The 171,496-nt window shown below is 38.5% G+C and carries 177 protein-coding genes, 3 tRNA genes, 2 other RNA genes, 5 pseudogenes and 1 riboswitch; of the genes and pseudogenes, 121 read left to right on the top strand and 66 right to left on the bottom strand.

The features are described 5' to 3' along the window. From J7E81_RS12960 to J7E81_RS12900, 13 genes and pseudogenes are all read left to right on the top strand, one after another. The coding region (locus tag J7E81_RS12960; RefSeq protein ID WP_215042627.1) for an SH3 domain-containing protein at positions 1-2,723 on the top strand (2,723 nt) is incomplete at its 5' end. A gap of 474 nt (positions 2,724-3,197) precedes the next feature. Beyond that, positions 3,198-3,974, top strand: a pseudogene (locus J7E81_RS12955) (DUF3231 family protein). A gap of 174 nt (positions 3,975-4,148) precedes the next feature. Further along, positions 4,149-4,793: a PAQR family membrane homeostasis protein TrhA gene (gene trhA, locus J7E81_RS12950; RefSeq protein ID WP_215042625.1), complete on the top strand. Its 645-nt coding sequence runs from the start codon at positions 4,149-4,151 to the stop codon at positions 4,791-4,793. A gap of 279 nt (positions 4,794-5,072) precedes the next feature. Then, positions 5,073-5,699: a hypothetical protein gene (locus J7E81_RS12945; RefSeq protein ID WP_215042623.1), complete on the top strand. Its 627-nt coding sequence runs from the start codon at positions 5,073-5,075 to the stop codon at positions 5,697-5,699. A 212-nt stretch (positions 5,700-5,911) separates the two neighbouring features. Next, positions 5,912-6,841 carry an RCC1 domain-containing protein gene (locus tag J7E81_RS12940; RefSeq protein WP_215042621.1) on the top strand — a complete coding sequence of 310 codons (930 nt, stop codon included), beginning with the start codon at positions 5,912-5,914 and terminating at the stop codon, positions 6,839-6,841. A 378-nt stretch (positions 6,842-7,219) separates the two neighbouring features. Then, positions 7,220-8,455, top strand: a complete 1,236-nt coding sequence (locus J7E81_RS12935; RefSeq protein ID WP_215042620.1) for an ABC transporter substrate-binding protein — start codon at positions 7,220-7,222, stop codon at positions 8,453-8,455. Positions 8,456-8,543: 88 nt separating this feature from the next. Beyond that, complete coding sequence (locus J7E81_RS12930) at positions 8,544-9,467, top strand: carbohydrate ABC transporter permease (RefSeq protein ID WP_215042618.1); 924 nt, start codon at positions 8,544-8,546, stop codon at positions 9,465-9,467. A gap of 5 nt (positions 9,468-9,472) precedes the next feature. Continuing rightward, complete coding sequence (locus J7E81_RS12925) at positions 9,473-10,294, top strand: carbohydrate ABC transporter permease (RefSeq protein ID WP_215042616.1); 822 nt, start codon at positions 9,473-9,475, stop codon at positions 10,292-10,294. Positions 10,295-10,347: 53 nt separating this feature from the next. Continuing rightward, the gene (locus J7E81_RS12920; RefSeq protein WP_215042614.1) at positions 10,348-13,407 is read left to right on the top strand and encodes a glycoside hydrolase family 2 TIM barrel-domain containing protein; all 3,060 of its coding nucleotides are present in this window, start codon (positions 10,348-10,350) and stop codon (positions 13,405-13,407) included. Positions 13,408-13,453: 46 nt separating this feature from the next. Continuing rightward, positions 13,454-15,130, top strand: a complete 1,677-nt coding sequence (locus J7E81_RS12915; RefSeq protein ID WP_215042612.1) for an amylo-alpha-1,6-glucosidase — start codon at positions 13,454-13,456, stop codon at positions 15,128-15,130. Next, positions 15,131-16,012, top strand: coding sequence for a DMT family transporter (locus tag J7E81_RS12910; protein ID WP_215042610.1), 882 nt, complete (start codon positions 15,131-15,133; stop codon positions 16,010-16,012). It abuts the gene before it with no gap. A 59-nt stretch (positions 16,013-16,071) separates the two neighbouring features. Continuing rightward, positions 16,072-17,070 carry a LacI family DNA-binding transcriptional regulator gene (locus J7E81_RS12905; protein ID WP_215042608.1) on the top strand — a complete coding sequence of 333 codons (999 nt, stop codon included), beginning with the start codon at positions 16,072-16,074 and terminating at the stop codon, positions 17,068-17,070. A gap of 198 nt (positions 17,071-17,268) precedes the next feature. Next, the gene (locus J7E81_RS12900) at positions 17,269-17,592 is read left to right on the top strand and encodes a thioredoxin family protein (protein ID WP_215042606.1); all 324 of its coding nucleotides are present in this window, start codon (positions 17,269-17,271) and stop codon (positions 17,590-17,592) included. Between the two features lie 41 nt (positions 17,593-17,633). Here J7E81_RS12900 and J7E81_RS12895 read toward each other — a convergent pair whose 3' ends face one another. Beyond that, entirely contained in the window at positions 17,634-17,915 is a 282-nt protein-coding gene (locus tag J7E81_RS12895; protein ID WP_215042604.1) for a hypothetical protein, read from the bottom strand. Positions 17,916-18,157: 242 nt separating this feature from the next. On the opposite strand from J7E81_RS12895, the gene J7E81_RS12890 reads away from it, so the two are divergent. The 16 genes from J7E81_RS12890 to J7E81_RS12815 all read left to right on the top strand — a co-directional run bounded on the left by J7E81_RS12890 (position 18,158) and on the right by J7E81_RS12815 (position 36,311). Further along, positions 18,158-18,511, top strand: a complete 354-nt coding sequence (locus J7E81_RS12890) for a hydrolase (RefSeq protein WP_215042602.1) — start codon at positions 18,158-18,160, stop codon at positions 18,509-18,511. 172 nt (positions 18,512-18,683) lie between these two features. Then, positions 18,684-19,385 carry a hypothetical protein gene (locus tag J7E81_RS12885; RefSeq protein WP_215042600.1) on the top strand — a complete coding sequence of 234 codons (702 nt, stop codon included), beginning with the start codon at positions 18,684-18,686 and terminating at the stop codon, positions 19,383-19,385. A 147-nt stretch (positions 19,386-19,532) separates the two neighbouring features. Next, entirely contained in the window at positions 19,533-19,778 is a 246-nt protein-coding gene (locus tag J7E81_RS12880) for a heavy-metal-associated domain-containing protein (protein ID WP_215042598.1), read from the top strand. Positions 19,779-19,922: 144 nt separating this feature from the next. Next, positions 19,923-20,633 (top strand): Crp/Fnr family transcriptional regulator, encoded by a 711-nt coding sequence (locus J7E81_RS12875; protein WP_215042596.1) that lies wholly within the window; start codon positions 19,923-19,925, stop codon positions 20,631-20,633. Between the two features lie 205 nt (positions 20,634-20,838). Next, positions 20,839-21,285 (top strand): flavodoxin, encoded by a 447-nt coding sequence (locus tag J7E81_RS12870; RefSeq protein ID WP_215042594.1) that lies wholly within the window; start codon positions 20,839-20,841, stop codon positions 21,283-21,285. Between the two features lie 214 nt (positions 21,286-21,499). Continuing rightward, the gene (locus tag J7E81_RS12865) at positions 21,500-22,444 is read left to right on the top strand and encodes an ABC transporter ATP-binding protein (protein ID WP_215042592.1); all 945 of its coding nucleotides are present in this window, start codon (positions 21,500-21,502) and stop codon (positions 22,442-22,444) included. Continuing rightward, complete coding sequence (locus J7E81_RS12860; RefSeq protein ID WP_215042590.1) at positions 22,441-23,385, top strand: ABC transporter permease; 945 nt, start codon at positions 22,441-22,443, stop codon at positions 23,383-23,385. The genes J7E81_RS12865 and J7E81_RS12860 overlap by 4 nt, the downstream gene beginning before the upstream one ends. Positions 23,386-24,481: 1,096 nt before the next feature. Then, positions 24,482-25,387 carry a hypothetical protein gene (locus tag J7E81_RS12855; RefSeq protein WP_215042588.1) on the top strand — a complete coding sequence of 302 codons (906 nt, stop codon included), beginning with the start codon at positions 24,482-24,484 and terminating at the stop codon, positions 25,385-25,387. A gap of 131 nt (positions 25,388-25,518) precedes the next feature. Further along, the gene (locus J7E81_RS12850) at positions 25,519-25,893 is read left to right on the top strand and encodes a FixH family protein (RefSeq protein WP_215042587.1); all 375 of its coding nucleotides are present in this window, start codon (positions 25,519-25,521) and stop codon (positions 25,891-25,893) included. A 427-nt stretch (positions 25,894-26,320) separates the two neighbouring features. Continuing rightward, entirely contained in the window at positions 26,321-29,050 is a 2,730-nt protein-coding gene (locus tag J7E81_RS12845) for a response regulator (RefSeq protein ID WP_215042585.1), read from the top strand. Between the two features lie 12 nt (positions 29,051-29,062). Further along, on the top strand, positions 29,063-29,908 hold the full coding sequence (locus J7E81_RS12840) for a CheR family methyltransferase (protein ID WP_215042583.1): 846 nt from the start codon (positions 29,063-29,065) through the stop codon (positions 29,906-29,908). Further along, complete coding sequence (locus J7E81_RS12835) at positions 29,862-31,943, top strand: PAS domain S-box protein (protein ID WP_215042581.1); 2,082 nt, start codon at positions 29,862-29,864, stop codon at positions 31,941-31,943. The genes J7E81_RS12840 and J7E81_RS12835 overlap by 47 nt, the downstream gene beginning before the upstream one ends. Next, positions 31,940-32,887 (top strand): sugar ABC transporter substrate-binding protein, encoded by a 948-nt coding sequence (locus J7E81_RS12830; protein ID WP_215042579.1) that lies wholly within the window; start codon positions 31,940-31,942, stop codon positions 32,885-32,887. Before J7E81_RS12835 ends, J7E81_RS12830 begins: the two co-directional genes overlap by 4 nt. A gap of 142 nt (positions 32,888-33,029) precedes the next feature. After that, positions 33,030-34,031, top strand: coding sequence for a macro domain-containing protein (locus J7E81_RS12825; protein WP_215042577.1), 1,002 nt, complete (start codon positions 33,030-33,032; stop codon positions 34,029-34,031). A gap of 86 nt (positions 34,032-34,117) precedes the next feature. Continuing rightward, positions 34,118-34,771 (top strand): vWA domain-containing protein, encoded by a 654-nt coding sequence (locus tag J7E81_RS12820; protein ID WP_215042643.1) that lies wholly within the window; start codon positions 34,118-34,120, stop codon positions 34,769-34,771. Between the two features lie 289 nt (positions 34,772-35,060). Beyond that, positions 35,061-36,311: a HAMP domain-containing sensor histidine kinase gene (locus tag J7E81_RS12815; RefSeq protein WP_308162209.1), complete on the top strand. Its 1,251-nt coding sequence runs from the start codon at positions 35,061-35,063 to the stop codon at positions 36,309-36,311. Positions 36,312-36,485: 174 nt separating this feature from the next. On the opposite strand, the gene J7E81_RS12810 is transcribed toward J7E81_RS12815, so the two are convergent. Further along, on the bottom strand, positions 36,486-36,869 hold the full coding sequence (locus J7E81_RS12810) for a DUF1398 family protein (RefSeq protein WP_215042574.1): 384 nt from the start codon (positions 36,867-36,869) through the stop codon (positions 36,486-36,488). 205 nt (positions 36,870-37,074) lie between these two features. Between J7E81_RS12810 and J7E81_RS12805 the strand changes: the two genes are divergently transcribed. Then, complete coding sequence (locus J7E81_RS12805) at positions 37,075-37,746, top strand: DUF2161 family putative PD-(D/E)XK-type phosphodiesterase (RefSeq protein WP_251028615.1); 672 nt, start codon at positions 37,075-37,077, stop codon at positions 37,744-37,746. 368 nt (positions 37,747-38,114) lie between these two features. Here the strand turns inward: J7E81_RS12805 and J7E81_RS12800 are convergent, their stop codons facing one another. Next, complete coding sequence (locus J7E81_RS12800; RefSeq protein WP_215042572.1) at positions 38,115-38,627, bottom strand: TQO small subunit DoxD; 513 nt, start codon at positions 38,625-38,627, stop codon at positions 38,115-38,117. 647 nt (positions 38,628-39,274) lie between these two features. On the opposite strand from J7E81_RS12800, the gene J7E81_RS12795 reads away from it, so the two are divergent. Then, positions 39,275-40,522, top strand: a complete 1,248-nt coding sequence (locus tag J7E81_RS12795) for a Bcr/CflA family multidrug efflux MFS transporter (protein WP_215042571.1) — start codon at positions 39,275-39,277, stop codon at positions 40,520-40,522. Between the two features lie 118 nt (positions 40,523-40,640). Here J7E81_RS12795 and J7E81_RS12790 read toward each other — a convergent pair whose 3' ends face one another. Beyond that, a complete protein-coding gene (locus J7E81_RS12790; RefSeq protein WP_215042570.1) occupies positions 40,641-40,814 on the bottom strand; it encodes a hypothetical protein in 174 nt (57 codons plus the stop codon). Between the two features lie 204 nt (positions 40,815-41,018). After that, positions 41,019-42,488 carry a flavin monoamine oxidase family protein gene (locus tag J7E81_RS12785; RefSeq protein ID WP_215042569.1) on the bottom strand — a complete coding sequence of 490 codons (1,470 nt, stop codon included), beginning with the start codon at positions 42,486-42,488 and terminating at the stop codon, positions 41,019-41,021. A 214-nt stretch (positions 42,489-42,702) separates the two neighbouring features. Here J7E81_RS12785 and J7E81_RS12780 point away from each other — a divergent pair, with 214 nt between their 5' ends. Then, entirely contained in the window at positions 42,703-43,512 is an 810-nt protein-coding gene (locus tag J7E81_RS12780; RefSeq protein WP_215042568.1) for a hypothetical protein, read from the top strand. 234 nt (positions 43,513-43,746) lie between these two features. After that, positions 43,747-44,076, top strand: coding sequence for a hypothetical protein (locus J7E81_RS12775; protein ID WP_215042645.1), 330 nt, complete (start codon positions 43,747-43,749; stop codon positions 44,074-44,076). A 154-nt stretch (positions 44,077-44,230) separates the two neighbouring features. Here the strand turns inward: J7E81_RS12775 and J7E81_RS12770 are convergent, their stop codons facing one another. Next, complete coding sequence (locus tag J7E81_RS12770; protein ID WP_098527274.1) at positions 44,231-44,413, bottom strand: hypothetical protein; 183 nt, start codon at positions 44,411-44,413, stop codon at positions 44,231-44,233. Between the two features lie 370 nt (positions 44,414-44,783). On the opposite strand from J7E81_RS12770, the gene J7E81_RS12765 reads away from it, so the two are divergent. After that, positions 44,784-45,758 (top strand): S8 family peptidase, encoded by a 975-nt coding sequence (locus J7E81_RS12765; RefSeq protein ID WP_215042567.1) that lies wholly within the window; start codon positions 44,784-44,786, stop codon positions 45,756-45,758. Positions 45,759-45,850: 92 nt separating this feature from the next. Here the strand turns inward: J7E81_RS12765 and J7E81_RS12760 are convergent, their stop codons facing one another. Beyond that, the gene (locus J7E81_RS12760; protein WP_215042566.1) at positions 45,851-46,114 is read right to left on the bottom strand and encodes a hypothetical protein; all 264 of its coding nucleotides are present in this window, start codon (positions 46,112-46,114) and stop codon (positions 45,851-45,853) included. Between the two features lie 168 nt (positions 46,115-46,282). On the opposite strand from J7E81_RS12760, the gene fdhF reads away from it, so the two are divergent. The 6 genes and pseudogenes from fdhF (at position 46,283) to J7E81_RS12730 (ending at position 54,581) form a co-directional block, all read left to right on the top strand. Continuing rightward, positions 46,283-49,240: a formate dehydrogenase subunit alpha gene (fdhF, locus tag J7E81_RS12755; protein WP_215042565.1), complete on the top strand. Its 2,958-nt coding sequence runs from the start codon at positions 46,283-46,285 to the stop codon at positions 49,238-49,240. Then, entirely contained in the window at positions 49,233-49,775 is a 543-nt protein-coding gene (locus J7E81_RS12750) for a helical membrane plugin domain-containing protein (RefSeq protein ID WP_215042564.1), read from the top strand. Before fdhF ends, J7E81_RS12750 begins: the two co-directional genes overlap by 8 nt. A gap of 67 nt (positions 49,776-49,842) precedes the next feature. After that, a complete protein-coding gene (fdhD, locus tag J7E81_RS12745) occupies positions 49,843-50,649 on the top strand; it encodes a formate dehydrogenase accessory sulfurtransferase FdhD (RefSeq protein WP_215042563.1) in 807 nt (268 codons plus the stop codon). Between the two features lie 298 nt (positions 50,650-50,947). Further along, positions 50,948-52,153, top strand: coding sequence for a hypothetical protein (locus J7E81_RS12740; RefSeq protein WP_215042562.1), 1,206 nt, complete (start codon positions 50,948-50,950; stop codon positions 52,151-52,153). A gap of 19 nt (positions 52,154-52,172) precedes the next feature. Next, positions 52,173-53,409, top strand: a pseudogene (locus J7E81_RS12735) (allantoate amidohydrolase). Beyond that, complete coding sequence (locus J7E81_RS12730) at positions 53,406-54,581, top strand: amidohydrolase (protein WP_215042561.1); 1,176 nt, start codon at positions 53,406-53,408, stop codon at positions 54,579-54,581. Before J7E81_RS12735 ends, J7E81_RS12730 begins: the two are co-directional and overlap by 4 nt. A gap of 162 nt (positions 54,582-54,743) precedes the next feature. On the opposite strand, the gene J7E81_RS12725 is transcribed toward J7E81_RS12730, so the two are convergent. Next, positions 54,744-54,983 carry a hypothetical protein gene (locus tag J7E81_RS12725; RefSeq protein WP_215042560.1) on the bottom strand — a complete coding sequence of 80 codons (240 nt, stop codon included), beginning with the start codon at positions 54,981-54,983 and terminating at the stop codon, positions 54,744-54,746. Positions 54,984-55,210: 227 nt separating this feature from the next. On the opposite strand from J7E81_RS12725, the gene J7E81_RS12720 reads away from it, so the two are divergent. Next, positions 55,211-56,227 (top strand): DUF3231 family protein, encoded by a 1,017-nt coding sequence (locus tag J7E81_RS12720; RefSeq protein ID WP_215042559.1) that lies wholly within the window; start codon positions 55,211-55,213, stop codon positions 56,225-56,227. 144 nt (positions 56,228-56,371) lie between these two features. Here J7E81_RS12720 and J7E81_RS12715 read toward each other — a convergent pair whose 3' ends face one another. The 3 genes from J7E81_RS12715 to J7E81_RS12705 all read right to left on the bottom strand — a co-directional run bounded on the left by J7E81_RS12715 (position 56,372) and on the right by J7E81_RS12705 (position 57,703). Continuing rightward, entirely contained in the window at positions 56,372-56,581 is a 210-nt protein-coding gene (locus J7E81_RS12715) for a hypothetical protein (protein WP_215042558.1), read from the bottom strand. Between the two features lie 123 nt (positions 56,582-56,704). Continuing rightward, positions 56,705-56,887, bottom strand: coding sequence for a hypothetical protein (locus tag J7E81_RS12710; RefSeq protein ID WP_215042557.1), 183 nt, complete (start codon positions 56,885-56,887; stop codon positions 56,705-56,707). Between the two features lie 258 nt (positions 56,888-57,145). Continuing rightward, positions 57,146-57,703, bottom strand: coding sequence for a 3D domain-containing protein (locus J7E81_RS12705; protein ID WP_215042556.1), 558 nt, complete (start codon positions 57,701-57,703; stop codon positions 57,146-57,148). 209 nt (positions 57,704-57,912) lie between these two features. Between J7E81_RS12705 and J7E81_RS12700 the strand changes: the two genes are divergently transcribed. Genes J7E81_RS12700 through J7E81_RS12690 form a run of 3 tightly spaced genes read left to right on the top strand, consistent with a single transcriptional unit; the run spans position 57,913 to position 59,323 of the window. Next, on the top strand, positions 57,913-58,359 hold the full coding sequence (locus J7E81_RS12700) for a hypothetical protein (RefSeq protein WP_215042555.1): 447 nt from the start codon (positions 57,913-57,915) through the stop codon (positions 58,357-58,359). Between the two features lies 1 nt (position 58,360). After that, the gene (locus J7E81_RS12695; protein ID WP_215042554.1) at positions 58,361-58,585 is read left to right on the top strand and encodes a helix-turn-helix transcriptional regulator; all 225 of its coding nucleotides are present in this window, start codon (positions 58,361-58,363) and stop codon (positions 58,583-58,585) included. A 30-nt stretch (positions 58,586-58,615) separates the two neighbouring features. Beyond that, positions 58,616-59,323, top strand: coding sequence for a DUF4386 domain-containing protein (locus J7E81_RS12690; protein WP_215042553.1), 708 nt, complete (start codon positions 58,616-58,618; stop codon positions 59,321-59,323). Here J7E81_RS12690 and J7E81_RS12685 read toward each other — a convergent pair. Together J7E81_RS12685 and bacA are read right to left on the bottom strand one after the other, a co-directional pair. Beyond that, a complete protein-coding gene (locus J7E81_RS12685; protein WP_215042552.1) occupies positions 59,320-59,805 on the bottom strand; it encodes a hypothetical protein in 486 nt (161 codons plus the stop codon). The two genes, J7E81_RS12690 and J7E81_RS12685, sit on opposite strands and share 4 nt — an antisense overlap. Positions 59,806-59,975: 170 nt before the next feature. Beyond that, positions 59,976-60,773, bottom strand: coding sequence for an undecaprenyl-diphosphate phosphatase (gene bacA / locus J7E81_RS12680; RefSeq protein ID WP_215042551.1), 798 nt, complete (start codon positions 60,771-60,773; stop codon positions 59,976-59,978). A 166-nt stretch (positions 60,774-60,939) separates the two neighbouring features. Here bacA and J7E81_RS12675 point away from each other — a divergent pair, with 166 nt between their 5' ends. The 19 genes from J7E81_RS12675 (at position 60,940) to J7E81_RS12585 (ending at position 72,587) form a co-directional block, all read left to right on the top strand. After that, positions 60,940-61,446, top strand: coding sequence for a hypothetical protein (locus J7E81_RS12675; protein WP_215042550.1), 507 nt, complete (start codon positions 60,940-60,942; stop codon positions 61,444-61,446). 19 nt (positions 61,447-61,465) lie between these two features. Continuing rightward, positions 61,466-61,556 (top strand) — tRNA-Ser (locus tag J7E81_RS12670). Positions 61,557-61,564: 8 nt separating this feature from the next. Continuing rightward, positions 61,565-61,926: a transfer-messenger RNA gene (gene ssrA, locus J7E81_RS12665) on the top strand. Between the two features lie 105 nt (positions 61,927-62,031). Next, a tRNA-Thr gene (locus J7E81_RS12660) sits at positions 62,032-62,107 on the top strand. 34 nt (positions 62,108-62,141) lie between these two features. Then, positions 62,142-62,213 (top strand) — tRNA-Asn (locus tag J7E81_RS12655). Beyond that, an RNA gene (gene ffs / locus J7E81_RS12650) (signal recognition particle sRNA small type) lies at positions 62,213-62,297 on the top strand. Before J7E81_RS12655 ends, ffs begins: the two co-directional genes overlap by 1 nt. Positions 62,298-62,430: 133 nt before the next feature. Beyond that, a complete protein-coding gene (locus J7E81_RS12645; protein ID WP_215042549.1) occupies positions 62,431-62,649 on the top strand; it encodes a hypothetical protein in 219 nt (72 codons plus the stop codon). A gap of 38 nt (positions 62,650-62,687) precedes the next feature. Continuing rightward, positions 62,688-63,017 carry a DUF1904 family protein gene (locus J7E81_RS12640; RefSeq protein WP_215042548.1) on the top strand — a complete coding sequence of 110 codons (330 nt, stop codon included), beginning with the start codon at positions 62,688-62,690 and terminating at the stop codon, positions 63,015-63,017. Positions 63,018-63,351: 334 nt separating this feature from the next. Then, positions 63,352-63,642: a hypothetical protein gene (locus J7E81_RS12635; RefSeq protein ID WP_215042547.1), complete on the top strand. Its 291-nt coding sequence runs from the start codon at positions 63,352-63,354 to the stop codon at positions 63,640-63,642. Next, positions 63,597-63,953: an ABC transporter substrate-binding protein gene (locus J7E81_RS12630; protein ID WP_215042546.1), complete on the top strand. Its 357-nt coding sequence runs from the start codon at positions 63,597-63,599 to the stop codon at positions 63,951-63,953. Before J7E81_RS12635 ends, J7E81_RS12630 begins: the two co-directional genes overlap by 46 nt. Then, complete coding sequence (locus J7E81_RS12625) at positions 63,920-64,612, top strand: ABC transporter substrate-binding protein (protein WP_215042545.1); 693 nt, start codon at positions 63,920-63,922, stop codon at positions 64,610-64,612. The genes J7E81_RS12630 and J7E81_RS12625 overlap by 34 nt, the downstream gene beginning before the upstream one ends. Before the next feature lie 70 nt (positions 64,613-64,682). Next, on the top strand, positions 64,683-65,624 hold the full coding sequence (locus J7E81_RS12620) for a carbohydrate ABC transporter permease (protein ID WP_215042544.1): 942 nt from the start codon (positions 64,683-64,685) through the stop codon (positions 65,622-65,624). Beyond that, complete coding sequence (locus tag J7E81_RS12615) at positions 65,624-66,454, top strand: carbohydrate ABC transporter permease (RefSeq protein WP_215042543.1); 831 nt, start codon at positions 65,624-65,626, stop codon at positions 66,452-66,454. The genes J7E81_RS12620 and J7E81_RS12615 overlap by 1 nt, the downstream gene beginning before the upstream one ends. A gap of 35 nt (positions 66,455-66,489) precedes the next feature. After that, complete coding sequence (locus J7E81_RS12610; RefSeq protein ID WP_215042542.1) at positions 66,490-67,389, top strand: helix-turn-helix transcriptional regulator; 900 nt, start codon at positions 66,490-66,492, stop codon at positions 67,387-67,389. Between the two features lie 126 nt (positions 67,390-67,515). Further along, positions 67,516-69,021 carry an alpha-glucosidase/alpha-galactosidase gene (melA, locus tag J7E81_RS12605; RefSeq protein ID WP_215042541.1) on the top strand — a complete coding sequence of 502 codons (1,506 nt, stop codon included), beginning with the start codon at positions 67,516-67,518 and terminating at the stop codon, positions 69,019-69,021. Positions 69,022-69,401: 380 nt separating this feature from the next. After that, entirely contained in the window at positions 69,402-70,640 is a 1,239-nt protein-coding gene (gene sstT / locus J7E81_RS12600) for a serine/threonine transporter SstT (protein WP_215042540.1), read from the top strand. Positions 70,641-70,824: 184 nt separating this feature from the next. After that, entirely contained in the window at positions 70,825-71,196 is a 372-nt protein-coding gene (locus tag J7E81_RS12595; RefSeq protein WP_251028614.1) for a hypothetical protein, read from the top strand. Positions 71,197-71,239: 43 nt separating this feature from the next. Next, positions 71,240-71,560 carry an antibiotic biosynthesis monooxygenase gene (locus J7E81_RS12590; RefSeq protein ID WP_215042539.1) on the top strand — a complete coding sequence of 107 codons (321 nt, stop codon included), beginning with the start codon at positions 71,240-71,242 and terminating at the stop codon, positions 71,558-71,560. Positions 71,561-71,756: 196 nt separating this feature from the next. Then, positions 71,757-72,587, top strand: a complete 831-nt coding sequence (locus tag J7E81_RS12585) for a DUF4405 domain-containing protein (protein WP_215042538.1) — start codon at positions 71,757-71,759, stop codon at positions 72,585-72,587. A 144-nt stretch (positions 72,588-72,731) separates the two neighbouring features. On the opposite strand, the gene J7E81_RS12580 is transcribed toward J7E81_RS12585, so the two are convergent. Beyond that, complete coding sequence (locus tag J7E81_RS12580) at positions 72,732-72,971, bottom strand: HPr family phosphocarrier protein (RefSeq protein WP_215042537.1); 240 nt, start codon at positions 72,969-72,971, stop codon at positions 72,732-72,734. A 336-nt stretch (positions 72,972-73,307) separates the two neighbouring features. Here J7E81_RS12580 and J7E81_RS12575 point away from each other — a divergent pair, with 336 nt between their 5' ends. From J7E81_RS12575 to J7E81_RS12545, 7 genes are all read left to right on the top strand, one after another. Next, positions 73,308-73,487: a hypothetical protein gene (locus J7E81_RS12575; RefSeq protein ID WP_215042536.1), complete on the top strand. Its 180-nt coding sequence runs from the start codon at positions 73,308-73,310 to the stop codon at positions 73,485-73,487. 397 nt (positions 73,488-73,884) lie between these two features. Next, a complete protein-coding gene (locus J7E81_RS12570) occupies positions 73,885-73,998 on the top strand; it encodes a YjcZ family sporulation protein (protein WP_215042535.1) in 114 nt (37 codons plus the stop codon). A gap of 31 nt (positions 73,999-74,029) precedes the next feature. After that, positions 74,030-74,185, top strand: a complete 156-nt coding sequence (locus tag J7E81_RS12565; RefSeq protein ID WP_215042534.1) for a YjcZ family sporulation protein — start codon at positions 74,030-74,032, stop codon at positions 74,183-74,185. Between the two features lie 155 nt (positions 74,186-74,340). Beyond that, a complete protein-coding gene (locus J7E81_RS12560; RefSeq protein WP_215042533.1) occupies positions 74,341-74,925 on the top strand; it encodes a YflT domain-containing protein in 585 nt (194 codons plus the stop codon). Positions 74,926-75,168: 243 nt separating this feature from the next. Next, positions 75,169-76,338: a DUF4317 domain-containing protein gene (locus tag J7E81_RS12555; RefSeq protein WP_215042532.1), complete on the top strand. Its 1,170-nt coding sequence runs from the start codon at positions 75,169-75,171 to the stop codon at positions 76,336-76,338. After that, on the top strand, positions 76,338-77,102 hold the full coding sequence (locus tag J7E81_RS12550) for an SDR family oxidoreductase (protein ID WP_215042531.1): 765 nt from the start codon (positions 76,338-76,340) through the stop codon (positions 77,100-77,102). The genes J7E81_RS12555 and J7E81_RS12550 overlap by 1 nt, the downstream gene beginning before the upstream one ends. A gap of 215 nt (positions 77,103-77,317) precedes the next feature. Then, on the top strand, positions 77,318-78,199 hold the full coding sequence (locus J7E81_RS12545; protein ID WP_251028613.1) for an alkaline phosphatase family protein: 882 nt from the start codon (positions 77,318-77,320) through the stop codon (positions 78,197-78,199). A 46-nt stretch (positions 78,200-78,245) separates the two neighbouring features. Here J7E81_RS12545 and J7E81_RS12540 read toward each other — a convergent pair whose 3' ends face one another. Together J7E81_RS12540 and J7E81_RS12535 are read right to left on the bottom strand one after the other, a co-directional pair. Next, the gene (locus tag J7E81_RS12540; protein WP_215042530.1) at positions 78,246-79,859 is read right to left on the bottom strand and encodes a HAMP domain-containing sensor histidine kinase; all 1,614 of its coding nucleotides are present in this window, start codon (positions 79,857-79,859) and stop codon (positions 78,246-78,248) included. Further along, a complete protein-coding gene (locus J7E81_RS12535; protein WP_215042529.1) occupies positions 79,849-80,553 on the bottom strand; it encodes a response regulator transcription factor in 705 nt (234 codons plus the stop codon). The genes J7E81_RS12540 and J7E81_RS12535 overlap by 11 nt, the downstream gene beginning before the upstream one ends. A 183-nt stretch (positions 80,554-80,736) precedes the next feature. Here J7E81_RS12535 and J7E81_RS12530 point away from each other — a divergent pair, with 183 nt between their 5' ends. From J7E81_RS12530 to uptA, 6 genes are all read left to right on the top strand, one after another. Beyond that, positions 80,737-81,399: a phosphatase PAP2 family protein gene (locus tag J7E81_RS12530; RefSeq protein WP_215042528.1), complete on the top strand. Its 663-nt coding sequence runs from the start codon at positions 80,737-80,739 to the stop codon at positions 81,397-81,399. Between the two features lie 85 nt (positions 81,400-81,484). After that, the gene (locus J7E81_RS12525; RefSeq protein WP_215042527.1) at positions 81,485-82,657 is read left to right on the top strand and encodes an MGDG synthase family glycosyltransferase; all 1,173 of its coding nucleotides are present in this window, start codon (positions 81,485-81,487) and stop codon (positions 82,655-82,657) included. A 22-nt stretch (positions 82,658-82,679) separates the two neighbouring features. Next, positions 82,680-83,402 carry a TVP38/TMEM64 family protein gene (locus J7E81_RS12520; RefSeq protein WP_215042526.1) on the top strand — a complete coding sequence of 241 codons (723 nt, stop codon included), beginning with the start codon at positions 82,680-82,682 and terminating at the stop codon, positions 83,400-83,402. Further along, positions 83,395-84,084 carry a polysaccharide deacetylase family protein gene (locus J7E81_RS12515; RefSeq protein ID WP_215042525.1) on the top strand — a complete coding sequence of 230 codons (690 nt, stop codon included), beginning with the start codon at positions 83,395-83,397 and terminating at the stop codon, positions 84,082-84,084. Before J7E81_RS12520 ends, J7E81_RS12515 begins: the two co-directional genes overlap by 8 nt. A 56-nt stretch (positions 84,085-84,140) precedes the next feature. Continuing rightward, positions 84,141-84,731, top strand: a complete 591-nt coding sequence (locus tag J7E81_RS12510; protein WP_215042524.1) for an undecaprenyl-diphosphatase — start codon at positions 84,141-84,143, stop codon at positions 84,729-84,731. 159 nt (positions 84,732-84,890) lie between these two features. Further along, positions 84,891-85,496, top strand: coding sequence for an undecaprenyl phosphate transporter UptA (gene uptA / locus J7E81_RS12505; RefSeq protein WP_215042523.1), 606 nt, complete (start codon positions 84,891-84,893; stop codon positions 85,494-85,496). A 238-nt stretch (positions 85,497-85,734) separates the two neighbouring features. Here the strand turns inward: uptA and J7E81_RS12500 are convergent, their stop codons facing one another. From J7E81_RS12500 to J7E81_RS12490, 3 genes are all read right to left on the bottom strand, one after another. Next, on the bottom strand, positions 85,735-86,412 hold the full coding sequence (locus J7E81_RS12500; protein ID WP_308162207.1) for a DUF2642 domain-containing protein: 678 nt from the start codon (positions 86,410-86,412) through the stop codon (positions 85,735-85,737). Between the two features lie 27 nt (positions 86,413-86,439). Next, a complete protein-coding gene (locus J7E81_RS12495; RefSeq protein WP_215042521.1) occupies positions 86,440-87,801 on the bottom strand; it encodes an arsenic transporter in 1,362 nt (453 codons plus the stop codon). 513 nt (positions 87,802-88,314) lie between these two features. Beyond that, positions 88,315-88,467 carry a hypothetical protein gene (locus J7E81_RS12490; RefSeq protein ID WP_215042520.1) on the bottom strand — a complete coding sequence of 51 codons (153 nt, stop codon included), beginning with the start codon at positions 88,465-88,467 and terminating at the stop codon, positions 88,315-88,317. 760 nt (positions 88,468-89,227) lie between these two features. On the opposite strand from J7E81_RS12490, the gene J7E81_RS12485 reads away from it, so the two are divergent. Both J7E81_RS12485 and J7E81_RS12480 read left to right on the top strand, forming a co-directional pair. After that, complete coding sequence (locus J7E81_RS12485; RefSeq protein ID WP_215042519.1) at positions 89,228-90,730, top strand: FTR1 family iron permease; 1,503 nt, start codon at positions 89,228-89,230, stop codon at positions 90,728-90,730. Further along, the gene (locus J7E81_RS12480) at positions 90,730-91,104 is read left to right on the top strand and encodes a hypothetical protein (protein ID WP_215042518.1); all 375 of its coding nucleotides are present in this window, start codon (positions 90,730-90,732) and stop codon (positions 91,102-91,104) included. Before J7E81_RS12485 ends, J7E81_RS12480 begins: the two co-directional genes overlap by 1 nt. Before the next feature lie 98 nt (positions 91,105-91,202). On the opposite strand, the gene J7E81_RS12475 is transcribed toward J7E81_RS12480, so the two are convergent. Continuing rightward, a complete protein-coding gene (locus J7E81_RS12475) occupies positions 91,203-92,072 on the bottom strand; it encodes a cation diffusion facilitator family transporter (RefSeq protein ID WP_215042517.1) in 870 nt (289 codons plus the stop codon). Positions 92,073-92,338: 266 nt separating this feature from the next. Between J7E81_RS12475 and J7E81_RS12470 the strand changes: the two genes are divergently transcribed. Further along, positions 92,339-93,046 carry a DUF421 domain-containing protein gene (locus J7E81_RS12470; protein WP_251028612.1) on the top strand — a complete coding sequence of 236 codons (708 nt, stop codon included), beginning with the start codon at positions 92,339-92,341 and terminating at the stop codon, positions 93,044-93,046. 78 nt (positions 93,047-93,124) lie between these two features. On the opposite strand, the gene J7E81_RS12465 is transcribed toward J7E81_RS12470, so the two are convergent. The 3 genes from J7E81_RS12465 to J7E81_RS12455 form a co-directional block, all read right to left on the bottom strand. Then, positions 93,125-93,268: a hypothetical protein gene (locus J7E81_RS12465; protein ID WP_215042515.1), complete on the bottom strand. Its 144-nt coding sequence runs from the start codon at positions 93,266-93,268 to the stop codon at positions 93,125-93,127. Positions 93,269-93,406: 138 nt separating this feature from the next. After that, a complete protein-coding gene (locus J7E81_RS12460; RefSeq protein WP_215042514.1) occupies positions 93,407-93,616 on the bottom strand; it encodes a hypothetical protein in 210 nt (69 codons plus the stop codon). 58 nt (positions 93,617-93,674) lie between these two features. Next, positions 93,675-94,589: a type II toxin-antitoxin system SpoIISA family toxin gene (locus J7E81_RS12455; RefSeq protein WP_215042513.1), complete on the bottom strand. Its 915-nt coding sequence runs from the start codon at positions 94,587-94,589 to the stop codon at positions 93,675-93,677. 341 nt (positions 94,590-94,930) lie between these two features. On the opposite strand from J7E81_RS12455, the gene J7E81_RS12450 reads away from it, so the two are divergent. The 6 genes from J7E81_RS12450 to J7E81_RS12425 all read left to right on the top strand — a co-directional run bounded on the left by J7E81_RS12450 (position 94,931) and on the right by J7E81_RS12425 (position 101,353). Further along, complete coding sequence (locus J7E81_RS12450; RefSeq protein ID WP_215042512.1) at positions 94,931-95,575, top strand: helix-turn-helix domain-containing protein; 645 nt, start codon at positions 94,931-94,933, stop codon at positions 95,573-95,575. 132 nt (positions 95,576-95,707) lie between these two features. Beyond that, positions 95,708-96,454 carry a twin-arginine translocase subunit TatC gene (gene tatC, locus J7E81_RS12445; RefSeq protein WP_215042511.1) on the top strand — a complete coding sequence of 249 codons (747 nt, stop codon included), beginning with the start codon at positions 95,708-95,710 and terminating at the stop codon, positions 96,452-96,454. 180 nt (positions 96,455-96,634) lie between these two features. Further along, complete coding sequence (gene ytaF, locus J7E81_RS12440; protein ID WP_215042510.1) at positions 96,635-97,240, top strand: sporulation membrane protein YtaF; 606 nt, start codon at positions 96,635-96,637, stop codon at positions 97,238-97,240. Between the two features lie 345 nt (positions 97,241-97,585). Next, positions 97,586-99,157, top strand: a complete 1,572-nt coding sequence (locus J7E81_RS12435) for a cation:proton antiporter (protein WP_215042509.1) — start codon at positions 97,586-97,588, stop codon at positions 99,155-99,157. A 159-nt stretch (positions 99,158-99,316) separates the two neighbouring features. Beyond that, positions 99,317-100,663 (top strand): TrkH family potassium uptake protein, encoded by a 1,347-nt coding sequence (locus tag J7E81_RS12430; protein ID WP_215042508.1) that lies wholly within the window; start codon positions 99,317-99,319, stop codon positions 100,661-100,663. A 33-nt stretch (positions 100,664-100,696) separates the two neighbouring features. Next, the gene (locus J7E81_RS12425; protein WP_215042507.1) at positions 100,697-101,353 is read left to right on the top strand and encodes a potassium channel family protein; all 657 of its coding nucleotides are present in this window, start codon (positions 100,697-100,699) and stop codon (positions 101,351-101,353) included. A 148-nt stretch (positions 101,354-101,501) separates the two neighbouring features. Here the strand turns inward: J7E81_RS12425 and J7E81_RS12420 are convergent, their stop codons facing one another. After that, the gene (locus tag J7E81_RS12420) at positions 101,502-102,089 is read right to left on the bottom strand and encodes a DUF421 domain-containing protein (RefSeq protein ID WP_215042506.1); all 588 of its coding nucleotides are present in this window, start codon (positions 102,087-102,089) and stop codon (positions 101,502-101,504) included. A 442-nt stretch (positions 102,090-102,531) separates the two neighbouring features. Here J7E81_RS12420 and J7E81_RS12415 point away from each other — a divergent pair, with 442 nt between their 5' ends. The 3 genes from J7E81_RS12415 (at position 102,532) to J7E81_RS12405 (ending at position 104,748) form a co-directional block, all read left to right on the top strand. After that, positions 102,532-103,371, top strand: a complete 840-nt coding sequence (locus J7E81_RS12415; RefSeq protein ID WP_215042505.1) for a DUF2935 domain-containing protein — start codon at positions 102,532-102,534, stop codon at positions 103,369-103,371. 236 nt (positions 103,372-103,607) lie between these two features. Then, positions 103,608-104,090 (top strand): DUF1259 domain-containing protein, encoded by a 483-nt coding sequence (locus J7E81_RS12410; protein ID WP_235739303.1) that lies wholly within the window; start codon positions 103,608-103,610, stop codon positions 104,088-104,090. A 40-nt stretch (positions 104,091-104,130) separates the two neighbouring features. Continuing rightward, positions 104,131-104,748 (top strand): DUF1259 domain-containing protein, encoded by a 618-nt coding sequence (locus tag J7E81_RS12405; protein WP_251028610.1) that lies wholly within the window; start codon positions 104,131-104,133, stop codon positions 104,746-104,748. Positions 104,749-104,959: 211 nt separating this feature from the next. Here the strand turns inward: J7E81_RS12405 and J7E81_RS12400 are convergent, their stop codons facing one another. After that, positions 104,960-106,534: a GMC family oxidoreductase gene (locus J7E81_RS12400; protein WP_215042504.1), complete on the bottom strand. Its 1,575-nt coding sequence runs from the start codon at positions 106,532-106,534 to the stop codon at positions 104,960-104,962. A gap of 311 nt (positions 106,535-106,845) precedes the next feature. On the opposite strand from J7E81_RS12400, the gene J7E81_RS12395 reads away from it, so the two are divergent. Together J7E81_RS12395 and J7E81_RS30560 are read left to right on the top strand one after the other, a co-directional pair. After that, a complete protein-coding gene (locus J7E81_RS12395) occupies positions 106,846-107,853 on the top strand; it encodes an aldo/keto reductase (RefSeq protein ID WP_215042503.1) in 1,008 nt (335 codons plus the stop codon). 439 nt (positions 107,854-108,292) lie between these two features. Continuing rightward, on the top strand, positions 108,293-108,703 hold the full coding sequence (locus J7E81_RS30560; RefSeq protein WP_308162206.1) for an MFS transporter: 411 nt from the start codon (positions 108,293-108,295) through the stop codon (positions 108,701-108,703). A gap of 208 nt (positions 108,704-108,911) precedes the next feature. Here the strand turns inward: J7E81_RS30560 and J7E81_RS12385 are convergent, their stop codons facing one another. Beyond that, positions 108,912-109,457: a TetR/AcrR family transcriptional regulator gene (locus J7E81_RS12385; protein ID WP_215042502.1), complete on the bottom strand. Its 546-nt coding sequence runs from the start codon at positions 109,455-109,457 to the stop codon at positions 108,912-108,914. Between the two features lie 246 nt (positions 109,458-109,703). Between J7E81_RS12385 and J7E81_RS12380 the strand changes: the two genes are divergently transcribed. The 5 genes from J7E81_RS12380 to J7E81_RS12360 all read left to right on the top strand — a co-directional run bounded on the left by J7E81_RS12380 (position 109,704) and on the right by J7E81_RS12360 (position 113,438). Further along, entirely contained in the window at positions 109,704-110,144 is a 441-nt protein-coding gene (locus J7E81_RS12380) for a nuclear transport factor 2 family protein (RefSeq protein ID WP_215042501.1), read from the top strand. Between the two features lie 116 nt (positions 110,145-110,260). Next, positions 110,261-110,848 (top strand): NAD(P)H-binding protein, encoded by a 588-nt coding sequence (locus J7E81_RS12375; protein WP_215042500.1) that lies wholly within the window; start codon positions 110,261-110,263, stop codon positions 110,846-110,848. Between the two features lie 152 nt (positions 110,849-111,000). Then, positions 111,001-111,369 carry a nuclear transport factor 2 family protein gene (locus tag J7E81_RS12370; protein ID WP_215042499.1) on the top strand — a complete coding sequence of 123 codons (369 nt, stop codon included), beginning with the start codon at positions 111,001-111,003 and terminating at the stop codon, positions 111,367-111,369. 152 nt (positions 111,370-111,521) lie between these two features. Next, positions 111,522-112,367: an aldo/keto reductase gene (locus tag J7E81_RS12365; protein ID WP_215042498.1), complete on the top strand. Its 846-nt coding sequence runs from the start codon at positions 111,522-111,524 to the stop codon at positions 112,365-112,367. A gap of 105 nt (positions 112,368-112,472) precedes the next feature. Continuing rightward, positions 112,473-113,438: an aldo/keto reductase gene (locus J7E81_RS12360; RefSeq protein WP_215042497.1), complete on the top strand. Its 966-nt coding sequence runs from the start codon at positions 112,473-112,475 to the stop codon at positions 113,436-113,438. A 330-nt stretch (positions 113,439-113,768) separates the two neighbouring features. On the opposite strand, the gene J7E81_RS12355 is transcribed toward J7E81_RS12360, so the two are convergent. Next, positions 113,769-114,314, bottom strand: coding sequence for a TetR/AcrR family transcriptional regulator (locus J7E81_RS12355; protein ID WP_215042496.1), 546 nt, complete (start codon positions 114,312-114,314; stop codon positions 113,769-113,771). A 257-nt stretch (positions 114,315-114,571) separates the two neighbouring features. Between J7E81_RS12355 and J7E81_RS12350 the strand changes: the two genes are divergently transcribed. The 8 genes and pseudogenes from J7E81_RS12350 (at position 114,572) to J7E81_RS12315 (ending at position 119,803) form a co-directional block, all read left to right on the top strand. Further along, positions 114,572-115,213: an SDR family oxidoreductase gene (locus tag J7E81_RS12350; protein ID WP_251028609.1), complete on the top strand. Its 642-nt coding sequence runs from the start codon at positions 114,572-114,574 to the stop codon at positions 115,211-115,213. A gap of 136 nt (positions 115,214-115,349) precedes the next feature. Further along, positions 115,350-116,090 (top strand): SDR family oxidoreductase, encoded by a 741-nt coding sequence (locus J7E81_RS12345; RefSeq protein WP_215042495.1) that lies wholly within the window; start codon positions 115,350-115,352, stop codon positions 116,088-116,090. Positions 116,091-116,140: 50 nt separating this feature from the next. Beyond that, positions 116,141-116,971, top strand: coding sequence for an SDR family oxidoreductase (locus J7E81_RS12340; protein ID WP_215042494.1), 831 nt, complete (start codon positions 116,141-116,143; stop codon positions 116,969-116,971). A gap of 130 nt (positions 116,972-117,101) precedes the next feature. Beyond that, a pseudogene (locus tag J7E81_RS12335) lies at positions 117,102-117,292 on the top strand (NAD(P)H:quinone oxidoreductase, type IV); the annotation flags it as partial. A 137-nt stretch (positions 117,293-117,429) separates the two neighbouring features. After that, positions 117,430-117,915 carry a CBO0543 family protein gene (locus J7E81_RS12330; protein ID WP_215042493.1) on the top strand — a complete coding sequence of 162 codons (486 nt, stop codon included), beginning with the start codon at positions 117,430-117,432 and terminating at the stop codon, positions 117,913-117,915. A 174-nt stretch (positions 117,916-118,089) separates the two neighbouring features. Next, a complete protein-coding gene (locus J7E81_RS12325) occupies positions 118,090-118,803 on the top strand; it encodes a pirin family protein (RefSeq protein ID WP_215042492.1) in 714 nt (237 codons plus the stop codon). Continuing rightward, positions 118,803-119,069 (top strand): hypothetical protein, encoded by a 267-nt coding sequence (locus J7E81_RS12320; protein WP_215042491.1) that lies wholly within the window; start codon positions 118,803-118,805, stop codon positions 119,067-119,069. The genes J7E81_RS12325 and J7E81_RS12320 overlap by 1 nt, the downstream gene beginning before the upstream one ends. A 125-nt stretch (positions 119,070-119,194) precedes the next feature. Next, entirely contained in the window at positions 119,195-119,803 is a 609-nt protein-coding gene (locus tag J7E81_RS12315; RefSeq protein ID WP_215042490.1) for a nitroreductase family protein, read from the top strand. 128 nt (positions 119,804-119,931) lie between these two features. On the opposite strand, the gene J7E81_RS30910 is transcribed toward J7E81_RS12315, so the two are convergent. Both J7E81_RS30910 and J7E81_RS31370 read right to left on the bottom strand, forming a co-directional pair. Next, complete coding sequence (locus tag J7E81_RS30910; RefSeq protein WP_285292011.1) at positions 119,932-120,066, bottom strand: hypothetical protein; 135 nt, start codon at positions 120,064-120,066, stop codon at positions 119,932-119,934. 168 nt (positions 120,067-120,234) lie between these two features. Next, positions 120,235-120,345: pseudogene (locus J7E81_RS31370) on the bottom strand (TetR/AcrR family transcriptional regulator); the annotation flags it as partial. Between the two features lie 243 nt (positions 120,346-120,588). Here J7E81_RS31370 and J7E81_RS12305 point away from each other — a divergent pair. From J7E81_RS12305 to J7E81_RS12275, 7 genes are all read left to right on the top strand, one after another. Then, complete coding sequence (locus J7E81_RS12305; protein ID WP_215042488.1) at positions 120,589-121,344, top strand: carboxymuconolactone decarboxylase family protein; 756 nt, start codon at positions 120,589-120,591, stop codon at positions 121,342-121,344. A gap of 92 nt (positions 121,345-121,436) precedes the next feature. Continuing rightward, a complete protein-coding gene (locus J7E81_RS12300) occupies positions 121,437-122,300 on the top strand; it encodes an aldo/keto reductase (RefSeq protein WP_215042487.1) in 864 nt (287 codons plus the stop codon). A 19-nt stretch (positions 122,301-122,319) separates the two neighbouring features. Next, the gene (locus J7E81_RS12295) at positions 122,320-122,724 is read left to right on the top strand and encodes a cupin domain-containing protein (protein WP_215042486.1); all 405 of its coding nucleotides are present in this window, start codon (positions 122,320-122,322) and stop codon (positions 122,722-122,724) included. 513 nt (positions 122,725-123,237) lie between these two features. Next, positions 123,238-124,155: a tetratricopeptide repeat protein gene (locus J7E81_RS12290; RefSeq protein ID WP_215042485.1), complete on the top strand. Its 918-nt coding sequence runs from the start codon at positions 123,238-123,240 to the stop codon at positions 124,153-124,155. Between the two features lie 36 nt (positions 124,156-124,191). Continuing rightward, the gene (locus J7E81_RS31365) at positions 124,192-124,371 is read left to right on the top strand and encodes a hypothetical protein (RefSeq protein WP_215042633.1); all 180 of its coding nucleotides are present in this window, start codon (positions 124,192-124,194) and stop codon (positions 124,369-124,371) included. 20 nt (positions 124,372-124,391) lie between these two features. Continuing rightward, on the top strand, positions 124,392-125,480 hold the full coding sequence (gene xerS / locus J7E81_RS12280) for a tyrosine recombinase XerS (RefSeq protein ID WP_215042484.1): 1,089 nt from the start codon (positions 124,392-124,394) through the stop codon (positions 125,478-125,480). 426 nt (positions 125,481-125,906) lie between these two features. Continuing rightward, on the top strand, positions 125,907-126,305 hold the full coding sequence (locus tag J7E81_RS12275) for a YkvA family protein (RefSeq protein ID WP_215042483.1): 399 nt from the start codon (positions 125,907-125,909) through the stop codon (positions 126,303-126,305). 212 nt (positions 126,306-126,517) lie between these two features. Here the strand turns inward: J7E81_RS12275 and J7E81_RS12270 are convergent, their stop codons facing one another. Further along, positions 126,518-126,811 carry a VOC family protein gene (locus tag J7E81_RS12270; protein WP_374104031.1) on the bottom strand — a complete coding sequence of 98 codons (294 nt, stop codon included), beginning with the start codon at positions 126,809-126,811 and terminating at the stop codon, positions 126,518-126,520. Between the two features lie 14 nt (positions 126,812-126,825). On the opposite strand from J7E81_RS12270, the gene J7E81_RS12265 reads away from it, so the two are divergent. Then, positions 126,826-127,089 carry a VOC family protein gene (locus tag J7E81_RS12265; RefSeq protein WP_374104030.1) on the top strand — a complete coding sequence of 88 codons (264 nt, stop codon included), beginning with the start codon at positions 126,826-126,828 and terminating at the stop codon, positions 127,087-127,089. Here J7E81_RS12265 and J7E81_RS12260 read toward each other — a convergent pair. From J7E81_RS12260 to J7E81_RS12230, 6 genes are all read right to left on the bottom strand, one after another. Beyond that, a complete protein-coding gene (locus J7E81_RS12260) occupies positions 127,037-127,432 on the bottom strand; it encodes a VOC family protein (protein WP_374104029.1) in 396 nt (131 codons plus the stop codon). The two genes, J7E81_RS12265 and J7E81_RS12260, sit on opposite strands and share 53 nt — an antisense overlap. Positions 127,433-127,574: 142 nt before the next feature. After that, a complete protein-coding gene (locus tag J7E81_RS12255) occupies positions 127,575-128,570 on the bottom strand; it encodes a zinc-dependent alcohol dehydrogenase family protein (protein WP_215042482.1) in 996 nt (331 codons plus the stop codon). Positions 128,571-128,999: 429 nt separating this feature from the next. Beyond that, entirely contained in the window at positions 129,000-129,509 is a 510-nt protein-coding gene (locus tag J7E81_RS12245; RefSeq protein ID WP_308162205.1) for a hypothetical protein, read from the bottom strand. Positions 129,510-129,523: 14 nt separating this feature from the next. After that, positions 129,524-130,027, bottom strand: a complete 504-nt coding sequence (locus J7E81_RS12240; RefSeq protein WP_215042481.1) for a hypothetical protein — start codon at positions 130,025-130,027, stop codon at positions 129,524-129,526. Positions 130,028-130,234: 207 nt separating this feature from the next. Continuing rightward, positions 130,235-130,939, bottom strand: a complete 705-nt coding sequence (locus J7E81_RS12235) for a DsbA family protein (RefSeq protein WP_215042480.1) — start codon at positions 130,937-130,939, stop codon at positions 130,235-130,237. Positions 130,940-130,977: 38 nt separating this feature from the next. Continuing rightward, positions 130,978-131,403 carry a DoxX family protein gene (locus J7E81_RS12230; protein ID WP_215042479.1) on the bottom strand — a complete coding sequence of 142 codons (426 nt, stop codon included), beginning with the start codon at positions 131,401-131,403 and terminating at the stop codon, positions 130,978-130,980. A 194-nt stretch (positions 131,404-131,597) separates the two neighbouring features. On the opposite strand from J7E81_RS12230, the gene lspA reads away from it, so the two are divergent. After that, on the top strand, positions 131,598-132,083 hold the full coding sequence (gene lspA / locus J7E81_RS12225) for a signal peptidase II (RefSeq protein WP_308162211.1): 486 nt from the start codon (positions 131,598-131,600) through the stop codon (positions 132,081-132,083). A 54-nt stretch (positions 132,084-132,137) separates the two neighbouring features. Here lspA and J7E81_RS12220 read toward each other — a convergent pair whose 3' ends face one another. The 15 genes from J7E81_RS12220 to J7E81_RS12155 all read right to left on the bottom strand — a co-directional run bounded on the left by J7E81_RS12220 (position 132,138) and on the right by J7E81_RS12155 (position 148,126). Further along, the gene (locus tag J7E81_RS12220; protein WP_215042477.1) at positions 132,138-132,986 is read right to left on the bottom strand and encodes a M56 family metallopeptidase; all 849 of its coding nucleotides are present in this window, start codon (positions 132,984-132,986) and stop codon (positions 132,138-132,140) included. A gap of 2 nt (positions 132,987-132,988) precedes the next feature. Further along, the gene (locus tag J7E81_RS12215) at positions 132,989-133,405 is read right to left on the bottom strand and encodes a BlaI/MecI/CopY family transcriptional regulator (protein ID WP_215042476.1); all 417 of its coding nucleotides are present in this window, start codon (positions 133,403-133,405) and stop codon (positions 132,989-132,991) included. A 350-nt stretch (positions 133,406-133,755) separates the two neighbouring features. Beyond that, positions 133,756-133,878 carry a hypothetical protein gene (locus J7E81_RS30905; protein ID WP_285292010.1) on the bottom strand — a complete coding sequence of 41 codons (123 nt, stop codon included), beginning with the start codon at positions 133,876-133,878 and terminating at the stop codon, positions 133,756-133,758. Between the two features lie 2 nt (positions 133,879-133,880). Further along, positions 133,881-134,273 (bottom strand): NHL repeat-containing protein, encoded by a 393-nt coding sequence (locus J7E81_RS12210; protein ID WP_215042475.1) that lies wholly within the window; start codon positions 134,271-134,273, stop codon positions 133,881-133,883. 196 nt (positions 134,274-134,469) lie between these two features. After that, positions 134,470-135,312 carry a DUF1206 domain-containing protein gene (locus J7E81_RS12205; protein ID WP_215042474.1) on the bottom strand — a complete coding sequence of 281 codons (843 nt, stop codon included), beginning with the start codon at positions 135,310-135,312 and terminating at the stop codon, positions 134,470-134,472. 106 nt (positions 135,313-135,418) lie between these two features. Continuing rightward, positions 135,419-137,302 carry an ABC transporter ATP-binding protein gene (locus tag J7E81_RS12200; protein ID WP_215042473.1) on the bottom strand — a complete coding sequence of 628 codons (1,884 nt, stop codon included), beginning with the start codon at positions 137,300-137,302 and terminating at the stop codon, positions 135,419-135,421. Next, positions 137,299-139,026: an ABC transporter ATP-binding protein gene (locus J7E81_RS12195; protein WP_215042472.1), complete on the bottom strand. Its 1,728-nt coding sequence runs from the start codon at positions 139,024-139,026 to the stop codon at positions 137,299-137,301. Before J7E81_RS12195 ends, J7E81_RS12200 begins: the two co-directional genes overlap by 4 nt. A gap of 41 nt (positions 139,027-139,067) precedes the next feature. Then, positions 139,068-139,517 (bottom strand): MarR family winged helix-turn-helix transcriptional regulator, encoded by a 450-nt coding sequence (locus tag J7E81_RS12190; RefSeq protein ID WP_215042471.1) that lies wholly within the window; start codon positions 139,515-139,517, stop codon positions 139,068-139,070. Between the two features lie 164 nt (positions 139,518-139,681). Further along, positions 139,682-140,428 (bottom strand): hypothetical protein, encoded by a 747-nt coding sequence (locus J7E81_RS12185; protein WP_215042470.1) that lies wholly within the window; start codon positions 140,426-140,428, stop codon positions 139,682-139,684. A gap of 100 nt (positions 140,429-140,528) precedes the next feature. Then, positions 140,529-142,967 carry a DNA topoisomerase IV subunit A gene (parC, locus tag J7E81_RS12180; protein WP_215042469.1) on the bottom strand — a complete coding sequence of 813 codons (2,439 nt, stop codon included), beginning with the start codon at positions 142,965-142,967 and terminating at the stop codon, positions 140,529-140,531. Then, on the bottom strand, positions 142,964-144,943 hold the full coding sequence (gene parE, locus J7E81_RS12175; protein WP_215042468.1) for a DNA topoisomerase IV subunit B: 1,980 nt from the start codon (positions 144,941-144,943) through the stop codon (positions 142,964-142,966). The genes parC and parE overlap by 4 nt, the downstream gene beginning before the upstream one ends. 289 nt (positions 144,944-145,232) lie before the next feature. Next, complete coding sequence (locus J7E81_RS12170) at positions 145,233-145,646, bottom strand: CoA-binding protein (protein ID WP_215042467.1); 414 nt, start codon at positions 145,644-145,646, stop codon at positions 145,233-145,235. Positions 145,647-145,874: 228 nt separating this feature from the next. Beyond that, on the bottom strand, positions 145,875-146,807 hold the full coding sequence (locus J7E81_RS12165) for a sensor histidine kinase (protein ID WP_215042466.1): 933 nt from the start codon (positions 146,805-146,807) through the stop codon (positions 145,875-145,877). 13 nt (positions 146,808-146,820) lie between these two features. Continuing rightward, positions 146,821-147,054, bottom strand: coding sequence for a GGDEF domain-containing protein (locus J7E81_RS12160; protein WP_215042465.1), 234 nt, complete (start codon positions 147,052-147,054; stop codon positions 146,821-146,823). Then, positions 147,041-148,126: a response regulator gene (locus J7E81_RS12155; protein WP_215042464.1), complete on the bottom strand. Its 1,086-nt coding sequence runs from the start codon at positions 148,124-148,126 to the stop codon at positions 147,041-147,043. Before J7E81_RS12155 ends, J7E81_RS12160 begins: the two co-directional genes overlap by 14 nt. A 373-nt stretch (positions 148,127-148,499) precedes the next feature. Here J7E81_RS12155 and plsY point away from each other — a divergent pair, with 373 nt between their 5' ends. Both plsY and J7E81_RS12145 read left to right on the top strand, forming a co-directional pair. Then, positions 148,500-149,099, top strand: coding sequence for a glycerol-3-phosphate 1-O-acyltransferase PlsY (plsY, locus tag J7E81_RS12150; RefSeq protein ID WP_215042463.1), 600 nt, complete (start codon positions 148,500-148,502; stop codon positions 149,097-149,099). Between the two features lie 451 nt (positions 149,100-149,550). Further along, positions 149,551-150,705 carry a CapA family protein gene (locus tag J7E81_RS12145; RefSeq protein WP_215042462.1) on the top strand — a complete coding sequence of 385 codons (1,155 nt, stop codon included), beginning with the start codon at positions 149,551-149,553 and terminating at the stop codon, positions 150,703-150,705. A 24-nt stretch (positions 150,706-150,729) separates the two neighbouring features. On the opposite strand, the gene J7E81_RS12140 is transcribed toward J7E81_RS12145, so the two are convergent. The 9 genes from J7E81_RS12140 to acnA form a co-directional block, all read right to left on the bottom strand. Further along, on the bottom strand, positions 150,730-151,047 hold the full coding sequence (locus J7E81_RS12140; protein WP_215042461.1) for a hypothetical protein: 318 nt from the start codon (positions 151,045-151,047) through the stop codon (positions 150,730-150,732). 21 nt (positions 151,048-151,068) lie between these two features. Continuing rightward, the gene (locus J7E81_RS12135; protein ID WP_215042460.1) at positions 151,069-151,515 is read right to left on the bottom strand and encodes an acyl-CoA thioesterase; all 447 of its coding nucleotides are present in this window, start codon (positions 151,513-151,515) and stop codon (positions 151,069-151,071) included. Between the two features lie 3 nt (positions 151,516-151,518). Continuing rightward, entirely contained in the window at positions 151,519-153,855 is a 2,337-nt protein-coding gene (locus J7E81_RS12130; protein WP_215042459.1) for an AAA family ATPase, read from the bottom strand. Between the two features lie 194 nt (positions 153,856-154,049). After that, on the bottom strand, positions 154,050-154,277 hold the full coding sequence (tlp, locus tag J7E81_RS12125) for a small acid-soluble spore protein Tlp (protein ID WP_215042458.1): 228 nt from the start codon (positions 154,275-154,277) through the stop codon (positions 154,050-154,052). A gap of 138 nt (positions 154,278-154,415) precedes the next feature. Then, complete coding sequence (locus J7E81_RS12120) at positions 154,416-154,559, bottom strand: acid-soluble spore protein N (RefSeq protein ID WP_160723456.1); 144 nt, start codon at positions 154,557-154,559, stop codon at positions 154,416-154,418. Positions 154,560-154,624: 65 nt separating this feature from the next. Further along, positions 154,625-154,756, bottom strand: coding sequence for an FbpB family small basic protein (locus tag J7E81_RS12115; RefSeq protein ID WP_160723454.1), 132 nt, complete (start codon positions 154,754-154,756; stop codon positions 154,625-154,627). Positions 154,757-154,900: 144 nt separating this feature from the next. After that, entirely contained in the window at positions 154,901-155,437 is a 537-nt protein-coding gene (locus J7E81_RS12110) for a redoxin domain-containing protein (protein WP_215042457.1), read from the bottom strand. 94 nt (positions 155,438-155,531) lie between these two features. After that, positions 155,532-157,256 carry a ribosomal protection-like ABC-F family protein gene (abc-f, locus tag J7E81_RS12105; RefSeq protein WP_215042456.1) on the bottom strand — a complete coding sequence of 575 codons (1,725 nt, stop codon included), beginning with the start codon at positions 157,254-157,256 and terminating at the stop codon, positions 155,532-155,534. A gap of 372 nt (positions 157,257-157,628) precedes the next feature. Continuing rightward, the gene (gene acnA / locus J7E81_RS12100) at positions 157,629-160,334 is read right to left on the bottom strand and encodes an aconitate hydratase AcnA (RefSeq protein ID WP_215042455.1); all 2,706 of its coding nucleotides are present in this window, start codon (positions 160,332-160,334) and stop codon (positions 157,629-157,631) included. Positions 160,335-160,659: 325 nt separating this feature from the next. Between acnA and sspO the strand changes: the two genes are divergently transcribed. Further along, entirely contained in the window at positions 160,660-160,812 is a 153-nt protein-coding gene (gene sspO / locus J7E81_RS12095; protein WP_098532148.1) for a small acid-soluble spore protein O, read from the top strand. Positions 160,813-160,850: 38 nt separating this feature from the next. Here sspO and J7E81_RS12090 read toward each other — a convergent pair whose 3' ends face one another. After that, the gene (locus J7E81_RS12090) at positions 160,851-161,120 is read right to left on the bottom strand and encodes a hypothetical protein (protein WP_215042454.1); all 270 of its coding nucleotides are present in this window, start codon (positions 161,118-161,120) and stop codon (positions 160,851-160,853) included. Positions 161,121-161,231: 111 nt separating this feature from the next. On the opposite strand from J7E81_RS12090, the gene J7E81_RS12085 reads away from it, so the two are divergent. Then, complete coding sequence (locus J7E81_RS12085) at positions 161,232-161,372, top strand: small acid-soluble spore protein P (RefSeq protein WP_215042453.1); 141 nt, start codon at positions 161,232-161,234, stop codon at positions 161,370-161,372. 81 nt (positions 161,373-161,453) lie between these two features. On the opposite strand, the gene selA is transcribed toward J7E81_RS12085, so the two are convergent. Next, a complete protein-coding gene (gene selA / locus J7E81_RS12080) occupies positions 161,454-162,869 on the bottom strand; it encodes an L-seryl-tRNA(Sec) selenium transferase (protein ID WP_215042452.1) in 1,416 nt (471 codons plus the stop codon). Between the two features lie 189 nt (positions 162,870-163,058). Between selA and J7E81_RS12075 the strand changes: the two genes are divergently transcribed. Continuing rightward, on the top strand, positions 163,059-163,454 hold the full coding sequence (locus J7E81_RS12075) for an Hsp20/alpha crystallin family protein (RefSeq protein WP_215042451.1): 396 nt from the start codon (positions 163,059-163,061) through the stop codon (positions 163,452-163,454). An 83-nt stretch (positions 163,455-163,537) separates the two neighbouring features. Here J7E81_RS12075 and J7E81_RS31360 read toward each other — a convergent pair. Beyond that, positions 163,538-163,723 (bottom strand): annotated as a pseudogene (locus J7E81_RS31360) (Rdx family protein); the annotation flags it as partial. Positions 163,724-163,918: 195 nt separating this feature from the next. On the opposite strand from J7E81_RS31360, the gene selD reads away from it, so the two are divergent. After that, positions 163,919-164,974 (top strand): selenide, water dikinase SelD, encoded by a 1,056-nt coding sequence (gene selD / locus J7E81_RS12065; protein ID WP_374104028.1) that lies wholly within the window; start codon positions 163,919-163,921, stop codon positions 164,972-164,974. Positions 164,975-165,224: 250 nt separating this feature from the next. Here the strand turns inward: selD and J7E81_RS12060 are convergent, their stop codons facing one another. Next, positions 165,225-166,169 (bottom strand): L-threonine 3-dehydrogenase, encoded by a 945-nt coding sequence (locus J7E81_RS12060; protein ID WP_215042449.1) that lies wholly within the window; start codon positions 166,167-166,169, stop codon positions 165,225-165,227. Between the two features lie 90 nt (positions 166,170-166,259). Then, positions 166,260-167,450 carry a glycine C-acetyltransferase gene (locus J7E81_RS12055; RefSeq protein WP_215042448.1) on the bottom strand — a complete coding sequence of 397 codons (1,191 nt, stop codon included), beginning with the start codon at positions 167,448-167,450 and terminating at the stop codon, positions 166,260-166,262. A gap of 316 nt (positions 167,451-167,766) precedes the next feature. On the opposite strand from J7E81_RS12055, the gene J7E81_RS12050 reads away from it, so the two are divergent. After that, on the top strand, positions 167,767-168,075 hold the full coding sequence (locus tag J7E81_RS12050) for a hypothetical protein (protein ID WP_215042447.1): 309 nt from the start codon (positions 167,767-167,769) through the stop codon (positions 168,073-168,075). 65 nt (positions 168,076-168,140) lie between these two features. Here J7E81_RS12050 and J7E81_RS12045 read toward each other — a convergent pair whose 3' ends face one another. After that, positions 168,141-169,139 carry an NAD(P)H-dependent flavin oxidoreductase gene (locus tag J7E81_RS12045; RefSeq protein ID WP_308162204.1) on the bottom strand — a complete coding sequence of 333 codons (999 nt, stop codon included), beginning with the start codon at positions 169,137-169,139 and terminating at the stop codon, positions 168,141-168,143. A 213-nt stretch (positions 169,140-169,352) separates the two neighbouring features. After that, positions 169,353-169,454, top strand: a riboswitch (purine riboswitch). A 112-nt stretch (positions 169,455-169,566) separates the two neighbouring features. Between J7E81_RS12045 and J7E81_RS12040 the strand changes: the two genes are divergently transcribed. Next, positions 169,567-170,160, top strand: coding sequence for a xanthine phosphoribosyltransferase (locus J7E81_RS12040; RefSeq protein WP_215042446.1), 594 nt, complete (start codon positions 169,567-169,569; stop codon positions 170,158-170,160). Then, positions 170,160-171,467, top strand: a complete 1,308-nt coding sequence (locus J7E81_RS12035) for a nucleobase:cation symporter-2 family protein (RefSeq protein WP_215042445.1) — start codon at positions 170,160-170,162, stop codon at positions 171,465-171,467. The genes J7E81_RS12040 and J7E81_RS12035 overlap by 1 nt, the downstream gene beginning before the upstream one ends. Positions 171,468-171,496: the final 29 nt, after the last annotated feature.

The following is a 171,496-nucleotide window of genomic DNA, read 5'->3' as shown; positions in this document are numbered from 1 at the left end:
GAGCTTCTAGCAGTGCTTCGGTAGTGGCGACTCTTTCGAAAGGGACCGCTGTCACTGTCTACTCTGAAGCAAATGGTTGGGCGAAAGTGAAGGCCAACGGGAAAGACGGGTATGTTAGCGCAAGCTTTTTATCTGCTACAAATCCTAGCAATTCCACTACGCCAGTTGCGGCTCAATCGACAACCAAGTATGTCAATGTCTCCGGCGGCTCATTGAATTTACGCAGTGGAGCATCTAGCAGCGCTTCGGTTGTGGCGGCTCTTTCGAAAGGGACCGCAGTCACCGTCTACTCTGAATCGAACGGTTGGGCGAAAGTGAAAGCCAACGGGAAAGACGGGTATGTCAGCGCGAGCTTTTTATCTGCTACAAATCCGAGTAGTACCACCACGGCAGGTGTGTCTCAAACGACAACCAAGTATGTCAATATCTCCGGTGGCTCTTTGAATTTACGAAGCGGGGCTTCTAGCAGCGCTTCGGTTGTGGCGGCTCTTTCGAAAGGGACCGCAGTCACCGTCTACTCTGAAGCGAACGGTTGGGCGAAAGTGAAAGCCAATGGGAAAGAAGGGTATGTTAGCGCGAGCTTTTTATCCGCTACAAATCCTAGCAATTCCACCACGGCGGGTGCTGTTCAAACGACAACAACCAAATATGTAAATGTCTCAAGCGGCTCACTGAATATGCGAAATGGGGCTACTACCAGTGCATCTATTATCGTCAAACTTGCCAAAGGGATTGCAGTACAAGTTCTTTCCGAAGCGGGAGGATGGGCAAAAATATCGGTCTATGGAAAAACGGGGTATGTCAACTCTAGTTTTCTATCAACAACAGACCCAAAAGCTACTGTAAATAATTCTACTCCAGCAGCAAATCAATCTATAACTAAATATGTAAATGTTAAAACTGGCTCCAGCTTAAATGTTCGGAAAAGTGCTTCCACCAGTTCTGCCATTCTGACAAAACTTACCCACGGAACAGTAGTAATGGTAACTTCCGAGTCAAACGGATGGGCGGAAATACAAGTGAATGGACAGAAGGGTTATGTAAGCTCTCAGTTTCTTACAGCATCTAAACCAACAACTGGTACTACAGCAGGTGCGGAGCAAACTATCAAAAAATATGTAAATGTCAGTGTAGGCTCTTCCTTAAACATGCGGAAAAGCGCCTCGTCAGATGCATCTATTTTGCTTAAGTTATCAAGAGGGGTAGAAGTAACCGTTTATTCCGTATCAAACGGTTGGGCTAAAATCAAAGTTTATGAACAAACTGGATATGTCAGTGCTCAATTTTTGTCTGATACAAAACCTACACCTGGAACAGACTCCACGACAGGGTCTGAAAGCAATTCAGATTCAGCTGCCAGTCCGAACCCTGACAGCAGTTCAGATTCAACATCCAGTACGAACCCGGATAGCAATTCAGATTCAACATCAAGCACGAACTCGGATAGCAGTTCAGATTCAACATCCAGTACGAACCCGGATAGCAGTTCAGATTCAACATCCAGTACAAACCCGGATAGCAGTTCAGATTCAATAGCCGGTACAAACCCGGATAGCAGTCCAGAACAGAACAATGGGGAAAAGGTTGTAAAATACGTAGATGTGATTTATGGCTCCAGCTTAAATATGCGCGCATCTGCTTCAGCTAATGCAGCCATTATTACAAAGCTGGCGCGGGGGACCGTTGTCACTGTCCTATCAGAGGATAGCGGCTGGGCGAAAGTAACAGCCAATGGTTTAACTGGTTACGTCAGCACTCGGTACTTATCAGCAACAGCACCTTTTAATCCGAATACAACAGCTAGTTCAACTGAAGTTACATATGAAAACTATAATACTAGCATAGAAGACATGGTAAAAACAGAGATGGCTGTTCATCCACAAACAGATAAGAAGTATAATACATTCATTAGGGAAGATGCCTTAAAGGTAACTAGTTCTACAGCTGCCATTGTCAATGGAGGAAGCTGGAATGTAAGAGGGGGAGCTGGTACAAATTATTGGGTCATCGGCCAGGTAACGAACCAGCAGAGTGTTCAACTCTTAAATAAAGTAAAGGGATCCGATGGCTATAATTGGTACCAAATTGCTTATGATAAAACTTGGGTTAACGCAAGCCCGGATGATGTGAGTTATTATTTGGATTCCAAAAATTTTCAAGGTAAGACGATTGATTCGCTGCAATTTCTAAAACTATCCGTAACCGCAAGTCTTAATGCTGATGAAGTAAACGCAAGAATACTAACCGGAAAAGGTATATTGGTAGGGTTAGCTTCCACGTTCATTTCAGCTGGCACGAAATATGGCATAAATGAAATGTATCTTATTTCTCATGCTCTATTAGAAACGAGTAATGGTACATCCCAGCTTGCAAACGGTGTCCAAATAAATGGAAAAACGGTTTATAATATGTACGGAATTGGTGCATATGACAATTCAGCTGTTACCAGTGGTGCTCAATTTGCTTATAATGCTGGTTGGTTCACTCCTGAAGCGGCTATTATTGGCGGAGCCCAATTCATTGCCAATGGCTATATTAATGCAGGACAAGATACGCTTTATAAAATGCGATGGAATCCGAAAGCAGTAGCGACCACGGGTACTGCAAGCCATCAGTATGCTACTGATATTGGCTGGGCAGCGAAACAAGTTTCGCAAATATACAATTTATATAGTTTAATAGATTCCTATAAACTAGTGTTAGAGATACCTAAATACAATTAAATGAGAAATACAATTAGATATGATTCTCAGTGATAAGATAGGGGCTGCCATTTAAGGCTGCCCCTATTTGTACTATAGGCCTCTTTTCCACACTTGCACCCAAACTTGCCCCTTTTGTACTCTATCATTCCCTACAAACGGTCTTTTAGCGTTTGTTTACCAATGTGTTAGGCATTGGGGTATTTCACTATAAATTATGTAGGCATTTTCAAAATCAAAACATAATTTAACATCTTCCTAATATGTTCCATTGCTGCTACCAAAAAGCAGATAATCTCTTCTTTAACATGCTCGTGTTTTTAAATCAAAACTCTTCCATTTATCAGTATACTTCATTACCAATTCCAAAAACTATTTTTAACATATATTTGAAAAATTGGAGGTATTCCCAATGAGCGCTCATGGGGAAGCAAAAACCAACACGTTAACCGCTGCAAAGTATCTGCTCTTTGGCTTCAGTATCTGGGCGTTAGTATGGCAACATGTGTTTACAAATATTTTCTTACCATCGTTGTTTTACTTTTTTACTCCTACATAATGACCATCCATGGGTTAACCGCTTATGGCTTAGCGATTACTAACTTGCAACGAGAAGACCTTCAAGATTATTTTTTTGAATGTACGGCAGACTCTAAGGATTTGTTCCAAAAAATAGTGAAATTGGCTAAAAATCAACCGAAGTTTGCTAGTGTCCCATCCATTCCCTCACCTGTTATGCCAGGGTTTATCGAATCACCAGGTTTCATTTATAATTTAATTGGAGACAAACGACCATTAAATAGTTCGGAAATCAGCACACTTTTCTTTAACTCAACAAAAACTGGATTTATCTGTTCATTAAGTTTGGCTTTTAGCCAGGTGGCGGGACAGGAAGATGTTCGTCATTTTATGTTGAAAAACGTTAAATTAGCAGGAAAAGATGCTCAAAGCTTTGACGCTATTTTACAGCAGGATCATCTGCCAGTACCTGAGAAATAGGATAATGAAATTACTAATTCTACTGTAAGCCCTTTTTCTGACAAATTAATCATGTTCCACGCAGGGTTTTTAGTAAATGCAGCTCTAACTTATTATGGTGCATCAATAGGTTCCAGCTTTAGATCCGATATAATCATGAATTATTCGAAGGTATTTACCCATGCATGGAGGCTGGAGCAATGTCTTACAATATTATGGTTAAAACATGGCTGGTTTGAAAAACAACCTGAAGCGATTGACAGAAAATCTTTGGCAAAGGGTTCAGAGAAATGAGATGAGAATGGTTTTATTCTGTGAGTAGCCAGCAATAGAAATGAAAGAAAGAGCTAGATATTTAAGTGAAAGAGTTCAAATAATAAAATCAACCTATGACATTTGTATATTCCGTTCTTGCTATTAGACTTGTTACAATAAATACTATCCATTCCATTAGGGGAGAATTTATTTATGGCTAACACACACACTTTTAGCAAGGGCGAGGAAGTCGCGAACTCCATTACTCACGGTATAGGTGCTCTTCTTAGCATTGCAGCATTGGTACTACTAATTGTATTTTCTTCATTATACGGAAACGCTTGGCACATTGTCAGTTTCACTTTATTTGGTTCTAGCATGTTATTAATGTATACATCGTCTACACTGTTACATGCATTTCCTGAAGGAAGCAAAGTGAAAGACTTATTTGAAATCTTTGATCATTCCTCTATTTACTTTTTTATCGCTGGAACGTACACACCGTACATGTTGTTAGTGGTTAAAGGGTGGCTAGGGTGGACTATTTTTGGGATCGTATGGGGACTCGCGATCGGAGGAACGGTGTTTAAATCCTTTTTTGTAAAGAAATTTTTATTTACATCCACTGCGTTATACGTATTAATGGGTTGGTTTATTGTACTCGCTTGGGGACCTTTATCGGAACACATGCCGCATTCTGGTTTAACATATTTAATTATAGGTGGGTTGTTCTATACTTTTGGATCTGTTTTCTACATTTGGCGGGGATTCAAATATCACCATGCTGTATGGCACCTTTTCGTAATGGCCGGAAGTATCATGCACTTTTTCAGCATACTTACACTTTTGCATGGATAACACAGGGGGAGTAGCTGAATATCAGCAAGTACTTTTCTACCGCATGGGAGGTAATGTAGAATTTATATGCTAAACCCAATTAAAGTACAATTAAATTAGTAGAAGCTGCCCCATTTGGAGTAGCTTCTTTATTTAATTAGCTTAGTTAAAAGAAACGTTTGTTATTGTGAATTATCGAAAAATATGAATATGATTATGTATGGAGTAATTTCTAAAGTACATTTTACATTTGATAAGAAATAAATTAATGTTTTTGAAATCAAAGATGGGAGGTGCGTTATGGAAGAAATATTAAATAAGATTCTTTCAGAACTGCAACATTTAGGTAATGGGCAAAAGGAATTAATCGGCCGCACCACCAATTTAGATAAGGGGCAGAAAGAATTAATCGGCCGCACTGACAATCTGGAAAAGGGACAGAAGGAGCTATTAAGTCGCACAGGCCAATTGGAAATAGGACAAGAAGAACTAATTAAAAGTCAAAAACAATTAACAGTTAGAATGGGAAGTGTTGAGAAGGGGCAACAAGAATTAATTGGCCGTACAGATAAGTTGGAGAAAGGGCAACAAGAATTAATTATAAATCAAAAACAATTAACAGTTAGAATGGGAAATGTTGAGAAAGGGCAACAAGAATTAATTGACCGTGCAGATAATTTGGAGAAAGGGCAACGCAAATTAATAAGCCGTACAGATAATTTAGAGAAAGGACAAGAACTTTTAATTTCTGGGCAACAAGAGATAAAAGATATGATTAAACACACTACTACTCTATTGACTGAAAATTCCACAAGCATCAGAAGAGATATGAAATCATTGGCATTTGATGTTAATTCAGATGTAGAGCTATTATTTAAAGAAATCGCAAATGTAAAAAGAAAAGTAAATAAACTAGAACCGAAATAAGCAATTATGATTTAAATCCGCTAGAAAAAGTAATCGATTTTTGAGGGATTCCAGTAAAATGATCACCTCTATTTAACTCTTCCGAATTCCTCCAAAAGAATTGAACATTTCATATATAGTTGTTATAAAAGGTTTATAAAAGAACAGTCTTCCACGATTGGTCTGACAATGTAGATAACTGCAAGGGTTGCTTATATTCAAGGGGGTACAATATGGATTATAGTTCACCGAAAGAAGCGGTGATAACGTTGAAACGGTGGCCTAAAGATACCATAGCCGCGGGTCGTCGTCATACTGTTGGACTTAAAACGGACGGCACGGTGACCGCTATAGGGGATAATAAATTGGGCCAATGTGAGGTAAGCGGCTGGCGCGATATTGTGGCGGTCGCGGCTGGTAATGTTCATATGGCGACGAACACGGGTAATGTTCATATGGCGACGAACACGGGTAATGTTCATACAATTGGTCTTAGATCTGACGGAATCGTGGCGGCCATGGGTTGGAATAAGCATGACCAATGCAATGTAAACGACTGGCGCGATATGGTAGCGGTTGCGGCGGGTTGGCGTCATACCATTGGGGTTAAATCGGATGGCACTGTAGTTGCAGTGGGTCGAAATAATGAAGGTGAATGCAATGTGACCGGCTGGCATGACATTGCAGGAGTCGCGGCGGGTGACTGGCACACCATCGGTCTTAAATTAGACGGTACGGTGACGGCTGTGGGTAATAATCGTTATCGCCAATGCAATGTAAGCGGCTGGTGCGATATTGTGGCGGTCGCGGCGGGTTATCTTCATACCATCGGCCTTAAATCAGACGGCACGGTGACCGCTGTAGGTAATAATAAATATGGTCAATGCGATGTAAGCGGCTGGCACGGTATTGTCGCAATCGCGGTGGGCAGCAATCATACCATAGGGCTTAAATCTGACGGTACGGTGTCGGCTGTGGGTTGGAATAAGTATGACCAATGTAGTGTAAGTGATTGGTACGATATTGTCGCGATCGCGGCGGGATGTGCCCATAGCATCGGGCTTAAATCGGATGGTACGGTGATTGCTGTGGGTGATAACGAATATGGTCAATGCGATGTAAGCGGCTGGCACGGCATTCAACTGCCTGGCATTAGTTTTTAATAAGCCTAATTCCCGATAAAAAAATGGAGGGATTTGAGGGGAATAATAGTTAATTTGTTAGGTCTGCCATTCTTGGCAGGCCTTATTTTATGTGACTCTTCATTTTTCCGCTCTAACTTCTCTACAAACGAGGCAAGCATTACTTGAATAGTTCCTTATCTATTTTTTACTAAAATTACCCAATATAAAAACCATCTTTACTCCATCATCATTAATTGTTTATTTATTTACTAAACTCTGTAAACCTTATAATTCCTTAAAGGATCACACCTAAATGAAGTTGATTCAAAAATATTTTTAGTAAAACTATAATAATAGCGTTTACATTTAGTAAAACTCATAATATAATCAATCTGTCAGAATAAAAGGAGGATCACTATGAAGCTAGTAAAACCAATTTTATCTTTATTTATCGCAACAATTTTTCTTTTAGCAGGTTGTAGTTCATCGTCTGACGCTGGCAGCAGCGAGAAAACAGCAGACGGCAAAACCAAAATACGATTTGCGACATGGGATGTGGGGGACGATGTTAAATTACAGCAAGGTTTGATTGATCAATTTAATAAAACTCATAAAAATATCGAAGTTGATTTAGAAGCTTACGGAAGTGATTATGATACAAAAATCACAGCTGGTATGGGCGCGAAGGATGCTCCAGACGTTATGTATATGTGGAACTACCCACAATATAAAGATGCCTTGGAACCGCTAGATTCCTATATTAAAAAAGAGGGTGCAGAGTACAAAGATAATTTCTATAACACTCTTTGGAACTACAATTCAGCTGATGGAAAAATCCTTGGACTGCCAGTTGGATACACTACTCACGTCGTTTACTATAACAAAGCCCTTTTTGATAAAGCTGGCGTTGAATATCCAAAAGCGGGTTGGACCTGGGATGATCTTCAAGAAACAGCGAATAAGCTGACAAACAAAGATACGAAAGTAACGGGATTTGCTTTCTCCGGCAAGCCAGATCCATATGATTTTGAAATGTACCTATGGGGTAACAACGCTTCCTATGTCGATAAGGATGGAAACCTAAAAGGAAATCTGGATTCTAAGAAATCAGTGGAAGTTTTTAAAATGTTCCAGAACATGGCGAAGAAAGGCACCGCCATTACCACTGAGGGTTCAGGTGATACAGAAATGAAATCTGGTAAAGTAGCCATGTTTGTTTATGGTGCATGGGGATTAAAACCATTAAAAGAAGCGGGCATTGATTATGGTGTAGTTGAATTACCGAAGTTTAAAAATGGAAAAAGTGTCAGTATTTTAAGCTCTTCAGGTATTTCTGTTTCGAAGGATTCGAAGCATAAAAAAGAAGCATTTGAGTTCATTAAATTCTGGACTAGTGAAGAAGCGAATAAAGCAAGAATCGATTTCGAGTTGCCCGTTCTAAAATCGGTCGTAAAAAGTGAAAAACTTGAGCAGGATGAAATTAGAAATGTGTTCTACTCCATGTTGGAAAAGAGTGATGGCTACACTCCATCTTCCTTCATCGTTGATGACTGGAGCCAAGTATCTGAAAATTTAAATCTTGCATTCGAGGAGATCTTCAACCCAAGCACATTCATGGATCCAAAAGAAGCATTAAGCAGTGTTACGGAGTAAGACGAAAGTACGTTATGAGGTAAAGCACTTCACAGGAGAATGTTGGGTGCTTTCCTCCCTATTAATCTGAACTTTAAGGGGACATCTTATGTTTAGTAAATCGAAGAAAGCGAATAGCTATCAGCTGGTAGGTAGAAAAGTACCCTATTTATTTATTTCGCCTTGGATCATTGGGTTTTTGGTGTTTACCTTGGGACCATTGGCTTTTTCATTAGTCATGAGTTTCTTTGATTGGCCGATTACAAGTGACCCGACATTTATTGGGATGGACAACTATAAAAATATGTTTGCACACGACCCGCAATTTTATAAATCCTTAGGTATTACCTTTAAATTTGCCGCAATATTTGTTCCGTTAAATCTCGTTATCGCCTTAATTCTTGCCCTACTTATTACCCAACCTGTAAAAGGAATGAAACTATTCCGTACTATTTTCTATCTGCCCGCTGTTGTTTCCGGTGTAGCCATTTCTATTATATGGGGATGGATTTTCAACTCTCAGTACGGAATATTAAACTACGCTTTATCCTTCATTGGAGTAGAATGGCCCAAATGGCTTATCGATCCAAAGTGGGCCATTCTTACAATCGTCATCGCAAGTGCCTGGGGAGTCGGTACCATGATGCTGATTTTCTATACGGATATTAAGGGAATTCCTGCTGAAATATATGAAGCGGCAGCTATTGACGGTGCGAACCCGATTCGCCAGTTCATTAGCATTACCATCCCAAGTATTACGCCAACGATTCTATTTAACGTGATTACTTCTGTTATTGCGGCATTGCAGCAATTAACACTGGTTCTCCTGTTAACAGGCGGCGGGCCGTTAAAATCAACTTATTTTTACGGTATATATGTTTTTAATAATGCATTTAAGCACCATCATTTAGGCTATGCAAGTGCTAACGCCTGGTTCATGTTCGTCATTATTTTACTTTTAACGATGTTAATCTTTAAATCATCATCCGCATGGGTCTTTTATGAAAATGAAGTGAAAAAAGAAGGGAAGTAGTAGAAATGAAGATCTCAAGGAAGCACAAAACAATCGTATACATCCTTCTCGGGTTATTTTCACTTTATTTCTTAATGCCGTTTGTGTGGGTTATTCTATCTGCTTTAAAAACCCAGACCGAGGTTTTCAGCTTTCCGCCAAAGATTTTTCCGGACGTTCCTCAGTGGGGCAACTTTAGGGATGCCTGGAACAGCCAGCCTTTTGGAAGGTATTTTATGAACTCGGTTCTTGTTACTGTGATGACAACTTTAGGACAATTGATTTCATGTTCCTTGGTTGCCTATGGGTTTGCACGATATGATTTTAAATATAAAAATATCCTCTTCATCCTATTGCTTTCAACGATGATGATTCCATGGGATGTAACGATGATTCCTTTATATATGGAATTTAACCTATTCGGTTGGATTAATACGTTAAAGCCATTAATTGTCCCAGCGTTTTTTGGGTCTGCCTATTATATTTTTTTGCTAAGACAGTTCCTGATGAATATACCTAAGGATCTTGAAAATGCCGCGAGAATTGATGGAGCGAATGAATTTCAGATTTTTTATAAAATATTCTTGCCGATTATGAAGGCTCCGCTCATCTTAATCGCGGTATTAAATATTTTATTAGTATGGAACGACTACCTAGGTCCATTAATTTACCTTCAGGACCAATCAAAATATACGTTGGCATTGGGCCTTGCAGCGTTTAAGGGAATTCATAACCTGCAAATTTTACCGATTATGTCGATTACTTTAATCATGATTATTCCGCCTGTAGTAGTATTCTTGTTTGCTCAGAAGTACATAGTGGAAGGAATTAGTGGTTCAATCAAGTAGTCTTCAAAAAAAATGCCCGGATTTCAACATAGATTCATTCGGAGGAAGATAATATGCTACGTGAAATGAAAAGATGGGAAAATATCTATTTGACTGGAATCAATAGACTTCCCGCACATACGAATTTTTATCGATATAAAACGAGAGAAAATGCAGCTGCATTTAATAAAGAAAAAAGTATCGGCTATCGATTACTTGATGGAGTTTGGAAGTTTCTATTTGTAGATGCACCGGAGCTTTCACCACAGGGCTTCGAGACAGAGGATTTTGCGATTGAAAGGTTGGATGATATTGACGTTCCGTCCAGCTGGCAAATGAAGGGCTACGGCAATATGCATTATACCGATGTGTTGTACCCCTTTGCCATCAACCCGCCATTTGTACCGCAGGAAAACCCTACTGGAATCTATTTTAGAGAGCTCGTGATCGACGAACTTTCTAAGGAAGAAGCGCTTATTTTAAAATTTAATGGTGTCGATTCCGCATTTGATGTATATGTAAATGGACATCATGTTGGTTTTAGTAAGGTTTCAAGATTGCCTTCTGAATTCGATATTACAAAGTTTGTGAAAAAGGGAAACAATCGCCTAACCGTGAGAGTTTATCAATTTTCCGACGGGACTTATTTAGAGGATCAGGATATGTGGTGGCTCTCCGGAATTTTTAGAAGCGTTGAGTTATATACAATCCATCGGGATACCCTTCAGGATGTTTTTGTTGAAACCTTGCCTGCTGAAAACTACAAACATTTCACTTTAAAAATAGGGGGAGCGTTTTTTACCAATTCCGTAATAAACCTTAAAGCGACTCTTCGATACAGAAATGAAATAGTGGATCAATTTGTAATAGATGTGGTGGATGGCGTTTTTGAATTCCATAGATTAGTAGAAAATCCGCATTTATGGAGTGCAGAAGAGCCCCATCTTTATCTACTTGAGCTTGAATATGAATTGCCAACCGGCGAAAAAGAGATGGTACCGCTCAGAATTGGCTTCCGTTCCATTGAAATTATTGATAACGAAATTCGCGTCAATGGAAAACGTATTTTCTTTCATGGTGTAAACCGCCATGATGCGAACCCAAAGACTGGTCGAACGGTAAGCGATGAGGATATGTTGGAGGATGTCAAACTAATGAAGCAGCACAATATCAATGCTGTAAGGACTGCTCACTACCCAAATAATGATGTGTTCTATGATTTGTGTGACGAGTTTGGTTTATATGTGATTGATGAGACAGATTTGGAGTGCCACGGCTTTGAAAATACAGGCAATTACAATTGGATTTCCGACAATGAGCTATGGGAAAAACAATATGTCGATCGCGCCGTCCGCATGGTGAAAAGGGACCGCAACCACCCAAGTGTTATCATGTGGTCACTTGGAAATGAATCAGGAGCAGGACGTAACTTCACCTCTATGTACAAGGCCATCAAGGCGATTGATTCAACTAGACTCGTGCATTACGAAGGGGACAGAGTAGCAGCCTACAGTGATGTATACTCAACAATGTACACTCGATTAAAGCCACTTGAAGAAATCGGAAAAGATGCTGAAGGCAAGAAGCCTCATATTCTTTGTGAATATGGTCATGCCATGGGGAATGGCCCAGGCGGCCTAACCGAATATCAACAGCTTATGCGAAAGTATCCTAGATTGCAGGGCGGCTTCATTTGGGAATGGTGCGATCATGGGATTGAAACCACTGATGAAAATGGCGAAACCTTCTATCTATATGGAGGAGACTACGGAGACTTCCCGACAAACGGAAATTTCTGTATTGACGGACTTGTGTTTCCGGATAAAACACCATCACCTGGACTCCTTGAGTATAAAAAGGTGATTGAGCCAATTGTTACAGAGGAAGTAAATTTACAAGAAGGAAAGGTTCTTGTTAAGAATCTGTATGATTTTAGGAATCTAAGCGGCATCTTGCTCCATGTTACGGTAAAATCCCTTGATATGCTCATCGAAGAAAAAATAATCAAATTACCAAGCATCGGTGCGCAGGAAGATGCCGAGATTGTTTTACCGGTCGATTTAGTGAAAGCAGCTCAACATGATGATGTTCGGATCTATCTAAGCTATCAGGAAGCTGAAGATACTCTCTATGCAGAAAAAGGCCATGAGATTACAAAGGAAAGCTTCTTACTTGCTTCTACTAAAGTTGAAAAATCACTAAAAGTTGCTGTCTCTTCCGGTTCGGATTTTACGATTGAGGACGATGCGGTTCGGCTTACAATTGAAAACAATAAATTCAAGGCTGTTTTTTCAAATGTATTTGGAACACTGGAATCCTTTACAGTAGAAGGAGAAAAAATGATCCATAAAGGCCCTGAGGTAACCCTTTGGAGAGCGATTATCGATAACGATATGTATAAAAAAGAGGATTGGATCCATAAGTACTTCCTGAAAAATACAAAAGAACAGCTTGGAACGGTTACGTACGAACTGACGGAAGATTATATCAATATTGAAATGACTAAATATTTATCAACGATCAACCAAGCGTGGGGATTCCACCTAACATATAACTACCGTATCACGAAAAATGGTGCCCTAAACATGGACCTTAAGGGAAGAAAGGTTATTCGCGGGACGGAGATTCCGGAAATGCTGCCGCGAATCGGAGTTACCATGCATCTAAACCAGGAGTATAACCAAGTCACTTGGTATGGACGCGGTGATTCTGAATCGTACCAAGATTCGAAACGCAGTCAGTTAATGGGATTATACAGTAAGACGGTTGAAGACATGCATACGGATTATGTGTACCCTCAGGAAAATGGTTCACGCTGTGATACTTCCTTCTTAGCGGTAGCAAAGGGTGACGACTTGTACTTAATCAATTTTAAAGAGGAATATGATTTCACCATCCATGATTATGAAACGAGTGCTCTTGAAGAAGCAAAGCATCGCCGTAAAATCAAAAAGTCACCTTATCATGTATTGACGATTGATTACAAGCAAAGTGGTGTTGGAAGCAATAGCTGTGGCGAAGAACAGCTTGCTCCGTATCGAACAGGCATCGAGGATTTCCACCTTCAATTTGAGATGAGAAAAATCAGCAAGGGCAGCCTGGCAGTAGAAAGAAAATTTTTTACCGCACGTTAACATAAGCAGTGGAAACTCTGCTTTGGCGTAAAAGGAGAAAGAATCCATGAAACTTGATATCAAAGAAATTCCTTTTTCCAGATTTGGTTCTTATTTTTGTGTATCACTGGAAAAGGAGTCTAAGGAAATTTATATACGAGACGTACATGGCGGGGATGACGCACCATCTAAGCTGTTTAAACTTGATTTGTTAGAGGATGGCGTTGAAAAAGAGTTCATCATTACCGCAACAGAAACGGCTTTGCGCTTCCATTTAGCAGGAAAGGAAGAGAAGTACGCGGAAATCATTCTTCCAGAGGAGGATGAACTTCACATTCAAACAAGCGGAATCGAGGTCCGTTTGCAGGCAACGAAAGTGAAGTACGATACCTTATATGAATACAAAGAGGGGGTGTATGAATACCACCTCTATCCGAAGGAAATAAAACTGATGATCAGCAGGCTGTCAGGCGAAATCTCAGTTGAGGCACCCTGGAATGTAATTGGAAATGATTTTATCGATATTCGCATGAAAAATGGCCATTTTGTCATGGAAAGCTATCGCACGGTTTATAAACCAAAGCCCTACGCAAGTTTTCAAGCAGGGAAGGAAAAGGTCGAAAAGCTTTATCGGGAATGGATCGCAAATGTTACGAAGAAGAGCGAGATTTACCAGGACTCAATTGATCGGGCTGCCTATATTACCTGGTCAAGCGTGGTCCATCCCCATGGTCTCTTAAACGATTATGCGATGTATATGTCAAAACTTTGGATGTATAATATTTGGTCATGGGATAACTGTTTTAATGCCTTGCATTTAGGTGCAAAGTACCCGGAGCTTGCTTTTTCGCAGTTAAAAATATTTATCCATACCCAGGACGAATCAGGGGCTTATCCTGATTTTGTAAATGATAAATTTGTATCCTATAACTGTATTAAACCGCCGATTTTTACGTATGTGTATGAAAAGCTGATGGATATGAATGACTATTTTAAGGATGAAAATCGGCTGCGGGAGATTTATGAATCTACTAAAAAGGTCATGGAATATTATGATCGATATAGAACCTATGAAGGCAGACTTCCACATTACAAGCATGGAAATGACTCAGGGTGGGATAATGCGTCCTTGTTTCATCAAGGAATGCCGGTCGAAGCACCAGATTTAGCGAGCTTTTTAATCAGGTCGTATGATAGTTTATCTCGTTTTGCTGGGATGCTTGGGGAAGAGGCAGAAGCGAAACAATTTATTAAAAAGGCAGATTCCTTATTTGAATTACTGATGGAGCGGCTTTATGATGAAAATGGTTTTTTTGGACGTGTTGGAAAAAATGCGGAAAAGATCAACATCCGTTCCAGTTTGATCTTGCGATTGCCCGTGATCATTGGCTATCGTTTGAATGAAGAGGTCATGAATCAGCTTGTCGAAGATCTAATCGAAAACTTTGAAACTCCATATGGTCTGGCAACCGAAATGTTGTCAAGTCCGTTTTATAAAGAAAATGGCTATTGGCTTGGGCCGATTTGGGCGCCTGTTACCTATCTTTTTGTTGATTCTTTAACAAATTTTGGCTACAGTGAGAATGGAAAGAGGATTCGAGATAAGTTTCTGAATCTTACGTTAGTAGGTGGGATGGCAGAGAACTTTGACCCTATTTCCGGTAAAGGCCTTGTAGATACCTCCTTTACATGGACATCTAGTGTCTTTTTGGAACTTTTAGAGAAAAAATTACTGGAGGACTAAATGCGTAAACATGTTGGCGAAATCGCTCTTACGATTGTAGCCGTTATTTGGGGAAGCGGATTTGTGGCAAGTGCGGTTTCACTCGAGTACTTTACACCGTACCAGATTTTGGCGATTCGGTTTTTGGTTGGTGTCCTTTTGCTGAGTCTTGTATTTTTTAAGAAACTAAAAATGATTAAAAAGAGCACGATTATAAAAGGCTCCGTTATTGGATTCTTTTTATACTTGGCATTTGCCTTGCAAACGGTTGGGCTGCAATATACAACACCTTCCAAAAATGCCTTTCTGACTGCGGTAAATGTGGTCATTGTTCCGTTTATTGCGTTCTTTATTTATAAGCGGAAAATGGATAAGTATGAGCTTTTTGGATCCCTTCTGGCGATTACAGGGGTCGGCGTCATCTCTCTAAAGCTTACGGCTGAAGTAAACTTAGGGGACTTGCTTACATTGTTGTGTGCGGTAGGATTTGCTTTCCATATTTTCTACACGGCACAGTTTGTCAAAGATGAGGATCCGATTCTATTAACGATTATTCAGATGGCAACCGCGGCGGTTTTAGGATTGATTGTCGTCCTATTCAAAGGAGAAACAAGCTTTTCGATGAATGGAGAAGGAGTTTCCAACGTGTTATACTTGGGGGTTTTTTCCACGACGATTGCGTTTTTACTGCAGACGTTTGCGCAAAAATATACAACGGAAACAAATGCAGCCATTATTTTATCAACCGAAGCTTTATGGGGTATGGTATTTTCCATTATCCTCTTAAGTGAGGTTATCACCATAAAAATGATCATGGGAGCCATCTTGATTCTTATTGCGATTATCATTTCTGAAACGAAGCTTCATTTTTTCAAAAAGAAAACCATTGAGGAAGTATTGTAGTCACCAGACATGGTTTGGTGCATGACACGATATAAATATGAGTTAAGTAGGTATGCGAAATGGCAACGATTAAAGATATAGCAGATTTAGCACAGGTTTCAATGGCGACAGTCTCCAGAGTGTTAAATTATGATGAAACATTGAATGTTGCACCGGAGACGAGAAAGAGGATTTTTGAGGCGGCAGAGGAATTAAATTATGTCGTAACCCCGAAAAAGAAGAAACCTAAAAAAAAGGAACTCATCGGTCTTTATTATTCCTATTCGCTTGAAGAGGAATTAATTGACACATACTATTTGTCCATTCGTGTGGCTTTGGAAAAGAAGCTTGAGCGTTTGGGGATGGAGCTCTATAACATAAGTAAAGATGATACAAAGAAAACCATTTCAAAAATAGATGGCATCATCTGCCTTGGAACGTTTAAGAAGGAAGAAATTGAGTTAATTAAGAGTTTTGAGAAGCTGGCCGTGTTTGTTGATGCGAATCCGGACGAAAACTATTTTGATTCTGTCGTAATAGATTTTAATTCCGCCACGAAAAATGCACTTGATTATTTAATGGATTTAGGCCACCAAAATATTGGTTTTATTGGTGGGGTTGAAACCGATATGTACGGGAACCGGTTCAAAGATTTGCGACAGGATGTTTTTGAGTCTTATTTAAAGAAAAAGGGTATTTTGAAAGAGGAATTTGTCAAAATCGGCGGCTATAATCCAAAGGATGGATACTTGATCTTAAAGGAGATGCTCAGCAGGGACACCAAACCAACCGCGGTGTTTGTCGCAAATGATTCGATTGCGATTGGCTGTTATAAGGCAGCCTATGAATTAGGCGTCAAAATTCCAGATGACCTCAGCATTGTCGGTTTTAACGATGTATCATCCGCGCAATACATGGTTCCGCCGCTGACAACTGTCAAACTATACACCGAAATAATGGGGGAAACCGCCGTCGACCTCTTATTAGAAAGGATCGCAACCAAACGCGAAATATGCAAAAAAGTAACCATCCACACAAAACTAATCATCCGCGGCAGCGCAGCAGCGGTAAAGTCGTAGTTTCTGTACACAAGATAGAGCAGCTTAAAAGCTTGCTCTATTTTCATTTAGGCTCTGTTAAAGGTAAACGCTTATAGAGAACGAAATGAAAGAAGCACTGTCATTCGTTATTCTAATCAAACAAATCTATTGAAAAAAATGTAAAATGACTTTACACTAATGCTATAGTAAAAACAAAATTTTGAAAGGAGGGATAAGATGGAAGCGATTACTAACGTTGAAACATTTGATCAACTGATTTCGGAAACTCAACCAGTTATCGTTAAGTTTTTTGCTGGATGGTGCCCGGATTGTACGCGCATGAACATGTTCATTGATGAGGTGATTAAGGATTATCCTCAATATGGATGGTACGAAATCAATCGTGACGATTTTCCGGAGTTAGCAGAAAAATATTCTGTCATGGGCATCCCGAGTTTGCTTATTTTCCAAAACGGTGAAAAGCTTGCTCATTTACATAGTGCGAATGCCAAATCTCCAGAACAAGTTCGAGAGTTTTTGGACGAACAGAATCAAAAATAAAAACGAAACGACCAGACATCTCTGGTCGTTTATTTTTATGATTAATTATTCTTTGCCTCTTTGTAAAGAGCTACAATAATATCAATGTTATTATCAATAAAGTTCAGGCGTTCTCTTGAAACACGTGACCATTCACCATCAAGATGGCTTGCTGATAAGACATGTCTGATGCTGAAAGTATAGGTTTGATGTAATTCCGAAATCAGATAGCTAATACCGCCTTGGGGTTCTTTACTAACGATGCTATCTATATCTTTCTTCAGCCAGTCTGGCGCTACCTCAATAGACTTCTTTAACAGCAATTCATACTCTTCATTTAACATCCCTTTTCCTCCTTTTTAAAAATTCTTTCTTTTCTCGTTTTATTTATCGGTTATCCTTTGAATTTTAATCCATTCATTTCAAAATAACAATAAAAACGCCATTTTTCGACACCAATAGTAGAATTCATATTTGTGTTGGATCCTGTTTTAAATTCATAAATGATAGGGTATTACACAAATAAAGATGATCCAGGCGTTGTAAACAATGTCAGTCTCGGTAAGTATAAAAAGGAGATGATTTCATGGAAGAACAAAAGCACAGTTACTATATTAATATTCAATCACACGAGATTTTTAGTGAACCATATGGAGTGGAATGGGATTTTAAAATAGAAGCAACAGCTAGTCAATTGGCTGTTCTGGAACGACTGTTTGATAAAACCGATGAAACCGATTGGGACAGCTATTTCCGCGCCCATGTTCCTTTTCTTGAATATCATCATCAGCCCCAAAATAAAGAATATGATCAACGGCTGTACCTGATCTATTCCTTTCTTTATTATTTGGGTGATGAAAAAACACGCAACCATATTGGCGAGATGGGAGTAATAAATGCAGACGTAGCAGAGCAATCCCAGCCCTCCGACACTTTTTAAAAAAGAATGGTTGAAATGAAAGAGTCTACAGAAATTGTAGACTTTTTTTTACCCAAAAGGGATATTTGGTTTATTCTTGATAGCAGGAAATAGGAATATAATAAAACCCAAAGGTCAAACAACTGTTGCTATGTTTTTATCATTATTTCAAAGAAATTAGGTGGATGTAAGTATGTCAATTCATACCGGCTTTCTCCCCAGTTCGTTTGGTTTTAAATTTGGAAACAGCTTTCCACATGTCCCGTTAAAAAGAATAAACGTTTTGGGTCGGCACATTCCCATTGGTAATGCATCGTACGGTCTTTGTGGTGGAATGATTTATGCTGCTATGGATTATTTTGAAGCAACAATGCCGATCCCGTCCAATCCGACAGCGCCTTCCTCAGGGGCATTATTCGACTATCTCGTTAATCGTCAGATTGATAGCTTTGATATCCCTTTTGGTCTCATGAAATATATGGTTTTGATGAATCCTTTCCTTCGGGATGATGATCCCTCGGCTAGTCGTAGAGGCGATGTACCACAGGGTAGTGGGTGGAGAACGATGAAAGAGGAATGGCCGAAAATAAAAAATGACCTTGATAACGGAAAGCTTGCACCACTGGGTTTAATAAGAGTAAAATCCCTTAATCCTTTTGAGATCAGAAGACATCATCAAGTTCTTGCCTATGGGTATGACTTGCATGAAAACCATCTGTCCATTTTTATCTATGACCCTAATTTTCCAAACGATGATGATGTAACGCTCACCTTAAAAAGGGGGACGCCTGAGTCCACTACAACTGTCTTTCATTCAAAATCCCCAGAACCGATTTATCGTATTTTTAAAACTGACTACAAGTTTAAAAGTCCGGTTGATTTAAGTGAACAATAGTATGTGATTTATTATTTATGAAAAAATTGATTTAAATCAAGGAAAGTGCGGTTGCTATTCGATTATGATAAGAATGTATTTATAAATGAGAATGGTTTTCATTTTATAGCAAGTCACCTTCTAAAATCAGGATGGGAGAGACCCCTTATGAACCAAGTAACTTTATATGTCCCTGGAATATGCTGCATGAACGTGAATCATTCCATCGAACAAGAAATAAAAGCACTGAATGGCATCATTTCCTACAAAGGGACATTGCCTAAAGGGAAAATTGTAATAGAATATACACATAGTTTAATTAGCAGCAAGGAGATTACGCATATTATTGAAGAGCGTGGTTTTTCCATCGCCAAGAAAGTACAAAGAGAAAAAATGGTTGATATTTATAATTAAGGAATAGGGTACGAGACTGTCTTATTGAGAGGCCGAGTCGATGAATACAAAGTTTTATTTTTACAATATAAAAGACACCGGAAGACAAAATCAACGGTTATACTAAATAGATAAGGTTTATTTAAAAGAAGGGGAGGGAAGTAAATGGACAACACCTGTCATCATCACCATAACCATGAATGTTCAACTTCCGGCTCTCATAAAACCTGCGTGTTACTCGTCCCCATTTTTAATCATTTAGAAGTGGACCAAATGGAGGAAATAATGGCAACGGTTCAATCTGTCCCGTTTAAGAAAGGAGAGTTAATCTATCACGCAGGCGACCGGTCTGATTCCCTCTATATTGTTCATAAAGGAAAAGTGAAGATTTATCGACTCTCGGAAACAGGAAAAGAACAATTGGTCCGGATATTAAATCCAGGTGATTTTACAGGGGAATTAGCGTTATTTCGAAACGATCTCCATGAATCGTTCGCAGAAGCAATGACCAATACCATGGTTTGCACGATCCATCAAGCAGATCTGCAGGATTTACTGGTAAAGTATCCTTCCATCTCTTTGAAAATACTGGCCGAGTTTTCAAAACGATTAGATCAGTCCGAAAAACAAACAACCCGTTTTGCTACGGAGAAAGTGGAAACAAGGATAGCACTTTTTCTTGTCGAGTGTCTAAAAGACTCTCAGACGAAGGAATTTATTTTACCCATGAGCAAGAAAAATCTCGCCTCCTTTTTGGGGACTACCCCAGAAACGATCAGCCGAAAACTGGCCGAATTTGAAAATCAAGGGCTAATCAAGCAGAAACCACATAAACGGATTGAAATTGTCAACCAAGATGAATTATTGCTTATATGAAAAGGATGAATGGCCGTCCACTGATAAACACAGTGTCCGGTCATTTTTTTGTCGTGCCATTATTTCGCTGACCAATCGTAAAAAAGTTGATTTACCTCAAGGTTTTATCATGAAAAGAGCCGTATTCTATAAGAGTAGATACAAATGAGAATGATAATCATTAATGTGTGGCCTTAGGTAAGTTAAGTGAAAACGAGGTGAAAAAATGGATAACATTATCGTTTATGCGAGTATGACTGGAACCACTGAACTCATCGCTCGTTCCATTGCAGAGGAATTAGCCAGGTCGGGTTGGCATGTAACGGTAAAAGATGCCATTGACACGTTTGCAGAGGAACTATTGTCATACGATTGTATTCTGATCGGAAGTTATACATGGGGAGATGGGGAGCTTGCAGATGACATCATGTGCTTTCATGAAGAATTGCTAGCGGTCCCTTTATCAGGTAAATTGGCTGCCGCATTTGGAGCAGGTGACAGCTCTTATGAACAGTTTGGTAGAGCCGTTAATATTTTAGAAGAAACTTTAGAAAATCAAGGTTGTCAAGTCATCACGCCAGGATTGAAAGTTGATGGCGGTTCGGAGGAAGAGATTAAGGCTATTTCATATTCTTTTGCAAAAAAAATTAAACGAATTAACGAAGCCATATGAATCGGAATAAGACGAAGGCATAGCCATCAAGTTGATGGCTATTTTTTATGCCGTAAGATTTTAAAACTTACTTATTAGTTTAATTGAGTTTATGAGTGATATAAAATAGTATAGAAATTTGGAACTTTTTGGTGTTCTTTTCGTACATAATGGTAGGCAAGTATTAAAAAAGGCTAAAAAGACGAATTTATTACTACAAGAAAGAGGGGAACGTATGGCGGTAAATACTTTAGAAGTACAATCATTAACAAAGCTCATAGGCAAGAAGAAGATTGTAGATGATGTAAGCTTCAGTTTAAAAAAAGGGGAAATCTTTGGTCTTTTGGGTCCTAATGGAGCAGGGAAAACCACCATTATCCGTATGATTGTCAGCCTGATCAAACGAACAAACGGAGAGGTTCGTGTTAATGGCTTTAACCTCGATGGACAATTTAAAAAGACGATGAGTGAAATTGGCGCAATTGTTGAAAATCCGGAATTTTACAAGTATATGAGTGGGTACAAGAATTTAAAGCATTATGCGAATATGGCCATTCAAGATGTGTCAAATGAGCGGATTATGGAAGTGGCTAGATTAGTAAAATTAGAAGATGCCATTTACCAAAAGGTTAAGACCTATTCTCTTGGAATGAGGCAAAGGCTGGGGGTAGCTCAGGCGTTATTACATAACCCGTCATTGCTTATTCTCGATGAGCCGACAAATGGATTGGATCCTCAAGGAATTAGAGAATTTAGAGATTACTTACATAACCTTGCCCATGAAGGAATTTCCGTTCTGGTATCCTCTCATCTTTTAGCTGAAATGCAGTTGATGTGTGATCGTTTTGCCATTATTGAAAAAGGTAAACTAATACATATTTCTTCCATGAAAGAAACGATGGAGGAAGACGAAAAGACAGAGGTCCTATTTGAGGTAAGCAACAGTCAAAAAGCAATAGATGTCCTAAACGAACAGTTTGCCGGTTCCGAGATTAAGTTGCTTGATGACGACCAATTCTCCGTAAATGTAGAAAAAGCTACGATTAGTACCATTAATAAGCTACTAATCTCAAAGGATATTGAGGTTTATGGCATTAGCAGGGTGACTGTCTCGCTAGAAGACCGTTTCTTAGAAATAACGAACAAAGAAGTAAGAGAGAGTGGAGGTGTCATGAAATGATTGCCTTAATTCGTAATGAACTGATGAAATTGTTTCAAAAAAAATCGAGCTGGATTTATCTAATCATAATCGTATTGGCAGTCATTGTGGCGGGGATTATCTACCATAAAGTATCAGGTGAACCGGACCCGAACTGGCAAGCTGGTATGAGGGCACAGATAGCTGAGTTAAAGCAGAATGCAAAAACGGCACCAGCGGATGAAAAACATTTTATTACTGGTGAAATTGAACAAAAGCAGAAATACCTGGATGAAAACATTAATCCTAATGCTATTAGTAACTGGCATTTTATGAATAATGTTGTATTTAGTATGACGACGTTGGTGACCCTGCTGGCGGTGATTGTCTGCAGTGCTAGTGTGTCCTCTGAATTTGCAGATGGAACGATTAAGCAGCTGTTAATTCGACCTCATCAGAGATGGGCGATCCTCCTATCCAAATATCTTTCCTTAATTATCTATTCGCTTATTCTTGTAGCGACACTGATTACTGCAGGATACCTTGTTGGTTTGATTACATTTGGTAATGGGGACTTTACTGCAAAAATCTTTGAGATGGCGTTAGACGGGCAGAAGGAAACAGAAGTCGGCCCGCAGTTTTTCCTTAAGATTGCTTACTATCTTCCAAGTTTGTTGGTTATAACGGCCATTGCCTTTATGCTTTCCACATTATTTAAAAGTCAGGCTTTGGCAGTGGGAATCGGAATCTTTGTCCTGTTTATCTCTTCCACCCTGGGCGGATTAATTGTGCTTCTTGCAGAAAAATACACATGGGCAAAGTTTTTAATTTTTCCGCATCTTGATTTAACCATTTATGCCTTGCAGGATAAGATTTTGGGGGACATTACACTACCGATCTCATTGGCCATCCTGGCTGTGTATTATGCTATTTTTATGATTCTGACTTTTGTGTTTTTCCAGAAGCGGGATATTAGTATTTAAAGAACAGGGGAGCGATGCTTATAGAAGCATCGCTTAATTTCTGTATACTGCATTTGTGGAATAGTAACCTTGTTAGACTGTAAGCACTAGGAACGGTATATAAACCCGAAAGACAGTTCCGCTTCCCAGCTGACTCTTGCCAGCAACACGACTATTGAAATTTCTGCAAATGGCACCACCAACGGAAGCACTACTGGCGGTAACTTCCAAGGCGGTCCTATGGAAGGCTCCAACTCAGAGTTTTCGACTCGGGTTCAGAACAACTTTAAGTCAAAAACAGTAGATGGTGTCACAATCTATAATTTGACTCAGCTTAACTCTAAATAATCAGATATTTTAGGATTGAGCTTTGTATGGACAGGGCTCAATCCTTTTTTTGGGTAGTTAATTACATAAATGGCTGTTTTAACTAATGTAAACCTCTAAAAGTACAGGATATCAGCAGTTTTAATCGTTTTATCAGCGATTTTTACTCATTTATCAGCGGTTTTAATCGTTTTATCAGCGATTCATAAAATACCTGCAATTTTAAAAACAATCCTTATGTGATCTTGCAAAGATTTCACATTCGATTCTCTTCTCAAGATCAGACGAAATGATATTTCAGGAAACATTCAGCTTTTCTTCAATCTGATTTCAGATTGAAGGTTCATACTGAAAACATAATAAATGAGATGTTATTAAAGGAGTGTTACCAAATGAGTCAATCGATTCGACATACCATTGCGTACCTGTTTACGTATCATCGGACGAAACAATCGGTGATTGGCGTGAAAACTTGGCGTCGGAAATGAGCTGCAATTAACCGATGCACCCTGGCTTTTATGTCAAAAGGAAAATCTGGTTGCATTAGAACTTATAGGAAAACGTTATGATATTGGAGATAAGACAGGATATATAAAAGCCATGATTGAAGTTGCATTAAAGCGAGAGGACTTGAATCCGTAATTATATGGTAAAATTGGTAAAAATGCTTATGGTGTTAAAATGGTTGTTTGTTTAAGAGGGAAATGATCTAAACAAACACGAAAATAAATTTTAGGCTTATTTGAAGATTTTCAACACATTGGCGTAATTCTACCAGATGGAGGTAAGAATGGCATCTATTGTTTACACGGTAATATTACTTGTTAGTTTCCTATTTTTAATGAAGAAAAAGAGCGATACAGAATCTTATTTTCCGCTAAAAATAATGGGATACTTTGTACTAGGTTCATTTGCCTTTAATCTCAATCATATTTCACTGCCACTTGGGTTTGTAGTGTATTTGATATTTTTTCGACCCAAGTTAAATGTAGATGTAAAACGAATCGCTACTATCATTGGTGTTCTCGCATTAATACTTACCCATTGGGTTTTACCATTTGCCATTCATGTATGGGAAAGTCGCCCAACAATTATTGAACATAAACTTGGTTCAGTATTTACGCTAAACTTTCAAGATGAAAATGAACTGATTAAGCAGGAATTAAATCTAGACAACAACAGTTTGAGTCTTGAGGATTTTGAAGTAGATTATGTTAAAAATGGTAGAATTACAGACTTAAGATGGCAATTAATCGAGCAAAGTGGTAATATCTATAATCTCTATAAAATTCAATATGATGTTAGTAAGAGTAGGTATCAAGTTATGTATCATCAGCTTGATACCTGGCCCCAATTCAATCGCTTAATTGATGCTGATCGTTTCTTTGAAAATCTTAAGGTACTAAATATTAAAGATATTACCCATACTAAGGGTGACTTTTCTTCCTATGGGATACAAAGCTCAGGGGAACGGGAAAATTATGCAGTAGAAAATCAAACTCATTTTATTGTTTCAAATGGAAAAATTCAATTATTAGATGATAAGCTGCTGCCAGTTGAAGGTTATAATATTTTAACCTATGCAATGGAGAAAACAGGCGAAGAAAGAGATAAGCAAGGACATATCACACAAGAAAGCTTTGAAAGTGCCGAATTATCTAATTATCTATTTGATGTAGAGTTTGGTGAGGAGTAAAATTATAGATACTTACGCGATCCCTCAAAAACAAAATAGTAAATTTTAAATTAGCATATTTAGTCTTCTTCAGTACAAAAGATAGAGAAGGTTTATTCAACAAGACAAATCTAAAGAAGGGATGGGGTACAATGAACAAATTTACGATTTTACTTTTTAGCCTACTAGTGGTCTTTATGACAGGCTGCAGTTCAACTAACTTTGACTTAAAGCTAACTACTCCAAAATCCTTTACACCGGGTCAGTCTACTCCGATTCAACTAACCATCTTAGATCAGGACGGTAAACCAGTAAAAGGTGCTAAGGTTAATGTCCAATTGGATATGCAAGGGATGAGTCATGGAGATATTTCAATGAAGATGCAGGAAACCGGAAATGGCGTCTATCTTGGCCTAGCAAAATTTGAGATGGAAGGAGATTATACGGCCAACATTACTATAGATTCCAACGGAGAAAAATGGAAGGGCGAAAAAAGATTTTCGATTGTATATAACAAAGCTCAATAGATAGGAAAAATCATAAATTCCACCGAAGTTCGGCCCATTTGATCAGCAGGCAAAAATCCTCGAAATCCCTCATGATTTCGAGGATTTTTTATAAATACATAATAGCTTGAATAGATATAGATCAGGCATGCCCTATGTGTTCTTTTTAACAAACCTTTTCTAGCTATAATGATTATGATAAACTAATTTAGTCTACTAATGTATTTTTGCTTATACATATTAGTTTAATAGGATCTACTACAGCAAAATATCAATTCCAAAATTAGATATAGATTTCATATAGATGCATTACACTAACTGCTTAATACATAAATATACGATTAATTTTTTCAATCTTCTATTTTTTGATTTGTCACCCGTCCTTTCATTTTTTACTAATAATTTTCGATTTGTAATTCATTAAAACAATCAGGAGAATGAGGTCTATATGAAATTTCGAACAAAGCTTTATGGTGGGTTAGGACTAATATTCCTTTTTAACATTATTTTTCTAGTGATTTTAATTGAAATGATTAATCAACAAACCGTTAGCATGAATTCCGTCGTTTCTGATTTAGACCAGCGGAAGTTAATGGCTTCCACGTTGAAGTTGGAAGTAAGCAACATGGGCAGAGAGCTAAGTGAAATTGCCTCGATTCCCCCAGAAAACGTCCTTCCTCAAATCGTGAATGAATGGGAGCAATCGAGGTTAACGATTCGCTCCTCGATCGATACACTTGGAAAGGTGGATAGCCGGAAAGAAACACAGAATTTAATTGCTAAATTTAACACGATTTACAAAACCTATGAGGATGTCGGCAACCAAATTATCATTTTACAAAAAACGGATCGAAACGCTCATTTTGACAAACTTATTTGGGGAGATATCAAGCGTGATCGCGCTCGGCTCCATCAAATTACCGATTTGTTATTTACCCTGCAGGAACAGGAACTGAAAGACCAACTTTTACGAACCAGGCAAACCTATAATTTTGAGTTAAACATGATTTATTTTATCGTCCTTATTGGTCCGCTCATTGGGCTGATTGCCGCGTTTTGGATTATTAGGGGGTTGACCAAAAACTTGCAGCGGGTGACGTCGGTCATGGGAAATGTGGCTCTTTATCAGGGAACACAGTTTCCGCGCATTAAGGTTGCTACAAAAGACGAAATTGGAGCGATCTCTGTTGCTTATAATCAAATGGCCCAAGCTCTGGAAGAAAAAGCCGAACAGGAAAAAGCCTTCATCGAAAAGGCGGAGGAGCATAGCTGGCTGAAATCAAAAGTGGCGCAGATGACTTCCATGTATACGTCCGTAGAAGATTTTTCCACATTATCCCGATTATTTATCCAAACAATCACACCGATGATAGATGCCCATTTTGGTGTCTTTTATATTAAAGAATGTAAGAATGGTGACCAGCGTCTGGTCAGCAGGGCTTCCTATGCCTATAACGATGAGTCCGTTACGTCGAGAAGTTTCCAACTTGGCGAGGGGCTTGTTGGTCAATGTGCAGTTGAAAAGAAACCAATCATGATTTCCGAGATTCCCGATCATTATGTAAAAATTACTTCTGGAATCGGTGAAGCGGCACCTAAAAATCTATTAATTCTTCCGGCTGAATATGAAGGAGAGGTTTTGGCTGTGCTTGAAGTCGCGTCTTTTAAACCGTTTACGGCGATTCAACAAGCCCTTCTTCAAGAAGTTTTGGCCCATATCGGTATTACCATCAACAGTATTGGAAATCGAGTGCAGGTCAAAAAGTTATTACAAGAATCACAGGCTTTAACAGAAGAACTGCAAAGCCAATCAGAAGAGCTTCAGCAGCAGCAAGAGGAGCTGCGGATCATCAACGAAGAACTCGAGGAACAGTATATCCATTCGGAAGAGAAAAACGAAAAATTGGAGAAATTCAGTCTTGCTTTGGAGGAGAAAGCACAAGAACTTGCGCTCACCTCCCAGTATAAATCTGAATTCCTCGCGAATATGTCCCATGAACTCCGGACCCCTTTGAATAGTTTATTGATTCTGGCTCAAATGCTAATGGAAAAGAAGAATGAAAATCTAACAGGGAAACAACTAGAATACATTCAAACCATCTACTCTTCGGGAATTGATTTGCTTCACTTGATTAATGAGGTGTTAGATTTAGCCAAAGTAGAAGCTGGAAAAATTGAGGTCATTCAGGGAGAAGTTCCATTTGAAACGATTACGACCTTTGCCGAACGATATTTTTCTCCTTTAGCTCGTCAAAAAGGGTTAGAGTTTACTATTCTTTTAGATGAGGATCTACCAAATTCCATCTACACCGATGAGCATCGGCTGAATCAAATTTTGAGAAACCTTTTATCTAATGCATATAAGTTTACAGAAAAAGGAAGAGTTTCCTTGCTGATTAAAAAGGGGATTCCAGTTGAATCAGCAAAGCAGACAGAGCCTTTGATCAGTTTTACCATAATGGATACAGGAATTGGCATATCAAGAGATAAGCAGGAAGTTGTTTTTAATGCGTTTATTCAAGCGGACGGAACGATTAGCCGAAAGTATGGCGGGACTGGTTTAGGGTTATCGATTAGTCGAGAATTGGCCCAGTTGCTTGGAGGCTTTATCGAACTACAAAGTGAAGAAGGGGCTGGAAGTTCCTTTACGCTTTATTTGCCCCTTCATCAGTCAAAAGAAAATGAACAGCACGTTTCAGCCTTATTAGAAACGGCTGTTGCCCTACATGAGGTGGAACCCGTGGGTCAGTCTCAACCGGGGGATAACCTCATCAGCGACGAAGTAACAAAGGAATACTCGTTAATGAATGGGAAGAAGATTCTGATCGTAGATGACGATATGCGAAATATTTATGCCTTATCCTCTGCACTGGAGGAATTTGAAATCGATGTTCTTTTTGCAGAAAATGGCAGGGAAGGAATCGAAGTGTTACAGGAGACTCCAGAGATTGATCTCATTTTGATGGATATTATGATGCCAGAAATGGATGGATTTGAGGCCATAAGCCACATCCGTACGAAGCCGGAATTTCAGGATTTACCCATTATTGCCCTAACAGCCAAGGCAATGAAACATAATCGTGAACAATGTATCGAGGCGGGTGCTTCCGATTACATTAGCAAACCAATTGATCTTGATCAGTTGTACTCACTGATCCAAGTTTGGCTATATAGATAGGCGGGGATAACCATGACCAAAGTCGATCAGAAACAGGACATTTCACAGCTCGAGCAAATGGAGATGGAGTTAATACTTGAAGCCGTTTACCGCTATTACGGATATGATTTTCGAAACTATTCTGCTCCATTCGTGCAACGAAGAATTTTGAATCGGATGGTTGCAGAAAAGCAAAGGACAGTCTCTGGATTGCAGGAAAAAGTTTTACATGATCCACTTGTTATGAAGAGGTTGTTTAAGGATTTTTCAATTAATGTCACCGAAATGTTTCGGGATCCCTCTTTTTTTGAGAGTCTGCGAGAAAGGGTCATCCCGCTAGTTAGAGACTATCCAGCGATCCGCATCTGGCATGTTGGCTGCGGTTCGGGAGAAGAAGTTTATTCAATGGCCATTTTGCTGCATGAGGCCGGATTATTGGATAAAACAAGGATTTACGCCACCGATATCAATCAAGACAATTTAGAAAAAGCGAAACAAGGTTCTTTCCCTTTAGAGAAAATGAAACTTTACACCACCAACTACATACAATCCGGGGGAGAACAGGCATTTTCAGAGTATTATTCCGTAAAAAATGATGGAGCGTGTTTTTCTCCCTTTTTAAAAAAGAATATGGTCTTTTTTCAACACAATGTGGTTACCGATCAATCCTTTAACGAGTTTCATATCATTATTTGCCGAAATGTAATGATTTATTTTAATAAAAAGTTGCAAAATCATGTTCATCAACTAGTATATGAAAGTCTATTTAATTCCGGTTTTTTAGGGCTTGGAAATAGAGAGGAGATCCGCTTTACCAATTATGCAGAACACTATGAAATACTCCATTCAGCAGAAAAGCTTTACCGAAAAATCAACTAAACCAGACACGGAAATGATTAATATTTTAATGGTGGACGATCTTAAGGAAAATTTAGTTGCCTTGGAAGCTGTTCTAACGTCCCCCCGCTATCATTTGGTGACGGCCACGTCTGGTGAAGAAGCGTTAAAATGCATTCTGAAACAAGACTTTGCGGTCATTTTGCTCGATGTTCAAATGCCGGGACTAAATGGCTTTGACACGGCAAAGCTGATTAAAGCCAGAAAAAAGTCAAAGAATATCCCGATTATCTTTATTACCGCGATTAGTCAAGATATGGAACATGTTCTCCATGGGTATTCTGTCGGAGCGATTGATTATATCTTTAAACCGTTTAATCCAGAGACATTAAGACAAAAAGTAGAACAATTTGTGAAAATTTATCAATGTCATACCGAAAGCTTAAAACAGTCCGAATGGAAAAAGGCGATTGAGCTGGAAGAAGTTCAGCTTAAATTGAATCGGACAAGCGTGGATTTAGATAAAAATGAGACTCTATCAAAAGTGATCGGGGAAACGTTGCTGGACACGATTGTTACCTTTGATGAGGCGGGAGTGATTTTATCGGTCAATCCAACGGTTCGAAAAATGTTTGGCTATTTTACTGAGGAATTAACAGGGAAGCATTTAGCTACCCTGATTCCGGTGATAAAGCAAGATGGTGAACGAATGGACCCATTATCGATTCCTTTTCTTACTACGTTCGCGATTGGAAAAATACTCGAGGGTGCAGCTCGACGACAAGATCAAAACCGTTTTCCTGTTGATATTCAAATTGGAAAAGCAACCATCCAAGGTCATTCCATTTTTGTCTGCACCATTCGGGATGTGACGGAACGGAAAGAAATCGAGCGAATTAAAAACCAACAATTTCATCTCCTGAAAAAAGTAGTGGAGGAACGTACACTCGACCTGCTATCGACGAATGAGAAGCTTAAAGAGGAAATTAGTGAGCGGAAAAAAGTAGCGGATAACTTATTTGTTTCCCATGAACGCTTCAAAAAGATATTTGAAGCCAGTCCTTGTTTAATGGCGATTCGTTCCCTCCGTGATCGGAGATTTATCGATGTTAACAGCACATGGCTCGATTTTACTGGTTATGAATATGAAGAAGTAAAGGATCAGGTGTTCGACTGGACCCTATTTACGAGTATGGAAGGTAATAAGGTTGATTTAGATGAGCTCGAAAAGAGTGACCCGTTGAGTAATCTAAAGGTGACATACCAAGCTAAAAACGAGGAATTACGCAGCGGTTTGTTATCAACGGAAATCATTGAAATTCAAGACGAAGCCTGCGTTCTCATCTTGGTCAATGATATTACCGATCGAGAGCATTTAGAAAAAGAAATGTTTCGGTTGGACCGATTAAATTTGATTGGCGAAATGGCAGCTGGAATTGCCCATGAAATCCGTAACCCGATGACAACTGTGCACGGATTTTTACAAATGTGGAAAAGCACCAATGAACGGCTTTCACCTGAATATATCGATCTAATGCTAGATGAATTAAACAGAGCCAATAGCATTATTAAAGAATTCTTAACGCTTGCGAAAAATAAAGCAAGCAATAAAACAAGACAATCTTTAAATCGAATCATTGAAACGATTCTTCCGTTAATCAATGCAGAAGCGAACCTGGCTGGGAAACGAATTCAGCACCAGTTGCAGCCGTGTCCCGATCTGCTCTTAGATGAAAAAGAAATTCGCCAGCTTTTCTTGAATCTTGTCTTAAATGGACTTGAGGCGATGGAGTTTGGCGGAATTCTCACCGTTCGAACCTATTGTGAAGAAGATTTGGTTATTTTAGAGGTAAAGGATTGCGGAAAAGGAATAACAGCCGACATTTTGGACAAGATGGGAACTCCTTTTTTTACGACAAAAGACCAGGGGACCGGATTGGGACTAGCCGTTTGTTATAGTATTGCCGATCGCCATCAGGCAAAAATCAACGTGGAGTCAGGAAACGAAGGAACCTGTTTTTCGGTTTGTTTTCCGCATTCACCTGACAAGCAATGGTTGCATGGTGAGTACCAGTGAAGACCAAATGGAAGATTATCCTTATTTCTGCCTTCTTTTTCTGTGGTTTGTTGGGTTATGTTTACAAAGCATTGGCAAGCGAAAAGCCTACCGTCGCTGTCGTACTGAAAGATACAAAGTCGGAGTATTGGGCGATTATTGTCGCAGGTGTTGAAAAGGGATTAAAAAACTTTGGCGTGAAGGGAAACATTTATGCTCCTAACCAACATCATGAAGATCAACTGTCTATTTTGAAACGGGTCTTAAAGGATAAACCAGACGCGCTTATTTTCTCGCCAATCGACCCGCCAGCCTCGATACCTGTTTTAAAGGAATTTAAAAAGAATCATATTCCGGTGCTGCTTGTGGATACGCCTGTCAATTGGTCTGGTCAAACCTCCTTTATTGGAACCGATAACCGCTCCTTAGGAGAAAAAGCGGGGGAGTTATTATCCTCGATGCTGCAGCCTGGAGACAAGGTCGCGTTAATCGGAAGAATTTCACCAGATAACGTGAGCGAAGAGCGGATTGAAGGAGCAAAAGGGGCTTTACATACCGTTGGAATGGAAACGGTTGGCGGGAATCTCCAGGTTGATGATGCTGATGCCAAAGTGATTCCTGTTATCACTCAATTGCTGAAGGGTCATCCTGATTTAAAAGGCGTGTTTGCCTCTGATGATCGTTTGGCTTTAGAAGTCATTAAGTATGTAAAACAAAAAGGATTGAACATACCCGTTGTAGGAGCAGACGGAATTATTCAAATGCTCAAGTATCACGAAGATGGAACGTTGAAAGGCTCCGTAGCGCAGAATCCCTATGATATGGGCTATATTAGTGTCCAAAATGCTTTAAAGGCGATTAAAGGGCAAAGAGTGGAAAAAAAGATAAACAGTGATGTGGACATTATTACAGCCGATAATGCTAAAAGTAAAATGGATTTTTTAGAAGATATCTTAAAAAAGTAGAGAACTCTTTAGTGGCATTGATCAATAGTCCGTTTGACTCTCTTTCTAATACTCAGGCAATTGGGGGATAACTTTTCTTTTATTATAAAATAGGTGAGGAAGCAGGAGAACCGTCCCCATGCTTCCTTAGGGGGTTACATTTATGCCGCTAGAAATGGTTCGCCATGATATTACGAAGATGATTGTGGATGCGATTGTGAATGCTGCGAATACGGCGCTGAGCATGGGCGGGGGTGTTTGTGGTGCGATTTTTCAGGCCGCAGGTGCCCGCGAGTTACAGCAGGCTTGTGATCAAATTGGCGGCTGCCAAACGGGAGAAGCGGTGATTACGGATGGGTTTAACTTGGATGCTAAATACATCATCCATACTCCAGGCCCTGTTTGGGAAGGAGGAACCCGCCAAGAAGACGCATTATTAATGGCTTGTTACCTAAACTCCTTGGAGTTGGCGAAAAATCATCAATGTGAATCGATTGCTTTTCCATTAATATCAACGGGCATCTATGGTTATCCAAAGGAACAAGCCTTACAGATTGCGGTTTCCGCCATTAGTTCCTTTTTACTAAACCATGATATGCTAGTTTACCTAGTGGTTTTTGATAAACGTTCGTTCGGGTTAACGAAGAAATTGTTTTCTTCGATAAATGAATATATCGATGAGCATTATGTAGATGATGCGGAAATTTTGTTTAATCGGAATCGACAAGGACCCTTTATTTTAGAAGAACGGCAGGAAGTAGACATTCACCAGCAGGATTTGTTTCAAGAAGCAGAGTATTCGTTAGTTGAACTGTTAGACCGGCTCAATGAATCTTTTTCGGATCGGTTGTTACGGTTTATTGATGAGAAAGGCTTGACGGATGTGGAGACGTATAAACGGGCCAACATTGACCGGCGGTTATTCTCAAAAATTCGCAATGAAGCTGATTATACGCCGAAAAAGAAAACCGCTGTTGCGTTTGCGATTGCCTTACAATTAAGTTTAGCGGAAACGAATGAGCTGCTCGAGGCGGCCGGTTATACATTGACACGCAGCAGTAAATTTGATGTGATTATTGAGTTCTTTGTTCAACAAGCCAACTACAATATCCATGAAATTAATGGAGCCTTATTTGCTTTTGATCAGCCGATCCTCGGTGCTTAAAATGTCGCCTTCCAAGCGACCAATCTCTCACTATTGAATGGTATCCTTTGTTTATCAAAGAACAAAGGATGATGATGATGATGATGATGAAAAACAATCTAACCGAATTAGTGTTTATTTTAGATCGGAGCGGCTCGATGGCAGGGCTAGAAGCAGATACGATTGGCGGCTATAATGCCATGTTAAAGAAACAGCAAAAAGCAGAAGGTGAAGCAATTATCACGACCGTATTATTCGATCATCAATACGAACTTTTACATGACCGGATCCCTATCAAGGGCATATCCCTTCTTACAGAAAAGGATTATGAAGTAGGCGGCACCACTGCCTTATTCGACGCGATTGGTTTTACAATTCAAAAAATCGTCAATGTCCAAAAGCGAACGAGGAAGGAAGAACAGGCCGAAAAAGTACTCTTTGTGATTACCACAGACGGAATGGAAAATGCCAGCCGCGAATTCACAGCTGAGAAGATTAAAAAAATGGTTCACCATCAAAAAGAGCACTATGGCTGGGATTTCTTGTTCCTGGGTGCCAATATTGACGCCATCTCAACAGCTGCACGATTTGGAATTGAGGAGAGCTTCGCTGTCGATTACCATGCCGATGTTGTCGGAACGCAATTAAATTATCAAGCGGTAAATGAAGCAGTCAGCAGCCTTCGAACAGGCAAAAAGATTGATCGAAATTGGAAAAAAGGAATCGAGAGCGACTTTAATCGGCGTTCGAGGAATGAATAGACCATTCTTTTTTCCAGGATTCTTTTGAGAACTATATTGAACTCGTAAAGACGATAAGTTGTTAAATTCGTAAAGGATTGCCTGCGGTGATCCTTTTTCTTGTGGAGCGAACATGCAGGTTCAGACAAAAAACTTCAATTGCCTACATTTTTACAACAAAAGTCGACATAAGTTCATCGTTTTAAGGTATAATTAGGTACTATCTACCATGTTTGTATGGAATGACCATTACAAAAATCGCCCTATCTGGCAGGATTCAAAGATAGACACAGGATGAAAGGTAACGAAGATGAGTATAATAAAGGATTTTTTGCTTCAATTAACACTTATGATCCTACCCATATTTACTTACTACACCTTTGTGACAGAGTGGGTAAAGTGTAGGAAAAATAGAATCGTCCTCATGTCGATTTTATGGGGAATCTCTATCCTATTTTGCATGTCCTTCCCAGTAGAGTTTGGGGAAAATGCTCGGATCGAATTACGAATTATTCCGCTCTTATTAGGGACTCTTTACGGAGGAGTTTGGCCAGGTATCTTCCTATCCGTTGTTATTATCCTTTATCGGCTATATTTTGGAATCAGTGTAGGATTCTATAGTACGCTGCTTGTCCTGTTATTTTCGTTGCCTGTTATTTTATTTTTCCAAAAATCATTTGCGCGTTCGAAAAAAGATAAACGGGTTAAAATTGCGGTTGGGCTCGCCTTTTATTACTGTCTGATCGGTATAACGATCGTTGGTATCCTAAGAGGTTTTACCATCGATTATTTGAAAGTACAGAGCATTCATCTCCTCTTTGCAGTGGGCGTTATTTGGTGCTTCACCGTCCTAACGGAAACCATCAGGGAGATTCACCAGTTGCGGTCAGAGATGGAAAACACGGAGAAATTACGAGTGATCAGTGAGTTAACTAGTGTTTTCGCTCATGAAATTAGAAATCCGATGCAAGTGACACGTGGTTTCCTGCAGCTTCTCAACGAACCTGAATTGCCGAATGATAAGAAGAAATATTTGCAGCTATCGATTGAAGAATTAGATCGTGCCAATGAAATTATCAATGATTTCTTAACATTAGGAAAGCCCACTATCGATCACAATCGAGGAATCGACGTAGGTTATCAGCTACAACGCGTCGTGAATATCCTGCAAAGTTACTCCCAGAACCATAATGTTGAGATTAAAACGGAATTTTTGGATAACTGTTGGATTTATGCCAATCCTCAAAAATTAAACCAGTCGCTGATTAATATTTTGAAAAATGCGATTGAGTCTATGCCGACTGGTGGATTGATATGGGTTAGTTGTACGTCAACCGATGATGGATACATAAAGATTTGCATAAAGGACCAGGGCATCGGTATGACCAAAGAGCAAATTGATCGGCTTGGATCTCCGTTTTATTCCTTAAAAGAAAGTGGGACAGGATTGGGAATGATGGTCAGTTATCAAATTGTCCGATCTTTCAAAGGGAAAATTCAGGTCAATAGTGAAGAGGGAAAGGGGACAGAATTTATCATTCTTTTGCCCCGGATCTCCTAATGATAAAGGCTAAGAGCGAGCATCCTTTGGATGTTTGCTCTTAGCCTTTTTTTACTAGGTAGACTTTAAGCAAACATGCCTACTTCGTTTAAAATTCTAGTTATTATTTACTTTATGTAAATTCGCACTATAAAGTTAAAGTGTTTTGTCAATTTGATCCTGGGACGATGATTTTTAAAGTCGAAGTTGTTCTACGATTTGTTCACCATTTATCCCTTCGTAAATTGCTCTCTTTTCGTTAATATTCACGGTATAAGTCTTAATCCCTGCGTTAGCTATCTCTCTAAGAAAGTCCAAAAAAGGAATAGTCATGTTTCCAATGGTTTGCAGTGCCTGATCTCGATCAAAGTCTTTTGAAATCACAAAGTCAACTTGAGGATCCGTTTTTTGCGCTGATCGCTCACCCTTGTAGGTCGCTTCACCCGTAGCAACATCAATATTATATTCAGTAACCCCGCTTTTAGATAATTCATCCAAAAATTCCGCAAAGCTGGTCTTTCCTGTGCTTCTTCTTTCAATAATATTATGCAACTCTTTCTCCGTTAGATTGTCATTCATGGTCGTTCCTCCATCATAGCGATTTTCTTCCTCATTTTAACCTTAATAAGGTAAAAGCAATCACCACAAAGATGTAGAGTAATTCATTTTAACCTTTTCCAAACACAGAATATGGGTTAAATTATAAGTTATGAAACTTATTACTTTGATACAAAAAGAATTTTGAACATCAAATAGTTAGGTTTGAATTGGATGGTGATCACGGATGACGGAAACAAAAAAGCTGCAAGAGATGGATTTATATAAACCAATTCAAACATTTTTCGTAAAAGAAGGCTACGAAGTTTACGGTGAAGTGAAAGATTGTGATATCGTTGCCGTAAAAGAGGAAGAAATCGTTGTGATTGAATTGAAGCTTACGTTAAGTGTTGATTTGCTTATACAGGCGGCCAAACGCCAGCGAATAACAGATCAAGTTTATATTGCCATCCCCAAACCAAAGCATCATTTAAATTCACGAAAGTGGGCGGATAAATGCCATTTGATTAGAAGGCTGGAATTGGGGTTAATTTTGGTTTCAAGTCCATCGAAACGAGGGAAGGCAGAGGTAGTATTTCACCCATCGACGTTTAACCGCCGTAAGAGTATGGGGCAAAGCAAAGTAAAGAGAGCTGCTGTATTAAAGGAAATTAATGGGCGAAGTGCGGACTTCAATGTGGGCGGCAGCAATCGAACCAAAATCATGACTGCCTATAAAGAGAATTGTATCCGAATTGCTTGTTACCTAATGGATCTGGGTCCATTATCTCCGAAAGCGTTAATCCAATTAGGAACAGGCGACAAAACTTCCTCCATTCTTGTTAAAAATTATTATCGTTGGTTTGAAAGAATTAAGCGAGGCACCTATGTGAAAGTGAGAAGGGCAGGGAAGAAATAAAAGAATATCCTGATCTTTTGAATTATTATTTAAGTAGTTTTAAAAACTAGTTATTAAATGCTGAAGTAATAAAATCAGAATAGTATATCCCCCTTATGGGAAGGGGGATAAGTGAATGAGTCCTAATAAAATTAAATTTAAAATCTATCCTTCTATTAATTATTGGGAATTGGAGTACATAACCCTGTATTAGACTAAAAGCCATTTAGTACTCTAAATTTGTCTTAAGGACTATGGCTGACCATGCTAAATTTATTGGCATCTATGTTTTTTGAATATAATTTTAATAGAGTGTTAAAAAGTTAAGAAACCTAAAATTGCCTATTTGAAAAAAAGCCCTTATCTAAATATGAAAAGGGCTATATTCATTACGCGCTTTGAGAAATTTGTTCATTTTCAGATTTTTTGTATATTAATTTTCCTAGGAGTGGTATAAACCAACGATCCAATCCAATCTTTCCAGCATTTATTCCTGCCAACAGAATAAACATTCCCAGTAACACCATCTGGGGATTTGTACTTGTTGTACCTGATAACATATAAGCAAAGTTCATTGTAAGCCCCATTAGTATAGAAAATGAAGTAAAAATACCCAAAAGTAATCCCAGGCCAACTAAAAATTCTCCCCATGGCACTATTACATTAAAAAGATCCACGTAGGGTAATGCAATCTCTTTTAAAAATTTTCCCCACCAAGGTTGAACAACAGGATGTTCACCAGACATATTTTTTACTGCTCCAACCATAAAGCCGCTTGCATCGAATTTTCCACTAGAGATTTTTCCCCATCCAGCATTTAACCACTGCCATCCAAGATAGAAGCGAAGTATAGTAAGTGGCAGCGTTACAAATCGATTTTCTTTTAAAAATTGAATAAACATAATAAAACCTCCAAATTGTTTATTATTATCATTGATATTGATTATCATTATCAATTATTTTATTGCGTTTATCAATAAGCAATAGGTCCCAAATACTTTTTATAGGTTAGTTAAATATTACTATTATAAGTAGGTGGTTTTAGATAAGAATATAACTTTTCCTACTATTCTTTAACTACTTAAATACTAACTTTTACTTGTTAAACCATAGTTTACTCAATATTAAATTAATGTAAATAAGGGAATAAGCAGGCATTTACAGTAAATAAAAGAGGACATAAAGTCAAAGCAACTAATAAAGTTTAGTACAATGATATAATTGAGCTACTTCAAGAATTTGTCTTTGTACATTATGTACATGTGAAACACTGCAAGTTGTAGGTGTTCCCCCTTTTTCAGATATTCATGGTCTTTTGCAGACTAAAATAAATTAAATTGTTTACCACTGAGCAAAATCGGGTTATAATTAAGATTATTTTATTTAGGATGTCGAAATAATCGGAAAAGTTCTTCGTTACGTTAGGGAACAATTGGGTACAGACATATAGGAGGGGATTCTATAAATCATCCTTTTTGTTCAAGCAACAGGGAGAAGGAAACGTAAAGATACACCATGTGAAAATTTTATTTTAGAAAGGCGATGGACATTGAATAAACCGAGTGGAAAGAAACGAATACAGCTGGCGATACTTTTAGGATCACTTGGACTTTTGGGACCTTTTACAATTGATACGTATTTACCGTCCTTTCCAACGATTGTAAAAGATTTTGATACAACCGCATCACTAGTACAGATTAGTTTAACATCCTGCTTACTAGGATTGGGATTGGGGCAATTAGTGATTGGTCCTTTGAGTGATGTAAAAGGCCGCCGCAAACCCTTGCTATTGTTTATCACCTTGTACTTACTGGCTTCCGTAACATGCTCGTTTGCACCAAATATCTATTTCCTTATCATCGCGCGTTTAGTTCAAGGCTTTGCTGCAGCAGGTGGACTGGTCATCTCGAGAGCGATTGTTCGAGATCTTTTCAGCGGAAGGGAACTGACCAAGTTCTTTACGATGATGGTGTTAGTCGGGAACCTCGGGCCGATCGTGGCACCGATTGCTGGAGGGGGGATCCTTGCTTTTTCCAATTGGCATGGCGTTTTTGTTGTTTTGGCCTGTATTGGCGCGGTGTTGCTCTTCGTTGTTTCACTAAAATTAGAGGAAACATTACCTGAAGAAAAACGTGTTCCAAGTAATTTACCACAAATTATGAAGAATTTTGGTTCTTTATTTAAGGATCGAACATTCATGGGGTACGCACTCATACAAGGTTTTACAACGGCAGGCATCTTTGCCTATGTATCTGGAATTCCATTTGTCTATCAGAATATTTATGGAGTAACTCCACAGCAATTTAGTTTATTATTCGGGACAAATGGGGTAGCGTTAATTATTGGGAGCCAGCTGGTCGGCCGCTTAGCCGACATTATTTCGGAGCGGACGTTCTTAAAGATTGGCTTAGCCCTCTCTAATCTAGCCGGGGCTTGGTTACTAATCGCCCTGCTATTAAAAGCTCCGCTTCTGGCTGTCGCGATTCCCATTTTCTTTTTTATTGGTTCGATCAGTATTATTGGTACCACATCGTTTGCTTTAGCGATTGAAACGCAAGGACATATAGCCGGCAGTGCTTCTGCCTTATTAGGATTATTGCCATTTGTTCTGGGCTCATTAGCGGCCCCACTTGTGGGCATTGCAGGGGCGTTTACAGGTGTTCCTATGGGCGTGATCATCTTTGCTGCGAGTTTTCTGGCGATCCTTTGCTATTATGGATTAGTAAGAAGAGCTTCGCTGAAAATGCAGCTCTCCAAGGACCAGTGTGCATTAAAGAAAACCGTCTCTAAGATATAAATAAAAAGGAGAACACATTTCATCAATTGGTGAATGTGTTCTCCTTTATTTGTCTACTATTAATCTTAATAAGAACATAAAGGTAGGATGTTTCCTTTCTTTATTATTTTATTAAAGGTTAATCCGTATATCTAACACCTTTTAACATCATTTCGACATTACTTTTGGCATCTTGGACAATGTTTTTTCGAAATTCTTTTGCTTTTTTAAAAGCTTCCAACATTCCTGATGCTAATATTTTAATTTCTCTAGACCCGACTGGTTCTTCTAGTAGAAAAATATATTCTTTCATCCTGTTCACCTCTCAAGTTGTAATTTTAATATAATTATATAGGATTTTGTAAGCGATTACCACTATTATTTGTGAACGTTTTCAAAACTTTAGAAAGTATGTGTTAGCTGGGTTTATATTTCAAGTTTTTAACGAAGGAGGATCGATGCCCGTTGAAAAGACTAAAAGGTTGCTCGTATCTCAAGCAACCCTTCCTATCGGTGATTAGTTTGGCAGATCATTCACTTCATTAGCTACTCGGATTCCCGATTCAATTGCCCCTTGCATCCACCCGTGAGTAATGGTCGTATGTTCACCTGCAAAGTGGACTCTTCCTTCTGGTCTGGTTATATAAGGAAACAGTTCATTTTCCTGACCCGGTTCGAAAGTGGCTAACGCTCCAGTCGAGTAGGGATTATCGACCCAGCTAAAGGAAGTACCAACGATATACTCAGAATAAACTTGGTCTCCATAAATCTCAGCTAAGTTCTGTAAAGCGTATTGAATGCGGTCTTCGTCTGATAAACCATCCCATGTCAAAGCCTCATCAGCCCATGTATAACTGGCCACCACAACAGCAGGTCCACTTGTCCCAATCCCCTGACTCGGGTAATAGGTGAAGCGGATCGGTAAGTCCGTTATCGACTTTCCTCCACGTTGATTGAACCGTTCCCAAAATCTGCTTTTAAATTCTATTCCGATTTTGGTTGCGGCCATATAGTTCAATTCACGAATCGCTCGCCGTTTATAGTAGGAAAAAGAATGGTAGGGCTCTACTTTAACAAATCTAAGTACGGAAAAGGGAATGGTGATGATGGCAAGATCACTGGTGATAGTGGAAGGAGCGTACGTTTTCGGATGGAAGGAATGGATCGATACACTAGTGGGATGTTGGCTAATTTTGGTCATCCTTTGATTCAATCGAATGACATCCTTTAATTGCGGCAGAAAGGCTTTCGGAAGCAAATCCATTCCACCTGTGATCTCATAGTAACGAGTTGTTCGGAATTGCGAGGCTTCTCGCAGAACTTCAAGAAAGGACATTCCCATATAGGCTTCATAATCAAGGAGCACTCCAATCATATCAACCGCGCCATCAGAAAATGTCGTTCCATATTGGTAATGATAAAATTTTAAGAACGAGCCAAGAGTGTAATCACTAAATTCTTTTTCAATAAAGCGCCAATTTTTTTGAGGATTTTTGTTAATAAAATCAACAATGGGCTGTAACGCTAAATTTAACAGGTCTTCGGCGCTTTTCCCTTTTTCGTTAGGGTCTACCGGAAAGTTAAGTATATCTGGATAACGTTCAAAAATGTTCAGTCGTGTTTTGATTCCGTTGACATAAAGAATATCGACATCCGTTCGGTTAATAAACACGTTTAAATTTAACCCGAATTTCTTACAATACTCGAAGGTTAGATCATGTGATTCTGGTATACGCATCGGTCCCGCGTTCATATACAGCCCGTTATGAAATGGGGAACGGATGGTATAGATGCGGCCGCCTACATTGTCACTGGCTTCCAAGAGGAGGACATTGTGACCGGCATCTTTTAATAGGGAAGCGGCAACCAGTCCTGCTATTCCGGCTCCGACTATTGTAATATTCTTAGGTACTTTTGACTTATTCAGCCCGTTTCTAATCATGCTGATCATTTGTGGAGTTGTTAACGGATTATATTGATCAGGCATCCCATTCCCCCTTGTGAATGATTTAATACATTGTATTCACTTATAGATGCACCTATGTATTTAGGGGATTTTGGCCATGATTAGGGATGTATATTTTCAGAAGGTCCTGGGTGATAGTATGCTTTCCGTAGGACTACTCTATTTTCTTGTTAGGATTATGGTTATAATAAATTTAAGATTTTGTGGAAAAGGAGATTTCTCGGAGGGGATTAGTATGACAGTTAAACCAGCACAGCAGCGCGATAAAGTCAGTTCGTATCAAAATCTTCGTTCCTTATATGAACAAAACATCACTGTTAATAGTATTGCGGAACATTTAGATACGTGTGGGCTATATGATGATGCTAATGCTATTAAACACATGATGGTAACGAAGGACTATGATATTTTGGGTGTAGAGGAGAACGGAATTGTCATTGGTTATGTGGTAAGAGAGGAGCTGCATGAAGGAACCTGTAAAGAATCCTATCGTAGGTTTAGTCCGACTGAGCTTGTATCGGAATCCACATCCCTTTTACAGACGCTGTTTATTTTCAAAGAAACGGACCGAATTTTTATCCTCGAAGGGAATCGGATCACAAAAGTGGTCACCTTGGCGGACCTACAAAAGCAGCCGATTCGGATGCTGCTTTTTGGATTAATTTCCTTATTGGAGATGCATTTATATCGGATTATAAATGATTATTTTCCTAATGATACCTGGAAACAATATTTAAATGCTAATCGGATTAAATTTGCGGAAGATCTCTATGCTCTTCGAAAATCCAAGAATGAGGCGATTCAATTAAGTGATTGCTTGCAGATCTGCGATAAAAGAGACATCGTCCTAAATAAGGATTCATTGAGAGAACGGTTGGGAATTGAGAACAAGACGAAAGGGAAACAGTTTTTTAAAAAACTGGAAGAACTTCGGAACAATCTGGCTCATTCTCAGGATATCAACACGGAAAACTCTTGGAATGAAACGTTTTCTTTAATCGAACAGACGGAAAATATCTTAGAAAAATGTGAAAAGATCAAGTAGTAATTTGAAGTTGGTGCTAGACATTAGGCTCTATATTCATTAAATGAGTATGCTTTTCAGCCAATTATGGATTAGATTTTCCACCTATCCAACAAAATATTACGACACAATTGTATGGGGATTTTAGGAAATCTATGATAATTGGGTAATACTGATTAGGTTGGACAAAATATGTTATGGGAATGGTGCAAACTTGAGTTAGCTCATTCCTATACAACAAGGGAGTGAAAATAGATGACTGAAAATAACGAACGCAATCAATATGGTGGAAACACAAACCAAGCTGGCAACAATGCAACGAACCAAACTGGTAACAACGCTACGAACCAAGCTGGTAACAATGCAACGAACCAAGGCAGAAGTGACGTTGGTGAAGCGGTAGGTACGGTGGGCGGCGGTGCAGCAGGGGCTATGGTTGGATCTATTTTGGGACCAATCGGTACGGTTGCAGGTGGACTTGCAGGCGGTGCACTTGGAAACCAAATCGGCGAGGAAGCTGGCGGGAATAACAATGCTGCTAAAAACCGAAATGCCACCAATAACAGCGGTTCTATGAACCAATAGTGTTTTTATAATAAATCAGCCAGATCACAGTGGTAATCTGGCTGATTTTCTTCTTCTGGGTATTGTAAATGTTTATCCTGGTAACTTTCTTAAAACTTGATGACGAAAAAAAGAAGGTACTTTCACCTTCCAAATTGTTTTTATGGATTCAGTTTTACGTTCGCTGAATCGTAGAGAGTGAGAAGTTTTTCACCATCTTTTGCAAGTTTCGATGACCTTCTCTTAATTTTATCGTTTCTTCGATGATTTTTTGAAATCCTTCCAAATCCCGATCTGATGCATTCAATAACGACTTTGGAAGACCTTCGACGAGTTGTTGTAGGGTTAGTTCATTCAAGGATCATACCACCTTTCAACTTATTCGTAAGACACATCGGTTTTGTCTTGTTTTTAATATTTTGTATAGAGATGATTTTTTCCTGCCCACACGTTATAAAACTTATCTACATGAATCTCCATATTTTATAAAGAATAGAAAAAATACTCCTTTTTCTTGCAAATTAAGACGGTAAATCAAAGCAGGCTGCTGCTAATTGTAGAAAAATATTATTCTCCATTGCCGGTATGATATGTTTCTATCAAAAAAACCAGGAAAAAAGAACGAGAACAAATGTACGTAAAAAGAATCTGTTTTAAGAGAATCAGAAGGGTTACACTATTAGTATCATCATAGAATGACTTCAATGAAACTACCAGGAGGGGATAAAATGGAACGAAAAGTACGCTTAATTCCTTACCGATTGATTGCTGAGGTAGAAGAAGTAACCGAGGTGCCAAAGGGAATCGAAATGATTCAGGCCCCAAAAGTCTGGGAACAAACTAAAGGAAAGGGCATGACCGTTGCGATCCTCGATACAGGCTGTGATGTCACTCATCCTGACTTGAGGGAACGGATTATCGGCGGCCGGAATTTCACGAATGATGATAATGGAAACGAAGAGGTTTATCGGGATTATAATGGTCACGGGACCCATGTAGCTGGCACAATCGCAGCAACAGAAAATCAACAAGGGGTTGTCGGTGTGGCTCCAGAAGCAAATCTATTAATTGTCAAAGTCCTTGATAAAAACGGATCGGGTCAATACGAATGGATTATTAATGGAATCTATTATGCGATTGACCAAAAGGTTGATATTATTTCTATGAGTCTAGGCGGTCCCGAAGATGTTCCTGCGTTACATGAAGCCATTCAAAAAGCTGTCGAGAATCATATTCTTGTCGTATGTGCAGCCGGCAATGAAGGCGATGGCCAGGATGCTACCAATGAATTTGATTATCCTGGATCATACAATGAAGTAATCAGTGTGGGAGCCATCAACCTGGACCGACGAATTTCTGATTTTAGTAATTCCAATAATGAAGTCGATCTTGTCGCTCCTGGCGAAATGATTCTGTCCACTTATCTGGATGGAAAATATGCGAAGCTCAGTGGAACGTCTATGGCCACTCCGCATGTCTCTGGTGCACTTGCTCTTATCAAAGCGATTGCGACCGAATCCTTTGAGAGAGAGTTAACCGTGACTGAACTTTATGCGCAATTAATCAAAAGAACGGTTCCTCTCGGTGATTCACCTAAGTTAGAAGGAAATGGGCTGCTATTTCTCACGACCGCTGATTATTTAAAGGAAGTATTTAGTAATCAGGTTAAAGCAGCGGTGTCTCAAGTTTTAGTGGAAAACTAGTTTCTTTGTTTTACCCTAAAAAAAGCAGTGCCAATGAGTTCAACTGGCATTGCTTTTTTTAGCAAATGACTTAACTTCTTTGATGAATTCTTTTAATACAGACCATCCCCCGGTTCCCGATACTGCAGGACTCCATAGTGAACACCTTCCAACGGAATTTCCTTTTCTTTCAGATTGATATTTTTGTTGTAAGGAATAATTATGTAGGTTTCTCCGTCCTCTTTGTTTACTTCTCGTCTAAATTTCTTGTATAAGAGATCACGCGCGACCTCCAAAGAAGAAGCCTCCATTGAATCCACTATACGATATCTATATTTTCCATTCCCATTTTTCGTTTTTAAAATAATATATTTCATCAAGATTCGTCCTTTTCTTAGTTATTTACCACAATTTCACAGTTTACAAACCTAATTTCATCATTATTTTTATATACTCCTCTGATTTGGTGAGTATTTTTTAAACGATGGGGTATTAAAAAGGGGGAATCTTTTATCTATCATATTAGTAGAAAGGGTGAAGCCATATTGGCAAAAAACATAGTGGTTACGATTAACGATGAGATTGTTCCTGCAGCGGAAGGCCAGACTGTCCTCCAATACCTCAACGACAACGCAATTGAAGTTCCGCAGGTGTGCTACCATCCCAGTCTCGGGCCAATCGAAACTTGCGACACTTGTATCGTCGAGGTAAATGGTCAACTTGTCAGGTCCTGTTCGACTCCGTTAAAGGACGGAGATGAGATCAGTACGACGAGCCCCCTTGTGAAAAAGTCGCAAACAGCGGCAATGGACAACATACTCCGTAATCATGAATTATATTGTACGGTTTGTGATTACAACAACGGTGGCTGCGAAATACATAACACCGTAAAGGAGATGCGCATTAACCATCAGAGCATTCCTTGGAAGGAGAAACCGTATCAAGAGGATATGTCGAACCCGTTTTATCGTTATGATCCCGATCAGTGTATCTTGTGTGGACGCTGTGTCGAGGCCTGCCAGGATGTACAGGTCACCGAAACCCTGAGAATTGATTGGGATAGGGCACATCCACGGGTTATCTGGGATAATGACGTTCCCATTAACGAATCTTCCTGTGTATCTTGCGGGCATTGTTCGACCGTTTGTCCTTGTAATGCGATGATGGAAAAAGGAATGCTTGGGGAAGCCGGCTACTTGACAGGCATTGAAAAAGGAACACTCCGTTCGATGATTGAATTGACCAAAGGAGTGGAGACCGGTTATGGTTCGATCCTGACCGTTTCTGATATGGAATCCGCCATGCGTGATGCACGTGTGAAACGCACCAAAACCGTCTGTACGTTTTGCGGTGTCGGCTGCAGTTTTGATGTTTGGACTAAAGGACGCGAAATTTTAAAAGTGGAACCAAATGCAGAAGCACCGGCAAATGGGATTTCCACTTGTGTGAAAGGGAAATTCGGCTGGGATTTTGTTAACAGTCAAGAACGGCTGACAAAGCCGCTGATTCGGGAAGGTGACAGCTTCCGTGAAGCAGAGTGGGAGGAGGCGCTGGATTTAATCGCCAGCCGTTTCCGCCAGATTCGCAGTCAATATGGACCGCAATCGCTTGGCTTTATCACTTCCTCTAAATGTACAAATGAAGAATCCTACTTAATGCAAAAATTAGCCCGTCAGGTGATTGGCACAAACAACGTCGATAACTGTTCCCGTTATTGCCAGACACCGGCAACGGTTGGTCTGCACAGAACGGTTGGTTATGGCGGTGATGCTGGTTCGATTAAGGACATAGCGAAAGCCGGCCTTGTCATCATTGTCGGATCGAATACAGCGGAAGCCCATCCTGTATTAGCCACAAGGGTGAAGCGCGCCCATAAACTAGACGGTCAAAAATTGATTGTGGCAGACCTGCGGGAGCACGAGATGGCCGCCCGTGCTGATTTGTTCATTCACCCAAATGCCGGTTCCGATTTGGTGTGGCTTTCTGCTGTAACCAAATACATCATCGATATGGGCTGGGCAGATGAAGAGTTTATCGTAAAGCATGTAAATGGCTTCGAGGAATACCGGAAAAGCCTGGCTCCCTATACATTGGGTTATGCCGAAGAGGTAACAGGTCTTCCGAAAGAGACCCTCATCCAAATCGCGGAAATGATTCATGAGGCAGATGGAACAGCGATTCTTTGGGCAATGGGTGTGACGCAGCATCTGGGCGGAAGTGACACAAGTACAGCCATTTCGAACTTGTTGCTAATTACCGGTAACTATGCACGGCCAGGTGCAGGATCGTACCCGCTCCGTGGCCATAATAACGTGCAAGGAGCAGGCGACATGGGCAGCGCGCCGGAAAATTTTCCGGGATATCAGCGTGTCGACGACCCTGAAGTGCTGGCAAAATTTGAGCAAGCATGGGGCGTGAAGCTTTCATCGGAAGTTGGCATTAATAATCACGATATGATTGAGGGAATTCACAAAGGTACAATGAAAGCCATGTATGTAAAAGGTGAGGAGATGGGATTAGTTGATTCCAACATTAACCATGTCCATGCAGCTTACGAAAAGCTTGACTTCTTTGTGGTTCAAGATATCTTCTTTTCTCGGACTGCCCAATATGCGGATGTCGTCCTGCCGGCAAGTCCAAGCCTTGAAAAAGAAGGAACCTTTACCAACACGGAACGCCGTATTCAAAGATTGTATCAAGTATTTGAACCACTGGGTGATTCTAAGCCGGACTGGAAAATTATTCAGTTAGTGGCAAACCGGCTTGGTGCCAACTGGAATTACAAACATCCAAGTGACATCATGGAGGAAGCAGCGATACTGATGCCGATTTATGCAGGTGTCACGTATGAAAGATTAGCAGGTTACAAGAGTTTGCAATGGCCCGTAAAATCGGATGGGACCGATACGCCGCTTCTTTATACAGATGGATTTCCTTTCCCAGACCGAAAGGCTCGACTCTATCCAGTCCAATGGACCAAGCCGCTTGTTTTTGAAGACCAATATGATCTCCATCTTAACAACGGCCGCTTATTGGAGCACTTCCATGAAGGAAATCTTACGTACAAATCAAAAGGGATATCAGAAAAGACACCGGAGGTTTTCCTTGAAGTATCCCCTGAACTTGCCGCACAACGCGGCCTAAATGACGGAACACTGGTCCGCCTGACTTCACCGTTTGGTAATGTAAAAGTTAAATGTACGATTACTGCTCGAGTTAAGGGCAATGAAGTGTATCTGCCAATGAATGATACAGGGGATGGAGCGGTCAATTACTTGACAAGCAGTGCAGCGGATAAGGATACCGATACACCAGCCTACAAGGACACTCGGGTTAGAATGGAGATTTTACTGCAAGACGGGATCAATCCATTGCCACCCATAAATTTCCGGTATGGAAATCCTCAGCCGCAAATAGGTGTTCAGGTGCAAAAGAAATGGGCCCGAAAGGACTATGTCTTCCCGGGTGATCTTGTCAAGGAAAGGGAGCGGTCAAATGGCTAAAGCAATCAAGCAAATCGAGCGAATCGAGATCACCGAAGAGGAGCGGCGTAAACAAGATCTACAAGAAATAGAAAACTCCTTGTTAAAAAATAAGGATGCGCTGCTTGATACACTTGATTTGCTGAAACATATGCATGCTCGGGGTGTGATTCCTTTATTGAGCGGATTATTTGCCGAGGGAGACAAAGTCCTGCAAATCCTCATTAAAAAGGCGGATACGAAGGAAACCGCCAATACATTAAAAAATCTTTTGTTAATGGTGGGGGTACTAGGTACAATCAATGTAAAACAGCTTGAGCCGATTCTTCTCAAGTTGAACGCCGGAATCGCAAGAGTGTCAGAAAGCAAGGATGATGATGACACGATTGGTTACTTCGATATCGTCAGGTCGTTGAAGGATCCTGAAATTAACCGTTCGATTGCCTTGTTTTTTGAATTTTTAAAAGGGATGGGAAGCGCTACGGAACATTTAGAGCGGACAACCCAGCTGCCGGAACATCAGGCCCACCATGCCAATCCCGACCACCGTTTCTAAATCGGTTCAAACGGAAACTGTCCGTAGAGAAAAAACCGGAACATAGAGCTTTCAGGATTTTAAAACGATGAGAGGGGTGAAGACTGTGTTAAATGAAATCACAACTTCTCAACAAATTGTTAAATATAATGGACTTACCTTTATCGAAGAAGAGGATAACATTGCCGTGGAATCGGCATTAACGATAATTCTTGATGGAGAAGAGTTTGCTACTATGGTATGTACACCATCTAAATTAAAAGAGTTAGTAGTTGGCTTCCTAGCTTCGGAGGGTGTAATTCGCGTTTTTCAAGACATTCTTTCCATTCAAATCGATGAAGGGAAGGGCTTCGCCTATGTGGACTTGGTCCATAAACAATCAAGCCAAAAATATTTCCATTCCAAGAGATTCATTGGTTCCTGCTGTGGAAAGGGACGGCAATTCTATTTTCATAATGATGTGATGACCGCTAAGACCATTTTGACGAAGTTAACAATTACACCAAAACAATGCCAACAATTAATGAAGCAACTGCAGGATAGTTCAGTGGAATTTCAGCAAACAGGTGGTGTACATAATGCCGCATTATGTACCAAGGACGGAATCGTGATATCTAGGACGGATATTGGCCGGCATAATGCCTTAGATAAACTTTTTGGCTACTGCCTGATTCATAAAATTTCTTTAAAGGATAAAATCCTTGCTTTTAGCGGCAGAATATCTTCAGAAGTCCTGCTCAAAGCAGCCAAGATAGGCGTTGGCATCATTTTATCTAAATCTGCTCCGACGAATCTTGCCTTAAACCTAGCAGAGGATCTTGGCATTACAGCCGTAGGGTTTATTCGGGGAAGAGGCTTCAATGTCTATACCCACCAGGAGCGAATTCAGGGATAGACTATATTAGACCTGGGTTAAATACGGTTTAAAAACAATGCCAAAGGAATACCTTTGGCATTGTTTTTTTTTCGTGGATTACCACTCACAGCTTTATTCTGAATAGAATAATATTATTGTTTGACCATTATAAGAAAATAATCTAAAGAGTATTTCCAAACCCTCTATGCAAACGGTTACATAATGTTTTTAAAATTTAAAATTGACTGAAAAATAAAATTATATTATTATTCTAATAAATAAATCTATTTCGTACTACGAAATTCTATTTATCATCATAGAGGGGGAAGGTGTAGTTATGTCTCAAATGTTAGCATTAGTCATTGTCATCTTAATTTTATTTATTGGGGATTTTGTAGCAGTACGAACCAAAGCATGGGTACCATCCATTTTTATCTGTGCAGTCCTGTTTCTTGCGGGCTATTGGACATTTTTCCCTAAAGACATCGTTTCAATCGCAGGTATTCCACCAGTTGTAGCAACCATGTTTATGTACCTTTTAATTACGAATATGGGAACATTGTTATCGCTTCAAGAGTTAAAAAAACAATGGAAGGCCATTGTTATCGCTCTAGCAGGAATACTCGGGATCATTGCCATTTTGCTTGGAATTGGAACTTTTATTTTTGGTTTTAAAACAATGGTTGTCGCAATCCCTCCTTTAGTTGGCGGTGTGGTATCTGCCTTAATCATGTCAGAGGGGGCAAAGGAAGCAGGCCTCGCCTCCTTGTCTGTTTTCGCGATTGTCATCTATGTTATGCAGGGATTTGCAGGATATCCACTTACATCGATCATGTTGAAAAAAGAAGGAAAAAGACTGCTTGCCCAATACCGTAATGGACAATTAGCGGAAAAGCAATCACAAAAAGCAGCCGAAGAAGTGGCAGCAACGACAGAGGCAGGAACGGTCGAGTTAAAGCTTTTTAAACGCATGCCAGAGAAGTATAACACGGATTTCTTCAAATTCTTTAGACTAGCATTTGTTGGATTTCTTGCCTATGAAGTTTCAACTCTATTAGCACCCCTTGTTTCAATCAGTCCCTTTGTTCTTTGTTTATTATTTGGGGTAATCGCAAAAAGTATCGGTTTCTTAGAAAAACAGGTTTTACAAAAAGCGAATGGTTTCGGACTAGCCATCATGGCACTTATGCTATTCATCTTCGATGGTTTAAAACAAGCAACACCAAGCATGATGCTTGAAATTCTTTATCCGCTTATTGGGACGATTGTTTTAGGTGTGATTGGGATGTATATCTTCTCTTTCGTTATAGGAAAAGCCTTAAAAGTAAGCAAAGAAATGGCTTTTGCCGTGTCATTAACGGCGTTATACGGATTTCCAGCTGACTACATCATTACAAATGAAGTAATCAAGTCCTTAACCAATGATGAGAAAGAAAGAGAAGTACTAACAAGCCACATGCTGCCTCCAATGCTCGTTGGCGGGTTTATCACGGTTACGATTGTTTCAGTTATATTGGCAGGTATCTTTGTGAAATTCTTGTAAAATATCGGAGGGGATTGGAATGGAAGAACTTCAAAGACGGATTGAACAGCATATTGACACATTAGGTGAATTTACGGCAACGCCTGGAAAGGGGACAACCAGACTTACCTATAGCAAAGAGGACAGGCAGGCACGGGACTATATAAAAGATAAAATGAGAGAATACGGCTTAGAGGTTCGCGAAGATGGTTTCGGCAACATCTTTGGCAAGCTTGAAGGGACTCTCGAGGATGCGCCTAGCGTCCTCATTGGTTCCCATTTTGATTCGGTACCAAATGGGGGTTCGTATGACGGACCTGCAGGTGTAGTCGCAGGGTTGGAAGTAGCAGGTCTTTTTGCTAAAAACAAACTCATTCCCAAATACCCTTTGGAAGTGATCGCGCTTATTGAAGAAGAGGGTGCGAGGTTTGGTTGGGGGATTAATGGGATCCAGAGGGATCACCGGCTTACTCAGTGACGAGGATTTCAAAAATTTAAAAGATAAAGACGGTATTTCTACCGTAGAAGCGATGCGAAAAATCGGCTTAGATCCTTCGCTTCCTAAAAAGAGAGATCCTAAGACCATGAAGGCATTTTTAGAATTGCATATCGAACAAGGCCCTATTTTAGAGGAAAAGAAAATTCCGATTGGTGTCGTCGAAGCTATTGTTGGATTGACTCAATTTGAAGTCATTGTAGAGGGACAGGCCGGGCATGCTGGGACTACGCCAATGAATCGCCGGTCTGATGCGTTAGTTGCCGCAGCAAAGATGATTGCTGATTTTCCGAATCTTGCTATTGATGAAGGGGAGGGCACGGTGATGACAACGGGACAATTACAGGTGTATCCAAACGGTGCGAATGTCATCCCAAATAAAGTGGTATTCACGGTAGATTTACGTTCCAGCAAGGAAGAGCATATCGAAAATGTCATTCAGAAAATGAATAAGTTGATCGACTCTCATCGTAAAGATGGAATTCAAATTACGGCCGAGCAGCGTTTATATATGAAAACAAAGGTAATGAATCCGGAAATTATTGAACATTTGAAACAATCAAGCCTTCGTTTACACACTCCGTATTGTTCCATCAACAGCGGGGCTGGACACGATGCCATGGTGTTTTCAGATTGTACAGATGTAGGGATGATTTTTATTCCGAGTAAAAAGGGATTAAGCCATTGCCCTGAAGAATGGTCAGATTCACGGGATATCGTAAAAGCTGTGGAAATTCTCTACGAGACAGCTAAGAAGTTAACGGAGGCAGAAGAGCAATGATGAATGAAAAAATTAAAGAATTGATAAAAAACGATAGTGAAGAATTGACCGCTTTACGCAGAAAGCTCCATAGTGAGCCAGAGCTTTCCTGGGAGGAAGAAAAAACAACTGCATTTGTGTGTGCGTATCTTGAAGAACTTGGAATTCCTTATCGAAGAACAGAGCCGACCGGTGTAATTGCCACCATTGAAGGAGGAAAACCAGGGAAAACAGTCGCTTTAAGAGGGGACATGGATGCTTTATCGGTAGAGGAATTAAATAAAGATTTGCCTTATGCATCAACAGAAGAAGGGAAAATGCATGCTTGTGGCCACGATGCTCATACGGCAATGCTTCTCATCGCTGCCAAAGCATTAGTGAAACAAAAACAGGAATTGCCTGGAACTGTCCGTTTATTGTTTCAGCCTGCTGAAGAAGTAGCAGAAGGTGCTAAAGCACTGGTGAAGCAAGGAGCTGTTGAGGGAGTGGATAACGTTTTTGGCATACATATCTGGTCACAAATGCCAACTGGCAAAGTATCTTGTCCAGCAGGTCCTTCTTTCGCATCCGCTGATCTTTTTACAGTAACGTTCAAGGGTAGAGGCGGTCATGGTGCCATGCCGCATGATTGTATTGATGCAGCGATTGTAGCTTCTTCCTTCGTTATGAATTTACAAACCGTCGTTTCCAGAACAGTTGATACACAAAAGCCGGCTGTGGTGACAGTTGGAAAAATGGTGGTCGGGACTCGTTTTAATGTCATCGCCGAAAATGCAGTCATTGAAGGAACCGTTCGTTGTTTCGATCCCAAAACAAGGGACCACATCGAAAAGCAAATCCAGCATTATGCTGAACAGGTTGCAGCGATCTATGGTGCGACAGCTCATGTGGAATATACAAGAGGAACCCAAGCAGTAAATAACGATGAATACAGTGCAAATTTGGTTCAAAGCGTGGTAAAAGAGGCATTTGGTGAGAATGCTGTCTATTTTGAAAAGCCAACGATGGGCGGAGAGGATTTCAGTGAATATCTAGTTAGTGTTCCCGGCAGCTTCGCTTTGGTGGGTAGCGGTAATCCTGACAAAGATACAGAATGGGCCCACCATCATGGCAAATTCAATATTGATGAAGATGCATTAGCGATAGGGGCTGAACTGTACGCTCAATACGCTTGGACCTATCTAAATCAATAAACTAATTTTTAAACTCCAATTATGACAACAAAGTAAGAGAACCGAATTTGTTTAATAACAAAATCTCGGTTCTCTTATAACTAATCATTGTCTTCCTCTTAAGTCTTTTAAGAGTTGAAAGCCTCCCAAAAATGTTCAAAAAAGGACAGCCAATTTTTTATATTATTTATTTCCGAAATCTCCAGAAAATTGCTTTACAACTGCTTGGACTTCCTCTAGTTTTTCAGGTTTTAATAGACTAATCATCTTAGGGATAAACACTTGAATATCTTCTTGTGAAAAAGTACCTTCCGATTGTTTTCTGAAATTTTCTGTAAGTATTTCTCTTGCTTCATCCTCTTTGCCTTCTTGAACCCTTTGTAAAATAAAAGTTAAAAATTTTTCTTGTCCTTGCTTGTCCATTTCGATTGCCTCCTAAAGAACTTAAGATTATAACACCTTTTGGTTTCGTCTTTTATTATAACACCAAATGGTGTCATGTCAATTATATTTCTAAACTACGATCAGTCTTGAATTCTCTGCAAATGGAAGTCCATTTTTAAAATTTTGACTGGTTTAAGACAACTAATACATACTAAAGGTAATTTATGGGGAAGGTATTTTTAGTAGATTTTTTGTGGAGGTTACTTATGGAGGAAAATGGAAAGCAGATTAGGCTCACAGCGGGTGAGATTGGTCAACTCTGGCTTCAATACTTAAATGATAGTTCAAGTTTTTGTGTTCTTTCCTATTTTTTAGAAAAAGCTGAGGACGATGAAATTAAGCCTCTAATTGAATTTGCTCTAGAATTATCAAAGTCACATATTCAAAAGATTACATCGATACTAACAGAGGAAAAAAATGTAGTTCCAAATGGTTTTACTATAAAAGAGGATGTTGATTTAACTGCTCCTCGACTTTATTCCGACAGTTTTGTTCTCAATTTTTTACAGCACATGTCTAAAGTTGGACTTACCACCTATGCTGGTAGTGTTGGAACATCTGTCAGAAGTGATATTAAATCCTATTACATGGATTGCCTTACAGAAACCATGCAATTATATGATAAAACAACTGAATTACTATTGAACAAAGGATTGTTTATCCGATCCCCGAGCCTGCCAAATTTAGAGAAGGTTGAATTTGTCAAAAAGCAATGGTTTATGTTAGATGTGATCGGGGAAAAGAGACCATTAGTGGCTGCAGAAGTAGACAATTTATTTGCGAATCTGCAAAGAAATTCCCTCGGAGTAGCTGCACTTACTGGCTTTAGTCAGGTGGCCAAGGATAAGGATGTAAAACAATTCTTTATAAAGGGTTTAGAAGTTGGGAATAAACATATTAAATTATTTAGAGGGAAGCTTGAGGAAAGTAAACTTCCTGCACCGATGGGGTGGGATTCAGAAATAACCAATAGTACGGCCTATACTTTTTCGGATAAGCTGATGATGTTCTTTACAAGTGGTTTGATTTCTTTGAGCATCGGCTATTACGGTACAGCTGTTAGTCAAAGCCCTAGAGGCGATCTTAGTTCACTGTATAACAGGCTATCCTTAGAAGTTCAGATGTATTCTGAAGATGGAGCTAATATCATGATAAAAAATCGATGGTTGGAACAGCCACCCATCGCATCCGATCGTGATGAATTAATCAGAAAAAAGAACTAATCATAAACCACAAGAAAGTTCTTCTGCATTTAGCAGTAAGAGCTCTTTTTGCTATTAGCATGAATTTTTGTCTGTTAGATGGCGGCTTACTGTATCCCTTAAAGATTGGGGGTGCTGATTCTCCCGCATAAAAAAAGCATCCGATTAATCGGATGCATACTTAATGATACCATGTATATAAACGGAGGTCTCTTTCTCTAAATATTCTCTTAATTTAATTCTTTTTTCAGTTTCCAATTCTCTAATCAATACTTGAATCTCTTTTTCATTTTCTTTTGTAGTAGAGATCTCTACTGAAAACATATTACCTTGACTACTATTTAGTATTTTTTTTAATAACTCAACTTTATTCATTGGATAACTCCTTTATCTCAACATATTCGACATAAAGGCGATGTTTTCCTTGGAAGATCTTAAATTTGTTTCAAATATTACTCCAACTATAGGTACTTGGGCAAGAAAGAGGTGTTTTGTTACTTAGCTTTTTCGATAACTACCTTCGACCAATCGAATCATATCACGCCCAGCTATTTTTTCTGTTTCATGATTACCTTCTTCATCTCGCAGACTCAAGTACCAGCTGCTATCGTTATCTTCATTTAATCTGTATACCTTATTAGTAAAAACATTTGTATAAAAATCTCCATTTCTTAGCCTCATCATATCCCTCTTTCTACTGTATATAAACGTATTATGCCCAATCTAATAACTAGGAGCCATTAGACATATATTGCCAAATCATTATGGATTACATGGGAGGTAAGGAAAAGATAGGGGAATGCAGGAAGTTTCCGGCAGGGTGTGTTTTATTAAACTTATGCCGAAACACGGGTAGATTAAAAAACTCGCCAAATAGTTTGGCGAGTTTCGCTTTTTTATATGGTAAAACAATACAATTTTTTAACGGAGGGAGGCTTCTTAGTTCAAAATTTGTATTTTTACTGTTTTTCGGCCCCACTGGATGGCTGCTTTTTGAGAAGGAATAAACACATCAATTTTATTTCCTTTAATGGCACCGCCAGTATCTGCTGCGATGGCATACCCATAACCAGGGACATACACCTTTGAACCTAGCTTAATGACTTTTGGATCAACGGAGATCACCTTTTGATTGGGATTTTTCTTCAAGTTAATACCCGTAGCTGTTATACCTGTGCAGCGGGCAAAGTTTAGCGTATAAGCAGAGGCACTGACTGTGATTTCTTTTACCGCCTTTACAGAAGTAGTCTTCACAGGCGCCCTTTTCACAGGCGTACCTGGATTGACTATTTTTAAACTTTGATTTACTTTAATGAGATCGGACGACAAATGGTTCCATTGCTTTAGATTACTGACGGTAATATGATAAGTCTTGGCAATTTTCGAAAGAGAATCGCCTTTTTTTACAGTATATGTATTAGATGAAGCAGAAGCACCACTACTAATTCCAAAAAGCAACATAAGAGAGGTTGAAATCGTTACCAGGGATTTTTTCACTATTAAAACTCCTTTGTTTTACGATAATAAAATAATACCAAAGTAATGTTTCAGTTCTGTTTCAATAGTTTACTATTTTCGTGACAATCGTTATTGTAATTTTTCCGAATAAAAAGGTTAGGTGTTCATACCTTTATGTATACTTTACTTTACATCATGCATATCATACTTTACTCGATGTAAAAGTGACCATACAGGGAGTGTAAACTATGACCTATCAAGAAAAGAAGAGCATCGTAACGTTGATCAGCGCTATCCTCATTTTCGTTGCTTATTGCTCATACATGTACCCGCGGCTGCCCAAAGGGGGGTTAGAGTCGACAGAAACCTTTCGCTTCTGGGGTTCTTTTGTCCTCAGTCTAACGTTGTTTTCAATCATCGCGCATATCATTATCAGCATTATTTTTAACATTATCTTTAGAATGACGACTCAAGAAAAGCTCCCGACCTTTGCAGATGAACTGGATAAGTTAATAGAATTGAAGGCTCACAGAAACTCTTTTTTTGTGTTTATTGTCGGCTTTCTTCTAGCAATGGGATCGCTGATCATCGTTCAGCCGTCACAAGTGATGTTCATGATTCTGATTATTTTTGGATTCATTTCTGATGTGATTGGATCTGTTACCAAACTTTATCATTATCGGAAAGGAGTTTAAGATGGGCAAAAAACTTGTCGGCAATCATATTCGAAAATTACGATTCAACCAAGATGAAATGACCCAGCAGCAGTTAGCTGACAAGGTAGGGGTAACAAGACAAACCATCGTGGCGCTCGAAAAAGGGAACTACTCCCCATCTCTAGAACTCGCCTTTCGAATTGCGCACGCCTTTGACTTACCGTTAGAACAGGTATTTTTCTACGGAGAGAACCCTAAACAGTAGGACCATTACTAAAAGAAGGGAAGATAGGGTATGAATTCAAACAAAAAAGCAGCGAAAATGGTCGGGATCCTGTTTATCCTTGCAGCCGTTACGGCGGTAGTAGGACTCGATTTATACAATCCTATCCTAAAAGGATCTGATTACCTGTTGAATGGCTCCAAACACGCCAATCAGGTGGTACTTGGAGCGGTTATGGAGTTAGTTCTTGTCGTCTCAGCAATTGGTACTTCCACTACAATGTTTCCCATTTTAAGAAAATATAATGAAACGATCGCTCTATGGCATGTTTGCTTCCGATTTCTAGAAGCGATTATCATTACGGTGGGGGTCATCAGTGTCCTGTCTCTATTGACCTTAAGCCGGGAATTTGTTGCAGCAGGAGCCCCGGATCCGGCATCCTTTCAAGCTTCAGGTATCGTCTTAAAAGCGATCCATGACTGGACGTTTATGCTGGGCCCACTTTTCATGCTAGGTATCAATACCATGATGTACAGTTATATTTTCTATAAAACCAAGCTGGTTCCAAGGTTTATATCCATCTTGGGCCTGACAGGAGCAACTTGTGTATTTGTATGTGCCTTGTTAGTAATGTTTGGTGTCATTGAACAAATTTCTGTTTGGGGTGGGATTTTGGCGCTGCCAGTAGCAGCAAATGAAATGATCCTAGCCGTCTGGCTCATCGTTAAAGGATTCAATGAAACCGCACTTTTGTCTTTGTCTGCAAACCGTTTCAATTAATACTTAAATTCACTGGCAAGAGTTGACCTTTTTTCTAATTTCACCATCCATTTATAATATCCTAACAAAATCATCAGTAAAACGGGGTTTACGATTAGCGAATGCCATAATGTCCACCACCCATAATGAAAATACCCCCACGGCTCCGGAAGTAACGTAATTACCTCGTAAAGTAGTAAAGCAATCTCCCAGGTGGCCAGATAGATAATTTTCTTCATCAGTGTCTTCTTATAAGGAAAGAAATTTAAGAAAACAACATTTACGGGCGGAACTAAAAAGATGAGTGCGATAAATGAATTCCAATCGACACTTTTTGAGAAATACCAATACCCGTGATATTTAAAATCAATATAAACATCAAAGACTGTTTGAAATGCAATCGTAAATGTCCAAATATGGTACATTTGGACTAAAGACAGCCGTTTTTTGATTTTAAGTGCAACTCCATTAAAAATAATGAGTGCGATGATGAGACCTACCATAATAACATCCTTTTACAAATTTCTCTGTATAAGTCATTCTAACCAATTAAACATATTCGATTCTTGAAATAGGACTTATTTATCATGGGCTTGGTACAAAAGAAGCCTGTAATCGTTAATTCTGACTCATTAACAATTACAGGCTTACTTTTCTTATTTATTATTGATTCCTAGAGGATAACAAAGATAATGAATAGGGCTGACAGCACAATGCGATAATAAGCGAAAATAGTTAAACCAATTTTTTCGATCAATTTAATAAATACGATGGCTACTAACAACGCCACCACAAAGGCAGTGATAAAACCAATCGCGAACATCGGAATGTCGCTTGAATGTAAGAACGGTAAACTTTTGACAAAATCCAAACCTGTTGCACCCACCATAATAGGAAGGGCAACTAAAAAGGAAAATTCTGCCGACGTTTTATGATTAGCACGTGCGAGTAATCCTCCTGAAATAGTAGAACCAGCACGAGAAAAACCAGGGATGACCGCTAAGCATTGAAATAATCCAATGATGAACGCTTGCTTATAACTTAATTCATCTACTGTGTTAGAAGTAAAGTTGCCATGTTTTTTTTCTGCAAAGATCATTAATAGTGCACCAGCAATGAGGCTGACTACTACGACATTGGGTGAAAATAGTTGAGTTTTGATAAAGTCATGTAACACTAAACCCACTAATGCAGCAGGGAAGACCCCTAATATTATATGTATGACGTCTAGTTTCTTTTTTGGTTTTCCAATCGTACTGAAATTTAATAAAGACAAAAATCTTTTCCAATACAAGACCAAAATAGCTAACATTGAACCAAGTTGGATAATGACCTCAAAAGTATTTGCCTTTTCCCCCGTAAATCCTAACAAATGCCCCACTAAAATTAAATGCCCTGTAGAGGATACAGGCAAAAACTCTGTTAAACCTTCTACAATTCCTAAAATAAACGCTATGATATGTTCGCTCATGTTTTTCCTTCTTCCCTTGAAATGTTGTTAGTTATTTCGCATCAAAAAGATACAATTTTCTCTAAAATTATACAAAAAATGCAATCTTCTGCATAAGGAAGTATAGTATCCGGAGATCTATAATTCAAGCAGAAGTAATAAATTCACACAAACTTAAGATTACAATATGATAGGAAATCTAGCAACAGCAAAACAACAATTAATCATAACGGAAATCGATATAGTGAAAATGGATGGTATACGGCTCTGCGATCAGAACAAAACCACTAATTCCTTCGATAAAATAAGAACGGTGGTGTCCGAAGTCGAGCCAACTTCAGACAAGGAAGAGCCAAAAGAGCGATATGGTGTCCGAAGTCGAGCCAACTTCGGACAAGGCAAAGCCAAAAAAGCGAGATGGTGTCCGAAGTCGAGCCAACTTCGGACAAGGCGAAGCCAAAAAAGCGAGATGGTGTCCGAAGTCAAACCAACTTTGGACAAGGCAAAGCCAAAAGAGCGGGGTGGTGTCCGAAGTCAAACCAACTTCAGACAAGGAAGAGCCAAAAGAGCGAGATGGTGGATTTTTCATGCAGTTTCGACAAAAAAATCATCACAGCAGGACTTTTGGTATACCAAAATTTACAGCTGGCTTCCAAATGGGAGAGATGTTATAGTTTTTCATGTAAGTTGTTAACAGTAATCATTTTTTTCACAGAGAAGTACTCAAGAGGCTGAAGAGGCGCCCCTGCTAAGGGTGTAGGTCGGGTAACCGGCGCGAGGGTTCAAATCCCTTCTTCTCTGCCATTTAATATGGGAATGTCATGGTATCGACAGGGATAGTTTGAGCTTATATGGCGGGTCGAGGGTTTCGGCCTCGTAAAAACGATAAAGCCGATAACTGGCAAACAAAACAACAACTTCGCTTTCGCTGCTTAATACCAGCCGATAGTGGTTCCTCCATCCATCGTCCATGTGGTATGGTAAGGGACTCATTTTAAGTGGACTACGCCAGAATCCGCTGTCTGAGGATGAAGGAAGAGACTAATCAGACTAGCTGCTTCTATGCCTGTCAGTAGACTAATGAAGTGAGTGAAGTTAAAACTGCTGACTACACTCGTAGAAGTATAAGTGGCAATATCTTTGCACACGGGTTCAACTCCCGTCATTTCCACTAAATTTTTTTAAAAATATCTTGATTAGATTTTGGGTAATTTGTATAATATATTCATGACACAAAAGGTTGTCAGTAACTGACAAGCGAGCTATTTTTGAAATTTTTGCCGGTTTAGCTCAATTGGTAGAGCAACTGACTTGTAATCAGTAGGTTGGGGGTTCAAGTCCTCTAGCCGGCACCAGAGTTTTTTGCATAAGCAAAATTACTTAGATTATTCCGCAGTAGCTCAGTGGTAGAGCTATCGGCTGTTAACCGATCGGTCGTAGGTTCGAGTCCTACCTGCGGAGTCATAGTCCAACAAGGACACTAGGAACAGGTCAGGGCGGGAACGCAGCAGCCATAACTAGTGAAGTTGTGTGGGCTATTACATAGGACGAAGCAGAAAAACGCTAGACTCGCATTGAGTTTAGCGTTTTTCTTTTCTTTCAGGATGGAAAATGATTAAATAGAGAAAGTCGTAAACAGAATACAACCAAGTGTTAAAATAGAAGAGGAGTTGTTACAATGAAAAATGATCAAGATGTCATTTCCTTTAGTGCCAATAAAAAATGGCTATCAATCCCTGAAGAAACTCGTAGAATGCTGGAAAAAAATGTTTGGTGTGGATCTTGTTCGGAAGCAGTTACAATCGAAAAATATACGGTTGAAGACTCGACTCACGGCATCGTATTGCGTGGACAATGCAAAAAATGCGGACATGCAGTAGCAAGGGTGATTGATTAAAGCTGCTTACACCTATACAAGCTTCTGGAGGAAAGGGTATGCCACAAATAATTTTTAAAGGGATTTCAGTAGATCATGTTAAAAAAATAAGTACCTCGCTAGTTTTGGAATTAGCCCACCTTTGTCAGTGTGAAACGGACAATTTCACCTTAGAAATCAACCATTCTACCTTCGTATTTAATCAAAATGAGGTCGAAGGATTTCCTTTTATCGAGGTAAAATGGTTTGACCGAGGTCAGGAAATTCAAGACCAATTTGCTGGAATCATCACGAAACATCTCCAATCCATAGGCATTTCTGAATTAGAAGTTGCCTTTACTATTTTCTTGGAGTCTGCCTATTACTTTAATGGAAAAAATTTCGCTTAAGGTCAAAGTTTTTGAAGAAGTCATTCGAACAGCACATCATTTGTGCTGTTTTTTGTTTGCCAATTTTTAAAAAGTTAGGATTTTATACATGGTTGGATTCATGAAGTTAGGATTGTCTATTGGAGATTACTTTTATCAAAAAGTATAATATGAAATGGATTTAACATTAAAAATATTCTAATATTTGATAGGTGGTGAAATACTTATCATACATAAATGAACTAGTAATACCAGAAATCAATGTAATCGCTTACAATTTTACAAAAAACAAATGTTTCTAGATCTCATTAATTTATTGTTTTAAGGATGATACCAATAAAGGGGAGAGAATCGAATGAAGCAAAGTTTTATGAAAGCAGCTGGTGTACTAGTTGTTCTTGTACTTATGTTATCTTTAGTCGCTTGCAGTTCAAAGTCAAGTTCCAGTGCAGGAGGAAAGATTACCTTAAAGGTCCTAGATTGGAATACAACCAACAAGAAAGAAACTCAAAAGGCCCTTGTTGAAGCAGTCAAAAAGAAACTTCCGAACGTAACACTTCAATTTAAAAAATTAATTGGGACAAGGATTTCAACTCTGTCATGCAAACAAGAATTGCTGGAAAACAGCTTCCGGATATTGTCATGATCAAGGGCGGAGATCATCCCAAGTATGCTCAGTTTTTAATGGACTTATCCAATGAATCGTTTATGAAAGAATTTCCAGATGATGTCCGTAAAACTCTCCAAGTAGATGGCAAAGACTATGCTGTACCATACACAGCCAATTTCCAAGGAGTTTTTTATAATAAACAAATCTTTGACGACAACCAAATCCAGATTCCTAAAACATGGGCAGAATTAATGGAAGTTGCCAAAACGCTAAGGGAATCACTCCATTTACCTCTTACTTTAAAGACTATCAAATGGGCAATTCAGCGAACCAGTTTGCTACATTAGAAGTATTCTCTAAGTATCCAGAGTGGGGCTCTGATTTACAAAAAGGAAAAGTTTCCTTTGCCAAATCACCAGAATATAAAGTAACCTTCCAACATTTCAAGAATCTCTATGAAAATACAGAAAAAGATCCTTTCGGTGTAGATTTTACTGGAGCAGCTGATATGTTTGCCAATGGAAAAACAGCGATGTGGATTATTGGGACATGGGCTCCTGCCCAAATCTTCAAGAATAACCCTGACTTTAAACTCGGTTTCTTCCCAACACCTGCTGTTGATGCCGAGAATACGAAACTAATCATGCAATCTGATTATACCTGGTCAGCCAGCAAAACAACGGAACATCCAAAAGAAGTGAAAAAAGTATTGGAAATCCTCGCAACAGATAAGAATCTAGCAAAGGAATACATTAACCAGGTACAAACTCAGAGCTTGCTTACGGATGTTGTCCCAGATGTAAAAAGTGACTATGTAAATGATATTAATCAATATAAAAACGCTGGTGTTATCGATGCGAATATCGGTAATGTCCAAATTCCATGGCCGTACCAACAACAATATACTACGTATATCGCCGAATGGCTTTTAGGGAAGAAGACATTGGATGAAGCGTTAAAAGCAACCGATGATTTCAAATCTAAGGTTAAATTCCAAACCAACTAGTGATTGTAAAATGGAAAAGGGGTTTATCTCCCTTTTCCATTCATTAAATGAAGCCTTCGGAGGTGTTCTCGTGAATATCAGTCAAGGAGATCCACAGCCGCAACTATTAGCAAACGAAAATATTCAGACAAAGCGGTCTACTAGAAAACCACGTTTTAAAAATAAAGGATATTTCTTGTTATTGATGCCCCCGTTAGTCGTCTTTTTTATTGGGATGATGATTCCATTAGGGATGGGAATCTATAATTCTTTTACCGATTGGGATGGAATCAGCCTGACTAAAAGCTGGGTAGGGTTAGCTAACTATGTAGAAATTTTTAAAGACGAGATCTTTCTGAAAGCTTTTAAATTTACCTTCCTGTTTATGATTTTTAACACGATCATTCAAAATGTTGCTGCACTGCTCTTTGCCGTGATTTTGGATAGCAGCATTAAAGCCAAAAACCTCTATCGAGTGATTATCTTTTCTCCGGTCTTATTGAGTCCGATTTTAGTCGGCCAAATTTGGACCAAAATGTATGGTGATATCTTACCAAGTTTGAACGATTTACTTGGAACCAACCTTACCTTCTCATTATTTTCAAGTCCTGATACCGTGCTAAGTGGATTATTGATCGCGAATAATTGGCAATGGATTGGTTATTGGATGTTAATTTATTTAGCTGGACTGCAAGCGATTCCGAAAGAATTATATGAAGCTTCCACCGTTGATGGAGGGAACTGGTGGCAAAAATTTTATCACATTACCATTCCCATGCTAGGACCATCAATCACCATCTGTACAATTGGCATTGCAACGGGCAGTTTGAAAGTATTTGAGTTAATTGTGGCATCGACAAATGGCGGGCCAGGGGACTCTTCACAATCACTGGTCATGTATATTTTTAACAGTGCCTTTACCTCCCAAAGGGCAAGCTATGCTTCCGCGATGTCGGTGATCTTTTTGATCGTCTTATTAGTCTTTGCCTTTATTCAATTGAAAGTACTGAGAAAAAGAGAGGTGGAATTATAATGGCAGGTAAAAACCGGTTTGGTTCCACTCTTGTGCAAGTATTTATTTCGATTGTGGCGATCGTCTATTTAATTCCATCCTTGATTGTATTCCTGTACGCCTTAAAATCCCAACAAGAAACGTCTAAATCTTTTCCACTTTCATTGCCTAACCATATTGAGTGGGGCAATTTTTCCAAAGCTTTAGAAGCGTTAAACTTCTGGCAAAGTCTTGGGAACACGGCCCTTTTGACGATTTGTTCAGTTGTCTTGATTATCCTCTTGAGCAGTATGGCGGCCTATGCGATTGCTAGGGGAGCAACGAGATTCTTTAATTCTGCCTATGTCTTTTTCTTAGCAGGGATTTTGATCCCATACCAAGTCATCTTTGTGCCGATGTTTACGTTAGGCAGTAATTTAGGCTTTATGAATAATTTTGCTGGAGTTATTTTCCTTTATGTTGCTACGAATCTTCCATTTGCTGTCTTTGTTACGACTGGATTTATGAAGACGATCCCTAAAGAGGTGGAGGAAGCGGCGGCAATTGATGGTTGTTCTGTGCTGCGAACCTTCTGGCTGATTGTTCTGCCGATGTTAAAACCAGTAGCGGCCGCCTTAACGATCATTCTATCCTTACAAATCTGGAACGATTACCTTATGCCGCTGTTATTTTTATCGGAAAACAACATGAAGACCTTAACCGTAATGCAGTCGCAATTATTTTCTGCCTTCAGTACGGATTTTAACACTGGTTTTGCTGGAATTATCTTGTCTTCCTTACCGATCTTATTATTGTTTATTTTTATGCAGAAGCATTTTGTTAAAGGAATCACGATGGGTGCTGGCAAATAATTGACTATACGATGTTTGACCAAGAGGAGGCCGAAATGAAGAGAAGCAGTCTATACGAGAGCGCGTTGACGCGAGGGGAGTTTCTTCCAGAGGTTGTTGCCTATTATTATAAACAATGGGAGAACTATAACATGCCGTTTCATGCTCATAATCAGGTCGAAATTATGTATGTCATCGAAGGCCATTGTTGTGTCGAAACGGAGGAAGAGTCACTTAATATGAAAAAAGGGGAATTCATCATTATCGATGCTGAAGTTACCCATCGCCTGTTCGTAGAGAAGGGAAGCCCTTGCCGAATGCTTAATATTGAATTTCGTTTTCATGAACGCAAAGGATTCTTTCCGTCCATCAAAGACTTTGCCGAAGAGGATCAGGCCTTTGCTCGTCTATTGAAAATGAATGCGCCTTATCTTCTCTTAAAGGAACCAAATGAAGTTTATTTTGTTTTAAAACACCTAGTTTTGGAGATGGACGAAAGGGGCAAAGAGAATCTATTAATGGTGCATCTTCTGCTCTCCCAGCTACTAATTCGGATTGCAAGATTAGCGGTGGAAACTAGGGTGAATGAACCTTTGCAGCAAGCAAATGTGTATGTCAAACAAGTGCTTACTTATATTCACGAGAATTATGATTGTGAGATCCAGATGAAGGATATAGCGGCAGATGTGAATCTTCATCCAGGGTATCTACATAGAATTTTTAAAAATCATACCGGGTTAACAGTGATGGAATACCTTACCTCTGTAAGAATGGAAAAAGCTAAAATGTTGTTATCCGAAACGGATATCCCTTTAATTGAAATATCCGATTATATCGGGATTAATAGCAGGCAGTATTTCAGTTCTCTTTTTAAAAAATATGCACACCAGACGCCCGTTGAATATCGAAAAACAGCGATGCAGAAAAAGGAATTTGCTTCTTGGGAAAGAGTATAAGTCCGTCTATTTTGACAAGTAAGGATTTTATAATTTTGCTGTCAAAGGAAGTTACTATTTTGGTAACGTTTACACCGATGGAACTGTAAAATCTCTATAAATCTATTATTAAAGGAGAGTTGGCCGATGTCATTTAAAGTAGCATTTATTGGAGCTGGGAGTATTGGTTTTACAAGAGGGCTATTACGGGATCTGCTAGCTGTACCAGAATTTAACCAGATCGAAGTGGCTTTCACGGATATCAATGAGCGTAATTTGCAGATGGTTACGGAGCTATGCCAGCGTGATATTAATGAAAACGGGTTGGAAATCCAAATTCAAGCCACCCTTAATCGCCGAGAAGCATTAAGAGATGCAAGGTACATTTTTTCCGTGGTAAGGATTGGCGGGCTGGAAGCCTTTCAAACCGATGTGGATATTCCCTTAAAATATGGCATTGATCAGTGTGTTGGCGATACGCTTTGTGCAGGTGGGATCATGTATGGTCAGCGTGGAATCGCCGAAATGCTTACCATCTGTAAAGATATTCGTGAGGTAGCAGAACAGGATTGCCTTCTCTTGAACTATGCTAATCCAATGGCCATGATGACTTGGGCTTGCAATAAATATGGCGGAGTGCGGACGATTGGACTTTGCCATGGTGTCCAGCATGGCCATAAACAAATAGCAGATGTGCTTGGGTTAACCAAAGAAGAAGTGGATATCGTTTGTGCCGGAATCAACCATCAAACCTGGTATGTTCAAGTCAAACACAACGGGGAGGATATGACCGGTAAGCTGCTCGAAGGTTTTGAAAACCATCCCGATTACAGTCAAACCGAAAAAGTTCGAATCGATATGCTTCGACGATTTGGGTATTACAGCACAGAGTCGAATGGGCATTTAAGCGAATACTTACCGTGGTACCGGAAACGTCCAGAAGAAATCGCCGAATGGATCGACCTTGGCGTTTGGATTAATGGGGAAACCGGAGGATATTTACGAGTTTGTACGGAGAGCAGAAACTGGTTTGAAACCGACTTTCCGAACTGGATGAAAGATCCGGCCCTGGAATATAAACAAGAGAATCGTAGTGAAGAACATGGCTCTTATATTGTCGAAGGATTAGAAACGGGCAGAGTCTATCGAGGACATTTCAATGTCGTGAATAACGGAGTCATTTCCAATCTGCCTGATGATGCGATTATCGAGGCCCCAGGCTATGTTGATGGCAACGGAATTAGCATCCCAAGAGTGGGTGACCTTCCAATCGGTTGTGCAGCGGTATGTAATGTAAGTATATCGGTTCAGCGACTTGCTGTGGAAGCAGCCGTTAACGGCGATGACATGCTGCTGCGGCAATCGATGATAATGGATCCACTTGTCGGTGCGGTATGTAATCCGAAGGAAATTTGGCAGCTAACCGATGAAATGCTAGTGGCACAGGAAAAATGGCTGCCTCAATATAAAGAGTCTATTGAAAAAGCAAAAGCAAGGCTTGCCTCAGGAGATCTTATTCCGACAAGGCAGAACCAAGGTGCTGCAAGACTTCGAGTGAAAACTGTCGAGGAAATGGCCCAAGACAGAGAAGCAGCCAACCGAGTTGCAGGTGGATCAGACAAAGCCAAGGAACGTCCTACAGCTGTAAAGTAAAATGAAAAAACAAAGCAAGAGAATGCAACAGGATTTCCTGTTCATCCTCTTGCTTTTTTTTTCACTATATACCGTTTAATAGAGAAGAGAAACACCGGTGACCCAACGTTCGTGTTTTACTTATTATTTTATTAAAATTATAAAATTCATAATAATTAAATCAACAATAATATTGTAATATATCTATAGGTTCATTATAATAGTAAAAAAAGAGAAGTATAATTCATTTATAAAACCCGAACATTTATGTCTTAATGATAATAAATCGTTCAGCTTTTACTTCGTAAGGTAAGGATGTGCTAGTGGATTAGGCCGATATATAGAGAGAAATCGGCTTAACGGATTGATGAAAATTACACTACTAATTGGGGGAACCATCAATGAAAAATGTCGTCAAAAAATGGAATCAAATTAGTCTGGTCAAGCAAATTATTATTGGTTTGATTATCGGTATCATTCTAGCCGTCACCATTCCAGAAACAGCAAAACCCATTACAATCCTTGGTTCTTTATTTGTAGGTGCCCTTAAAGCAATTGCACCCGTACTGGTACTCTTCTTGGTTATGTCAGCCATCGCGCAGCACAAAAAAGGTCACCAAACGAACATGAAATCCATTATTATCCTCTATCTTTTAGGAACCTTTTTAGCTGGATTCATTGCCGTGATCGTCAGTTTTATCTTTCCTGTCAGTATCTCCCTTGCAAAAGGGGCGGAGGATGTAACGGCTCCAGGCGGTGTTGTCGAAGTTCTTAAAACATTATTGTTTAACGTAGTGGATAACCCTGTTAAAGCGATCTATAATGCCAACTATATCGGTATTTTAGCTTGGGCAGTTCTTCTTGGAATGGCATTAAAAAATGCCTCTGATACGACAAAAACGTTGATTGTTAACTTTTCAGATGCAGTATCCAAAATGGTGACCTGGGTCATCAAATTCGCGCCATTTGGAATTATGGGGTTGGTAATCGAGTCGATTACCACAAATGGAATCGGATCTTTATTAAGTTATGGTAAATTACTAGCTGTATTGATTGGCTGTATGCTCTTTGTTGCTCTTGTAGTTAATCCCATCATCGTGTATGTGAACATCCGTCAGAATCCCTATCCACTTGTATTTAAATGTTTAAAGGAAAGTGCAATTACTGCATTCTTTACCCGCAGTTCGGCTGCCAACATTCCCGTCAATATGCGATTATGTGAAGACCTGCGATTGGATAAAGATTCTTATTCGGTATCGATTCCATTAGGAGCAACGATTAATATGGCTGGGGCAGCGGTTACGATTTCTGTTCTAACACTTGCCGCGGTTCATACATTAGACATCCATGTAGACATTCCTACAGCAATCATTCTTAGTGTCTTATCTGCTGTATGTGCTTGTGGTGCTTCAGGGGTTGCTGGCGGTTCCCTATTATTAATACCACTGGCGTGCAGCTTATTTGGAATTCCAGCCGATGTTGCCATGCAAGTAGTAGGAGTCGGTTTTATCATCGGGGTGTTACAGGATTCTTTTGAAACGGCCCTAAACTCTTCAACGGATGTCCTGTTTACAGCAACCGCTGAATTTAAAAAGTGGCGTAAAGAAGGAAAAGCGATCCAAATTAAAAAAGTATCCTAATCGAATAAGATTGAGGTTGAGCTGCCATATTTGGCAGCTTTTTTTATTCTCATTTAGTTGAATGATCGAAATAAGAAAATTATCCAAAAATTTTTGAAAATTCATTTGACTTAGTGTATACAATCGTATACGTTATAAATATAACTTTTGTATACGATTGTATACAACGAAGGGAGTTTCTTTTATGAAAAACGAGGAATATAAGGATTCTACTAAAGACTTCCATCCTAGAGGGAAACATCATCGAAAAGACCATGATCATCACCATCGTGGTGCAAAAACGTTCCGACGCGGTAGAGCGATTGCCTTTTTAGAGATGATGAATTTGAAACGATCTACTCTAAAGCGTCAACTCGATGCTCCAGAATTTCATTCGATTAAGCCGATCTTAATCGGCGAATTAAAAGCTCTTGAAATGGTCATTAACGAATTTGTGCAATTATTTGAACTTCACGAAGTAGAAGCAGCGGAAACAGAGCCTCATCATCCGGAAGAAGAAAAGGCTTCAGTACCTGAGACAGATTCTCTAGATGGCAGTGAGGAAAAAGTGGACTGATTCTTGTCCATTTTCGATAAAAAAAAAGAATGGGGATGTATGTATGTTTGTACAATTAAGAAAAGTAACCGTGACAGAAGGAAATGCCGAGCAAGTAATCAAACAGTTTGCTGGAAAAGGGATTATTGAAGAACAGGAAGGCTTTATTGATTTAACGGTCATGGAGAAAAAGGTTCGAAAAGGGGAAGAAGAGGTCGTCGTCATGATTCGCTGGGAATCGGAGGAATACTGGAAACAATGGGAAAAGAGTGATGTTCATATCGCCAACCATAAAGCAAACCTCGGTAAGCCAAAGCCAGACTATATTTTAAATACAGAAGTTGGGAAATACGAAGTAAAAGCCGTCAAACAACCAGCTAATTAATCTAGAGGGAGCCAAAAGGCTTCTTTTTTTGTCTCTTAAAAAAAGCCTGGATCTACTATTTATAAAGTAACGGGAATAGGAACAATAGTAGTTACAAAAATAACGATCAGTTTATAACAATAAGTTAAGGGTTTCTTAAGCTTTCCCCCCTAAAATCTGAAACAGTTAGATGATTTATTCATATGGAGGAATTAATTTGAAAAAAAATTATACAAAGATTGTACTCGATTTAATGATGGCGATCACGTTTGTGTTACTAATGAATCCAAGAGTATTAGACGGGTTACCCTTTCATGAAATTGCAGGTGTGATCATAGGAGTAGCCATTCTCTTCCACATCGGATTAAACTATTGCTGGGTGATAACTACTACCAAAAAGATTTTTGACCCAAAACTCCCTAAAAAAACTCGATTTAGTTTTCTTTTAAATATCCTTCTATTAATTTCGATGGCAACAGTGATTATAACTGGCATTCTCATTTCAAGAGTTGTTTTTCCAAGCCTGGCCATTCAAGGGGGACATTCGATACGCGGTATCCATGGCCTGTCAGCTGACGCTACACTTGCACTAGTAGGACTTCATATTGGGGTTCATTGGCAGTGGATCATGAGTATTTGTAAAAGAGCGTTCAAGTCGAAGGAAGGCAAACTTAGGAAGGGTGTTCTTGCGTCAGTTGTCCTGTCCCTTGCCATTTTAGCTGGTGGGATTCAGTGGTTTGCTTCAACGGCTACTACAAACGTGGGGGAATTCGAAAAGGCCCCAATGCAGCAAAGCAGCCAGTCATCCACTAATGGGGGCACTGGGACAACCAACCAAAATCCACCGAACGGAGATTTTCAAGGGGAAAAGTTCGATCATGATGGAAGAGGAGGCAAAGAAGGACATGGTGGCAGCAACAGTCCATTCCTTGTCGTTCTCAACTACTTTGCGATTTGGGCTGCGATTATTATTCCTACTTACTATCTAGAAAAGCGAATTTTAAGGAAAAGACGGAAATCGAATGATCTGCATCCGAAAGTATCTTAATGGCCATTAAAGTCAAGTCGTGATCTCGACAGGGAGTTTTTCCTCCTATTAAAAAATAGCAGAGTTGATTCATCTATGAATCCTCTGCTATTTTATTGCTCTGACTCCCTACATAGATATCACCTAGAAAGGGTTGTTCCTTTTTTATAGCAATAAATTGATAATTGCCTTCAATGCTTCCTCATCGTCATCACCTTTAGTCGTGATGGTAACATCAATTCCGGCCCTTACGATGGTGAGGACACCAATAATACTTTTGGCATCGACTGTGAAATTCGCTCTTTTAATTTTTATATCGCTTTCAAATTTATTGGCCGTTTCAATAAACTTGATTAATTCATCTACAGATAGGTTTTTTTTAACTGTTATGTCTTTAACTCTCATGTCCATTTTTCTCCTGTGAATGTGATTTAGCTAATAACAATATTTTTGGCTATTTTTTAAAACCTCCCCTAAAAATCACTAATGTTTAAAGTTTCTCCATCTAAATTCATTTTTCCTGCCAGTTTCCTCAAATGAAAAAATGGATTGATTCTTCCTTTCCTATTAGTACTCCCTTAGAAAATAAAAGTGTTATTTACTTGTCGTTCGTTTCAAGTGGCAACATAAATAAGGGGAGAAGTGGGGAAAATTAAGACGGCTATTATAGTAACTTAGATAATGGTTTACCGGAATTAGGCTACTATTCGTCAAATTATCTCTTAAGGAGGAAGGATTACGATGGAGCAAACCAAACAAAAGACCTTCTCTGTTGAATATGAGTTAGGCGGAGTCATTTTTTATAAGAACGTAAATGCTGCAAGTGAGGAAGACGCAAAGAACCAGATTCAAGCACAACAAACAAACGCAGCCATTCATGGTGTATCACTTATTGAAGAAAATGAAAACTATGCTGGGTAGAAGGGCGTGGCAGGAACTCATCTTTTACACCTTAATGGTATACGGTTATCCGTATGCCATTTTTTTATTTTTTAGGCTAAAAAATCCAGACCTAATTATTTCATGGATGGCAGCTGGTACAACCGGTGTTCGGATTCCAACTTACTTTTGATTATCATATTTGCCTAGTCCTTTATTGTTGTTTCTTCATACTATTTTTTTCAAACTATAAAATTCCGTGCCCATTTACTCATTTTTAAAATGGGCCTTCTTTCATTTAAGAAGATTGTGGAGCAACAATCCTTGAATTTACTGTATTTTCATACAAAAAGGCCGATAAACTTCATTTGGAAGAGCCCTTACACCTTTTGAATTTCATCATACTTTGTAGGGAGTAGATGCAAAGGAGGTTTTTGATATGGATGGAGCAGGTTATGGCGGAGGATTCGCCTTAGTGGTTGTATTATTTATCCTTCTAATTATTATCGGTGCGTCCTTTATGGGCGGAGGTTATGGCGGAGGATTTTATTAATTAAAAATACGGATTGAAAGGGGTTTTATGTATGTTCGGTTACGGAGGATTTGGTGGATTTGGTGGCGGCTGCGGCTGCGGAGGTTACGGATACGGCGGCGGCGGCTTTGGTTACGGCGGCGGCTTTGCATTAATCGTTGTATTGTTCATTTTGTTAATCATCATTGGAGCAACTTGCTTTTATTAATTAAAAGTAAGCTGCAACTATCGCTTAAAATAAGAAAAAGCCTTCTTGGGCTTTTTCTTATTTTTTATTTGTTTATTTCTTGATAAACAAATGTTTCAAACCTCCTCCTTGCGGGTATTTTTACTATAGACTACTCGTCCAAAGGAGGAATTTCAATGTATGAACATGAAAAGCACCTGGTGGGAGTGTATGATACTGAAAATGAGGCCATCCAGGCGGTCGAAGATCTAAAACGTCAAGGTTATGCACCTGAGGATATTTCGGTAATCGGGAAAAACAAAGACGAAGTAAACGGAATTAATGATGCTACTGGTACGAAGACGGAAGAAGGTCTCGCTGCCGGTGCGGCCACAGGCGGTGTCCTTGGCGGACTTGTCGGCCTGCTGGCAGGTGTAGGTGCCCTTGCGATACCAGGTGTCGGGCCAATTCTAGCTGCTGGACCAATCGCAGCAACCCTTACTGGGGCAGCTGTTGGAGCAGGAGCAGGCGGATTAGCAGGCGCTTTAATTGGAATGGGCATTCCTGAAGAAGAGGCAGACCGTTATGAAGGCTTTGTTAAAGAAGGGAAAATCCTTGTTGTTGTAAAACGACGTGAAAACCATGTAGGTGATAACCATTTTGATGGTGGTGTCAACGTACACCTTCCAGATGGAAACGTGACATCAGATGATCCAACTAATTCAGGGATCAATTATAACCAACCAGTAACAACAAGGATGGACAACAACAGAAGTTTTTAATCCTATAAAGATTATTTTGATCCTTAGCTCAAAAGAAAGGGGCCAAGATAGAGTCTAAATCCATTAGTAGGTCTAACGTAAGAAGAATAAAATAAAATTAGTTTCAATTAGGCTATTCAAAAGTCAGTTACTCAAAGACTTTTTGAATAGCCTTTTTTGTGCTTATATTAGTAAAATTAATAAATATCAAGTATTACTATTTTCTCGAGCGAACAGTATAATCAGAAATGGGAGTTGAAACGAATGAATAAAAAAGACATTGCTAATATCCGAAAACAATTTAAACTAGACAATTATCTTTTGCAAATTAAAGAAATCTTTACTGTTTATGTAAAAAAAGAAACAGGTGAAATCTACCACCAAATTAGCCAGCCATTTCAAATGCTAGAACACGAAGCTCAGGAATTGTTTTTAACAAACTTTAAAAAAGTTCTTTCCGGCCATCTTGATGCCAAACTATTTGAACTGAAATTCCGGCGGGATGTAGAAGGCAGCACACAAACCATCCTGTTCGAAGGCTTACGAACAGATTCTCCGGATGAGTGGCAAGAGAACATGCTGCAAATCGTCGAAAAAATGTTTGCTCATGCTGTCTATGAATTTGATACCGTGGTCACATTTATCCGTGGTGAATACCGGATGGCAACAAAGAAACGAGATTTAGAATCGGAACAAGGCGGGGATGATGAAGTTTATTCCAGTGAGTTTATCCTTTGCAGTCTTAATAAAACCGATCAGCCTAAAAAAGCTTTGCTGTTTGATTATATCGAGAAAGAATTCAAGTCGAATAACGCCGTTGATCCGATTATTAATTTAACTGCTCCGTTATCTGGGTTTCTGTTTCCTGTCTTTAATGAAAATGCTGCAGATGTGAACCACATTCTCTATTACGGCGGAAAAGTGAATCAACCAGATGATTCCTTTATCGAACAAGTTCTCAACTGCGAAGAAATTATTACCGCGGTGGAGGATAAGGACAGCTTCGAACAAATCTTAAAAATCGTGATGGGTGACGAAGTGGATTCCAGGGTCATCTCGAATGTCTATGAAGAAATCGATAAGATTGTCCAAGAGTACGAAGAAAGTGAAGACCGCGATGAAAGTGAATCGCCTATGCTGGATTCACGGGATATTGAACACATTTTAGAAATCAGTGGGGTGGAGGATGTCGATACTGCCAAAGTAGAACATGCCTTTAAAAGTGTGGTAGACGATGAAAAACATGAAATAAAAGCCACCAATATCCTTCCAAAAGCCATTAAGATTAATACCAAGGTGGCAGATCTTTCGATTAGCCCGAAGGAATTGAAAAATATGCAATATATTACTTACAATGGCAAACGGTGCCTGTTAATCGAAATCGATGAAGATGTGATCGTCGAAGGATTTAAATTGGAGACTCGACAGCTCTAATGGAGAATAAGAGACAAATTTCTAATAACATTGCACTCGTCACAGGAGCAAGTAGTCCACAAGATATAGGGACAGCCATTTGTAGAAAATTCGCTTCACAGGGTTTAACTATTTTTTTTACTTATTGGAATGCTGATTCTGCTTGGATTGAAGAATTCCAACAAACGATAACTAATATGGGCGTCCGTTGTGAAGGCTTAAATATTGATTTATCAAACGCGAATGCTGCCTATGAGATCCTTGATTCAGTGGAAACGAAATTAGGTTTTCCTTCCATCTTGATAAATAATGCGGCCCATTCAAAGAGTGATGGGTATTTACATCTTAATCCTCAAACACTTGATAACCATTATGCTGTAAATATACGATCTACTTTTCTACTTTGTGTGGAATTTGCGCGCCGTTTTGAAAAATCGGATTTAGATACAGGTAGGATCATTAATTTAACATCGGGACAAGATTTAGGACCAATGCCTGGGGAGCTAGCTTATGCAGCAACTAAAGGTGCTATATCAGCCTTTACCAGGTCTCTTTCTCAAGAACTTGCCCCGTTAGGAATTACGGTGAATGCAGTAAACCCCGGACCAACAGATTCCACTTGGATGACGGACGAAATAAGAGAGCAGCTACTGCCTAAATTTCCAATGGGGCGGATTGGGTTACCGGATGATGTCGCACAAACAATCGCTTTTCTTGCTAGTGATGAAGCAAAATGGATAACGGGTCAAATTATAAATTCAGAAGGTGGATTTATCCGAGGTTAGCACAATACGTATCAAAGAAATAAGGAAGCTGTACTAATGCTCTCGATAGTCATTGGTACAGCTTTTTTGTTTTAAAAATATAGTCTCGTTAGGTACTTATTATCATCTCATTCTGGCAGGCAAGTTTTGGATTGCCGGCTTGGGTATATTAGAATATAGATAAGAGGATCCACGGGTACGATTCTTTTTTAAGCTGAAAGGAGATGCAGATATCATTGAGGAAGAACTGGAAGTTTTTGTTTGTTGGAATCATGCTGTTATTGACTGCTTGTAATCAAAATGAGCCAAAGAATCAAACTACTCAAAAAAAGACTGTACATAAAGAGGAAGAAAAAGCGAACCTTCCGAAAATTGATCATATTTTAATCGTCGTTGAGGAAAACCATTCTAAAAGTCAGATTGAAAATAACTCATCCGCACCCTATATGAATTCATTAATGAAGCAGGGCGCTAATTTTACCAATTATCATGCGATCCAACATCCTAGTCAGCCCAATTATTTGGCTTTATTTTCAGGGTCCAATCAAGGGGTAACGGATGATAAGATGCCAAAATCGAAATTTTCCGCAGCTAACTTAGCGAGTGAATTAATTGAGAAGAATTACTCCTTTAAGGGGTATTCAGAGGGACAACCTTCTGTCGGTTATGATAAGGAGTCTGCTGGAAATGGGTATGCCCGGAAGCACAATCCTTGGGCAAACTTTACGAATGTACCTAAGGAGTCTAATCAACCATTTAAAAATTTCCCAAAGGATTTTTCTACCTTACCAACCGTCTCATTTGTCATACCAAATCTTGATTATGACATGCACGATGGTACGATCCAAGATGCCGATCAATGGTTAAAAGATAACATTGATCCGTATGTTCAATGGGCAAACACACATAATAGCCTTTTGATCGTTACCTGGGATGAAGATGAGGGTTCGAACAAAAATATAATTCCAACCTTCTTTGTGGGGCCGATGGTAAAACCAGAAGTATACAATGAAAATGTTAATCACTATAATTTATTAAGAACGATAGAAGATATTTACGGGTTATCCCATGCAGGCCAGGCAAAAAACAGCCAGCCAATCATGAGTAGTTGGAAGTGAATTTCATGCAAAAGAAAGGGCCGTCATACTAGACGGCCCTCTTTAACTAATTCGCTACGTGAAAAGGCAAATTTATAGTTAGTTTAATCACTTGATTTTTATAATCGACATGGATGGTACCGTGATGAAGCTCGATGATACTTTTGGTGATGGCCAATCCTAATCCGGCTCCAGACTTGTTGGAAGAACGAGAGGTATCTACTCGATAGAAGCGATCAAATAATCTGGTAACCTCTTCTTCAGACAGAGATTCGCATGGGTTTGAGACAGAAATCTGGACAGAATGTTTGTTTTTGTACATTTGCACATGAATGTCGCCAGGGGGCGTACTATATTTAATTGCGTTGGTTAACACATTTTCCAATGCTCGCACGATTTGATTCGGGTCGACATCCATCAAGATTTGTTCTTTTGGGAGATCGACGCTAAACATAACATGGTGATCATTTGCAATAGGGTCAAGTTCGTCGATTAACTGTCTAATCATTTGATTTAGACTCACTTTTTCTTTCTTAAGCTGTACACCTTGATACGTTAACCGTGTAAAGTCAAAAAGATCCTCAACTAACTTTTTTAATTGTTCGGATTTTCCGTAGGCAATATCAATGTATTCATCTAATTGAGCTTGGGTGTTGAATTGATGGTCTTTTACTAGTCTCAAATACCCCATAATAGAAGTTAGCGGCGTCCGTAAATCATGGGAAACATTGGTGATCAACTCATCCTTTAACTTTTCTGTCTGTCTCTGTCTTTCAATCATTTCGTTTAATTCAGATGCCATGTAATTGATATTGGTTGCAAGCGACCCCACTTCATCGCTGCTTTTCTCCCGAATCCGATAATGTAAATTTCCCTTTGCTATTTCCATTAATCCTAAAGCGATTTCCTCAATTTCTTTCATTTTCCGTTTGGTGATCAAATAAAAACAGAGAATAAACGTAACAAGTCCAAGTAAATAAGGCGTAACACCGGTTTCTTTTATATAAACAGCTGTGGATTTAGGGACTCCCGAGACAATTAAATAGTTCTTACCTCTATCAAGGGTTATCGGGTATAGCCTTGTAACAGTGGGATGTTCATTATGATCTTTTCCGACAAGTGTCTTTTTTGCATTTGTCCTTACACTTTGAATATCGACCTCTGTTTCACTTACTCCTTTGGACTTAAATAGGACCTTTCCATATGAATTTGTTATGAGTGCCTTGATATTGTTTCGTTTTGTAGACGTATTGATTAAATAGTGGATTAATTCATTTTTTGTTAAATGATAAATCGAACCATGTCCGTTTGGAACATTGATCCATTCCTCATTTCCTTTTAAGGATGATATGGAACGGTTAAGGAACTGATTTTTAAAGGCAGGTTCCTCATCCCCTAATTCGATAACGAGTCCCTTTATATCTTGATTCATTTGGTTGAATTGTCTGACTAAATCTTGTGCACTTTCATCAATAGTTAGAACCCCTTCGGTAAAATCAAGTCTGCGATCCTCACTAACAAAAAAGGGGCTTGCGGCCAATCCGACAAGCGTAGAAACAAAAATACAAACAGTAAACCCGATGATTACCTTAATTCTTAGACTTGTCTTTATTAAATGGAAAAGTTTATCTAAGTAGTTTCCACTCGGAATGAAGAGGGGCGTCCTTTTCTTATTGTTCAATTTTATAACCAACCCCCCAAACGGTCTTTATATACCTTGGTGTTCGCGGGTTTGTTTCAAGCTTCTCACGAAGATTCCGGATGTGAACCATTACGGTGTTTTCAGATTCATAAAATGGTTCATTCCAGACTCGTTCGTAGATTTTTTCCGTACTAAACACGACGCCAGGATTCCGGGCCAAAAGTTCTAAGATGGCAAATTCCCTTGGTGTTAACTTTATGTCTTTTCCATCCACTGTGACCTCATGTGTAGAGATATTGATTAATAGGTCATCTATCGAAATTACTTCCATCTGTTGGTTAGAATTCCCATCCATCTGATTAAAACGAAGGTAACGGCGGAGCTGCGATTTTATTCTTGCCACTAATTCCAAAGGTTGAAACGGTTTTGTGACATAATCATCCGCTCCCGTTGTTAATCCCATGATCTTATCCATATCCTGTGATTTAGCAGATAGCATAATAATAGGAACATTCCGGTTTTCTCTAATTTTCATGCATGCTTGAATCCCATCTAACCGCGGCATCATGATGTCTAAAACGACCAAATGAACCGTGTTTTCTTCCAGGTAATTTAACCCCTCCAATCCATCTGCTGCTTTTAGAACGTTATATCCCTCATTCGTAAGATAGATCCCGATTAAATCTCGTATTTCTTTTTCATCATCAATGATTAGAATGGTTTCTTGCGACATCTAAACCTCTCCTTTCTAATGCCTAAAAGTTTACTCTATTCCTCTTAAGAAAAGATAATAGAATTTCTGAAGATTTTCTGAAGATTTCCTTTAACAATTAAGAAAATCTTCAGAAGGAACGGTATTTTTCCTTAAGAAGTTTTTTGTAACATACATACAGAGAGAACGAGGAGGAAATCGGAGATGAATAAAAAATGGAAAATTGTTGGCATGCTTTGTTTTTTGCTAAGTATACCAGCGATTATGTTGATTTATCCATATTTAAATACACCCAGTCGCGGTGTTCATACACTTGTTACAAGTTTAGATAAAGCCATTCCTGTTGTGAAATGGTTTGTGATTCCATACGTAGCCTGGGTTGGTTACGTAACGATAACATTGATTTATTTCTGTTTTAAAGATCCTGCACTTGCCTTTAAAACGATTCTCGTTTTTGACTTGGGATTACTGATTTGTCTTCTCATTTATTATTTTTATCAAACAGTGGGACCTTTACGCCCTGAGATTATTGGGCATGATGTTCTTTCACAACTGTTGCAGTATGTTTATCAAATTGATCAACCTTACAATTGCTTTCCAAGTATTCATGTCTTGAGTAGTTATCTAATGATACGAACTGTTCGAAACCATCCGCACTTAAACAAGTGGATCAGATGGATTATTGTATGTTTCTCAACATCTATTATCCTTGCCACATTATTTATAAAACAACATGTGATTTTGGATGTGGTTGCCGCAATTTTATTAGTGAATGGTTTATATAAAATGGTAGACGTCGTGAATGGATGGTTGTTATTACCAAAACAATCCATAGTGTCTGTTACCGAGAATACTTTCACTATTTAGCCATTTTTACGTGGGGAAGCACGTGTTAATGAGGGCATTCGAAACCCTTAGATAGAAATAACACCATTTAAAGGAGTGGAGAAAAATGAAAGTAGTGAATAAGGAGAAAGTTTTAATCCTTACGGGAAATTACGGAGATGGTCATATTCAAGTAGCCCAAGCCCTAAATGATGCGATCCAAATAAGATACCCATCATTAGAACCTGTGATTTTCGATTTTATGGAATGGGTTCATCCTTATTCCAATCAGTTAAGCCGCTTTATATACCTTCAGGGAGTGAAAAAATTTCCTAGTTTTTATGGCTATATTTATCAAAAAACAAGAAAAGTAAACAAATTGTCCAATGTAATGAAGACTATATTATCTACAGGAGTCGGCCGGATGCTTAAATTGATTGAAGAAGTACAGCCAACGGTCGTTGTAAGTACATTTCCTTTGGCTGCAGCTGTCATGTCAAAGGTAAAATCCTTAGGATTAACCGATATTCCTAGCGTTACCACCATAACGGATCATACAGATCATAGCTGCTGGATTTATCCTTTTACGGATCAATATATTGTCGGTTCAAGAATTGTCCGCGATTCACTCATCACATTAGGCGTGGAAGAGAATCAAATCGCTCAAACAGGGATACCGATTCGACAGCCATTTTCTCAATCCTATCGACGAGAGGAAATTTATGAGAAATTCGGTTTAGATCCCCACATACCTACTTTATTAGTGATGGGTGGCGGTTGTGGCATGATTGGGGATGGAAATTCTACCATACAGGAGATTGATGCATTATCAAAGCCGATTCAATTAATTATTATTTGTGGACATAATGAAAAACTTCGTTTGCAAATACAGGAGAAGCTAAAGGATTCCAAACATCATATTCTTCTCACTGGTTATATTGATTATGTGCATGAGTTAATGGCCATTTCCGATCTTATGATTACAAAACCAGGAGGAGTGACTACTTTTGAAGCGATTGCGATGGAATTGCCCATGCTTCTTTATAAACCCATTCCTGGTCAGGAACAGGATAACGCAAAATTTCTCGTTCATTCTGGGGTTGCCGTTCAAGCGGAAACCGATCGAGATTTAGTTCATCATTTATCAGGATTATTGAATAATGGCGAACTACTTCAACAGATGAGGGAGAATTCAAAACAGTTTCATCCGAAAGAATCTGCGTTTGCGTCAGTAGAGGTTATTATGAATGCCAAAGAAACCACTAACCGTTTGGACGAACTATTGTATACATTTGGTTAATCAGTTAGAAAGAAGGGGAACGATGGAAAATATAATAGTAGTTTCACACAAGGAAAAAAGGTTAACGATCACACGTTCTCTATCGATTGGCAGTTTAGTTATCTTCTTACTTTTTACGGGACTTTATTTATATTTCCTTCATACAGGAACGGCAAAAACATGGCTTGGTTCAATTCGCCACTTAGGCGTTTTCGGGATAGTAGTAGGAATTTTGATTCAAACGATCGTAAATGTCATCCCTGCGCCTGGCGAATTTGTCTCTTTATTTCTAATTGAAATATACGGTCCAGTTGCAGGTGGATTCTATTCTTGGATTGGCGGTATATTAGGGGCTTTCCTTGCGTATCAATTATCCAATTGGATTGCTCGTCCCATTATTAAACCATTGGCAAAACCTTATCTAGAAAAAATTGATCGATGGTTGAGAATACAAGGGGATATAGGACTTTTAATTATCCGTTTTGTACCTTTGGTTCCTTATCATTTCATCAATTATGGTGCAGGTATATTAAAAGTGAACAAAAAGGCTTTTATATGGACGACAGCCTTAGGAATACTGCCTTATACAATATCAGTAAGTACTTTATTTGCAGGGGTGCAACATGGAAGAATGATTCCTTTCATAATTGGCGCTGGACTTTTTATTTCGTCCTCTGTCATAAGCATAGTCTTACGAAAAACGATGGATAAAGGCACTAAAAAGGTAGAAAATGATCGAAAAAAGGGGAGTACAGGAAATGATTAAGTTCGGGTTACTTGTATTGTTTCTTGTAGGAGTTTACTGGGTAATCCCATTTATTCTAACTGCGGGTGCCGGTATCGGGGTCTTAAAAAGTAAAGACACTTCTGATAAAGTTGCCTTTACTTTTGATGATGGTCCCAATCCGGTCTATACGCCGCAGCTTTTAGACCTGTTAAAGAAACATAATATTAAAGCAACATTTTTTGTGGTTGGTTCTAAAGCGGAGAAGTACCCAGAGTTAATCGCAAGAATGCATGATGAGGGACACTTAATTGGCATTCATAATTACGTCCACAAATCCAACTGGGTGATGGCTCCTTGGACGATTCGACGTCATCTAAATAAGACCGCTTCGATCATTAAAAGAATTACGGGCGAACGTCCGATCTACTATCGTCCACCATGGGGATTATTAACTCTACTTGATTTTCTACTGATGAAACAGTACAAGATCATCCATTGGTCGGTCATGGCGGAAGATTGGCGCAGTAAAGGCGGCAGTGAAAAAGTAGAAAAGAGATTGTTACAGAATATCAAAAACGGGGATGTTGTCCTACTGCATGATTGTGGAGAAACAGCTGGAGCGGATGTTGATGCTCCGATGAATACCATTACGGCATTAAAAAAAGTATTTAAAGAATTATCAAGTCGTGATGTGCCTTGTGTAAGAATTAATGAATTGTAGAGGAGAAGAGGGAATATACCACTACTCTTAAAAAGAATAGAACAAGGGGAATAAATATGAACTATCAATTATTTAAAGATATTAATCAAGCTGCCGGTCATCATCCAATCCTAGATGGGTTAATGGTTTTTGTCACACAAAATGCCTTAATCATTTATGCAGTTGTTTTACTTCTAATGTGGTTCTTCGGAAAAGATAAATATAAAAATACGGTTGTTTTGGCAGCCATTACTGGTATCATCGCATTGTTCATTAATGTCGTCATCGGTCATATTTATTTTGAACCCCGTCCATTTGTGTCCCACAAGGTTAATCTGTTAATTAGTCATTCATCTGATGCGTCCTTTCCAAGTGATCATGGAACAGGAGCCTTTTCTTTAGCACTTGCCGTACTATACCGTCACCGAAAATTGGGAATCGGTATGGTCTTATTCGCGGTTTTAACAGGTATCTCTCGGGTATATGTTGGCCATCATTATCCATTTGACATCATAGGAAGTCTGGTTGTTGCAGCCATTGTGAGCATCTTTATTTATAAAATCAGCCCGATTATACATCCGATATCAAAGAGAATGATTAATCTTTATAATAGAATGCCATTAGTAAACAAGAGTGTACCAAGTGAGAAGAAAACGAAAAATTATTAAAAATGGGATTGTCGTGGCTCTCAGCTTAAATTAATAACTGGTAACAACGGATTGAACAGCCCCTCTAATCCTTAGTACATTGAAACAGTTTAGAGTGCAGGGTACAGATTTAAAGGAAAAGTTTTTTATACTAACATCAAAGGCAGGTTTTACATTCTTATGTCACATTTGATTCAAACGTTATTTGATTTGCTTTCTAGTCTGAGATACTTAGGTATTGCCTTGGGTTTAATGGTCGAAGTCATCCCAAGTGAAATTGTATTAGCTTATGGGGGCTATTTAGTTTCGATTGGAAAAATCTCTTTCTTGGGAGCAGTTGTCGCAGGCTCGATTGGCGGTATTATTGCTCAGTGGTTTTTATATTGGATAGGCAGATATGGTGGAAGACCTTTTCTTGATAAATTTGGAAAATATATATTGATTCGTTCATCTCACATCGATCTTGCACAACATTGGTTTAGTAAATATGGATCTGGTGTTATTTTTATGGCGCGTTTTATTCCAGTTGTTCGTCATGCGATCTCTATTCCAGCAGGTATAGCGAAAATGCCATTTTCCAAATTTAGCTTTTATACACTTATTGCCATTATTCCATGGTCCGTTTTATTTATTTGCTTGGGCATGAATTTAGGAGCGAAATGGGAGCAAATTAATCAGGCTGCAAAACCATTTGTTACTCCTGTTATTATTATCGCACTTATTATTACTCTTATTTTTCTGTTGTTTAAATGGTACAATCAAAGAAATAAAATTGTAAAAAACTGATCATAAAATGAGGATTATTTCCTATAACTTGAACAAAATAAAATATAAAACATATCATAATAATAGGTGGTACACTAAAAAAAACCGTGTCTCGGAACGACACGGTCACAAACCAACTTAATAGGTGAGTCAGAAATCCATCCTTGTCTGCAAACATAGGGTGGATTATTTTTTTTGAATAAGCATGTTAGCATCATTCTTTCCTTTTCAAATAATAACCTTTTGCGTATGTTCCTAGTTACGGTAATTGAATGGTTTTAATATGCTCTACATTCCGTAATACCGGGACTCCGTCACCTGTAATAAGCGTGATTTTGTTATTGCGGATCTTTTGGAGTAAGCCGATTTTTTCAGACTGGTCTCCACCATCAATAATGACCAGTTGACTTTCTAATTTTTTCAATTGCTCATCAAAGGATCGGGCTAAAGGAATGGCTAAAGGCTTTCGTGATGAAATTTCTTTGTTTAGAGAATAAGGTTTTGCATCAGGTGGAAACGGAATTAACCACTTGACATGATTCATTGATATATACATCGTTTTGAACACTGGGGAGTAAAAGACAAAATAGTCATTCATGATGCTTGTTAAATAGCCATGAATGGATTTATTCCCCGTCACATATACCTGGACAAATAATCCTTTAGCACTGGTTAATACTTTCCGAAACGAGATTCCATCCGTCTCAATTGGTTTTTCTGTAAGAGGTTGATAGGAATCATCCTCTCCTTTGTCTAGAACCGTTTCTTTAATACTTTGAACATGAATAAAGGGGATATAGAGGTAAGAATGATTTTTATAATCATAAAGGACGATAACGTCCAATCCACTGTCCAGTAAGGTCCCTTTGTGAATAATGCCTCCTGAAATTTCCACCTCTATATTCTTTCCCTCTAAATCTTCAAAATCTATAAGCATACTCATTCTCCTTTTATTAATGTCATCCTATTGCTGAAGTACACCGCCAAAAAGCCATGAAACCCAATAATATAATACGACTAATGTGAATAATACTGTAGGAGGAATCACCACTCCGGTAATTTTGACATACTCCCACCAAGTAATTTTCACTTTTCCTTTTCTCACAATGTGCATCCACATCAACGTAGCGAGTGTCCCCATCGGCAGCAATAAGGCTCCCATATCACTGCCAATCACGTTTGCTAGATAGGCAATTTTCAAGGAGAGCAAATCTAGATGCATATGCGTTAACGTAAGTGTCCCCACCATGAGCGCAGGGTGATTATTAAAAATATTAGAGAGTACGGTTAGAAGAACACCCATCATCACACTCGCATGTAACAGGCTTCCGGAAACAATTGGCTGCATAAATGTGATCAGCCAATCTGTTAACCCAATGTTATTCAGACCGTAAATGATCACATACATACAAAAAGCAAAAACGATGATATACCAAGGTGTTTTTTTCAGCATATCCCCAGGCGGGATTTTTAAATACGCCCATCTCCATGCTAACAGAACAAGTGATCCGAAAACGGCCATAAGAGAAACGGGAATGTTCACAAACGAGGCGACAAAGAGACTGATTCGGACAGCGAACACGAATAATAGTACATTTCGCATAAATCTGGAACGGTCTTTGTCTGAGCCATGCTGAAGGACTGGTTTGAGTGGATGGTAAGATTTTGACGACAATCCTGAAATTTTCGTTGGTATGGTTTTCGGCAGGACTTTGTAAAACCGTAAGAACAGAAGCCCCACTAGTAAGAGCAGACCTAATGTTGCGGGTACAAACATCATCGCTGTATGCAAATACAAACTCATGTGGACAATTTTGAGAGCAATTAAGTTAACAATATTACTCACGCCGATTGGAGCACTCGAAGCCGTGGCAATTAACCCCCCTGAAAGCAAATAAGGGATTTTTTGATGATTTTTCAAGCCCATGTTGTTTAATAACATGACAAGAATGGGGGTGGTGATTAAGATACTTCCATCATTATTAAAAAACAGAGTCATGAGAAAACATAAAAGGTTGACATACCAGAATAAACGGATCCCTGAACCTTTAGCCTTGGCAGCCAATTTTTCCGCAACCCAATTAAAGAAACCAAAACTTTCTAAAACAATCGCCATAACAATGGTTGCCATAATTGTAATAGCGGCACCACTAATCGTTTCTGCAATAATCCCCAGGTCTGATAACGAGACACCTCCACATAGTACGACAATAATGGCCCCAATTGCAGCAGGTATTGCTTCGTTCATACCTTTAGGTCTCCAAAGAATAAAGCCGAGGGTAACCAAAAAGGTAATGATGGTTATCCAAACGGTTAAATCAATCATAATAATCTCCTTTCATCTAGCTGATCATTCAGGATCTACCCTGAGACGACATTACCTCCATTGTTGCTGTGCTATTATCCCTCCCTGCCATCTATCCATCTTGTAGGTTTGTACTGTATTTATATGTATCACGAAGGAGACAGGCTTTAGGTTTGTACCCTTTTTCCCCCAAAATCAACTTACGTCTAAATAATGATGGATTTATAGACGAGATAAGGCGAGGATATCTTACTTAAAAATCAGATGGGTGGAAGGGAAGAAAGAAAGAACGCAAAATAAAAAACAGGATGGAGGTCCTGTTTTTGCTTTTATCATCCTATTGAAGAGTAAAATTCTCGTGTAAGGTATTTATTTTATGATTATAGCAATTGTATAATAAATAACGATAAAAATAATGAGCATGATACCACCTAAAGTGAAATGGGGAGGTTCATCATTCTTTTTATTAGGCAATCTACATTCTCCCTACCGTCATAAACTACCTATTAGTATGTTCAATAAGGCATTTTAAATTCAGGGAGTATAGTTATTTCTCGCTGAGTAGGGCACTAATAAATACCGATAGGTAACGGCAGCAGGCGGTACCGGCGGTGGAGGAATAATAATGGGAGCGGCGAAATGGCTATACCACGGATGGTAGTGATGGATATATATGTATGGATACATAAATATCATCCTTTCCTTTAAAGTTACAGTAGACTATGAGTGATTACCTCATCATGATTGGATAAAGGCCTAATTTTATAGTTTTTTTCCTATATGGCTGTTTGGAGAAAATCAAATGGTTTAAAATGGAAAGGATGTAGCAAAGTTTCGATTAAAATCATCCTGTTTTAATAATATTTGAGAATAAAAGAATATCCTGCGGTGATCATGTGGATGAATTAGTCATTCTGGGAATTTTCAGTAGGCCTCTTATTAACTATTATCATAAGTGCCATTAGCCAATTAAGAAGTGACCTTGCTCGTACCAACGCAACATTAAATAAAATCGCCAAACATATTGGCCTTCCTGATGAGGTTACAGCAGATTTACATGATGAATTAATCAGCCTAATTGGAGAGGGTAAAAAAATTAAAGCCATTAAAAGATATCGATGGTAACCGGACTTGGTTTAAAGGAATCAAAAGACTCCTACTCGGCGTTAATCTATCCAGTTCTTTTAAGCATACATTTAATTCATTTGTCTTTATTCAGGCATTTAAAAAATAGATGAGATATATTTTTTCTTTAATGAGTGCTTAAACTCTCTAGAGATCGCTGCGGCGATTTTTTTTATATAGCTAACCCTGTAAAGGTAGAGCTATTATTATTGTCAAAATAATAAAACACTAATTGACAATCATTCTCATATGGAATATGATGTTTATAGATGAAAACGATATTCATTATCAATTAAAAATCATAGACAACTAGGGGGACCCTATGGGCAAGAAATTATTACTTTTGATATCTATCCTTCTATTAATTTTTGGTATGGGGGTACATACTCCTGCGTTAGCAGTTGGAAATTCAAAAGAAGAGATGAAGAAGGCGAACGTATCAGTTGATCAAGCTATAGATTTAGCATCGAAAGGGGAACTTTCGGGAGCAAAAAAGGCATATGATCAATTTAACAAAACCTGGAGACAAATTGAAGAAGGGATAAAAGCAGATTCGGCCACTGCCTACCGAGATATTGAATCAAATATGGGAAAGGTCGTTTACGCCTTAACTATTAAAAAACCAGATCAAGTTTTAGTGGCACTAAAAGATTTAAAAGCAACTAACGACAAATTTTCAGCTGGTGGTTATCCAAAGGAAGCAGCTGTTACGAACAAAGATCTATCTTTAGATGATTTTATCTTACTTTTACAAGAAGTAAAGAAAGAGGTAAAAGAACAAAATCAAGCTGAAGCACTAAAAGGGATAAAAAAAGCTAGTGATAGTTGGTTAGATGTTGAAGGGGTAGTGGTTGCTCAATCAGCCTCTGTATACAGTGATTCTGAAAGAGATCTGGTTACCATTCAGGCCATACTATCTGCTAATCCACCAAATTACGAACAAGCAAATAGAGTTATAGATAACATGGTGAATTATTTAACTCCTCTAGCGAACAAATCTCAATACACATACTGGGATGCAGCGATGATTTTAATTCGTGAAGGTCTGGAAGCATTATTGGTTGTTATTGCTCTAATGTCCTTTGTGAAAAAGTCAGGAACCGGTAAAGGAAAAGGCTGGATTTGGTCAGGGGTATTATCTGGACTTGGAGTTAGCATAATCCTTGCCATCATTGTGAAATTTGTTATTTCATCCGGAGCTTTTGGTAATAATAATGCGCTGATCGGTGGATGGACTGGGGTTTTTGCAGCAGTCATGTTACTCTACATGAGTTATTGGCTTCATAGTCAATCCAATATTGCTGATTGGAATCGATATATTCGTGAAAAAAGCCAAACTGCTTTAACCACGGGTAAGCTTGTTTCTTTGGGCGTACTTGCCTTTCTGGCGGTATTTCGTGAAGGAACGGAAACAGTCCTATTTTACATTGGAATGGCTAGTCAAATAAGTCTCCAGTCTTTATTAATTGGTTTTCTAATTGGAGCTGCGATACTTGGGGTTTTAGCCTACTTAATGGTATTTATCGGTTTGAAACTACCGTTACGCCCATTCTTTATGGTCTCTAGTATCATCGTATTTTACCTTTGTATTAAGTTTACCGGGATGGGAATACACAGTCTTCAGCTAGCCGGTTTTATTCAAACAACGAATTCATCAAGTATTCCAAGTATTGAATTTTTTGCACTTTATCCTTCATGGGAAAGTACTATTCCACAGGCAATCCTTGTTGCAGCTGCCGTTATGATCATTTTATTTAAAAGATTGAAAAACAAAAAACTGAGTACGGAAAAAAATACAAACTTTGAAAGTAGGAAGCTGTCATGATGAAAATAACATCTCTAGTTTTAGCCCTGGGTCTTGGAAGTGCATTAGTTTTAGCAGGGTGTAGTAGTTCAACCGATCAAAAAGTTTCAGATGGTGTAAATAAAATGTTGGACACAACGAAAGAATTGTCAAAAGCAATTGATAGCGGTGATCAGGCAAAAGTAAAGGAAGTTGGACCGCAATTAGAGGATCAATGGTCTTCTTTTGAAGATGACGTTAAGAAGGATAACAAAGATTTATACGAGAAAATTGAAACATATCTAGACCCAACCATTGCAGGTTCAGAAGCAGCGACGTTGGATAAAGAGGCTTTAGGAAACTTAAACAGCCAACTTACTGATGCGTTGAAAGAATTGGATGAAAAAACGAAGTAAATACATGAACAGCAAAAAAGAGACTTTTCAAAAAGTCTCTTTTTTTGCTGTGATTTCAATCGCTAATCATATATTTGAACCTTTTATATGATATAAACCTAATTAGGTTCTACATGGACATGAACATCATAAACATGATGGACTTCGATTAATTTCATCTCCACGTCCGTTGCAATATCGTGAGCTTCACGAACATCCAGATTAGAATTGACTAGGATGACAATGTCAACCACTACGTTATTACCATAATTTCTCGCTTTAATATCCTTTACACCTTTGACACCATAACAATTATCGATCGTTTCTTTGTATAATTCGATGACTTTTTCATCGAATCCATCCGTCAAATTATGGGATGCTTCTCTAAAAATTTCCCAGCCAGTTTTACAGATAAGCAACCCTACTATAATGGCGGTTAACGGATCGAGCCAAGGAAGACCGAACTGGGTACCCAAGATACCAATGAATATTCCTACACTTACCCAGGCATCTGACAGATTGTCCTTTGCGGCTGCCATGACAGACGGGCTATTAATTTCATTGGCCAATTTTTTGTTATATCGAAAAACAAAATACATAACTACCGCACAAAAGATGCCTGTCCATGCAGAGATTAAATCAGGAGATTCATTCCGGCCATGAAAAATACTAGAAATTGCTTCATATGTCACTTGGATCCCGACCACCACCATAATAAACGATGCAACCATGGAGGCAATCGTTTCCGCTTTCCAGTGCCCGTATGGATGATCATCATCAGCAGGTCGCTGTGATAGTTTTAACCCGATAAGTACAGCAATTGAGGCAATGATATCAGTCGCATTATTTAATCCATCAGCTTTTAGAGCTTCAGAATTTGCCAAATATCCAACCATTAATTTTATTGAAGACAAACAAATATAAGCAATAATACTTATTATTGCTCCACGTTCTCCGCGTTTCAAGTCCAAATAGGCTTGTTCTTCCATTTTACTTCCCCCACGTTTCTATCCTTTTCCATTATGAAACAAAAGAATCAAGTGGGTCTAGAGAAACCTTTTGTCGCTGTGCTAACTAAGTAACAGAGGAGAAAAAAAGTTTCGTTGGGGAAACATTTGATCTGAAAAGTATGGAGTGATTACACGAGCCAACGTTCATTAAATAATTCGATTAGGTTGTTTAGGTGGGAATAAAACTTCTAATACTAAAGGTACTTCAGACACTGTTAAGCCTTTGTTTTAGGGAGATGCCAATTTTGGAACCATTTTACCGGACAGCCTTAGTATTTGTGGTAGGTTATTTGCTTTTAAGGTTTACAGGAAAAAAGGCAGTCGCTCAGATGCACACCTTTGATTTATTGTATATCCTAATTCTTACCAATATTATTAGTTCCCCTGTGGAAGTAATGAATATGGGAAAAGCGATTACCTATGCTGGAATCACAGTCATTTTATATAAGATTTTTATCCGTTTATCCTTACATAATAAACTAAGATGGATGTTATATGCGAGTCCTACCGTTTTAATTCATAATGGTGACATAGACCGAAAAGCGTTGAAGAAGGTACGGATGCCCATGAATGAATTATTATCACATTTAAGAGTAAAAGGGTACACAGATATTCAAAGTATCTCGATTGCCGTGATGGAGGCCACAGGAAGTATTAGTGTGATCCCTAAGTCGGACTATCGTCCCGTTCAACCAAAAGATTTGAACTTACAGGTAAAAAAAGAGTACATTCCTATCCCGCTGATTATGGACGGTCAAGTTGTTTATCATAATTTAAAATATTTACAATTAGACTATAGTTGGCTAATCGGAGAACTTGAAAAGAGAGGAGAAAAAATAGAGAATATTACCTTAGCAACGTACCACGACGATGGACAGCTGTCTATCGATAATAATGAAATTACGGGACATCAAAGTGATCCTTATCATTACAAACCTGGAAGAGACAATTAAGTTTATCTTTCATTTTGTACTCCCTAGGGAGGCGGTTTTTATTGGGAAGGTGGCAGATTTGTTGGAATTAACTTACACCTATCTGCCTTTTTTTAATTTATCAATATTGTCTTTCAATTTCTTATGCAAATTTAGAAGTAAATTATGATCCTGGTCACGCTTTGGAATGGACCCTGAGGGCTGATCCAATAAAAAAGGACTTTTCTTTTTTCTAACACTCACCACATCATCTCCCATACAAATGCTTGTACATATATATTGTCTGTATGGTCCGATTATGAGGGTTTTAATCAAAAAGCCTTTAAAGAAACATTGTTCCTTATGAGACACAATAAAAATAGACAGGATTAAAATCCTGTCTTATCGTCTCACTTCACCGTAATGGCTATCCTTTAAGCGATCTACAGCTTCATCGCTTCTTTTAAATAATTCCCTCGTATACAATGATGGAGAAGTTTGTGGAACTGTTCGCGTAGCCTTCTCTTGTAAAAAAGGAGACTTTACTCTACCTTTGCGTCTTCCAACCATCGTGACTACATTTCCCTCTGTTTTGTTCGTACGCTCTGGCATTTATATCCACTCCTTTCCTACATATTACCCTTATTCTACCAAACTAACACTTGTTTATCTACAACGTTTGCCAATTTGGTTGTTCATCTTCTGGTTTTTTTAACCAAGTATGGATCAAACATAGGTTAATGATATGGTCTATGTCTATATCCAAGACATGTTCTTTTTCCGATTCAATCGAAATCACCACTGGGAACACTTTTTCGAGATAGGGAATTAGAACGGTTTGTTTATCAACATGAACGACGATATTGTCATTGATCAAATGCATTTGTTCTTCGGTAAGATTCACTCCGAGTACGGTGCCAACTTCTTGTTTAAAAAAATGATCATTGTCTTTCTTAAAGACGGTAATCTCTTGTCTGCAGGTTTCCCCGTATGTAAATAAAAAATCCTCTAAACTCTCCTGATAAACTTCGATTTCATCCCATTCTTGGGTTTTAAAAGATGAGATTTGCATCATGTCCAATATATTGGTGAATTGCAAACTTCTATTTTGCGTTTGGACAATAACCTTCTTCATTTCGTTATTGACGCTTTCCACTTCATTGATTTGTTCCATTTCCGCTCCGCCGATTTTCTTTATAGAGGGAGTAAGAAATAAGGCCAAATCGACAAAGATAAACATCGCTGCTAACAAAGAATATTGCTGCCAATCTTTCACATTAAAACCTGTTTGAGTGAGCAGCAATACGATCCCCACCATAAACAAGAAATACCATGTTCTCCGCAAATTTTGTTTATGGTTGGTAAAGAAATCTTTAAAGGCCCAACTTATGTAGAGAATGACTGCCGTAAAACCAGTCAATATAAACCACTTGTGTTCTTGGGTATAGGAGAGGAGGGAGTCGCCCCAAATTTTCTTTACGATTAGTAGAATAATGCCAAGAATAATAGGGATAAAAATTTTTAAAATGACTAGGTTTCGGGGATTCTTAAACCATTTTTCAGTATCCTCCTGAAATCCTTCCATAATTCACCTCCAATATGATTATATCATATTCTAGGAGCCGGCCCTACGATTAGTAGACTAATAGGAGGAGAAAGGAACATTACTACAGAAAACGGTATTCAAGAAGTTCTAACACATTTGAAGTATTTACTTTTTACCATCAATTTTAGGAAGGATTTTAATTCACAGAAAATCAATAAATGAAGAAAACAGGAATGGGTGTTGACAATTTGTCAACATTTATGTATATTTTTAAATGATTTTACATTTTAAAGGATAAATTCACAGTTTTTTAATGGTTTAATAGAGGTTTAATTTTTATATGAAATTCACTTAATTAAACTATCGAAAGGAAACTTGATATGACGGAAGATAAATCAGATAAAAAACTAGGTTTGTATATGAAAAAGTTGTTAAAAGAACACTCTTTATCCATGAGGAAGCTTAGTGAACTGACTAATATTGACACAGCCACTATCTCACGGATTATTAACGGGAAACGCAAGGCGAATCCTGTACATTTACAAAAATTTGCCGAACATTTAAATGTCCCTATCTCAGAGTTATTTGTGGTTGCGGGTTATTCAATGGAACAAGAGGGATTACAACAATCAGATCTTCTTAAGTCTGTTGAGAGTATTCAAAATTTCCTTGAATCCTCCAATATAATAGATAATCAATTTAGTATTGTAAGTGTGGACTGTCAATTAGCTAATTATGAACAATATGCACAAACTGAAGAGGGAAAAGGAACTATTCTGAATAATTTTGGTGAAAAACTGAAGAAAATTGGCAGTATTGGTCCATTTATAAGTCAGCTTAAAGACTTGTATGAGAAATTCCGTTTGAATCGAGGAACATCACGAGAACTTGCCATAATAGGAAGTGCACTAATCTATTTTATTGTATCAGTGGACGTCATTCCTGATTACATATTTCCAATTGGATATATTGATGATGCTATTGCAGTCCAAATTGTAACTAAATCATTAACTGTAAGTAAATGATTTAATTTTACAATAATAACTAAAAGGTGTTTTATGGAATGAGTGAGTTGGAGAAGAAGAGTAAGATGGAAAAGGGTTATAGCGTAATAAGATGGAGAAGGTAATAAATTTGTGACAGGCAGGCGAGGTACTGTGATGGATAAAGAACTTTATTTTGTTGATCATCTTGAAGAATTACGAAAAAGATTAATTATTTCTGTGGTTGCTTTCATTTTATTCCTTGTTTTAGGACTTGTTTATGTGAAAAATATCTATCTTTTTTTCATGGGGGATCTAGGATACAAGTTAATGATTTTGGGACCAAGTGATATCATGTGGATTTATTTTCACATAGCCACTGTTGTGGCAGTAGCTGGGACTATCCCAGTGGCTGCATGGCAAATCTGGCTATTTGTCAAACCAGCCTTAAACCCATTGGAAAGAAGGGTTACATTAGCGTATATACCTGCTATGTTTTTTCTCTTTATAGGAGGGTTGGCATTTGGTTATTACTTTATATTTCCGAATATTATGAGGTTTCTCATTAATTTGGGGAAAGATTTAATGACTGCCTCGTTTACAGCAGATAAATATTTTAGTTTTTTAATTAATATGACTTTACCTTTTGGGGTCGCCTTTGAAATGCCGCTTGTCTCAATGTTCTTAACTACATTAGGTTTGGTTAATCCATACAAGATCGTTAAATTAAGAAAGTATGCTTATTTACTTCTGGTTTTAATTGCTTCCATGATTTCTCCACCAGAATTTATTTCTCATATTTCAGTGTCGATCCCACTAATATTATTGTATGAAATAAGCGTTTTGTTTTCTAAAATCGTTTATAGACGAAAACAAAAACAAATTACTGTTCTAGAAACTGATGAAAATATGATTATTTAGCATTTAATAAAAATGAAAACAGTATTCATTAAGGGACTCAAACTGAGTTCCTTTTTTGACGTCTTAATGGAATTATGTATAACTGGGACCCATAATTTCTTTTAACATAATTAAAACCATTTGAATATATAAATACACATAAAGATCAACTTAGACCAATGTAAATCATAGGAGGAAAATATGCATCTGGCATCTATCTTATTAATTGGTATTGCCTCCAATCTTGATAATTTAGGAATAAGTGTTTCATATGGTTTAAAATCAACACGGATTCCATTTATCTCTAATTTGATTATCGGCATCGTTTCCATGTTGTGTGCTTATCTTTCCATCATTGCGGGAAGACTCATTTCAGCTTTTATCACCATACAAATTGCCAATCTACTAGGAGGATTCATCATCATTTGCATTGGAATTAAATGTATATTGGATTCCTTTTTTGAAAAAAAAGCGATGGGTGAAGTAAAAATTGATTCAAATTATACACAAGTAATAACTCATCCAAATTTAGCAGATGTAAATGATGATAAGGTTATATCATTAAAAGAGTCAATTTTTTTAGGATTTGCATTAGCGATAAATTGCCTTGCAATGGGACTAGGGGCAGGAATAACAGGAGTTTCTCCAGTTTTAGCAACAATTTCGATTGGATTGTTTTCGGTCCTCTCCATTTGGTTTGGATTAAAACTTGGGAATAAGATTTGTGGGAAGAATATTGGGAAATACTCAAATATAGTTGCGGGGCTAATGTTATTAATCATAGGTGTTTATGAAATGTTTGTATAATTAATAGAATAGGTAATAAATCTAAGGAAAATAAAGAGAGTTGGTAACCTACTCTCTTTATTTTCCTTTTAGTCATAATTCAATCAATGAGCAAGGTAAAGAAAAGATGTTGGACGAAGATAGGGTTCCTCCATCAAGTGAAGCGAAATTAGATATACTGAAAAAAAAGGGGGTTCACTAGAAAAACCTTATTTTATATTTTTTCTATAGGTGTAACTACTTCTTCTGTGATAGGGTATCTTATTTATAAACATAAACTAAAAAAATGCATGAAATACCTGCCTGAAAAAACGTAGAGAATAAGTAAAGTAATCACCTGATAAGTTGAGGAGGTACTGTATTAAAGTGACTGAATTAGATTTACATCACATTTTTGAACTTAGTCTTATTTTAGTAATGATTGCAGCAGGTGTAACTGCTGTTGCAAAAAAATTCAATCGACCTTATCCCATTGCATTAGTGATTGTTGGAACTGTGATTGGACTAGTAAACATTCCTGTTTTAGAACAATTAAAGGATTTCATTACAGAAGGGGAAGTTTTTAACTTTGTTATTATTACACTGTTTTTGCCTGCTTTATTAGGTGAAGCATCATTAAAACTGCCCTTCTCCCATTTAAAAGAGAATAAAGGGCCCATTCTGGCTCTAGCTTTTGGAGGTACACTTTTATCATTTTTTATAATTGGTTTATTAATGATAGGGCTGTTGGATTTTTCGATCCCAAAGGCTTTTGTATTTGCTGCCTTAATGAGTGCTACGGATCCAGTCAGTGTTTTGTCTATTTTTAAAAGCGTCGGAGTACACAAAAGACTTGCAACTGTCATTGAAGGTGAAAGTTTATTTAATGATGGACTCTCGGTTGTTCTTTTTAAAATATCCGCCTTTTATTTACTTACATACCTTGACCTTGGAGCAGGAGGGGTGGGTTATGGATTATGGGAATTTATCAAAGTAATCTCACTGGGGATCATCATTGGGGGAGCACTTGGCTTTGGTTTTTCACAATTAACCAAACAATTTGATGATTATCCTATGGAAATCATCTTTAGTATTATTCTGTTTTATGGTTCATTCTTATTAGGTGAATCTGTCCACGCTTCCGGTGTTATTGCTGTGGTTGTGGCTGGCTTGATATTTGGAAATTATGGGGCGAAAATTGGGATGAGTCCAACAACGAAACTCAACATCAATAACTTCTGGGATGTTACTGCGTTGCTAGCGAACTCTGTTGTCTTTTTAATGGTGGGATTAGAAATAACTAAGATTAATTTCAGCGACAAATGGAGTTTGATTTTAATTTCCATTTTAATTGTACTGATAGCAAGAAGCCTTGCGGTATATGCTAGTCTGATTTTAACTAAGAATTTCCCTTCTGCCTGGAGGCATGTTATCAATTGGGGAGGCCTAAAGGGATCACTCTCTATTGCTTTAGTTTTAAGTCTTCCTCGTCATTTTGAAGGACGGGAGGATATCTTAATTATTGCCTTTAGTGTGGTTCTATTCTCGTTAATCGTTCAAGGACTTTCTATAAAACCTCTTATATCCTTCCTAGCGGTTAATAAAAAAGAAGAAGGATATAAAGAATATGAAGAAATAATCACACGTGGACACCGATACGAAACGGCCATAACGGAAATAAAATCAATTAGTAAAAAGTTGTTTATTTCAAAAACGGCAGCACAAGAGCTAGTAACACAATATGAACAAGAGCTATCTGGATTGCAGACCCATATGGAGAAACTATTTAGAAAGAATCCTGAATTAAAAGTTAAACAGCAAACGATCTTACAAAGACATGCCTTATATGCACAACATGACGCCGTTGAAAAACTGATAAAAGAAGATATTATTTCGAATGAAGTGGCTGAACAAGAACAAAACCAAATTATCGAGAAACTTGTGAAATTAGAAGAATAACTTCCAAATTCCTACAAACAATTTTAATCTAGAGAATGCTAATAGATGATTAGTTTTGTTTGTTGATGAATTTTGCTTTTAAAGCCATTTGAACTATTTCTTCTGTGGCTCTTTTTGATAAATAAAGATTGATTAAAATGATTTTTAAGGGAGATTAATATGAAATTGCTTAAAAAGAAAGGGAATTTGATTAAATTAAATCCTGCCCAAATTCTTGTTATTGGTTTCGGAAGCTTAATTTTAATAGGAACTTGTCTTTTTATGTTGCCGGTTGCTACACATGAACATGGATATGGCCTTAACTTTATTGATGCTTTATTTGAAGCCACATCTGCAGTCTGTGTTACAGGTCTAGCCGTTGCTGATACGGGAACTACCTTTACTTTATTTGGTCAGATCGTTCTTCTTTGTTTAATTCAAATGGGCGGTTGGGGATTTATGACGACAGGAATATTTATGTTTATTATTTTAGGAAAAAGGATTGGATTAAAGGAACGATTATTACTTCAAGATTCATTAAATGTATTTACACTCTCCGGAGTCGTCCACTTAGTAAAGCGAATTATTCTTATTACCCTTATCGTTGAGTTAATCGGTGCCATTATTTTAGCGATAAGATGGGCGTATGAGATGCCATTGAAAAAAGCAATTTATTATGGCGTTTTCCATTCGATCTCAGCCTTTAATAACGCTGGTTTTGGGTTAGAATCTGACAGCCTTAGTAAATGGGTAGGAGATCCGACTGTCAATATTGTTATCACCCTCCTTTTTATTATTGGAGGTATTGGTTTTACTGTCATCTTAGATATTTATAGAAAAAAATCTTTTCGTAAATTATCTCTGCATTCAAAAGTAGCTTTATTGATGACACTGATTCTAAACATTTTAGGAACACTAATTATATTCATTTCAGAATTTGGTAATCCTTCGACGATTGGTCACTTTGGGTTGGGAGATAAACTTTGGGCATCCTATTTCCAAGGTGTTGTGCCGCGTACAGCAGGATTTAATACGATCGATATTTCTCAAATGACCCTCTCATCTCAAGTATTTATGATGGCCTTAATGTTTATAGGAGCATCCTCTGGATCCACTGGCGGAGGGATAAAAGTAACGACTTACGCCATTATCATGTTCGCTTTTTGGGCCGTCCTGACGAATCGAAACGATGTGAATATCTTCAAAAGAAGAATCTCATGGCAATATGTGAATAGGGCTTTATCGATCGTGGTTGCAGCTATTATTTTTAACTTTATCATTTTTTTCTTACTGACCTATACAGAAAAAGCAGAAATGAGCAAAATCCTGTTTGAAACGATTTCTGCCTTTGGCACGGTTGGTTTAACAGCAGGTTTAACCCCAGATTTAACGCCCGCTGGAAGAATTTTAATAACCATTTTGATGTTTATAGGAAGACTTGGACCTTTAACAATGGCTTTTGCACTTTTAAGAACTCAGAAAGAATCAAAAGTACGATTTGCAGAGGAAAAAATATTAATTGGCTAGTAAAATGTTCTCTTATGGGGTGAATGTAGAAAGATGGCAAAGCAAAGTTACGCAATTATTGGATTAGGACGATTTGGAACGAGTATAGCTTCCAAATTATTTGAAGCAAAGCAAGAAGTGCTTGGGATTGATATAAATGAAGATCGAGTAGAGAATGGGAAAGAATTTGTGACGCATGCAGTTGTACTTGATTCCACTGAAGAGGAATCTATTAAATCGGTAGGTATACGTAATTTTGATTATGTGATTGTTGCAATAGGGAATGACATGCATGCAAGTGTTTTAACCGTCTTACTTTTAAAAGAATTAGGCATTAAAAAAGTCATTGCGAAAGCCCTCAATAAACGTCATGGACAAGTATTAGAAAAAGTGGGCGCGGATTGGGTTGTTCATCCTGAAAGAGATATGGGGGCCCGTGTAGCCCATCAGCTTCTTTTACCTAATGTGTTGAATTATATTGAACTGTCAAATGAATACAATATAGAGGAAATTGTCATTCCTTCAAGTATGTCGGGGAGAAGTTTACGGGATTTTGATTTAAGAGCAAAATATGATTTAAATGCCATTGCAATCGTTAAAAAACAGGAACTGTTTATTTCTCCTTCTCCCGATCAAATTTTAAATGACGGAGACAAGTTAGCCGTTATTGGGCATCGAGATAAAATAAATGATTTTGTAAATATGAAGTAATAAATGTCTTGAATGATTTTAGGAAATGGGGAAGAGTGCAATAACCTAATTTAGCAGCACGATTTTATATGGCATATTAATTTAGTATCAAAATAAATATAGTACAGGTCTGCGAAAGCAGACCTATACTTAAAAACTTGAATGTAATTTAATGCAGTTGATTTGAAACTTCTTTAGAATTTTCACCTATAATTACTTCGTTGAATATGTCATCCTTGTTATTCGAATTAGCTATATTATTTTGGGAGAAATTAGCTTTCAAAATCCGTTCCAAATCTCCCATGGTGACTGGTCTTGCATTCGGCATCAAACTATAACCTAATTCTCCATTATTTTCGATTGTACCAGCTTGAACATCCTCTATCCGATTAATACCTGCCATTCTTAAACGTTTTTCCAAGTCATCCACAGAAATTCTTAAAGTTCTTAAGTTGTCTAATAAGAGTTTCCCTTCAGAAATGACAGGAACGGCTTCTCCTTTCAAAACCTTTTCTACTCTGTTCCAGCGCAGAGAAATCCATTCAGTAACTACCAGAAATCCAACAAAAGTAGCAGCAGCCAGAATGGAGTTAGCAACTCCCTTTCCAGCTACTTCTCCACCAAGTATAGTTCCTAATGAAATAATTATAGCCAATTGTGGGACCGTCATTTGTGAAATAGATTTTCTTCCTCCTAATCTAAGGATGAGGGTTCCTGCTGATGCAAATAGTATAGCTTCCCAGAAATATGTCCACATTGTTTACTCCTCCATAGTTTGAATTAACCTTATTTTTGTTTTATTAATAAATAAAATACCCCAAAGACAAAAAAGCTAGAAGTTTTGTTCGGAGGGTTATTCATGCAATAAAAACGATAGGGAGACTTTAAAGAATGTTGAGCACATTCAGAATTATGGTGAGCATAGCTTCTTCCAGGTATTTGGCGGGAAATTAAAATAAAAGGGTGCAAATAGCATTCTCTCACTAAGATTTTGAGAGTTCTATTTGTTTTTATAACCCTGGATCCGCTCCCCGTTGAAATAGGAAATAAAGATTTTTAACAATAATCATTGGTAGAACAAAGATATACCTCTTTATTTCATAATTTTCAAAAGGAAAAAGGAACTTTTGCTTTAGGCATATTCAATACACTATGTAAATATGAATAGAACAGAGGGAGTATTTTTAGGAGGTTATATAATGAACGGGGATCATACACCTTTGCATGCTGATACCGGTGTTACATCTGGATTGTTTGTTGAGCGCTCTATAAATGAAATTCGTTTTTGGGCTAGGATCATGAAAGAACATTCTTTATTCCTTCGATTGGGTTTTAGAGCAGAAGATACTCAACTCATACAAGAGGCTAATCAATTTTATCGCTTATTTGAACAAATCGAGCAAACTGCGCATTCCTTTAATAATCAAACAGACCCCGAACAAATAAGAAGATTTAATTCAGAAGTACAACAAGCTGCAACTAATATTTTCCTATATAAACGGAAAGTCTTAGGACTAATTCTCACATGCAAATTGCCTGGGGCCAATAATTTCCCACTATTAGTTGACCATATAAGCAGGGAAGCTAATTATTTTAGAAAACGATTAATTGAATTAAATGAAGGGAAGTTACAACCGCTTCCAGATGCCATTATTAAAGAAAATGTCTTCTTCTTAAGGATTATGGCAGACCATGCCAAATTTATTGGTCATCTCCTTGATCCATCAGAAAGAAAATTAGTTGATTTAGCACGGAATTTCAGTAATGACTTTGATCAATTACTTTATCAAGCAAGAGACTTAGAATCTATGAAGCCACAATCTCAAACAGTTCCTCTTTTAGATCAATTCCTTGATCAAAATCGCGTGTCGGTAGTATCTCTTAGGGACTTCAAGCGAACAGCACGCGATTTAATTGAGCAATGTAAAATAAAGAGCATTATTCATCCTCTATTAGCAGACCATGTTTTTCGAGAAGCTGATAGGTTCCTAGAAATTATTGATATGTTTGACGCACATCTTACGGGTGGTACCAGATAACCTAGATAACTGCATAATTTAAGAAAAAGCCTTATTTCAGCCGAAATTAGGCTTTTCTTCTTCAACCGACCTGCCTCATTAGCATCATAAAAATAGCCGCCATATTGACAAAATCAATCTAAGTACATAACAAAAAATTAATAAAAAAAAGTTATTTGCCCTGAGTCAATTGTCTATGCTTGTCCAATATCCCTGAATAAAATGTTTAGTAATCAGTGGACAAGGGGGTGATTAAATTGGGAACAAATGATTTTCATCATGAAATGGGATCAAGTCGTGTATGGCATCCTGCAAGTAGAAATAGTAGCCGTAATTCTGTTGGAGGAGTCAACACTTCAACATGCCAACAATTAGCCGATATTATCGGCGGTGTGGTCATCGCATCAACCCCAGCATGCGTCGTTCAGCGCCTGCGAAATATTAATGCTACGATTTTAGGCCGCCGCACAGAATCTCCATTAGCCCTTCCATTTGCTCTTTCCTTTGAAGACAATGTAAGAGGAAGAACTCTTAACCTTGGGGAAACTGTACTCCTTCAAAAAGAAGCTAATGCTCTGATGTCTGCATTACAAAGAAGAGGCCTTATCGTAACTGCTTTCCATAACCACTGGCTTTTTGAAAAACCACGGTTAATGTATATGCACTGGGAGAACGTTGGGGACCCGTTTGAGTTTGCAAGAAATAGTTTTGAAGCTGCAAAAGAAGCAGGTCTTTTCTAAAATTATGGTTATTTAGTTCTAAGAGAAGGAGGTGATTTTAATGGCAAGACGAGACGTTTTTGAAAATTGGTTTAGATATGTTAATCGTGATACCGATACAGGCTCTTTCGGGAGAGATCAAAGGGAAGTAGAATTTGAATCCAGCTCCAGAGGGCATCATTCTTACAGAAACGGTAGTAATGAGATGAATTTCGAAATTGAATCTAGTTCAAACTTTACAGGGCATGAGTCAAGCGAACGAATGAGAAGTACTGACCGTGGTGAGGTAAGGGAGATTACTGCTTCAAAATGCCAACGACTGGCAGATATTATCGGCGGCGAAGTTATTGCAGCAGCACCAGTGTGTACTGTAATGCGCCTTCGCGATATTAATGCTACTATTTTAGGTCGCCGCACACGTTCACCGCTAGCACTTCCGTTTATGTTATCCTTTGAAAATAATGGTCTAAATCTTGGTGAATCGGTCGTTCTCCAAAAAGAATTAAATCGTTTTATTGCAGCATTACGGAAAAGAGGCCTTATTGTAACGGCCTTTCATAACCATTGGCTGTTTGAAAATCCACGTTTAATGTATATCCATTGGGAGAATGTCGGCATGTCTGCGGAAGAGTTTGCTAGAAATAGTATTTCTGCCGCAAGAGAAGCAGGACTATTCTAAAGAGAATGCCAGTTGTGATACTTCTTAAAGTAATCACAACTGGCTTCTTTTTTTAGAACAATAAAGAGAATAAAAAATAAGAATCAGATAACGTATCTTCAATTTCCTTTCTCTAATTAATAAAGCCATTTATGATAGGAATATATCATAAATGGCTTTATTAATTATAACAAACCAACTTCTTTCGCTTAAATTATCCTTGAATCATTTTTTATTGAATAAGCTGCTGGGCTATGGTATATCCAATTAGGTACGCCGCTGCTGACGTGTTTCCATCCACTGTAAATGGAATTATAGAGGCATCGGCAACTATTAAATTGTCCACTCCGTGTACATTTCCAAAACGATCTACTACCCCGCCTTGATGAAGGGGAGCCATTCGTAATGAACTCTGTTGATGGTGGTTATGACCGAAATTCTCTTTAATAAACTCTTCAAGTTCATCCTCTTTTTCAATTATTTCTGGGGTTGGATTAATCAGCTTGTAATTCGGATCTATACTGGAAAGTCTCTCCGCAATAGCTTTAATATAGGTTTTATATATTGTTTTTATTGCCTCCAAGTCATACTCGTTATCGAGAAAACCTTCATCTGCTAGTACAATTTTTAAAGGATCATTACTCTGAATCTCAATTCTTCCACGACTTCTAGGTTGTAAGAATAGAATAGCAATAGTTAAATTTTCTTCTGAAAATATTCCTACTAATTGCACACCACGGCGATTAGTATTTCCACTGAGTGGATTAGGTAAAAAGGCACCACCCGTATAAAGGGAGAAGGGATCGTTTTGCAGCTCAGTAATGTCTCTTTTGTTAACCGTAAAGGTTGCAGTATTTAACGTGTGATTAGTTAAAAATTCTCCTACGTTCGGATTATCAAAAATAACTGGAATACCCACATTCGTAAGGTCATTCGCAGGCCCAATCCCAGATAACATTAAAAGTTGGGCACTGTTTATCCCCGCTGAGATTATCACTTTTTTTCGAGCAAATGCTCGTATTTTTTTTCCTTCCATTAGAAATTCCATACCAATGGCAGTTCTTCGATCAAATAATATACGAAGTGCAGTTGTCTTATATAAAACTTGTAATTTACGCCCATTCACACCAAAACCGTCAGGCGTCATAATGTCTGATGACAAAAAGGCAGTCGATGAGCTCTCACGTTTTCCATTGTTTTTTTGAAATAGCTGCCATCTAGTAAAAGGGCCAATAGGGGTTAGAGGGTCATTATAATCAAGTATCTTATTAAATCCTGTTGCCTGTTCCATGGCGGAAACTAGTTTTTTTGTCATCTTAGGAGGATTTTGTGGGGCTTGCCTGATATTCAAACGCCCGTTATAACCGTGAATTTCTGGGCTCTTTGTTTTTCCGTGAAAATTTTCTAACTGTTTAAAGGTTTGTATTGCTTGTTCAGGTGACCAAAGTGGACCTAAAAGCATTTCCCAATCTCTTAATACAGAGGGTGTGGGTCTAACATATTGTTCTCCGTTTATCGAAGATCCACCACCAGAAAGCCGACCTGTTGTCCATTCAAAGCTTCTGTTATCTACTCCTGGTTGAGTTACACCTTCTCCTTGCCAGAAATATTTTGCGAAAAATTGTTCCTCAAGTTCAGGAGCATATCTAGAATCACTAATTGGCTTATCCTTATCATTATTTTCTCCTGCCTCTAGAACAAGGACTGAAGTTTTTTTATCATCTGTGAGTGTTTTTGCTAAAACGGCACCCGCAGGACCAGTTCCAACCACTATATAATCAAAGGTATTTGATGAACTTTTTTTCATTTCGAAAACCCCTTTTAACATTTAGGTCTTTTTTAAAAAGTAATGCAGCCAAGCGCAGAAAGATTTAATCCAATATCTTTTTAGTAGTTTATTCTAAATATGTGTTATGGAATGGACAAGTTGCCTAGTATGTACATCTTTATTTATAAAGAGGGGAGATAAAGGAGGAGGATATGATTAAAGTTATTAAACAATTTTATTGCATCTGTTCATTAATTAACAAATAATAACTATTTAACAATTGTAAGTCTCGCAAATATTTTTATACTTATAAATGAAGATTAAAAATATTTGCAAAGTGGGGAATGTAAATGAAATATACGAAACTTGGAAATACAGGATTAGATGTATCTAGTCTTTGCCTTGGCTGTATGGGTTTTGGAGAAAAGGAACGTTGGATGCATCCGTGGGTAATTGATGAAGAAAGCTGTCGTACAGTTATTAAAAAAGCTCTTGAGTTAGGTATCAATTTTTTTGATACTGCGAACACTTACTCGGATGGAACGAGTGAAGAATTTCTCGGACGTGCCCTTAAAGATTTTGCCAATCGAGATGAAATTGTCATTGCAACTAAGGTTTATTTTCCATTGGGCAAAGACTTAAATAGCAAAGGCCCGAACAGTATAGGATTATCCCGAAAACATATTATGAGAGAAATTGATAAGAGTCTGAAACGTCTTGGTACTGATTATGTGGATCTATACCAAATTCATCGCTGGGATTACAACACACCAATCGAAGAAACGATGGAAGCTCTCCATGACCTAGTGAAGGCTGGCAAAGTAAGATACATCGGTGCTTCTGCTATGTACGCATGGCAGTTTTTGAAGGCGAACCATGTGGCTGAGAAAAATGGTTGGACCAGATTTGTTTCAATGCAAAATCACCTTAACCTCATTTACCGTGAGGAGGAACGGGAGATGCTGCCGTTATGTAAGGAAGAAAAAATCGGCGTGATCCCATATAGTCCACTTGCGTCAGGTAGGCTTACCCGTGATTGGTCAGAAGACACTCTCCGTTCTGAAACGGATGCAACTCAAAAATCTAAATACGGTGCCACTGAAAATAACGACCGTCTTGTTGTAGAGAGAGTTGGGGAATTGGCGGAAAAACATGGTGTACTTAGAGCACAAATTGCACTTGCCTGGTTACTGCAGAAAGAACCAGTCACAGCTCCTATTATTGGTGCTACAAAAATTTCTCACCTTGAAGATTCCGTGGGTGCTCTATCGGTTAAGTTAACCACTGAAGAAGTTGCGTACTTGGAAGAGCCTTATGTTCCACATCCTGTGGTTGGTGCTTTAGGTTCTAAGCAATAATGTTTCAGCAATAGCTTTTTTAAAACAAAACCCTATTTTCCTAAATAAAGCAGGAGATTAGGGTTTTTTATGGTTTCTGGTTTCTGATTTCTGTTTTTTTAGCTATACATTCACCTCGGGTTGCAGCAATAAAACAAATAGATTCAATTATTAGTAAGGATATAACTGCCTTATATATAGGAAGTAAGGATGGATGCAATATTGTTTACACGTTTAAAAAACCTGTTTGCAATTAAAGGATATAGGTTATTTGTCATTAGTTTGTTGCTAGTCGGTATCGGAATTTCGATTACCCAGCCGTATTTATCCTTGTATGCTACTGAAGATTTAGGAATGAGTACGGGAGCTTTTGGTGTTTTCATGGCGGTGAGTTCATTAAGTGGTGTGGTTGTAAACTCCCTGATTGCAAAACGTTCGGATAGCGGGCTGGACCGAAAATGTGCTGGGTGCCCTGGGCAAAAAATTATCAAACCATGTCCTTATGATGAGCAGCTGCTTGATTGCCGTTATCTATTACATCATCTTGAGCGTTTCAGGCCATCCCTGGGAACTGACCGTTGCTCAGCTTTTGCAGGCAACATTTGTGGCGATTGTTATGGGAAATGGATTAAGCTATTTTACGGATCTGTTGCCACATTCACCAGGCTTGACCACAACGATCTATTCTAACGGCTCCACCATCGGAAGGTTAGTGGGAAATATGGGTGGCGGTATTATTTCTCAGTTTATAGGGTTCCGCCATGTTTTTTGGGTGTGTCTGGCCATCGTGATATTTTCATTCTTTATTTTATGGAGAACCAAACCCCAAGAGGAAATTCAAGAACAGGCAGGACACGCTCGGTCCGTGTAGTCAGTAATTTTTAACGGGAAGGTATGAATCCAGATGAACAAACATGACTGAAGAAGTTGGGTATTTGGAAGAGTCTTATGTTTAACATCCTGTGGTTGGTGGTTTAAGTTCTAAGTAATAATATTTTAGTAATAGCTTTGTAAAAAGCAAGACCCTGATTCCCTAAATAAAGCAGGAAATCAGGGTTTATTATGTTTGGGTTTTTTAACTATACAATCCTCTCAATCAAAATACCCACTTGTTCCGCCATCATTTGATGCGTATAAGGCATTCCATTCATAAACCACCATTCCACTAATTCCACATAAGCACCTGCAATAAATCGAAGAACGATCTCTTCATTTATACCGTGATTTTTTCCTTCTATTACATTTACTTCTCCTTTTAGCCCTTCGATAACAAACTCAAGGAACTGCCTACGAAAAGAAGGGGCCCCTTTACTGGCTAACATTGTTGAAAAAAATAAATAATGATTTTCAAAGTATTCAAACCAGATCAGATTCCCATCGATAAAATCCATATCAGATGCGGATTCGGCCAAATCCTTTAGTTCGTTGATATGTTCTTCAATAAGTTTATCCAGCAAATCAAATTTATCCAGGTAATGAAGGTAGATGGTTCTTCGACTGACATTTGCTCTGTCGGAAATTTCTTGTATGGTAATCTGATCAAAATTTTTTTCAGACATCAGTTCAATAACAGCTTTTTTTATCGCTTCTTGAGATTTAAGTATTCTCCTATCCACCTTAGACATTATGTAGTCACCAAACTTTCTAAAAGATTATGAACAATTTTGATCGATTTGTGCATTATTTCACGAATCAAGATTAATTGACAATTGTAGGCATTCTGTTTCTGTTTATAATTATATACAGATGTCACATAATTCATCAATGCGAATTATTTATGGCATCAAGATAGAGGAATAAGAAACAATCTTCTGTTCTTAACTCGCTATAAATCACAGGAACAAAAAAGTTAAAAATAAGGAGGAAATTCTATGTCATTAGAAATATTACAAGCAAAATCAGAATTAAAAGAATTAGTTGATACATTCTCAAATTTGGCCGATGAAAAAAACATTCCAGGTCAAATGCCTTTATTTACACCTGATACCAAAGTTCAAGTGTACATGGGCGATAATTTATTGTTTGATATTTCAGGAACGAAACAACTGGAAGAGGTATTCACAAGTTTCACAGCTAATGTTAAACGTTCATTTCATATGAACGGACAACAAGCTGTCAAAATTGATGGCAATACTGCCACAGGTATTGCCTACTGCCAAGTTAAATTAGTGAGCGAAGAAGATGGGAAAGAAGTCATCACCGATAGCAGTATCCGATATGACGATGAGTATGTGCGTCAAAACGGAACTTGGTTAATCAAAACCCGTATTTCTCACTTTTCCATTAATGACAAACGAACATTACAAAGCTAATTTGTTTTTATTCGGAATCTACCTAAAACAGAAACTGGTTCAAAAAGGGAATCCTAAAGGAAACTGTATCGATTGCTTGGGGGTTCCCAAATAATATAATGAAAGGAAGTTTAAATATGACGAATGTGTTAATCATTGGAGCAAACGGTTCACTTGCTCGTGTGGCTATTGATATGTTCCTTAAAGAAACTGATACACAGTTGGCGCTTTATTTACGTAACTCCCGAAGACTAAGAAACATTGATACAAATTATGTCCGAGTAATTGAAGGCGATGTTTTGGACCTTGAAAAACTAAAAGAGGCGATGATTGGACAGGATGTTGTCTACGCCAATCTTGCAGGTAATCTGGAACAAATGGCAAAAACAATTGTGGATGCAATGGACGCTACAGGTGTTAAACGTCTCATTTGGGTTAGTTCAATGGGCATATATAATGAAGTCCCAGGCGAAAGTCATGGTAGCATCTTAAATCCATATCGAAAATCAGCGGCGGTTATTGAAGCCTCAGACCTTGACTATACGATTTTGAGACCAGGATGGTTTACCCATATAGATGAAATTGACTATGAGACAACTCAAAAAGGCGAGCCATTTAAAGGGCATGATGTATCACGAAAAAGTATGGCTGACTTGATTGTAAAATTGGCTGTAACGCCTGGATTGGAAGTTCGTAGCAGCTTGGGTGTAAATAAACCTGAATAAGTAGGGTTAGCATAATCAATATATAATAAAAAACAGCGGTAAATGTATGATTTACCGTTGTTTTAATAGGAATTAATTCCAATTAAATTTAAGAATTTTGTTAGTAAAAATAACGCTTCGGGAATTCTTAAGAGGAGGTTGAACGTACAGATATGAGCGAAGATAAACAAAAAATCCTGGCTGTTTATCAACAGATTGATCATGCAATGGTTAATAAGGACATTCAAAGCTTAGATAACATCCTTGATGACAATTATGTATTAGTACACATGACTGGCTATCATCAACCTAAGCGAGAATGGCTACAACAAATAGATAATGAACAAATGAAATATTACAAAACCATGCCGCAAAAAACAACTATTACAATAGAAGGTAATACGGCCGCTCTTATTTGTGATACCAAACTTGACGCTAGAATTTATGGTTTTAGAACCACTTGGGGTATGAAAATGGAAATGCATTTTAAGAAACGTGGAGTCGATTGGTGCCCAGTAAATGCCATAGCAACAAGTAATTAGATATAAACAATTTATTACACGATTTTATTGGATTTGTGAATTAATCAACAAATCATACTCATTTAACCATTGTAACATCTCAGTTATGGATTTAAATTATACACATATGTTACCTAATGCATCAAAGGGTATATTCGTAAGGAGGAATTTACGTGGAAACTGTTACTTTATCTAATGGAATTAAGATGCCAATTTTAGGTTTTGGAGTGTATCAAATTCCTGAGCTTGAAGAATGTGAACGTGTCGTCAGTGCAGCAATTGAAGTGGGGTATCGTTCGATCGATACGGCTCAAGCTTATGGGAATGAAGAAGCTGTAGGGAATGCGGTTCGTAAAAGTGGTATACCCCGCACGGAATTCTTCATTACAACCAAAGTTTGGATTTCTAATGCTGGCTACGAGAAAGCTAAAGCATCAATAGAAGAGTCTTTACGAAAGCTGCAAACAGACTACATTGATTTACTATTAATTCATCAACCATTTAATGATTACTATGGTACTTATCGTGCTATGGAAGAATATTATAAGGCAGGAAAAATCAAAGCAATTGGTGTAAGTAATTTCTACCCTGACCGTTTCATTGATATTGCTAAGTTTAGTGAAATCCCTCCAATGGTGAACCAGGTCGAGACACATGTATTTAATCAACAAAAACAAGCCCAAAAAATAATGGAAAAATACGGGACTCAAATTGAGTCTTGGGGGCCTTTTGCAGAAGGAAGAAATGATTTCTTTACCAATGAAACTCTAAAGGAGATTGGAGAGCAATATGGTAAAACCGTTGCTCAAGTGGGACTACGTTATCTTCTTCAACGGAATGTTGTTGTCATCCCTAAAACGGTAACAAAAGAACGAATGGTTCAAAATTTTGATGTCTTTGATTTTGCTTTATCAAACGAAGACATGGATAAAATTGCGAAACTAGATCAAGAACAAAGTTTATTCTTCTCACATTACGCTCCTGAAACGGTTGAAATGATAACAGGACTAGTCAGATAAACAATAAAGACTGAAGCGAAAAGGGAGCTAGTATTGCTTCCTTTTTTGTTAGTGAGAACTAGAGTAGGATACATGCAGGATATACTTCTTTAGGAGTTGAGACAAATGAAAATGAGAGCATTAGGGAACAGTGGTTTAAATGTATCTGCGATTGGTTTAGGCTGCATGGGAATGGACCATGCTTATGGAAAGCCAGCTGACCGTGATGAAATGATCACGTTAATTCGTAGAGCTGTTGAACTGGGTTGCAACTTCTTTGATACTGCAGTGGTTTATGGAGAATCCAATGAAGAATTATTGGGCGAAGCACTTGCATCAATAAGAGATCAAGTTGTGATAGCGACTAAATTTGGAATTATTGGAACAGAAATTGTAAACGACCGTCTTCAACACATTTTAAATAGCACACCAGAATCCATTAGAGAACAAGTAGAAGGTTCCTTAAAAAGATTGAAAGTAGATAGCATTGATTTGTTTTACCAACATCGTATTGATCCGAATGTAGAACCAGAAGTTGTTGCAGAAACAATGAAAGAATTAATGGATGAAGGAAAAATTAAAGCATGGGGATTATCGAATGCACCAATTGATTATATGAAACGTGCACATGCGGTATGTCCGATTGCTGCCATTGAAAATCAATATTCCATGATGTGGCGTGAACCTGAAAAACAATTATTTGATCTATGTGAAGAGTTAGGGATTTCTTTTGTTGCGTACAGTCCATTAGGAAATGGCTTCCTAAGCGGAAAATATACAAAAGATACAAGGTATGAAGAAGGCGACTTTAGAAGCTTCATGGGTAGATTCAAACCTGAAGTCATTGACCATAACCAAGCGTTATTAAATTTAATTGCAGAAGTTGCTGAAAGCAAAAATGCAACATCTGCTCAAGTTGTATTAGCATGGGAATTAGCTCAAAAACCATTTATTATTCCAATCCCAGGTACTACAAAATTAAACAGATTAGAAGAAAATTTAGGTGGAGCGAATATAGAATTAACAAAAGAAGAATTAGATAGCCTAAATCTAGCTTTATCTAAACTTGATATTGACGAAACACATTTCTAATCAAAATTAGCTTAGTTGAAAGATAATTAACAACTTTAAGGGATTTGTACATTATTGCACGAATCAAGATTATTTGACAATTGCATGTATTTTGTTTCTATTTATAATTAGATATAGAAGTTCAAGATATTGAGTCGACACAGGCAAAACCAAATGGATTGTTACTGGTCATTCAGACAAAACCTAAATCGCTAAATAAGAGAGGCTTTTCAAGTCTCCTAATTTGTGATTTAGGTTTTTCTTTTATAAAAAACTGGTACTCCTCCACTAAAAAAAGAATAGTGAAAAGTTATTGTGCTTGTTTAGATGCTTATCATCACTCAAAGATTATTACAGATTTCTCTCTAATAAAATTCCTACTTGCTCTGCCATGACTTGAGCTGGATAAGGCATCCCATTGGTGATCCACCATTCAACAATTCCAACATATGAAGTGACAATAAATTGAAGAAGAACATCTTCATTTAACTCATGGTTCTTTCCTTGTGATATATTGACTTCATCCTTGAACTCTTCGACGAGAAACTCATGGAATTGCCTACGAAAAGAAGGGGCACCTTTGCTTGCTAACATGGTTGAAAAGAATAAATAATTATTTTCAAGGTATTCAAACCAGGGCAAATTCGCATCTGCATACTCTGCAGCTGAGGTTGCTTCACAGATTTCTTCCATTTCGTTAATATGTTCTTCAATGAGCTTATCCAGTAGATCGAATTTATCTACGTAATGAAGATAGATAGTTCCTCTGCTAACATTTGCGTGATCGGATATGTTCTGAATGGTGATATCATCAAAACTTTTTTCAGACATTAACTCAATCAAGGCATTTTTTATGGCTACCTGGCTTTTGGCTATTCTTCTATCTACTTTAGGCATTTTAAGGTTCACCAAACTTTCTTAAAAGATACTGAACAATTTTAATTTATTTGTTCATTACTAGTCATATTGAGTTGAATTAACAATTGTAAGCATCCAATTTCTGTTTATAATTATAAACAGTTGTTCATTACTGAATCAATATTTAATTATTTAAATTTAACAAAAAAGGACTGACCATTCGTTACTTTTTTTCTAAAAGCAGTTTTGATTATTTTCTAATTTTACCACTTAAAAAAATAAATGGAGGAGGGTTTATGTTGACTAATGTTTTAATCCTAGGTGCAAATGGCCAAGTTGCACGTATTGCTATTAATTTATTTCTAAAGGAAACTGATACTCAGTTGACACTTTATCTACGTAACTCAAGGAGACTAAAAATCGTTGATCTAGGTCGGGAACGTGTCATTGAAGGTGACGTAAACGATGTTGCTAAGTTGAAAGTAGCAATGGATGGACAAGATGTTGTCTATGCTAACATTGGTGGCTCAGATATTGTTCAAAAAACTCAAAACATAATCGATGCAATGCATGCCACGGGTGTTAAAAGGGGGATTTTTATTAATATTTTAGGGATTTATGACGAAGTACCTGGGAAGTTCGGGGAATGGAATAAGTACATGGTTGGCAGAGGAATGGAATATTGGCGAAAAGCGGCCAACATCCTAGAAGAATCAGATATTAATTACACGATTTTAAGATGTACTTGGTTCACGAACAAAAAAGAAGTGGATTACGAAATAACCGAAAAGGGTGAACCGCTATTGGGAACCGAGGTTTCTCGCAAAAGTATTGCCGCTTTGGTTGTCAAAATAGCCGAATCGCCAGAATGGGGTGTTCGTAGCAGTTGGGGTGTTAGCAAACCCAATACGGAAGAGGATAAACCCGTGTTTTATTAAAAAGCGGCACAATAAATTGTAAAATAAGCTCTTTAATCTTATCACTCTCCCGAATTTGACTATGCTCTTAATTCAACTTTAAACATAAAGGGTAAACAAACTATATTTATTTTTTGTTGAAAGGATGGTATGTAATATGTCTAATATTCAAGCGAAGGTTGTAATCATTACTGGTGCTTCTAGTGGGATCGGCGAGGCTACTGCGAAAGAACTTGCATCTAAAGGTGCGAAGTTGGTTTTAGCTGCTCGTCGTGAAGATCGATTAAAGAAATTGCAAGAAGAGATTCAAAATAGTGGTGGTCAAGCAATTTATAAGGTAACAGATGTCACTTCTCATGAACAAATGGAAAAGCTTGCCGAGTTAGCTCTTAAAGAGTTTGGGAAAATAGATGTTTTAGTAAACAACGCAGGGGTCATGCCACATTCGTTTCTTTATAAGAAAAAAGTGGATGATTGGAACAAGATGATCGATGTAAACATCAAAGGCGTACTTTATGGTATCGCTGCCGTTCTTCCCACAATGAGGGAACAAAAATCAGGTCATATTATTAACGTTTCTTCTGTAGCAGGACATGTTGTAGGAGTTGGTAGTACTGTTTATGCTGGAACGAAGCATGCTGTACGTGCGATTTCGGAAGGTCTTCGTAAAGAAGAGGCTGGGAACAATATTCGTTCCACCATTATCTCACCAGGAGCAGTAACGACTGAATTAACCAATTCAATTACAGATATGGATCTCAAACCAGGAATAGATAAAATCTATGAAGGTGCGATTGATGCTGATGCGATTGCTCGTGCCATTGCTTTTGCTATAGAACAGCCAGCTGATGTAGCAATTAATGAAATGATCATCCGTCCAACATCACAGGAACGGTAAGACCATTATAAAGTAACTTGAACCTAGAATAAAAATAAGGAGGATATATAATGAAAGAAGTTGTACTTTGGACAGGTGCTGGACAGATTGGCATGGCGATAACTAGAAGAATCGGTTTTGGTAAGAAAATTATTGTGGGGGATAAGAACCTTGATAACGCCAAGGCTATTGCAAAAATTATGAAAGAAGCGGGATTTGATGTGGTCCCTGTCGAAACGGACATTTCCTCCAGAGAATCAATTTTAAATCTGATTGCAGAAGGTCAGAAGTATGGTGAAATCACTGCTCTTATCAATGCAGCTGGCGTATCACCTAGTCAGGCACCTATTGAAACCATTTTGAAGGTGGATTTATACGGAACGGCAGTATTGCTGGAGGAAGTAGGAAAGGTTATAGCTCCTGGAGGCGTTGGTGTGACAATATCCAGTCAGTCTGGACACAGAATGCCTCAATTGGGAGTTGAAATTGATGAACAGCTGGCAACGACACCAACTGAAGAACTCCTTAGTTTGGAAGTCCTTCGGCCTGAAAATATCAAGGATACGTTGCACGCTTATCAAATGGCAAAACGGTGCAATGTAAAGCGGGTTATGTTTGAATCTATACGCTGGGGAGAAAAAGACGCTCGTATCAATTCCATTTCTCCAGGAATTATCGTAACGCCACTCGCTATAGACGAGTTCAACGGTCCAAGAGGAGAGTTCTATAAGAATATGTTTGCCCGTTGCCCTGCCGGACGACCAGGAACAGCTGATGAGGTTGCCAATGTGGCTGAACTGCTGATGAGGCCGCAGGGAGCGTTCATCACAGGGGCAGATTTCCTTATTGACGGTGGAGCTACGGCTTCCTATTTTTACGGACCACTAAAACCAGCAGAATAAAGAAAGTTTCCCAAAATGCTGCCTAATTAGAAATGAGGCTTGTCAGTCCCAGGAGAGTGCGGGAAATTAAAATAACAAGGTAATCATTACCAAATGTGCAAAATGAATCTCTCACTAAAATTTTGAGAATTATTGGGGAGCTATTGTTGCTGCTCCTGGTTATACAGACCCGTCACATTCGGTGCTGGAGGCAATCCTTACGGAACAAGTGTTACCGTTGGGCAAGATGGAAAAATGATTGAAGATGTCCAAGCAGCTGTAAAACACCAAGCAAAGCGTACAGTAACCGTTGCAGAGAGGGTTAAGAAATCAAATCAATAAATTATTCGTTTAAAGGCTAATCGAGATTGATTGGCTTTTTTTATTTATAGAACTTTATATAAGGATAATATTTCCTGATTGGGTAATTGTAATAATGTCAATTATCAATTATTAACTCTTAGGAAGGGTGTTTTTTTATGGAAAAGAAACTGTTAAATTTACTAACTGCTATATGTTTTATTTCTTTGCCATTTTTATTTAAAGGAACAAAAATGAGAGAGAATCTATTAATTCTTTTTTCGAAAGGGGTAGTTGCAACTCTTGTCGATGCTTATGTTGTAGGAACAAAAAGAGTGGAATATCCAGTGCGTCCTTTTCCCCAAATTTTTAAAACAAATATTATTTATGACATATTGTTTTTCCCGATTTTAAGTGTTATCTGGGTAAAAATATCTTACAATGATCATTTCGGTAAAATTTTATTAAAAAGCTTGATTTTTAGTGTTCCTATGAGTATTGGTCAATGGTTTATGGAAAAGAACACCAGATTATTTAAATGGAATAAATGGTCACCGTTCCACACGTTTGCTAGTGTTAATTTTACTTTATTTACGATCAGAGGGTTCGTTGGTTTATTAAAGCTATTCGATAAGTTTAAAGCTAAGCAAAATGTAACCGAATAAAAAGTTAAAAGGCTAATCGAGAGTGATTGGCTTTTTTATTAATCATTAACTGCAACTTATTTGCAGAAAATAATTATTTAATGTTAAAATAGTCTTAATTAAGAATAATTTATTTCTAAATATACTAATTAATAATTTATTAAATCGAGATATTAAATAAGGGAGTGAAGGAATGTGATTCAGCTTTTTCCTGCGGATAAACGCTATACAGTAAAAAATGATTGGTTGGAAAGTTCACTAGGTTTTTCTTTTGGAGAATATTATGATCCAACGAATATAAGATTTGGTCCGTTGCGCGTTTTTAACGATGATACTGTTCAGCCAGGACATGGTTTTGGAATTCATCCTCATCGTGAAGCTGAAATAGTCTCTATTATCTTAAAAGGGGCTCTTAAGCATGAAGACAACTTAGGAAACTCTGGAACTCTTAGCCATGGTAGCATTCAGCGGATCACCGCTGGTACTGGAGTGCTTCATTCTGAATTCAACGCTTCCAATGAGGAAGAAGTACAATTTTTACAGTTATGGTTTTCTCCGAATGAGCAAAAGCTAGAGCCCTCATATGAAGACATTTCATATGATCTAAATAAATTGCATAATCAGCTACTGCCTGTCATTTCGCAGACAGCGTCTGATCAGGTAGCCGGAATCCATCAAGATTTGACACTTTATTTGTCAAGATTGGATGGAAAGGAGACTGTGAACTTTGAACAGGAATCGGGTCGGAAGATTTACGTCTTTACTATAGAGGGGGAAATCTCAATAAACAATGATTTTCTTTTAAAGTCCAGAGACGCTGCCCGAATCACTGATATTCATGAAATAACGATTCAGGGACATCAAGATAGTTACTTTTTATTAATCGATTTACCTGGGGGTGAATTTTAATGTTGATGATTCGTCATTCAATTGGCAGCAGATTACTGTGCCAAACGAATAGATACACTATTGAACAACAAGACGATCGTTGGCTAATATCCGTATCTGTTGATGTAGAAACTGCTTCAAAGGTTTTAGATTTTAAAGATGAGGTAAACATATTTGAAGTAAAGGAAAATGAGAAGACCTGGTTTTACTCCTCTGATGCAGACATAAATTTTCAAGGTGAGAAATTAGTGATAGTTGCTGACCATAAGACTGTTTATCCAACATAATAAGTCTATCTAAGCACATAAAAACTGTGGAAGATGATATATTAAAATTGACTCAAAATATTTAATTAAATGATTATTATCCAAAAATTCTCTTCTCAAAAAAGTTTAAATGGAGGCATCATGCTATGACAAAAGATTTTTTTTCTACTTTAAAAGAAAGACGTACTTATTATGGAATCAATAAAGACGTTCAAGTTTCAGATGAGAGTATTAAGGAAATCGTAGAGTTTGCAGTAAAATACACGCCCTCTGCCTTTAACTCCCAAACTGCACGTCTTGTTGTATTGACAGGGGAATCCCATGATAAATTATGGGATATTACTACTGAAACTTTAAAAGAAGTTGTTGGTGGTGGAGATTTTTCTGCGACTCAACAAAAAATGGACTCATTTAAGGCAGGCTACGGAACTGTGCTATTTTTTGAAGACGAAGCAATAATTAAATCTCTTCAAGAACAATTCAGTACATATGCTGACAACTTTCCTGTTTGGTCCAATCAGGCATCTGGTATGCATCAATTAGTAGTTTGGGCCGCTTTAGAATCAGAAGGTCTAGGAGCTTCTCTACAGCACTATAACCCACTTATTGACGAAGAAGTAAAGAAGGAATGGAATATTCCTTCAAATTGGAAGTTAATTGCTCAAATGCCTTTTGGTAATCCAACAGCTCAGCCAGGAGAAAAAGAATTTAAGCCAGTGGAAGATCGTGTGAAATTTTATAAAAATTTAATCTAAGAAATTTATTCATGCAAAAGGCCTGATGGAATATCCATCAGGCTTTTTATGTACGCTTTTATGGTTTATTATAAAATTTTCTTTTTTCCTCTTTTAAATTATATTATCCTTTTTAGAGGAGTTTAATCTTATAAACGTTTTAACATTTCTAAAATTTCTTTTCGTTCTTCTTCTTTGTTCATTTCGATATTCATTCGTTTTTTGCAAAATTTAGTTTCGCACTCTTTATCGCGTTGCTGAATGTTTTTATTTTCCACCTGCATAAGGTACACTCCTTCAAATCTAATAAATCCATAGCCTTTGAACAATGTAGAGAATTGTATCTGAATTAAGCATTCCCATAAATATAGAGACTATACGGAGGCTTTTTAACTCCATTTGACATAATAAGAGGGAACTCCGATCAAGTTAATGGAGGGACATTCTATTGTATCCACTTCAGCTGTAAACTCTTCCACAACTAAATCAAGAAGGCGACTACGAAAATAGGGTGCACCTTTACTAGCTAGCATTGTTGAAAAAAATAAATAATGACGCTTAAAGGTACCAGACATAATTTCCTTCTTGAAACGTCATCTCAGACTAATTCACCAACTTTTCCTAAAGATAATCAACAATTTAAATTGATTTGTTGAGTAATCAACGAATTGCGTTAAATTAACCATTGAAAGCGTGAATGATTTTTTTATAATTATAAACAGATGTTGATTAATCGATCAATAATCATTTTGGAGCTAACTTTTGAAATAATACAAGTAAATTAACTTCAAACAGGAGGCTTATTTATGGACCGCATAGAAAAGAGTATAGAAAAATACAAACAACTATTTGGAAATGGAGTACCAGCCGCATACGCTACCGATCCTGATTTTCAAGACATCCTTAGCCGCTTCATTTTTGGGGAAGTATTCTATCAAGGAAATTTGGATGACAAGCAACGCGAGTTGATTACTCTGGTAGTGCTTACTACCAACCAGACATTCCCTCAGCTCAAGTCACATGTTGCTGCAGCACTAAACGTTGGGCTGACTCCAGTAGAAATCAAAGAGGCAGTTTACCAGTGTGCTCCATATATCGGATTTCCCAAAACATTAAACGCCATCAATAAAGTGAATGAGGTCTTCGAAGCGAAGGAGATCACTTTACCACTTGAAAGCCAAAAAACAGTAGATGAAAATAGCCGTTTTGAGAAAGGACTTGCTACTCAAGTAGAGATTTTTGGTGAGACAATCGCAAAAATGCGTGAGGCTGCTCCAGAAAATCAAAAGCATATGCAGGATTATCTTTCCTCTTTTTGCTTCGGAGACTTTTACACCCGTGGCGGACTTGATTTGAAAACACGAGAGTTGTTGACACTCTGTATTATCAGTACGTTGGGCGGTTGTGAAAGCCAAGTGAAGTCACATGTGCTGGGTAACAAAAATGTAGGCACTGACAAGGAAATATTGATCAACGCCATCACTCACTGCCTCCCATATATGGGCTTTCCGAGAACACTAAACGCATTAGCTTGCATTAATGAAATGATTCCTGAAAATTAAGGCAAACGATTAAGGATTTAGTAAACGCTGGAGAGTAAGCATCTCTGTTTCACGTGAAGAAAATATAACCATGTATAGGAGATAACAAAAGCATGTTTAACGAAACTTACAAATTATCAAATGGTGTAAAAATTCCAAAATTAGGCCTTGGTACCTGGCTGATTGACGATGCACAGGCATCACAGGCAGTGGTAGAAGCGGTATCGATCGGATATCGTCATATTGATACTGCTCAAGCTTATATGAATGAAACTGGTGTAGGCGAAGGGATCCGTTCAAGCGGTGTTGCAAGAGAAGAACTTTTTATCACGACAAAGGTTGCAGCAGAATTAAAGACCTATGAGGCAGTCACGAAGTCCATTGATGATTCTTTAGCAAAGCTGGGACTGGATTATATTGATCTTCTGATTATCCACAGCCCTCAGCCTTGGACCGAGTTCCGTGAAGAGAACCGTTACTTCAAGGAAAACAAAGAAGCATGGAAAGCAATGGAGGATGCTTATAAGACAGGAAAGGTAAAGGCAATTGGTCTTTCTAACTTCCTTCAAGATGATGTAGAGAATATTCTTTCAAGCTGTAAGATCAAGCCTATGGTCAATCAAATATTGGCACATGTGAGCAATACTCCTTTGGAGCTTATTAAATTCTGCCAGAAGAATGACATCCTAGTAGAAGCATATTCACCAATTGCACACGGTGCAGTTCTCGATCATGCAGAGGTTAAGGTGATAGCTGATAAGTACGGAGTATCTGTTGCTCAGCTTTGCCTGCGATATGATATCCAGCTTGGTCTTGTCGTCATTCCAAAGACGGCAAATCCGGATCACATGAGAAACAATGCAGAGCTTAATTTTGTTATCAGCGATGCAGATATGGAGACTTTAAAAAATGTAGAGCAAATCCAGAATTATGGCGAGCATAGCTTCTTCCCTGTATTCGGAGGAAAGTTAAAATAAATAGGTGGAGGAATTAAAAATGGCAAAACATGAAGAAGTAAAAAATGGCGTTTTTTTCCCAGCGGGCGAAAAAAATCCTTTTTCACAATTTTTTGCGGGACAAAGTTATCTTCAAGGATTAGTCTCTGACTCTAAAATCAATGTTGGTGTCGGGAATGTGACTTTTGAACCGGGATGTCGAAATAACTGGCATATCCATCGTGATGGATATCAAATTTTATTAGTAACTGGCGGTCAAGGTTGGTACCAAGAAGATGGACAACCTGCTCAATTATTAAAAGCAGGGGACGTAATTGTCACCCATGATGGTGTCAAACACTGGCATGGAGCTACAAAAGATAGCTGGTTTGTACACATTGCAATCACCACAGGTACTCCGGTATGGTTAGAGCCTGTTGATGATGAAACTTATAACCAACTGTAAAAAACAAACGCATCGGATCATTTGATTCGATGCGTTAATTATGACGGTCTAACAAACAAAAGGGCGGAAACAAATTGAAAATGGTACAGCTGCTACATTAAGCCAAGAAGCTATTAAAAAAATGCAGCGATTGATTTGATGATTTGCATAAGAATTTTCGGTTAAATAGCAAAGTGACAAGAACTTGAAGGTGATTTATGATAAATCATCTGAGGTTTATGAAAAGGATAAAAAAAGGGGAATGGCATTGTAATTGAATACGTAGGTAAAAACAAATAGAAAAACGAGCATCCTTTTGAAGTACATATTTAAAGTAGAAAGATGTTAAAGAATGACTTAATTCGATTAGCAGAAAAACCCACTCAAGGCGAGAAACTAGAGGAAGTTGATGTTAAGGTGAATGAGATATTAACACAATTATGATTCTGATTAAGTACGATGCAGAATAGTTAGAATTAATAAATTTCAATGAATTTAAATAAATTTACTATTAATTTACTTCGGAGGCAATACTTGAACACTAATCAAAAGGCAATTGAAAAGTTTGAACAAAATGAATATGAGGAAGCAATGGAACTCTTTCAACAAGCAGTTCATGAGTCCAGAGACGTACAATCCCTGAATAATCTTGCCTGGGTGTACCTTTATGAGGAAGAGGATGATGATAAAGCCCTTGAATTAATAAAGGAAGCTGTTAAGATGAATCCAACCTCATACTTTCCTTATAACATTCTTGGGGAAATTCACATTAGACAAGAACAATGGAAAGAAGCTAAAGATGCATTGCGAAAGTCCATTTCGATTCAACCATCCGATGTAGCATATCACAATTTAGCTGTAACTTATTATAAACTTGGAGAGCTGGAAAAGGCTTCGGAGTTTTTCTCGCGAGGAGCAGGAGATTCGGACAATGTGATGTATAGTCATATTAAATGTTTAATTGATCTAGGGCGAATAACAGAAGCAAAAGAGAAGTTGGATAGGTTTAACAAAAAAGCGGATGATTTTGTTGGGGAAATCGATGTAGCTGATTTATACATTGAAATGAATTGCTATAAAGAAGCGATTCATTGGTTTGAAACGGGGTACAAAGATTACTCTAAAGATCCTTATTGGGTGCGTAGATTTGTTTATGCTCTACTTAAAACTAATAATTACTCACGTATGAATCAGGTTATACAAGAAGCTATTGAAGAGAAGGGAGAAGAAATAGAAGGCGCTAAAAAAGAAGAAGTTGAAGAAAACTGGACGGAAATGGATAAGAAAGAGTTTATTGAAGAGTTAATAGAAGAGAATAATCAGTATAAAAATATGATAAACCTTATTTCTTCTGGTTATACTCCTAAATTAGAGTTTGAAACTTATCGTACCGGAGCTTGTTATCTATTTGGATGTAAGCGGCACAATCATCCTGGATATCAAAAAAAATGATTCGACTGTCAAACATGATGGTCGAATCTTTGTCATATTTTTTACCGTGACAACCAAAATGTATTATTGCTTGGAAACGCCAGATGTCTAAGGGCAGAAGACCTAATAAAAGAAGTTGACGATTTATTAGAAGATGTTTATGTAGGTGATACCGATTTCACCCAAAAACTTAATTACGTAAAATATAAATTTGACGTAATTAAGTATACCAAGTAAAATAAAAGTGAGGTGTTATTATGGTAAATCAGGATAAACAAACCAATTTTAAAAAATTACAAACCTTGCTTAACGAACTCCCTTGGTATGTCGAAGAATACATAAATCATAAGCTGCGCAAACTTTCGACTGCATCTTTATTTAATTACTGTCATGACTACAAGATCTTTTTCAATTGGATTATTATGGAGCAGCTATATCAAGGTAGTGTTAAGGAAATCCCACTGGAACGTCTTGAACAGATGACCGTTTTAGAGGTGGAAAACTTTTTAAACTATCTGCATTATCAATTAGACAACAAGGAATTGACGGTAAATCGTAAGTTATCGGCTTTAAAGTCATTGTTTAATTATCTGCAAAATATCGCCGAAACACCGGATTTAAAGCCTTATATCAATCGAAATGTAATGGCCAAAATCGAGTTTAATGAAGTAAAAGACAGCATGGAAACAAAAGCAAATAAAATGGAAGGTAAAATCCTCCTTGGCGATGAATACGAAAAGTTTCGTTTATTTGTTGCAAAAGATTATGGCGAATTAAATAAAGAAAATAAAAAACTATCTAACTTTTATCAATTAAATAAAGAACGTGATACCGCGATTGTTTCCTTAATTTTGGGTTCAGGACTGCGTCTTTCGGAGTTAGTCGGTATTGAATTAGATGATATTGATTTTAGTAAATACTGTGTACGAGTGATTCGAAAAGGAAATAAAGAACAATTTGTTTTCTTCAGCCAAGTGGCAATGGCAGATCTCCAAGAATACCTCTCAGTAAGAGCAGCTAAATATCAAGTAGACAAAACCAATAAGGCATTATTTATTTCTGCACCGGTCGGTCCTAAAGGAAAATCGCGGCGGCTGACAGCACGATCGGTTGAAAAACTCATTGAAAAATATGCAACCGCATTTGGGAAGCCATCATTATCGGTGCATAAGCTGCGGCATTCGTTTGCCACCAGATACCATGCTGAGATCAATGATGTACCGAAATTAAGACGCCAATTAGGTCATTCATCGATCCAGACAACGATGATTTATACTCATATTAAGAATGATGATTTAAAAATTGCTGTCGACAAAATGGATATGCCGAAAGAACAAATCGACTAACAATCAATAAAACTGTCACCCTACTGGCAGTTTTTCTTCATTTCATCAGTTTACATAATATTATTATGTAATTGAGTTGCGGTTTTATCTCAATAACTAAGTATACTTAAGATAGTGAGACGAAACAAAATTTTTATCAATAATTGGGATGACAACTCCTCTCTTAATGTCCCTTATAGCAGATTTTGAAGACAATTTTTTGGTGATTTTGGTGTCTGTTTGTCTTTAAAACCATTCATGAGGATAGTATTGAATGAAAACTCCTACCCTTTGTTTAGATAAGAGCAACTCTAGAAGACATATCGGGTGCCTTCTCTTCCCTCTTGTTCTATTTTCCATCTAAATAACAGCTGACAAAAAAACGCTTTTGAAGTTTCAACTCTCTCCTATTTTACTTTATAATCATTACTAACAAGGAGGAGTTAGATGGAACAAAAAAATACTTTAGCAAAATTAAAAAACTACACAAGAAAACTAAAACAAAATTTATTTGTTCTTTATTTATCATACAAAGATAATAGAGTACCTTGGTACACTAAACTGGTTGCTATTTGTGTTGTTGCTTATGCTTTTAGTCCAATCGATTTGATTCCTGACTTCATTCCAGTATTGGGTTATCTCGATGACCTAATTATTGTTCCGCTGGGCATTTCACTGGCACTAAAATTAATACCCCCTTACATTATTGAAGAAAACAGAGAAAAGGCTGAAGAAATTAGAAAAAATGGTAAACCAAAAAACTGGATTGTTGCCCTACTATTCATTCTAATTTGGATTTTACTTGCGTTTTGGGCTGGTAAATTATTATATGGTATATTTCATTGAAAATAGTCATTAAATCATTTGGGGATATGCTTCTTTGCATATCCCTTCTTCAACTAAACTCCCCCTTTTACCTCAATATGCATATGAGTTTTCATAGTGAACCAATATTTCCTCTAAAAGATCATTTTTTGGGAGAGATGTTTTTTGCTTTTATCGAAAGCTTGAGAAACGGATGAAATCTTACCCTAGATCATCCATAGTCTGCATTCTGATTATCCCTTGTATGCTTTCCGTAATTTCTCCAGATCAAATTTCTTCATTTTTAGAAAGGCATTCGTCACACGTGCAAGCTGATCTGGTCTACCCTTGCTCATCATCTCATTCATCTCGCTTGGCACAACCTGCCAGGATATACCGAACTGATCTTTTAGCCAGCCGCATTGCTCTGCTTCAGGAACTGCAGATAGCCTATCCCAGTAGTAATCAATCTCTTCTTGTGTGTCACAATACACCATGAATGAGATTGCCTCATTAAAATTGAATTTATGTTCATGTGCGCTATCCATTGCGGAAAACCACTTTGTCCTGGCAATTGATGCTTACCAATCCAGAAGGTGAAGTACGGCCTACTATAGTTCCATCACTTTTGTTTGTCGGCGAAAAATGCGGCAGGGCGGAAGAGGCAATTCATTTTTATTTATCCGTATTTAAGAAAGCAAAACAGGGACTTATCGCCCGCTACCCTCAAGGCATGGCACCTGATAAAGAAGGAACAATCATGTTCGCCGATTTTATGCTGGAAGACCTCCATACTTATCCTGAATCCAGCCAAACCTTTCACTGAAGGGATACTTATCAAGCGGCATTAACGCTGTGCCGCCTTCCGACAATTTGATCCATACCTCATCTATTTTTTTGCTCGCATCATTTTCTCGCGATGGGTCGAAATTAACTATGAAAGAGATCGACGGATTGATTTTGAAATAAGGCCCAGCGCTGATTGACATAAACTTCTGCCCCCACAACTCAAATGAGACTATCTCGGAGTCGCCTGCTGGTGTGTCCTGAATGGTTGTGACATTCGTAATTTTTGAGTTCGGGAATATGGAAGCGTAAAACTCGGCAGCTTCTTTTGCCCCCTTTTCATACCATAAATGCGGAACGATTTTTTGTTTTGATTTTGACATATTCATTCCTCCATGATTTTGTGGCGGCATTCTAGCCACCAAACCATTTTAGTGACTAGAATGCCGTTCAAATTCAAATTTAGCTAAGCCAGCCACGGAACCCTCTTGCAGAATAGCACGATTCTTCCCCTATCAAGCAGCTTTATAAATAACTTGTTAAAAATACTTTCCCTTTTGTTTTATTAGAAAATTCAACAGCGTCAATTGCCTTATTGACATCCGATAAATCATACTTAGAATCAACCATCATCAAACCTAATTTTTTACCATCTATTAGCCGTATTAAATGATTAAAAGTTTCTTGCCATTTTTTTTCTGAGACATTTTTATTCCAATTCCGTAAATGAAACATATTCGCATTCACTTTTGCTTGATTTACAATTTCTGCCCAATTTACTTGTATCCCTGATAAAAGACCGATTGATAAAAACTTTCCATTAGGGCGGACACTGAAAGCTAATTCATTACCATCCGAACCTCCAACAGAATCAATGGCAGCATCCGCACCACTTCCACTTGTTAATTCCATTACGGTTTCATTTAGACGACTTATGGAGGTATCTATCACATTAGAAGCACCGAGATGAAGTAATTCCTCTGTATACTTATTATTTCTAGTCACCGCAATCAATTGAAAACCTAAAATTTTTGATAATTGAGCAAAAATATGCCCAATTGAAGAACCACATGCGTTAACTAATAAAACATCATTTGGTCTTAATTTTAAAACTTCCGTACATACCAGCCACGCTGTTACGGGATTGATATACATTTGTGATGCCGTAAAATCATCAATAGAATCAGGTATAGGAACGGCGAATTCTGCTGATGTCTTAACAAACTCTTGCCACGTACCTTCCCCACGCAAAGGTAAAACCCGTTTACCAATAAGGTTTTTTGAAACTAAAGGACCTACATCCTCTACAATCCCAACTCCTTCATAACCAGGAACAGTAGGTAAGGAAATTCGATGAGAATACGCCCCTCTAATTGGAATTAAATCAGAAGGATTTATAGGTCGTACCAACATTCGAACAAGAACTTCATTATCTTTTGGTGGTTCAATGGTTTTATATTCAATTTTTAGTACATCCTTCGGACTGCCGAATTCGCAGAAATTAATATATTTTGCTTCCAAAACAATAAAGGCTCCTTAATAAAAATTTTTTAGGATTATTTAATTATAGCATTTATGGCTAAACTGCCATTTACTTCAATAAAAAAACATCCCTTAAAAAAGATGCATATATGGAAGAAAGAACCCTAATTGTAAATACAGCAGAAATTATCACATTAATAAAAAAGAAGCTTTTGCAATAATTGTAAAAGCGATATAAATAGTAAGTAATTATAGTTTTTAATGTTAACAAACATAGAACTATACTTGGAGAAGTGGGTATGATAGGCTCGTTTTCCTGATGAAACCTTAGCTTCAAAATCGTACCCACAGAGGCTCCAAGTCAAGTCCTTAAACGCCTATTCTATGGCTACATATAAAAAATGATAAAGAATGCAACTTTTCTTATTTATTTTTTCAATATCATTTTATTTGTCTCTCTAAAATATCTTAAAATTTAGGCAATGTGATGGAATCCTTCACTTTATTTTGCATCGAATGGAATGTTTCCCTCCCAAAAAACGCATCAGCTTTCCTTTTGATCTCTTTTAACATTTCATCGTTTTCAGCTAATGTTTCTCGAATCTTTTGTATTAGTTGTAAAGCATTCTGACCAGTAATTTGTTGAGCAACTCGTTCCAGAAGAACCTTAGTATCTACCGAATATTTTTCCGCGAAACTATGGCACATGACCATATTCATACGAAGTGATTCTCGATATTCATCTGTAAATGCTCTTCTAATACACCCTCTTACTCCTGCATATCCATATGAAATCTCTGATGCAGCTCTGTAAAATAGGACCATTCCATCTGCACGACTTGATTCAGGATGTACTCGGAGTTCAGTTATTAATGACATTAATCTTCTTACCATTGGTTTTGCTGACTCCATTGTATTCCACCAATCTAACAACCGTTGCCTCTCTTCCAAATCCATTACCAATGGTTTATTGATCACTTTTTCACCTCCACTTAAAGTCGTGGGATTGCTTGAATATTTTGGATTCGGGAATGTATTTCATGCCACTTATCCCCTAATAACTCTCGACCTAACCTATTGGCATCCCTAATCATTTCACCAATTTGATAGTTCAAATAACGGCTTTGCTCAACTAAATAATAAAATTCTGACGGTGCCTCCTTAACGACTAATTCAAAATTTGGACTTAATTGTTTTTCGCTAACCCTTAATGTATCAAGTTCAAAAACCAGCATTTCATATGCAAAGGGAATAGATTCACCATTTCGTAATCGATTAATGGTTCCCTGCACCGAATCAAAACCATAACCAATATCTGCAACCGATGCATGGTATGGATTTAGACCTGGTTTAGTTCTTAATGAGGGAATGGATCGAAATCCTGTTGTAATCGAGCATACCACCTCTTTAGCTGCCATTCCTCTTTCCAATACAGTATATATTGCATCAAGATAGGAAGCACTTTGATTTAAGCTATGATCATAAAAGTATGTCATATTTTATTCTCCGTTAATTATTTTTTAACTGCAAAACTACTTTTCTTGAATTCCCCTCCTTTTTAACAACTTTATTAAATAGCATATTTATCGAAAAATCTGAATATGTTTTGGACGGGAATTGTTTTATTTGTAATTAAACCAATTAAAAAAACCCCTTAGAACTAAAGGGGTGAAGTTTTAATTTTATGTAGTTTTATAGAAAAACTAATTCTCAGTAGCAGCCTTATTTACCATATCAATAAGATCCTGATAGGAATTACCGTTAAATTGTTGTCCATTCACAAAGAATGTCGGTGTCCCTGAAATTCCTAATTGATTAACATAAGAAGTGTCTTTATCTAAAGTACTTTGATATTTTTTTATTTTGAATGCTTTGGCCACTTTCTCACTATCTGTTTGGCTAACCACTTTACTTAATGTCTTTTCTAAAAAGCTTGTCGAATAAAGATCAATTTTTTCATATTTAGAATCTGATGGTTGTTCTGAGTACAATTGGTCATGAAATTTCCAAAAAGCATCATTACCTAATTCTTGAAATACCGTCTCCGCAAAAAGAGCAGCCCTTGTTGAGTCTGTATAAATAAATGGATCGTTCATAAAGTAGAATTGGACCTTTCCTGTTTGAATAAGCTCTTTATCAATTGCAGGAAATACTGTATCATTAAAATTTTTGCAGATTGGGCATTTGTAATCACCAAACTCTACCATTTTTACTGGAGCGTTTTTTTGCCCTAAGTATGGTTGATGCTGATAATCGAATGTAGCTGCCGAAGTGTTTGAAACATCTGTTTTTTGGATGTTACTAAGTAGCATTATTCCAATGAAGCAAATAATAGCTAGTCCTACAACCCCGAAAAAGAACATTCGAGAAGAGGAATTTTTCGATTTTGATTTTTTCTTTGTAGCCATGTATTCACCCCATTTCATGAAAGTGGTTGGTTAAGGTCTTAATTTTGTAAAACTCTAGATTCCCCTTTAGACTTTACTAAAATCGAATCGATTGATAAAAAGCGGCTCCCGTTCAACACAAGATAAAGGGCTATAATCATTAATGATAGTTCCAATTCATAACCAGGCATCTTCCCGTTACCGGTTAGACCAGCTGGTAGTTTTACAACTAAAATTGCACCCGCCATGATTAACACATTAAAAGCCGAAACAATTCTTGTCCCAAGTCCTAATATGATCGCAATTCCGCCCACCAATTCAATGGTTGCAACTACATATGCCATAAAACTAGGGATTTCCATACTATGGAACCAAACTCCAATATTATCAATACCTCCTTGGAATTTTGATAAGCCGTGTACAAAGAAGGTAATACCTAATACTGCCCTCAAGAGGAAAGAACCAATTTCCTGTCTGTTTCTCATAATCATTCTCCTTTCAACACCACAACACTATGTTGTGTAGTGTAAAAATTTATAAAAAAATCTAGACATGGGATTTCTAGAAATTTTAATTTACTAGAGCATTGATTCAAAGTAATAGTTTTTGACTTGTATGAATGAATCAATTACACTACACATTGTAGTTACTATGTTTTTATCCGTCAAGTAAAACACCAATTTTCAGGAAGGAGGTCCTAAACTTGTACTATATTTTTATTACTTTTGTTATTTTGATTGATCAATTATCAAAATATTGGATTCGTACTCATATAAAAGTAGGAAGTTCTATGGAAGTCTGGAAAGGTGTTTTGAACCTTAGCCACATTGAAAATAGTGGAGCCGCATTTAGTTCTTTTCAAGGGTATGGACGTTACTTTGTGCCTGTTGCTTTTTTAACGGCTTTTATACTGATTAAATATCGTAACGATGTTAATAATAGGAGGTTTTTAATTGATTTAGGCACTAGCCTTATAATTGGAGGAGGAATCGGAAATGCGATAGATCGCATTTTATATAATCAGGTTACAGATTTTATATCATTTCATTCAAACCATGGTATCTTAAACTTCGCAGATTATTTCATTCATTATGGTATGATTATTTTATTAATTGATTTGATTTTTAACCATTTATTTAATAGAAGAGTACATAAAAAAACTTAGCGGGTTATCCTTTATTGGACTTCCCGCCTTTTCTTTATTCACCTTCATCTAATGTTAAACAATAATCATTAAAACGAACAAAAAAATCATGACATTAATTGAAATAATAACCGATTTTGTTTGTATCTTAAAAGGTATTGCATAATATGGTTCAATCAAATGCTTAATCCTGTAATCAATCGTTCCATCAGCAAATGGAACAAGCAGAATTTGAGTTTTCATTCCTAAGTGAGTCTTGATCAGCTTTAGCAGAGCACCGCTTAAGCCCATTTCAGTCCCCATCAGCTTAATAGCATACTCATCTGCAACTAATTCAATCATAATTTTGTAATTTTTATACGCCCATTTGGTAAGTGGAATATACCACATTACTTCTGAGATTGTCTTTAATAGAAAAATTTTTAAGGTATGATAAAACTTTTGGTGGGCAGTTTCATGCTGTATAACAGCCTCTAGTTCCACTCCGTCTAACATCTCTAATAATGCAGTAGATAGAAGGATAGTTGGATTTAACAGCCCAAAAGTGATAGCGATCAGTTCATTACTTTTAATGATAACGATGTCCTTTTTTCTCCTCTTATACCTTTGATTTACTTCCTTTGTATGTTCCCAATCAGTAAGAAGGAAAAGTTTTTTCTTTAATCTGTTTGTGTTTTTCACTTGCTGTCTGATTTTATTTAAAAAGACTAATATTGTGTAGATGACATAGGTATTAACAAGGAATAAAACACCGAAATATTCAACTGTACCCTGCTTAAAGATCCTAACACAAAATTGAAATATATTATCATAAAAAGATGGACCAAAAAAGACATTGGCCAGATATAATCCCATCTGTACAAATAAAGCAACACCACAACAGAGTCCTGCACTTAAGACAAAAAACGATTTATTTCTCCACATCGTTACTTACTTCCCTTTTTTAATTGGTTAAGCTTTTGTTCTAGTTTATCAAGTAAGTTTTGATCAACATCTTCCAATGAATCCAGCATGTGATTTACTACCATACCACCGAACTCATCTAACAGGTTTTCAGTAATTTTCTTTGACTGTTCATCAATAAATTCCATTTTTGTCATAATGGGTTTATAAAGCGAAGATCTTCCTTCAACTCTCTTTTCAAGAATCTTTTTTTCTACCAGTCGGTTCATAACTGTCATTACAGTATTAAAATTTATAGTTCTTTCTTTTTCGATTACCTGTTGAACCTCTTTGATGCTCTTTTCCTTTCCATTCCACAAAATATCCATAATTTTTGCTTCTAATGGTCCAAAAAAGCGATCCAAACCAACCTTATCGTAACGGAAGTTATTAATATTCATACTTTTTCACCCCCATTACATATTGTAGTGCAAAATGACAAGACTTAAAATAGTTATACATTAAATTTATTATATTTTCCGTTTGTCGAACCCATCCATATTCATGTTGAAGCATCAAAACACCACCTTAACAAATATTAATACTTATTCTCTTCATGTATAACCTTTCTTTACTGACTAAAAAAGAATCGCCGCAGCAATCCTTCTTAAACTCAAGCACTCTATAGTTTAAGTTCAACAGTTGAATTGTTAAACAACTCATTGCAAATTTGAATCTGCCCTTTTAGAACAACTTGTCCAAAAAGACCGCTCTACAACGTTAGAACGGTCTTTCCTTATAAATTCAATTTTTAATTACTACTCTCGTCACTACTTTCCGCATGATGGTGATGATGATTTCTGCTTCCTGCCTGGTTATTCTTGTAAGCTAGTGTTGCGGGGGTTGTATGCTCAAATGTCAGATACCACGGCATCCCTAACGCTCCTCCCAATAAAGCCGAAGGCACCAATACATCGAACGTCTTATGATGATGATGGACGTTGTATCGCCGAACCGAACCGAACCGGTGTCAGGACCGTTGCCAGTAATAGGGACAAACAGTTTTCCATCGGGACCGAATAGGAGTGCCTGCGCAAAGGCGCGCGGCTGTCCGACGGCTTCAAGGTCAATCTTATCGAGAAACTTGCCCGTTTTACCATGAAATATCAAAATTTTATCAGTGTCGTTAGCGTCTCTTTGAAAACTGGTGATGTATAGGTTACCATCGTGACCGAACACCAAGCCTTCAGGACGGTTGAGGTCGTTGACCGAGTTGCTCTCAATAAATACTCCAAGGAACTTCCCAGTTTTCGGGTTGAAGCGCAGCACATAGCCGCCTTCTGGCTCTGGAATGTTACGAACGGAAACATACAGCAAACCGTAAGGACCAATGACCAAAGCACGAGGTGGAATTGACCTGTGAAACCTGTAGGGTCGAGATTTCCAATAAACTTCCCAGTGGTACCATTATACAGTTGCCACGACAGTATTAATCGCGGTAGCTTAATCATCACTTAACTCTATACTATTTTCCAAAATTCATATGCTGATATCTTCCTATAATAATTTGGTAGACACCATATAAAATCAGTCCAACTGCCACTATTACCAGTATAAACTGTCCGAATGGCTGGTTTGCTAATGCTGTTAAAGCACCGCCAATCCCTTTTGATTGATCTGGGTTATGTGTGTATGCTGAGCGAATGAAAAAAAAGCCGACCATACTTAGAACAATCCCTCTTGAAATCAGGCCTAGCTTACCAGACAGTCGTGCGATTTTACGTTCTTTATCATTCATTTCATAGGTTTTGAATTTAGACATAAATTTCTCTTTTATACCACTATAAAGTTCGAAAACACCATATCCAGTAATAATTGCTCCTCCTATTCCAACTATCCATACACCAAAAGGCTGATCCATTAACTTAGCCGAAATCGTTTTTCCTGAGTTGTCACCACCATAGTACCCCGTGTGACTAGCTAATTTTATAGCACCAAATGCTAAATTCGTATAAATGACTCCACTGATGAAATAACCAGTTCTTTTAATCAGTCCTTTAGCATCAGTGCCGTCATTTTCAGGATCCTTAATCGCTTTAATAAAATCCCAAATGATGTAACCAATTAAAGCAATTCCGATAATCCATAATGCAATCTCACCAAATGGCATTCCGGCCAATGAATGAAGAACCCCAGATGTTCCAGTCATGCCGCCTCCGGATCCGAATGCTGCTAATGCTGCGAGTACCCCAATCATTCCATACACGAGGCCTTTAGCCATATAACCTAAGCGGCCAAATCGCCGTACCCATGGTTTCACTTCTCTGATTTTATCTTTCGCTTCTGCTTTTGACATCGAATTCAGCATATTGTTCACTTCCTCTATAATTCACTTAGTATATGAGGTTCCCGTTTCAATGTAAAAAGAAACAATCAATAAATAAAGCGCTTAGGAAACTCCTAAGCGCTTTATTCTATCCCACATTTTTTTGACCGGTAAACTGGCTATTATATAAATCCGCATAGAATCCGCCCTGAGCTAATAATTCTGTATGCGTCCCCTTTTCAATAACCGTCCCATGATTCATCACCAAGATTAAATCTGCGTCTCGGATCGTTGATAAACGGTGAGCAATGACAAAACTTGTGCGTCCCTTCATCAGGTAATCCATTGCCTTTTGAATCTGTACCTCTGTTCTGGTATCAACACTGCTCGTTGCTTCGTCAAGAATTAGAATAGCAGGATCTGCAAGAATTGCCCGTGCAATCGTGAGTAATTGCTTCTGCCCTTGAGATATATTCGAAGCTTCCTCATTTAGAACCGTCTCATATCCATCTGGAAGTGTACGAATAAAGTGGTCCGCGTTGGCGGCTTTCGCTGCAGCGATAATTTCCGTTTCGGACGCCCCTTCTCTACCGTAAGCGATATTATCAAGGATGGTACTGTTAAACAGCCATGTATCCTGAAGTACCATTCCAAATAAGCTTCTTAGTTTCTCTCTTTTTAGCTCTCTAGTATCAATTCCATCGATTACTATCTTTCCAGAATTAAGCTCATAGAATCGCATTAATAAATTAATCAAAGTGGTTTTACCAGCGCCAGTCGGTCCCACAATCGCCACCTTTTGTCCTGATTTCACCTCAATATTCATATCCTCAATCAGCAGCTCATCGCTTTTATAACCAAAGGAGACATGCTCAAAGCTGACGTTTCCTTCCGGCGATGGAATATCTTTTGGTTCAACCGCTTCTGGAACTTCTTCTATTTCGTCTAAAATTTCAAAAACCCGTTCTGCACTGGCAATCGTCGATTGGATCACGTTCGCGATTTGTGCGGTTTGCGCAATTGGCTGCGAAAACTGACGGGCATATTGGATAAAAGCTTGAATGTCTCCAATTTCAATCGCCTTTTTTGTTACCAGAATTCCGCCGGCCACCGATACTAGCACATAGCCGATATCATTGATAAACGACATCAGCGGCATGATCATTCCCGACACAAACTGGGCCTTCCAGCCTGATTGATAGAGCTTTTCGTTAATTTTTTCAAATTCCTCGATCGATCTTTTTTCATGGCCAAAAACCTTAACCACTTTATGGCCTGTATACATTTCCTCTACATGACCATTCAACTGACCTAAAGACTTTTGCTGTCCTTTAAAATACTGCTGCGATTTTTTCGCAATATTTGCCGTTGCAATAAAGCTGAGCGGCAAGGTCACAATCACAATCAAGGTCATTAATGGACTGATCGACAGCATCATCACAATCACACCGACTAAGGTAACAACTGAGGTAATCAGCTGTGTTAAGCTTTGCTGAAGGGTGGTACTGATATTATCTACATCATTGACAGCCCTTGAGAGGATTTCACCATGGGTCTTCGAATCAAAGTACTTTAATGGCATCCGGTTCAGCTTTTCCTCTACTTCTTTCCGAAGATTATAAACGGTTTTTTGAGCTACCCCTGCCATGATATATCCCTGTAAATAAGCAAAGATTGCACTCAATAGATAAAGGCCGACTAATAGCAAAATGATATGACCAATATAGTCAAAATCAATTTTAGCACCGGGAACCCCTTTTAGCTTCATCATTAACCCTTCAAAGAGTTTTGTAGTCGCCTTCCCCATTATTTTCGGGCTGACAATCGAAAAGACCGTACTAATGATGGCAGTGATCAGGACAGAAATGAGCTGCAATTTATATGGTTTTAAGTAGACGACGAGCCTTTTAAGTGTTCCTTTAAAATCCTTTGCTTTTTGGACAGGCATCCCCATTCCCCGAGGACCAAATCCTCCGCCTGGACCTCTTCTTGGTGAACCCTCGCTAGGTTGATTTTTAGAGTCTGCACTCATGCAATTTCCTCCTCTGACAGCTGTGACATCACAATCTCTCGATAAACAGAACTCGTTTCCATGAGTTGTTTGTGTGTGCCGATCCCAGCAATCTTTCCATCATCTAAGACTATAATTCGATCGGCATCCATAATCGTACTGACCCGTTGCGCCACAATTAAGACTGTGGACTGACCGGTTTCAGCTTTTAAGGCCCCCCGCAGCTTGGCATCCGTCTTAAAATCTAATGCTGAAAAACTATCATCAAAGATATAGATTTCCGGCTTTCTTACCAGGGCACGGGCAATCGATAGCCGCTGTTTTTGACCACCCGAAACATTTGTTCCCCCCTGGGCAATCGTGGCATTAAATCCTTCAGGCATGGATGAAATAAATTCATTTGCTTGGGCAATTTCAGCCGCATGATGAACTTCGTCATCTGTAGCATCTTCTTTACCATAACGGATATTTTCGGCAATCGTACCCGTAAAGAGAATAGCTTGCTGGGGAACGAACCCAATTTTTTGACGAAGCTGCTCTTGGGTCATTTTACGAACATCCGTTCCATCCACCGCAATTTGACCACTATCCACATCATAAAAACGCGGAATTAAATTAATCAGTGTTGATTTACCTGAGCCCGTTCCGCCAATAATCGCCGTCACTTCTCCTGGATTCATCGAAAAAGAAATGTTAGAGATGGCCGGCATTTCAGCACCCGGATAACTGAAAGTCACATCGCGAAATTCCACATGACCTGTTTCTCCTTCGATATATGTTGTGGAAGCTGGGTCCTTAATATCGGCAGTCGTCTCAAGGACTTCGTTAATTCTAACTGCTGAAACTGAAGCTCTAGGAATCATTACAAACATCATCGATAACATAATGAACGAGAACATGATTTGCATGGCGTATTGAATAAATGCCATCATATCCCCAACTTCCATGTTTCCATTGCTGATCCGGTGGCCGCCGAACCAAACAATCGCCACCGTCGTAAGGTTGAGAACAACCATCATAATCGGCATCATTGCCGCCATAATTTTATTTACCTTTATCGCGGTCTGTGTTAAATCCCAGTTGGCTTCATTAAAGCGTTTTTTCTCATGCTCAACGCGGTTAAAGGAACGAATAACACGAATACCTGTTAAATTCTCCCGTAACACACGGTTGAGTTTATCCAATTTTACTTGCATGGCTTTAAAAAGCGGAATCCCTTTTCTCGCAATGACCACAATCGCTACAATCAAAATGGGAATCGCCACTGCAAGGACCCCTGTAAGCTTGGCATCTTTTGAATAGGCCATGATAATCCCGCCAATACACATCATTGGCGCAGCGGCCATCATTCTCAGCATCATAATCATAACCTGCTGGACTTGTGTAATATCGTTTGTTGTCCTCGTGATCAGTGAAGCTGTTCCAAGCTGATCAAACTCACTTAAAGAAAAGTTTCCGACATGTGAGAAGACTTTGCTCCGCAATAACCTGCCGAAGCCTGATGCTGCCTTGCTTGAGAAAAAGCTGGCCGCGATCGAACAAATCATTCCGCCTAAAGCTACTAGCAGCATATAGCCGCCAATTTTCCAAATATAATGAGTGTCTCCCGTGACGACCCCTTTATCTACGATATCAGACATGAGGGTAGGTAAATACAATTCTGATAGAGATTGTAACAGCACTAGCACAAGGACAACATAGATCGGGATTTGAAATGGTTTAAGGTATTTACTCAATTTTAACAAATCGCTTCCACTCCATTTTCCATGTTAAATTTCTTTATCTTTTATTGATTTTCCAATTGATTGAAGTAATCATGCACGTTAGAAAGCAATTCTGCTAACTGCAAGCTTTCTGCTTCCCCAAGATAATCAATAAGACCGAGAAAGGTATTCGCAAATGACTGTCTAGCTTGTTCGGTTGCTTGAAGTCCTTCTTCCGTCAAACTGATCTTGACCGAGCGTCTGTCATCTGGATGAATGGTCCGTTCAATAAAACCATCCTTTTCGAGAACATTGATGATTTGCGTCACGGTAGGCGGTGTTACTCTCAATTTCTGGCTAATTTCTGAAACCTTCATCTCACTGTTATTCTCATTTGCTCGTTGAATCAGGGCAAGCACTCTGAATTCACTTGGGTTAAATCCAGCAATTTTCTTTTCGTGCCAGCCCGTTTTACGAAATTGCTGAAAAGCCTTCATTAATTTTTGTGCAGTCTCACTTTCAAAATGAGCCACTAGCTTCACCTCATTTTATTTACCATACTAATAGTTAGGTAACTTAATTATTTATAAACCTAAGTATATTCCCGTTAAAATACTACGTCAATCATTAACAAAAAGAAAAAACACAGAAATTTTTCTGTGTTTTGGTGGCTTGTTAGAAAGAAAATGAAATATGGTTAATGGGTTACTTCTGCCTTAAACAGTTTCCAATGTCCATTGTCATAATACCAAATTGAATTAACAAAGGCGATGGTATCAGCATTGGCAATCCCGGTTACTTTTTGCTGCGCTTTTAATCCCATTTTTTGCTGGTCGATTTGGATGGGTTTTACATTATAAAAGGAGTTAACCGTTAATTCAGTTGGCTCATTCAGTTTCCCACGGTAATAAAAGCCTAGTTTTTTATAATACTCCTGGCGATTTTTCAAATCAAAAAGATAGGATTTTCCGGTTTTGGTTAATTTGATTTCCGCTTTGTAGCCATTTTTAAACTTAGCATCCATCTCTAGTGGCTCTGGAACGGTTAAGTCGGTCCGTTCAAAATTCTTTAAGCTATACAAATAGCTCGTCACGTTCCCATCGCTCTCACCTGTTAGTACATTTGCAAATAAATCTTTCAAACCATCATGGTTTAAATCTACTAACTTTAAGGATGCCTTCGTACCGCTTTCTAAGGGAAAGCTATAGGTTCTGCCATTGGAAGCCCTGATATCAATAAAGACACTTTTCAAGTAATCATCTTCATCTTGAGAGGGTACCCCTTTTAACCAAATGGTCTCCTTTTGCCCATCACCTGTCAGATCCGCTTCTTGTTTTGAGATCGTAACAGTCCTTATATTCTCCTCAATCGCATATACACCCGTAATGGTCGTAAGTGATATAAAAAAAAACGAAACGATAACTAACAGCATCTCTTTTTTCACCCAGTTCCCCTCCACATCCTTTTCTTTTACTTAGTATGTCCATTTTTGGGAAAAAAATGAAAAGAACCTCCTTTTTTCGAAGGAGGTTCTTTTCATCGTTTTATTCAGTTACTGGTTCGGCAGCGGCTACTTTCCATATATGGCTTACCTTGCCGTTTTCGTCCTCGTCAAGGATAAACGAGCCGTTCGAATAACGGTCACTATAGCTAATATCCGATGTTTTTAGCATTTCAGTGTAGCCTTTTTCCGTCTCAATAATAATCAGATCTTGTTCATTTGCGACAACAAAACCTGCAATCCGGTGCGGTTTTGCTTTTAGCTCGCGGAGGATGACAACACCACGCTTCGCACGGGTTGCTTTTTCAAATTCTTTTAACTTCATTCGTTTAAACGCACCGCGCTGGGTAGCAACGACAATCGATTCACTGCTATCTGGTGTGATCAGCTTGCCGCCAACCACGACATCATCTTCTTTTAGGTTAATCCCTTTTACACCTGCAGCCCGCTGGCCGACGATACTAATCTCTTCCTCATGGAACCATAGTGCATAGCCCAAATGGGTGACTAAGAAGAGTTCTTTCGTGCCATCGGTTAGATGCACATCCACTACCTGGTCATCATCCTTAAGATTGACGGCCACAAGTGGTTTAGAGTACCGCTGTGCTTTGTAGGCTTTCAGCTCGGTTTTCTTAACCATCCCGTTTTTCGTTACAAACACAAGATAAGCATCCACTTCAAAATCTTTGACGGAGATGGCATGTATGATCTCTTCGTCACGGTCAATTGGAATAATGTTGGCGATATGCTGGCCGAGATCTTTCCAACGGATGTCTGGAAGCTCGTGAACAGGGCAGAACAAGTAATTCCCCTTATTGGTAAAGAGCAGCAAGACATCTTTGGTATTCATATCAAGCTGGGCAAGGAGACGGTCCGATTCCTTCATCGCCAAGTCTTGTCCGCCGGATGCCGTAAAGGAACGCTGACTTGTTCGTTTCACATAACCTTCTTGTGTCACGGTGACAATTACATCTTCACTTGGCACTGTGACGTCAAGATTAATCTTGATTTCTTCAATTTCCGCTTCGATTTTCGAACGACGTTCATCTACGAAGCGCTTTTTCACGTCTTTCAGCTCTTTTTTTATAACCGATAAAAGCTTTTTCTCACTAGCTAAAATACTAGTAAGTTCCTCCACTTTTTCTGCTAACTCTTTTGCCTCGTTCTGAAGGGCAGTGATATCTGTGTTAGTTAAACGGTAGAGCTGTAAAGAAACAATCGCTTCAGCCTGAGGTTCTGTAAAAGCAAATTTGGCGATTAAGTTATCTTTAGCATCCCGCTTGTCCTTTGACGCACGAATGGTTGCAATCACTTCATCCAGAATCGATAAAGCCTTGATTAACCCTTCCACAATATGCTGGCGCTCTTTCGCCTTATTAAGGTCAAATTGCGTTCTTTTTGTGACAACTTCTTTTTGATGGCCAATATAGGCGTCTAATAACTCGCGAATCCCCATTAGTTTTGGGCGTTTGTTATAGATCGCCACCATATTAAAGTTATAGGTTATCTGAAGATCACTATTTTTATATAAGTAGTTCAAAACACCTTCTGCATGGGCATCCTTTTTTAATTCAATGACGATTCTAAGACCCGTACGGTCGGTTTCATCACGGACCTCAGACATGCCTTCTACTTTACGGTCTAAACGAAACTCATCCATTTTTTTGACGAGATTGGCTTTATTGATTTCATAAGGGATCTCGGTAATAACGATTTGCTGCCTACCGCCGCGAACCTCTTCGATTTCCGCTTTTCCTCGGACAATGATTTTCCCTTTACCAGTTTCATAGGCTTTTTTAATGCCTTCTATCCCTTGAATGATACCGCCCGTAGGGAAATCTGGTCCTTTAATCACGGTCATGAGTTCATCTACGGTTGAATCCGGTTGATCCATTCTCATCATCACGCCATCTATAATTTCACCCAAATGATGGGGAGGAATATCGGTGGCATAACCAGCTGAAATACCTGTGGAGCCATTAACAAGTAAGTTCGGGAACATCGCCGGTAAGACAGTCGGTTCCTTCGACGTATCATCAAAGTTTGGAATAAATTCCACCGTATCTTTTTCAATATCTCTTAAGAGTTCAGCCGCAATCGCCGAAAGCCTTGCTTCCGTATAACGCATCGCTGCAGGCGGATCACCGTCGACACTACCGTTGTTCCCATGCATTTGCACAAGTACATTTCGAACCTTCCAATCCTGGCTCAAACGCACCATGGCTTCATAAACGGAAGAATCACCGTGCGGGTGATAGTTACCGATAACATTACCAACCGTCTTAGCTGATTTTCGAAAACCTTTATCAAATGTGTTGCCTTCTACATGCATCGCATATAAAATACGCCGCTGTACAGGCTTTAAACCGTCCCGGGCATCCGGAAGGGCACGTTCTTGGATAATGTACTTACTGTATCTGCCAAAACGATCACCAATGACATCTTCTAGAGGTAAGTCCCGGAATTTTTCAAGTGCACTCATCCTTCAGTTCCCTCCTCTGTGACCGTTATATTTTCATTTTCTAAAATCGTATCATCTTCTTCTAAACCAAATGCCACATTACTTTCAATCCATTTGCGGCGCGGCTCTACTTTATCTCCCATCAGGGTCGTAACGCGGCGTTCCGCCCTGGCGATATCATCAATCTTAACGCGGATTAATGTCCGAGTCTCGGGATCCATGGTCGTATCCCATAGCTGATCAGCATTCATTTCACCAAGGCCTTTGTAGCGCTGGATGATGTAGCCTCTGCCGACTTTTTTTATGGCACCTTGGAGTTCATCTTCATTCCAGGCATATTCAATGATTTCTTTTTTTCCTGAGCCTTTACTTACTTTGTATAATGGCGGCAGGGCAATAAACACCTTGCCTGCTTCTACAAGCGGCTTCATATAGCGGTAAAAGAAGGTGAGTAATAAGACTTGAATATGGGCGCCGTCGGTATCGGCATCGGTCATAATGACAATTTTGTCATAGTTGATGTCTTCAACAGAAAAATCGGCCCCAACTCCGCCGCCAATCGCATGGATGATCGTATTGATTTCTTCGTTTTTGAAGATATCCGACAGTTTCGCTTTCTCGGTATTAATGACTTTACCGCGGAGGGGAAGAACAGCCTGAAAGCGGCGGTCGCGGCCCTGCTTGGCAGAACCTCCCGCGGAATCACCCTCTACTAGGTAAAGTTCATTCTTTTGCGGATTTCGTGATTGCGCTGGTGTCAGCTTTCCGGAAAGGACTGCTTCTCCGCGTTTCTTCTTTTTGCCGCTCCGTGCATCTTCACGGGCTTTTCTTGCTGCTTCTCGGGCTTGGTACGCTTTAATTGATTTTTTGATTAATAGCGAACTGATATCAGGATTTTCTTCTAGGAAGTAGGAAAGGTGTTCAGACACCACGGAATCCACTGCGGATCTTGCTTCACTCGTACCGAGTTTTCCTTTTGTTTGTCCTTCAAACTGGAGCAGTTCTTCTGGGATTCTGACCGAAATAACTGCCGATAATCCTTCACGAATATCGTTTCCGTCTAAATTTTTGTCTTTTTCTTTCAGAAAAGCAACCTTGCGGGCGTAGTCATTGAACACCCTTGTCATCGCCGTTTTTGCGCCGGCTTCATGTGTACCGCCATCTCTTGTCCTTACGTTATTAACAAAGGATAAGACATTTTCGGAATAGCCATCATTGAATTGAAACGAAAATTCTACTTCAATCCCATTCTGAGTTCCTTCAAAGCTTCCAACGGGATGAAGAGTTTCTTTATCCTCGTTCAGGTATTCAACAAATGCCTCAATTCCATTTTCATAGTGAAAAATTTCGTGGAGATCATTACGTTCATCGATGATCTCGATTTTTAATCCTTTTAACAAGAAAGCTGATTCTCTCAGCCGTTCCGCTAGAGTTTCAAAGTTATAGTTCGTTGTCAAGAAAATGGTCGTATCCGGCTTAAAATGAATCGTTGTTCCCGTTTGATTGGTTTTCCCAATTTTTTCGAGTGTTGTAGCGGGCTTTCCGCCATTTTCAAACCGTTGTTCGTATACGAAGCCATCTCGTTTAATCGTAACGATTAACCATTCCGATAATGCATTTACAACCGAAGCACCAACACCGTGCAATCCGCCGCTGGTTTTATAGCCGCCTTGACCAAATTTACCGCCGGCATGGAGTACCGTTAAAATAACCTCAGGAGTTGGTTTTCCCATTTTATGCATACCTGTAGGCATTCCTCGACCCTTATCCATAACACTTATGGAATTATCTTTGTGTATTTTTACAATGATCTGATCCCCGAATCCGCCAAGTGCTTCATCGACAGAGTTATCCACGATCTCATAAACAAGATGATGAAGACCGCGTGAATCAGTGCTGCCAATGTACATACCTGGGCGCTTTCTTACCGCCTCAAGACCTTCTAGTACCTGGATGGCATCATCATTGTAATCAAATGCTTGCTGATTCCTTGCCACTAAAATACCCCTTCCTGCCTAAAAAAACATAAATGGCGCTCATCGCCATTTTCAAAATTAAATTAGTAAAACATTCGTTTTAATGAGTCCATTATCCTTTAAATTTATCCAATAGAACTAATGTTTGCCACATTCATTTTAACATAACTTGTTGCGGCGTCTATGCTTTATTGTAGCGATTTATTTAGATTTGGCAAATATGTATTTAAAAACAACTTATTTTTGTAATACAAATTTGGCGGTCTTTGTAGGGGGAAAAAGAGAAAAAACTGCTAAAAAATAGCAGTTTTTATCTCGTCATCGCATATTCAATTTTAATACAGCGGTCCATAATAACCGTATAGCCCTTATCTTTTAAAAATTGATAGGCTTCTTCGTTGGCAAGACCGAGCTGAGCCCAATAGACATCCGCATCAATCTCGTCAAATTCTTTCGCGACATCGAACAATTGTTCTGATCTCCTGAAAACATTCACGATATCCACATGTCCCTCGATTTCTTTTAAAGAAGATACTGCTTTGACACCTAGTACTTCGTCGACTGCAGGGTTAACAGGAATGATTTCATACCCTGCCTTTTGCATGACCTCTGATACCTGGTAAGAAGCCTTTCCTGGATTATCGCTTAGGCCTACGACTGCAATTCTTTTTGCCTTTTTTAAAATGGCGGCGATTTCCTCACGGCTTGGGTTTTCAATTGCCATTCTGACCACTCCCTAAAAAGATTAGTATCTTTATTTTACCCTTTTTGAAAATAAAAACCAAAATAAAACGCTTGCAAACGGTAAAGCGAAAGCGCTCAAATAACACCGAAAGAGGATTTTGTCCAATAGAGTTCTTCCATTGGACAGTTTAGTTAAGGAATATGAGAGTTTTGCTCTATAGAGGCCTCCTATCATAAACAAAGGCTCCCTTCCATGTGGGAGCTTACCTTAAGAAACAGAGATGAGTTCAGGTTTAACAGCTTCGTTTACCTTTGGCACGGAGAGGCAAAAACGGGCACCTGCTTCATGGTTTTCTACTGTCACCATTCCATTCATATTTTCTAGAATCATCTTGGTCATATATAGACCTAAACCCGTTCCATGCGGCCTCGTAGTAAAATAGGGGTCAAAGATTTTATGGAGGAGCGAAGGCTGTATTCCCCAGGCATTATCCGTGAATTCCGCTGTAACAAATTCCGCAGTTTTACTTAATTTTATTGTTATTTTTCTGTCCTGGATGTCTTTTTGAACAAAGGCATCGCGGGCGTTGGTTAAGATATTCAATACCACCTGGCTATATTCGTTCGGAAAACCATAAGCGAGCAGCTCCCCGCGGTATTCAAATTCCATCTTAATGCTATAATATTTTAGGCTTGATGAAAAAATCGTTAATACATCCTCAATCGCACTGCCAATTGAAAAAGGGGTTTTTTCGTTATTCGGTTTGTAGAACTTTTGAAAATCATGGATGGTACGGGACATGTGCTTGATTTGAATCATACTTTCCTTGGTGAAATTATCAATATAGATTTCATCAAGCTGACCAAACTCATATTCCTCACGTACATCCTGAATGATCAGAGATAAACTATTTAACGGCTGCCTCCATTGATGCCCAATATTGGCAATCATTTCACCCATGGCAGCAAGTCTCGAATGCTGAATCAGCAGATGATCCTTTTGCCTGTTTTTTTCTACCTCTTCTTGAATTTTCTTTTCTAAATCTCGATTAATGGCTTCATACTTTTCCGCTAACTCTCGATTGTTTTGTTCACTTTCTTTCAGCTTCTTCATCAGGACGCGGCTCTTAAATACATATAAACAAATGGTTAAAATAATATAACCAATCACCAACGATAAGGAAAGATATACATAGAGCATTCTAGCCGCCTCCTTACGCTTCTTTCGTGTATAATGATACACTGTTTCGTCCATTATTTTTTGAAGTGGTCAGCGCTTGGTTTAGTTCTGCCAGCAATTCCCCTTTTGTTTTTCCAAGAGAAAATTCGGCAACTCCAAAGCTGCAGGTAACCTGACCAATTGTCTGAAAATGATATTGTTCAATAATCGACCGGATCGATTCAGCAAGTAACACAGCTTGATTCCCAGCTGTTTCAGGAACAAGCAAGATGAATTCCTCGCCCCCCCCATCGGGCAAACATATCACACTCCCGAATCCACTGCTGGACAATGGTGGAAACCGTAATAAGCACCTTATCTCCTGCTGTTTGACCAAACTGTTTATTAAGAGTTTGGAAGAAATCAATATCCATTAAAATAAGCGAAAAGGACCGATCAAATCGTTCGGCACGTCTCATTTCTCCGGTCAAAATTTCCTTGAACTTCTGCCGGGTGTAACTGCTTGTGAGCGGGTCCAGCTTGGCTAAATGGTCCTTATCCCGGCTTTCTTTCTCTAAATCGGTTATATCTGTCAGAACAAATAAGATCTGTTTGGTGCCCGGTATCGGTCCTGCTTTCATTACATAGTTATAGTCATTTCCAAGCGGGCCTTTCCAGCGGACTTTAGCTGAGTTTTTCCCGGTAGCTGAAAATTCTTCTTTCCAATGCCCTTTATCTTTGGGATAAAAATAGTGAGGATCCTCGACAAAAAAGCTGGAAAGGTACTGACTTTGATAACTCGCGGGATGATTCTTGTGAATGCCAATCCCCGTTACCGTTGTAAAGGCTTGATTCCATTCCACAATCTCTCCGTTTTCAATCACGAAAATGAGGTTATCTTGGAAATCAAGAATCGTCCGGGTTAGATTCTTTTGTTTTTCAAGCTCTTTTTCTAATTGAATCTGATAAACAGACTTTTGAATGGCTTGTAACAGCAAATCAAGATCAATTGGTTTTAAAATAAAATGATTGACATTGTTTTCAATTGATTGGACAAAAAAATCATTATCATCATGAGCGGTGGTGACAATGACTTGGACCTTTTCGTTTAGTTCCCTGATTCGTTTAATCATCTCTAATCCGCTCATTTGATTCATTTTGATATCCGCAATAATTAAATCCGGTTTGTATTTTTGATAGAGTTGTAAGCCTTCCACACCATCAATGGCAACATGGATATGGGCAAACCGGCGATTTAAAACCCGCAGCAGTTTTTCGCGGGAAAATGTTTCATCTTCAACATATAAAACTCGTATATCCGGGTATTGATAGTTAAGATACTGCAGAACGCTTCTCGCCATTCGACCATCACCTCTTTTAACAGTTAGTAAATAACATTATGTAAGAAAACCGACCCTTTACCAGGTCGATTAAGAGCGGTTCTTTTGTTACTATTCAACGATTTTTCTCTATTATAGATTCCCATTTTCCTGCATTCAATCGCTTTACCTTAGGGTTGCTAAATTCTCCATTTTTTTGTAATAAAATTGTCTTTAATTGTCCTTACTTTAGACTTAATAAGGAAAATTTCACTATAAAAGGCAGGAAGAAAGTACCGGTTTCACTATCTTTTTTTACAACTCTTTTAAACTTATAATCGAAAGAAATAGTGTTTTTTCGCCATTTCATGGTAAAATAGATGAACTGGATCTTTTATTGAAGGAGAAATTATTCATGATTCAAATTATCTTGGTCTTGATCCTTGCCTACTTACTTGGCTCGATTCCATCTGGGCTCATCGTGGGCAAAACATTCTACAAAGTCGACATCCGTGAGCATGGAAGCGGGAATTTAGGGGGGACGAATACGTTTCGAACGCTTGGTGTTAAAGCAGGATTGGCGGTCACACTTGCTGATATCCTGAAGGGCACACTCGCTGCCGCATTGCCTGTCATCTTCCATCTTGATATGAATCCATTATTGGCGGGAATCTTTGCGGTTATAGGACATACCTATCCTATCTTTGCTGGATTTCGTGGCGGGAAAGCCGTTGCAACCTCTGGAGGAATCGTATTATTTGCAGCACCGTATATGTTTTTGACGGTAATAGTGGTCTTCTTTATTAGTTTATACCTATCCAAATATGTATCCCTCTCGTCTATGATTGCAGGTATTACAGCGGTGTTGTTTGCTGTCATATCAGGACTGGTTCGCGATTGGGACATCCCATTATTAATCGTGGTGTTATTTTTAGCGGTATTTGTTATTTACCGCCATCGCGCAAACATTAAACGAATTATTAATAAAACGGAACCAAAAATTAAATGGCTATAAAGGGACATTACGTCGCTTTATAGCCATTTTTTTCTATACGCGCAATAGTTGAAACCGTTTATGGCCAAGTACATCTTGAACATAATCTAGTTTCGTGTCGTTGAAGTAAACCATATCTTTTTCGTGAATAATTACGGTCAGATCGTTAAACACGAATGAACGATCTCCCTCAATCTTCCGCTCTTCCAGAGACAGATTTAATTTGGGGCCGCCTCAGCCAATCCCCATCGTTAAACGCAGGTACAGCTGCTCATCTTCTGATTCTTTTTCTTGATTTATGATAGCGGTTAATTGATGGTAAGCACTTTCGGTTAGTTTAAACATCTCATATTCCTTTCTCCTCTTTTTGTAAAAATAGCATGAATTATTTTAAAATCATCCTTAAATATAATATAGTATGAACAAGGAGATCAAAAATCATTTGCTCGAGTATGCTTGATAAGGAGATTTTATGAAGAAAAAGGCCATTTTACCTTCTTTTATTATTATGTTAAGTTGTATTGTCATTGCCGCCATTCTTTTCATTCAACAAAAACAGTCGGTCATTCAGGAAAACATCTATCGTTCCCAAAACCTTTCGTTGCGTCCTTTATTTAATGTAAATCGAAATCTACTATTAACTGAAAAGATTACCCTAGGGGCAGTTGGTGATATCCTTATTCATCAACCGGTATACCAGGATGCTTTTAACGGAGCCGACTATAATTTTGACCCAATTTTTGAACAAGTAAAACCCCTCTTAGAGAAACCGGATTTACTAACCGCCAATCAAGAAAGTATGATCGGCGGTCTGGGATTGGGTCTCTCCGGTTATCCAAGGTTCAACAGTCCACAACAGGTCGCGAATGCCCTAATTGATACGGGAGTAGATATTGTATCGACCGCTAATAATCATACCTTAGATCGAGGAGAAAAAGGAATTCGCTCGGAATCAGCCTATTTAGATCAGATTGGGTTACCACATGTCGGTAGTTTTATCGATGCGGCTGACCGTCAAAAACTACGAATAATCGATAAAAATGGAATAAAGGTTGCCTTTTTAGCTTATACATACGGAACAAACGGAATTCCAGTTCCGAAAGGAAAAGAGTTTCTTGTCAATGTCATTAATAAAAATATCATGAAAGCTGAAATCGCGCGGGCAAAAACACAGGCAGATGTCGTGGTCATGAGCTTGCATTGGGGAAACGAATATCAACGCATCCCTACAACTGATCAAAAGGCTCTCGCACAGTTTTTGGCCAATGAAGGGGTAGATATTATCTTGGGTTCCCATCCACATGTCTTGCAGCCAATGGAATGGATCAAGACAAATGATGGACGAAAATCATTTGTGATCTATTCATTAGGAAATTTTATCTCTGGACAGCACAGTAATTACAGAGATATCGGCGGATTAGCGACCATTGATATTACCAAACAAATCACCGAAAAAGGCAGTACGATTGGACTGTCTAATCCCGTTTTCACACCAACCTATGTATCAAGCAAACAAAACAAAAGCTTTCAAATCGTTCCGTTAGATAAGGCGGGGGCCTATGGTTTATCAAATGCGGGTTCAAAATATAATGAAATAGAACAGCATATGACCCAATGGCTAAAATAATAGGAAAAGGCACTCTTGAAATGATTACATCTCAGGAGTGCCTTTTTCTTTTTGCCAAAGTTGTTCGGACATGCCTTCTTTTAGTAAGATTTCTCTTTGCCGTTCCCCCAGTAAATCAAAATGGGAGTAGCCATCCTTGCGGTGATGGATCCACTCTTTCCTCAGCCCATACCGTTTACCCCAAGCAGCTAATTGGTCAAGGTCAAGACATCCGACTTTGGTGACGGTTGTACAATCAGGAAAGCGGTCATCCAGCCAATAATGAGTTAAAAACGCAATTTCACCTTGGTCAATTTTCCCTTTCCATTCGTTTAACTCGTGTCTTTTGATTCCAAACGCCAACATCATCACCTCACGAATGAGTTATTTCTTCTTGATTTCCTCGTATTTTCCATACCATTCCGGAAAAGCTCGTTTAAAAGATGTAGGCTTAAAATTATCCTTTTTCACAATAATGTGGGTCGAGGTTCCTTCCGCACAAACCTCATCGTTTCCATTTACTATCGTATAGGAATAAATGGTCTTAATGCCATCATTTAAGGATACCCAGGTCTTTACAAAGGCTTTGTCTCCATATCTTAATGGTTTCTTATAGGTGATTTGGATATCATAGACGGGAGCAAAGTAACCCGATTCCTCCATAGCGAGATAGCTATAACCAATATCCTCAATAAATCCAGTCCGGCCAAGCTCGAAAAATTTTAAATAGTTGGCATGATAAATCACACCCATCATATCTGTATCCGCATAATACAGTTGAATTTCCCTAGTCGAGATAAAATAGTTTTCCACTCTAAACGTTCCTTTCATTCGTCAATAACCTGAAGTCTTCCCAAGTGCTTGTTCGACATCTCCCACTTCAAGGTACATGACTTTTTCTAAAAGATCCTCTTCCACCACATCACTCATTAACCGTAATGCTTGTGCCTGAATCATATCATCGACTAAATTGGTCGCAAATCGTCCATTCCCGATGAAAGTTTCGGCATCCATCGTTTCAAGCAATAGACTCTTTGCATCCTCTGTAAGCTGATATTCAAACTTACCCGCATAATTAACCATAATGTCGAGTAGTTCTTCATTTGAATAATCTGGAAACAGGAAGAACTTTTTAAAGCGGGAACGTAATCCAGGATTACTTTCTAATAATTGGTTCATTTCATTTGGGTAACCAGCTAAAACGACCACTAAATTTTCATTTTGCTTTGTCATTTCATCGACAAGGGTATCAATGACTTCTTTTCCAAAATCACCGGATGTTTGACTGATTAAGGAATAAGCCTCATCAATAAATAGAACCCCGCCCAAGGCTTCCTTAATTTTTTGCTTCGTTTTACCGGCTGTCTGTCCAACATATCCAGCCACAAAATCAGCCCGACTTGCGACAATGAGATGGCCTCTTTTTAAAATGCCGCATTCCTTTAAAAATTCCGCATAGATCTTTGCTACCGTTGTTTTCCCTGTACCGGGGTTTCCAGTAAAAACTGCATGCAGTTGAATCGGCACAGTAGGCAGACCTCTTGATCTGCGGAATTGCTGCATTTTGACGAATGAAATAAGGGTCTTTAGTTCGACCTTTAAGGAATCCAAGCCAATTAATTGGTTGAGCTGTTCCTGTGGTGATACGGTAACGGTCTCTTTCTCAATTTGAAAGTCTTCTCGGTCAAGGAGCATCATATCTAAGATATCGACACCTGCTGTATGGTTGTCGGCCCCTTTTTTAAAAATCGCATCAATCACAATATTGTGGACGGTTCTGGCATTGCCAAACGTATCATCGACCCGTTCTTTTTCGAGCCGATGATCAATTTCAATCTTTGCTTCTTCTGTCAGGAAATAGTCATTTTCAGCGGCCACCAGCTCGGCAATCTGAATTAATTCTTGATTCGAATAATTAGGAAGATGAATAAAGTTTGATTGCGGGAATCGGCTTCGTAACCCAGGATTTGCATTTAAAAAGGAACGCATCTCATCTGGATAGCCAGCTAATATCACAGCAAATTTGCCACCGTATTCGCTGCTTGTCATTAACGAAACAAGCGTATCGATTGCCGCTTGTCCATAATCGTTTCCTGTTTGCCCCTCCCGTTTTAAGCTATAGGCTTCATCAATAAATAACACGCCGCCAATGGAACGTTCCACTATGGCACGTACATTTTCTTCCGTTTGTCCGACAAAGGAACCAACTAGCTGTGAGCGATTCGTTTCAATGACTTCCTCCCTTGGCAAAGCCCCAAGCTCGTGATAAATCTTCGCTAATAATCTAGCCAGCGTGGTTTTCCCTGTCCCTGGATTACCGGTTAGAATCATGTTAAGACTTAGTTCATCCTTAATCTGAAGCCCTTTTTCCTTCCGTTGCTTCTGGTACTTCAAAAAACGGTAAAAATCATTCACCCGTTTCTTTACTAAATCCATCCCAATCATGTTTTGCAGCTGATCCAAAGCATTTTCCGTTACAGGAGCAGACGTCTCTTCTTGAACAAATTGCTGCTTCCAGGTTTGTTTTATTTCTTCTAAGTTGGCCATATGCAGCTTTAAGTCATCATAATAGGTGGAAGTATGAAAAACACCTGTAATGGATTGGTTGTATTCTTCGGCCGCCTTTAATAAACTCCCCGTCTCCTCAATCGAAGTTGAAAGCAGATCGGCCAGTTTTTCATACTGTTGTAAAAGGTCCTTGTTATCCATTTTAGCGGCAATATCGATCATTTGCTGTAATTCATGGAGGTGATCGTCTGCTTCCGCTAAAAAACGTTGACATACATCAATATACTCTTCTGCTGTTTTCTTTTTCGCGGTACGATTATCGGTTTCGCGCATGGAGGGGAACGTTAGAGGCGTTAAAAGTTCCTCCATCTTCTTCCAATCTGATTGAACCGCAAATTCTCTTGCTTTTTGGTTATGAGGATCAAGCTTTAAGGCCTTATCTAACCAAACTGCCGCAATCGAATCGTCCTTATGATGGTGAAGTCTAGACAAAGCACCCATCGTTAACAGTTTTGATAAGGATACAGGATTGGTTTCCTGACGAATGACTGTTAATAACTTAGCCTCATTTAAAATAACACCTGTATCATTCAGTTCTTTTTCCCACGCTTGAATCCACTCGAAGGAAGAAGAACGATTTTTTTCCAATTGATTCAAAATCATCACTCTTCTATTTAAAATTCTTTGGTGCTAGGTTTTACTTACTATCTTATCATAATAAGTTACCCCAAATAAAATAAGAGGACTTAGTTAGGCAGAAGTCTCCATTAAGAGATATCCACAAGTCGTTGGCAATGGAACTGAACATCCTAAAAAGGACCTGTTCAGTTTATGAACAGGTCCTAAGAGCATAGCTGTTAGCCTTGGTTTTTTGCCTCATCTTTTACTTCAGAACGGAACGATTCGATGCTTTCCCGTCTGCGGTCATTCTTTGCTTGGATTTGCTGTCTTTGTGTTTCACTATCTGTAAAAGCAAGTGATTCTTCCGCAGCTTCCATATTTTCAATTGTATTGGTAATCATCGATTGAAGCTTTTCAACGTTATCGCTGCGGTCATCAGGATTTGGTTTGTTGTTATAAGTCATCGTCAAATTCCTCCTCAAGGTGTATTTGGTACAGATATAGTTTGTAACGAGACGCAAAATTTATCACAGGATTCAATGGTAACTTCAAACAAAAAGACCCACAAGGCCTAGGCCTGACGGGTCTTATAAATGGTTAAATTATTCACCTTTTGTTTGAATGACCTGTGCATGCTTTCCAGAAGTATCATTCATTTTCTTTCCATTATTTCCACTAAAGCCTCTAGGTTGAGTGCCTAAATGACTCGGTGTGTAAGCTTGAAAGTGTTTTTTTGGATTACCCATGTCCAATCCCCCCTTACTTACATTTTGCCCATAAGGAGGCGAAGCATGATTGGAAACAAATGTGATTACTCAGCTTTACCGAGGCGCTTTTCTTCTAATCGCTGTTCAATTTTTTCCATAGCAGCACGATCTTTTAAAAGTTGTGATTTATTTTCTAATACAAGTTCTGCGAATGAACGTTTTCTAGGCTTTCTCATTGGTTTCACCATCCTTATATCTTATTCTAACAGCTATTATTCCCGGAAACGGTTGCAATTATTACAACTTTTTGAAAATTTTAAGAAAAGCGGTACTTTTTTAAATTCCAACAAAAAAAGACATTGATGCGAATCAATGTCTTTCTAATTCAATTGCTGGGTAAATTTTTTCATGTTCTCAAGCTTCATCGAGCCCGTATATTTGTTCTGAATAATCCCTTTGCTATTAATAAAATAGGTCGTCGGGATCGACAGAATTTGATAGGCCTCATTTACTTTGTCTTCTGCATCCAGCAGGATGGGAAACGTGATTTTATTTTCATTCACAAATCCTTGTACATCTAATTGAGGGTCGATATTAACCGCTAAAATTACAGTATCCTTGTTCAATTGTTTAGAAAACTGCTCCATTTCCGGCATCTCCGCTTTACAAGGCGGGCACCAGGTTGCCCAGAAGTTAAGCATCACTTTTTTTCCTTTTAAGTCCGAGAGCTTTACGTTGTCTCCGGTTAACGTTTTTAATTCAAAATCAGGTGCTGCAGCTCCGATGGAAAGTCCTTCTTTTGCTGCCGATGCTTCCGTCGCCGTTTCCGGAGCATCAGTCTTCTTATCCATTGCTTGAACAATCGCTACTGTCAGTAAACTAACAAGTACTACAGCGGCAATCACTTTTTTAACCATACCGGAACCTCCTTTGTTACATCTTCTGCTATAACCGATTTTACACTATAAACTCAGTTGAAACAAAATAACTGTATGCCAAAGTTGTGACAAATTATTTTTTTAGTTCTCTTTTTTGTTTAAGTAGAAGGTTAAATTCTCGGTCTAATAGGGGATATTGGGGATCCTTTTGATCCATCATCGATAATTGTCCTAAAATAACAGCAATTTTGTTATCAATAAGTAATAATGCTTCTTCGTTCGTTTCAGGATTCTTAACAGGATTTAAATATTCATCTGGTTTCTTTTCGACCCGTTTCACCTTCAGACCATCAAAAACAAGCAAACGGTCACATAGCTTGTTTAGAAAATAATAATCATGGGATACCGTAATAATTGTCCCAGTAAACGCCGATAATGTTTTTTCAAGCTGCTCTCTGCTAGGTAAATCTAAATGATTAGTTGGTTCATCAAGAATCAGCACATCGTATTCTTTCATCAAAATGTCAGTCAGCTTTACCCTTGTTCGTTCGCCGGGACTTAAGGTCCCAATTGGCTTGATGATCAGTTGTTCTTTCAGACCTAAGTTAGCTAGCAACGTTCTGGCTCGATAGATGTCATCCCGATTCGTATACCCGAGAACTTCTAACGCCGTCTTATCGGCAGGCAGATCGTCCACATCTTGACTTAAATAAGCAATTTGGAGGGAATCGCTTTTCCAAATCTCCCCTTTATAGCGGGGCTCCTCCCCTAATAAGATTTTAATTAAGGTGGTTTTCCCACAGCCGTTATCGCCGAGTAAGCCCAGCCGCTCGCCGTGATTAATGTAGAACTGTGTATCTTTAAAAAGGACTTGATTCGCAAATTCTATTGCCAAATTCTTTGCTTCGATAATCCGTTTTCCTCTTTTCCCACTTGCATCGAACTGGAATTTCACCTTTATTTCTTCAGCAGGCTTTTCGATCCTGTTTTTCGTCAATTCACTTTCTAACCGTTTCATTTTGGATTTAATTTGGCTGTCCCGTTTTTTCGCTTTGACGCGGTGATATTCTTTGATGCCATTTTGCCTTTTGGTTGGACCTGAACCATTCTTGGTGGAATCTCGGTGCGCTTTGTCGGACCAGGACTTTAATTGCTGCATTTGCGATTCTACTCTTTCGATCTCGCGCTGTTGGACGTTATAATCATGCCGTTGGCTCTCGATCCTTTTTTGTTTTTCGAGCAGATAATCGCTGTAGGTCCCATTATAAAAAGAAAGCTTGCTATTTTCTAATTCAACAATTTGAGTGATTGCTTGATCTAAGAAATGGCGGTCATGCGAAATGATGAAAACCGCGCCGGCAAACCTTCCTATTTCAGCTACAAGCCAGTTAATCCCTTTAAAATCTAAATGATTGGTTGGTTCATCTAAGATTAACAGGTCAGGCTTTGATGCCCAGATGTTAGAAAGGGCGAGTTTCAGTTTTTCTCCTCCACTCAGATGCCGAAGTCGCTCAGGATTCCAGTCATAGGCTTTGTTGAGACCTAATTCCTTTGTATATTGATATAGGTCCTTATCCTCATATGAGTGTATTTGACCAAATTCATTTACCTCATACTCAATCGACTGTGACAAGTAACCTATTTTTAGGTGATCAGCTATTTCAATCATTCCCGCATCAGGACTCAGTTTTCCAAGCAGGAGTTTGCCCAGAGTTGTTTTCCCTGAGCCATTACTTCCGACAAGTCCAATTCGATCCCCCATTTTGATATCAAATTGGAGATTTTCAAGAACCTTTCTTAATGGAAAGCTCTTATCCAAACCCTTTACTCTTAACATGACTTTTTGATTAGTATGCATAAAAAAACTCCCTTCATGTGAACCTGAAAGAGAGTTTTATGTCCTATATAGTTCCATACCAAAAATACAGCACCAAATAAACCTATAACAGGTTACGGTGTTTTCAGTAAAAACGATTAGGGCATAAACGGACAGACTCATCCCATTCTTCAGGTTCAACTTTTTCCTATTCGAAAAAATGTGCTGAAAGATAGGATTAAAATTTCATCGGCCCTTTATTCATTCCCTTACGTTTGATAATTCCATTTTATTGAATAAGAGCTAATTTTGTCAATCCTTACATAAAAAACACCATGCCTATTTAGACATGGTGTTAAGAAAATTACATAGAAATTAGTTTAGCCAGAGCGCCAAGGCGCTTTCGCTTTTTAATTAAGCTTGTAATTTTTCACGAAGAACCATTGGTAAAATACCGCCGTGACGGTAGTAATCAATTTCAACTTCAGAGTCAAAACGAACAAGAACTTCGAATTCTTTCTTGTTGCCAGCTTCGTCTGTAGCTATAACTTTTAATAGATCACGTGGTTTTACATTTTCATCTACGTGGACTTCGAACGTTTCTTTACCAGTTAACCCGATTGATTCAGCGTTGTCGCCTTCTTTGAATTGAAGTGGAAGTACGCCCATTAATACAAGGTTAGAACGGTGAATACGCTCAAAGCTTTCAGCAAGAACTGTTTTAATGCCAAGAAGGTTTGTACCTTTTGCAGCCCAGTCACGTGAAGAACCCATTCCGTAATCTTTACCGGCAAGGACCATTAGTCCAGTTCCATCAGCTTTGTACTGCATGCAAGCATCATAGATAGACGTAACTTCGCCAGTTGGCCAGTAAGTCGTGAAGCCGCCTTCTGTACCTGGAGCGATTTGGTTACGAATACGAATGTTTGCGAAAGTTCCGCGCATCATTACTTCATGGTTACCACGGCGGGAACCGTAAGAGTTGAAGTCACGTGGCTCGACGCCTTTTTCTAATAAATACTTACCAGCTGGAGTATTTTTACCAATCGCTCCTGCAGGTGAAATATGGTCAGTGGTAACAGAATCGCCGAACTTTCCAACGACACGAAGACCTGATAACGGTTCAACTGTACCTGGTTCAGGTGATAACCCTTCAAAGAATGGCGGGTTCGCAATGTAAGTGGAATCTTCATCCCAAGTGTATAGTGGCTCATTGCTCGTTTGGATTGCGTTCCAACGCTCGTTATCACCGAAAACATTCTCGTATTCTCTACGGAATAATTCTGGTGTAACCGTGCGTTTTACCACATCATTTACTTCAGCTGTTGATGGCCAAATATCCTTGAAGAATACATCATTGCCATCTTTATCTTTACCAATTGCTTCAGAAGCAAAGTCGATGTTTACGGTACCCGCAAGGGCGTAAGCAACTACTAATGGTGGTGAAGCAAGATAGTTAGCTTTAACAAGCGGGTGAATACGTCCTTCGAAGTTACGGTTACCTGAAAGAACCGAAGTTACTAAAAGATCGTTTTCCGCAATTGTTTTTTCAATTTCTTCTTTTAATGGACCGGAGTTACCGATACATGTAGTACAACCATAACCTACAAGGTTAAAGCCGATTTGCTCTAGGTATGGCAGTAAGCCGGAGTCACGTAGGTAACCTGTTACAACCTTTGAACCTGGGGCTAAAGAAGTTTTAACGAATTTAGGAACTTCCATTCCGAGTTCAACCGCTTTTTTCGCAACAAGACCTGCACCAACTAGAACATATGGGTTTGATGTGTTTGTACAGCTAGTGATCGATGCAATGGCAACCGCACCCGTTTTAATGGCAGCTTCATCGCCATTCGTAAATTTAACCACTGCTGACTTCTCAAGCTCATCTGTTTGTAAGCCGAAGCCTTGGTTTCCTTGTGGAGCAGAAACAGCCTTCACGAATTCACCTTTCATTTGTGAAAGAGGAATTAAATCTTGAGGACGTTTAGGTCCTGAAAGGTTTGCTTCAATCTCTGCAAGGTCAATTTCAATAACATCTGTATAAACAGGTTCAAAAGAAGGATCAAAGAATAAGCCGTTTGCTTTGCAATACTCTTCTACAACTTTCACTTGCTCCTCGTCACGTCCAGTTAAGCGCATATAAGCAAGTGACTCGTCGTCAATGGCGAAGAATCCACAAGTTGCACCGTATTCAGGAGCCATGTTGGCAATCGTAGCACGGTCTGCAAGTGGTAACGAAGGTACACCAGGTCCGAAATACTCTACGAATTTGCCCACTACACCATGTTTACGAAGTACTTGAGTTACTTTCAAGGCAAGGTCAGTTGCCGTTGCACCGTTTGGAAGTTCTCCAGTTAACTTTACCCCGACCACTTCTGGTACAGGGAAGTACGAAGGCTGTCCAAGCATTCCAGCTTCTGCTTCGATACCGCCAACGCCCCAGCCAAGTACGCCAAGTCCGTTGATCATCGTTGTATGTGAGTCAGTTCCTACTAATGTATCAGGATATGTTTCTAGTTCTCCATCAACCTCAGCGACATGAACAACATCTGCCAAGTACTCAAGGTTTACTTGGTGGACGATTCCTGTTGCAGGCGGAACGGCACGATAGTTGTTAAATGATTTTTGTGCCCAGCTTAAGAACTGGTAACGTTCAGCATTCCGTTCAAATTCATAATCCATGTTGATTTTTAAAGAATCAGAAGATCCATATGCATCAACTTGGACAGAGTGGTCGATTACAAGATCAACCGTTTTCTCAGGATTAATTTTGTCTGGGTCTCCACCAAGGTCAGCCATTGCTTTTCTTAAAGAAGCAAGGTCAACTACTGCTGGAACACCTGTAAAGTCTTGAAGGATAACACGTGCTGGCTTGAATGGAACATCCACTTCTTTTTGCTCAGCCGTTCCCCATTTTGCTAAGTTTTCAACATGTTCTTTTGCGATTACGCGGCCATCGTATTGGCGAAGTACAGATTCAAGTAATACTTTCACGGAGTAAGGCAATTTGGATACATTGCCAATGCCTGCTTCTTCTAAAGCATTTAAACGGTAGTAGTGGTAGCGTTTGCCGTTCGCCTCGAAGGAAGAACGGGCCTTAAATACGTCGTTTTTTACCATTTGTATTTCCCCCTGTTCGTTGTTTCTCCATAATTAAATGAAAAGTCTTGAAAGTTTGAATTTTCCCATTCATCTTCACTTTTCTCACAATTCTTATCTTAATACAACGTATTACATATGTAAATAACAAGAAAGTTATTGTGATTGATAAGTTTATCTTATGTTTTTTATGTATTTTGTTCAGAATATTTCGTGAATCTCAACTACACAAGAGTGAATTTAGAATTTTAGGAAAATACGCTTCCACTAATATTATTGCAAAAAACTTTTATTTTGTCATTAATTAAGTAAAGGAGGAAATATTAAATGACAGGAGGTGATTGGCATGGTAAAACGTAAGTCTAATCATGTAATTCCAGGGATGAATGCGGCAAAAGGTCAAGGTAAAGGCGCTGGCTTTAATGAGGAATTTGCCAGTGAGCCGGAACTAACTGCAAAAGAAAGAATGAACAATAAAAAACGAAAAAAGAATCAATAACATCAATAGTAAAGCAGGAGGATCTCCCTCCTGCTTTTTTAGTCTTCTTGATTCACTTCGGATACCATCGTTTGAAGATCTTGCTGAAAACGTTCTAATTGTGCTTTCTGGTGTTCTGAAGCGACCTCAAGGGCATTTTCAATCTGTTGGTAAGCCTCATTTACCTCATCCTTTAAATGCTTGAGCTGATGACCATAGCTCGCACTGTCACTAACAATCGTCTCATATAGACCTTGAGCGTTTTCGTATCCTTGCTGTGCTGCTTGGAAAGCATGTTGTTTGTCTTTATGATAAGGATATTTTTGCATTTTTCATTCCACTCCTTCATTTTATATACCGTTAAATTGCACAGAAAAATACAATTTATTCAGCATAAAAACACTTATTGACTGCATCCTAACAAATAGGAGGGATGAATGATGGTAAACAAAAATGATGGAAAAGATATGCGTAAAAATGCTCCAAAACAATCCGGCCAGCCGGAACCAATGAGTGGTTCTCATAAAGTTAAGAACCGTAACCATTCACGTAATAACCATAACCCTGGACACGATATGTAAAAATAAAAAGTTGCAGCCCCCTTGTTGCTGCAACTAATAGCAAAACGGAAGCGCCTTATTTGAACTTAGGCGCTTCCTTCGTTAGTTGGAATTGATCCCCATTAGAGCATCTAACAATTCGGTTTCTTCCTCAGAAGTAACGGTTCTCAGATCAATCATAAATTCATCTTTTTGAATTCGCGCAACAATCGCAGGTTTCGTGTCCATTCGTAATTTTCTGCCAATCTGTTCTGCGGTAAACGAATCATGCTTTAAGGCAATGACCACCGTTGGCAGTAAAACATCCGGCATGGTTCCCCCTCCAACTTGGCTGAAGTCCTGAAGAATAGCCGTTTGAAAATGACTCGTTTTTTGTAATAATTTTGTAACGAATAATTGTGCTCTTTCGTCTAATTGATGAATAGAAACTAATAAATCACGAATAGTTGGGATATTCTTAAGAGCGGTTTCCCCACGGGCATAATCCATTAATGTCCCTTCCAGAGCAGCCAATGTCATTTTATCGACCCGAACCACTCGGGCTAATTGATGTTTTTTCAATTGATCAATAATACCCTTTTTGCCGGCAATAATCCCTGCCTGCGGTCCTCCTAGCAGCTTATCACCACTAAATGTTACAACATCTGCCCCCATATCGATGATTTCTTTTACAACAGGCTCATCACCAATACCGTGCTTTCTAAAGTCATACAGGGCACCGCTGCCAAGATCCTCATAAAAGATTACATTTTCTTGCCTTTTGGTTAGCTGCACGAGTTCGTCTGTTTCAACTGATTTTGTAAAGCCAATGACTTTAAAATTACTGGTATGAACCTTCATGATGACAGCTGTATCTGGTGATAATGCCTTTTCATAGTCATCCAAATGAGTTTTATTTGTCGTTCCTACCTCTTTAAGGGTGGCGCCGCTTTCTTCCATGATTGATGATATGCGAAAGGATCCGCCTATTTCAACAAGCTGTCCACGGGACACAATGACCTCTTTATTTTTAGCTAGCGCTCGTAACACTAGATAAACAGCCGCGGCATTATTGTTCACAACCATTGCGGCTTCAGCACCGGTAATTTCTCTGATGAGCGCTTCAACATGACTATGACGTGAGCCTCTTTCTCCTTCCTTCAACTTATATTCAAGATTGGAGTAATTTCTAGCCGTTTCCACTACATGTGTAATCGCATTCTCACTGAGCCTTGCCCTTCCAAGGTTTGTATGTAAAATAGTGCCTGTGGCATTGATAACTTTTTCAATCGTATAGGTGTATTGCTTTTGAATCGTTTCTTCAAGGATTTGAAACAACTCTAGCATAAATGTATCTGTTCCAGGAATGGCACCTTGCCAATTGCCTTTTAGGATTGATTCCCTGATTTGATCCAGTACTTCTTTTACCTGTTTCGTAAGCAGCGAATGATCAAGTTGATTTTCGTTTGATAATTTAGAAAAACTCTCATGGTTCTGAAGCTCATGGATGGCTGGTAATGAACGTAACCATTCTTTCACGATAAAAACTCCTTCTCTTACCTAGCTGTCGGCTATTTGACTTTTTCATGTGATATAGAGGCAATTTAGCCGCCAGCCTGTGCCATTTCGCGGCTCGTCCAGTGGCAAAATTTCTTTTCCTATTATATCATAATGGCTTCACATTTTAAGGCTGAATCGAATAAAATGAACGAGCAAGGGGGATTAAAGATGAAGAAAAAACATCCACAAAATCAAACCTTTGATTTTGCTTTAGTGGAAAAGTGGCTTGAAAACTATTTTCTGGATCCGCTTACTTCGTATTACGACCAAACCCAGTTCCAAATTGACCTGTTCGAGACCGAACAAGAGTGGATTGTTGAAGCGATCTTAAGTGATTTTGAAGCATCAAATTTACGAGTTTATATAGAAGAGAAAAAATTAACCATTTCAGCAAGCACCCCCCCTTTTTACCTACCCCATCATCAACGTTCGCGTTCAATCGAGTTTCCCTTTTATATCAACGAACAGGATATATCAGCTGCTTTTACAAATGGAATCCTAGAGATTTTTATCTCAAAAACCAAAAAAGGATCCGGGAAGAATAGATATATTACCTTACCTTAGATCGATAAGGTGAATTTTTTTCTCATCAAGTTAACATAATATGATTATGTAAATTAAATGAGGCCCTTTTTAAGGGCCTCTTGTTATTTGGTCTTGATGATTTCAATCATTTCATCTGTATCTGGGAACACTCCTGTATCAAGCTTGGAATAGATTTTTTCGCCATTGACGGTTACTTCGAATGCACCGCCCGAACTTGGAATTAGTTCTAGTTTGTGTATGTCCCGATAGAAATGGTTAAATAACTCTTCTGCGAAACTCGCAGCTTTAGGCGCGTAGTTTCACTGCATACAAAATTCTACAACGACATGGTAATTTTTCATGTTTTCACCCCCTATATTTCGTTTTTCCTATATCTAGATAGTAGAAATATTTTATCGTATCCCCCCTGCCTTCTGCAAATGTTCTGCAATCTTCGTGCGGATTGATACGGAAAGAGGTATACTATGAAAATGGAGGTGGACATGTTGAGTGAACAAGAGAAGATTCGCCTAACCTCTTTTTCGACAAAAGCGGGTTGAGGCTGCAAAATTGGTCCTGAGGACCTGGCGCAAGTTTTGCGTCAATTACCTAAACAAGAACCTGTCCCTGAATTAATTGTGGGGCTTGATACATCGGATGATGCTGGGGTTTATCAATTAACGGACTCCATTGCTCTTATACAAACCGTTGACTACTTTACGCCAATTGTCGACGACCCTTATATGTTCGGTCAAATTACGGCAGCAAATGCGTTAAGTGATGTCTATGCAATGGGTGGCCAGCCAAAAACGGTTATGAATATTGTCGGCTTTCCGATTAAGAAGCTTGGAGCCGAAATGCTTTCCGATATATTACGCGGAGCAGCTGATAAAGTAAAAGAAGCTGGCGCGATTACGGTGGGCGGTCACTCCATCGATGACCAAGAACCTAAGTTTGGACTATCTGTAACGGGGATCGTCCATCCCGATAAGGTTTGGAAAAATGTCGGTGCTAAACCGGGGGATGTGTTAGTGTTAACCAAACCAATCGGAGTTGGTATTCTGACGACCGGTATTAAACGAAGTGCGGTAACCGCCGAGCAGGAGCAGCAGGTTACCGATACGATGGCCATGCTCAATAAGACCGCAGCTGAAGTTTTGACCCAGTATCAACCACATGCTGTTACGGATGTAACCGGCTTTGGTTTGCTTGGACATGCTAGCGAAATGGCGCGCGGCAGTGATGTCAGCTTTGAAATTCACCTAAGTCAGGTGCCTATTTTAGAAGGTGCTGTAGAGTTAGCGAAGAATGGTGTTGTTCCAGGCGGGTCAAAGTCAAATCATAAATGGATTAGTAATGATACCGTTTATGAGGATATTTCTTCGGAAGAGCAGTTAGTTCTTTGTGATGCCATTACATCTGGAGGCTTGCTCATTTCCATGGATGAACTGGAAGCGAGAAAGTATGTAGATCAGATGCATGCAAACGGCGTTGTTCAAGCAGCGATCGTTGGTCGTGTGTTGGAGAAACAAGAGAAATATATTTATGTTATAAGATAACACTGTAGACGGCGGGGTACCTGCTGGTTTTTTACAAGATAATTAATGAAAGAAAGCCTGTCGATTGACAGGCTTTCTTTATGGTGTTTCTAAAAAAAGATAAGTAAATTGGGCTTAGAATTGTATATAGAGTTAAATCTATTGGAACAATTTATCTGCATGTTTTTATTTGTAAAGATATCCTAGAATCAAAAGATGGAGACAGACACGATAAAAAAACCCGGGCCATATTGGCTCAGGTTTCAATCATCTACAATTTCTCCCGCAGTTTCTCGATCATATCGTGCGTCATTTTATCCAAATCGTACTCGTATTTAAAGCCCCACTCTTCCCTTGCAGCACTGGCATCAATTGAATCGGGCCAACTCTCGGCAATCCTTTGCCGTTCGGGATCTACCATATAAGACATTTCAAATCCCGGGATATATTTTGCGATACTGGCTGCTATATCCTCCGGGGCAACACTCATCGCTGTTACATTAAATGCATTACGGTGCTTTAGCCTTGAGCTGTCAGCTTCCATTAAGTCAATAATTGCGCGCAACGCGTCCGGCATGTACATCATATCCATAAAGGTACCTTTCTCTATATAGGAAGTATACCGTCCATGTTTAACCGCTTCATAGTAAATCTCCACCGCATAGTCGGTTGTTCCCCCGCCTGGGAGGGCAACATGTGAGATTAGGCCGGGGAAACGCAATCCGCGTGTATCAACGCCAAATTTATGATAGTAATAATCGGCCAGTAATTCTCCGGCAACCTTATTGACTCCATACATCGTAGTCGGCCGCATAGTCGTATCCTGTGGAGTATGATGTTTAGGCGTTGATGGTCCAAACGCACCAATCGAGCTGGGCGTGAAAAATTGGGCTTTTAACCCCCGTGCCGTTTCAAGGGCATTCATCAGACCGCCCATATTCAAATTCCAAGCAAATACAGGTTTTGCCTCAGCAGTTGCGGAAAGCAGTGCTGCTAAATGCATAATAGTATCCACCTTGTATGTTTGGGCTGTCTCCATCATTTGCTTTATATCCGTTACATCAACGGTTTCAAACGGGCCGCTCTGGGCTGCTTCACTATCATTCTTCTTAATATCTGTCGCAATGACCTGATCTGCTCCGTAAATCTCCCTTAACTTTAAGGTTAATTCTGATCCAATTTGCCCTAATGCACCAGTGATTAAAATACGCTTCATCGTCGTTTCTCCGTCCTCTTCACGTATGCTGAATATTTCTTTTTATTTATGGATACGTTGCTTAGGTGTGTAGAGTGTCTATATTAACGTTTAAATGACGCCCATTTCCGTGCCGACTTTTTTATAAATGGCAATGGCTTGATCTAGCATTTCCTTCGTATGAGCGGCGGTTGGCAAATTGCGGACCCGGCCGGTACCCTTTGATACAGTTGGGAATACAATCGCTTTTGCGTAAACTCCCTCCTCATTCAGTCGTTGACTAAATTGCTGTGTGAGCGACTCGTCGCCAATGATACATGGTGTGATCGGGGTTTCGCTGTTGCCAATAGTAAAGCCTAATTCCTTTAATCCCTTTTTGAGATAATCGCCATTTTCCCATAGCTTTTTGTTCAGGTCGGTGCTTTCCATTAAAATCTCGATCGACCTTATAGATGCAGCCACATCCGCAGGCGTTAAGGACGTTGAAAAAAGAAACGGGCGGCTCCGAACCTTCAACCAGTCAATCAAATTTTTCTTACCAGCTACATACCCGCCGACAACTCCGATTGCCTTTGATAAAGTCCCAATTTGAAAATCAATTTTATCCGATAGACCAAAATGTTTTACCGTTCCTGCCCCTTCCCCAAGGACACCAGAGCCATGTGCATCATCTACGTAAGTAATTAAATCAAATTCCTCCGCAATCTTAACAATTTCTGGCAAGCGGGCAATATCACCATCCATCGAAAAAACACCGTCTGTAATCACCATAATTTTGTTATATAGACCTGATTCTTTTGCTTCTTTTGCTTTCGAACGCAGATCTTCCATATCAGAGTGTTTCACACGAATAATTTTCGCTTTTGAAAGCCTGCAGCCATCAATAATCGAGGCGTGATTCAATTCATCTGAAAGAATCGCATCGTTGGCATCCATAACGGCGGAAATTGCGGCCATATTACAATTGAAGCCTGATTGGTAGGCAATCGCTGCCTCTGTATGTTTAAATTCCGCCAACTTTTCCTCTAACTCCACATGTAATTTAAGGGTTCCATTGATGGTACGGACCGCCCCTGCCCCGACACCGTATTTTGCGATGGCATCTTTAGCTGCCTCTTTAAGCCGTTCATCTGTGGCTAAACCTAAATAATTGTTAGAGGATAGATTAATTAGATGCTTTCCATTGATGGTTATGAGTGGTCCATTTGGACTTTCAAGTGGTTCGATGACATTGTATAAACCTTTTCCCTTTAAATCTTCAAGATTTTCATTTAAAAAAGTTTCTAAAATAGGACTAGACACAAAATGTTCCCCCTTAGTAATGGAAGTTGGGTTTGTCATGAACAAAAAAAACAATTGTCCTCCTGAAACGGACATTAGAGAATCGTTGAAGTATTAACGTGTAAGGATTTCTACTGTTTACTTTATCATATCCCCCTAATTTGTTCACTGCAAATGGACATTATTTGTAATAAAAATAGTGTACCTAGGTTAAAAATCGGATGTTTCTTTCTATGTCTTATTCTTGCAGTCAAACTAATCATTTCTAAATGATATTTTTTTCGTTATAATACACTTTGAATGATATACACTTGGCTTCTTAGAAAGGATGTCTAACATGACTGCTTTAACTTCTGCCCTTTATTACATTGTCATTGGTGCTGTCTTTATTTATATTTTTATTTATGCATATGATTTCTTTTACGGTGAAAAACCGGAAAAACAAATAAAAAAGATTCATAAACATTTTCGTAAAGAAACGATCAAAAAAATTGATACGTTAGAGGTTGAACCCCGTAAATATACCCTGTACCAAGTCACATTAGAAAATGGCTTCAAAAAAGTAAAATTAAAACCAGGCTATAAAGTGGTCAATATCGTAGCGAAGAAGGAAACGAAAAAGAAACAGAAAAAAGGAACCGTTTAATTTTATGCGGTTCCTTTTTTCATTTTATAAGAGTTTATATGATATTCTAGCGACTGCAAAAAACCTTAATTCACACCTTCACTCGATAATTTACCAGCAGAGCTATTAATCTTTTGCAAAGCTTCTTTGTATTCAAGTTCTAACCGGTTAATAATATCTGCCGCCGATTCAATCCGATCAATCGCTCCGACACCATGACCGGCAGACCAGATATCCTTCCAAGCCTTGGCATTTGTTTCTTTTTGCATATCGTCAAAATTCACTTGGTCTTTCTTTACTAATTGGCCCGGGTCAAGTCCTGCTTTTTTAATACTTGGGATAAGCATGTTGGCCTTTACGCCGGAGAATGCATCCGTTAAGATCAAATCCTCCTGTGTGGCCTCAACAAGCATTTCTCTGTATTCATCATTAGCCATACTTTCGCTTGCGACAATGAAACGTGTACCCATATAAGCAAGATCGGCCCCAGCCGCTTGAGCTGCCAGAATTCCTTTTCCAGTCGAAATAGAGCCGGCAAGAACGATGATTCCATCCCAAAATGACCGCACCATATCAACAAACGCAAAACTATTAATTTGTCCGGCATGTCCGCCCGCGCCGCTTGCCACGAGGATCAGACCATCAACAACCGATTCGGCCGCTTTTTTAGCAAACTTTAAATCGCTTACATCTGAAAAAACAAGTCCGCCGTATTCATGAACGATCTCAACAACGTGCTTCGGACTTCCCAAAGAGGTAATGACTAACTGTGGTTGATGCTTTTTAATTAAGTTGAGTTCATCCTGCAGACGACTGTAGGAGCTATGTACCACCATATTCATAGCCCAGGGAGCAATTTTTCGATTCGGGTCAGCTGCCCGTGCCTCCTCTAGTTCTTCATTCAACTGTCCCATCCACTGGTCTAACACTTCAATCGGTCTTGCATTTGGTGCAGGAAAAGAGCCAATCACTCCATTTAAACAGCACGCTTTAACTAACTCAGTGCCTGACACTAAAAACATCGGTGCAGAAATAGCCGGCAATCGGAGTTGGTTCCACCAGCTTTCAGGTATTGATTTTTGCAAACTAAACCCCTCCTCGGTTTGGAATATTCTGACTAAATATCTGTATGTTAATAGTACTCGAAACTGAATGACTATTCAATCTTTGATTTGAACCCTCCATTAATAGAATGAAAATGGTTTCAATAAGCGAATAATGACGTAATATTTTGTACTAATGTTCGTTATTTGCTAAAAAAGGATTGATTTCCCCTTTTATCCTGATATAATGTGATTATATTAATATATAGTTTCGCTCATATAATCGCGGGGATATGGCTCGCAAGTTTCTACCGGATTGCCGTTAACAATCCGACTATGAGTGGGTAATGAATTTTGCCTATTTGCGCTTTTTTAAGCAATTATGAAGCCCAATGGTCATTGCCTCACTCGGATTACGGTGTGAGCGATGACCATTGGGCTTTTTATTATTCAAGGGGGATTTAACATTATGAGATTACTAGAAGAAAAGATTATTTCGGAAGGCAGGGTTCTGTCTGATCAGGTTTTAAAAGTGGATTCATTTCTTAACCATCAAATCGACCCTTTCCTAATGAAGGAAATTGGAAAAGAATTTGCGGCACGATTTGCTAATGAAGGAATCACGAAAATCGTGACGATTGAATCTTCTGGTATCGCCCCTGCTGTGATGGCTGGATTATATCTGAATGTGCCGGTAGTGTTTGCTCGAAAAAGAAAATCATTAACGCTAACCGATGACTTACTCACTGCGTCAGTCCATTCATTTACCAAAAAAGAAACAAACGAAATATCCATTTCGAAAAAATATTTAGACGATGCGGACCGTGTCCTCATAATTGATGATTTTCTCGCCAATGGACAAGCTGCGCTGGGATTAGCTGATATAGTCCAACAAAGTGGTGCTAAGGTGTTAGGAATTGGGATTGTGATTGAAAAGGCTTTTCAGCAAGGATCAGAAAAACTAACAGAACGTGGATTAAGGGTGGAATCCTTAGCAAGGATCGCCTCCCTGGCAAACGGTGAAGTCCAATTTATCAAAGAAAAGGTGGAGGAATTAATTTAATGAAACAAAGTCCATGGAAAACAGCATCTTTAGGAATTCAGCATGTATTAGCAATGTATGCCGGGGCTGTAATCGTCCCGCTAATAATTGGCGGTGCCCTTCATTTATCTGGTAAGCAACTAGCATATTTAGTTTCATTAGATATCCTAACAAGCGGGATTGCTACTCTTTTACAAGTTTGGCAAAATCGATACTTTGGAATCGGACTTCCAATCGTTCTTGGCTGTACGTTTACTGCCGTTGGTCCGATCATTGCCATTGGCGGTCAATATGGTATGGGTGCGATTTATGGATCGATTCTTGTTTCCGGTATTATTGTCATTATAATTGCTTCATTTTTTGGAAAACTTGTTCGTTTCTTCCCGCCTGTTGTAACGGGTTCTGTTGTTACCATCATAGGACTTACCCTTATTCCAGTTGCGATGAATAATGTAGCGGGAGGACAAGGAAGCCCTGATTTCGGTTCAGTAACAAATCTATCTCTAGCTTTTGGAACATTATTATTCATTATTGTTCTTTATCGCTTTTCTAAAGGTTTTATTCGTGCCATTTCTATTTTGCTAGGCCTGATTGCTGGGACGATTGTAGCTGCACTTTTAGGAAAAGTTGATTTTTCTGCAGTTGGTGAGGCTTCATGGTTCCACATGGTTGCTCCCCTGCACTTTGCAGCACCAACGTTTGAATTAGCTCCAATTATTACGATGACACTTGTGGCAATTGTTAGTCTAATAGAATCAACTGGTGTGTACTTTGCATTAAGTGATATTACAGGAAAAAAGTTAACGGAACAGGATTTGGTAAAAGGTTATCGTGCAGAAGGATTAGCTAGTATTTTAGGTTCACTATTTAACTCCTTCCCTTATACGACTTATTCTCAAAATGTAGGACTTGTTCAATTTTCAGGTGTTAAGTCGAAAAATGTGATTTACACTGCGGCTGGTATGTTAATTTTCCTTGGATTTGTTCCTAAGGTGGCAGCTTTAACTACGGTTATTCCTACCTCCGTTCTTGGCGGTGCTATGGTAGCGATGTTTGGAATGGTTATTGCTTCTGGAATTAAAATGTTAAGTAAAGTTGACTTCTCATCTCAAGAGAATCTTTTAATCATCGCTTGCTCCGTTGGTGTGGGTCTAGGAGTTACAACCGTTCCTACTTTATTTGACGCCCTTCCGGAAAGTGTGAAAATTTTAACCAACAGTGGAATTGTGGCTGGAAGCTTAACGGCGATTGTTCTTAATATCATCTTCAATGTTGCAAAGCCAAAGCAGCAAAGTGTTGTTAAATCAGAAGGAAAAGTGGTTGCTTAAATACCATAATCGAGTAGGAGGGGGTGATT

The organism is Bacillus sp. ISL-18, from assembly GCF_018613415.1.
Lineage (GTDB): Bacteria > Bacillota > Bacilli > Bacillales > Cytobacillaceae > Neobacillus.
The sequence above is the reverse complement of the archived record's forward strand: the minus strand, read 5'-3'. Positions and strand labels throughout refer to the sequence as shown.

Bases quoted from the DNA above. Each gene is read 5' to 3' on its own strand.
- trhA (WP_215042625.1), top strand. From the start codon at position 4,149: ATGGCTAACACACACACTTTTAGCAAGGGCGAGGAAGTCGCGAACTCC.
- J7E81_RS12945 (WP_215042623.1), top strand. From the start codon at position 5,073: ATGGAAGAAATATTAAATAAGATTCTTTCAGAACTGCAACATTTAGGT.
- J7E81_RS12940 (WP_215042621.1), top strand. From the start codon at position 5,912: ATGGATTATAGTTCACCGAAAGAAGCGGTGATAACGTTGAAACGGTGG.
- J7E81_RS12935 (WP_215042620.1), top strand. From the start codon at position 7,220: ATGAAGCTAGTAAAACCAATTTTATCTTTATTTATCGCAACAATTTTT.
- J7E81_RS12930 (WP_215042618.1), top strand. From the start codon at position 8,544: ATGTTTAGTAAATCGAAGAAAGCGAATAGCTATCAGCTGGTAGGTAGA.
- J7E81_RS12925 (WP_215042616.1), top strand. From the start codon at position 9,473: ATGAAGATCTCAAGGAAGCACAAAACAATCGTATACATCCTTCTCGGG.
- J7E81_RS12920 (WP_215042614.1), top strand. From the start codon at position 10,348: ATGCTACGTGAAATGAAAAGATGGGAAAATATCTATTTGACTGGAATC.
- J7E81_RS12915 (WP_215042612.1), top strand. From the start codon at position 13,454: ATGAAACTTGATATCAAAGAAATTCCTTTTTCCAGATTTGGTTCTTAT.
- J7E81_RS12910 (WP_215042610.1), top strand. From the start codon at position 15,131: ATGCGTAAACATGTTGGCGAAATCGCTCTTACGATTGTAGCCGTTATT.
- J7E81_RS12905 (WP_215042608.1), top strand. From the start codon at position 16,072: ATGGCAACGATTAAAGATATAGCAGATTTAGCACAGGTTTCAATGGCG.
- J7E81_RS12900 (WP_215042606.1), top strand. From the start codon at position 17,269: ATGGAAGCGATTACTAACGTTGAAACATTTGATCAACTGATTTCGGAA.
- J7E81_RS12895 (WP_215042604.1), bottom strand. From the start codon at position 17,915: ATGTTAAATGAAGAGTATGAATTGCTGTTAAAGAAGTCTATTGAGGTA.
- J7E81_RS12890 (WP_215042602.1), top strand. From the start codon at position 18,158: ATGGAAGAACAAAAGCACAGTTACTATATTAATATTCAATCACACGAG.
- J7E81_RS12885 (WP_215042600.1), top strand. From the start codon at position 18,684: ATGTCAATTCATACCGGCTTTCTCCCCAGTTCGTTTGGTTTTAAATTT.
- J7E81_RS12880 (WP_215042598.1), top strand. From the start codon at position 19,533: ATGAACCAAGTAACTTTATATGTCCCTGGAATATGCTGCATGAACGTG.
- J7E81_RS12875 (WP_215042596.1), top strand. From the start codon at position 19,923: ATGGACAACACCTGTCATCATCACCATAACCATGAATGTTCAACTTCC.
- J7E81_RS12870 (WP_215042594.1), top strand. From the start codon at position 20,839: ATGGATAACATTATCGTTTATGCGAGTATGACTGGAACCACTGAACTC.
- J7E81_RS12865 (WP_215042592.1), top strand. From the start codon at position 21,500: ATGGCGGTAAATACTTTAGAAGTACAATCATTAACAAAGCTCATAGGC.
- J7E81_RS12860 (WP_215042590.1), top strand. From the start codon at position 22,441: ATGATTGCCTTAATTCGTAATGAACTGATGAAATTGTTTCAAAAAAAA.
- J7E81_RS12855 (WP_215042588.1), top strand. From the start codon at position 24,482: ATGGCATCTATTGTTTACACGGTAATATTACTTGTTAGTTTCCTATTT.
- J7E81_RS12850 (WP_215042587.1), top strand. From the start codon at position 25,519: ATGAACAAATTTACGATTTTACTTTTTAGCCTACTAGTGGTCTTTATG.
- J7E81_RS12845 (WP_215042585.1), top strand. From the start codon at position 26,321: ATGAAATTTCGAACAAAGCTTTATGGTGGGTTAGGACTAATATTCCTT.
- J7E81_RS12840 (WP_215042583.1), top strand. From the start codon at position 29,063: ATGACCAAAGTCGATCAGAAACAGGACATTTCACAGCTCGAGCAAATG.
- J7E81_RS12835 (WP_215042581.1), top strand. From the start codon at position 29,862: ATGAAATACTCCATTCAGCAGAAAAGCTTTACCGAAAAATCAACTAAA.
- J7E81_RS12825 (WP_215042577.1), top strand. From the start codon at position 33,030: ATGCCGCTAGAAATGGTTCGCCATGATATTACGAAGATGATTGTGGAT.
- J7E81_RS12820 (WP_215042643.1), top strand. From the start codon at position 34,118: ATGAAAAACAATCTAACCGAATTAGTGTTTATTTTAGATCGGAGCGGC.
- J7E81_RS12815 (WP_308162209.1), top strand. From the start codon at position 35,061: ATGAGTATAATAAAGGATTTTTTGCTTCAATTAACACTTATGATCCTA.
- J7E81_RS12810 (WP_215042574.1), bottom strand. From the start codon at position 36,869: ATGAATGACAATCTAACGGAGAAAGAGTTGCATAATATTATTGAAAGA.
- J7E81_RS12805 (WP_251028615.1), top strand. From the start codon at position 37,075: ATGACGGAAACAAAAAAGCTGCAAGAGATGGATTTATATAAACCAATT.
- J7E81_RS12800 (WP_215042572.1), bottom strand. From the start codon at position 38,627: ATGTTTATTCAATTTTTAAAAGAAAATCGATTTGTAACGCTGCCACTT.
- J7E81_RS12790 (WP_215042570.1), bottom strand. From the start codon at position 40,814: ATGAAAGAATATATTTTTCTACTAGAAGAACCAGTCGGGTCTAGAGAA.
- J7E81_RS12785 (WP_215042569.1), bottom strand. From the start codon at position 42,488: ATGCCTGATCAATATAATCCGTTAACAACTCCACAAATGATCAGCATG.
- J7E81_RS12780 (WP_215042568.1), top strand. From the start codon at position 42,703: ATGACAGTTAAACCAGCACAGCAGCGCGATAAAGTCAGTTCGTATCAA.
- J7E81_RS12775 (WP_215042645.1), top strand. From the start codon at position 43,747: ATGACTGAAAATAACGAACGCAATCAATATGGTGGAAACACAAACCAA.
- J7E81_RS12765 (WP_215042567.1), top strand. From the start codon at position 44,784: ATGGAACGAAAAGTACGCTTAATTCCTTACCGATTGATTGCTGAGGTA.
- J7E81_RS12760 (WP_215042566.1), bottom strand. From the start codon at position 46,114: ATGAAATATATTATTTTAAAAACGAAAAATGGGAATGGAAAATATAGA.
- J7E81_RS12750 (WP_215042564.1), top strand. From the start codon at position 49,233: ATGGCTAAAGCAATCAAGCAAATCGAGCGAATCGAGATCACCGAAGAG.
- fdhD (WP_215042563.1), top strand. From the start codon at position 49,843: ATGAGAGGGGTGAAGACTGTGTTAAATGAAATCACAACTTCTCAACAA.
- J7E81_RS12740 (WP_215042562.1), top strand. From the start codon at position 50,948: ATGTCTCAAATGTTAGCATTAGTCATTGTCATCTTAATTTTATTTATT.
- J7E81_RS12730 (WP_215042561.1), top strand. From the start codon at position 53,406: ATGATGAATGAAAAAATTAAAGAATTGATAAAAAACGATAGTGAAGAA.
- J7E81_RS12725 (WP_215042560.1), bottom strand. From the start codon at position 54,983: ATGGACAAGCAAGGACAAGAAAAATTTTTAACTTTTATTTTACAAAGG.
- J7E81_RS12720 (WP_215042559.1), top strand. From the start codon at position 55,211: ATGGAGGAAAATGGAAAGCAGATTAGGCTCACAGCGGGTGAGATTGGT.
- J7E81_RS12715 (WP_215042558.1), bottom strand. From the start codon at position 56,581: ATGAATAAAGTTGAGTTATTAAAAAAAATACTAAATAGTAGTCAAGGT.
- J7E81_RS12710 (WP_215042557.1), bottom strand. From the start codon at position 56,887: ATGAGGCTAAGAAATGGAGATTTTTATACAAATGTTTTTACTAATAAG.
- J7E81_RS12700 (WP_215042555.1), top strand. From the start codon at position 57,913: ATGACCTATCAAGAAAAGAAGAGCATCGTAACGTTGATCAGCGCTATC.
- J7E81_RS12695 (WP_215042554.1), top strand. From the start codon at position 58,361: ATGGGCAAAAAACTTGTCGGCAATCATATTCGAAAATTACGATTCAAC.
- J7E81_RS12690 (WP_215042553.1), top strand. From the start codon at position 58,616: ATGAATTCAAACAAAAAAGCAGCGAAAATGGTCGGGATCCTGTTTATC.
- J7E81_RS12685 (WP_215042552.1), bottom strand. From the start codon at position 59,805: ATGGTAGGTCTCATCATCGCACTCATTATTTTTAATGGAGTTGCACTT.
- bacA (WP_215042551.1), bottom strand. From the start codon at position 60,773: ATGAGCGAACATATCATAGCGTTTATTTTAGGAATTGTAGAAGGTTTA.
- J7E81_RS12675 (WP_215042550.1), top strand. From the start codon at position 60,940: ATGATAGGAAATCTAGCAACAGCAAAACAACAATTAATCATAACGGAA.
- J7E81_RS12645 (WP_215042549.1), top strand. From the start codon at position 62,431: ATGAAAAATGATCAAGATGTCATTTCCTTTAGTGCCAATAAAAAATGG.
- J7E81_RS12640 (WP_215042548.1), top strand. From the start codon at position 62,688: ATGCCACAAATAATTTTTAAAGGGATTTCAGTAGATCATGTTAAAAAA.
- J7E81_RS12635 (WP_215042547.1), top strand. From the start codon at position 63,352: ATGAAGCAAAGTTTTATGAAAGCAGCTGGTGTACTAGTTGTTCTTGTA.
- J7E81_RS12630 (WP_215042546.1), top strand. From the start codon at position 63,597: ATGCAAACAAGAATTGCTGGAAAACAGCTTCCGGATATTGTCATGATC.
- J7E81_RS12625 (WP_215042545.1), top strand. From the start codon at position 63,920: ATGGGCAATTCAGCGAACCAGTTTGCTACATTAGAAGTATTCTCTAAG.
- J7E81_RS12615 (WP_215042543.1), top strand. From the start codon at position 65,624: ATGGCAGGTAAAAACCGGTTTGGTTCCACTCTTGTGCAAGTATTTATT.
- J7E81_RS12610 (WP_215042542.1), top strand. From the start codon at position 66,490: ATGAAGAGAAGCAGTCTATACGAGAGCGCGTTGACGCGAGGGGAGTTT.
- melA (WP_215042541.1), top strand. From the start codon at position 67,516: ATGTCATTTAAAGTAGCATTTATTGGAGCTGGGAGTATTGGTTTTACA.
- sstT (WP_215042540.1), top strand. From the start codon at position 69,402: ATGAAAAATGTCGTCAAAAAATGGAATCAAATTAGTCTGGTCAAGCAA.
- J7E81_RS12595 (WP_251028614.1), top strand. From the start codon at position 70,825: ATGAAAAACGAGGAATATAAGGATTCTACTAAAGACTTCCATCCTAGA.
- J7E81_RS12590 (WP_215042539.1), top strand. From the start codon at position 71,240: ATGTTTGTACAATTAAGAAAAGTAACCGTGACAGAAGGAAATGCCGAG.
- J7E81_RS12580 (WP_215042537.1), bottom strand. From the start codon at position 72,971: ATGAGAGTTAAAGACATAACAGTTAAAAAAAACCTATCTGTAGATGAA.
- J7E81_RS12575 (WP_215042536.1), top strand. From the start codon at position 73,308: ATGGAGCAAACCAAACAAAAGACCTTCTCTGTTGAATATGAGTTAGGC.
- J7E81_RS12570 (WP_215042535.1), top strand. From the start codon at position 73,885: ATGGATGGAGCAGGTTATGGCGGAGGATTCGCCTTAGTGGTTGTATTA.
- J7E81_RS12565 (WP_215042534.1), top strand. From the start codon at position 74,030: ATGTTCGGTTACGGAGGATTTGGTGGATTTGGTGGCGGCTGCGGCTGC.
- J7E81_RS12560 (WP_215042533.1), top strand. From the start codon at position 74,341: ATGTATGAACATGAAAAGCACCTGGTGGGAGTGTATGATACTGAAAAT.
- J7E81_RS12555 (WP_215042532.1), top strand. From the start codon at position 75,169: ATGAATAAAAAAGACATTGCTAATATCCGAAAACAATTTAAACTAGAC.
- J7E81_RS12550 (WP_215042531.1), top strand. From the start codon at position 76,338: ATGGAGAATAAGAGACAAATTTCTAATAACATTGCACTCGTCACAGGA.
- J7E81_RS12535 (WP_215042529.1), bottom strand. From the start codon at position 80,553: ATGTCGCAAGAAACCATTCTAATCATTGATGATGAAAAAGAAATACGA.
- J7E81_RS12530 (WP_215042528.1), top strand. From the start codon at position 80,737: ATGAATAAAAAATGGAAAATTGTTGGCATGCTTTGTTTTTTGCTAAGT.
- J7E81_RS12525 (WP_215042527.1), top strand. From the start codon at position 81,485: ATGAAAGTAGTGAATAAGGAGAAAGTTTTAATCCTTACGGGAAATTAC.
- J7E81_RS12520 (WP_215042526.1), top strand. From the start codon at position 82,680: ATGGAAAATATAATAGTAGTTTCACACAAGGAAAAAAGGTTAACGATC.
- J7E81_RS12515 (WP_215042525.1), top strand. From the start codon at position 83,395: ATGATTAAGTTCGGGTTACTTGTATTGTTTCTTGTAGGAGTTTACTGG.
- J7E81_RS12510 (WP_215042524.1), top strand. From the start codon at position 84,141: ATGAACTATCAATTATTTAAAGATATTAATCAAGCTGCCGGTCATCAT.
- uptA (WP_215042523.1), top strand. From the start codon at position 84,891: ATGTCACATTTGATTCAAACGTTATTTGATTTGCTTTCTAGTCTGAGA.
- J7E81_RS12500 (WP_308162207.1), bottom strand. From the start codon at position 86,412: ATGCTTATAGATTTTGAAGATTTAGAGGGAAAGAATATAGAGGTGGAA.
- J7E81_RS12495 (WP_215042521.1), bottom strand. From the start codon at position 87,801: ATGATTGATTTAACCGTTTGGATAACCATCATTACCTTTTTGGTTACC.
- J7E81_RS12490 (WP_215042520.1), bottom strand. From the start codon at position 88,467: ATGTATCCATACATATATATCCATCACTACCATCCGTGGTATAGCCAT.
- J7E81_RS12485 (WP_215042519.1), top strand. From the start codon at position 89,228: ATGGGCAAGAAATTATTACTTTTGATATCTATCCTTCTATTAATTTTT.
- J7E81_RS12480 (WP_215042518.1), top strand. From the start codon at position 90,730: ATGAAAATAACATCTCTAGTTTTAGCCCTGGGTCTTGGAAGTGCATTA.
- J7E81_RS12475 (WP_215042517.1), bottom strand. From the start codon at position 92,072: ATGGAAGAACAAGCCTATTTGGACTTGAAACGCGGAGAACGTGGAGCA.
- J7E81_RS12460 (WP_215042514.1), bottom strand. From the start codon at position 93,616: ATGCCAGAGCGTACGAACAAAACAGAGGGAAATGTAGTCACGATGGTT.
- J7E81_RS12455 (WP_215042513.1), bottom strand. From the start codon at position 94,589: ATGGAAGGATTTCAGGAGGATACTGAAAAATGGTTTAAGAATCCCCGA.
- J7E81_RS12450 (WP_215042512.1), top strand. From the start codon at position 94,931: ATGACGGAAGATAAATCAGATAAAAAACTAGGTTTGTATATGAAAAAG.
- ytaF (WP_215042510.1), top strand. From the start codon at position 96,635: ATGCATCTGGCATCTATCTTATTAATTGGTATTGCCTCCAATCTTGAT.
- J7E81_RS12430 (WP_215042508.1), top strand. From the start codon at position 99,317: ATGAAATTGCTTAAAAAGAAAGGGAATTTGATTAAATTAAATCCTGCC.
- J7E81_RS12425 (WP_215042507.1), top strand. From the start codon at position 100,697: ATGGCAAAGCAAAGTTACGCAATTATTGGATTAGGACGATTTGGAACG.
- J7E81_RS12420 (WP_215042506.1), bottom strand. From the start codon at position 102,089: ATGTGGACATATTTCTGGGAAGCTATACTATTTGCATCAGCAGGAACC.
- J7E81_RS12415 (WP_215042505.1), top strand. From the start codon at position 102,532: ATGAACGGGGATCATACACCTTTGCATGCTGATACCGGTGTTACATCT.
- J7E81_RS12405 (WP_251028610.1), top strand. From the start codon at position 104,131: ATGGCAAGACGAGACGTTTTTGAAAATTGGTTTAGATATGTTAATCGT.
- J7E81_RS12400 (WP_215042504.1), bottom strand. From the start codon at position 106,534: ATGAAAAAAAGTTCATCAAATACCTTTGATTATATAGTGGTTGGAACT.
- J7E81_RS12395 (WP_215042503.1), top strand. From the start codon at position 106,846: ATGAAATATACGAAACTTGGAAATACAGGATTAGATGTATCTAGTCTT.
- J7E81_RS12385 (WP_215042502.1), bottom strand. From the start codon at position 109,457: ATGTCTAAGGTGGATAGGAGAATACTTAAATCTCAAGAAGCGATAAAA.
- J7E81_RS12380 (WP_215042501.1), top strand. From the start codon at position 109,704: ATGTCATTAGAAATATTACAAGCAAAATCAGAATTAAAAGAATTAGTT.
- J7E81_RS12375 (WP_215042500.1), top strand. From the start codon at position 110,261: ATGACGAATGTGTTAATCATTGGAGCAAACGGTTCACTTGCTCGTGTG.
- J7E81_RS12370 (WP_215042499.1), top strand. From the start codon at position 111,001: ATGAGCGAAGATAAACAAAAAATCCTGGCTGTTTATCAACAGATTGAT.
- J7E81_RS12360 (WP_215042497.1), top strand. From the start codon at position 112,473: ATGAAAATGAGAGCATTAGGGAACAGTGGTTTAAATGTATCTGCGATT.
- J7E81_RS12355 (WP_215042496.1), bottom strand. From the start codon at position 114,314: ATGCCTAAAGTAGATAGAAGAATAGCCAAAAGCCAGGTAGCCATAAAA.
- J7E81_RS12350 (WP_251028609.1), top strand. From the start codon at position 114,572: ATGTTGACTAATGTTTTAATCCTAGGTGCAAATGGCCAAGTTGCACGT.
- J7E81_RS12345 (WP_215042495.1), top strand. From the start codon at position 115,350: ATGTCTAATATTCAAGCGAAGGTTGTAATCATTACTGGTGCTTCTAGT.
- J7E81_RS12340 (WP_215042494.1), top strand. From the start codon at position 116,141: ATGAAAGAAGTTGTACTTTGGACAGGTGCTGGACAGATTGGCATGGCG.
- J7E81_RS12330 (WP_215042493.1), top strand. From the start codon at position 117,430: ATGGAAAAGAAACTGTTAAATTTACTAACTGCTATATGTTTTATTTCT.
- J7E81_RS12320 (WP_215042491.1), top strand. From the start codon at position 118,803: ATGTTGATGATTCGTCATTCAATTGGCAGCAGATTACTGTGCCAAACG.
- J7E81_RS12315 (WP_215042490.1), top strand. From the start codon at position 119,195: ATGACAAAAGATTTTTTTTCTACTTTAAAAGAAAGACGTACTTATTAT.
- J7E81_RS30910 (WP_285292011.1), bottom strand. From the start codon at position 120,066: ATGCAGGTGGAAAATAAAAACATTCAGCAACGCGATAAAGAGTGCGAA.
- J7E81_RS12305 (WP_215042488.1), top strand. From the start codon at position 120,589: ATGGACCGCATAGAAAAGAGTATAGAAAAATACAAACAACTATTTGGA.
- J7E81_RS12300 (WP_215042487.1), top strand. From the start codon at position 121,437: ATGTTTAACGAAACTTACAAATTATCAAATGGTGTAAAAATTCCAAAA.
- J7E81_RS12295 (WP_215042486.1), top strand. From the start codon at position 122,320: ATGGCAAAACATGAAGAAGTAAAAAATGGCGTTTTTTTCCCAGCGGGC.
- xerS (WP_215042484.1), top strand. From the start codon at position 124,392: ATGGTAAATCAGGATAAACAAACCAATTTTAAAAAATTACAAACCTTG.
- J7E81_RS12275 (WP_215042483.1), top strand. From the start codon at position 125,907: ATGGAACAAAAAAATACTTTAGCAAAATTAAAAAACTACACAAGAAAA.
- J7E81_RS12270 (WP_374104031.1), bottom strand. From the start codon at position 126,811: ATGGATAGCGCACATGAACATAAATTCAATTTTAATGAGGCAATCTCA.
- J7E81_RS12260 (WP_374104029.1), bottom strand. From the start codon at position 127,432: ATGTCAAAATCAAAACAAAAAATCGTTCCGCATTTATGGTATGAAAAG.
- J7E81_RS12240 (WP_215042481.1), bottom strand. From the start codon at position 130,027: ATGACATACTTTTATGATCATAGCTTAAATCAAAGTGCTTCCTATCTT.
- J7E81_RS12235 (WP_215042480.1), bottom strand. From the start codon at position 130,939: ATGGCTACAAAGAAAAAATCAAAATCGAAAAATTCCTCTTCTCGAATG.
- J7E81_RS12230 (WP_215042479.1), bottom strand. From the start codon at position 131,403: ATGAGAAACAGACAGGAAATTGGTTCTTTCCTCTTGAGGGCAGTATTA.
- J7E81_RS12220 (WP_215042477.1), bottom strand. From the start codon at position 132,986: ATGTGGAGAAATAAATCGTTTTTTGTCTTAAGTGCAGGACTCTGTTGT.
- J7E81_RS12215 (WP_215042476.1), bottom strand. From the start codon at position 133,405: ATGAATATTAATAACTTCCGTTACGATAAGGTTGGTTTGGATCGCTTT.
- J7E81_RS30905 (WP_285292010.1), bottom strand. From the start codon at position 133,878: ATGCCGTGGTATCTGACATTTGAGCATACAACCCCCGCAACACTAGCT.
- J7E81_RS12205 (WP_215042474.1), bottom strand. From the start codon at position 135,312: ATGCTGAATTCGATGTCAAAAGCAGAAGCGAAAGATAAAATCAGAGAA.
- J7E81_RS12200 (WP_215042473.1), bottom strand. From the start codon at position 137,302: ATGAGTGCAGACTCTAAAAATCAACCTAGCGAGGGTTCACCAAGAAGA.
- parC (WP_215042469.1), bottom strand. From the start codon at position 142,967: ATGAGTGCACTTGAAAAATTCCGGGACTTACCTCTAGAAGATGTCATT.
- J7E81_RS12170 (WP_215042467.1), bottom strand. From the start codon at position 145,646: ATGGCAATTGAAAACCCAAGCCGTGAGGAAATCGCCGCCATTTTAAAA.
- J7E81_RS12165 (WP_215042466.1), bottom strand. From the start codon at position 146,807: ATGCTCTATGTATATCTTTCCTTATCGTTGGTGATTGGTTATATTATT.
- J7E81_RS12155 (WP_215042464.1), bottom strand. From the start codon at position 148,126: ATGGCGAGAAGCGTTCTGCAGTATCTTAACTATCAATACCCGGATATA.
- plsY (WP_215042463.1), top strand. From the start codon at position 148,500: ATGATTCAAATTATCTTGGTCTTGATCCTTGCCTACTTACTTGGCTCG.
- J7E81_RS12145 (WP_215042462.1), top strand. From the start codon at position 149,551: ATGAAGAAAAAGGCCATTTTACCTTCTTTTATTATTATGTTAAGTTGT.
- J7E81_RS12135 (WP_215042460.1), bottom strand. From the start codon at position 151,515: ATGAAAGGAACGTTTAGAGTGGAAAACTATTTTATCTCGACTAGGGAA.
- J7E81_RS12130 (WP_215042459.1), bottom strand. From the start codon at position 153,855: ATGATTTTGAATCAATTGGAAAAAAATCGTTCTTCTTCCTTCGAGTGG.
- tlp (WP_215042458.1), bottom strand. From the start codon at position 154,277: ATGACTTATAACAACAAACCAAATCCTGATGACCGCAGCGATAACGTT.
- J7E81_RS12120 (WP_160723456.1), bottom strand. From the start codon at position 154,559: ATGGGTAATCCAAAAAAACACTTTCAAGCTTACACACCGAGTCATTTA.
- J7E81_RS12115 (WP_160723454.1), bottom strand. From the start codon at position 154,756: ATGAGAAAGCCTAGAAAACGTTCATTCGCAGAACTTGTATTAGAAAAT.
- J7E81_RS12110 (WP_215042457.1), bottom strand. From the start codon at position 155,437: ATGGTTAAAAAAGTGATTGCCGCTGTAGTACTTGTTAGTTTACTGACA.
- abc-f (WP_215042456.1), bottom strand. From the start codon at position 157,256: ATGCATACTAATCAAAAAGTCATGTTAAGAGTAAAGGGTTTGGATAAG.
- acnA (WP_215042455.1), bottom strand. From the start codon at position 160,334: ATGGTAAAAAACGACGTATTTAAGGCCCGTTCTTCCTTCGAGGCGAAC.
- sspO (WP_098532148.1), top strand. From the start codon at position 160,660: ATGGTAAAACGTAAGTCTAATCATGTAATTCCAGGGATGAATGCGGCA.
- J7E81_RS12090 (WP_215042454.1), bottom strand. From the start codon at position 161,120: ATGCAAAAATATCCTTATCATAAAGACAAACAACATGCTTTCCAAGCA.
- J7E81_RS12085 (WP_215042453.1), top strand. From the start codon at position 161,232: ATGGTAAACAAAAATGATGGAAAAGATATGCGTAAAAATGCTCCAAAA.
- J7E81_RS12075 (WP_215042451.1), top strand. From the start codon at position 163,059: ATGAAGAAAAAACATCCACAAAATCAAACCTTTGATTTTGCTTTAGTG.
- J7E81_RS12060 (WP_215042449.1), bottom strand. From the start codon at position 166,169: ATGAAGCGTATTTTAATCACTGGTGCATTAGGGCAAATTGGATCAGAA.
- J7E81_RS12050 (WP_215042447.1), top strand. From the start codon at position 167,767: ATGACTGCTTTAACTTCTGCCCTTTATTACATTGTCATTGGTGCTGTC.
- J7E81_RS12040 (WP_215042446.1), top strand. From the start codon at position 169,567: ATGAGATTACTAGAAGAAAAGATTATTTCGGAAGGCAGGGTTCTGTCT.
- J7E81_RS12035 (WP_215042445.1), top strand. From the start codon at position 170,160: ATGAAACAAAGTCCATGGAAAACAGCATCTTTAGGAATTCAGCATGTA.